At 45.0% G+C, this 162,820-nt stretch carries 175 protein-coding genes, 1 tRNA gene, 1 other RNA gene and 4 pseudogenes; 58 read left to right on the top strand and 123 right to left on the bottom strand.

The window, feature by feature from the left end:
- Positions 1 to 7 precede the first annotated feature (7 nt).
- The 8 genes from AOC20_RS06955 to egtD all read left to right on the top strand — a co-directional run bounded on the left by AOC20_RS06955 (position 8) and on the right by egtD (position 7,082).
- Complete coding sequence (locus AOC20_RS06955) at positions 8 to 358, top strand: DUF3147 family protein (protein ID WP_215359661.1); 351 nt, start codon at positions 8 to 10, stop codon at positions 356 to 358.
- Between the two features lie 129 nt (positions 359 to 487).
- Positions 488 to 1,639: an SUMF1/EgtB/PvdO family nonheme iron enzyme gene (locus AOC20_RS06960; RefSeq protein WP_215359663.1), complete on the top strand. Its 1,152-nt coding sequence runs from the start codon at positions 488 to 490 to the stop codon at positions 1,637 to 1,639.
- Between the two features lie 59 nt (positions 1,640 to 1,698).
- Positions 1,699 to 2,745, top strand: coding sequence for a selenide, water dikinase SelD (gene selD, locus AOC20_RS06965; protein WP_215359666.1), 1,047 nt, complete (start codon positions 1,699 to 1,701; stop codon positions 2,743 to 2,745).
- Between the two features lie 33 nt (positions 2,746 to 2,778).
- Positions 2,779 to 3,660: a putative selenate ABC transporter substrate-binding protein gene (locus AOC20_RS06970; RefSeq protein ID WP_215359668.1), complete on the top strand. Its 882-nt coding sequence runs from the start codon at positions 2,779 to 2,781 to the stop codon at positions 3,658 to 3,660.
- A 4-nt stretch (positions 3,661 to 3,664) separates the two neighbouring features.
- Entirely contained in the window at positions 3,665 to 4,444 is a 780-nt protein-coding gene (locus AOC20_RS06975) for a phosphonate ABC transporter ATP-binding protein (protein WP_215359669.1), read from the top strand.
- Positions 4,445 to 4,477: 33 nt separating this feature from the next.
- Complete coding sequence (locus AOC20_RS06980; RefSeq protein WP_215359671.1) at positions 4,478 to 5,305, top strand: PhnE/PtxC family ABC transporter permease; 828 nt, start codon at positions 4,478 to 4,480, stop codon at positions 5,303 to 5,305.
- Complete coding sequence (phnE, locus tag AOC20_RS06985) at positions 5,302 to 6,108, top strand: phosphonate ABC transporter, permease protein PhnE (protein ID WP_215359673.1); 807 nt, start codon at positions 5,302 to 5,304, stop codon at positions 6,106 to 6,108. The genes AOC20_RS06980 and phnE overlap by 4 nt, the downstream gene beginning before the upstream one ends.
- A 32-nt stretch (positions 6,109 to 6,140) precedes the next feature.
- Complete coding sequence (gene egtD, locus AOC20_RS06990; RefSeq protein ID WP_215359675.1) at positions 6,141 to 7,082, top strand: L-histidine N(alpha)-methyltransferase; 942 nt, start codon at positions 6,141 to 6,143, stop codon at positions 7,080 to 7,082.
- On the opposite strand, the gene senB is transcribed toward egtD, so the two are convergent.
- From senB to AOC20_RS07010, 4 genes are all read right to left on the bottom strand, one after another.
- Entirely contained in the window at positions 7,079 to 8,023 is a 945-nt protein-coding gene (senB, locus tag AOC20_RS06995) for a selenoneine biosynthesis selenosugar synthase SenB (protein ID WP_215359677.1), read from the bottom strand. The two genes, egtD and senB, sit on opposite strands and share 4 nt — an antisense overlap.
- A gap of 419 nt (positions 8,024 to 8,442) precedes the next feature.
- The gene (locus AOC20_RS07000; protein ID WP_215359680.1) at positions 8,443 to 8,775 is read right to left on the bottom strand and encodes a hypothetical protein; all 333 of its coding nucleotides are present in this window, start codon (positions 8,773 to 8,775) and stop codon (positions 8,443 to 8,445) included.
- 39 nt (positions 8,776 to 8,814) lie between these two features.
- A complete protein-coding gene (locus AOC20_RS07005) occupies positions 8,815 to 9,273 on the bottom strand; it encodes a hypothetical protein (RefSeq protein WP_215359682.1) in 459 nt (152 codons plus the stop codon).
- Between the two features lie 270 nt (positions 9,274 to 9,543).
- Positions 9,544 to 10,095 carry a peptidase gene (locus tag AOC20_RS07010; protein WP_215359684.1) on the bottom strand — a complete coding sequence of 184 codons (552 nt, stop codon included), beginning with the start codon at positions 10,093 to 10,095 and terminating at the stop codon, positions 9,544 to 9,546.
- A 176-nt stretch (positions 10,096 to 10,271) separates the two neighbouring features.
- Between AOC20_RS07010 and AOC20_RS07015 the strand changes: the two genes are divergently transcribed.
- Complete coding sequence (locus AOC20_RS07015) at positions 10,272 to 10,760, top strand: hypothetical protein (RefSeq protein ID WP_215359687.1); 489 nt, start codon at positions 10,272 to 10,274, stop codon at positions 10,758 to 10,760.
- Positions 10,761 to 10,861: 101 nt separating this feature from the next.
- On the opposite strand, the gene AOC20_RS07020 is transcribed toward AOC20_RS07015, so the two are convergent.
- The 3 genes from AOC20_RS07020 to AOC20_RS07030 all read right to left on the bottom strand — a co-directional run bounded on the left by AOC20_RS07020 (position 10,862) and on the right by AOC20_RS07030 (position 13,993).
- Positions 10,862 to 11,275, bottom strand: coding sequence for a hypothetical protein (locus tag AOC20_RS07020; RefSeq protein ID WP_215359690.1), 414 nt, complete (start codon positions 11,273 to 11,275; stop codon positions 10,862 to 10,864).
- A gap of 33 nt (positions 11,276 to 11,308) precedes the next feature.
- Entirely contained in the window at positions 11,309 to 12,316 is a 1,008-nt protein-coding gene (locus AOC20_RS07025) for an extracellular solute-binding protein (RefSeq protein ID WP_215362250.1), read from the bottom strand.
- Between the two features lie 111 nt (positions 12,317 to 12,427).
- Positions 12,428 to 13,993, bottom strand: coding sequence for an ABC transporter permease (locus AOC20_RS07030; protein WP_215359692.1), 1,566 nt, complete (start codon positions 13,991 to 13,993; stop codon positions 12,428 to 12,430).
- A 68-nt stretch (positions 13,994 to 14,061) separates the two neighbouring features.
- On the opposite strand from AOC20_RS07030, the gene AOC20_RS07035 reads away from it, so the two are divergent.
- Positions 14,062 to 15,126 (top strand): ABC transporter ATP-binding protein, encoded by a 1,065-nt coding sequence (locus AOC20_RS07035; RefSeq protein WP_215359694.1) that lies wholly within the window; start codon positions 14,062 to 14,064, stop codon positions 15,124 to 15,126.
- A 23-nt stretch (positions 15,127 to 15,149) separates the two neighbouring features.
- On the opposite strand, the gene AOC20_RS07040 is transcribed toward AOC20_RS07035, so the two are convergent.
- From AOC20_RS07040 to AOC20_RS07050, 3 genes are read right to left on the bottom strand one after another with little or no spacing between them, the layout of a single operon-like run.
- Positions 15,150 to 15,542, bottom strand: a complete 393-nt coding sequence (locus AOC20_RS07040) for a VOC family protein (RefSeq protein WP_215359696.1) — start codon at positions 15,540 to 15,542, stop codon at positions 15,150 to 15,152.
- Positions 15,543 to 15,564: 22 nt separating this feature from the next.
- The gene (locus AOC20_RS07045) at positions 15,565 to 16,500 is read right to left on the bottom strand and encodes a hydroxymethylglutaryl-CoA lyase (protein ID WP_215359698.1); all 936 of its coding nucleotides are present in this window, start codon (positions 16,498 to 16,500) and stop codon (positions 15,565 to 15,567) included.
- A 37-nt stretch (positions 16,501 to 16,537) separates the two neighbouring features.
- A complete protein-coding gene (locus AOC20_RS07050; RefSeq protein ID WP_215359700.1) occupies positions 16,538 to 17,731 on the bottom strand; it encodes a CaiB/BaiF CoA transferase family protein in 1,194 nt (397 codons plus the stop codon).
- 223 nt (positions 17,732 to 17,954) lie between these two features.
- On the opposite strand from AOC20_RS07050, the gene AOC20_RS07055 reads away from it, so the two are divergent.
- Together AOC20_RS07055 and AOC20_RS07060 are read left to right on the top strand one after the other, a co-directional pair.
- On the top strand, positions 17,955 to 18,191 hold the full coding sequence (locus AOC20_RS07055) for a hypothetical protein (protein WP_215359703.1): 237 nt from the start codon (positions 17,955 to 17,957) through the stop codon (positions 18,189 to 18,191).
- Positions 18,192 to 18,269: 78 nt separating this feature from the next.
- Positions 18,270 to 18,695: a universal stress protein gene (locus AOC20_RS07060; protein WP_215359705.1), complete on the top strand. Its 426-nt coding sequence runs from the start codon at positions 18,270 to 18,272 to the stop codon at positions 18,693 to 18,695.
- 99 nt (positions 18,696 to 18,794) lie between these two features.
- Here AOC20_RS07060 and AOC20_RS07065 read toward each other — a convergent pair whose 3' ends face one another.
- From AOC20_RS07065 to AOC20_RS09740, 7 genes and pseudogenes are all read right to left on the bottom strand, one after another.
- On the bottom strand, positions 18,795 to 19,118 hold the full coding sequence (locus AOC20_RS07065) for a P-II family nitrogen regulator (RefSeq protein ID WP_215359707.1): 324 nt from the start codon (positions 19,116 to 19,118) through the stop codon (positions 18,795 to 18,797).
- Positions 19,115 to 22,210, bottom strand: a complete 3,096-nt coding sequence (locus AOC20_RS07070) for an efflux RND transporter permease subunit (protein WP_215359709.1) — start codon at positions 22,208 to 22,210, stop codon at positions 19,115 to 19,117. Before AOC20_RS07070 ends, AOC20_RS07065 begins: the two co-directional genes overlap by 4 nt.
- A gap of 3 nt (positions 22,211 to 22,213) precedes the next feature.
- Positions 22,214 to 23,560 carry an efflux RND transporter periplasmic adaptor subunit gene (locus AOC20_RS07075; protein WP_215359711.1) on the bottom strand — a complete coding sequence of 449 codons (1,347 nt, stop codon included), beginning with the start codon at positions 23,558 to 23,560 and terminating at the stop codon, positions 22,214 to 22,216.
- Positions 23,557 to 24,822 (bottom strand): TolC family protein, encoded by a 1,266-nt coding sequence (locus AOC20_RS07080; RefSeq protein ID WP_215359713.1) that lies wholly within the window; start codon positions 24,820 to 24,822, stop codon positions 23,557 to 23,559. The genes AOC20_RS07075 and AOC20_RS07080 overlap by 4 nt, the downstream gene beginning before the upstream one ends.
- 296 nt (positions 24,823 to 25,118) lie before the next feature.
- Complete coding sequence (locus tag AOC20_RS07085; protein ID WP_215359716.1) at positions 25,119 to 25,454, bottom strand: hypothetical protein; 336 nt, start codon at positions 25,452 to 25,454, stop codon at positions 25,119 to 25,121.
- A gap of 162 nt (positions 25,455 to 25,616) precedes the next feature.
- A complete protein-coding gene (locus AOC20_RS09735; RefSeq protein WP_285896911.1) occupies positions 25,617 to 26,126 on the bottom strand; it encodes a universal stress protein in 510 nt (169 codons plus the stop codon).
- A 96-nt stretch (positions 26,127 to 26,222) separates the two neighbouring features.
- Positions 26,223 to 26,885 (bottom strand): annotated as a pseudogene (locus tag AOC20_RS09740) (TerC family protein); the annotation flags it as partial.
- Between the two features lie 137 nt (positions 26,886 to 27,022).
- Between AOC20_RS09740 and AOC20_RS07095 the strand changes: the two are divergent.
- Positions 27,023 to 27,901, top strand: coding sequence for a LysR family transcriptional regulator (locus AOC20_RS07095; protein WP_215359720.1), 879 nt, complete (start codon positions 27,023 to 27,025; stop codon positions 27,899 to 27,901).
- Between the two features lie 37 nt (positions 27,902 to 27,938).
- Here AOC20_RS07095 and AOC20_RS07100 read toward each other — a convergent pair whose 3' ends face one another.
- Genes AOC20_RS07100 through AOC20_RS07115 form a run of 4 tightly spaced genes read right to left on the bottom strand, consistent with a single transcriptional unit; the run spans position 27,939 to position 30,553 of the window.
- Complete coding sequence (locus AOC20_RS07100; protein ID WP_349814555.1) at positions 27,939 to 28,574, bottom strand: glutathione S-transferase; 636 nt, start codon at positions 28,572 to 28,574, stop codon at positions 27,939 to 27,941.
- A gap of 7 nt (positions 28,575 to 28,581) precedes the next feature.
- The gene (locus AOC20_RS07105) at positions 28,582 to 28,740 is read right to left on the bottom strand and encodes a DUF2256 domain-containing protein (protein ID WP_349814556.1); all 159 of its coding nucleotides are present in this window, start codon (positions 28,738 to 28,740) and stop codon (positions 28,582 to 28,584) included.
- Complete coding sequence (locus AOC20_RS07110; RefSeq protein WP_215359722.1) at positions 28,740 to 30,287, bottom strand: cryptochrome/photolyase family protein; 1,548 nt, start codon at positions 30,285 to 30,287, stop codon at positions 28,740 to 28,742. Before AOC20_RS07110 ends, AOC20_RS07105 begins: the two co-directional genes overlap by 1 nt.
- Positions 30,284 to 30,553, bottom strand: coding sequence for a TIGR03643 family protein (locus AOC20_RS07115; RefSeq protein ID WP_215359724.1), 270 nt, complete (start codon positions 30,551 to 30,553; stop codon positions 30,284 to 30,286). Before AOC20_RS07115 ends, AOC20_RS07110 begins: the two co-directional genes overlap by 4 nt.
- A gap of 76 nt (positions 30,554 to 30,629) precedes the next feature.
- Between AOC20_RS07115 and AOC20_RS07120 the strand changes: the two genes are divergently transcribed.
- Positions 30,630 to 30,971, top strand: coding sequence for an HNH endonuclease (locus tag AOC20_RS07120; protein WP_215359726.1), 342 nt, complete (start codon positions 30,630 to 30,632; stop codon positions 30,969 to 30,971).
- A gap of 413 nt (positions 30,972 to 31,384) precedes the next feature.
- On the opposite strand, the gene AOC20_RS07125 is transcribed toward AOC20_RS07120, so the two are convergent.
- The 3 genes from AOC20_RS07125 to AOC20_RS07135 all read right to left on the bottom strand — a co-directional run bounded on the left by AOC20_RS07125 (position 31,385) and on the right by AOC20_RS07135 (position 33,304).
- On the bottom strand, positions 31,385 to 31,762 hold the full coding sequence (locus tag AOC20_RS07125) for a hypothetical protein (protein ID WP_215359728.1): 378 nt from the start codon (positions 31,760 to 31,762) through the stop codon (positions 31,385 to 31,387).
- Positions 31,762 to 31,989, bottom strand: coding sequence for a hypothetical protein (locus tag AOC20_RS07130; protein ID WP_215359730.1), 228 nt, complete (start codon positions 31,987 to 31,989; stop codon positions 31,762 to 31,764). Before AOC20_RS07130 ends, AOC20_RS07125 begins: the two co-directional genes overlap by 1 nt.
- A gap of 85 nt (positions 31,990 to 32,074) precedes the next feature.
- The gene (locus AOC20_RS07135; RefSeq protein WP_215359733.1) at positions 32,075 to 33,304 is read right to left on the bottom strand and encodes a dicarboxylate/amino acid:cation symporter; all 1,230 of its coding nucleotides are present in this window, start codon (positions 33,302 to 33,304) and stop codon (positions 32,075 to 32,077) included.
- A gap of 130 nt (positions 33,305 to 33,434) precedes the next feature.
- Between AOC20_RS07135 and AOC20_RS07140 the strand changes: the two genes are divergently transcribed.
- The gene (locus tag AOC20_RS07140; RefSeq protein ID WP_215359735.1) at positions 33,435 to 34,100 is read left to right on the top strand and encodes an alpha/beta hydrolase; all 666 of its coding nucleotides are present in this window, start codon (positions 33,435 to 33,437) and stop codon (positions 34,098 to 34,100) included.
- A gap of 213 nt (positions 34,101 to 34,313) precedes the next feature.
- Here AOC20_RS07140 and AOC20_RS07145 read toward each other — a convergent pair whose 3' ends face one another.
- Together AOC20_RS07145 and pmbA are read right to left on the bottom strand one after the other, a co-directional pair.
- Complete coding sequence (locus AOC20_RS07145) at positions 34,314 to 35,396, bottom strand: TRAP transporter substrate-binding protein (RefSeq protein ID WP_215359737.1); 1,083 nt, start codon at positions 35,394 to 35,396, stop codon at positions 34,314 to 34,316.
- Between the two features lie 68 nt (positions 35,397 to 35,464).
- Positions 35,465 to 36,811: a metalloprotease PmbA gene (gene pmbA, locus AOC20_RS07150; protein WP_215359739.1), complete on the bottom strand. Its 1,347-nt coding sequence runs from the start codon at positions 36,809 to 36,811 to the stop codon at positions 35,465 to 35,467.
- A gap of 26 nt (positions 36,812 to 36,837) precedes the next feature.
- On the opposite strand from pmbA, the gene mog reads away from it, so the two are divergent.
- Entirely contained in the window at positions 36,838 to 37,464 is a 627-nt protein-coding gene (mog, locus tag AOC20_RS07155) for a molybdopterin adenylyltransferase (protein WP_215359741.1), read from the top strand.
- A 70-nt stretch (positions 37,465 to 37,534) separates the two neighbouring features.
- On the opposite strand, the gene orn is transcribed toward mog, so the two are convergent.
- Complete coding sequence (gene orn, locus AOC20_RS07160) at positions 37,535 to 38,131, bottom strand: oligoribonuclease (protein WP_215359744.1); 597 nt, start codon at positions 38,129 to 38,131, stop codon at positions 37,535 to 37,537.
- Between the two features lie 15 nt (positions 38,132 to 38,146).
- On the opposite strand from orn, the gene AOC20_RS07165 reads away from it, so the two are divergent.
- On the top strand, positions 38,147 to 39,400 hold the full coding sequence (locus tag AOC20_RS07165) for a M48 family metallopeptidase (RefSeq protein WP_215359746.1): 1,254 nt from the start codon (positions 38,147 to 38,149) through the stop codon (positions 39,398 to 39,400).
- Between the two features lie 2 nt (positions 39,401 to 39,402).
- A complete protein-coding gene (gene rsgA / locus AOC20_RS07170) occupies positions 39,403 to 40,416 on the top strand; it encodes a ribosome small subunit-dependent GTPase A (RefSeq protein WP_215362256.1) in 1,014 nt (337 codons plus the stop codon).
- Here rsgA and AOC20_RS07175 read toward each other — a convergent pair.
- From AOC20_RS07175 to rpsP, 6 genes are all read right to left on the bottom strand, one after another.
- Entirely contained in the window at positions 40,361 to 41,320 is a 960-nt protein-coding gene (locus AOC20_RS07175; RefSeq protein ID WP_215359748.1) for a CobD/CbiB family protein, read from the bottom strand. The genes rsgA and AOC20_RS07175 overlap by 56 nt on opposite strands.
- Positions 41,317 to 42,054, bottom strand: a complete 738-nt coding sequence (locus tag AOC20_RS07180) for a CoA pyrophosphatase (RefSeq protein WP_215359750.1) — start codon at positions 42,052 to 42,054, stop codon at positions 41,317 to 41,319. The genes AOC20_RS07175 and AOC20_RS07180 overlap by 4 nt, the downstream gene beginning before the upstream one ends.
- A 62-nt stretch (positions 42,055 to 42,116) precedes the next feature.
- Positions 42,117 to 42,512: a 50S ribosomal protein L19 gene (rplS, locus tag AOC20_RS07185; RefSeq protein WP_215359752.1), complete on the bottom strand. Its 396-nt coding sequence runs from the start codon at positions 42,510 to 42,512 to the stop codon at positions 42,117 to 42,119.
- A 135-nt stretch (positions 42,513 to 42,647) separates the two neighbouring features.
- Complete coding sequence (gene trmD / locus AOC20_RS07190; RefSeq protein ID WP_215359754.1) at positions 42,648 to 43,394, bottom strand: tRNA (guanosine(37)-N1)-methyltransferase TrmD; 747 nt, start codon at positions 43,392 to 43,394, stop codon at positions 42,648 to 42,650.
- Between the two features lie 41 nt (positions 43,395 to 43,435).
- Positions 43,436 to 44,002 (bottom strand): ribosome maturation factor RimM, encoded by a 567-nt coding sequence (gene rimM, locus AOC20_RS07195; protein ID WP_215359756.1) that lies wholly within the window; start codon positions 44,000 to 44,002, stop codon positions 43,436 to 43,438.
- A 92-nt stretch (positions 44,003 to 44,094) separates the two neighbouring features.
- On the bottom strand, positions 44,095 to 44,340 hold the full coding sequence (gene rpsP, locus AOC20_RS07200; RefSeq protein WP_011902362.1) for a 30S ribosomal protein S16: 246 nt from the start codon (positions 44,338 to 44,340) through the stop codon (positions 44,095 to 44,097).
- A 224-nt stretch (positions 44,341 to 44,564) separates the two neighbouring features.
- Here rpsP and AOC20_RS07205 point away from each other — a divergent pair, with 224 nt between their 5' ends.
- A complete protein-coding gene (locus AOC20_RS07205) occupies positions 44,565 to 45,095 on the top strand; it encodes an META domain-containing protein (protein WP_251373074.1) in 531 nt (176 codons plus the stop codon).
- 3 nt (positions 45,096 to 45,098) lie between these two features.
- Complete coding sequence (locus tag AOC20_RS07210; RefSeq protein ID WP_215359758.1) at positions 45,099 to 45,545, top strand: hypothetical protein; 447 nt, start codon at positions 45,099 to 45,101, stop codon at positions 45,543 to 45,545.
- A 69-nt stretch (positions 45,546 to 45,614) separates the two neighbouring features.
- On the opposite strand, the gene AOC20_RS07215 is transcribed toward AOC20_RS07210, so the two are convergent.
- The 5 genes from AOC20_RS07215 to AOC20_RS07235 are packed head-to-tail and all read right to left on the bottom strand — an operon-like array spanning position 45,615 to position 51,812.
- Positions 45,615 to 47,402, bottom strand: coding sequence for an acyl-CoA dehydrogenase (locus tag AOC20_RS07215; protein WP_215359760.1), 1,788 nt, complete (start codon positions 47,400 to 47,402; stop codon positions 45,615 to 45,617).
- 53 nt (positions 47,403 to 47,455) lie between these two features.
- Positions 47,456 to 48,391 (bottom strand): electron transfer flavoprotein subunit alpha/FixB family protein, encoded by a 936-nt coding sequence (locus AOC20_RS07220; protein WP_215359762.1) that lies wholly within the window; start codon positions 48,389 to 48,391, stop codon positions 47,456 to 47,458.
- Positions 48,392 to 49,141, bottom strand: a complete 750-nt coding sequence (locus AOC20_RS07225; protein ID WP_215359764.1) for an electron transfer flavoprotein subunit beta/FixA family protein — start codon at positions 49,139 to 49,141, stop codon at positions 48,392 to 48,394.
- A gap of 55 nt (positions 49,142 to 49,196) precedes the next feature.
- On the bottom strand, positions 49,197 to 50,849 hold the full coding sequence (locus AOC20_RS07230; protein WP_215359766.1) for an acyl-CoA synthetase: 1,653 nt from the start codon (positions 50,847 to 50,849) through the stop codon (positions 49,197 to 49,199).
- Positions 50,850 to 50,891: 42 nt separating this feature from the next.
- Positions 50,892 to 51,812, bottom strand: coding sequence for a histone deacetylase family protein (locus AOC20_RS07235; protein ID WP_215359768.1), 921 nt, complete (start codon positions 51,810 to 51,812; stop codon positions 50,892 to 50,894).
- 83 nt (positions 51,813 to 51,895) lie between these two features.
- Here AOC20_RS07235 and AOC20_RS07240 point away from each other — a divergent pair, with 83 nt between their 5' ends.
- Positions 51,896 to 53,149 (top strand): lytic murein transglycosylase, encoded by a 1,254-nt coding sequence (locus AOC20_RS07240; RefSeq protein WP_215359770.1) that lies wholly within the window; start codon positions 51,896 to 51,898, stop codon positions 53,147 to 53,149.
- Here AOC20_RS07240 and cysM read toward each other — a convergent pair.
- The 15 genes and pseudogenes from cysM to gyrA all read right to left on the bottom strand — a co-directional run bounded on the left by cysM (position 53,146) and on the right by gyrA (position 70,460).
- Positions 53,146 to 54,057, bottom strand: coding sequence for a cysteine synthase CysM (gene cysM, locus AOC20_RS07245; protein WP_215359772.1), 912 nt, complete (start codon positions 54,055 to 54,057; stop codon positions 53,146 to 53,148). The two genes, AOC20_RS07240 and cysM, sit on opposite strands and share 4 nt — an antisense overlap.
- Positions 54,058 to 54,098: 41 nt before the next feature.
- Entirely contained in the window at positions 54,099 to 54,527 is a 429-nt protein-coding gene (locus AOC20_RS07250; RefSeq protein ID WP_215359774.1) for a helix-hairpin-helix domain-containing protein, read from the bottom strand.
- Positions 54,528 to 54,615: 88 nt separating this feature from the next.
- A complete protein-coding gene (gene rfaD / locus AOC20_RS07255) occupies positions 54,616 to 55,635 on the bottom strand; it encodes an ADP-glyceromanno-heptose 6-epimerase (RefSeq protein ID WP_215359776.1) in 1,020 nt (339 codons plus the stop codon).
- Positions 55,632 to 56,561, bottom strand: a complete 930-nt coding sequence (gene rfaE1 / locus AOC20_RS07260; RefSeq protein ID WP_215359778.1) for a D-glycero-beta-D-manno-heptose-7-phosphate kinase — start codon at positions 56,559 to 56,561, stop codon at positions 55,632 to 55,634. Before rfaE1 ends, rfaD begins: the two co-directional genes overlap by 4 nt.
- Before the next feature lie 41 nt (positions 56,562 to 56,602).
- Positions 56,603 to 57,967 carry a UDP-glucose dehydrogenase family protein gene (locus AOC20_RS07265; RefSeq protein ID WP_215359780.1) on the bottom strand — a complete coding sequence of 455 codons (1,365 nt, stop codon included), beginning with the start codon at positions 57,965 to 57,967 and terminating at the stop codon, positions 56,603 to 56,605.
- Positions 57,968 to 58,037: 70 nt separating this feature from the next.
- Positions 58,038 to 59,249 carry a lipopolysaccharide assembly protein LapB gene (gene lapB, locus AOC20_RS07270; protein ID WP_215359782.1) on the bottom strand — a complete coding sequence of 404 codons (1,212 nt, stop codon included), beginning with the start codon at positions 59,247 to 59,249 and terminating at the stop codon, positions 58,038 to 58,040.
- A gap of 66 nt (positions 59,250 to 59,315) precedes the next feature.
- Positions 59,316 to 59,654: pseudogene (locus tag AOC20_RS07275) on the bottom strand (integration host factor subunit beta); the annotation flags it as partial.
- A 52-nt stretch (positions 59,655 to 59,706) separates the two neighbouring features.
- A complete protein-coding gene (rpsA, locus tag AOC20_RS07280; RefSeq protein ID WP_068324328.1) occupies positions 59,707 to 61,380 on the bottom strand; it encodes a 30S ribosomal protein S1 in 1,674 nt (557 codons plus the stop codon).
- A gap of 123 nt (positions 61,381 to 61,503) precedes the next feature.
- The gene (gene cmk / locus AOC20_RS07285) at positions 61,504 to 62,166 is read right to left on the bottom strand and encodes a (d)CMP kinase (protein WP_215359784.1); all 663 of its coding nucleotides are present in this window, start codon (positions 62,164 to 62,166) and stop codon (positions 61,504 to 61,506) included.
- 4 nt (positions 62,167 to 62,170) lie between these two features.
- A complete protein-coding gene (gene aroA / locus AOC20_RS07290; protein WP_215362260.1) occupies positions 62,171 to 63,490 on the bottom strand; it encodes a 3-phosphoshikimate 1-carboxyvinyltransferase in 1,320 nt (439 codons plus the stop codon).
- Between the two features lie 8 nt (positions 63,491 to 63,498).
- The gene (locus AOC20_RS07295) at positions 63,499 to 64,380 is read right to left on the bottom strand and encodes a prephenate dehydrogenase (protein ID WP_215359786.1); all 882 of its coding nucleotides are present in this window, start codon (positions 64,378 to 64,380) and stop codon (positions 63,499 to 63,501) included.
- The gene (gene hisC / locus AOC20_RS07300; protein ID WP_215359788.1) at positions 64,380 to 65,498 is read right to left on the bottom strand and encodes a histidinol-phosphate transaminase; all 1,119 of its coding nucleotides are present in this window, start codon (positions 65,496 to 65,498) and stop codon (positions 64,380 to 64,382) included. Before hisC ends, AOC20_RS07295 begins: the two co-directional genes overlap by 1 nt.
- A gap of 43 nt (positions 65,499 to 65,541) precedes the next feature.
- A complete protein-coding gene (pheA, locus tag AOC20_RS07305; RefSeq protein WP_215359790.1) occupies positions 65,542 to 66,621 on the bottom strand; it encodes a prephenate dehydratase in 1,080 nt (359 codons plus the stop codon).
- Complete coding sequence (gene serC, locus AOC20_RS07310) at positions 66,621 to 67,718, bottom strand: 3-phosphoserine/phosphohydroxythreonine transaminase (RefSeq protein ID WP_215359792.1); 1,098 nt, start codon at positions 67,716 to 67,718, stop codon at positions 66,621 to 66,623. Before serC ends, pheA begins: the two co-directional genes overlap by 1 nt.
- 27 nt (positions 67,719 to 67,745) lie before the next feature.
- Positions 67,746 to 70,460, bottom strand: a complete 2,715-nt coding sequence (gyrA, locus tag AOC20_RS07315) for a DNA gyrase subunit A (RefSeq protein ID WP_215359795.1) — start codon at positions 70,458 to 70,460, stop codon at positions 67,746 to 67,748.
- 159 nt (positions 70,461 to 70,619) lie between these two features.
- Here gyrA and ompA point away from each other — a divergent pair, with 159 nt between their 5' ends.
- The 4 genes from ompA to ssrA all read left to right on the top strand — a co-directional run bounded on the left by ompA (position 70,620) and on the right by ssrA (position 73,086).
- Entirely contained in the window at positions 70,620 to 71,189 is a 570-nt protein-coding gene (gene ompA, locus AOC20_RS07320) for an outer membrane protein OmpA (protein ID WP_215359797.1), read from the top strand.
- A 95-nt stretch (positions 71,190 to 71,284) separates the two neighbouring features.
- Complete coding sequence (ubiG, locus tag AOC20_RS07325; RefSeq protein ID WP_215359799.1) at positions 71,285 to 71,974, top strand: bifunctional 2-polyprenyl-6-hydroxyphenol methylase/3-demethylubiquinol 3-O-methyltransferase UbiG; 690 nt, start codon at positions 71,285 to 71,287, stop codon at positions 71,972 to 71,974.
- A 7-nt stretch (positions 71,975 to 71,981) separates the two neighbouring features.
- Positions 71,982 to 72,662, top strand: a complete 681-nt coding sequence (locus tag AOC20_RS07330; protein ID WP_215359801.1) for an HAD family hydrolase — start codon at positions 71,982 to 71,984, stop codon at positions 72,660 to 72,662.
- Positions 72,663 to 72,727: 65 nt separating this feature from the next.
- Positions 72,728 to 73,086: a transfer-messenger RNA gene (ssrA, locus tag AOC20_RS07335) on the top strand.
- A 66-nt stretch (positions 73,087 to 73,152) separates the two neighbouring features.
- Here the strand turns inward: ssrA and AOC20_RS07340 are convergent.
- From AOC20_RS07340 to AOC20_RS07360, 5 genes are read right to left on the bottom strand one after another with little or no spacing between them, the layout of a single operon-like run.
- Complete coding sequence (locus AOC20_RS07340) at positions 73,153 to 75,015, bottom strand: O-linked N-acetylglucosamine transferase, SPINDLY family protein (RefSeq protein WP_215359803.1); 1,863 nt, start codon at positions 75,013 to 75,015, stop codon at positions 73,153 to 73,155.
- Positions 75,016 to 75,052: 37 nt separating this feature from the next.
- Positions 75,053 to 76,228 (bottom strand): methyltransferase, encoded by a 1,176-nt coding sequence (locus AOC20_RS07345; protein WP_215359805.1) that lies wholly within the window; start codon positions 76,226 to 76,228, stop codon positions 75,053 to 75,055.
- Positions 76,229 to 77,083: a pirin family protein gene (locus AOC20_RS07350; protein WP_215359807.1), complete on the bottom strand. Its 855-nt coding sequence runs from the start codon at positions 77,081 to 77,083 to the stop codon at positions 76,229 to 76,231.
- Between the two features lie 17 nt (positions 77,084 to 77,100).
- Complete coding sequence (locus tag AOC20_RS07355) at positions 77,101 to 77,652, bottom strand: carboxymuconolactone decarboxylase family protein (RefSeq protein ID WP_215359809.1); 552 nt, start codon at positions 77,650 to 77,652, stop codon at positions 77,101 to 77,103.
- Positions 77,653 to 77,670: 18 nt separating this feature from the next.
- Positions 77,671 to 78,684: a Bug family tripartite tricarboxylate transporter substrate binding protein gene (locus tag AOC20_RS07360; RefSeq protein WP_215359811.1), complete on the bottom strand. Its 1,014-nt coding sequence runs from the start codon at positions 78,682 to 78,684 to the stop codon at positions 77,671 to 77,673.
- Between the two features lie 88 nt (positions 78,685 to 78,772).
- Here AOC20_RS07360 and AOC20_RS07365 point away from each other — a divergent pair, with 88 nt between their 5' ends.
- Genes AOC20_RS07365 through AOC20_RS07385 form a run of 5 tightly spaced genes read left to right on the top strand, consistent with a single transcriptional unit; the run spans position 78,773 to position 82,639 of the window.
- Positions 78,773 to 79,555: a sulfurtransferase gene (locus AOC20_RS07365; protein ID WP_215359813.1), complete on the top strand. Its 783-nt coding sequence runs from the start codon at positions 78,773 to 78,775 to the stop codon at positions 79,553 to 79,555.
- Positions 79,556 to 79,578: 23 nt separating this feature from the next.
- On the top strand, positions 79,579 to 80,556 hold the full coding sequence (locus AOC20_RS07370; protein WP_215359815.1) for a D-2-hydroxyacid dehydrogenase family protein: 978 nt from the start codon (positions 79,579 to 79,581) through the stop codon (positions 80,554 to 80,556).
- Positions 80,557 to 80,578: 22 nt separating this feature from the next.
- Positions 80,579 to 81,121, top strand: coding sequence for a chromate transporter (locus tag AOC20_RS07375; RefSeq protein ID WP_215359817.1), 543 nt, complete (start codon positions 80,579 to 80,581; stop codon positions 81,119 to 81,121).
- On the top strand, positions 81,118 to 81,642 hold the full coding sequence (locus AOC20_RS07380; protein WP_251373076.1) for a chromate transporter: 525 nt from the start codon (positions 81,118 to 81,120) through the stop codon (positions 81,640 to 81,642). Before AOC20_RS07375 ends, AOC20_RS07380 begins: the two co-directional genes overlap by 4 nt.
- A gap of 19 nt (positions 81,643 to 81,661) precedes the next feature.
- Positions 81,662 to 82,639, top strand: a complete 978-nt coding sequence (locus AOC20_RS07385) for a Bug family tripartite tricarboxylate transporter substrate binding protein (RefSeq protein WP_215359821.1) — start codon at positions 81,662 to 81,664, stop codon at positions 82,637 to 82,639.
- 44 nt (positions 82,640 to 82,683) lie between these two features.
- Here the strand turns inward: AOC20_RS07385 and crcB are convergent, their stop codons facing one another.
- Genes crcB through AOC20_RS07405 form a run of 4 tightly spaced genes read right to left on the bottom strand, consistent with a single transcriptional unit; the run spans position 82,684 to position 84,210 of the window.
- The gene (crcB, locus tag AOC20_RS07390; RefSeq protein WP_215359823.1) at positions 82,684 to 83,061 is read right to left on the bottom strand and encodes a fluoride efflux transporter CrcB; all 378 of its coding nucleotides are present in this window, start codon (positions 83,059 to 83,061) and stop codon (positions 82,684 to 82,686) included.
- A gap of 10 nt (positions 83,062 to 83,071) precedes the next feature.
- Entirely contained in the window at positions 83,072 to 83,851 is a 780-nt protein-coding gene (ygiD, locus tag AOC20_RS07395) for a 4,5-DOPA-extradiol-dioxygenase (RefSeq protein WP_215359825.1), read from the bottom strand.
- A gap of 9 nt (positions 83,852 to 83,860) precedes the next feature.
- On the bottom strand, positions 83,861 to 83,998 hold the full coding sequence (locus AOC20_RS07400; protein ID WP_172793433.1) for a hypothetical protein: 138 nt from the start codon (positions 83,996 to 83,998) through the stop codon (positions 83,861 to 83,863).
- Between the two features lie 44 nt (positions 83,999 to 84,042).
- Positions 84,043 to 84,210, bottom strand: a complete 168-nt coding sequence (locus AOC20_RS07405) for a hypothetical protein (RefSeq protein WP_215359827.1) — start codon at positions 84,208 to 84,210, stop codon at positions 84,043 to 84,045.
- Between the two features lie 28 nt (positions 84,211 to 84,238).
- Between AOC20_RS07405 and AOC20_RS07410 the strand changes: the two genes are divergently transcribed.
- Positions 84,239 to 84,904, top strand: coding sequence for a site-2 protease family protein (locus AOC20_RS07410; RefSeq protein WP_215359829.1), 666 nt, complete (start codon positions 84,239 to 84,241; stop codon positions 84,902 to 84,904).
- 65 nt (positions 84,905 to 84,969) lie between these two features.
- Positions 84,970 to 85,422, top strand: a complete 453-nt coding sequence (locus AOC20_RS07415; protein WP_215359831.1) for a c-type cytochrome — start codon at positions 84,970 to 84,972, stop codon at positions 85,420 to 85,422.
- A gap of 27 nt (positions 85,423 to 85,449) precedes the next feature.
- Here AOC20_RS07415 and AOC20_RS07420 read toward each other — a convergent pair whose 3' ends face one another.
- Positions 85,450 to 86,130, bottom strand: coding sequence for a cytochrome b/b6 domain-containing protein (locus AOC20_RS07420; protein ID WP_215359833.1), 681 nt, complete (start codon positions 86,128 to 86,130; stop codon positions 85,450 to 85,452).
- A gap of 44 nt (positions 86,131 to 86,174) precedes the next feature.
- Here AOC20_RS07420 and AOC20_RS07425 point away from each other — a divergent pair, with 44 nt between their 5' ends.
- A complete protein-coding gene (locus AOC20_RS07425; RefSeq protein ID WP_215359835.1) occupies positions 86,175 to 87,380 on the top strand; it encodes an MFS transporter in 1,206 nt (401 codons plus the stop codon).
- A gap of 33 nt (positions 87,381 to 87,413) precedes the next feature.
- Here AOC20_RS07425 and AOC20_RS07430 read toward each other — a convergent pair whose 3' ends face one another.
- The gene (locus tag AOC20_RS07430; RefSeq protein WP_215359837.1) at positions 87,414 to 88,355 is read right to left on the bottom strand and encodes a 3-hydroxyacyl-CoA dehydrogenase family protein; all 942 of its coding nucleotides are present in this window, start codon (positions 88,353 to 88,355) and stop codon (positions 87,414 to 87,416) included.
- Between the two features lie 85 nt (positions 88,356 to 88,440).
- On the opposite strand from AOC20_RS07430, the gene AOC20_RS07435 reads away from it, so the two are divergent.
- The 4 genes and pseudogenes from AOC20_RS07435 to AOC20_RS07450 form a co-directional block, all read left to right on the top strand.
- Positions 88,441 to 89,370, top strand: coding sequence for a 2-hydroxyacid dehydrogenase (locus tag AOC20_RS07435; protein ID WP_215359839.1), 930 nt, complete (start codon positions 88,441 to 88,443; stop codon positions 89,368 to 89,370).
- Positions 89,371 to 89,385: 15 nt separating this feature from the next.
- On the top strand, positions 89,386 to 90,312 hold the full coding sequence (locus AOC20_RS07440) for a dihydrodipicolinate synthase family protein (protein WP_215359841.1): 927 nt from the start codon (positions 89,386 to 89,388) through the stop codon (positions 90,310 to 90,312).
- Positions 90,313 to 90,347: 35 nt separating this feature from the next.
- Positions 90,348 to 91,298 carry a TAXI family TRAP transporter solute-binding subunit gene (locus AOC20_RS07445; protein ID WP_215359843.1) on the top strand — a complete coding sequence of 317 codons (951 nt, stop codon included), beginning with the start codon at positions 90,348 to 90,350 and terminating at the stop codon, positions 91,296 to 91,298.
- Between the two features lie 210 nt (positions 91,299 to 91,508).
- Positions 91,509 to 93,305 (top strand): annotated as a pseudogene (locus AOC20_RS07450) (TRAP transporter permease); the annotation flags it as partial.
- A gap of 204 nt (positions 93,306 to 93,509) precedes the next feature.
- On the opposite strand, the gene AOC20_RS07455 reads toward AOC20_RS07450, so the two are convergent.
- Positions 93,510 to 94,643, bottom strand: coding sequence for a mandelate racemase/muconate lactonizing enzyme family protein (locus tag AOC20_RS07455; protein WP_215359847.1), 1,134 nt, complete (start codon positions 94,641 to 94,643; stop codon positions 93,510 to 93,512).
- 115 nt (positions 94,644 to 94,758) lie between these two features.
- On the opposite strand from AOC20_RS07455, the gene AOC20_RS07460 reads away from it, so the two are divergent.
- Both AOC20_RS07460 and AOC20_RS07465 read left to right on the top strand, forming a co-directional pair.
- The gene (locus tag AOC20_RS07460; RefSeq protein WP_215359849.1) at positions 94,759 to 95,679 is read left to right on the top strand and encodes a 3-hydroxyacyl-CoA dehydrogenase NAD-binding domain-containing protein; all 921 of its coding nucleotides are present in this window, start codon (positions 94,759 to 94,761) and stop codon (positions 95,677 to 95,679) included.
- Between the two features lie 71 nt (positions 95,680 to 95,750).
- Positions 95,751 to 97,199: a M23 family metallopeptidase gene (locus tag AOC20_RS07465; protein WP_251373078.1), complete on the top strand. Its 1,449-nt coding sequence runs from the start codon at positions 95,751 to 95,753 to the stop codon at positions 97,197 to 97,199.
- A gap of 70 nt (positions 97,200 to 97,269) precedes the next feature.
- Here AOC20_RS07465 and AOC20_RS07470 read toward each other — a convergent pair whose 3' ends face one another.
- The gene (locus AOC20_RS07470; protein ID WP_215359852.1) at positions 97,270 to 97,710 is read right to left on the bottom strand and encodes a universal stress protein; all 441 of its coding nucleotides are present in this window, start codon (positions 97,708 to 97,710) and stop codon (positions 97,270 to 97,272) included.
- 85 nt (positions 97,711 to 97,795) lie between these two features.
- Here AOC20_RS07470 and AOC20_RS07475 point away from each other — a divergent pair, with 85 nt between their 5' ends.
- Together AOC20_RS07475 and AOC20_RS07480 are read left to right on the top strand one after the other, a co-directional pair.
- Complete coding sequence (locus AOC20_RS07475; protein ID WP_215359855.1) at positions 97,796 to 98,197, top strand: DUF2177 family protein; 402 nt, start codon at positions 97,796 to 97,798, stop codon at positions 98,195 to 98,197.
- A gap of 35 nt (positions 98,198 to 98,232) precedes the next feature.
- Positions 98,233 to 99,858: a SulP family inorganic anion transporter gene (locus AOC20_RS07480; RefSeq protein WP_215359857.1), complete on the top strand. Its 1,626-nt coding sequence runs from the start codon at positions 98,233 to 98,235 to the stop codon at positions 99,856 to 99,858.
- Here AOC20_RS07480 and AOC20_RS07485 read toward each other — a convergent pair.
- Entirely contained in the window at positions 99,855 to 100,574 is a 720-nt protein-coding gene (locus AOC20_RS07485; RefSeq protein WP_215359859.1) for a sulfite exporter TauE/SafE family protein, read from the bottom strand. The two genes, AOC20_RS07480 and AOC20_RS07485, sit on opposite strands and share 4 nt — an antisense overlap.
- Positions 100,575 to 100,650: 76 nt before the next feature.
- Between AOC20_RS07485 and fnr the strand changes: the two genes are divergently transcribed.
- Positions 100,651 to 101,421 carry a fumarate/nitrate reduction transcriptional regulator Fnr gene (fnr, locus tag AOC20_RS07490; RefSeq protein WP_215359862.1) on the top strand — a complete coding sequence of 257 codons (771 nt, stop codon included), beginning with the start codon at positions 100,651 to 100,653 and terminating at the stop codon, positions 101,419 to 101,421.
- Here the strand turns inward: fnr and AOC20_RS07495 are convergent.
- From AOC20_RS07495 to AOC20_RS07540, 10 genes are all read right to left on the bottom strand, one after another.
- Positions 101,418 to 101,678 carry a hypothetical protein gene (locus AOC20_RS07495; protein ID WP_215359864.1) on the bottom strand — a complete coding sequence of 87 codons (261 nt, stop codon included), beginning with the start codon at positions 101,676 to 101,678 and terminating at the stop codon, positions 101,418 to 101,420. The two genes, fnr and AOC20_RS07495, sit on opposite strands and share 4 nt — an antisense overlap.
- Positions 101,675 to 101,881, bottom strand: coding sequence for a FixH family protein (locus AOC20_RS07500; protein WP_215359866.1), 207 nt, complete (start codon positions 101,879 to 101,881; stop codon positions 101,675 to 101,677). Before AOC20_RS07500 ends, AOC20_RS07495 begins: the two co-directional genes overlap by 4 nt.
- Positions 101,882 to 101,906: 25 nt before the next feature.
- Positions 101,907 to 103,364 (bottom strand): cytochrome c oxidase accessory protein CcoG, encoded by a 1,458-nt coding sequence (gene ccoG / locus AOC20_RS07505; RefSeq protein WP_215359868.1) that lies wholly within the window; start codon positions 103,362 to 103,364, stop codon positions 101,907 to 101,909.
- Positions 103,365 to 103,376: 12 nt separating this feature from the next.
- Positions 103,377 to 104,303, bottom strand: coding sequence for a cytochrome-c oxidase, cbb3-type subunit III (gene ccoP, locus AOC20_RS07510; RefSeq protein WP_215359871.1), 927 nt, complete (start codon positions 104,301 to 104,303; stop codon positions 103,377 to 103,379).
- Positions 104,300 to 104,467, bottom strand: a complete 168-nt coding sequence (locus AOC20_RS07515; protein WP_215359874.1) for a cbb3-type cytochrome oxidase subunit 3 — start codon at positions 104,465 to 104,467, stop codon at positions 104,300 to 104,302. Before AOC20_RS07515 ends, ccoP begins: the two co-directional genes overlap by 4 nt.
- A 34-nt stretch (positions 104,468 to 104,501) precedes the next feature.
- Positions 104,502 to 105,152: a cytochrome-c oxidase, cbb3-type subunit II gene (gene ccoO, locus AOC20_RS07520; protein ID WP_215359876.1), complete on the bottom strand. Its 651-nt coding sequence runs from the start codon at positions 105,150 to 105,152 to the stop codon at positions 104,502 to 104,504.
- Between the two features lie 12 nt (positions 105,153 to 105,164).
- Positions 105,165 to 106,604 carry a cytochrome-c oxidase, cbb3-type subunit I gene (ccoN, locus tag AOC20_RS07525; protein WP_215359878.1) on the bottom strand — a complete coding sequence of 480 codons (1,440 nt, stop codon included), beginning with the start codon at positions 106,602 to 106,604 and terminating at the stop codon, positions 105,165 to 105,167.
- Positions 106,605 to 106,766: 162 nt separating this feature from the next.
- A complete protein-coding gene (gene ccoS, locus AOC20_RS07530; RefSeq protein WP_215359880.1) occupies positions 106,767 to 106,946 on the bottom strand; it encodes a cbb3-type cytochrome oxidase assembly protein CcoS in 180 nt (59 codons plus the stop codon).
- A 9-nt stretch (positions 106,947 to 106,955) separates the two neighbouring features.
- Positions 106,956 to 109,382 (bottom strand): heavy metal translocating P-type ATPase, encoded by a 2,427-nt coding sequence (locus AOC20_RS07535; RefSeq protein WP_215359882.1) that lies wholly within the window; start codon positions 109,380 to 109,382, stop codon positions 106,956 to 106,958.
- A gap of 6 nt (positions 109,383 to 109,388) precedes the next feature.
- On the bottom strand, positions 109,389 to 110,630 hold the full coding sequence (locus tag AOC20_RS07540; protein WP_215359885.1) for an MFS transporter: 1,242 nt from the start codon (positions 110,628 to 110,630) through the stop codon (positions 109,389 to 109,391).
- Between the two features lie 85 nt (positions 110,631 to 110,715).
- On the opposite strand from AOC20_RS07540, the gene AOC20_RS07545 reads away from it, so the two are divergent.
- Positions 110,716 to 111,699: a Bug family tripartite tricarboxylate transporter substrate binding protein gene (locus AOC20_RS07545; protein WP_215359887.1), complete on the top strand. Its 984-nt coding sequence runs from the start codon at positions 110,716 to 110,718 to the stop codon at positions 111,697 to 111,699.
- Between the two features lie 11 nt (positions 111,700 to 111,710).
- Here AOC20_RS07545 and AOC20_RS07550 read toward each other — a convergent pair whose 3' ends face one another.
- A complete protein-coding gene (locus tag AOC20_RS07550; protein WP_215359889.1) occupies positions 111,711 to 112,466 on the bottom strand; it encodes a 2OG-Fe dioxygenase family protein in 756 nt (251 codons plus the stop codon).
- Between the two features lie 37 nt (positions 112,467 to 112,503).
- Complete coding sequence (locus tag AOC20_RS07555) at positions 112,504 to 113,805, bottom strand: TAXI family TRAP transporter solute-binding subunit (protein WP_215359891.1); 1,302 nt, start codon at positions 113,803 to 113,805, stop codon at positions 112,504 to 112,506.
- Between the two features lie 114 nt (positions 113,806 to 113,919).
- Between AOC20_RS07555 and AOC20_RS07560 the strand changes: the two genes are divergently transcribed.
- The gene (locus AOC20_RS07560) at positions 113,920 to 114,681 is read left to right on the top strand and encodes an SDR family oxidoreductase (protein WP_215359893.1); all 762 of its coding nucleotides are present in this window, start codon (positions 113,920 to 113,922) and stop codon (positions 114,679 to 114,681) included.
- Between the two features lie 2 nt (positions 114,682 to 114,683).
- Here the strand turns inward: AOC20_RS07560 and ccmI are convergent, their stop codons facing one another.
- The 18 genes from ccmI to AOC20_RS07650 form a co-directional block, all read right to left on the bottom strand.
- Positions 114,684 to 115,901: a c-type cytochrome biogenesis protein CcmI gene (gene ccmI, locus AOC20_RS07565; RefSeq protein ID WP_215359895.1), complete on the bottom strand. Its 1,218-nt coding sequence runs from the start codon at positions 115,899 to 115,901 to the stop codon at positions 114,684 to 114,686.
- On the bottom strand, positions 115,898 to 116,368 hold the full coding sequence (locus tag AOC20_RS07570) for a cytochrome c-type biogenesis protein (RefSeq protein ID WP_215359897.1): 471 nt from the start codon (positions 116,366 to 116,368) through the stop codon (positions 115,898 to 115,900). The genes ccmI and AOC20_RS07570 overlap by 4 nt, the downstream gene beginning before the upstream one ends.
- Entirely contained in the window at positions 116,365 to 116,895 is a 531-nt protein-coding gene (locus tag AOC20_RS07575) for a DsbE family thiol:disulfide interchange protein (RefSeq protein ID WP_215359898.1), read from the bottom strand. The genes AOC20_RS07570 and AOC20_RS07575 overlap by 4 nt, the downstream gene beginning before the upstream one ends.
- A complete protein-coding gene (locus AOC20_RS07580; protein ID WP_215359900.1) occupies positions 116,892 to 118,811 on the bottom strand; it encodes a heme lyase CcmF/NrfE family subunit in 1,920 nt (639 codons plus the stop codon). The genes AOC20_RS07575 and AOC20_RS07580 overlap by 4 nt, the downstream gene beginning before the upstream one ends.
- A complete protein-coding gene (ccmE, locus tag AOC20_RS07585; RefSeq protein WP_215359902.1) occupies positions 118,808 to 119,242 on the bottom strand; it encodes a cytochrome c maturation protein CcmE in 435 nt (144 codons plus the stop codon). Before ccmE ends, AOC20_RS07580 begins: the two co-directional genes overlap by 4 nt.
- Positions 119,239 to 119,427, bottom strand: a complete 189-nt coding sequence (gene ccmD, locus AOC20_RS07590; protein WP_215359904.1) for a heme exporter protein CcmD — start codon at positions 119,425 to 119,427, stop codon at positions 119,239 to 119,241. Before ccmD ends, ccmE begins: the two co-directional genes overlap by 4 nt.
- Complete coding sequence (gene ccmC / locus AOC20_RS07595; RefSeq protein ID WP_215359906.1) at positions 119,427 to 120,197, bottom strand: heme ABC transporter permease CcmC; 771 nt, start codon at positions 120,195 to 120,197, stop codon at positions 119,427 to 119,429. The genes ccmD and ccmC overlap by 1 nt, the downstream gene beginning before the upstream one ends.
- Positions 120,194 to 120,859, bottom strand: a complete 666-nt coding sequence (gene ccmB, locus AOC20_RS07600; RefSeq protein WP_215359908.1) for a heme exporter protein CcmB — start codon at positions 120,857 to 120,859, stop codon at positions 120,194 to 120,196. The genes ccmC and ccmB overlap by 4 nt, the downstream gene beginning before the upstream one ends.
- Positions 120,856 to 121,503 carry a cytochrome c biogenesis heme-transporting ATPase CcmA gene (gene ccmA / locus AOC20_RS07605; RefSeq protein ID WP_215359910.1) on the bottom strand — a complete coding sequence of 216 codons (648 nt, stop codon included), beginning with the start codon at positions 121,501 to 121,503 and terminating at the stop codon, positions 120,856 to 120,858. Before ccmA ends, ccmB begins: the two co-directional genes overlap by 4 nt.
- 190 nt (positions 121,504 to 121,693) lie before the next feature.
- Entirely contained in the window at positions 121,694 to 122,245 is a 552-nt protein-coding gene (locus AOC20_RS07610) for a flavodoxin family protein (protein WP_215359913.1), read from the bottom strand.
- 26 nt (positions 122,246 to 122,271) lie between these two features.
- Positions 122,272 to 123,015 (bottom strand): transporter substrate-binding domain-containing protein, encoded by a 744-nt coding sequence (locus tag AOC20_RS07615; RefSeq protein ID WP_215359915.1) that lies wholly within the window; start codon positions 123,013 to 123,015, stop codon positions 122,272 to 122,274.
- An 86-nt stretch (positions 123,016 to 123,101) separates the two neighbouring features.
- Positions 123,102 to 123,512, bottom strand: coding sequence for a carboxypeptidase-like regulatory domain-containing protein (locus tag AOC20_RS07620; protein WP_215359917.1), 411 nt, complete (start codon positions 123,510 to 123,512; stop codon positions 123,102 to 123,104).
- Between the two features lie 77 nt (positions 123,513 to 123,589).
- Positions 123,590 to 124,570, bottom strand: coding sequence for a quinone oxidoreductase family protein (locus AOC20_RS07625; RefSeq protein WP_215359919.1), 981 nt, complete (start codon positions 124,568 to 124,570; stop codon positions 123,590 to 123,592).
- Positions 124,571 to 124,598: 28 nt separating this feature from the next.
- Positions 124,599 to 125,045, bottom strand: coding sequence for a DUF2452 domain-containing protein (locus tag AOC20_RS07630; protein ID WP_215359921.1), 447 nt, complete (start codon positions 125,043 to 125,045; stop codon positions 124,599 to 124,601).
- Between the two features lie 40 nt (positions 125,046 to 125,085).
- The gene (locus tag AOC20_RS07635; protein WP_215359923.1) at positions 125,086 to 125,619 is read right to left on the bottom strand and encodes a superoxide dismutase family protein; all 534 of its coding nucleotides are present in this window, start codon (positions 125,617 to 125,619) and stop codon (positions 125,086 to 125,088) included.
- Positions 125,620 to 125,689: 70 nt separating this feature from the next.
- Complete coding sequence (locus tag AOC20_RS07640; RefSeq protein ID WP_215359925.1) at positions 125,690 to 126,235, bottom strand: DUF3833 domain-containing protein; 546 nt, start codon at positions 126,233 to 126,235, stop codon at positions 125,690 to 125,692.
- Positions 126,236 to 126,238: 3 nt separating this feature from the next.
- A complete protein-coding gene (locus tag AOC20_RS07645; RefSeq protein ID WP_215359927.1) occupies positions 126,239 to 126,787 on the bottom strand; it encodes a chalcone isomerase family protein in 549 nt (182 codons plus the stop codon).
- The gene (locus tag AOC20_RS07650) at positions 126,784 to 127,182 is read right to left on the bottom strand and encodes a thiol-disulfide oxidoreductase DCC family protein (RefSeq protein ID WP_215359929.1); all 399 of its coding nucleotides are present in this window, start codon (positions 127,180 to 127,182) and stop codon (positions 126,784 to 126,786) included. The genes AOC20_RS07645 and AOC20_RS07650 overlap by 4 nt, the downstream gene beginning before the upstream one ends.
- A 60-nt stretch (positions 127,183 to 127,242) precedes the next feature.
- On the opposite strand from AOC20_RS07650, the gene AOC20_RS07655 reads away from it, so the two are divergent.
- Together AOC20_RS07655 and AOC20_RS07660 are read left to right on the top strand one after the other, a co-directional pair.
- Positions 127,243 to 127,617 carry a DUF2237 family protein gene (locus AOC20_RS07655; RefSeq protein ID WP_215359931.1) on the top strand — a complete coding sequence of 125 codons (375 nt, stop codon included), beginning with the start codon at positions 127,243 to 127,245 and terminating at the stop codon, positions 127,615 to 127,617.
- Between the two features lie 7 nt (positions 127,618 to 127,624).
- Positions 127,625 to 128,524: a histone deacetylase family protein gene (locus AOC20_RS07660; protein ID WP_215359933.1), complete on the top strand. Its 900-nt coding sequence runs from the start codon at positions 127,625 to 127,627 to the stop codon at positions 128,522 to 128,524.
- A 13-nt stretch (positions 128,525 to 128,537) separates the two neighbouring features.
- Here the strand turns inward: AOC20_RS07660 and AOC20_RS07665 are convergent, their stop codons facing one another.
- The 9 genes from AOC20_RS07665 to AOC20_RS07705 form a co-directional block, all read right to left on the bottom strand.
- Positions 128,538 to 129,089 carry a phasin family protein gene (locus tag AOC20_RS07665; RefSeq protein WP_215359935.1) on the bottom strand — a complete coding sequence of 184 codons (552 nt, stop codon included), beginning with the start codon at positions 129,087 to 129,089 and terminating at the stop codon, positions 128,538 to 128,540.
- A gap of 90 nt (positions 129,090 to 129,179) precedes the next feature.
- Complete coding sequence (locus AOC20_RS07670; protein WP_215359937.1) at positions 129,180 to 129,818, bottom strand: lipid-binding SYLF domain-containing protein; 639 nt, start codon at positions 129,816 to 129,818, stop codon at positions 129,180 to 129,182.
- 374 nt (positions 129,819 to 130,192) lie between these two features.
- Positions 130,193 to 131,986 carry an amidohydrolase gene (locus tag AOC20_RS07675; protein WP_215359939.1) on the bottom strand — a complete coding sequence of 598 codons (1,794 nt, stop codon included), beginning with the start codon at positions 131,984 to 131,986 and terminating at the stop codon, positions 130,193 to 130,195.
- A gap of 135 nt (positions 131,987 to 132,121) precedes the next feature.
- Entirely contained in the window at positions 132,122 to 133,828 is a 1,707-nt protein-coding gene (locus AOC20_RS07680; protein ID WP_215359950.1) for an amidohydrolase, read from the bottom strand.
- Positions 133,829 to 133,852: 24 nt separating this feature from the next.
- Positions 133,853 to 134,731 carry a hypothetical protein gene (locus AOC20_RS07685; protein WP_215359952.1) on the bottom strand — a complete coding sequence of 293 codons (879 nt, stop codon included), beginning with the start codon at positions 134,729 to 134,731 and terminating at the stop codon, positions 133,853 to 133,855.
- A gap of 16 nt (positions 134,732 to 134,747) precedes the next feature.
- Positions 134,748 to 135,566: a hypothetical protein gene (locus tag AOC20_RS07690; protein WP_215359954.1), complete on the bottom strand. Its 819-nt coding sequence runs from the start codon at positions 135,564 to 135,566 to the stop codon at positions 134,748 to 134,750.
- Between the two features lie 99 nt (positions 135,567 to 135,665).
- On the bottom strand, positions 135,666 to 136,469 hold the full coding sequence (locus tag AOC20_RS07695) for a hypothetical protein (RefSeq protein WP_251373079.1): 804 nt from the start codon (positions 136,467 to 136,469) through the stop codon (positions 135,666 to 135,668).
- A gap of 58 nt (positions 136,470 to 136,527) precedes the next feature.
- Positions 136,528 to 136,923, bottom strand: a complete 396-nt coding sequence (locus AOC20_RS07700) for a COG4315 family predicted lipoprotein (RefSeq protein ID WP_215359956.1) — start codon at positions 136,921 to 136,923, stop codon at positions 136,528 to 136,530.
- A gap of 26 nt (positions 136,924 to 136,949) precedes the next feature.
- The gene (locus AOC20_RS07705) at positions 136,950 to 137,489 is read right to left on the bottom strand and encodes an OmpA/MotB family protein (protein WP_285896896.1); all 540 of its coding nucleotides are present in this window, start codon (positions 137,487 to 137,489) and stop codon (positions 136,950 to 136,952) included.
- A 288-nt stretch (positions 137,490 to 137,777) separates the two neighbouring features.
- Between AOC20_RS07705 and ahpC the strand changes: the two genes are divergently transcribed.
- Together ahpC and ahpF are read left to right on the top strand one after the other, a co-directional pair.
- A complete protein-coding gene (gene ahpC, locus AOC20_RS07710; protein WP_215359960.1) occupies positions 137,778 to 138,341 on the top strand; it encodes an alkyl hydroperoxide reductase subunit C in 564 nt (187 codons plus the stop codon).
- A gap of 99 nt (positions 138,342 to 138,440) precedes the next feature.
- Positions 138,441 to 140,018: an alkyl hydroperoxide reductase subunit F gene (gene ahpF / locus AOC20_RS07715; RefSeq protein WP_215359962.1), complete on the top strand. Its 1,578-nt coding sequence runs from the start codon at positions 138,441 to 138,443 to the stop codon at positions 140,016 to 140,018.
- A gap of 70 nt (positions 140,019 to 140,088) precedes the next feature.
- Here ahpF and AOC20_RS07720 read toward each other — a convergent pair whose 3' ends face one another.
- On the bottom strand, positions 140,089 to 140,445 hold the full coding sequence (locus tag AOC20_RS07720) for a DUF1622 domain-containing protein (RefSeq protein WP_215359964.1): 357 nt from the start codon (positions 140,443 to 140,445) through the stop codon (positions 140,089 to 140,091).
- A gap of 120 nt (positions 140,446 to 140,565) precedes the next feature.
- On the opposite strand from AOC20_RS07720, the gene AOC20_RS07725 reads away from it, so the two are divergent.
- Entirely contained in the window at positions 140,566 to 141,201 is a 636-nt protein-coding gene (locus tag AOC20_RS07725; RefSeq protein WP_215359966.1) for an NAD(P)H-dependent oxidoreductase, read from the top strand.
- A 70-nt stretch (positions 141,202 to 141,271) separates the two neighbouring features.
- On the opposite strand, the gene AOC20_RS07730 is transcribed toward AOC20_RS07725, so the two are convergent.
- The 7 genes and pseudogenes from AOC20_RS07730 to AOC20_RS07755 form a co-directional block, all read right to left on the bottom strand.
- Positions 141,272 to 141,847: a phasin family protein gene (locus AOC20_RS07730; protein WP_215359968.1), complete on the bottom strand. Its 576-nt coding sequence runs from the start codon at positions 141,845 to 141,847 to the stop codon at positions 141,272 to 141,274.
- A 312-nt stretch (positions 141,848 to 142,159) separates the two neighbouring features.
- Positions 142,160 to 143,269 (bottom strand): linear amide C-N hydrolase, encoded by a 1,110-nt coding sequence (locus AOC20_RS07735; RefSeq protein WP_215359970.1) that lies wholly within the window; start codon positions 143,267 to 143,269, stop codon positions 142,160 to 142,162.
- 72 nt (positions 143,270 to 143,341) lie between these two features.
- The gene (locus AOC20_RS07740) at positions 143,342 to 145,558 is read right to left on the bottom strand and encodes an OsmC domain/YcaO domain-containing protein (protein WP_215359972.1); all 2,217 of its coding nucleotides are present in this window, start codon (positions 145,556 to 145,558) and stop codon (positions 143,342 to 143,344) included.
- A gap of 79 nt (positions 145,559 to 145,637) precedes the next feature.
- A pseudogene (locus AOC20_RS09745) lies at positions 145,638 to 146,402 on the bottom strand (DASH family cryptochrome); the annotation flags it as partial.
- An 18-nt stretch (positions 146,403 to 146,420) separates the two neighbouring features.
- Positions 146,421 to 146,891 carry a deoxyribodipyrimidine photo-lyase gene (locus AOC20_RS09750; RefSeq protein WP_251373080.1) on the bottom strand — a complete coding sequence of 157 codons (471 nt, stop codon included), beginning with the start codon at positions 146,889 to 146,891 and terminating at the stop codon, positions 146,421 to 146,423.
- Positions 146,888 to 148,291, bottom strand: a complete 1,404-nt coding sequence (locus AOC20_RS07750; protein WP_215359974.1) for an exonuclease domain-containing protein — start codon at positions 148,289 to 148,291, stop codon at positions 146,888 to 146,890. The genes AOC20_RS09750 and AOC20_RS07750 overlap by 4 nt, the downstream gene beginning before the upstream one ends.
- A 20-nt stretch (positions 148,292 to 148,311) precedes the next feature.
- On the bottom strand, positions 148,312 to 148,899 hold the full coding sequence (locus AOC20_RS07755; RefSeq protein ID WP_215359976.1) for an RrF2 family transcriptional regulator: 588 nt from the start codon (positions 148,897 to 148,899) through the stop codon (positions 148,312 to 148,314).
- 87 nt (positions 148,900 to 148,986) lie between these two features.
- Here AOC20_RS07755 and AOC20_RS07760 point away from each other — a divergent pair, with 87 nt between their 5' ends.
- A complete protein-coding gene (locus tag AOC20_RS07760) occupies positions 148,987 to 149,502 on the top strand; it encodes a hypothetical protein (RefSeq protein ID WP_215359978.1) in 516 nt (171 codons plus the stop codon).
- Here the strand turns inward: AOC20_RS07760 and AOC20_RS07765 are convergent.
- Positions 149,470 to 149,898, bottom strand: coding sequence for a DUF2244 domain-containing protein (locus tag AOC20_RS07765; protein WP_215359980.1), 429 nt, complete (start codon positions 149,896 to 149,898; stop codon positions 149,470 to 149,472). The two genes, AOC20_RS07760 and AOC20_RS07765, sit on opposite strands and share 33 nt — an antisense overlap.
- Before the next feature lie 17 nt (positions 149,899 to 149,915).
- Positions 149,916 to 150,065 carry a hypothetical protein gene (locus tag AOC20_RS07770; RefSeq protein ID WP_215359982.1) on the bottom strand — a complete coding sequence of 50 codons (150 nt, stop codon included), beginning with the start codon at positions 150,063 to 150,065 and terminating at the stop codon, positions 149,916 to 149,918.
- A 133-nt stretch (positions 150,066 to 150,198) separates the two neighbouring features.
- On the opposite strand from AOC20_RS07770, the gene AOC20_RS07775 reads away from it, so the two are divergent.
- The 4 genes from AOC20_RS07775 to AOC20_RS07790 are packed head-to-tail and all read left to right on the top strand — an operon-like array spanning position 150,199 to position 152,426.
- Complete coding sequence (locus tag AOC20_RS07775; RefSeq protein ID WP_215359984.1) at positions 150,199 to 150,837, top strand: LON peptidase substrate-binding domain-containing protein; 639 nt, start codon at positions 150,199 to 150,201, stop codon at positions 150,835 to 150,837.
- Positions 150,838 to 150,840: 3 nt separating this feature from the next.
- The gene (locus AOC20_RS07780) at positions 150,841 to 151,701 is read left to right on the top strand and encodes an oxygenase MpaB family protein (RefSeq protein WP_215359986.1); all 861 of its coding nucleotides are present in this window, start codon (positions 150,841 to 150,843) and stop codon (positions 151,699 to 151,701) included.
- Between the two features lie 18 nt (positions 151,702 to 151,719).
- Positions 151,720 to 152,097 (top strand): DUF4149 domain-containing protein, encoded by a 378-nt coding sequence (locus AOC20_RS07785; RefSeq protein ID WP_215359988.1) that lies wholly within the window; start codon positions 151,720 to 151,722, stop codon positions 152,095 to 152,097.
- Complete coding sequence (locus AOC20_RS07790; RefSeq protein WP_215359991.1) at positions 152,094 to 152,426, top strand: hypothetical protein; 333 nt, start codon at positions 152,094 to 152,096, stop codon at positions 152,424 to 152,426. The genes AOC20_RS07785 and AOC20_RS07790 overlap by 4 nt, the downstream gene beginning before the upstream one ends.
- Here the strand turns inward: AOC20_RS07790 and AOC20_RS07795 are convergent.
- The gene (locus tag AOC20_RS07795; RefSeq protein ID WP_215359993.1) at positions 152,410 to 152,589 is read right to left on the bottom strand and encodes a hypothetical protein; all 180 of its coding nucleotides are present in this window, start codon (positions 152,587 to 152,589) and stop codon (positions 152,410 to 152,412) included. The two genes, AOC20_RS07790 and AOC20_RS07795, sit on opposite strands and share 17 nt — an antisense overlap.
- 80 nt (positions 152,590 to 152,669) lie before the next feature.
- Between AOC20_RS07795 and AOC20_RS07800 the strand changes: the two genes are divergently transcribed.
- From AOC20_RS07800 to AOC20_RS07810, 3 genes are read left to right on the top strand one after another with little or no spacing between them, the layout of a single operon-like run.
- A complete protein-coding gene (locus AOC20_RS07800) occupies positions 152,670 to 153,299 on the top strand; it encodes an alpha-ketoglutarate-dependent dioxygenase AlkB family protein (RefSeq protein ID WP_215359996.1) in 630 nt (209 codons plus the stop codon).
- On the top strand, positions 153,292 to 154,293 hold the full coding sequence (locus AOC20_RS07805; RefSeq protein WP_215359998.1) for an NAD(P)/FAD-dependent oxidoreductase: 1,002 nt from the start codon (positions 153,292 to 153,294) through the stop codon (positions 154,291 to 154,293). The genes AOC20_RS07800 and AOC20_RS07805 overlap by 8 nt, the downstream gene beginning before the upstream one ends.
- Positions 154,294 to 154,312: 19 nt before the next feature.
- Positions 154,313 to 154,699 (top strand): dihydroneopterin aldolase, encoded by a 387-nt coding sequence (locus AOC20_RS07810; protein WP_215360000.1) that lies wholly within the window; start codon positions 154,313 to 154,315, stop codon positions 154,697 to 154,699.
- 34 nt (positions 154,700 to 154,733) lie between these two features.
- Here AOC20_RS07810 and AOC20_RS07815 read toward each other — a convergent pair whose 3' ends face one another.
- Entirely contained in the window at positions 154,734 to 155,414 is a 681-nt protein-coding gene (locus AOC20_RS07815; protein WP_215362266.1) for a cupin domain-containing protein, read from the bottom strand.
- A gap of 149 nt (positions 155,415 to 155,563) precedes the next feature.
- Here AOC20_RS07815 and AOC20_RS07820 point away from each other — a divergent pair, with 149 nt between their 5' ends.
- A complete protein-coding gene (locus tag AOC20_RS07820) occupies positions 155,564 to 156,259 on the top strand; it encodes an SDR family oxidoreductase (protein ID WP_215360002.1) in 696 nt (231 codons plus the stop codon).
- Positions 156,260 to 156,378: 119 nt separating this feature from the next.
- On the opposite strand, the gene AOC20_RS07825 is transcribed toward AOC20_RS07820, so the two are convergent.
- The 5 genes from AOC20_RS07825 to rpoD all read right to left on the bottom strand — a co-directional run.
- Positions 156,379 to 157,395, bottom strand: coding sequence for a cytochrome d ubiquinol oxidase subunit II (locus AOC20_RS07825; RefSeq protein WP_215360004.1), 1,017 nt, complete (start codon positions 157,393 to 157,395; stop codon positions 156,379 to 156,381).
- A 3-nt stretch (positions 157,396 to 157,398) separates the two neighbouring features.
- Positions 157,399 to 158,787: a cytochrome ubiquinol oxidase subunit I gene (locus tag AOC20_RS07830; protein ID WP_215360006.1), complete on the bottom strand. Its 1,389-nt coding sequence runs from the start codon at positions 158,785 to 158,787 to the stop codon at positions 157,399 to 157,401.
- 155 nt (positions 158,788 to 158,942) lie between these two features.
- Positions 158,943 to 160,319, bottom strand: a complete 1,377-nt coding sequence (locus AOC20_RS07835) for a DUF2252 domain-containing protein (RefSeq protein WP_215360008.1) — start codon at positions 160,317 to 160,319, stop codon at positions 158,943 to 158,945.
- Positions 160,320 to 160,384: 65 nt separating this feature from the next.
- Positions 160,385 to 160,461: transfer RNA gene (locus AOC20_RS07840), tRNA-Ile, on the bottom strand.
- Between the two features lie 12 nt (positions 160,462 to 160,473).
- The coding region (gene rpoD, locus AOC20_RS07845) for an RNA polymerase sigma factor RpoD (protein WP_433915453.1) at positions 160,474 to 162,820 on the bottom strand (2,347 nt) is incomplete at its 5' end.

Genomic DNA, 162,820 nt, shown 5'->3' on the forward strand with positions numbered 1-162,820 from the left:
GGCTGAGATGACTTGGATCATTACAAAATATCTATTAACAGCCGGAATGGTTGTATTCATCTCTGAAGTGGCCAAGAGAAGCGATAGGTTAGGCGGCTTTATAGCGGCTTTGCCCTTAATGACGCTTTTAACACTCGTATGGCTGTACGTAGAAAATCAGCCCGAAGAAAAAATTGCTAATCACGCTTATTACACCTTCTGGTATGTGATTCCGACATTACCTATGTTTCTATTGTTTCCATACCTGCTTCCAAGACTAGGCTTCTGGCTAACGATGGGGGCAAGTGTTATGGCTACAGTAATCTGCTTTAGCTTGTTTACTGTGCTGATGAAGAGCTTTGGAATTAATTTGGTCTAAATAAAAACCATCTGAATGGGGTTTTGGTGATTCTTGAAGTCTATAGGCGAATAGAAGCCCCCACAAAAGGATTCTTATTTCTCGGCCCCCTATTTCCAATTAAAAACTAAAGATTGCGTAAAATAATTTATGCCTAATTCTTCGGCCAACGATTACCTACTTTATTTTCCTTATCCAACAGCGTCAACGTTGTCGGAGTGGCTAGAAGAAAGTAATGGCATTACACGCCATATTCTCGAGAATATGCCAGCGGCAGATCATGTAGTTCCCCAGCTCAATATTTTGAACCCTCCCCTTTGGGAATTTGGTCACTTAACTTGGTTTCATGAATTCTGGATTCATCGTGATGGCCAAGTAGACCGAGCCTCATACCTGAAGGATGCTGATTACTTATTTAATTCTTCAGAGATTGCGCATCAAGATCGCTGGACAACTCCAATGCCATCACTCGAAAGTCTTCTGGAGTACAACCACAACATTATTAGCAGCACCCAAGAATTGCTGTGTAAACCAATTGACAATAAAACCGCCTACTTTGTTCAACTAGCGATCTTGCATCAGGATATGCACAATGAAGCATTTGCTTATATGTGGCAAACCATGGGACGCTCCAAGCCCTTCGAAGCATTCTCCAAGTCAAGCAAGCCTCTAGCCAATGCGCAGACCTGGATCCATTTTCCAGAATCTTCAGTTGAAGCTGGCTCTCAACAGGGCTCTGGATTTATTTTTGATAATGAAAAATGGCTGCACTCCATTCATCTTCCCGCCTTTGATATTTCGAGCAGGCCAGTTATCAATGGCGACTACCTAGAATTTATAGAGTCGCCAGCGAACAAATCTGGCATCAAAACTGTTGCGCCACCATCTCACTGGAAAAAGGATGGGGATATTTGGCTTGAGCGTTTCTTTAATGAATGGCTTCCTTTAAACCCTGCATCAACATTACGCCACGTTAGCTACCTCGATGCCTTACGCTTTTGTGAACATCATCAAGTACGCTTACCCAACGAACATGAGCTCAGCCAGTTAATGAGACAACCAGGAATAGCTTGGCACGCCTCAAACCTATGGGAGTGGACTAGCAGTACATTTGCTCCCTTCCCTGGATTTAGCACTGATCCCTATGTCGACTATTCACAACCCTGGTTTGATGGCACCTATCAAGTCCTAAAAGGGGGTAGCCCATTTACACCTGATCGCCTTAAGAGAATAGGGTTTCGTAACTTTTATCAAGGCCACAGAAGCGATCATTTTTGCGGCTTTCGCACGTGTTTACTCTAAATTGGGTAAGCTCATGATCTTATGTCGATTTTCAACTTTAAATAGATTATTCACTTCTTATGACTACACCTTATAACGGCCGCCTCACCTCTTTATCACATGGCGGAGGATGTGGCTGTAAGATTGCGCCCGGCGTCTTAAGCGACATTCTAAAAACTTCGCCGATGCGCAATATACCCGCCGCCCTTTTAGCAGGTTCTGATAACAACGAAGATGCTGCTGTATATCAGATTAATGAAAATCAGGCGATTGTTGCTACCACTGATTTTTTTATGCCAATTGTGGATGATCCGTTTGAGTTTGGACGCATCGCTGCAACAAATGCGATCTCTGACATTTATGCAATGGGCGCACAACCCCTTTTTGCACTCGCGCTACTCGGTATGCCAATTCAAGTTTTACCATTAGAAGTAATACAGCAAGTCACTGCTGGCGGCGAATCGGTCTGTAATGATGCTGGCATCATGATTGCTGGTGGTCACTCCATTGATACAGTAGAACCTATTTACGGATTGGTAGCGATCGGCATAGTCGATCCAAAAAATCTGAAACGCAATAATGGCGCTCGTGCTGGAGACAGTATTATTTTAAGTAAACCATTAGGTGTGGGCATACTATCAGCAGCCCTGAAAAAAGAAGTTCTCTCAGAGGCTGGCTACAAGCAGATGATCGCTCTGACTACCAAGTTAAACAAGCCCGGTGTTGCGCTCTCTCGACTCGAGGGTGTGCACGCGCTCACGGATGTTACTGGCTTTGGTTTGGCTGGACACCTTTTGGAGATGGCCAGGGGCTCTCACTTGCAGGCTCAGTTAAATTGGAATGCTATTCCAGTAGTGCAAGAAGCTATTGAACACGTCAAAGCAGACATCTTTACAGGCGCATCCACACGGAATTGGGCGGGTTACAGCAATGAAGTTGAGCTAGCAAGCCCCCTTGGGCTGTGGCAACAAAATGTATTAACCGATCCACAAACCAGCGGTGGTTTATTAATTGCTTGCGCGCCAGAACAAGAGGCCGAAGTCCTATCTATCCTAAATGCCGATGGATTTACAAGTGCCAGTAAGATAGGTCACTTTGCTACGGGTTCCGGCCTGACTGTTGCTTAATTATTCTTTTAATCCTAACCAAAAGATCATTCCATGAAATTCCTACAAATTACTCTTCTCAAAAAATTCTCTGCACTATTGCTAGCATTTGGTTTTGCTTGCAGCATCAGCACTGGAGTCTTAGCCCAGGATGTCTTGCGTATCTCAGCTATTCCTGATGAGTCGCCTACAGAGCTACAGCGCAAATTTAAACCGCTTGGCGACTACCTCTCCAAAGAAACTGGCATGAAAGTGGAATTCACCCCGGTGACTGACTATGCTGCAGTTGTAGAGGCTTTAGCAACCAAGAAGATTGATATGGCTTGGCTAGGTGGGTTTACTTATGTGCAGACCAAAATTAGAACAAATGGCACAGCTATTCCGATTATTCAGCGTGTTGAAGATGAAAAATTTACGAGCGTCTTTATCGTGCCTGCTGATAGCACATTAAAAACGCTAGGCGAATTAAAAGGTAAAACGATGGCCTTTGGTTCCCCCTCTTCCACTTCGGGTCACTTAATGCCACGTTATTTTTTAATGCAAGCCGGCATTAACCCAGATAAAGACTTTAAGAACATCGCCTTTTCAGGAGCGCATGATGCAACAGTAGCCTTTGTAGCTAGCGGCAAAGCTGATGTTGGAGCACTTAACGCCTCGGTATGGACAAAATTGAACGAGGCTAAAAATCCGAATGCACTCAAATCAAAAGTACTCTCTACAACGCCCCCTTATTTTGATTACAACTGGACGGTACGGGGAGATTTAGATCCAGCTTTAGTAAAGAAGATTACTGATGCTTTCTTAAAGCTCGATGCAAGCAATCCTAACTACAAAGAATTGATGGATCTTCAACGTGCAAGCAAATATGTAACAACCAAATCATCGAATTACGACGATATTGAAAAAGCTGCTCGCTCAGCTGGATTAATTAAGTAGTCTCGTGGGATTTTCCTTACAACAACTGAGCTTTAAGCACAGCAATGGCACACCCGCACTAAGCCAAGTATCTTTAGCAGCTAGTGCCGGTGAGTGCATTGCCATTATTGGACCTTCTGGCTCAGGTAAGACAACGCTTTTGAACATCCTCGCTACTGCTTTAAAGCCAACTCATGGAAGCACTGAAATACTGGGAGCCAATCCCTGGAGTCTATCGAAATCATCCCTCAGAAAATTACGGTCAACCATTGGTTTAGTCCATCAAGCACCACCGATTCCTTTGAGACAACGCGTCATCACTGCCATTCTTGCAGGTCGGCTCGGGCAATGGCCTCTATGGAAATCAATTTTGTCATTAATTTATCCGGTGGATATTATTGGTCCGCAGTCCTGTCTTGAGCGCTTAGATCTCACTGATAAGCTATTTGATCGGTGCGATTGTCTATCGGGCGGCCAACTACAACGTGTCGGCGTTGCCAGAGTGATGTATCAAGAGCCGCAACTGATTCTTGCTGACGAGCCAGTATCTGCAATGGATCCTGTACTGTCTGATCTCACTATTAGCGTCTTGATTGCCGAGACCAAGAAACGAAATGCCACCTTAGTCTCAAGCCTTCATGCAGTAGATATTGCCCTGCGCTGGTTTCCACGCATTATTGGAATTCGAGATGGTCAAGTCATGTTTGACTTACCCTCCAGTGAAGTTGGCGAGGCCATATTGAAAGAACTCTATGCATCAGAACTCGGCGGTCTCCCGATGCAAACCAACCATCCTATGCTCTAACGGCATCTAGGCGCACTCCTTTTTCAATTCGCAATGCTGCTAAAAAGCACTCCTAGAGACCCTGCAACACCCTATCGTTTTTTTGGACTGGTAGTTGCTATTTGTATTCTATGGCCCATGTTACAACTGGCTCAGTTTGAGCCCATGCTCTTGATTGATCCTAACAACACTAAAGTCATGGGTGACTTTTTAGAGCAATTTTTTCCACCCAATATTCAGCCAGATTTTTTATCGCTTGTTCTAAAAGCTACTGTTGAAACTTTAGCCATGGCGACTGCAGGAATAGCCTTAGCAATGATCATTGCCATTCCACTTGGCTTAATCATTTCTTATAACTTATCAATTTCAAGAATTGGCCCAAGTTCTGATCATCAGCTTGCTCAATTTGTAAGATTTCTTGCGCGTACTTTGATGTTAGTGCTACGAGGCATTCCAGAAATTGTATGGGCGCTTTTGCTAGTCAGAGTATTTGGCCTGGGTCCTATTGCGGGTGTTTTGGCTATTGCTATCACCTATGGCGGCATGTTGGCAAAGGTCTACTCTGAAATTCTAGAATCTGGCAACACCCTGCCCGCTAGAGCACTCATTCTTACTGGAAGCGGACGCATAGCCTCATTTCTATATGGTCTACTACCAAGCTCAGCCCAAGAGCTTGCCTCTTACACCGTCTATCGCTGGGAGTGCGCTGTTAGGGCCTCTGTAGTCATGGGATTTGTAGGCGCGGGTGGACTGGGTCAACTCATGGATCAATCTATGAAAATGCTCAATGGTGGAGAAGTTTCTACTATCTTGATTGTTTTCTTGGGTTTGGTATTACTGGCTGACTATATTAGCTTGGTAATCAGAAAGCAGTTAGCATGAGCAGGCCTATTAGCATTCAACCAGCTCGTCAATTTTGCTTGAAGTGTCTTCTCATGCTGTTGATTATTTTTGGCGTAACCATTAGCAGCTTTATTTATCTATCGCTAAATCCAGCCGATCTATTTACCTTCCAGGCCATGAAAAATATGGCGGAGTTTATTGGACGATTTTTCCCACCAGATCTCAGCGTTGATTTTTTAGAAAAAATTTGGCAAGGCATTCTCCAAACACTGGCTATCTCGGCTTTAGCAACACTCATCGCTGCGGCACTCAGCATTCTGATTTCACTTCCTGTATCAGGCAGATTTGGGGCTATCGCTAAATGGCTATCGCGCTTCTTCTGTAACTTCCTAAGATCTGTGCCAGAGCTCGTTTGGGCAGCATTAATGGTTCTCGCTGTTGGCTTAGGACCGTTTGCAGGAACCTTAGCCTTAACACTTCACACCACAGGCGTTTTAGGAAGATTATTTGGAGAAACTTTAGAAAACAATCCAATAGCCGCGAGCAATGCATTGGTTCTGGGTGGCTCCGGAAGAATCGCCTCCTTTTTATATGGCACCTTGCCTGGCATTGCACCCCAACTACTCTCATATAGCCTTTATCGCTGGGAAATGAATATTCGCATGGCAACTATTTTGGGGTTTGTAGGCGCTGGTGGCCTTGGACAGATGTTGTATTACGAACTCTCACTCCTTAGAGAGGCACAAGCATCCACCGTGATTATTGCTATGCTGTTATTGGTAATACTAGTAGATCTCATCAGCACCAAACTTCGCCGTATTCAGATGCACAATTTAGGCTAGATATCCTGATCCTCTTATAGACCATCGCCCTCATGAAACAGAAATTAACTCAAGAATTACTGCTTAGCCTTACTGCCGATACACCATCGATATCGCCAAAGTTTTTCTATGATGAGATAGGCTCACATCTATTTGAAGTGATTACGCTCCTGGACGAATACTATCCAACTCGTACTGAAAAGTGGATTATGGATAACTATCAAAGCGAGATTGCTAATGCAGTAGGTTCTTGCGATGCCCTCCTTGATCTTGGGGCGGGTAATTGCATAAAGGCTAGCCAGCTTTTTAATAGCATTAAACCCAAGCAATACCATGCATTAGATATTTCAAAAGAGTTTTTAGAGACGGCTGTCGCTGATTTACGAAAGCAGTTTCCACAGATCAGCATGTCTGCCCATGCAGTTGATTTGAGCCAAACATTCACATTTCCTACTTTGCAAAACTTAAGGAAAATATTTTTCTTTCCGGGATCTTCAATTGGCAACTACGACCCCGACAAAGCAGATGCATTTTTTAGTAATCTAGCTATTCAGTGCAATGATGATGGTGGATTACTGATTGGCGTTGATTTAGTCAAGGATGTTCAGACTCTAAATTGCGCCTACAACGATGCTTTGGGCGTTACAGCTGCATTTAATCTGAATGCCCTACTGAACATAAACAAGTTGATTGGTAGTAACTTTAATCCGGTGAACTGGGAGCATTACGCTTTTTTCAACACATCCCTGTCTCGTATTGAAATGCATCTGCGAGCCCGCGATGATGTGAAAGTGACTATTCCGGAGTTGGGCTCAAAAGATCATGTTCTTACATTTAAAGCAGGTGATTTAATTCATACTGAAAATAGCTACAAATATACTCAAGATGATTTTGTAGAAAAACTCCGTTCCGCTGGATTTGAGAATATCCACTCTTGGACTGATCCTCAAAATCACTTCCTAGTCTGCTTCGTAAATGCAAGAAAGATTTCTTAAAACTGCCTGCTCATTAGCTTATTCAGTAATTTTTGAATTGATTCTTGCTCTTGCTGTGGGCTAATGAGATGCTTGCGAGCCTCGATACACTTTTTCAGTGCAGAGTAAAAATGTGCATCCGTTTCTGCTTGATGTATCAGAGTTGCAAGTGCAGCTTCATCGGCAACTGGGTAATAACCAGGGTAGTCGTCTCCAAGCAAACCTCGGTTACCCGCTATATCCGATGCAATGATCGGAACACCTAACGCTATCGCCTCAGAGACAACATGTGCCCCACCCTCCATGCGACTAGAAATCACCATTAAGCGACTTTCAGAAAGAATCCTCATGGCTTCCTCATGGCTTAACTCGCCCATCCATCGATAGCGATCAAGTTTGTTGCTGTAGTCCTTAGCTGCACGCTCCATTTCAGGATTCATAGCCTTACCCATATGCAAGACATGCGCTTGAGAATCAGCAGGCATAAGAAATTGGCTACGGGCAATACAGAACGGATCTTTCTCCTCCCTCAGATGACCAATTACCGCCACCTGAAAACCTGACCCCGTATTTTGACTATGAGCGCCCACCTCTACCGATTGAAAAATGACTTCAGCCTTATGTCGCAAGTTGGGCGGAATAGAACCCAAGGCAGTTGATTGTAAAACTACCAAGGCATCTGCTAAATTCATTGATTGCAGTACTTCATCATGGATAGCCATATCTCGATATAGATCGGTGCCCGTCAAAACAAGTGCAACCGGCCTATCGGGATATTGCCTCTTAAATTGCAAAATAGATTGGTAACTACGGTAGGCATGCAGTGTAATGAGCAAACCAGCATCTCCGCCGGACCATGATTCAGTTACCCTAGAAACGTAACCCAGATCCCGTAAAAATACCTGCCAGCGCATAGCCGTCATACGGTTGCCATGCAGACTACCAGGCGGTGCTGGTGTCACGATTTCAATAATAGGTTTGATAGGGAGCCTTACAGTAATTCTCCCAATATTAAACAAAATTGATACTTTTTTCCTGCTGCTCAATTAAACACTCCCATCAATTGATGGCTATCAATGCAAAAAGTATTTAGGATTGAGCTTTGGATCACAAGTAAGATGAAAAACGTCATGGGCTACACCTATGCAAGATACGGCTAAGGCCATATAACTTCAGGTACAGAATCAAGCTTTAGGCAAATATGCAATCACTCAGTCAATTTTTGATCCTATAGGCCATTGATTTGTATAGGATTTTAGGGCTGATACTTCTTTGAATCCGTTAGTCGCGAGTTCAAAAACGAAGTTTCGACGCAGTCAATCTCGCCCGACCTACCAATAATACAAAAGCCACCCTAGGGTGGCTTTATCTTTTAGCAAAATTATTGCGCCCTTCTGCCTCCAGGCCTATATCGATCCATCACCTGATCGAGACTACCATTAGTGATACTGGGATTTGCTTTTTGTAGACAGCTTAATAAAACAGCCTTGTTAGCATGTTTTTGATTTCCCTCTGGCATAGCTCCACGAGGCGCTGGATTGACATTGCTAAAGCAAATTCTGAATTGTTCCGGCGTTATACCAAGATCTTTACTAATTGCATTTACCGGTCTGTTTGGATCATCTCGCAAGACACCTGTCGCAGTGAGCGGGGGCTGAGAAAAGGCGTAGCCTGAAGTAATGTTAGCCGCCAGAAAAAACCAGAATGCTTTCATTTCTAACTTATTTCTTTGGCGGCAATAGAGGCTTTGGAATTATTTGCGTGTCACTTCATGACAATCTGCAACTGGTCCAGCATCTTTGTTCTTGGGAGCAGTGGTAGTTGTAGCAAAACAAACAGCAAGTTGATTAGGATTGAGTACTTTAAAACTATAAGTACCGTCTTGATCTGCCATAGCACCACTCACCATGTCAGCGCTTATAGAGCCCACGATGGGTACTGTATGACTGGCAATAGTAAAGGTGCCTGAAAATGCACGATTCTTTTGTTGGTCAAACTTATAAGTCACTACCGACTTTAAGAATCGAATTTCTCCAGCCTTACCATTTGGATAGTGAGTGCCCGCACCAATAACAGCATCATTGGTTTCCCCTACCCAAGTACCAACTAAATTAGGCACTTGTTGAGCCCAACTTGGCTGACAGATCAGTAATGTGCCAACAATAAGTGGGGATGCAAATAATTTAGTCACAGTAGAAAAGCTAGCTTTCATGGGGCACCTTTATGTAAATTTTGAGCTCTTTGGGAACTAATGCCCAAAGTATGGAATCGATAATATCAAGCCTAAGAAGATTTGCAATCTTTCGATCGTAGGATTGAGTTTTGAGCCAATTTCGACCCAAAACTGCTAATTACAAGCCCAAATAATAAACCCCCTCTCTGGACTCTCGGGGGTAACTTAAACCATATGTTGGTCTGGCAAAGATTGCTTTACCAAAACGCTCCTCGGGTAGCCTTTTCTTTTAGCTCTCTATCGGAATCATTATGGTGCAACCCATTGCTTCTTGAGCACCCTTCTCACGATTGGATCAAATGTAGATAGAGGCTCATTTTTGTAATTAGGGTCAAAAGAAATTTCATCGTACTTGGCGCAAAACTCTACTGTTTGCTCATAGGCTGGATCAGATTTGTATTGATCACGTGCATTAGGATCCAAACCGAGCTTATTGCCATAAAAATAGGTCTGAAATAAGCCATGCTGAACAAGCATCCAATAGTTATTTCTAGAAATGAAGGGGTGCAGGATTGATGCGATAACTTCACCGTGGTTGAAGGGGGCTAAGGGTTCGGCAATATCGTGGAACAAAGCAACCACAACATACTCATCGTCACGATTATCACGTAACGCTCTTGTGGCTGTTTGGAGGCAGTGATCCTTACGCGTGATGTTATAGGCAGTATCTTTAGCCAGATCTTCTAAGAGACTAAATAATTTATCAGGAAGATTGGCTAAGGTTTTTTCATGAACCTCTTTCATGACATCAAAGTCCGCTACAGTTCCTTGGTCCATTCTTGTAAAGTGCATTTTGTCCATGAGGGGCCTTCCAAGCAAAAGAATTGATTGTAAGCAATATATCTAAATTTAATCCTCTTGAGGAAAATTTGATATTTAAACCTCTAAGCCCATTAGCTATCAATAAGCCATCTTCGAGTGAACCATTCTTTTGGCCCAGGATCACCGTATTCAGAGAGGCAAAATTAGGTTAATGTATGCCTGAGATTAAATACTTCGCTTGGGTAAAAGTGTCCTATAAAAAATTACTATGCATTAGCTTCTTCATGTTCATTGCTGGATGCCAAAATGCGCCGGTAATCGTTCCGCCAATAAAGAATCCCGGTGGAGACGTAAGCCTCATTTTTAGTCGAGAAAATAAAGTTCTAGCTGGCCGAGAAAATGCAAGAGTTTATGTGGATGATATTGAGGTGTGCACCATTCCCAATGGGGATAGTTGCCAGATTAATATCTCATCAGGCACGCATGCTCTCAAAGTAGATAATCCTTGGTCTTATTCATTTGGGATGTTTCTGAAGAGTTACGCATTTTCAAGCGGCAAAACCTATCGATTTATGATCGTACCGAACAGTACAGACATACTTCTCAACATCGCCGACACCGGAAATCTTATCTATTACGAAGCCAATAGGACCGCCGCAACCAGCGACAATGGCGACTTCACAATGAGGCTTTCTGGAGAATAAAAAATAGGTGGTCAGCAATTTTTGCCTGATCCACCAAAATTCTTAAGAGCTTGAAGAGGAAAATGCTTTCGAGACTTTTTCTTTTAAAGCCTTGCTATTAACTACTCACAAAGCCCTGTTAACAGTTGACTCCCTGAAAAGAAACCAAAGGGCTTCATTTTTCCATTTGCAAATTCATCAATGCTTAAGTAATCCACAAAAGCACCGTTTTTGCTTGCAGCCTTCTGTACCCAAATCACTTTATAGGCATTTTTCTCGCTTCCCAGTGCAGCAACCTTAGGGTTTCTTAAGCTATCCATGATGTCGCCTATCACTTCACCAGTCTTCTTGACCACAGTAAATTTCTGCCCAATCCTGGAGCTCTCCTTGATTAAATCTAGAGTTCCATCTGCCTTAACATAAGAATCGCTCACAACCTCACACACGTAAGCATTGGGAGCTGCATAGGCCTGCAAGGAAGTAAGCGCTGCAAACACAGCAAGCAGCATGAATGAGAAGAAATTTGTAGCGCGCATAAGACCTCTTTTTACTCTATTTTATCCAAGAACTTATTTATACCCAGCACGATCTAACAACCTTTGGGCTGCAACTTGATTTTTACCAATCGCTGCGACAGATATATTCTCCGCTTTGAATGGTCCTAATAACTTTAGTCCTTCATTATTAATCTTGACGGACTTGACTACCGGCCACTCATTATTACCGTCGGCAAAATATTCTTGGGCAGAGTCACTCGCCAGGTATTCTAAAAACTGGACGGCCGCCTGGGGATGGGGTGCATTTTTAGCAACACCGCCACCAGCGATATTGATATGGGTACCAGTGGTTTTTTGATTAGGCCAGACAAAACCGATCTTAGATACCAGTTCTTGATCCTCTGGTTTGGTTGACCTTAGCAGCCTTACTAAGTAGTAGGAATTTGTCAGAGCTACGCCGCACTCACCAGAAGCTACCGCCTTGATTTGATCCGTATCGCCACCTCTTGGTGGTCTAGCCATATTGGCTACCATTCCTTTAGCCCATGCTTCTGTGGCAGTCTCACCACGTCGCTCAATCATGGCGCCAATTAATGACAGCATGTAAGGATGTGCGCCAGAGCGCGTACATACCTTACCTTTATTCATCGGCTCAGCCAACTTCTCATAGGTATCTACATCTTGAGGACTTACCTTGGCTTTGTTATAAACCACGAGGCGCGCTCTCGTTGAAAAGCCAAACCAAGTAGAACCCTCTGCTTCAGGCTTAGAGCGTAAGTTAGCCGGAATACGACTCTCTAAATATTTTGATTGGATAGGTTTAAAAAAGCCATCAATCTGAGCGCGCCATAATCTTGCAGCATCGACCATCAAGATGACATCAGCCGAACTATTGGCGCCCTCGCTTTTGATTCTTTCTGCCAAAGCATTGTCATCCGCTTCAATGCGATTAATTTTGATGCCAGTCTTTTTAGTGAAGTCACTATAGAGCGCCTCATCGGTTTGGTAATGACGGGCAGAATATAAATTTAATTCTTTATCGCCTGTTTGGGCTTGAACTGATCCCATGCAGCAAAACATTGCCAGCAGAAAAGGGATGCCGAGTTTTGTGAAGCATTGTTGCTGAGTCATAGTGCATAAATGATTAAAAGAGAGATATCTCAATTTATCATAAATGCGAATGATTATCAATTAAGATTTTGCAATCACCCTGGAGAGCAGTAGAACAGGGATAAGCCCTGCTAAAACAATGGTTAAGGAAGGTAATGCTAGCTCTGCTAAGCGCTCATCGGCAGCCAATTGGTAGGTCGCAACCGCCAAGGTATCAAAATTAAATGGGCGTAACAGCAGTGTTGCTGGCAACTCTTTCATCACATCTACAAAGACAAATAGACCGGCTGTCATGAGGCTGCGCTTTAGCAGGGGGATGTGCACCCTCCTCAGAATCTGCGGCTTGGATAAACCTAGTAAAGCGGCTGAACCGTCCATGGATGGCGTAATTCTGGAAAGGCCTGCCTCAACACTTTGTAAGCTGGAAGATAAAAATCGGACTAAATAGGCATATACCAAGACTAGCAAGCTCGCTGACATCCACCAAGCTAGCTGAAAAATCTCCAAGAACGACAAAATACCGATTGCCAATACAGCTCCCGGTAATGCATAGCCAAAACTGAGTAAGCGGTTAACCCAATGGAGTTTTGAATGCACTCGCACTGAATAGGCAAAAAAGATTGCCAGCGCCACAGAGATAACAGCAGTAATGAAAGATACTGACAATGAATTGGTTAGCCAACCAAAATAACGAATATCTACATTCAGTCCCTGCTGATATAAAAGCTGCAAGAGCGCAAAGGCTGGTAGTAAGAAGCCACACAGCAAGGTGCCCCCGCAAAATATAAACGCAAGAGAGGCTTTCTTTCCAGATAAGCGTTTTGTAACAGACTTCGCTTGAGAGGATGAAGCGTAGCGTAATTTTGAACGGCTACTTTGCTCTATAAAAAAGATGAGCAAAATGAAACTCAGCAAGCCCAAAGCCAATTGGACTGCGGCCAAGCGATCGCCAAAAGAAAGCCAGGCCTTGAAAATTCCAGTAGCAAACGTTTGGACACCAAAGTAAGAAACTGCACCGAAATCTGCCAAGACTTCCATCAATGCTAATGCCATACCCGCAAAGATAGCTGGTCTTGCCATGGGGAGCACGAGGTTAATAAAACCTTGCCATGGGCTATAGCCAAGTGTTTCAGAAACTTCAATCAGACGTCGACTACGCTCTATAAATGCAGTGCGCGTAATGAGGTACACATAAGGAAATAAACAAAAAGAGAAAGACCAAATTGCTCCAGCCATTGATCTCGGGTCAGGGAAAAACCATAAAGTATCAACACCAAGTAATGTGCGTATTACTGTTTGTATAGGGCCGGAGAATTGGAGGAGATCTACAAAAAGATAGGCCATGACATAAGTTGGTACAGCCAGCGGCAGAATTAAAGCCCACTCAAAGATCTTTTTTCCAGGAAAGTCATAACTTGCAATGATCCAGGCATTACCCACTCCCAGAATAAATACCCCTACCCCGACACCAAAGATTAAGACCAAAGTGGAGGCAATGTATCCGCCTAGAACATAGTTCCATAAATGACTCAGCGTACTTGTAGCCAATACATCGACACCTACCCCCGCCGGGAAAAGGAATGGCGCAACCAAGCCGAATAGCGGCAAAAATAGAAACACGGCAAGGGGTACCACAATAGGTTTCATGAATTCGACAATCCGTTTAGACTCTAGCTATGCATTAAACCATTAGCACTGATGAGAAAATTATAGTAATGAAATCCACGCACGCACTTTTATCCATACAAGGACTTGAAATCGACTATCCCAGCCGGGATGGCAACAAGAGTGTGATCGCCGTCAAAAACCTGAATCTTGATCTCATGCCTGGTGAGATAGGTTGCCTGCTCGGATCCTCCGGCTGTGGAAAGTCCACTGTTCTGAGGGCGATTTGTGGTTTTGAACCCCCCAAATCTGGTGAAATCTTCTTACGTAACACGCTAGTCAGCTCGCCATCGATCCTTCTACCACCAGGCCAAAGACGAATTGGCATGGTCTTTCAGGACTTTGCCCTCTTTCCTCACCTTAACGTATTAGAAAACGTCAGCTTTGGATTGCAGCATCTCCCAACCCAGCAAAGAGCTATTGTTGCAATGGATTGGCTCAAGAGAGTTTCTCTCTCAGATAAAGCGAACGCCTATCCCCATGAACTCAGCGGCGGCCAACAGCAGCGCGTGGCGCTTGCCAGGGCAATGGCACCGGAACCCGATTTAATTCTGCTCGATGAACCATTCTCCAGCTTGGATGTGGAATTACGTGAGCGACTTGCTGGTGAAATGCGAGACATTCTCAAGATAAATAACATTACTGCCCTACTAGTTACTCACGATCAGATTGAAGCATTTGCCATTGCTGACAAAGTGGGTGTCATGGCTGAAGGCAAGGTACTTCAATGGGATGAACCCTACGAGCTTTATCACCAGCCAGCCTCCCGCTATGTTGCGGACTTTATTGGTCGCGGCGTTTTTGTCAAAGGTCTAGTCCTGCCCGGAAATATGGTCAAGATTGAAATCGGTGAACTTCCCTTAGATCAAGGGCACCATGTGACTATTGGCCAAGAAATCGATGTGCTAATAAGAGCGGATGATATTCAGCATGATGACAATAGTCCTATGCAAGCAGAAGTAGTTCGCAAAACATTTAGGGGTGCAGATTTTTTATATTCTCTAAAACTACAATCTGGTGTAGAAGTATTAGCTCTTGTACCGAGCCATCACAACCATGCGGTAGGTGAAAAAATTGGCATCACCCTCGCCTTAGATCACGTGGTGACTTTTTAAAGTACCCGCTCTAGCAGTAACACCTAAATAAATACTGATATTTCAATCAGGTTTTGGTCCGGATCCCGGACATAGACAGAATGAATCTTTTGGGTGGCGCCTGTGCGGATAACAGGACCTTCAATAATTGGCCAATTCTCTGATTTCAGCTTTTCAATAACTTGCTCTAGTGGGCGATCTGCAATAAAACACAGGTCAAGTGCCCCAGGCGTCGGAATGTCAGCCTTAGGCTCAAACTCTTTGCCCTTGATGTGTAAATTTATTTTTTGATTGCCAAACTTAAATGCTTTGCGCTCTACTGGTGGCGTGCCTCCAATAAAAGATTCCAGCCTCATTCCCATTACGCGGGTATAAAAATCAACGCACTCTACTTCCTTGGCAGTGGTAAGTACCAAATGATCTAAATGGTCGATCATGCTGATCTCCTTCTATTAAAAATTATTGAGCGCGGCGTAACTCATCAACATAGTTAGGCTCAGGATGAAGCGTACAGGTGCTACCAGCCTTAGCAACTTGCCCTGGAACCTCATGTCCAACTATCTTTGGCAACTCCCTGGCAAGTGCAATTAACTTCGAAATGTTCATGCCAGTGTCATAACCCATTGCATCGAGCATATGAATCGCATCTTCACTTGAAACATTTCCGCTGGCACCTGGTGCATATGGGCAGCCACCTAATCCACCCAAGGAGCCATCAAAGCGCACAATGCCAGATTGCACGGCAGCCAAGATATTGGCCAGACCCATTCCTCTGGTGTTATGGAAGTGCAATGTTAGTTGCAGGTTAGGAAATTGCTTTTGAAATGCATCGCACATCTTCTTTACTTGATCTGGGTTAGCCATACCCGTGGTATCGCAAATGGTTACACCTCGCACCCCAAGGTCTGCAAAGCGCTGCACAAATCTCTCCACCACTGCCTGGGGAACATCTCCTTCCATAGGGCAGCCAAAGCTAGTAGATAGCGAAACATTGATCGGCGTTCTGCCATCAACATAGCGAATGACTTCTGCTAATCCGGAAAAACTCTTTTCTCGCCCCATTCTCAGATTGGCCAAATTATGAGTTTCTGAAGTGGACATCACCAAATTAAATTCATCAGCCCTAGACTCAAAAGCACGCTCTGCACCACGCAAATTCGGAACTAGTACTGTGTACTCAACTCCCGGCACTCGACGAATTCTCCCCATGACCTCCTCAGCATCTCGCAGCATCGGAATAGCCTTAGGGGAAGTAAATGAAGTCACTTCAATTTTGGCAAAACCACAGTCGCTGAGTTCATCAATCAATCTCACCTTATCGTCCGTAGGAATAAAGTTCGGCTCGATCTGAAAACCATCTCTGGTGACAACATCGTTGAAATAAATTCTGGTCATAGTCTGCTCTTTATTGATCTTCTGTCTAGATTTTGTATCATTTTTTAAATGCAATGCCGCGCTCTTTTAAGGAGGTGATTTGAGATGCATTTAAGCCAATGCTCTTTAAGATCTCATCGGTATTCTCACCAATATCAGGGGCTAGGGTCTTAATAGAACCTGGTGTGCGCGATAGTTTTGGAATGACTCCCGGCACCTCCAGCTGACTACCATCATGCATCTGAATCGTTTGAATATTCTCTCGGGCTTTGTAATGTGGATCGCATGCAATATCAGCAACGGTATAAATTCGGCCGGCTGGAACAGCAACAGAATCTAGTGCCTCTAAAGCCTTATCCGTGCTCACTGTTTTAGCCCATTCACCAATCGCTTGATCAAGCTCGACCACCCGCTTCACTCGACCATCGTTATTCTCTAACTTTGGATCACTCCCCAGATCATCACGACCAATCACTGTCATCAGGCGCTTAAAAATACTATCGCCATTACCGGCTACCAGCACGTAGCCACCATCGGCACACTGATAGGCATTGGTTGGGGCAATGCCAGGTAATGCACTGCCAGCAGCTTGACGCACTTCACCAAAAGCGCTGTATTCAGGAAGTAAACTTTCCATACAGTTAAATACTGCTTCATATAGTGCGATATCAATAATCTGCCCTTTACCGCTGTGATGTCGCTCTTGCAGTGCGAGCAAAATGCCAATCACACCATGTAAAGAGGCTAAGGTGTCGCCAATACTAATGCCCACACGCACTGGCACTCTGCCTGGCTCAGCGGTCAGATGACGTAAGCCGCCCATCGCCTCAGCAACCACACCAAAACCAGGCTTATCTTTGTATGGGCCAGTCTGACCGTAACCACTAATGCGAAGAACAATTAATTTTGGATTGAGTTCTAATAACTTTTCCGGATCAAGACCCCAACCCTCCAATGTGCCAGGGCGAAAGTTTTCAATCAGAACATCCGCTTCTTGAATTAATGTTCTGACAATCTCTTGCGCCTCTGATTGCCTTAAATCCAAAGAGAGTGATTTTTTATTCCGTGACTGCACCTGCCACCAAATAGATGTGCCATCTTTTAGTAGTCGCCACTTACGTAATGCATCACCTACTTTCGGTGGCTCAATCTTAATAACTTCAGCACCAAAGTCGGCCAATGTTTTGGCGGCAAATGGTCCGGCAATGAGTTGCCCCATTTCCACAACCTTCAACTCTGCTAACGGTTCCATGACATCCCCTGGAATATGTCTTTATACGAAATTACCCTTCTTCACGAGGGTTATTAATGATTATATTAAGCATTCACAGGGTAGTTAATAGTAAATATCCATAAACTACCACTCATGGCAATGAATTCATTCTTAATCCGCCCATATTGAGTAAGAATTCAGACTATATTACTCAAGCACTCATTTAAATGACGTAGATTTGAAATAAGCATAGTATGAATGTATGACTATCCTTCTTCTATTACTTTCTCCAGCATTATTTGGACTATTTTGGATCATTCGATTTCAGATATGTAGCGCACGTCGCAGACGTCTAATAGAAACCTATGGAATTGACTCAAAGAAATTACGGAAGATGAGCTGTAAAGAGGTTGGCAAACTCAGGAAGAGCATTCAAGAGATGCAAGACAAGGATGATGCCTATGGTCTTGAATCTGTTATCAGACCATATAGACCATAAAACAATGATTGTTCACTTGCTATATTTGTCTTAAACTCAAAATATGCAGTACTAAATAAAGAAAGGGTAAAAAAACCAATGAAAATACTACTACCTATAGATGGCTCAAAATCCTCACTGAATGCCGTCAAGTATGCTGTAAAGCTGGCTAAGAATTCTCGTAGCCCTGCTAATGTCACTTTGGTCAGCGTCCATGATGACATCGGCCTAAGCCATGTAAAGCAATTTGTATCTAAAAGCGTAGTTGATGACTACTTGCGTGAAATCAGCGAAAAAGAATTAAAACCAGCTCAGAAGGTATTGGATGCCGCTGGGGTTAAACACAATATGGCCATTAGACGCGGTCATATCTCCGAAGAGATTATTGCCCTAGCCAATAAAGACAAAGTTGACATGATTGTGATGGGCGCTAAAGGACGCAGTGGTTTGCTGGATGTCTTGATGGGCTCAGTAGCGCAACGTGTTTCGAGTTCAGCTAAACAACCTGTTTTATTAGTGAAATAGTTCCGGACATTTTTTCAGGGTTTCAGAAGTATTTTTGAGTTGGTCACCAGTGGTGACCAACTCAACTGATCAGCTCAAGGCTGTCTTACATTTTGCCAACTAAGCAGATGTCTTAGCAATAAAGAATGCTCTTGGCACTTCGGTGCACCAAACCACACCATCACCCACTTGGCCCGTCTGGCAGACCGTCACAATTTTATCCATGAGTACCTCAGCAACCTCATCGTTGCAAACGATCTCCACTCTTACCTTAGCTGAATAATCGGTTAGCTCATCTTTAATATTGGCTTTGCTCGTTTTAGCAGGCGCACTACAACCCTCAACTTTAGCAACCGTCATCCCCGGAAAACCAGGAGTCTCCATGAGAGCCGTTCTGAGAGCGGGTAATTTATTGGGGCGAATAACCGCCTTCACTTCCATCATGCTTCCACCTCTTTCTCTTCAAACCATCTATACAGGACGGGTAGTACCAATAATGTCAGGGCTGTTGAGGTGATTAAACCAGCAATCACCACAGCCGCAAGGGGACGAGTTACTTCTGAGCCAGGCCCACCCGAGAACAACATTGGCACGAGCGCCAGCATCGCTACCGAAGCAGTCATCATCACCGGTCTAAATCGATGATTACACCCGTGCAATAGCGCATCCTCCATGCTGTAGCCATCCTCGCGCAACTGCTTAATAAAGGAAATCAACACAACTCCATTGAGCACTGCAATACCCCACAGATTAATAAATCCGACAGCTGCTGGCACTGAAAGATATTCACCTGAAATGAATAAGCCAAATACGCCACCTATGGATGCAAACGGCAATACAAGAATAATTAAACCCGCGAGCCTGACAGACTTGAACAGCATAAACAGCAAAAAGAAGATAGCTAGGATCGTGAGCGGAATAATGATCATCAGACGCGCCATCGCTCTTTGCATATTTTCAAACTGACCACCCCACTGCAATGTATAGCCCTGGGGTAATTCGACATTCTTAGCAATCAACTCTTGGGCTTCTTGTACAAAACCACCCAAGTCACGTCCTTCCACGTTGACACCTACGACTAAACGTCGTCTACCAGACTCACGAGAGATTTGAGCAGGACCCTCAACCAAGGTGATTTCTGCTAAATCTCGCATCAGCACTTGAGCACCTTCTGGTGAATGCAAAATGATGTTCTCGATTGCATCAATATTATTTCGGTATGGGCCTGGATAACGCAAGACTAGTGGGAAACGACGCTCCCCTTCATAAATAGTACTTGCTTGCTTGCCACCAATGGCCGTTTCAATAACCTCATTGACATCAGAAACATTAATGCCGTAACGAGCAATAGCATCACGGTTAATTTTGATGTTGAGATAGTTTTGGCCGGAAGCTTGTTCAATACGTAAGTCATTGCTCCCCTTCATCTTGGTCAGAATCTGTCCGATTTGCGAGCCTAGCTTTTGTAAAACCGCTAAATCTTCACCAAAAATTTTGACAGCTACTTGTGATCGCACACCAGAGACCATCTCATCGACCCTAGCTGCAATCGGTTGAGAAATAGCCAATTCAATACCAGGTAAGGTTTTGAGCTTTTCACGAATTTGTTGGGCGATCTCTTCCTGACTTAATTTGCGTTCGCTTTGAGGCTTCAGGGTCACGATCGGATCGGACTCATTCGGTTGACCAGGATCTGCGGGCGATTCACCTTTACCCAAACGAGATACCGCCATCTCCACGCCCGGAATAGTCATGATGCGTTTGATCGCCTCAAACTCCAACTTAATGGACTCATCCAATGAAATATTGGGTGCGCGCACAATCACTGGAGTAATAGAACCTTCTTGCATCACCGGAATAAATGCCTTACCTAACAACACAAATCCAACTAAGCTAATTCCCAAGGCAATCAAGGAGCGCTTCACGACCAACTTCGGATTTGCCAAACTCCAATGCAACCAACGCTCGTAGGGAGCACGCATTTTCTTGACAATCTTCGTATCGTCCTCGCCACCACCCTTCAGGATGTATGAACATAGAACAGGTGATAAGGTAAAAGACAAGATCAGGGAAATAGTTAAAGCAATGGCAATCGTAATAGCCATTGGAGCAAACATCTTGCCTTCCATTCCCTCTAGCGAGAGGAGTGGCATAAACACCAAAATGATGATGCCCACACCAAAGAGTACTGGTGTACCCACTTCAGATGCTGCTTCTAAGATGATCCTATTTTTAGATTCGCCTGACTTGAGGCGCTCACCCAATTTGGCAAACGTGTTCTCCACTACCACCACGGAGCCGTCAACCATAATGCCAATTGCAATCGCAAGACCGCCTAATGACATGAGATTCGCTGAAATGCCATAGCGATTCATGACTAAGAAGGTAAGTAGTGGCGTTAGTAACAAGGTAGCCACCACAATCAGAGAGGAGCGCACGTCACCCAAGAAAAGGAATAGCAAAATAATGACGAGAATGACGCCTTCAATCAGCACCTTGGCCACGTTAAACATGGCAGCATTGACCAAATCAGTGCGGTCATAAAAAGGCACAATCTGCAAACCATCTGGCAGTAACTTGCCTTCATTAATTTCTTCAACCTTGAGCTTGATGCGGTTGACCACATCACGCGCATTACCGCCACGAATCATCTGAATAATGCCGGCAACACTTTCGGTATAGCCATTCTTAATGGCTGCGCCCTGTCGAATTTCACTACCAATAGTGACCTCAGCAACGTTTTTGACATAGATTGGCGTTCCCTTCACTTCCTTGAGAATGATCTTGCCAATATCTTCCGGTTTAGTAATTAAACCTAGACCACGAATTAAATAGCGCTCTGCATAACTCGGTAATTGACCACCTCCAGAATTAGCATTGTTTCTAGCTAAAGCTTGATAGACTTCATGCAAACTAATTTGGTAATGACGTAAGCGCTCTGGATTTACCAATACTTGATACTCTCTTGCGTATCCGCCTTGCGTATTAATCTCAGCAACCCCAGGGATAGAGCGCAACATCGGCCGCACGATCCAGTCTTGAACAGCACGGCGATCCGAGAGATCATCTACAGAAAGCTCACGATGACGATCTGAAGGATGATCTAAGGTGTACTGATAAACCTCACCCAAGCCTGTAGACGGAGGGGCTAAAACAGGAGTAATGCCGACCGGCATTTTTGAGGCAACTTCAATCAGTCGCTCAGTGACCAATTGACGCGCAAAGTAAATATCGGTCTTTTCAGTAAACACCAAGGTAATTACAGAGATGCCGTTACGATTTAAAGAACGCATCTCAGTGAGACCAGGCAAGCCGGTCATTCCCAATTCAATTGGGATGGTGACAAATCGCTCTACTTCTTCTGGAGATTTACCGGGTGCCTCTGCGGCGATCTGTACCTGTACGTTGGTTACGTCTGGAAAAGCATCCACAGATAATCGCTTAGTTGCCAATAATCCAGCAACGAGCAGTACGATGGCAATAATGACCACCAATAGGCGTTGCTGTAGAGATAGGCGAACGATTCTTTCAATCATGCGTTATCCACCACTCAATTGACGTTTACGTTCAGTGTTTAGATGATATGCACCTTCAGTAGCAATTTCTTGACCTTCTTTTAAGCCGGAGATCACTGGACGGAAGCCTTTGCCCTCAGGGCCTAGTTTGACGGGCACCATACGATAAGTATCGTCATCCAATCTCACGAAGACGTGATCATGATTATCTTCTCGTACGATGGCACCCAAAGGCACTACCAATCTATCGACTGGCTGACTCTCAATAAGCATAGTTGCCAACATGCCAGGCTTAATCTGACCTTCTTTATTGGCAAGCTCCATGCGCACAACAACCGTACGCGTTTGTGGATTGACAATGGAATCCACATGAGCGACTACGCCATCAATCTCTTGATTACGTAGGGCTGGAATAATCAAAGATGCCTTTTGACCCTTATGAATCAAATAAGAATTACTCTCTGGAACTTCAGAAATCGCCCATAAAGTGCTCAGGTCTGCCACTGTAAACAACGCATCCGCAGGCTGAACAACCTGGCCTTTATTAATCTTGCGCTCTACGATTTCACCAGGAATTGTTGCAACAACATTGTTGATAGATTCAATCACGCCCGTTTTAGCTAATTTATCAATGCTGACCTGATCCATCCCCTGTACTCTGAGTTGATCATTTGCAGCACGGAACTCTGCTTTTGCGCTACTCGCCTCAGCCTCGCGCCGCTGTAATTCTGCCAAGGCAATCACATCTTCCTTGTATAAAATTTTGGCTCGATTGGCTGCTTGATCCGCAAGCTGGCTCGCGCTCTTGGCTTTTAAATAAGCTAACTGTGATTGAGTTAATTCAGTAGAGGTAATTTTGGCTAAAACATCACCCTGCTTGACCATCTGACCAGGCACAGCCAAGATTTCAGAAACACGCCCCGTGACGTTTGCACCAATCCGAGATAAGTTGAGCTCATTAAAATCAATTCGACCTGAAGCACGCAGCTCTTCTACGAATGGTGAAGTCTGAGCCTTACCATCAGCGATCATTTTGTGTAAATCTTCATTCACCACGACGACGTTGGGATCTTGTACAGACTTAATAGCCGGACTTCTATCGAAGACGTTGAAGTAATTCAAAATAATGATGAATGCGCAAAACCAAGGTAGATAAAAAATCCCTTTTTTAAACCATGGCGGTGTTTTGTCATAGCGACCACTGACTGCAGGAACATGCTCTGCGATCCATTGATGCGCTTGAGCGTATAACTGGTTTTGGGTTTGGATGACCTGTCCAACCAATTCTTTCTTGTGGAATTTAATCTTTCGAACCAAAAAGGTTTTCCAGACCTTTACCTTTTTCAGTAATGTCGCTAATTCTGGGTTCATTGCATTCCACTTTCTATCTTCGCCAGCCATTCAGGGCTCGCTCTCAATCTCTGAATCTCGGTCACTACAGAAGCTAAATCAAAACGGGCTTTAATTAAATCGTTTCTAGCGGCACGAAAAGTTCTTTGTGCATCTAAGTACTCGAGCATGCCGCGCTCACCATAACGATAAGAAACCTCAGCTATCCGTTGAGCGCTAGCAGCCAATTGCACTACCTCTTGGCTCAGTACCTTTACTTGATAGCTGGTCATTTGATATAACTTATAAGCAGTTTCCATTTGCTGATCCAAGGTTTGACTTTGAGCATTCAATTGATTTTTAGCCTTTGAGGCATTTGCTTCAGCCTCAGCCACTTGCCCACCCCTGAAATCCCAAATGGGAATACTGACCTGCAAGCCGTAGAGGCGATCAGTGAAGTTAGGGTCGTTATATTGAGATGCTTTAAAGGCTAGACGAGGTAAGCGAGAGTTTTTCTCAAAACTCAATTTAGATTCGGTAGCCTCTACTTCCGCCTTCGCCTTCTGCATTTCAGGACTTTGAGACTGCACCTCATTTAACAAAACAGTTAATGAAGGCAAGACCTCAGTCTTGGGCTGCTCAACAACGACGATGAAGTCTGCAGGCAATTGATGGCCCACTGCTTGACGTAGTTGACTGCGCGCTTGCTCTACACGCAACTTACTAGACTCCGCTGCAATTTGTGCATTGAGGAATTCAGTTTGAACTCGGATGAGTTCGAAGCGCGCCGTTTCACCAACATCGTAACGAATTTGCATACGATCACGAATCTGTTTAGTTAGACTCATATCCTCTTCTGCTGCCTTTTGCTCTGCTTCACGACGCATCAATTCATAAAAGCGTTGCTGTACCCTGGAAATCGTTTCCACTTCAAATGCAATTCGGGTTGCCTCGGCAGCGCGTAAATTGGCCTCAGCAGCATTGACTCTAGGGAAGCGGGTGTAAGGCATATCCAATGGTTGCGTCACAGACCAGGATGAAACATTGCCAACGGTTAATGGTCCAGTCACAGATCGCTGTTGACCAGTACTCACCTCAAATTCTGGGTTTGGAATTGCCCTGGCGCTTGATAGCTGCCCTTTAATTACTTTTGACTGATCTCTTGCAGCAAGGACCTGCGGGCTAGACTCCAAAGAGATGGAGATTAAGTCATTAATTGTGAATGACTTTTTAGTCTGTGCACTAGCGTTTGCCACCACGAAGGTGCCAACAAAAACAAAAGCTAGTAAACGGTACAGCCTCATACGCCCAACTTGTGAAGTATCTAAACGTGAATTATCCAGCCAGCTTAATAGAGGGGCAAAAAACCGTCCCCATTTTGGGGCATAGGGTCGTAAAAACATGCTAGAACCGCGAATTTTGATGAAGAGAGTCAATATTTAGCCATTTATTCAATAGTAAATGGTCTTGCCTTAAAAAATTACCCACATACCGGACCAGGTGGCCGTAATGACGATATATGAGACCCATTGCTGGGCAGGCTACTCCCCGTTTATTCATTCAATTAGATCACAGTTAAATTGAAACGCTGGTTTCTAGGCTAAACATGCACTTGCCGAGATAAGCGGCCATATTTTTGTGCTTTATGAAAAGCCTTTTGCATGTGTTTGTAAGCTTTTTTCAAACCCATCTCCAAAGCAGTCCGTCGATCTCTTGCAGTAAAGCTCACCTCAATCTGGCGGTTATCAAAGGTTTGCAACTCAATGCTGCAATGGTGGTTACAGCCAGTCTTTACCTGAGTTACCAAGGAATACCTCACTTTGATTTTTCGCACTAACCAAAATAATCTTTTAAGTGAAAACTTCACGCGATTCTCTGTAAATGTTTTGAACTCTGTCTCAATTGGCTCTTTAGCTTCTAAAACGACATCCATCATTCATCTCCTTTGATAAACACTACATGCGTAATATAGAGAAATATTCATTCTGAATAAAGCAGACATAAATTGATATAAATTCTGTTATTTACTGAGTATTAGAGTAAAAAATGCCCTCCAAAGGAGGGCAAAAGAGAACAGCAGGATTTACAACACTTAAATCTAGTCAATAACAGCTGCCATTAGGGCAGTCGCCGCGCTGGCGCCAACCGCAGGGATACCCCAACGTTCTAAGGTAGACAAAGACTTGCCAGTAATCACCTCAACCGGAATATCGCTGATTTCAAGCAATTTAGCGGTAGTGGAGTTCTCAAATAAGCGGCTCAAGGTATTTTTCTTTGCCGTACCAATCACAATACGACTGCAATCCAAACGCTGAGCTTCGTCACGCAATGCTTCGCCTTTGTCGCCAGTTGCATAGGAGAAAGAGAAGTTCACGCCCGCTTTTTCAAGAAAATCTGTAGCAGACTGGGCTGCCATCTTTGCACGCTCTTCTTGCCACTCAGCAATTGTTTTCTTATTTAAAAATTTACGGATATGGGTATGAAGCGTCGGCTGCACATTACAAATATGAAAGTGCGCCTCAGGATCTCCGCCATAAGCATTGACCGCATGTTTAAGCGCCATCATTGAATTGCTGGACTCATCTACTGGAACAAGAATCTTATTCATTACACTACCTCCTAGGATTTGTGACTGCTCGTCAGGCAGCGTTTGAGATACAACGGGTTCCACTTCAGCTGGCGCAATGATTTCTTCAAGAGCTAGCTTGCTTCTAATAAAGCCGCCAAACAAAACACCTAATATGACAACTGCTTGTACTGCATAGTCAAAAACAGGGTTCTGAAATACCTGCAACTCGCGAACAAAAGGCTCTGAGATCATCATCTTGGCAGCCGTCCATGCCAGTACGCCAGCACCTAAATAGGTGATCGACGGATAACGCTCAACCAGCTTCAGAATCTGGGTTGAACCCCAAATTACCACTGGAATACTGATCAGCAGACCCAGCACTACAAGAAGATAACTACCATGGGATGCACCAGCTACCGCCAATACATTATCTAAACCCATTACTGCATCAGCGATCACAATAGTTTTCATTGCACCCCAAAAACTAGTGGACGCATGATCCTTGCCATCCTCTCCTTCGTTAGCCGGATTAAGTAACTTGTAGGCGATCCACACTAAAAGCAGGCCACCAACCAACATCAAGCCTGGAATATTCAGTAGATACACCACTACAAGCGTCATTGCACTTCTCACCGCAATCGCACCTACTGCACCCCAGACAATTGCTTTCTTCTGAAGATGGGCGGGCAGATTTTTTGCTGCCATCGCAATCACAATAGCGTTATCTCCGGCCAAAACCAGATCAATTACTATGATTGCTAGTAGCGCGGAAAAAAACTCAGGGCTAAATAGTTCCAATTGAATCACCTCCTTTTTATAAAAACATTGAAGAAAAAGTGCATGAATTCCATGACTTTCCATGGGGCTAATTTAGAAGTATTTGTGTTTAGCTAAAAGCAGAGATATATTGATAATAATTTCGTAAAAAACTGAATATGACCAATTCCTATAACTATCGCCACCTTTACTATTTCTGGGTTGTAGCCAAAGAGGGCAGCATGTCTAAAGCAGCGGAGAGGCTAGATATGGCCATCCAAACAATTAGCGCCCAAGTACATGAACTGGAAAAATCGCTTGGATATCTGTTGTTCAAGCCCGCGGGTCGGGGAATCACCCTCACAGAATCTGGGTTTGTGGCCTTAGAAATCGCTGATCAAATCTTTTCCATTGGTGAAAAACTACCGGAGGCGATAAGAGATGCCGCCAAATCCCCAAAAATAAAAATATCTGTTGGAGTTTCTGATGGTTTACCAAAATTTGTGACCAGGCAATTAATGGAGCCCGTTCTAAAAAATAAGAATGTACAGCTGATAGCACATGAAGGAGAGTTTGAAGATTTATTGGCAGACCTTGCCCTGCATCGCCTGGATATTGTTTTAGCTGACCGGCCTGCTCCTAACAATAAAAATCTGAATGTTTATAGCCAAGAGCTCACTAAAACTGAAATTGCTTGGTACATGCCTAAGCAACTCATCAAGAAAAGTAAAGACAAATTTCCTGATTGCCTCAACGATCTTCCAATGCTGCTGCCTACACCACACTCCACCGTGCGATCATTAATTGACCAGTGGTTAAGTAAAAATGGCATCACCCCGAATATTGTGGGCGAGTTTGAAGACAGCGCCTTAATGAAGACCTTTGCAGCCAGCGGACTTGGTATCTTTCCAGCAGGAAAACTAATCGAAAAGGACTTAAAGGATATCTATGGAAGTGAGTTACTAGGTATCTGTGACAACATATACGAGTACTTCTATGCCATTCGTTCAGAAAAGAAAATTCAGCACCCTCTAATACAAGCCATCATCGATCAATAAGTTAAGTGGTCGATTTAATAAAGACTAAGAAGATTTATTAATCAACCCAACTTGAGTATTTATGCATCACTGAGTTAAATAACTCAGACTCCAAATGTTTAATCAGCCACTTTTTGGTAGCAGGTATAGGTAGTTGCTCAAATCGCCTTGGATCAACCATCGAGAACTGTCGAATGAATGGAAAGATAGCCACGTCTATCCAAGTCATGCTGCTTCCGAGCAAATATGGATGTGCTTGCAGTGATTTTTCCATCGGCAACAGCATCAACTCCAATGCATCCTGTAGAACCGCTTCTTGATTTAACTCAGGAAATCGATTGGGATATTTGTATTGGTCCAATAAAGTCTTGAATGGGCCATCGTTTTTCTCAATCCAAACTTGGGCGATGGCATCATCCACCTCTCCCCAGTCATCTAGATCAGACCTCTTGATTGCCCAGTGCATGATGTCAATACTTTGATCCAAGACTAAGTCACCCACACAGAGGACGGGGACAGTTCCCTTGGGGGATGCCTGCAACATGGATTGAGGCTTATTGCGCAACTCAATCTCACGGTGCTCAAGCTCAATACCGGCATATTTCAAAGCCATACGAGCCCTCATAGCATAGGGGCATCTACGATAAGAATACAAAATCACTGACGATGGACTTATAGACTCTGAATGCATCATCTCAATACTATGGGAGCTTTTTCTTCCGGCAGGCATCTGAACAGTATTTAATGGATTCCCAGTTCTTTTCCCAGGATTTTCTCCAAGTCATCTCTTTTTTGCAAACAACACAAATCTTGCTTGGTAAAAAACTTTTATTGCCCTTAAATGATGTTTTCATTTTCATCAGAGATCATCAAGTTGACTCAGTATCTTTTTTGAGTGAAGCGTAATTGCTTTTTGGTCTTCGTCACTGATTCTTTTGAGGTTTGCAGTCATTAATCTAGTTCTTGGACTAGCTTCAAATTGCTCTCGATGCTTGATCAAGAAATTCCAGTACAAGGTAGTCACGGGACAAGCCTCTTCGCCATAACGAACCTCAGGCTTATATTTGCAGGAGCCGCAATAATTACTCATTCGCTTGATGTAGGCGCCACTGGCTATATAAGGCTTACTCGTAAACCTGCCACCATTTGCGAATAAAGCCATACCTGCAGTGTTTGGTAGCTCAACCCATTCGATAGCGTCTACATAAACCGCCAAATACCAAGCGCAGACCTCTTGTGGCAATATTTCTGCTAGAAGTGCAAAGTTACCGGTAACCATTAAGCGCTGGATATGATGAGCATAGCCGTATTCCAGCGTTTGGCCAACGGCGTCTTTCATACATGCCATCTGCGTCTTTCCAGTCCAATACCATTTCGGTAAAGCATTCTGGTGCTGATAAAAATTGTCCTGCGCCATCTGTGGCATATCAAGGTAATACATCCCCCGCACAAACTCACGCCAGCCTAATATCTGCCGGATGAATCCCTCGATAGTCGAAATATCTAAAGCATACTTTTTCCAGGCGATCAAAACTGCATCTATCACCTCACGAGGATTCAGTAACTTTAAGTTAAGAGCAGAAGACAAAATAGAATGCCAGCCGAATGGAGTATCTGTCCACATAGCATCTTGATATACACCAAAGTTTCTCAAACGATATTCAACAAAATATTCGAGCGCTTGCACTGCTTGCTCTCTAGTGACTGGCCAATTAAATGACTCTAATGACCCAGGGTGATCTGGGTAAGTCTTCGTCACAAACGCTAACACCTCTTGGGTTATGGAATCCACTTCAAAGGCAGCTGGGGCATCAATAATGCCAGGACCCTTTTTGGGATAAGGCTTGCGATTATCTTGATCAAAATTCCACTGACCACCCTCGGGATTGCCTTCGGAATCCAATAAAATATTGTGCTTCTTGCGCATCAAGCGGTAAAAATACTCCAATCGGAGCTCTTTCTTATTAGCAGCCCACTCCATAAATTCTTGGCGCGAGCAAAAGAAGTGATCGTCCTCACGCATCTCCAGTTGAATATTGAGGTCTTTTGCTAAAGCTGCAATGTCCTGCTTTAAACGCCACTCACCTGGCTCAACACAAACTAGGGTCTTTACTTTTGTCTGCAGAATCCGCTCTTTGAGAGCCTCAACGATCGACAGCGGAGAGCTAGTGATATAGGTGAGCGGATAGCCTAGTTTTTCTATTGCATTGGCAAAGTGACGCATTGCACTCAGAAATAAAGCAATCTTGGCCTTATGAGTCCAAACATACTGCGCCTCGTTGGCTGACTCAACCATGATGATTTCATCTGATTGAGGATCAAAGTCTCGTAAGGCGCTGCTTTGTAAATCGAGCTGATCGCCAAGAATCAGAACTAAACGTTTAGGATGTCCCGCTGGATGCTTCATTTGTTTTTATATTGCGTTGGGCAATAAGCACGGGTCACTTCTTCACTGCGCAAGGCCGAATGTTTAGTCGCTCTTCCGGCAACCCTTTTACGCCAGAGTTCAAAGGAGCTGCGCTTGAGCTCTCTACGCATAATAGCAATCACCTGAGGCTCACCAAGGCCGAAGCTTTTCTCAATGGCATCAAAGGGTGTGCGATCTTCCCAGGCCATCTCAATGAGACGTGACAACTCTGGTTCGGCGAGGGTTTTAGGATTCTGTTTTGGCACCCTGCAAGTTTAAGACTTATTCAATAAACTGGTTTGAGCCCGCTACATTGACCGACTACATACCTAAACGCACCTCATGATTGGAAAAATTCGCCAAAAACTGATTGTTTTGAATCAATCATTCTCGAGACAAGCTACGGAAATCATTTGCCCAATTTGCGATCGGGCCATTCCGGACTCGCAGAAAGATGCCCACCACCTTATACCCAAATCCAAAGGTGGAAAAACTACTGAGTATCTTCACCGCATTTGCCACAAGCAAATTCATGCTCTTTTTACTGAAACTGAATTAGCGCAGCAATACCATCATGCCCAGATCCTCAGAGAGCATCCAGAGATGATGAAATTTATCCAGTGGATTAAGAGTAAGCCCAACGCTTTTTATGAAAAAACACGGAAAAGTGCCCGACTAAAGTAACTGAATTATTCAAATCCCTGCACCCTTTAAGTGCAAATTCTGCTTCCTGATTTCAATGGGGTATGTAATTCCCGCTGTGTTCATGAGCAGCAAAGGGTTTCCGATGCAAACACCCAAATGGTGCAAATTATTTGGATTTTGTGCAAAACGAAATATCGTTCTAATTATTAAAACTTAAGATGTGTCATGCGCATCAAAATCACAAAGAGCCTGGTATTGCCAGCCCAAATACTCGAGACAGAATGTATTCCTGGGGCACTTTTTCCCGAAGGGGATTATCTGGCTAACCTCACTCCCGACGGAAAAATTGAGGTGATTAACACAAAGAGGATAAAAGCCCTATTCTCATTTTCTCAATTTAGAGAAAAAGTATCGCTAGGGGAATTTGTAGTTACGGAGGCTTAGTCCAAATTTTAGTGGGCTAAATCTAGACTCACTACTACGGCTGCCAATGCTGCAACAGATTCGAATGCTTTTGAATTCGCTCCATTGGTATCAACATCTTCCCAGTTAAATTCAAGAGAAAAGTGGGCAGACTCCACTATTAACTCGTAACTCGTTAAGACTTTATTGCCCTGACCGCTCAAAGACTCTTCACTGACGGGCACTCTTAAAGACTCAATGGCAGCAATCAAAGCACCTACCTCGTTCCCCGTTAGATCTCGTGTACGCAGAACATCATCTGTACGTTTGATGGAAATCTTGGATGCCTCATCGATCGTCACCTCATATTGATTGAGACCGAGATCTTCCCAAACGGTTAATTCCAGTGCAATAGGGTACGTTTTCATTAATCTACCTCGTCAACATGAAGTTCATCAAAATGTGTCTGATGAGGCCTGAGCTTTGCTTCCATTTGCGTCCATTTACTTTGATGGATTCGGTAATCGCAATGTTCAGCGTGATTCTCGAGCAACCCAAAAATGATTGTGGTCGGAATTTTGCAATGAAGGCAGCGGTAAGCATGCTGGTGCTCTTCAATTTTCTCTTGGGGATAGTCGATATAAAACGGCTTCATTACGCCCCTCCCTAACTAGATCAATTCAATGAAACGATCTTACACCTGAGTTCGATGGAAATGGGATTCATTTAAGGGCATTTACCTAGCTGTCTAATTCGCCTTCCCATTTAGAGATCACGGCGGTTGCTAAACCATTACCCAATACATTGGTTGCTGAGCGTGCCATATCCAAGAAATGATCCACCCCAAGAATTAATAAAACCCCCGCCTCCGGGAGATTAAATTGCGATAAGGTTGCAGCAATCACCACTAATGAGGCACGCGGCACTCCAGCTATCCCTTTGGAGGTAATCATGAGCACCAACAACATTAAGAGCTGCTGACTCAACTCCATTTCAATGCCATATACCTGCGCAATAAAGATGGCGGCAAATGTGCAATACATCATCGAGCCATCTAAATTAAATGAGTACCCCACAGGCAAAACAAAAGAAGCAATTTTGTTTTTACAACCAAAGCGTTCAACTCTCTCTAAAGTCATTGGATAAGCCGCTTCAGAACTTGCGGTTGTAAAAGCAAGTAAGGCTGGTTCACGCAACATCTTGACTAAAGTCCAAGTACGATTTTTCAGCACTAAAGAACTAATCAGAATAATGACTATCCATAAGGTGAAAATTGCAGCATAAAAACTCAGCATGAATTTTCCATAGGTCATCAATATACTGACGCCATTCTCAGCAATAACGGAGGACACCGCGGCAAATACTGCTACAGGGGCTAGCTTCATCACTGCTGTTGTAATCTTCAGCATGATGTGTGAAAGCATATCTAAATTGCGAATGAACTCATCCGCCCGCGCGCCCATACCTGCCGCGCCAACGCCGAAGAAAACAGCAAACACTACGATTTGTAAGATTTCATTTTTAGCCATCGCATCAAAGATGCTTACTGGAAAAATGTGTCTGACAAACTCTGGAAGATTCAAGCTAGCCTTACTAAGGCCAGTGCTTGCCTCAATTGCAGGCAAGGTTAATTCCACACCAATACCCGGCTTCAGAATATTGACCATCACCAAGCCGAGCAGCAAAGAGACAAGTGACATGGAGATAAACCAGGCAAAGGTTTTTAAGCCAACTCGACCGATAGTTGAAGCATCTCCCATTTTGGCTATACCCACAACTAAGGTGGCAAATACCAAGGGGGCAATGATCATTTTGATCAATCGCAAAAACACATCTGTCAGGATGGAGATGTACAGCACGTACTGGTCAGGAAAAGGCGTTCCTGCGCCATAGAGATTCACAAGATAACCAACCAGCACGCCCAAGACCATCGCCCCCAAAATAAAGTTAGTTAGCTTTGTAGAGTTCATTGATGGCCTATAGAAATGGGGTTTATTTGAGGATTCTAACCACCTTTAGACCCGTTCAGACTTCAAACCACTATTAGGGAGCATGGATGAGTCGATAATGCTGGAATGACATCCTATAGAGAGAATAAATATGCTCCCTTGTATTGAACTAGAAACCACCCCAAACCCAAGCGCGGCCGTTATTTGGTTGCATGGCCTTGGCGCTGATGGAAATGACTTTGTGCCGATTGTCCCCGAACTAAAGCTGAGTGGGTGCCCCGGCATTCGTTTTGTATTTCCGAGTGCCCCGAGCATGCCTGTGACCGTCAATGGTGGGTATGTGATGCCAGCCTGGTATGACATCATCGGCAGAGATCTCATGAATCAAGAAGATGCAGCTGGTATTCAGAAATCAGCAGCGGCAATCATGGAGCTAATTGAAAAAGAAGCAAGTCGCGGTATTGCCTACAACAAGATTGTCTTAGCAGGCTTTTCACAAGGCTGCGCAATGGCTCTGCATATCGGCCTCCGTTTTCCACATAAGCTTGCTGGGATCATTGCGCTATCGGGCTACTTACCACTGGCATTAACCACCAATATCGAAAAGCACTCAGCCAATACTCATACGCCTATCTTTATGGCGCACGGCACCTATGATCCGGTAGTGATGCTTGATCGCGCTCAAGCATCACATGCCCTATTAGAAAAAATGGGCTATCAAGTAGATTGGAATGAATACCCTATGGAGCACTCTGTCAATCATGAAGAGCTCATGGATATATCGCGCTTCTTGCAAGAAGTATTAGGGGCTAAATAAGACCATCTGTAATTAATTTGATACTGGCTATCAGCAAATCCAAATAGGCATAAGGACCCAACTTTTCAAAATTGATGAATGTAAAAAAGATTCCTAATGTCGAGGTGTAGACCATCGGCAAGAGTTTCTCCCTCAACATATATACCGTCAAACGTAGGCTCATCAAAAAATAATAGGGCTCACTAGGAGCCCTATTATTACGATGCCACACTATCACAACTTTTTATTAAAGCTGTACTGTGCAAATGCTTGTTCAGCGACGTTAAACCACTGCGCTTCCATATTTCGGAATGCGCGATAGTCATCAAAAATCTTTTTAAACTGTGCATTTTTTGCAGATTCTTCCGCATACGTTTCTTGACTGGCTTTAAAGCAAGCATCCAACACCGAGGCATTGAACTTACGTAGGACCGCGCCATTCTGCAGTAAGCGCTGTAATGCGGGTGGATTGAGTGCGTCGTACTTCGCGCACATATCCACATGCGCCTCATAGCAGGCCGCCTCCCAAGCCGCCTGGTAAGCAGGCGGCAAAGCATCCCACTGCTTCTTATTAACTAAGAAAGAGAGTCCGGCAGCACCCTCCCAAAAAGCAGGATAGTAGTAATTTTTTGCTACCTTAGCTAAGCCTAATTTCTCATCATCATATGGTCCAACAAATTCAGCGGCATCAATGGTGCCTTTTTCTAATGCAGAATAAATCTCACCCGCAGGAAGTTGCTGTGGGACAACACCAAGCTTAGCAAGTACTTGCCCAGCAAAACCAGCAATGCGGAATTTCAACCCCTTAAGATCTTCTGGAGATTTAATTTCCTTACGAAACCAGCCACCCATTTGTGTGCCAGTCTGGCCGCCCATAAAATTAACAATGTTGTAGCTGGCATAGAGTTCACGCATCAACTTCATCCCGTTACCATGCAACATCCATGCTGCCTGTTGACGAGCAGTCATACCAAATGGTGCGGCAGTATCAAAAATGAATGCGCTGTTTTTACCTAGATAGTAGTAACTCGCAGTGTGTCCGCACTCCACCGTACCGTTCTGCACCGCATCCAAAACCTGAAGCGCTGGAACCACCTCACCTGCCGCAAATACCTTGACATTAAATTTACCGTCTGTGGCCTTGCGTAAGGCACTAGCAAAAATTTCTGGTGTGCCAAATAAGGTGTCTAAGGATTTTGGGAAACTCGATACCAAGCGCCAGTTTAGAGTTGGGAGACTTTGTGCAATTGACGGAGCAGCCAAAGCTGCAGCGCCAGCACCAATAGTGGCTTTCTTTAAAAATGAACGTCTTTGCATTACCGTCACTCCCTTTAAAAAATTAAGTCTGTTTTTTACCTCTGTTTTTGCTTCTGTTTTTTCTGTTTTTATTTTCCACCAACTGTCATAGAGCCCAGCAAAATGGATCCCGTTTCTTTGGTGCCACGGATTAGGGTATCGCTACCTATCAACTGAATATCCATCAACATATCGCGCAAGTTACCGGCAATCGTTACTTCTTCAACGGGATATTGAATTTCACCATTCTCAACCCAGTAACCAAATGCACCGCGTGAATAATCGCCGGTTACGTAATTGACGCCCTGGCCCATTAATTCCGTTACTAACAAGCCAGTACCCATCTCTTTCAATAAAGCAGGTAAACCACCTTTTGGCGTTTTCTTGCTTTTGAGCGTAAGGTGATGAGAGCCGCCAGCATTGCCGGTAGTTTTCATTCCTAACTTGCGTGCGGAATAGGTGGATAAGAAATAACCTTCTAGGATGCCTTTATCCACCACTGTTCTTGCAGAAGTTTTAACACCTTCTTCATCAAATGGAGCACTACCAGTCATTGATTTTAAGTGTGGGTCTTCAAACAAGCTAATGTGTTTTGGTAATACCTGTTTACCTAAGCTATCTAGAAGAAAGCTGGAGCGACGATATAAAGCACCGCCGGATACTGCTTGTACTAAGCCACCCAATAAACCCGCAGCCAAGGGCGCTTCAAAGATCACTGGGCAACGCCGAGTCGTCAACGATCTTGCCTTGAGACGTGACAGGGCTCGCTGCGCTGCATACACTCCAATTGCAGCGGGATCAGCCAACTCTTCAGGAATCCGCGAGCTGGAATACCAATCATCGCGCTGCATATGCGCCTTCTTGCCACCTGAGCTTGCAATCGGTGCGCACGAAATATAGTGACGAGAAAATGGGTAGCCGCCCATAAACCCATGAGATGTTCCCATCATGAAATGCGCATGATGGGCTGATACTGATGCACCATCACTATTTTGTATTTGCTTACTCACTGCAAAAGCTGCACCCTCGGAAACGCGGGCAATTTCTACAGCACGTGCAGCATCCAGATTCCACGGATGAAACAAATCTAGGTCAAGGGGATTTTTTTCTAGGAGCTCACGTTCAGCAGGACCCGCGCATAAATCTTCTGCGGTATGTTGCGCAATGTGATAAGCCGCATCTACCGTTGCCTTCAAAGACTCTTTAGAAAAATCACTCGTACTGGCATTGCCGCGATGGTGCCCTAAAAACACAGTCACACCCACTTGCTTGTCTAAGCTTTGCTCGATCGTCTCGACTTCACCTTTGCGAACTGTGACGGACAAACCTTGCCCCTCGGAAATCTCCGCTATTGCATCTGAGGCTCCTCTCCTTTTGGCCTCTTTGAGCATGAAATCGATGATTTCTTGAAACTGGTTAGATGTGTATGTAAACATGCCCTAATAATAGCTAGAATAGAAACATGAAGCATACCGAAGCCCTAAAGCGAAATAGCCCAAATGAGGTCAAAATTGGCCTCATTTCCATCTCCGATCGCGCCAGTAAAGGTGTTTACCAGGATGAAGGCATTCCAGCCTTACAAACCTGGCTTACGAGAGCCATTAGCAATCCCTGTGTTTTCCATGAGCGTCTGATTGCCGATGAATCCGAAGTCATTACTGAGACCATCGTAGAGCTCGTAGATGAACTAGGATGCGACCTGGTCCTCACCACGGGCGGCACAGGACCCTCTAGACGAGACGTCACCCCTGAGGCAACACTTGATGCCGGAACCCGTGAAATGCCCGGTTTTGGCGAGCAGATGCGTCAAATTAGCCTCAACTTTGTACCCACTGCAATTTTGTCCCGACAAACTGCCGTACTCAGGGAGATCGATAGCCATGCTGCCTTAGTGATCAACTTACCCGGACAACCGAAGGCGATTGCGGAAACGCTGGAAGGTCTTAAAGATGAAAATGGCAAATCTATGGTTCCCGGAATTTTTGCTGCAGTACCTTACTGTATTGACCTGATTGGCGGCCCGTACATAGAAACCGACGAAGCGGTGATTAAGGTCTTTCGACCAAAGAGTGCTATTAAGAAATCCTGAGATCCACTGACTTGAACTAAAAAGGTCCGCACTGCGGACCTTTTCTTTTCTTGTGATGACTGTTTGGCCACTACTGAGGAAGCGGCACAATAAATTTCTCACGGTAATACTTTAACTCTTCAATGGATTCTTCAATGTCAGCCAAGGCCGTATGAGCTTGATTCTTAGTGAAGCCTTTCACCAACTCAGGATGCCAGCGCTTACACAGCTCTTTTAATGTAGATACATCAATATTTCGATAATGAAAGTACGCCTCTAACTTTGGCATGTACTTTGCCATGAAGCGTCGGTCTTGACCAATCGTATTGCCACACATTGGCGCAATACCCGCCTTAATATATTTTTTCAAAAAGGCAATACATTCTGCTTCAACAGTAGCCTCATCCACAGTGGATGCCTTTACTTTATCAATCAAACCAGAGCGGCCATGAGTTCCCTTATTCCAGGCATCCATCGCGTCCAAAACTGCATCTTCTTGATGCACTACCCAAACCGGTGCTGTAGCGATGGTATTAAGGTGAGCGTCGGTCACAATAATGGCAATTTCCAGAATCCGCTCGGTTTCTGGGTTTAAACCCGACATTTCCATATCCACCCAAATGAGGTGTTCATTGGCTGGCGCCATCTTGCTTACTGGGGTTGCTGTAATGTTAGTTTGCTCGCTCATATCTATAATGATCTCATGACATTCACAATTATTTTCCTAATCGCCTTTATCGCTAGTTTTGGCTTACGCCACTGGCTGTCCCAACGTCAAATTCGCTATGTAGCGGCTCATCGAGATACCGTCCCTGCAGATTTCGCTGAAAAAGTGACTTTAGCCGAACATCAAAAAGCGGCTGACTACACCATCGCTAAATTACGCCTAGGTATTTTAGAGAATGGGGTCAGCGCCATTATTTTAATTGGCTTTACCTTGCTGGGTGGATTGCAGATTTTGAACATGGCACTCCTCCAACTGTTGGGTATAGGCATTGCTCAGCAAATGGCCTTGCTCATTTCGATTGTGCTTATTTCCGGAGTACTGGATATTCCTTTCTCTTGGTACAAGCAGTTTCATCTTGAAGAGCGCTTTGGCTTTAATCGTATGGGAAAGAAACTATTTTTCTCCGATATGTTCAAAGGAATATCTGTAGGCGGTGCTATTGGTGTACCGCTCCTCTGGGTGATTTTGACCTTAATGGCTAAAGCGGGAGATTTCTGGTGGTTATGGGCATGGGCAGTATTAACTGTCTTTAGTTTGCTGATGCAGTGGATATTCCCTACATTTATCGCGCCCCTCTTTAATAAGTTTCAAGCCCTGGAAGATGGTCCTTTAAAAACTCAGATTGAAGCACTACTTGCACGCTGTGATTTTGCAAGCCAGGGTTTGTTTGTTATGGATGGCAGCAAACGCAGCGCACATGGCAATGCCTTTTTTGCTGGCATGGGCAAAGCAAAGCGCATTGTATTTTTTGACACCTTGATTGAGAAACTTAATCCCGGCGAAGTAGAGGCTGTATTGGCACATGAGCTTGGTCATTACAAATGCAACCATATCCGCAAGCGTTTGCTGGTTTCGTTTGCTTTGAGCTTTGGGATGTTTGCTCTTTTAGGCTGGGTCAGCACTCAGGTCTGGTTCTACACTGACCTAGGTGTGATGCCTAACCTCAACGGCTATAACGGTGGCTTGGCTTTAGCACTCTTCATGCTGGTATCACCGGTCTTTAGCTTTTTCTTCACACCACTCTCTAGTTTGGCATCTCGTAAACATGAGTATGAAGCCGATGGCTTTGCTGCTCAAAAGTCCTCTGCAAAAGATTTGATTACCGCGCTAGTGAAGTTATATCAAGATAATGCATCGACACTAACACCTGATCCGATCTATACCGCTTTTTATAGCTCACATCCCCCTGCTCCTTTACGCATTGCCAACCTACAACGGTTTAGCTCTTAATGATGGAACGGTTTCATGCGCTACTCATTGCCTCCTATGGAAGGCACTATTTAGCGCAACGTTTGCTTGCTGATGCCAGTGGGCAAGAGTCACCTGATGGCCCACTCATTCAGGTGAGCACTCCAGCTAAGCAACATATCGGTGCTGTAGGCGATCGCATGCTATTGGAGATGACCTCAGCTGATCAAGCGCGAATCATCCAAATTGAGCCTCGAGAAAATCTGCTCTATCGCTCAGATGCATTCAAGAGCAAGTTAATAGCATCAAATGTTGATCAGATCTTAGTGGTGCTCGCAACACAACCAGCTTTCTCACCGGACCTTTTAGGCAGAGCGGTCGTAGCAGCTGAAGCAAATCAAATCGGCCTACATATTTTGCTCAACAAGTGCGACCTCAAAGATAACTTAGAGCAGGCTCGAAAAATCATTGCGCCCTACGCACGCATGGGCTATCCCGTGAGTGAAGTATCTGCCAAATTTGATCCAAGCTCGATTGATGCATTGCGAACAGCTCTGCAGGGTAAAGTCTCTGTTTTTGTAGGTCAGTCAGGCATGGGCAAGTCTAGCCTTTTAAATGCCTGGATACCAAATGCTGCTGCACTCACCCAAGAATATTCAGTTCGTCTCGATACTGGCAAGCACACTACCACTGCCTGTCGTTACTTTGAATTACCGGAAGCCTGGGGTAGAGACGAAACAGGTAAGCTTGGCGCCCTCATTGATTCACCGGGCTTCCAAGAATTTGGTTTGGCGCACATGTCTGTGAGTGAATTACAGCATGCCTTTAGAGAATTCAAAGATCTTTTAGGGAAATGTCGCTTTCATAATTGCGCACATTTATCTGAGCCTGATTGCGCAGTGCGAGAAGCGGTAGATAGAAACGAAATAGCGCCAGAAAGACTGGCGCTATTTAGACAGCTGCACTCGGATTCAAAAACAGCCGATGTTCAAATTCAAGGAATTAGCCAAGCCAAAGAGCGATGGTCAGCATTAGCAACAAAGCCATCCAAGCGATAACTAAGCGCCAGACTAAGCCCACTGCAGAGCGCATCGTACGCTCAGTAGGCTCAAGACCTACCTCATAAACTACTGGTTCACCTGCTTCAGCCATGCGCAATGCTTCATCACTATCAGGCTCGCTCATTGGCTCGCCCAAGCGAACACCCAATGCGCCACTACCTGCCGCCAAAATCACTGCAGACAAAGAGTCTGACCATTTTTGCGTAAGGTAACGCCAGCCGTACACAGCGCCTTCAAAATTACCAACAATGGCAAAGCCCATGGCAGTAATACGTGCAGGAACCCAATCCAAAACATAGAAGAAATGACGAGCAGCCTCACTTAAATTGAAGTCGCCACGCTCAGACCAACGTTGAGATGCAATATCAGCCAAGCGATATAACACGACACCCGCAGGGCCCATTGGCATCATGAACCAGAACAATACTCCAAAGACATGGTGATGTGAACCAATGATGGCGCGCTCTAGTGCCAGGGAAATCACTTCTGTCTCAGTCAGATTAGAAACATCAAACTCTGGACCGTACCACTCACCTAAGGCTGCACGAGCAGCAGGTAGATCATGCGCTTCAATTGCTTCGTGAACAGCAGTAAAAGAATGGCTGAACTGACGAAAGCCAAAGAACAAATAAGCAATAACGATGTTCCAAATGAAACCTAAGATTGGGTAAGTCACCATACAAGTGACATACACAATGAACACTAAAAAGGTTGGTAGCACGAAAGCTACTAAGCATGCCATACGAGCGCCTACCGGACTTGCACCTTCCTCTGTCTTGCCACCGAACTCAGCGGCAATCCAATCTAACCAGCGAGCACATATGCGCGCAATCCAATGGCTTGAAGTTACCGGACGATATTGCTCGGCAATGAGGGCGAAGAGAATAGAAAAGAAAGTCATACTTTTAATAGATGATAAAGGTTACGTAACATTCCCGCAGTAGCACCCCAAATAAAGCGGTTCTCATAAGGTATGGAATAAAAACGACGTCCACCCTGCTCACTTTGCCACACTCTAACTTGATGATTAGCAGGATCTAGCAAAAAACTCAGGGGCACTTCAAATACATCTGCTACCTCAAACGCATCTAAGACATATTCTGCCTGAGCTTGTACCAATCCTACTACTGGAGTCACGCTATAGCCAGAAACAGTTAAATATTGGGGTAAGTGGCCAATAATCTCGACTCGACCAGACTCAAGACCAATTTCCTCTTTGCTCTCACGCAAAGCGGTGTCAACGGGACTTTGATCCTCGGTATCCATGCGACCACCCGGAAAGCTAATCTGTCCCGCATGATCATGCAAATGATTTGTTCTTTGCGTGAGCAAAACTGACAAACCATCCTCTTTTAGGATTAGCGGAATAAGCACTGCTGCTTTAGTCACCTTTCCAGCAGCCTGTCGCTTTGCAATTATGTCTGACGCAATCACATGACGATTTTCATCGGTGATTTCTGGCTGCCATGGTGGAGGTGACTGAAAACGTGCCCGTAACCCTGATGGCAAGAGCAACTCTGATGCCACCTTCTTCTCATGAGAACGGACCTCATGAATTGGTACAGCCTGTGCATCAAATCCTGGGGGCGCTGCAACATTCATCGCATAGTCTGCCGGATTTGGTGTCTTGGTCATGTTGATATTCTAAGGCAACAAAAAAGGCGACCGAGGCCGCCTTTTTGATATCGAGCCGATATTTATTCTGCGGCTGGAGCTGCCACTGCTGCCTTACGCGCAGGAAGCTTCTCTTTAATACGTGCAGACTTACCTGAACGATCGCGCAAGTAGTACAACTTCGCACGACGTACATCACCGCGACGCTTCACTTCAATGCTAGCGATCAATGGTGAGTAAGTTTGGAATGTACGCTCTACACCTTCGCCAGAAGAAATCTTACGAACGATAAAGCTGGAATTGAGTCCGCGATTACGCTTTGCAATCACAACACCTTCAAACGCCTGTGTACGCTTACGCGCACCTTCAACAACGTTTACGCCAACAACAACTGTGTCGCCAGGAGCAAAGCTCGGCAAAACCTTGTTAGCACTTAAGCGAGCAATTTCTTCTTGCTCAATTTTTTCAATTAAATTCATTTTTAATCCTTAAACATCATATTAGCGTTTAATCCCGAGATATAAATCAACGGACCTAATAGAGGATGCAGTTAAAACAATTTCACTAAACCAAAAACTAAACACCCAATCACTACTGCACCCTACTAAAAGTATTTACAGCGAGCGAAGAAATTGTTCATCTTCTCGGGTTAGCAACCCTTTGGTTCTGGCCGATTCAATTAAGTCCGGCCTTAACCTGAACGTCAGCTCTAAAGACTTCTGCCGACGCCAATCCGCTATTTTAGCGTGATGTCCGCCTAAAAGCACGTCTGGAACAGATAAATTTTCATATATTTCAGGGCGGGTGTAGTGTGGATAGTCCAAAAGACCATTCATAAAGCTATCCTGAGTGGCAGATTCGCCATCCCCGAGCGCCCCTGGAATGAGCCTAATCACCGCATCCATCATTGCCATAGCGGGAATTTCACCCCCAGAAAGCACAAAATCACCGATAGAAAGCTGTAAATCGACGTTTCGGTCGACAAAACGCTGATCTACCGCCTCATACCGACCGCAAATAAAGCTTAAATTACCGTAATTGAGGATATCTGTCGCTATCTTCTGAGAAAAGCGCTCACCCTGGGGGGCTAATAAACAAATCGGACCACTTTTGATGCCTGCCGCCTGATGGGATGCCCTAATTCCGGCAACCGTATCTTCTAGGGGTTTAGCCATCATGACCATACCAGGACCGCCGCCATAAGCGCGATCATCTACCGTTTTGCGAGAATCCAAGCAAAAATCCCGAGGGTTCCAAAGGTGGACACTGGCGAGTGATTGTTCGCATGCGCGACCTGTAATGCCCCACTGCGTTAATGCAGAGAACATTTCTGGGAACAGTGTCACAACATCAAAGCGCATATCAGTAATTAATCTTGGAATTTATCTTTGCGTGCTTGCTCTTATTGCCAGTCAGACTGCCAATCAAGCGTAATCGTTTTATTTGGTAAATCGACGTTTTGTACGACTTCTTTTACAAACGGCACTAAGTATTTGATTGCTTTTGTTGCGACATCACCGATGGAGATAACACCATGGGCACCATTCTCGTTAACATCAATGACCTCACCAAGTGCATCACCTTGCAAATTAATTGCACTGCATCCAATGAGATCTACCCAGTAATAGGAATCACTTTCCACTTTTGGAAAAGCATCACGCGCCACTAAGATGCGAGAACCTTTTAATGCCAAAGCTTGATCACGATCCGTCACACCTTCTAATGCCATCACCACATTACCGCTGTGCATCTTGGCGCTTTTGACTTTGTATTGTGTCAGTGAGGCTTGTTCTGCAGACGCAGCAACGCCAGCATCCCTGCGAGGAATGAGAGATAACCAAACGGATTTAGAAGAGAGTAGTGCAACAGGCTCTGATGAGTGAGGCCTAACCTTCACTTGGCCCTGCAAACCTTGCGCCTCAGAAATAGCGCCAAGCTCAATCAAACTATTTAGGGAGGGTGTACTCATTTGTAAGACACCTTATTTTCCCAAAATAGAACTACTAAAAATTCTGTCACTAAAAGCCTCATCAGATCGATGAAGCTTTTAGCAATTGAATATTAAACAGCTGGATTGTTTTTGATCAAACGCACTACTGTTGGGGAGATTTGCGCACCAACACCAGTCCAGTAAGTCAAACGATCTTGAGCAATACGCATTGCTTGCTCAGTAGCGGCTGCCTGTGGATTGAAATAACCAATACGCTCGATAAAGTTCGAGTCACGACGGTTGCGCTTATCAGTAGCAACGATGCTGTAAAAAGGGCGCTTCTTAGAACCGCCGCGTGCCAGTCGAATGACGACCATACTTATTCCTTAAAATCTAAAATGAAAACAGGTTGATTACAACCCAATGAAATTTCTACTAAAAATCTTGGGCTCCAGATCACCGAACAAAGATACGGTGAAGCGGAAAACCTCATATTCTAGACGAAAACCCCTACTTCTTCCACCTATTTAAGCAGCTAAGACAGTAGAATAGAGCACGCACTTTAATAATAATTACTTTAAAAACAATAACTTAGATAAATATGCCCTTTAAATCAAGCCTTTCCGGCCTCATCAGAAAGCATTTAAATACGCTTTTTCTGATGCTTTCTTGCCTAGGTCTTGCGCTTTTAAATGGATGTGCAAATGTCATTCCTCCTTGTGGAGCCAAAATTAGCCCCCCAAGCAGTGAACTCAAAAATACCAAATGGGAGCTCACCCGCTGGAACTTGCCCCCCAATAGCAATGGAGAAGTCCGTGCTCGTCAAATTCCCCAAGGCGATGCTAGCAACCCCATTCAAATCATTTTTGATGCCAACGGGCAGCGTCTTAGCGGCTCGACAGGATGTAATCGCTTTACCGCAACGCTTGATGAAGATGCCCGTGGTTTCTCCCTCAAACAAATTGCTAGCACCAAGATGGCTTGTAGCCCGCAGCGCATGGAATTAGAAAGTGATTTCCTTTACCAATTAAACGACTATCGCAGCATTGTCCGTAATGGCGATCAATTACTGATGATCGGTACAGATCGTGAAGTCTTAAGCTTTACCCAAAAACCTATTGCTAATAAATAAGCTATGAAAAAATCTAAATTTCTATTTTGCGCACTTGGACTCATCCTCCCCGGCAGCGGTCTCAACTGTTTTTATCTGCAAGGACTTAAATCTTTTTGGGCATGGGTTCAGTTGTTTGCCCTTATAGGCGGGGTAGCAGGTTGGGTCATACTCAAAGGCGCCCACTTTCATTCTGCGCCAGGATGGGTGCTCGTTACATTTGGATTTATCGCTATCGAAGCAAGCTGGTTAACCACAATTGCTTTCGGCCTGCGTCTTGATGAAAAATGGGATGCGCAATTTAACCCCGGCATTGAAGAACATCGTCGCAGCCGCTCTGGCTGGCCAGTGGTACTGACAGTAATTTTTTCTCTCGTCTTGGGTGCCGGAGTGATGATGACTTTTTTAGCAATCTCATTTGAGCAATTCTTTATCTCGCAGATTCATGAAGCAAAAAAGCTATCCCAATAATTGCGGATAGCTTTGCATTTGCAAGAGCCGCTCTTCGGAGCGGTTTTTTATTTTCTTGAATAAAACTCTTTAGAACTGCTCGACCTCTAAAGCATTTGTGGAGTGGCCGCTTTCGACAATCGACGTTGCCAAGGCCTGCACTTGAGGCATGAGGTTTTCTGCAAAGAAGCGTGCTGTAGCAATCTTAGCGTCATAGAATTTTGGATCACCGTCACGCAAACGCTCTGCAGCTAAAAGTGCTCTAGCCATTTGCCAACCACCTAATACTAAGCCAGATAAACGCAAGTAGGCGAAGCTACCTGCATAAACAGCCTTGATGTCTGTCTTCGCATTTGCCACGATGTAAGCAACAGCTTGTTCAAATGCAACCCGCGCCAAAGTCAGCTGCTTAAGCACTGCCTGAGCATCGGCACTGCCGCTTGCAGCCAAATCTTTTTCAGTAGCGGCAATTCTTTGTGAGAGCTCTTTTGCAATCGCTCCACCATCACGTACTGTTTTTCTACCAATCAGATCGTTTGCCTGAATTGCCGTAGTGCCCTCGTAAATCGTCAAGATGCGCGCATCACGGTAATGCTGTGCCGCGCCAGTCTCTTCGATAAAGCCCATGCCGCCATGCACTTGAACGCCCAAGCTGGCTACTTCAATCGACATTTCTGTGGAGAAGCCTTTGACGATAGGGACTAAAAATTCATAAATAGCTTGATTAGCTTTGCGAACGACCTCATCAGGCGCAGCATGCTGCGCATCATATGCAGACGCTGCATAGTAAGCCAACGCACGTGATGCCTCTGTGTAGGCGCGCATCGTCATGAGCATGCGCTTCACATCAGGCTGATGAATAATCGCCACCGGACCAGGAGACCCAGCTAAGTCGCGGCTCTGAACACGATCTTTGGCGTACTGAACAGCTTTTTGATATGCGCGCTCTGCTACCGCAATACCTTGCATACCGACTGCAAAGCGAGCAGCGTTCATCATCACAAACATATATTCAAGACCGCGATTCTCTTCGCCCACCAGATAACCGACCGCTCCACCATGATCGCCAAATTGCAAAACCGCAGTTGGGCTCGCCTTAATTCCGAGTTTATGTTCAATCGAAACACAGTGAACATCATTACGCTCACCTAATGAACCATCTTGGTTCACCAAAAATTTAGGTACTACAAATAATGAAATGCCCTTCACACCCTCTGGCGCATCCGGTGTTCTTGCTAACACTAAATGGATAATATTCTTAGCCATGTCGTGCTCACCATAGGTGATATAAATCTTAGTGCCGAAAATTTTGTAAGTTCCATCACCCTCTGGCACGGCACGTGAACGAACCATCGATAAGTCTGAACCAGCTTGCGGCTCAGTCAAGCACATCGAGCCAGTCCACTCACCTGAAATCATCTGCGGGACAAAACGCTCTTGAAGCTCTGGATCTGCAGCAGTGAGGAGTGCCTCGATTGCACCGTCAGTCAACATGGGACATAAAGCAAATGACAGGCTAGCTGAGTGCACCATCTCAAAGCAAGCAGTCGCAATCAGCTTTGGCAAACCTTGCCCACCAAATTCTGCAGGATGTACAACGCCCTGCCAACCCGCTGCTCCAAATTGCTCAAACGCTTCTTTAAAGCCTGGAGTCGTGGTGACTATTCCGTCTTTTAGGGAACTGGGCTTCTGATCGCCAGTCCAATTGAGCGGTGCAACCACATCTTGGTTAAATTTTGCTGACTCTTCCAAAATGGCAGGAGCCAAATCAACATCAGCACCGGCATCCGCATAAGAAGGATAGGAAACAACCTCCGATAGTCCAGCGAGCTCATTCATGACAAACAGCATATCTTTCACTGGGGCTACGTATGGCATTACAACTCCTATTTATTCAGCTTAACTACTCAGTCAGTTACTCAGTCAGTCAACTAACCAAGTGCTTTTGTTAACTCCGGTACAGCAGTATTCAGATCGGCAACCAACCCATAATCAGCAACGCCAAAAATCGGCGCTTCTGGATCTTTATTAATCGCAACGATGACCTTGGAATCTTTCATACCAGCCAAGTGCTGAATAGCGCCTGAGATACCAACCGCAATATACAGTTGTGGGGCGACAATTTTGCCAGTCTGACCAACTTGATAATCGTTTGGTACATAGCCAGCATCCACTGCTGCACGTGATGCCCCTAAAGCAGCACCCAATTTATCGGCCAATGGCGCGATGAGCTCTTGATACTTTTCACCAGAGCCTAAACCACGACCACCAGAAACAATAATCTTGGCAGCAGTCAGTTCTGGACGATCTGACTTGGTTAACTCGCGACCAACAAAAGAGGATTGAGCTTTGCTGTCAGCGACTGCCGCTTTCTCAATAGCAGCAGAACCACCGGAAGCCGCTACTGGATCAAAGCCTGTCGTGCGCACAGTAATTACTTTTATAGGATCAGTGCTTTGCACTGTTGCAATTGCATTACCTGCATAAATTGGACGCTCAAACGTATCAGCACTCAGGACTTTAGTGATATCGGATAACTGAGCAACATCGAGTTTGGCAGCAACGCGTGGGAGCACATTTTTACCGTTAGCGGTAGCAGGTGCAAGGATATGGCTGTAGCCATTAGCGATCGATAAAATTTGGGCAGCCAAGGGCTCGGCCAATTGATCCGCCAAAGCAGGTGCATCAATTTGAATAACCTTGCGCACACCAGCAATTTGCGCAGCAGCTGATGCGGCAGCATCAGCGCTGCTACCAGCAACCAAAATATCTACCTCAGGGGAGCACTGCAAAGCAGCTGCTACAGCATTGAGTGTTGTCGCTTTTAAAGATTGATTGTCGTGTTCAGCAATAACAAGAGCAGCCATTTAGATCACCTTCGCTTCATTTTTGAGTTTTTCTACAAGGGCTGCTACATCAGCAACCATCACGCCCGCAGAGCGCTTAGGCGGCTCTTCAACTTTGAGAGTTTTGAGACGTGGGGCAATATCGACACCCAATTCTCCTGGCTTGACGATATCAATCGTTTTCTTCTTGGCCTTCATGATGTTGGGCAAAGTCACATAGCGTGGCTCATTCAAACGCAAGTCAGTAGTAATCACCGCTGGCAAAGATAGTGCAATCGTTTCTAGACCGCCATCCACCTCGCGAGTAACAGTAGCTTTGCCATCTGCTACTACAACTTTAGATGCAAAGGTAGCTTGCGGAATATCTAAAAGACTTGCCAACATTTGGCCTGTTTGATTGCTATCGTCATCAATTGCTTGCTTACCGAGAATGATGATTTGTGCTTGCTCTTTATCAGAAATGGCTTTCAGAATCTTTGCAACCGCCAAAGGTTGTAAGTCTGCATCAGTTTCCACCAAGATTGCACGGTCAGCACCAATAGCCAAAGCAGTACGCAGCGTTTCTTGGCACTGGGTCGCACCTGCAGTTACTACCACTACTTCAGTAGCTACGCCCGCTTCTTTAAGGCGCACCGCCTCTTCTACTGCAATTTCATCAAAGGGGTTCATGCTCATTTTGACGTTAGCCAAATCAACGCCCGAGTTATCTGATTTCACCCGAATTTTGACGTTGTAATCAACAACGCGCTTTACAGCTACTAAGATTTTCATTTGGAATTCTCAATAATGGTTAACGATCTATTTTATCCGCCCTAAGGGATTAGCCTTAGACATCAATAGCAGCAGCCGATCCAGCCTGCTTGCGCAACTCAAACTTCTGAATCTTGCCCGTCGAGGTCTTGGGTAGCTCGCAGAACACAATCGCCCTGGGAACCTTAAATCCAGCTAAATGTTGCTTACAGTGGGCAATAATTTCTTCGGCCGTAACCTTTGAGCCTGGCTTAATTTCTAGGAATGCGCAGGGTGTTTCGCCCCACTTAGGATCAGGTTTAGCAACAACCGCAGCAGCATTGATTGCCGGGTGGCGGTACAGCACATCCTCCACTTCTACAGAGGAGATGTTTTCTCCTCCAGAAATAATAATGTCCTTACTGCGATCCTTCATCTTCACATAACCATCCGGGTTCATCACAGCCAAGTCCCCTGAATGGAACCAACCACCCTCAAATGCCTCTTGAGTCGCTTGTTCGTTCTTCAGATATCCCTTCATGGCGATATTGCCCTTGAACATAATTTCGCCCATAGTTTCTCCATCAGCCGGAACAGGCTGCATGGTTTCTGGGTCAAGAACAGCAATCGCTTGTTGCATGTGATAGCGCACACCTTGACGCGCATTTAAACGCGCACGCTCGCCAATATCTAAATCATCCCACTCGTCCTGCTTGACACATACAGCTGCTGGACCATACACCTCAGTCAGCCCGTATACATGGGTTAGGTCAAAGCCTAACTTTTCCATGCCCTCAATAATGGATGCGGGTGGTGCAGCGCCAGCAATCAAGCCTTTGACGCCGGTTGGAACACCCGCCTTCAACTCATCAGGCGCATTGACCAATAAGTTATGCACGATAGGCGCCGCACAATAGTGAGTTACACCATGCTCCTTAATAGCGGCAAAAATATGTTGTGCATCAACACGACGCAAGCACACATTCACTCCAGCACGAGCAGCGATCGTCCATGGGAAGCACCAGCCATTGCAATGGAACATGGGGAGCGTCCACAAATACACAGGGTGCTTATTAATATCCCAATCCAGCACATTCGATACGGCATTGATTGCAGCACCACGGTGGTGATACACCACGCCTTTAGGATTGCCGGTAGTGCCAGAGGTGTAGTTCAAGCAAATCGCTTGCCACTCATCCGCTGGCACTTGCCATGCAAAATGAGGATCACCTTCAGAAAGGAGTTGCTCGTAAGTGAGTTTGCCCAACTTTTCACCGGGCACGTCAAACTCGTTTTCTTCCACATCGATTACTAAGAGATCGCGGCCTGAATCTTTCTTAGCGATCTCAAGAGCTTTTTTCATGACTAGCGAAAACTCAGGATCAACAATGACTACTTTAGCTTCACCATGATTGAGCATGAAAGCAATTGACTCTGCGTCCAAGCGGGTATTAAGGGCGTTTAAGACTGCCCCTGCCATCGGAATGCCAAAGTGCGCCTCTACCATAGGAGGAGTATTTGGCAGCATCACTGCCACTGTATCTCCCAAGCCAATACCGTGCTTTTGCAATGCACTCGCTAGGCGTCGGCAACGCTCATACGTTTGACTCCAAGTCTGGCGCAACTTTCCATGGATGATGGCAGTCTTGTTGGGATAAATTTCTGCTGAGCGCTCTAAAAATAATAGCGGGGTAATGGGGGTGTAATTGGCTGGATTACGATCCAAGCCTTGCTCATAAATATTGACCATCTTCAGCTTTCGATTTCGATTTACTAAACTACATTTACCGCATTAAATATCTGCTAGCGCCTTGACATGAGCCACAACACTTCGACCCAATGCCGAGAGGTTATAGCCACCTTCCAAGCAACTGACTATTCGACCCTGTGCGTATTCATTTGCAATCTCTTTGAGGCGCTTCGTAATCCAAGCATAGTCATCCTCTACCAGACCCATCTGACCCAAATCATCCTCTCGATGGGCATCAAAGCCAGCTGAAATGATAATGAGTTCAGGTTCAAAATTACGCAAGGCAGGCAGCCACCTTTCTTCAACGATCGAGCGCACTACGTCACCACGCGTGGCCGCAGGTAAAGGTACATTTACCATATTGCTAGCATGATCCAAGCCGCTGTAAGGGTAAAAAGGATGTTGGAAGAAGCTACACATCAACACATTAGGATCGTTGAAAAAAGCAGCCTCCGTTCCATTGCCGTGATGCACATCAAAGTCAATGATGGCGACGCGTTCAATGCCATACGTTTCCATGGCATATCGCGCGGCAATTGCTACGTTGTCAAACAAACAAAATCCCATAGAGCGCGTTGGCTCAGCATGATGTCCTGGCGGCCTTACTGCGCAAAAAACATTCTCAACCTCACCCTTCATCACAGCATCGACGCCAGCAATCGCTGCGCCTGCAGCTCTGAGTGCAACTCTGTAGGTATGAGGGTTCATGATAGTGTCGCCATCGAGCATGAAATACCCACTCTCAGGAGCGCGATCCCGCACAAAAGAAACGTGATCTGGACTATGCACCAACTCCAACTGATCCTCAGTTGCCAATGGCGCATCCAAATGGTGTAATAAGCGATCCACTCCGCTACGGATCAATTGATCGTTAATCGCCTGAATTCGTTCTGGACACTCTGGGTGATGGCTTCCCATCTCATGTTTCAGAAAGTCTGGATGAGTTATGTATCCTGTTGTCATTACTCAAAATCCTTAATAGCCAATTTTTAATTTTTATAATCTAATAAAACGTGATCTACCTTCGAAAATCCAATACAGCCGGCATGAACTTTCGCATCTCCTTCTTACTTTTTGCTCTTGCGCTGGCAGGGTGCTCCAGCACTCCAACGCAACCCACACAATCGCAACAACCCATCGTAAACCAGACTGATGATGCAGTCACTGAGGCGCGCTTTAGCCAAAATCTCAGCGAACTACTAGGGCAAGTATCCCAAACTCAAGAAATCCCGCTCCCAGCCCTAGAAATGGGCTTTTTAGATGCTAAAACGGTTCCCTCCATTCGGAAATTGGTATTACCCCCATCGGGCACATTTAAGAAAAATTGGCTAGCCTACCGCAAACGCTTTATTGAACCCATTCGCCTGAAGGCCGGCAAGACTTTTTGGGAGCAAAACCAGGCGTTTTTAACCCAAACTGAACAAGACTATGGGGTGCCTGCAGAAATTATTGTGGCCATTATTGGCATCGAAACCATCTATGGTCGCCAAACCGGCAATTTCCGAGTAAAGGATGTGTTGTCGACCCTTGCCTTTAGTTATCCCGACACCCCTAATAAGCCAGCTAGAGAGCAGCTTTTTAAGGATCAACTTAAAGAATTGATTCTGATGTGCTGGACTGAGGCAGGCGGCAGACTGCCCTCCAAAAATACCAGCCAAGGCGTCAATAGTGGGCGCTTTAGCTCCTGCCTCAATCAGAACAGTTCATATGCAGGCGCTATCGGCCTTCCACAATTTATGCCCAGCAGTATTCGCAACTTTGCAGTGGATGGTGATGGCGATGGACAGATTGATCTCAAACGAAGCCCCAAAGATGCTATTGCTAGCGTTGCAAACTTCATGAAGAAACATGGCTGGCAAACAGGTATGCCGATTTCTTTCCCAGTTCAAGCTAGCACCATCTCAGAAGTCAAAGCATTGGCAGATGGTGAACCACAACTTAAATACACAGTTCAAGAGCTCATTGAAAAAGGCATTCTCACTAAACAACAGGGTGATCTGCAAAGCGGTGGTGTAGAGCCACAAAGCAAAGCATTCATCGTAGATTTGCCTTACCCAGATAAAGATGGCTCCGACCAAGTGCAATATTTTGTTGGCTTAAATAACTTTCTGACGATTGTTCAATACAACCGCAGTTACTTCTACGCTCAAAGTGTTGCAGAGTTTGCGGAGGCTTTGGGATATAAAAACCAAAGTGCAGTACCCGTAGAAAGTACACCAAAAAGCAGTGAGAGTAAAAGCGCTACTGAAAAATCAAAGCCCAAGAAAACTAGTGCAAAGAAAAAAGTAAAATCCTCTTAAGCGGGGAATACGCCAGTAGATAAGTAACGATCGCCACGGTCACACACAATAAACACGATTGTGGCGTTTTCAACTTGACGGGCAATCCGCAGTGCCACTACTAAAGCACCTCCAGCAGAAATGCCGCAGAAAATACCCTCTTCCACCGCTAAGCGACGAGCCATCTCTTCCGCGTCAGCCTGCGATACATACTCAATGAAATCCACCCTATCACCCTGATAAATCTTGGGTAGGTATTCAGGCGCCCACTTGCGGATACCCGGTATCTGTGAGCCCTCTTCCGGTTGCGCCCCAATAATCTGAATTGCAGGATTCTTGGACTTCAAATAGGTTGAGACTCCGGTAATTGTTCCGGTAGTTCCCATCGCCGACACAAAATGGGTAACCTGACCATCGGTATCACGCCAGATCTCGGGACCGGTTGTTTCTATATGCGCCCTAGGATTATCAGGATTAGCGAATTGATCTAATAATCTACCGCGACCTTCTCTTTGAAGTTGTAGCGCGTAATCCCTGGCAAATTCCATGCCACCAGAAGCTGCAGTCAAAATAAGTTCAGCGCCATAGGCCGCCATACTTTGACGACGTTCAATGCTTTGATTCTCTGGCATTACTAAAATCATTTTGTAGCCCAGCATTGCCGCAGTCATTGCCAATGCAATCCCTGTGTTACCGCTAGTTGCCTCAATGAGAGTGTCGCCAGGTTTAATTTCACCGCGCTCTTGTGCGCGCGAGATCATCGACAGCGCAGGTCGGTCCTTTACCGACCCGGCTGGATTATTTCCTTCTAACTTACCCAAGATCACATTATTGCGATTGTCATTCTCCAGACCAGGAATACGTTGTAAACGCACTAAAGGCGTATTGCCTACAGTCTGGGAAATAGTCAGGTAAGAAGGTTTGCTCATAAAGCCATTTTAGCCATAAGCAAGCCTACACACGAAAGGGTTTAATTTCTGCGACTTGCTCCCGTACGCTCCTGCTGATTGCGAGGGCTAGCTTGATTACGAGCATTACGTCTGCTAGAAGCGCTACCCTCCTTTTTTGTGCGGCCGTTCGGCTCCCGAAAAGAACTGGGGGACTCAATGGTTAAGCCGTTATCCACCATTTTTTCTACGGATTTCATGCCGATACCACGTACCCGCTTTTGCAGATCATTAGCATCTTGAAAGTGTCCGCCATCCAACCGTTCTGCAATGATGGTTTTTGCCTTAGCTGGACCAATCCCTTTAATGCTCTCTAATTCGGTTTGGGTAGCAGTATTGACGTTGATGGGCGAAGCATATATCACGCCAGCACTCGAAACGAGTACGGTGAATGCTAGGGCTGCCGCTCTAAGTAAACTTGGAAATTTTTCAAAATTAAAATATTGAGTCATCTTCTCTCCTGTAATAAATAAAAAATCCGCGGACACAAAGTGTGCGTGGATCATTTACAACGAAGAGAGTTTAGTTTGGTTGACTAGCCTACAAGGGGTTAGCTAAAAATCCAGAATTGACTTCCAGCCACTCGATATACCTTCCTACACCCTGCTCAACAGTGAGGAAGGGCTCCGTATAGCCGGCAGCTCTGAGCTTAGTGAGATCAGCCTGCGTAAAGCACTGATATTTGCCTTTAAGAGCATCTGGAAAAGGAATGTACTCAATTGCTTTTTCTTTAACCAATTCTTGTAAGGACGCTGGCGCTGCTTTATCGAGCTTACGCATTGCGTTTGCTACTGCATGCGCAACATCGTTGAACGGCTGAGCACGACCACTGCCTAAATTAAAGATGCCACTGATTTCTGGATGATCTAAAAAGAATAGATTTACTTTGACTACGTCTTCCACTGAAACGAAGTCACGGCTTTGCTCGCCAGCGCCATAACCACCATACTCGCCAAATAGCTTTACATGTCCATTGGCTTTGTATTGATGGTATTGATGAAAAGCTACCGATGCCATGCGACCCTTATGGGACTCACGAGGACCGTAAACATTGAAGTAGCGGAAACCAACTACCTGGGCTGTATTGGCTTTTTCAGCAAAGCGCTTGCGCATTACCTGATCAAATAAGAACTTAGAGTAACCGTAAATATTAAGAGGCTTCTCATGCTCACGGCTTTCAACAAACACATCAGATCCACCATAAGTTGCAGCCGAAGAAGCATATAGCAACTGTACTTTTTGCTCAGTGCAGATATCAAGCAAATCCATGGTGTAGCGATAGTTATTCGCCATCATGAAAATACCATCAGTTTCCATCGTATCGGAGCAAGCGCCTTCATGGAAAACCGCTTTCACCTTACCAAATCGTCCACTTCTGAATGCCTCTAGAAATTCATCTTTGTCTAGATAGTCAATGATGTCTAAATCAGCGAGGTTGCGATACTTGTCAGCAGGACGCAAGTCATCTACTGCAATAATATTTTTTTCGCCACGTGCATTGAGCGCCTGAACAATATTGGCACCAATAAAACCAGCTGCGCCGGTTACGATAATAGTCACTGTAATTCCTCTGAAGTAACGGTTGCAGTTCCCAGCTTACCAACTACGATGCTACCAGCACGGTTCGCAAGCGCCATCGCCTTTTCCAATGGCCATTTAGCCGCCAGTGCTACAGCCAGGGTTGCAATCACCGTATCGCCAGCCCCAGAAACATCGAATACTTCACGCGCCTGCGCCTTCACATGACTTACGCCCGATTCGGTATATAGGCTCATCCCATCCTCAGAACGAGTTAAGAGGAGCGCCTGGAGATCAAGAGATTTTCTGAGTGCTTGCGCTTTATTCGTTAAATCTTCTTCGCTTGTCCACTTACCAACCACCTGACGTAGCTCACTACGATTTGGGGTTAAGACGGTGGCGCCGCGATACTTTTCATAATCTTCACCCTTAGGGTCAACCAAGATCATTTTATTTTGTGCTCTAGCTTGCTCAATCATATGGGCAACTTGACCTAATGCACCCTTACCGTAATCAGACAGAATCAACACATCCGCATCGCCAACCAACTTTTCAAAACGCTCTAATTTATGAGCAAGTGCTTTTGCACTTGGGGTTTCTTCAAAATCTAAACGAATCAGCTGCTGTTGACGAGCAATCACGCGCAACTTCACAATCGTTGGTACATCAGCATCGATTTCCAATTGACTATCAACACCACCCGCTTTTAACAATTCAACCACTCGTTTACCAGGCTCATCATTACCAACAATGCCCAAAATAGTTGCTTTGGCATCCAGTGCAGCCACGTTACGCGCTACGTTAGCGGCGCCACCAAGTCGTTCATCAATCTTTCCGACCTGCACAACCGGTACGGGCGCTTCTGGAGAAATGCGATTAGTATCGCCAAACCAATAACGATCCAGCATGACATCGCCCACCACTAATAGGCGGGCTTTAGAAAACTGTTCTCGGTTAGCTTTTTCCATTTGGCAACTCTTTTATTATCTGTATTTTTACTACATGCGACTTAATTATGTCGCCCAATACCATGGTACTCAATGCCTAATTCTTGCATAGACGCTGGCTCGTAAAGGTTGCGACCGTCAAAAATAATGGCACGCTTGAGTTTTTGCATCAGCAAATCGAAGTCAGGGGTATGAAAAACCTTCCACTCCGTCACAATCACCAAGGCATCGGCGTCATCTAATGCAGACATCGGGTCAGCGGTCATCGATACTTGCTTGAGACCTTCTGGGTTGCCCTCAAAGTCTAGGTCTAGGCAATGTTTCGCCTCTGGCATAGCTACTGGATCATAGGCCACAATCGTTGCGCCACGCTTGACTAGCTCCTGAATAATTACACGGCTTGGCGCTTCACGCATATCGTCAGTATTCGGTTTAAAGGCAAGACCCCACAAGGCAAACTTCATACCCTTCAGATCGGCACCGAAACGCTTTTCGATCTTGTTCACCAAAGTGTATTTCTGCAACTCATTCACTGCTTCGACGGCATCGAGGATCTTTAAATCCCTACCATGCTCTTTAGCAGTTTTTGACAAGGCAGAAACATCCTTAGGAAAGCATGAGCCCCCATACCCGGTGCCCGGATATAAAAATCCAAAACCAATGCGGGAGTCTGAACCAATTCCTTGGCGAACATGCTCGATGTCAGCGCCTACTAAGTCCGCTAAGTTAGCTAACTCATTCATAAAGGAAATGCGAGTTGCCAACATTGCATTAGCTGCGTATTTAGTCAGCTCAGCACTTTTGACATCCATGTAGTAAGTACGCTCATGGTTGCGATTAAATGGAGCATAAAGTTTGCGCATCTGTTCTTTAGCGCGCAGCCCTGCTGGTGAGCTTTCAGTGCCAATCACAATTCGGTCTGGACGCATGAAGTCCTCTACCGCAGCCCCCTCTTTAAGAAACTCCGGATTGGAGACTACAGAGCATAGTTCTGGTGAGAGGCTACGCTTTTCTAATTCTTCAGTAATGGCTGCCTGCACCTTATCGGCTGTACCTACAGGCACAGTGGATTTATCAACGATGACTTTAGGGGTAGTCATATGACGACCAATATTGCGCGCTGCTGCGACTACGTATTGCAAATCAGCTGAGCCATCTTCATCGGGAGGAGTGCCTACAGCGATGAACTGGATATCACCATGGGCTACAGAGGCAGCAATATCGGTGGAGAACTGCAATCTGCCAGCCGTGCGATTGCGCTCAATCATTTCTTTAAGACCAGGCTCGTAAATCGGCACGCCGCCAGAATTCAGAATCTCTATCTTCTTAGGATCAACGTCTACGCAAAAGACGTTATTACCCTGTTCAGCCAGGCATGCGCCCGTAACTAAACCTACGTAACCGCTACCGATGATGGTGACTTTCAAATCAGCTCCAAAAATTTTATAGTGACGTACAACATTACAACCTTAATTCATGACTATTTAATTAAACTACTTACATCGAAGGACCGGAAGGGGCACTGCCCTCACTGCGCCTTGGTGAATAAGCTTCCCAATGATTACAGCCGGGGCACTGCCAATAAAATCTTCGCGCCCTAAAACCGCAGTTGCCACAGGTGTAGCGCGCCAAGCTGTTAGTACGCTGGCGTAAGAGGTTCAATATAGACTGAAGCTCCAAGAGTCTCTCTGGGTTGGCGCTGCCCTCTTCTAATGCAAGGCGAGTTTCAGCCAATTTCGATAATGCAATTAATGTTGGTGAGTGCTGCATCACGTCGGATAACATGGCATTAGCTGCCTGAGGCCCACGAATCTTCATGAGATGCTTATGCACAATATCCAGCAATTCACCTGTGGCCTGAGTCTTTAGCAACTCATAAAGGAGATCCAATCCCTCATTCTCTTTGCCGATAGCTGCATGCGCAAGCATCCAACGATCTGCGAGTAAATGCATATAGGCAGGATGAGAGCTAGCAATCAAGCTCCAAGCCTCAATTGCTTGAGTGGGTCTATCCATTGCTACCAAATAATCACCCTGCAAAATCAGTGCGCGAGCATGGTTGGGTACAGCCTGTAGTGCGCGCTGTATTGATTGCTCTGCTTCAATCAAGTCTTTGCGGCGCAAGGCCTCTTGACCCAGCTCACAATGAAATTGTGCGATTTCAGTATGGTGTGATTTTCCCTGGAGACCTTCCAGCTCACTTGCAGCAATGATGGCTTTTTTCCAATCATGCTCAATTTGGTACATCTCCAGCAAACTCTCTTTCGCTGGTTCAGCATACTTTCCATTACCGACGCGGTTCAATGAAGCCTCTGCCCGATCGAGTAAACCAGCGCGCAAGAAGTCGCGCCCCAACTCATAGGCAGCATGATCACGGTCACGCGGCTTTAAATCATCACGATTCGCTAAATGCTGATGCACTCGAATAGCACGCTCAGTCTCGCCACGACGACGGAATAAATTGCCTAATGAAAAATGAAGTTCAACAGTCTCTGGGTCTAACTGTGCAATTTTGACTAAAGTTTCAATCGCTTGATCTGGTTGCTCATTCAGTAAAAGGCTTAAACCTTTAAATGTTGAACGCTGCTGACGCATGCGCTCACGCTCATCCATGCGATTCTCAAGACGTAAGTCCCAGCGTGCTGCTAGCCAACCAATGCCAAACATGACTGGTAGTAGCAATAACCAAGCGGTAGCTATCTGAATCATGCTGTGCAGAAATTAAATAAAAAAATGGCCCGAATGGACCACTGAGGTTGAGCCTGAATCTTAGGCACCAGAACCCTCTTTGGGGCCCGCCTGCTTCAACGGCTTGTAATCTACTCGCTCGCGCAACTCTTTGCCAGGCTTGAAGTGTGGAACGCGTTTTTCTGGAATCAACACTTTCTCACCAGACTTTGGATTACGTCCAGTGCGCGCAGGACGATGATGAAGCACAAAGCTCCCTACGCCGCGCAACTCGATACGCTTGCCCTCAGCCAAAGCATGAGTCATTGTGTCCAGCAATGTTTTTACCGCCAACTCCACATCCCTAGGCAAAAGCTGCGGAAATTGTTCCGCGAGGCTCTCCACTAGTTCGGAGCGGGTAATAGCTTGTTGCTCTTGATCCGTCATGATCTATCAATAAAAAATCGCCGCTCTCCTCATGGAAAGCGGCGATATTGATTTAGCCTTGATTGTCCAATTTTGCTTTTAACAAAGCACCCAAATTGGTTGTGCCAGACTGCGCATCACCTTGGAGCTTGCTCATTGCATCTTGTTGATCAGAGCTGTCTTTTGCTTTAATTGAAAGATTGATAACGCGTGACTTACGATCAATATTAATGATCATTGCAGTTACGCTGTCGCCCTCTTTCAATACATTGCGTGCATCTTCAACGCGATCTGTTGAGATCTCAGAAGCACGTAAGTAAGCTTCAACTTCATCAGCCAAGTGAATAGTTGCACCCTTGGCATCAACCGCTTTCACAGTACCAGTAACAAGGCTACCCTTGTCGCTGACAGATGTGTAGTTGTTGAATGGGTCGCCAGACAATTGCTTGATACCAAGAGAGATACGCTCTTTCTCAACATCAATTGCCAATACAGTGGCTTCAACTTCATCACCTTTTTTGTATTTCTTAACAGCTTCTTCGCCTGGCTCATTCCATGAGAGGTCTGAGAGGTGAACTAAACCGTCGATACCGCCAGGCAAGCCAATGAACACGCCAAAGTCAGTAATAGACTTGATTGCGCCAGTGAGCTTATCGCCTTTTTGCTGTGCACGTGAGAACTCTTCCCATGGATTTGCTTTGCACTGCTTGATGCCTAAGCTAATACGACGCTTGTCTTCATCAATGTCCAGAACCATGACTTCAACTTCGGTTCCTAATGCTGTAGCTTTACTTGGAGCAACGTTCTTGTTAGTCCAGTCCATTTCAGAAACGTGTACTAAACCTTCGATGCCGGATTCGATTTCCACGAATGCGCCGTAGTCAGTCAGGTTAGTTACTTTGCCGAATAAACGGGTATTCGGTGGGTAACGACGAGCGATACCAACCCAAGGATCATCACCTAATTGCTTCACGCCGAGTGAAACACGGTTCTTCTCTTGATCGAACTTCAAAATCTTTGCGGTTACTTCTTGACCAACAGTCAACATCTCGCTTGGGTGACGCACACGACGCCATGCCAAGTCAGTGATGTGCAAGAGGCCATCGATACCACCGAGGTCAACGAACGCGCCGTAATCAGTGATGTTCTTAACGAGGCCAGTAACTACTGCGCCTTCTTTAAGGTTAGACATCAACTTAGCACGCTCTTCACCTTGGCTAGCTTCAACAACAGCACGGCGTGACAACACTACGTTGTTACGCTTACGGTCGAGCTTGATAACCTTGAACTCCATCGTCTTACCTTCGTAAGGGCTGGTGTCTTTGATTGGGCGAGTATCAACGAGTGATCCAGGCAAGAATGCGCGGATACCGTTAACCATGACAGTCAAGCCGCCTTTAACCTTACCAGTAACAGTACCGGTAACGATTTCAGCTTGCTCGAGAGCTTTTTCCAAATTCATCCATGAGGCCAAGCGCTTAGCTTTGTCACGGGAAAGGATTGTGTCGCCATAGCCGTTCTCAAGAGCGTCAATAGCAACAGAAACGAAATCGCCAGGAGCTACTTCAATCTCGCCAGCGTCGTTATGGAATTCTTCAACAGGAATAAACGCTTCAGACTTTAAGCCAGCGTTAACAACGACGAAGTTATGGTCGATGCGAAGAACTTCAGCCGAAATAACTTGGCCGGTCTTCATATTCGATCGGGTTAATGATTCTTCAAATAATTCTGCAAATGATTCAGACATGTGTATTCACTTTGTGCCGCCAGAAGGCCTGACGGGTTAGGTTAAAAAAGCCTTTAAGAAACACGCTAATGAAATGATCGCGTTGTGGAGTTTCTCAAGACGCCAAAACTACTTCTTACAAAACTAGGCGATTGCAGATTGATACCAATCCAAAACCGTCTTAACTGCTTGATCTATCGATAAATCTGATGTTTCAAGCACTTTTGCACCATCTGCAACTAACAAGGGTGCGGCACCTCGACTACTGTCTCTGGCATCGCGCTCCTGCAAATCTTGCAGTAAGTCGGAAAGTTTAGCAGAAATTCCCTTAGCTATCAATTGCTTATAGCGACGCTCAGCTCTGGCAGCGGCAGTGGCAGTCAGAAAAACCTTCAGAACTGCGTCTGGGAATATCACGCTGGCCATATCCCTGCCATCGGCCACCAGGCCCGGAGATTGGCGAAAACTGCGCTGCAGACCCACTAAAGCAGCCCTTACCTCTGGATGAACCGCTATAGCCGATGCCCGTAAACCGATGTTTTCAACCCGAATGGCGTCAGTTATATCCTCGCCATTCAGGAAAATTTGACCATTTTTGAATGAAATCAATAACTTAGGAACTAATAGACCTAATTCCGGACCATTTTTGACATCTATTCCCTGTTGTTCACTGGCCAAGGCCACCAAACGATAAAGGGCGCCGCTGTCCAAATAATGAAAGCCTAACTTTTCTGCCACCAAAGAAGCAACCGTTCCCTTGCCTGAGGCGGTAGGACCATCAATAGCGATGACCGGGAATGCGCTCATGAAATTAATTCACGACCTTCGCAAATTCAGCGAAGTAAGTTGGGAATGTTTTCGCTACACAATTCGGATCATTAATCTTTAGCGAATTTGGCCCAAAGGCAGCGAGAGAAAAGCACATTGCCATACGATGGTCATCGTAAGTATCAATGCCTTCACATGGCGATTTCCAATCAGATTGTGATGCTGGGGCCTGCACAACAATGTAATCAGCCCCCTCTTCAACAATGGCGCCAACTTTTTTCAACTCTTTTGCCATTGCGGCAATGCGATCGGTTTCTTTAACGCGCCAGCTCGCAATATTATTTAAGCGAGTTGGGCCTTCAGCAAATAAAGCAGCGACTGCCAGTGTCATTGCTGCATCTGGAATTTCGGTGCAATCAATCGTGATGCCATTCAGTTTGCCGTTTGCATTTTTGACGCCAGCAACTTCTATCCAATCTTCACCAGCACTAATGTTTGCGCCCATTAAAGCGAGTGCATCAGCAAATGCCACATCGCCCTGAATGCTGTCTTTACCAACACCCAGAACACGCACAGGACCGCCGCTAATGGCGCCCAAGGCTAAGAAGTAAGAAGCAGATGAAGCATCACCCTCTACAGATAACTGCCCAGGGCTCCTATAAACAGCGTCAGATGTCTTTGCGGGAATGATGAATAATTGTTTATCAGGGCAAGCAACGTTCACACCAAAGCGCGCCATCAACTTTAGGGTGATATCGATATACGGACGAGAAATCAATTCGCCGATGACTTCAATACAAACTGGATCTTTAGCAACTAGAGGTAAGGCCATGAGTAATGCTGTCAAGAACTGACTCGATACATCGCCGCGGACCTTAACAACATCTTTAATTTGAATATCTGCTGCCAATATTTTGATTGGAGGGTAGCCCTCTTGCAATTCATATTCAATCTTGGCACCCACTTGACGTAGACCATCAACCAAATCTCGAATAGGCCTCTCATGCATACGTGCTACACCAGACAATCGATAGTTACCACCTTGCATTGCTAAGGCAGCAGTAAGTGGACGAATCGCAGTGCCCGCATTACCCATGAAGAGGTCTACTTCACGCACAGGAAATTGACCCTTACATCCTTCAACAACACATACATTGTTTGCTTGATCGGTCACCGCAAGGCCTAACTGACGCAAAGCTTCACGCATTACCTGAGTGTCATCAGCATCTAGCAAGTTTGTGAGCGTGGTTGTACCAGTTGATAAAGCAGCCAATAGCAACGCACGATTCGAAATACTCTTAGATCCCGGTAACACAATCGAGCCTTGCGCCCGCTTAAAAGGTCCAATAGTGATATCTGGCAAACCACTCATTAAAGTACGTCCAAATCTTGACGCGCTTTGCTCGCCTTATTAAATAATTTTTCTAAACCAGAGCCATCGTTTTCGGCAACGAGTTTACGCATGTGATTCACGATGAGTAAATACTGATCCAGCTCTTTTAAAATTGCAGTCCGATTACCTAGACAAATATCACGCCACATCTCAGGACTCGAGGCAGCAATGCGGGTGAAATCCTTAAAACCAGCACCCACATGGCTTAATTTTTGATCAGCGTCTTCAGAGTTCACTACGCTGGCCATCAATGCATAAGACAGAAGATGAGGGAGGTGTGAAACCGCTGCGTAAATAGCATCGTGCTGAACAACACCAATCTTCTTCACCTCAGAGCCAACCGACTCCCAAAAACCTGTGATCAAAGCAATATCTTCGGGTGAGTTCTCTTGCAATGGGCAAATAATAGTTTGCTTACCTTGAAATAAATCAGCCTTAGCAGCACTTGCTCCATGCTGTGCTCCTCCAGCAATCGGATGAGCAGGTACAAACTGACAAGCCTTCTTGCCCAATACTTCTTTGGCAGCCAAAATCACATCACCTTTAGTGCTACCAGCATCAGTAATCATGGTGCGAGGCTCAAGATGTGGCTCAATCACTTCAAACGCAGCACGCATTTGTGCCACTGGCACACAAAGCACAATCACATCAGACTGCTTTGCGGCTTCAACTAAATCTACTACCCCATCAATCGCACCCATCTTTTGCGCTTGATCTAAATTTTCCTTGCTGCGACCGACACCCAGCACTTTAGTAACCACGCCTGCTTTTTTGAGCGCCAAGCCTAAAGATGCGCCAATCAAACCAACCCCAACGATGGTGACAGTGCCGTGATTACTTGCTGGATTAATAACTGTCATTAGGAAAGTATTTCTTTTAAAGCTGCAATGAAAGCTGCATTTTCTTCCGGCAAGCCAATAGAGATGCGCAGCCACTGCGGTAAGCCATAGTTACCAACTGGACGAACAATAATGCCGCGCTTGAGTAACTCTAAGTTGATACGCGCACCTGCCTGGTCATCTTCACCTACTTTAACTAAGACAAAGTTACCTGCTGATGGCAGATACCGCAAACCCAATTCATCAAAAGTTTTGGTGAGCTGAGCATAACCAGCACGATTCAACTCAAAGCCTTGCTGTAAGAATGCGGTATCTTGAAAAGCTGCAATCGCTGCAGCCTGTGCCAAGCTATTGACGTTAAATGGCTGACGAATGCGATTTAATAGATCGGTTAAATGTGGCTGAGCAACACCGTAACCAATGCGCAAGCCTGCTAAACCATATGCTTTTGAGAAGCTACGGGACAAAATCATATTTGGGAAACGCTTTACCCAGGCAATCGCATCGTAGCGTTGCTCAGGCGTCAGGTATTCGTTATAGGCCTCATCAAGTACCACCACCACATTGGATGGAACCGCCACCAAGAAATCCTCGATCTCTTTAGCGGTCAAATAACTGCCAGTTGGATTATTCGGATTGGCCACAAATACCAACTTGGCTTTATCCCCGGAAGCTTTAATAGCCGCGAGCATGGCCGGTAAATCATGGCCATAAATATCCGTAGCATTAACTTCAACTGCTTTAGCACCAACGGCTTGTGTAGCTAGTGGATATACGGCAAATGCATGTTTGGAAAAGATCACTTCATCGCCAGCTTGTGCTACAGCACGCGCAGCCAATTCCAAAATATCGTTACTGCCATTACCCAAGGTAATCCAATCGGTTGGTACACCAAGGCGTGCGGCAAGTACATTCTTCAACTCAAAGCCATTGGAATCAGGGTAGCGACCTAAATCACTCGCTGCTTTGAGCATGGCATCTTGTGCAGACTTAGGCATACCTAATGGATTTTCATTGGAGGCCAATTTGACGATCTTGCTCTCATCCAAACCATACTCACGAGCAACTTCGCTAATGGGACGCCCGCCAACATAAGGGGCAATCGCATGAATATGTTTTAGACCAATCTTGGAAGTCATTCTGATTTCTATTTACTAAAGTATTTTGATGTTTTTAACCAGCTCAGGCAGAGTGAGGATAAGAACCTAGGTTCTTGTAGAAAGCAGCTACGCCTTTCAGCTCCTCAAGCGCATTTAATACTTTGGCATCATCAGCATGACCAGCAATATCAATATAGAAGTGATACTCCCAAGTGCCTTTGCGCGCAGGCCGAGATTCAAAGCGATTCATGGATACGCCATGCTTTGCCAAAGGCGCTAACAAGCGGTGCACTGCACCCGGCTGGTTATCTACTGAGAGCACTAAAGAGGTTTGATCCTTGCCAGTTGGTTGGCAGACATAGTTACCTACAACAACAAAACGAGTGCGGTTTTGTGGATCATCCTGAATCTGCGCAGCTACTGCTTGCAAGCCGTAAGCTTCTTGCGCAGGATCACCGGCGATTGCAGCCAAAGTAGAATCACTAGCCGCCATACGAGCTGCTTCTGCATTACTGCTAACTGCCTGGCGCTTGAGTTGTGGAGCATGCACACTTAACCATTGTTGACACTGGGCCAAGGCTTGAGCATGAGCGCAAACCGTGGTTACGCCATCTAGATTGCCGCTCTTTGTTAATAAGTGATGACGAATTGGCAACACTACTTCACCGCTAATACGCATAGAAGAATCGAGCAATAAATCTAATGTGCGTGAAATCGCGCCTTCGCTGGAGTTCTCTACCGGCACAACTCCAAACTGTGCAGCACCCTTCTCCACAGCTTTAAATACCTCGTCCAAACTGGCGCAAGGCAGACCAGCAATTGAGTGACCGAAATAGGTTTGCGCAGCTTGCTCAGAAAACGTTCCAACTGGACCAAGGTAAGCAATTGTTTGACGAGCTTCTAATGCTCTGCATGCAGACATCACTTCGCGCCAAATAGCAGCGATGCCATCTGGAAATAAAGGGCCTTTGTTAATCTCTTGTAAACGAGCAACTACTTGGCGCTCACGCTCGGGACGGAACACAGGTGAAGCAAAGCCACCTTTAACATGTCCCACTTCTTGCGCAGCTTTTGCGCGCTGGGTGAGTAAATCCAAAATCTGCGCATCCAATGCGTCAATCTTTTCCCGCAAGGGAGCTAAGCGCTGTTCTTCAGTACTCATTAAGCCCGCCTTTCAAAGTCTTGCATAAATTCAACTAAGGCTTTAACACCTTCAATCGGCATTGCGTTATAGATGCTGGCACGCATACCGCCTGCAGCCTTATGGCCACGCAATGCCACTAAGCCAGCAGCATTCGATTGCGCTAAAAACTCTGCATTCAGGTTCTCATCTTTTAAGAAAAAAGTCACGTTCATACGTGAACGATATTCTTTAGTGACGCGATTTTCATACAAGCTACTTTGATCTAAAAAGCTATAGAGCAGATCGGCTTTTTCTTGATTGCGCTTCTCAATCGCTTTAACGCCACCCTGCTTGAGCAACCACTTGAAGCCAAGGCCAGCCATATAGATCGAAAAAGTTGGTGGCGTATTAATCATGGATTGGGTATTCGCCTGCACTGACCAATCCCAAATAGTTGGAGTAATGCTCATGCTATGGCCAATCAAATCCTTGCGAACAATCACAATCGTCACGCCAGATGGGCCAATATTTTTTTGTGCCCCACCAAACCAAACAGCGCACTGATTGACATCCATTTCTTTAGAAAGAATGTTGCTGGAGATATCTGCGACTAAGGGGATATTGCCAACATCTGGCACACCTGGGAACTCAACACCGCCAATAGTCTCATTCGCACAGTAATGCACGTAGGCAGCATCACTTGATAAATTCCAAGTTGATCTAGCCGGTATGGTGTTGAATTTTTCTGCAGCAGATGAGGCAGTTAAATTTGCTGAGCCGTATTTCTGCGCTTCTTTAAATGACTTTTCTGACCAAACACCGGTGACTATGAAATCAGCCTTAGGGCCATTCTTAGCCAAAGGCATCAGATTCATTGGGATTGCTGCGTTTTGACCAAGACCGCCACCTTGCAGTAGCAAGATCTCGTAGCTGTCCGGAATGTTCATCAAAGTACGAAGGTCTTGAATAACCTCTTCGTACACTTCCATAAACTCTTTACTGCGGTGACTAATCTCCATCACGCTGGTACCGAGTCCGCGCCAATTGAGCATTTCATCGGCAGCCTGCTTCAACACCTCTTCAGGCAAAGTAGCAGGCCCCGCAGCGAAATTAAAAATGCGGCGGTCAAAAGTCATGATGTTTGTTAGTTGTGTGGTGACGCTTTAAGCGTCACCTGCCGTATCAGAATTAGAATCCGTTGCTGGATCAGCAGACACATCACCTTCTTCTACATCATCAACATCACTTTCATCATCAGAATCGCTCTCGGCAATACGCTGTAAACCAGACAAGCGGGTGCCTTCATCAACGTTGATCAAAGTAACACCTTGAGTAGCGCGACCCATTTCACGAATTTCAGAAACACGTGTACGCACCAAAATACCGCCAGTAGTAATCAACATAATCTGATCTTCTGGCGATACCAAGGCAGCAGCAACAACCTTGCCATTACGCTCAGTTGTCTGAATAGCAATCATGCCCTTGGTGCCACGGCCATGACGAGTGTATTCAGCAATTGGAGTACGTTTTCCGTAACCATTTTCTGTTGCAGTTAATACGCTACTTGGAATAGCGATGCCGTTGGCATCGACTACAGCCGCCTCAGCGCCCTCTGCAGCTTCGGCGGGAGCAACCAACATAGCGATCACCTGATGACCTTCGCCTAGGTTCATACCACGTACACCACGTGCGGTACGACCCATTGGACGAACATCGTTCTCATCAAAGCGTACTGCTTTACCTGCATCCGAGAACAACATCACATCATGCTGACCATCGGTTATCGCTGCACCTACCAAGAAGTCGTTCTCATTCAAGTCGACCGCAATAATTCCGGCCTTACGTGGATTAGAGAAGTCAGATAAACGTGTCTTCTTGACGGTACCCAAGCTGGTAGCCATAAAGACGTAATGATCATCTTGATAGCCCTTGATCGGGAGAATTACCGTAATCTTTTCGCCTTCGATCAACGGGAACATATTCACAATAGGCTTGCCGCGTGAAGTACGACTTCCTTGCGGAACTTCCCAAACTTTGAGCCAGTACATACGGCCGCGATCGGAGAAGCACAAAATAATGTCATGCGTATTGGCAACGAAGAGTGTATCAATCCAATCTTCATTCTTAGTAGCTGCAGCTTGCTTGCCGCGTCCACCACGTTTTTGCGCACGATATTCACTCAGCGGCTGACTCTTCATGTAACCAGTATTCGAGAGTGTCACCACCATATCTTGCGGTGTAATCAAATCTTCTGTGAAGAGCTCGGTTGCATTCATTTCAATAAATGAACGTCGTCCTGAATCGCCGCCGGCAATACCAAATTCAGATTGCACTTCTTTCAACTCAGTTTCGATTACTTGAGTCACGCGCTCTGGCTTCGCTAACAAATCAAGTAAGTCAGAAATCTCGGACATCACTTCTTTGTACTCATTAACGATCTTGTCTTGCTCAAGGCCAGTCAAGCGTTGTAAACGCATCTGCAAAATTTCTTGCGCTTGACTATCAGAGAGGCGATACAAGCCAGTAGTTTGCATACCGTACTCAGGCAACAATCCCTCTGGGCGATAAGCGTTACGGCCGCCTGGCGTATCGGTCTCAGCACGCGCCAACATCTCACGCACCATTGAGGAATCCCAAGCTTTACCCATCAACTCCTGCTTAGCAATCACTGGGTTAGCAGCAGCTTTAATAATCGCAATAAACTCATCGATGTTTGCTAATGCAACAGCTAAACCTTCTAAGACGTGACCACGATCGCGTGCTTTACGCAATTCAAAAATCGTACGACGTGTAACTACTTCGCGACGATGCTGCAAGAAGTACTCAAGCATTTGCTTCAAGTTCAACAAACGTGGTTGGTTATCAACCAAGGCCACCATGTTCATACCGAAGTTATCTTGTAACTGTGTGCTCTTATACAAATTGTTGAGAACCACTTCAGGCACTTCACCGCGTTTGAGTTCAATCACAACACGCATACCGGATTTATCTGATTCATCACGCAAATCAGAAATACCTTCAACTTTTTTCTCATTCACCAACTCAGCAATGCGCTCGAGCAAGTTCTTTTTGTTTACTTGGTATGGCAGCTCGTCAACGATGATGGCTTGACGTGCGCCCTTATCCAAATCTTCAAAGTGAGTTTTGGCACGCATCACTACACGGCCACGACCAGTGCGATAGCCCTCACGAACGCCTTGAACGCCGTAAATAATGCCGGCGGTCGGGAAATCGGGTGCTGGAATGATCTCAATGAGCTCATCAATCGTGCATTCTGGGTTGTGAAGCACGTGCAAACAGGCTGTAACCACCTCATCGAGGTTGTGGGGAGGGATATTGGTCGCCATACCCACAGCAATGCCAGAACTGCCATTTATCAGCAAATTAGGCACTTTGGCAGGCAGAATCAGGGGTTCCTTCTCGCTACCGTCGTAATTTGGCCCGAAATCGACCGTTTCCTTGTCCAAATCAGCCAAAAGCTCATGGGCGATCTTACGAAGGCGGATCTCGGTATACCGCATTGCAGCAGCGTTATCACCGTCTACGGAGCCAAAGTTACCCTGCCCGTCAACCAGCATATAGCGCAGAGAGAAATCCTGGGCCATTCGAACGATCGTGTCATACACCGCAGAATCACCGTGCGGATGGTATTTACCGATTACATCGCCAACTATACGGGCAGATTTTTTGTAAGCTCGGTTCCAATCGTTGTTTAATTCATACATAGCGAATAAGACCCGGCGGTGAACCGGTTTGAGGCCGTCACGCACGTCTGGCAGGGCTCTGCCGACGATGACGCTCATTGCGTAGTCCAAATAGGACCGCCGCATTTCGTCTTCGAGGGATATTGGTAGTGTTTCTTTAGCGGCTTGTTCCATCTAGAAATAATATCATTTTGATGACAGGTAGGCCCTATGCTAAGATTCTGTCAGTTTGTACGAAATTGAGATGTGTCGCTTTGCAGTTTTTGCATCAAGGTAGGGCGAATTACATTTAAGTTTGACTTTAATTAAAAAAGAGATTTTTGAGGACTAAAAATGAACAAAACCCTAAAAGTGTTGCTGGCTTCTGTTATCACTGTTTCTGCTTCTGCAGCAATTGCTTCTGATAACTGGGAAAACAGCTCTGGCTTGAATTGGAAAAACGGCGATGGCACATTGTGCTGGCGCGATAACAACTGGACACCTGCTACTGCAGCTAAAGGTTGTGACGGTGCTTTAGCTCCTAAACCAGCTGCTGCTGGCGTTAGCCAAAGCAAAATCACTTTGCAAGCTGACACACTTTATGACTTCAACAAGTCTGACTTGAAGCCAGAAGGTAAAGCTACTTTGGACAAGATCGCTAAAGATTTGAGCAAGATCAAGTTAGAAGTAATCATCGCTGTTGGTAACACTGATAGCGTTGGTACAGATGCATACAACATGGCCCTCGGTCAGCGTCGTGCGCAATCCGTTAAGACTTACCTCGTAAGCAAAGGTGTTGACGGTAGCCGTATCTACACAGAATCTAAAGGCAAGAGCAATCCAGTTGCATCAAACGCAACTGCTGAAGGCCGCGCTAAGAACCGCCGTACTGACATCGAAGTTGTTGGTACAGCAGCTAAGTAATTCACTTTACTTGTAAAAAAGCCCGCTTCTAGCGGGCTTTTTTATTTCCGCTATATTCATAACTTCTTCAATCGCCTTACGATTAGCCAATCCATATGAACGTCGACCAGTCCGAAATCGCCAAATTTAGCGCCCTAGCCCATCGCTGGTGGGACCCCAATAGCGAATTCAAGCCTTTGCATGCCATCAATCCTTTGCGCCTCGACTGGATCAAATCCTTTGTCAATTTAGAGGGTAAGAAAGTGGTTGATATTGGTTGCGGTGGCGGCATCCTAGCGGAATCCATTTCTCAATCAGGCGCAGATACTACTGGCATTGATTTATCAGAAAAAGCACTCAAAGTTGCTGAATTGCATGCCCTGGAAGTGGGCGCTAACCTTACTTATCGCTCTATCTCAGCAGAAGCGCTAGCGGATGAGCAACCCGAACAATATGACGTAGTGACTTGCATGGAGATGTTGGAGCACGTGCCTGACCCTGCATCTGTAGTTCGCGCCTGTGCCAAACTTTGTAAACCAGGCGGCACTTTATTTTTTAGCACCCTGAATCGCAATCCCAAGTCCTACTTATTTGCCATTATTGGCGCTGAATACATCCTCAAATTACTCCCCAAGGGTACTCACGAATATGCTAAATTCATTAAGCCCTCTGAATTAGTAGCATTTACTCGCCATGCAGGCTTAGAGATGCTCGGGGTGAAGGGTATGAGCTACAACCCAATTACCCAGGTATATAGCCTAGGTGAAGATGTGAGCGTCAATTACATGATTGCCGTTCGAAAGTAATTGATCAGTGAACAATCTTTCCAGTCCTTACGCAGGCATCTTTTTTGATTTAGATGGCACATTAGCTGACACCGCCCCTGATTTAGTCGCTGCCACCAATAAATTACTGATTGCACGCAATTTGGCGCCCAAGCCTTATGAGTTTCTGCGCCCCTTTGCATCCGCTGGTGCGCGCGGATTACTTGAAGGCGCCTTTGGCATCGCTCCCGATCATGAAGATTTCGTTGTATTACGTGATGAATTTTTCAGTAATTACGAAAATGCCTTGCTCGTAGACAGTAAATTATTTGATGGGATTGCTCATTTGCTCGATCAAATGGATAAAGCCAAACTCCCTTGGGGCATCATCACCAACAAAAGCGAACGCTTTACCAACCCATTAACTGACCTGATGGGCTTACGTCAGCGTGCCGCTTCGACCGTCTCCGGCGACACCACCCCATACTCTAAGCCACATCCAGAGCCGATTCTGCACGCAGCCAGGTCAACTAATATTGACCCCACAAAGTCAATCTATGTTGGAGATGACATTAGAGACGTTCTCGCGGGGAAAGCTGCAGGCATGAAGACCGTGGCAGCAGCATATGGCTATTGCGGCTGTAAAGAGCCTCCTGAGGCCTGGGGTGCCGATTACATCATCAATCACCCAGCCGAATTACTGCAAATCATCTTCCCCAATAGGGAATAAAACAAAAGATATTCAGCAATTTAAGGTGAGCAGCCTTAAAATAGGGTTTCCTATGCATGAACTCCGGGGTCGACATGGTTTCGACGTGGATTACAAAGCATCAAGGGCATACCGAGGACCCGTTATCTCGTAAATCAATGGGAATGTAATAACTGCAAACGACGAACGTTTCGCACTAGCCGCTTAATTGCGGTTGCCCCTGAACTGATTCTCTCTTGGGTCAGCTAGCGAAAGCTAGATCAGGGTCATATACAAGAGATAAGATCATTTCATGTCACGGGGAATGATTCGAAAACTTAGTGAATCGTCAGCAAGGAACGTGTCAGTCCGTGCCTAACTGATTAAATCAAACGATATGACTAAGTATGTAGAACTTGTTGTAGAGGATTTGCGGACGCGGGTTCGATTCCCGCCGACTCCACCAATAAAAGCCAACATTAAGAGGCTGCACTAAAACCCTTCTTTCAAATGAACGAAGGGTTTTGTGTTTCTAAGGGCCGGCAATATGTTCGGGGGGTAAATTAGCCTCATGACGCTCATACATTTTTTTGTAGAGTGCTTCTAAATTTTTAGTAAACAGTGGTGTATCAAATAAAGGCTTAACCAATCGATTCTCGGCTAGTCGCGCCTTAATTGCTTGTAGAGCAGATTTGTCATGAGCCAATTCAATTGCACGTTGCTCGTACTCTTCAGGCGTTTGGACAATCAACTCCTGCATTTCCAATGCATTCAGAAGGCTTGCTGCAACCCTACCTGGAAAAGTTTTGCCTGGAAGAGTCAATACCGGCACGCCAGCCCATAACGCATCACTTGCGGTAGTGTGCGCATTGTAAGGAAGCGTATCCAAAAACAGATCTGCCATTTTTTGACGAGCCAAATGCTCTGGAAGGGGCAGTCTTTTTGCAAAAATAATGCGGTCTGAAGAAATACCTCTTTTAAGAGCCTCGGCCTTGAGATTTTTTTCAGCAACTTCATTATCTTGGATTAACCACAAAACACTTCCCTCTACTGCCTTCAAAATACGCATCCAACAATCAAAAGTTTCAGGCGTGATCTTGTAGTTATTGTTAAAGCAACAATAAACGAAGCCTATTTCCGGCAAACCCAGTTCTGCGCGAGAATTTTGTTTATCAGAAATAATCCGCTTTGAATCATTGGCCTGATAACTATTGGGCATGTACGCAATTTTTTCCACGTAATGTACGCGACTATCAGGTGGAATCACTACAGAATCCGCTATCAAATAATCCATATATTCTGCACCCAGGGTTCCTGGGAATCCCAAATAATTAACCTGAATAGGCGCTGGATGCGAAGCAAAGATGTTTTGACGCCCTTCTCCAAAATAGCCATTTAAATTAACCAAAATATCGATATTCAAATCTTGAATTAATTGAACAACTTCGGAATCTGTCTTTTGGCTAATATCGATCATTTCTGTAAAAGCATTTTTCATCCGCGGCCTCAGAATGCCGCCATCATCCCAGCCATTATCTAAAGCATAAATTTCAAAGTGCTCAGGATCATGGCACTCATACACACCGGTCATCAGTACGGATGTCGCCTGATCTCTAAATTCACCACATAAGTAGGCAATACGAATTTTTTCATTCTTTGGTTTCAGCACAGACTCTGTAGTTGATCTTTCTGTTGCAGGAAAACGATGCTTAGCAAATATCTTGGCCGTCTCTAAAAGATCCTGTTCTGATGTAGAAATTCCCTGGTACCCAAAAGGCTCCGCAGCTAACTGATGGGCACGTAGGTCCTGCTGAACCTTTAAATAGATGCCCTCCAAATCAGCCCAATCACAAATGAGCATTTTGTAGTGCAAGATAATGCCAAGTAAAAAGGGTTCGGTAGGCCGTAATTGGTAGGCAGTGATGTAAGCATGCAAAGCTTCTTCATAGCGCTTTAGTTCACCAAATATTTTTCCCTTGTTGAACCACCCCTCAGTCATATTGGGCTGCAAGGTCACTGCTTTTTCGTAGCAATCCAAAGCTTCTTCACGCTTACGAAGATTGTCTAAACTTCTACCGTAGTTAACCCAAGCCTCAGGATTTTGAGGGTCCAAATCAATTGCTCTACGGTGATATTTCAGAGCTTCAGCATCTCGTTGCAGCGCGGATAAAGCTTTTGCGGCGTTAAAAAGAAGCGCCGGATCATCAGGAGTAACCAGCAGTGCCCGCTCAAAAAACATCAAAGCATCAATTGGTCGATTTTGCATTCCACAAACAACACCCATTAAATGTAGGGCATCGGGATTATCTGGGTTAGCAATAGATACTTCCTTGAGTAAAAATTCAGCCTCAAGAAGTTGATTATTTTGAAGAGCCTCAAAGACTTTTTGGAACATACCAAGACTATAAATTGATCAGCGTTAAATTTTAAAGCTAAGTTTGAGAACTCAGGCGCCATAGAGAGGTGACTTCCTGTGATCGGGCTGCATACAATGCATCCGTTTTATCAAATGCTTTTTGATGTGTAGGTTTAGTATCAATGCGTGTTATCACCTTCAGGCCAGCTTGCTCAATCCAATGGAGAAGCCCCTCTCTTGTTCTTAGACCCAAGTGTTCTGCCAAGTCAGAAAGAATGAGCCAACCTTCACCACCTGGAAGCAGATGATCGTTCAATTCACCCAAGAAACCCCTCAACATCTGGCTCTCTGGGTCATATACCGCATGTTCTAGAGAAGAGCTTGGTCTTGCGGGCAGCCATGGTGGGTTACAAACAATCAGCGCAGCTTTACCTGAAGGGAAAAGATTAGTTTTATGAACTTCAATCTGATCTCCAAGGCTCAATGAATTGACATTATCTCGAGCGCAATCAATAGCTCGATCACTCAGATCAGTCGCAATAATCCTCTGTATATCGCGCAGAGCCAAAACAACCGCCAAAACTCCAGTCCCCGTACCAATATCAAAGGCTGTAGAGTTTTGTTTTATTGCTGCCGGTAGCGGTGCTTTTAGGATCAGATTAATATATTCACTGCGCACTGGAGAGAAAACGCCATAGTGTGGATGTATTCGAACTTCTTCATCATCTCTAGTAAGAACTTGTACACCCGTCTTGCGCCACTCATGGGCGCTGATCACACCCAACAACTCTCGTAGTGAAATCACATAAGAGTCTTTTTGTGGGCCATAAGCTTCCAAGCAGGCTTGGGATACATCCGGAGCGCGTCTTAAGGGGATGGTATGGTCTGCATTTACCTCCACCAATATCATCCCTAGAATGCGGGCCCGCTGTGATTGAGCAAGGCGGTGAAGATTAAATGCATCTAGGGGACTTTTGGTTTTATCTTTTGCAACCCTATCGGCTCGAGCAGATTTCTTGGAGGGCTTATCTACCCTACGCACTAAGGCCTGCAAAAGTTGTCGCGCATTCTGAAAGTCGCCCTTGTAAAGCATCGCCGTACCTTCACAAGCCAAACGATAAGCAATGTCAGCAGTGAGAGTGTCATCTGCAATCTGAATTCTTTTATGTGGCGCAATGCCATTTTCAGAATGCCAATTTACAGAGCGATCTTGTCCGCCCTCTATCCATTGAAGCGTTGTCAGTTGGCTCACCTAGGCAATCACCAACCGATTATTTTGATAATCATCAATAGCCTGTTCAATTTCAGCGCGGGTATTCATTACAAAGGGGCCATATTGAACAATCGGCTCATGAAGCGGCAACGCTGCCAACACAATAAAGTGTGCGCCAGCAGATCCTGACTTAGTTTTTAAGCGGTCGCCATCACCGAGAACAACAGCCGCCTGCCTTGGTATCTCGCGCATAGGGCCGCCCACCTCAAGATCACCTTCGTAAACATAAAGAAAGGCATTTAGTTCCTTAGGAATACGATGCTCAAATTCCGCATTAGGCGGCAAATGCACATCTAAAAATAAAGGTGTGGTGCTAATACCCTGAATCGGTCCTTGAACCTCTTTTTCACCTTGCTGGTATGAACCAGCAATAACCTTCACTGAGCCATTATTTTCTAATTGAACTGTCGGAATATCCTCAACTTGGATATCTTTATAACCAGCCGCTTTCATCTTTTCTTTGGCAGGCAAGTTAATCCATAGTTGAAAACCGCGCATGGCGCCACTTTCCTGCTGGGGCATCTCAGAGTGAATAATGCCGCGCCCCGCAGTCATCCACTGCACACCACCTGTCTTGAGATGCCCTTGATTACCCAAATGGTCCTCATGCAGCATATGTCCTTCAAGCATATAGGTCACCGTCTCAAAACCCCGATGGGGATGAGCTGGAAAGCCCGCTACATAGTCATTCGGATCATTCGAAGAAAATTCATCGAGCATTAAAAAAGGATCTAGCCTCACTTGATTCTGACCACCAAGACTACGACGCAATTTCACACCCGCACCATCAGAAGTGGCAATACCAGGAATGATGGTTTGGATATTGCGGATCATGGTCAATGCAAAGTCTTTTAGGCTGGGGGATGGTCTTCAGGATTCACGTCGAGCGCAATCAAGAAACGTGAGACCATGTTGTAAGCAGCAATTACAGTTACCAACTCAACTGTGTCGGTACTGCCCAACTCTTTTTGCAAGCGCTTCATCAACTCAGGATCTACTTTGATATTACGAGTCATCTGAAAAGTAAGTTCAGCAGCATCGTTTTCCACTGGAGAGTAAAGATCTCTTGGGAAATTTGATTGCCCGATAAGACGCAATCCTTGTACCTGTTCTTCGGTGCCGCCCGCTTTCTTAAACGGGGGTGCATGGTGGAAAAATTCATACTCAGCACCATTCAAAACAGCAACTCCACACATGGCCAACTCACGCAGCTTAGGGTTCAAGGAGAGATTATTGCGAATCTCGCCAATGAAATGATTCCAACCCTCAGCTATAGGAACACTATGCAAGAGCATGCGGTCCAAATTAATAAACTGGCCGCCACGCCTCTTGCGAATAGCATCCACTAGCTCTGCTGGTTCAGCCAAATCCATTGGCTGATATGGAATTAAACGTTCTGACATAAGTATCGATTACGCCCTTTACTGAGGAGTTTCTTTAATGTTGTTTTCAATAACGAACTTGCCCCAGATACCGATCTGTTTGCCAATAAACTCTTGCGCCGCTTCAGGGGTACCACCAACAATTTGAATACCTTGCGCTTTAAACTTTTCAGCTACTGCAGGGGATTTCAAAGCTTTGTTCAAAGCCTTATTCATTGCATCCACTACCGCCGGCGATGTTTTACCAGGAGCCAATACTGCCCACCATGCTGGAGCGCTAAAGCCTGGGAAGCCGCTTTCAGAGATGGTTGGAACATTAGGCAAGGATGGTGAACGCTTGGCAGTCGTGATAACTAGCGGAATAACGCCACCACTATCCACATGCGGTTTGACCAAGAACTCAGAACCTACTGCTAGTTCAACCTGGCCGCCCAATGCATCCTGCATCAAAGGGCCGCCGCCACGATACGGGATGTGGTTCCAATCAAAGCCAGCTTGTTTTGCAAGGCGCGCCATTGCTAAGTGACCCAGACTACCAACTCCAATAGAGCCGTAGCTAAATTGCTTACCTGTTTTGGAAAGATCAACCAACTGCTTAAAGCTGGTAATGCCCGATTTTTTACTAGCAACCAATACCATTGGTGATGTTCCAATGAGTACTACTGGAGCAATGTCCTTAATAGTGTCATAGGGAAGCTTATCTTTAAGACTTGGATTAACACCGTGGGTATCAAATACCACCGCAAAGGTATATCCATCTGGATCAGCGCGTGTCATGGCTGAAGTACCAATCACACCAGAGGCGCCGCCGATGTTCTCCACAATCACGTTTTGCTTCAACTCTGACTGCAAGGCAGGGGCAAGCACGCGAGCAACCTGATCCACCGAACCGCCTGGCGGAAATACCGCAATTAAACGAATCGGCTTTTGTGTAGGCCATGTGCCAACGCCCGCATTTTGAGCCAATGCCAAGCTACTTGCTCCCAAAGCCATCAAACCGGCTAATAGGCTGTTTTTTAAGGTTCTTTTGACCATTTTTGCTAAATCCTGCATGGATTTGTCTCCTATAGATAAGAACTGAAGATTAACACTCCCTAGGCCTATTTGCTCGATAATGCTGTTGTAGCCCAGTGAGAGAAAAATGAAGTCGATTCTAAATATTGCCGCCTATTTATTTGTAAGCCTGGATGGCTTGCCAGAGCTGCGCGCCAAAATGCTTGATGAATGCAATGCCCGCCAACTGAAGGGCACCATCTTATTGACGGGCGAAGGCATCAATATGTTTCTTGCTGGCAAAACAAATGAGCTACGCGGATTTCTAGACTGGCTCCGGACCGATCCTCGCTTCACCCCTCTTCAAGCAAAAGAAAGTTGGTCTGAGGAACAGCCTTTCAAAAAAATGCTGATTAAGCTGAAGAATGAAATCATCCGCATGAATCACCCAGCGATTCGTCCAGAAGAAGGTCGAGCTAATTTCATCAGTCCTAAAAAATTACAGGAGTGGTTAGACCGTGGCACCGATGATTTAGGTCGCCCTGTAGTGATGGTAGATACGCGCAATGCCTTTGAAGTTGACTATGGCACCTTTGAAAATGCTTTGCATTTCAATATTGAAAAGTTTACTGAGTTTCCTGCTGCGATTTCTGCGCACAAAGAAGAGTTGACTGACAAAACACTCGTAAGCTTTTGTACTGGCGGCATTCGTTGCGAGAAATCTGGTCTTTACATGCGGGAGATTGGTATGCAACATAGCTACCAATTAGAGGGCGGCATTTTGAAATATTTTGAAGAGGTTGGCTCTGCTCATTACCAAGGCAGCTGCTTTGTTTTTGATGAACGTGAAGCGTTAGAGCCTAATCTTGATTCCATTCCTGTAGATCAGTCCATTCGGAAAAAACTTCGAATGAATTCCCCCGAAAATTAATTCATCTTACTTACCTTAAATTTATGACTTCTTTACCCAATATCGTTGTTCTTGGAGACTACGAACGCGCCCTCCGCCGCTTCTCTAACTGGGATAAGCTTGACCAGCAAGCAAAGCTCACCATTCATCATGAGCCCTTACGAGACGAGGCTTTGTACGAAGCCGTAAAAGATGCTGATGCAATTGCCATCGTGAGGGATCGCTCTCCTTTTAACGAGGCGATGATTGCACGCTTACCAAAACTCAAGTTCCTCATGTTTACTGGTGAGCGTAACGGCACTCTTGAGGCATCAGCCTTAGTTTCCAGAAATATCCCAATGGCCTGCACGCCTGGCGGCCCCTCCAAAGAAACTACTGCAGAGTTAACCTGGGCTTTAATACTGGGGGCCTCCAAACGCCTAATTGAAGAAAATAAACTCATTGCCTCTGGTGGCTGGCGTGATGCAATGTCGGTACTTCCCATGCTCTCTGGCGAACGTTTGGGCATCATGGGGCTAGGCGCGATTGGTAGTCGAGTAGCTCGTGTTGGCGCTGCCTTTGGCATGGAAGTTGTGGCGTGGAGTCCTCGCATGACTCCAGAACGCGCTGCAGCCGAGAATGCTAAAGCAGTCAGTCTCGACGAGCTCCTAAAAACCTCCAAAGTTGTATCAATGCACTTAGTTGCAGGCCCTGGTACAAAAGGCTTAATTAGTGCAGATCAGCTAGCGCTCATGCGCCCTGATGCCATTCTAGTAAACACCTCACGTTCCGCACTGATCAATATGTCAGACCTACAAAAGGCGTTGGCGGCAGGTAGACCTGGTCAAGCTGCAGTAGATGTTTTTGACGTAGAACCACTTCCAGAAAAAGATGTGCTTCGTAACACCACTAATCTGTTAGTGACGCCACATCTTGGATTCATTGCTGAACCCATCTTTGCCACTTTCTCAAAAGGCATTACCGAAACATTGGAAGCTTGGCTAGAAAATAAGCCTGTGCCACATCCTTTTAAACCGCAATAACACTTTTACTGAATAAGCCACCATGCCGCCTAAGACGCTGACCCCAAAACAATTATTCATTGGGTTCAGCAAAATAGGAATGTCCGGATTTGGTGGAGTACTCCCTTGGGCGCGTCGCACGATTGTTGAGCAAGAGAAATGGTTAAGCCCCGAGGAATTTAGTGCCATGCTAGGTATCTGCCAGATTGTTCCAGGTCCCAACATCATGAACCTTGGAGTATGTGTCGGCAGTCGCTTTGCAGGCGTACCAGGAGCTTTTGCAGCCGTGCTTGGATTGCTGCTGGGCCCTGTAACCATCGTCATCCTATTAGGGGTACTCTACGAGCATTACAGCTATATGCCGATTGTTCAAGGCTTACTCAGAGGCATCTCTGCAGTAGGGGTTGGACTAATAGCGAGTACTGGTTTCAAAATGCTGCGTACTGAGCTTAATTACCCCCCTATGCTTTCAGTTGTATTCCTCACAATATTGGCAGCAACGTATTTTCATTTGGGCTTAGGTTGGGTTGTCTTGCTTTCATCACCTCTTGCCCTTTTCCTTGCATGGAAGAAGGTGGGGAAATGATATCTACCCTCATCAGTCTGTTTCTTAAACTCTCTGCTTTTTCCCTGGTTGCTTTTGGAGGAATTAATGCACTCCTCCCTACGCTTTACGATCTTTCTGTTAATCAAGAGCATTGGATAAATAGTCAAACCTTTGCAGATTATTTCGCAATTGCGCAAGCCGCACCTGGTCCAAACCTCATGACTGTTACGTTGATTGGCTGGAATGTTGGCGGTATCATCGGCGCAGTCATTGCGACCCTCGCTATTGCATGGCCTTCCTCTATCATGATTTATTTCTTGCAACGCTCTATTTTGGGTATGCGAGATATTCAAAAACAAAAAATGATTCAAGCTGCAGCTAGCGCTCTAGCGGTTGGTTTGGTTTTATCGGCAGCATGGGGAATCGCAATTCAGATCAACACTAGCACCGCCGCGTACTTATTAGGTTTTGGCACAATAGCCATTACTTTATTCACCCGTTGGCATCCGCTTTACCTTATTGCAATCGGTGGCGCATTAGGTATCCTAGGATTTATTTAAATTGCTTTACGGGAAAAATATGCGATTCATTCAATATTCTTCTGCTTGCTTAATAGGTCTACTGACGTTTATGTCTTCAGGCGCTTTTTCACAAAGCAATTACCCAAATAAACCGATTAATTTAATCGTGCCCTATGGAGCCGGTGGGAGTGCAGATTCTAGGAGTCGTCAACTCGCTCAAAAGATGAGTGTTAGTCTGAAACAGCCCATTGTGATTGATAACAAGCCAGGGGCTGGCGGAAATATTGGCACCGAATTTATTGCGCGGGCAGTACCTGATGGTTACACCATTGGCATGGGAAACTTTGCCCCAATGGCAGTCAATAAAACGCTGTTTGGTAACTTGCGTTATGACCCTGAGGTAGATTTAACGCCCATCATCTTGATCGAGAAGGGTCCTTTAGTTTTGGTGGTCAACCCAAACTCTCCATATAAAACTGTTCAGGATATTGTTGCGGCTGCAAAAGCGAAACCTGATGTTCTGACGTTTTCTTCTGGTGGTATTGGAGGCAGTCATCAACTGTCCGCAGAACTCTTTGAATTAAATGCGGGCATTCAAATGATTCATGTACCCTACAAAAGTGGGTCAGCTGCTTTAACCGATCTCATGGCAGGTAATGTTGACCTCATGTTTGACCAAATGTATTCAGCTGTACCTGGTATTAAGGCTGACAAGATTCGTCCACTTGCAATTACTAGCAAAAAACGCTCCCCCCTCTTACCTAATGTGCCAAGCTTTGCAGAGCTAGGTTATCCAAAAGTGGAGGTTCTCAATTGGCAAGGCTTTATCGCACCTAAGGGTACGCCGAAGGCCATCATTGATAAATTAAATGCTGCCGCAAATGAGGCACTCAAAGATCCTCAACTACGAGAGATTATGCTTTCGCAGGGTAATGAAATCGGTGGGGGCAGTCCTGCTGAATTCGCTGCACTCATCAAATCGGAGAGTGCTAAATGGAGTGCTGTTGTTAAATCAGCCAATATCAAACCAGAATAAAAAGTAGCTACAGAATGTCATAAGGGGCTTACGAGCCTCTTATTTTATTTGAGCGCTTGGTAAGTCAGAATACCTAAGAAGGTCAATACGAGTGAGCCTACTAGATTGAGCAGGGCTGTACCCAAAGCCCAGGTAAATTCCCCACGCTGCATAAAGCCAACCACCTCAGCCGAAAAGCTTGAAAATGTAGTTAGACCTCCCAGAAAGCCAGTAACCACTAAAAGCTTCCACTCGGGAGAAAGATCTGGATTGTTGCCAAAGAACGCAACTGCAATGCCAACCAAATAACCACCAACCATATTGGATATAAAAGTCCCTAAGGGCAGTGAAGAGACAAACCCCACAGTTAGGAAATTAAAACCCGCTCTTAGCAAAGCGCCGAAACCTGCGCCAACAAAGATTGTGAAGATAGGTAGCCACATAATCTGCTCTTTATTGAATTGAAAAACCCAGCATACTAATTGAACTCATCTCGATTCCATCGGTATAGATCTTTGCTTGCTCACCCTCTTGCTGCAAAGCTAAGGTGTATAAGGCTGGCCAATAATGCTCTGCTGTTGGAATAGAGAGATGCGCTGCATCACCATAGCGCTCCCAATCAATCAAAACATCATGATGATTGGCGCGCATCTCTGAGACGAAAAAATCATTGAACTTGCTTGCCCAAGGATAGGGTTCTGCGCCCTCCTGCCAATGAATCATTCGTAAGTTATGCACCACGTTACCGCTCGACAGAATCAAGATATTTTCATCGCGCAGTGGGCTAAGCTGCTTTGCTAACTCATAGTGCTCTCGCGCTGACATAGAGCCGTCTAGACTTAATTGGACCACTGGCACATCTGCATCTGGGTACATGTATTTGAGAACCGACCATGCGCCATGATCAATACCCCATTCATTTTCTTCGAGCACCACAGGAACTTTTAATAACTCTTGCACACGATCTGCCAAGGCAGGGCTGCCAGGTGCCGGATACTGAATCTCAAAAAGTGCTTGGGGGAATCCGCCAAAGTCGTGAATGGTATTTGGTTTAGCCATCGCAGTAACCCAAGTTCCACGAGTTACCCAATGGGCTGAGATAACTAATATAGCGTCAGGGCGCTTTAATGTTTTTCCAAGAGCCGACCATGCTGCTGTGTAGCGGTTGGGCTCAATGGCATACATCGGACTGCCATGGCCAGCAAATATTGCAGGTTGGCGATGGCTAGTCATTAATGCTGATTAACCGAATACGTAACCTGTATGAGCTGCAACCAATGCAAACAAAATAGCCAAGCTAGTAGCCGCTGCCAACATCACGATCAATGTAATGATCTTTTTGTTAACTTCTTCTTTAGATTCGTTATGCCATTCGTTCATGCTAAATCCTCTGTAAACACATTAATGAATAGGGTAATTATCCACTATCGACCGCGCCCGGCCTTGCGCATCATCCCTTTTCCCCCGCCAAAGCCGGCCTGAGGCCTTCCTGCTGGGCCAGAGGGCCCTTTGGGGACAGGTGGACGCGCTGGTGGCTTAGCTGCAACCGCTTTTACTGGGGTTTTTGGATCGGGTTTCTTTTCGTCAGTCACTTTGAGCTCCTATGGATATCATATTGCCATGATTACTGACTATTCTATCCAAGCTGTCGCCATTAATGCGATTCCCTTGATTTTTGCCATCACTATCCATGAAGCAGCCCATGGCTATGCTGCCCGTAAATTCGGTGATAACACGGCTTATATGCTGGGTAGAGTCAGCCTGAACCCCGCCAAACATATAGATCCTGTTGGCACCATTCTGATTCCACTGGTTTTACTGCTGACTGGATCCCCCTTCTTAGTGGGTTATGCCAAGCCCGTACCCGTTAATTTTGGGCGCCTCAGAAATCCAAGAATTGACTCCATTTGGGTTGCCTTAGCAGGACCAGGATCTAATTTCATCCAGGCCCTCATTTGGCTCATTCTTTTAATCGCCTTGGTGGGATTTGGAGTCAATGAGAAATTTCTAATTTCGATGTCCCAAGCCGGCATCACCTGGAACCTAGGCTTATTGGTATTTAATCTCTTCCCACTCCCCCCTCTAGATGGCGGACGTATTCTTTCTAGCCTACTGCCTGCTCGTCAATCCATTGCACTTGGGCGACTCGAGCCCTGGGGATTCTTCATCGTACTGGGTCTAGTTTTTACAGGAATTATTGGTAGCCTCTGGATGACGCCCCTGATGAGCTTCTTTGAATGGCTCATCCTCTTGCTGACCAGCCCTCTAAGAATGATTTTTAGTTAGACAAGAAAAAGCGTTCTGGGATATTCTGATCCCAAGCAAGTCCCATTGACTAAAGGAGAGTATTCATGAAACTAGAGAAAATTGTATTAGCAACTACCGCAACGGTTTTAGCAATTGGAGCTGGTGTAGCGTTTGCTCAATTTCAAAAACCAGAAGATGCGATTAAATATCGTCAAAGCGCATTCACAGTGATGGCAAATTCTTTTGGAAAAATTGGTGCTGTTGTCAAAGGTGAGGCGCCCTATAACAAAGATGAGGTTGCCAAGAATGCAGCCATTGTTGCGATGATGTCTACTTTGCCATGGCAAGCATTTGGCCCAGGTACTGAAGGCGGAAAAGCGCAAGCAGCTATATGGTCCGATAGCGCTAAGTTCAAAGCCGCTTCTGAAAAAATGCAGTTAGCCGTTATCGACCTGAACAAGGCCGCTCAGTCTGGTGACCTAGAAAGCATTAAGAAATCATTTGGTGCAGCAGGAGCAACTTGCAAAGGCTGCCATGATGATTTCAAGAAGAAATAAGTAATTATTTCTTCTTGTGCTTGATGTCTACTGGGTAATAAAGTAACCCACTACCACTGCAATAACGCTCAAAAGAAGTAGAGCTAAACCTCGTTGTAAGCCTCCATCCTTGGAGGCGCGGCCCAAGTCAGCAGGTGAATATTTTGCCTCTTCGCTTGGGTCAATTTCTTTGTCCCCGTTAATCATTGGTTTGATGAGATCTTCTCCTTTAAATTTTCTGTAATAAATAATAGCAGCGATGTGAATGGTGATCAGACTATAAATAACAAACTGGTTCGCCTCATGAATCTGAGACAGAAGTGAGACTGCTGTACTTGAAACATATTTAGCTAAAGGGCCCTGAAAAGCAATTTCATCATCTACAAATAAGCCTGTTGTTACTTGCACACTTAAGGCAAAGAGTAATGCAAATACCGATAATGCGCCTAGCGGATTGTGTCCCAGAACATGCAGCGATTTTCCACTCAAATAATTCAGTAGTGCTTTAGGGGTTGGCAAAAAGGATAAGAAACGAGCGTGAGTTGAGCCAACGAAGCCCCAAATAATTCTGAAGATCAATAAAGTCAAAATGCTGTACCCAAAATAGGCATGCCATTGAATCGCATTACCACCTAGATTGACGCTAATGAAACTACCAACAATACAGAGCACTAATAACCAATGAAATAAACGAATTGGTAAGTCCCAGACGCGGATGATTTTCTTCATACCTTAAGGATAAAGCAGCTTCTCCCTTAAAATATGAAGAATTCATGAATCCCGGCAAAGCCTTTAGAACTCTGTTGCTATACCGTATTGGTGCAACACTTAGCTATCAAATTACGATGGTAGCGGTAGGCTGGCATCTTTACGAAATCACCAATAGCGTGGTTTCTCTTGGCTTAATAGGTCTAGCAGAGCTCGTACCCTACTTTGCACTGGCACTTTATTCTGGACATGCGGTTGATCACTACTCCCGTAAATGGATTGCCGCGATTGCCTGCATTATTCATATTGCAGTAGGCCTATTTTTGACAGCCATCGCGCTTGGCTTACTGTCACCTCCAGTACCACTCATTTATACCGCCGTGGCATTTATAGGCGTTGGTCGCGCTTTATTGAGACCCTCTTATCAAGCGTTATTTGGACAGATCATTCCTCGAGATCAACTGCCACGCTACACGGCCTACGCATCTTCCGCATTTCAGATTTGCGTGGTGGCAGGGCCTGGCCTAGGCGGACTCATGATTGGCTTTGCCGGTCTTGAGTGGACATACCTGCTTGCTGCCTTTTGCGGAGTAATCGGTCTTTATGGAATTACCTTCATTAATGCTGTGCAAGAAAAATCAAGCGGTCTATCCGGCCACTTTCTAAAGAGTTTTTTAGAGGGATTTCATTACGTCAGAAAGCATGAGCTTATCTTAAGCATTATGGCGCTCGACATGTTTGCAGTCCTTTTTGGTGGAGCAGTCTCCATCCTTCCGGCCTTCGTTAAAGAAGTGCTCGATGCAGGCCCAGAAACCTTAGGAATTTTGCGTGCTGCGCCTGCAGCTGGAGCAGTAATCACAGGCATTTACTTAGCAAGACGACCTATTCTGACCGACTCCGGAAAACATCTTCTTATCTCAGTTGCGGGTTTTGGTGCGGCAATTATTGCCTTTGGCATCTCGAGCAATCTATGGGTCTGTGCACTCTTCTTATTTATCTCCGGATGTTTTGACTCTGTATCAGTAGTCATTCGAGGCAGCATCATGCAACTCACAACTCCAGATCACATGCGCGGCAGAATTAGCGCTATTAACGGCATCTTCATTGGCTCATCCAATGAATTAGGCGCCCTTGAGTCTGGCATTGCTGCCAGCATGATGGGCTTAGTGCCCTCTATCGTATTTGGTGGTGTTGCAACGATAGCAATCGTCCTCATTACCTATCGCCTTGCACCACACCTCGGCAAATTGCACCTGAAAGATATTTCGTAGACGAATTACTTCATCACCTGCCCACCTAACTCATTATTGAATTTCAGGCAGATCTTTTTGAATAATCTTTAAACCTGCGTGTAATGCTTCTTGATAGCGCTCACGTTCAGTCTTAATAGTCTCAGCAGTCCACGTGTAAAAACCTTCACCAGTTTTCATGCCAAACTTGCCACTCGCAATACGATCACTTAAACACTTCGCAATCGTTGGCGAATTATTTAGGGTAGGGTAAATAGTTGCACCTCCAGCGCCATGGACCTCAAGGCCGGCGTGGTCCCTTTGCATGGCTGGTCCTGCTGCGATATAACGAAAGCCAAAACCGAAACGAACGGCTTTATCAATATCCTCGGGCGTGCAGATACCCTCATCCACCATGGCAAAGGCTTCCCGCGATAAAGCATGTTGCAAACGATTGGCCAAAAATCCTGGCAGATCTTTTTTCACAGTCACTGGCACCATGCCACATGCAGTCATTAAACGCGACAGACTTTCACCAACCATGGGTGAAGTCTTTGCACCATAAACCACCTCTACACAAGGCACTAAATGGGCGGGCATAAAAAAATGTAGGCCAATCATACGAGCAGCCGTTTTTAAACCATCTGCAATCTGGCTAATTGGAAAACTCGTGCTATTGCTCGCCAACACTGCTTCTGGCTTTGCATACTTCTCTAACTTGGCAAATAACTCACGCTTTATATCTAAACGCTCTGGTACACATTCAATCACCAGGTCAATGTCAGACCAATCTACTTCTTCGAGCGTTCCTGCAACTGAAAGTAAGTGGACCCGATGTTCATACCCGAGCTCAGTCATGGTATTTGCAAAGTAATCGGGTAAGAGGGCCCTTCGTTCAGTGGTTGGCTCAACTACCTGAACAGCGCAGCCACCGCGGGCACAAACCGCTGCGACGTCAGCACCCATAGTGCCGCCGCCGACTATCACCACCTTGGTTTCAGCGGGGGTAAATAACATGAATACTCTCCTAAATGGGGGCGGACTTTTTTTGAAAAATCCTCATACAATGGGCTCATTATTTCAATAAAAAAGTTAGTGAGACATGATCCCCGTCAATTCGGTGCTACTGGTCGGCCATTTCCCTGAAATTATGCAGGCTGAGGTAGATCGGCGCTTAACCCCGATTCATCATCCCGACCCACAAGCGCCTGCTCCTGCTGGCAACTTTCAAGCCATCTTGATTCGCTCTAATACCAAACTCCCTGAAGCGCTGGTGAAGCAGATCCCAAGTATTCGTATGGTTGCCACTTGTGGCGTAGGGTATGACAACCTCCCCTTGGCTTATTTACAGGAAAGAGGGATTAAAGCCAGTAATACACCTGGAGTTTTAAATGATGCCGTTTGTGAGCTTGCCATAGGTATGATGCTGGCCTTGCTGCGCCGCATCCCAGAGGCTCAGGAATACGTCAAAAGCACCGCTTGGTCCAAGGCACCTTTTAGAGTAACCACCACTTTGGCTGGTAAGAAGGTAGGGATAGTGGGAATGGGCCGCATTGGGCAGGACCTTGCTAAGCGATTAGAGCCTTTTAAGGTTGAGATTGCATATTCAGGTCCCAATAAAAAATCATTGCCCTACGATTACTATCAAAATGTTCATGATTTAGCGAAGACTTGCGACATCTTATTTTTAGCTTGTCCAGCTACACCGGACACTGACAAGATGATTACCGCCGAGGTTCTTGAAGCTTTGGGGCCTGCGGGCTACTTGATTAATATTGCACGCGGCAGCGTTGTAGATGAGGATGCTCTTTTAGATGCACTGCAACATAAAAAGATTGCTGGTGCCGCTCTGGATGTATATGAAAACGAACCCAATCCAAACGCTGCTTTTTTAAACCTTGATAATGTATTGTTAACACCACATATTGGCAGCGCTACCTCGGAAACACGGATAGCCATGACCAACTTAGCTGTAGATAATTTAGAAGCCTTCTTTAAGCAACAAACACTTCCTTCGGAAGTAAATAACTAAAAAAATGGAGCCAGTATGACGATTTCCCTGCACCCTTCCACCTTACCTGCGGTGCTATCCCCTGTACTCACACCATTCAAGGCGGACGGAAGCCCGGATGCTCCTAAACTATTAAAGCAGTGTCAATGGCTAGAAGCGAATAGTGTTGGACAAGCAATTTTTGGCACGAATTCAGAAGCTAACTCCATGTCTGCCCCCCAAAAGATGGGCACATTAACTGCATTGATTGAAGGCGGTTTAAATCCTCAGCACCTCATGCCTGGAACTGGCGCTTCGTCCATTGATGCCACCGTGAATATGACCCGTCACGCAGTAAATCATCAGTGCGCTGGCGTTTTGATGTTGCCGCCCTTCTATTACAAAGATGTTACTGATGATGGTTTGTTTGCTTATTTTTCTGAAGTGATTCAAAAAGTAGGTAGTGCCGCATTGCAGATTTATATCTACAATATTCCACCAGTTACCAAGATTAACTTAAGCCTCTCTTTGTTAGAGCGCTTAGCAAAAGAATATCCGAAGACCGTTGTGGGCATGAAAGACAGTTCTGGAGACTGGGCCTACACCGAATCAGTCATTAAATTATTAGCGCCTTCAGGCTTCCGCGTTTATGCCGGTAGTGAAGTATTCCTCATGCGTGCCTTGCGCGCTGGAGGCGTTGGCTGTATCTCAGCTACTGCTAACGTGAATCCTAAAGCGATTGCCGATTTAGCAGCTCACTGGAGAGAGTCCAATGCAGATGAGCGTCAGGCAAGTCTCGATCAAGTGCGCGGTGTATTTGCGAAATACCAAATGATTGCCGGAATGAAAACTGCGGTAGCGCACTTCAGCAAAGATCCTGAGTGGCTTAGAGTACGTCCACCACTCATGCAATTAACCGCTGAGCAACAAGCTCAACTGCTTAAAGAGTTGCAACAAATTAATTTCAGCATGGCAGGTCTGTAATTCAACAACAAAACATAAATCAATAGGAGACATTCATGAAGCTATTCAAAATGATTGCTTTATCACTGAGCGTTTTTTGTGCGAGTGTTAGCGCACAAAATATTTCAATTGCAACAGGTGGTACTGGCGGTGTGTACTACCCAATGGGCGGTGGTCTTGCCTCTGTTCTATCCAGTAAAGTTCCCGGTATGTCCGCTACAGCCGAAGTAACCGGCGGCTCAGTAGACAATTTGAAGTTGATCGGTACAGGCAAACCATATGTTGGTTTTTCCATGGCTGATGCTGCCAAGGACGCCACATCAGGTGCAGACAAATTCAAAGACAAGCCTATTGATGTCCGTACATTACTTATCCTCTACCCTAACTTAATGCACGTTGCTACCGTTGAGTCCACCGGCGTTAAGACGATGAGCGATCTCAAAGGTAAGCGTGTAAGCACTGGTTCTCCAGGTAGCGCAACGGAAGTGATGGCATTTCGTCTTCTTGAAGCAGCAGGTCTAGATCCTAATAAGGATATCAAGCGTGAGCGTTTAAGCGTTGCTGAATCCGTTAATGCTGTAAAAGACCGTAAGATTGATGCGTTCTTCTGGGTCGGCGGCTTACCAACTGCCGCTGTAACTGATTTAGCAAACAGTCCTGGCATGAGGATTGTCATGGTTGATACCTCAGCTGAAGTTCCAGCCATGAATAAAAAGTATGGCAATTTGTATTTCCCATCCATTATCACTAAACAAACTTACAGTGGTATGACTAAAGACAACAATGTTGCTGCTGTAGCAAACTTGTTGGTTGTAAATGCCTCCATGTCTGATGACGAAGCATACAAAATTGTTAAGGCAGTATTTGACAACCAACTCGAATTGGTTCGTTCACATGCCGAATACAGAAATGTGAAGTTAGATGCTCAAAAAGCAAATGCGACACCAGTTCCTTACCACCCTGGAGCCTTGAAGTACTTCAAGGAAAAAGGTATCAAAGTAAACTAAGCTAGTTCACGTATACAGGGGTGAGTTAATCTCACCCCTTTTGCATTAAAGTAGTACATAAATATAAAAAATATAGGTTGAGACATGAATCAAAACGTTATCGATAACGAAACCCAAGAAAAACTAGACGCCTTTATCAAACAGGAGGAAGGCGACTCTAATGATTACAAGGGTCTACTGGCTAAATTCATTACCCTAGTTGCAGTGGGCATGTCTTTATTTCATCTTTATGCCGCTTACTCTATTGTCCCAACTCAACAGCTCCGCGTTATTCACGTTGCGCTCGTGCTGTTCCTAGTTTTCTTGAGTTTCCCGATAGCTGCTCGTTTTAAAAATCGCCTCATGATTTGGGATGTACTTTTTGCCTTAGGATCTGTAGCCATCGCTTATTACATTTTAGGTGGCGGTGATGATTTCATGGACAGAAATACCGCGCCCAACTCTACCGATGTCATTATTGGTATTGGCCTAATTCTGCTGATTCTTGAAAGCGTGAGAAGAACTAACGGCATGGTTTTGGTAACAGTGACTGTCTTGTTTTTGCTCTATGCTTTATTTGGCAACTATTTACCAGCACCTTGGACCCATAAGGGTTACGGTCTCGATCGTTTAGTGGGTTATATGTATATGACCCTAGAAGGCATTTACGGTACTGCCGTTGATGTCTCTGCAACCCTGATTATTCTGTTCACCATTTTTGGCGCCTTCTTACAATTTACTGGCGCAGGTAAATTTTTTATCGACTTCTCATTTGCTGCCATGGGCGGCAAATCCTCTGGCGTTGGTAGAACCATTGTGATGTCCTCATTTCTCTTAGGTGGGCCATCTGGTTCAGGTGTTGCCACTACCGTTACTGTTGGTTCGGTCGCAGCCCCTATGCTGGATAAAGTAGGCTACGAAAAAAATGCGGCTGGGGGTCTTTTGGCTGCAGGGGGTTTGGGCGCCATTATTTCACCTCCGGTACTAGGTGCTGCAGCATTCTTGATTGCTGACTTCCTCAAGATTTCCTATTTAGATGTGTTGCTGATGGCAACCATCCCAACGATTCTTTTCTATCTAGGCTTATTTGTTATGGTAGAAATCGATGTGCGTAAATATGGCATGAAGAGCATTCAGTTCTCATCAGCTGAAACAGCATGGCAACTGACTAAAAAATATTGGTTCCACTTCTTCTCACTCATCTCGATTGTGGTGTTCATGCTCATGGGCTTCTCTCCCGTGATGTCGGTCTTTTGGGCAACCGTAGTTTCTGCTCTATCGAGCATGTTGCGCGAAGATACCGCCATCATTCCTTGGGCATGGTTCAAAGGCAAAGAGCCGATGATTAAAGGCCTCTACAACTCCAATTTGACCAAGGCGCTTGCCTCTGGTTCTACCGGTGTTTTAGCGATTGCTGCAACCTGTGCTGGTGCTGGCCTAATTGTAGGTACGGTTACCCTGACAGGTCTCGGTCTTAAATTTAGCTCGATCGTGATTCAGTATGCAGGGGGCTCACTATTACTAACCACAATCTTTACTGCCTTGGTGGTTTGGGTGGTTGGTTTAGCTGTTCCAGTGACTGCTTCTTACATTATTTGTGCGGTGATTGCGGCACCAGCTTTAATTAATCTAGGTGTACCTGCATTTGCTGCACATATGTTTATCTTCTATTACGCAGTGCTTTCAGAGGTATCGCCACCAACAGCACTCTCGCCATTTGCGGCTGCCGCGATTTGTAAAGGCAACCCCTATAAAACGACTTTGCAAACGTGGAAGTATGTCGCCCCTGCTATTCTGGTTCCATTCATGTTTGTTCTTGATAAGTCCGGCGTGAGTTTGTTGTTGATGGGATCGACTACCGCATTGGAGCAAGCAGACTGGATGCAAATTGCCTGGGTATCGTTTACTGCGGTCGTTGGTATCATCTGCTTAGCAGGTGGTCTGCAAGGCTGGTTCATTGAGAAAACCAAAATCTTTGAACGCATCATCATGGTGGTTTCAGGCGTTGCGCTTGCATACCCATCTACAGAGGCAGACTTGATTGGCTTTATTGGTTTTGGTCTCGTACTGGTAACGCAAACCGTTACCCACTTCAAGCTCAACCCTCGATCTTCTTAAGGGTTAATTGAATTGATTTACTGTTAGATTCAAAGTGAAGTCATAGAAACAATAAGGCCCGCAGATGCGGGCCTTATTGTTTATAAACACTTCGAGCTCAGAATTCAGAAGCTTTTAGGTAATCTTGCTCCATGCGGCTTTGCCCGCATACTTCTTTACAGCAGTTTCATCAAACTCAAATCCTAAGCCAGGGGTTTTATGCAAAATCAAGTCCCCATTTTTGAAGGTCAGTTGCTTATTGATCAACCTGCGGAAATTGAGCACTTGATCGTCCAAGAAAAATTCAACAAAGCGTGCATTCGGCGTAGCGGCTACTAGTGGTGCATGCAAGTCATGCATCCAGTGTGGGCAAACTATTACCCCTTTTAAATCCGCATATGCAGAAATTCTTCTCCATTCGGTAATACCGCCGCAAACTGCAGCATCCGATTGCAAAATAGCAGCGCCGCCAGCATCAATTAATTCTCTAAAGCGCCAGCGCCCTGCCTCCATTTCACCAGTGGCAACATTAATCTTAGTCTGACGTGCTAACGCAGCGTGTAAATCAATCGCATCAGGCGAGAATGGCTCTTCGATCCAATAAGGGTTGTAAGCCTCAAAGCGGCGTACATATTCCAAAGCTGTTGGCAAATCACGCCAAGCATTATTAGCATCCAGAGTCAGCAATACATCATCACCTACCGCTTTGCGAGCTGCTTTTACGCGTGCCTCTTCTTCAGATGGAGATAGACGCCCTACCTTCATCTTCACGGCCTTAAAGCCCTGCTTTACGTAAGACTCCATTTCCTGACCAAGCTTGGCAGGAGTTTTGCCATCCAAGTAATATCCACCGCTGGCATAGGCTGGCACGCGGTCGTCAACGACGGCGCCCAAATATTGATGTAAAGGTAGACCAACTGAGCGAGCATTTAAATCCCATAAAGCGGTATCCAAAATGGAGATGCCGCGCATCACTGCGCCTGCACGACCTTGGAGAATGGATTCGTTATACATCTCCATCCAAAGACCTTCGCTACGGTGACTATTTTGACCAATTAATTTTGGCGCCAATAATTGCTCTACAGCGATCTTGGCGATGTCGCCACCGGCACTGCCAACGTAACAAAAGCCAATGCCTTCATTTCCGTCCTTGCCGCGCACCTTAACGAGACAGTAGTGACGCTCAGAAACAGTACGCGTAGAAAATGAGGTGACCTTATCTAAAGGCACTGCCACTGAGGCAACTTGGATGGACTCGATAATCGGCATCTAAACTCCTTAATCAAAAAATGATTGTAGCGAGAATTTAATTTACCAGCAGAGGCGTGAATAAGGAATAATCAATTCATTCCATTACGAATGTGTAGCTTAGACAGGTCAAAAAATGAGTAAAGTTATTGTCATCGGAACAGGCACCATGGGGGTTGGGATAGCCGCTGGATTTTTAGCTAGTGGCGCCGATATCGTCATCCTAGGGCGCGCTGCTGAAAAAGCATTAGCCTGCCTCGACTCCATTCAATCATGCGCGCAGTCAATCAACCCAGATTGGTCTAATAAAAATCCCAAACTAGTGAGTGGAAGTATTGATGAGTGGCAAGATTGGGATGAGGTGGATTTAGTCATTGAAACCATCTCAGAGCGCCTTGAACTGAAGCAAGAGATCTTTACTGCGCTGGATAAACGCATTCCCCCTCATATCCTCATAGGCAGTAATAGCTCTGGTTTTCCAATTAGCGATATTGCTAAAGGCCTATCTACGGCACATCGCATGTTTAATACGCACTACTTCATGCCTGCACATATCGTACCCTTGGTAGAAATTGTTGCAGGGAAACAATCTGATCTTGCTTTAGCAGAAAAACTCTGTGAGTTCTATCGCGTGCATGGCAAGAAACCCGTTCTTGTTAAAAAAGATATTCCTGGGTTTTTGGCAAACCGTATTCAGCATGCATTGATGCGTGAAGCGCTTTCGCTGGTTGAAGAAGGGATTGCTACGCCTGATGATATTGATACTGCAGTGCGTTATAGCTTTGGCTTTCGTTATGCGGCTGTTGGACCGATGACTCAAAAAGAAATCTCCGGATGGGAAGGAATGACCTTAGCAGCAGAGTTGATTTACCCATCCCTATCTAATATCACTGCACCCCCAAGTTGCGTGACCAATTTAGTTAAAAGTGGCAAAACTGGCATTGCTAAAGGCGCGGGATTTAGGGAGTGGTCTACCGATGAGGCGGCGATTGTGAAGCAAAACTACGAGAAGAGGCTGAAGGCAGCTTTTGAGGTGCTTCAAATTGCCCCAGACTAAAACTGAATTTAATTTGCTGCAGCACAACATATTTATTCGGGTTCGCCCTCACATTATTAGATAATTGAGGTGTGAATAAAAAAGCTTCTCTTGGCTCCCTGCTCGTCAGGGGGATAATCCTTTTTTCTGGCTGCGCCCTTCTTAGCTCATCGCTGGGCTTGGCTCATGCAGCTCAAGCTCAAAGCGCTAACCAAACTCGCCAGAAAGTAGTTGTTCAACCCTCTAAGCAAGTTGGTTTAAAAGATAAATCGGCTGGTGCTGGTCAAAAAATCAGTAGCATGAGCTTGAACCCCTCTCTGTTCCAGCGTAAAGCTCCGGATGAGCTCATGCTCGATAGCAATGCAAACCTGGATTATCGAGTGTCTCAAGGCTGTTTGAGACGGAGCTTCAACGAAGATAACCTCCCTGCTAGCATTGGGATAGATAACCGTCAGTTCAGCGAATTCTTCAAAAATCAAACTAAGACATTTTTTGATCGCATGCGTGGCGACTGTATTCCCTATGCAGTTGCTTTTGGCAGTCGTAATCGCTTCGATTCATTAAGCATTATGAATGGCCCCATCCAAGACAGCAAAACAGAGGTGTGGACATTTACACCTTCAGCTGTTGGTGGATTTTTAATTCAGCAAGATTATCTTAAGGACGAGTCCAAACGTTTAACAGAGGTTCGCATTCCCCTAAGAGATGTCTTATACGACCCGCGAAAAGTAAACGATCAATTGCCAGTAGAGTTAGTCTGGGAATTAAATTCTCTCATCAAGCAAATTTATCCAGAGGAAAATAATTCTCTCGAAAATACCAATAGCGTGGTTCGCATGATTGTAGATTTTGGCGATCGAGAAAAATGGGCGCAAATTTGGGCGGTAGAAATTATTGATCCAACCAGCAATGAGGTGTATGCCAATGCATTTTGGATGGATCGCAATGATATCCCGGGGGGCTTTTTTACAGGCTCAGGAGAATCTCTCGAACGCTCTTTTTGGACCAACCCACTCAGCTATCGGCGCATCTCTCGGGGTGTAGGCATGGTAAGAGCATCCTCTGGCAAGCGTAGCAAGACTCCCGCCCCTGCAACTAAAGCTGCCACCCCAACACCCGCGCCCGCAAGCAAGCAGCGTTATCGCGCTCATATGGGTATTGATTACTCTGCACCAACTGGTACACCAGTCTTTAGTGTTGCCAATGGCAGAGTGGCACATATAGGTTACAGCGGTGCATTCGGAAACTTAATTATCTTGGAGCATCCAGGTAATTACCACACCTACTATGCGCACCTGAGTAACTACAATGTAGAGCTTGAACTTGGTAATGAAGTACGGCGTGGTTTAGAAATTGGCTACGTAGGATCTACTGGTAGATCAACTGGACCACATCTTCATTTTGAATTAAGAAAAAATGGCATCTATGTTGATCCTTATGGCTCAAAAACCCAACTGGATTTATGGTCTATGCGTGATGACGAAAGCGGACAACTGACGAGAGAGATACTCTTACTTGGTAGTCCGATTAAAAATAACTAAGCGATTAATTTAAATTTCACCGCAATAAAAAAGGGTCCACTTGGACCCTTTTTGTTTGGTGGCGAATAAATTAACCTAAAACCAACACCGGTAGCTTTGAGTGGACGATCACTTCATGTGTCTCGCTACCCAACAAGATACCTTTAATACCTGTTCGCTTATGCGATGCCATCACAATTACATCTGCTTTTGCTTTGGTAGCGCCAGCTAGGATTCCTTCGGATAAATTGCTATTCGAAATATGAAGACTTTTCACCTTAATACCAGTACCAAGTGCGGTGACAGCTTTTTTAAATACATCCATTGCATAAGCCTCGCAAACCTTCGCATGCTCTTTTTGTGTGATGCCATAGCCCATTGTGCTGTCTGAATAAACCATTGGAGGCAGTGGATCAGAAACATACACCAGTGTCACTGCAGCACCATCAGCCTTGGCGAGTGCAGCCACTTTCTTCAAGGATTTTTTACTGATGTCAGAACCGTCTACCGGTACCAATAAATGTTTAAACATGTTGACCCCCTTAAATTGAACTACTAACCTTCTCTTTCCATCATAATGCTTATTATTAGCTTATAAAACAATAAAGGTGACTTAATTGCTCAAGAATTTAGCTATCTATCTCTCATTTTTATTTGCTCTCATCGCAATTGATTTGGTATGGCTCTTAGGTGTCGCAAAAAATCTTTACCGCAACGAGATGGGCGATTTGATGGCCAGCGAACCAAAACTACTGGCTGGGCTCGCGTTTTACCTCCTGTATGCGCTGGGTGTCTGCATTTTTGTAATTGTTCCAGCGCTATCAAAACAATCATGGCTATATGCACTGCAATATGGAGCCTTATTTGGGTTCTTTTGCTATATGACTTATGACCTCACGAATTTGGCAGTAGTTAGAAACTTTCCAACACAATTAGCATTCATTGATATTGCATGGGGTAGCTTTGTGACAGCCTTATGCGCGAGTTTTGCCTACTGGGTTGGCAGCCGCATCTCATAAGTTAATATTTCTTAAATTATTAAGACATAAATTCAATGTTTTTCCGCCCCCAACTGCTAGACTCATTTGCCAGCTATAACCGCACCCTTTTCACAAAGGATGTCTTGGCTGGAATAACAGTGGGAGTAGTTGCGCTTCCCTTAGCTATGGCTTTTGCAATCGCCAGCGGACTAAAGCCTGAAGCCGGCATCTTCACTGCCATTATTGCTGGCGGCCTAATTTCTTTGCTCGGTGGTAGCCGCGTTCAAATTGGCGGACCAGCTGGGGCTTTTATTGTGATTGTCTACGGCATTGTGGAGCGCTACGGCGTTCCAAATTTATTGTTAGCAACTGCTATGTCGGGAGTATTTTTAATTCTGATGGGAGTTTTTCGCCTGGGCACACTGGTACGCTTCATCCCAATCGCTGTCATTATTGGCTTTACTAATGGCATTGCCTTTCTGATTGCCCTATCTCAAATCAAAGATTTCTTTGGTCTTCAGATTGAGAAGATGCCGGCTCAATTTTTTCAACAAGTTCATACACTTTACTTAGCAGCCGACACTTTTAATCCAACGGCGCTTGGATTGGCTTGTGGCAGTCTTGCTTTATTAATTTTCTGGAAGTTATTTCAGAATCGCCTAGGCTGGCTATCACACCTACCTGGCACAGTAGTGGCCATGGTAGTGGCGACAATCATTACGAGCGTTCTCAACTTACCAGTAGACACCATTGGCAGTCGCTTTGGTGGCATCCCATCCGGACTCCCCTCTTTTGAATGGATACATGTGAGCTGGGATAGCGCGCAATATATGGTTGTACCCGCATTAACGCTGGCATTATTGGGCGCAATTGAATCTTTGCTCTGCGCACGGATTGCCGATGGCTTAATACATGATCGTCATGAATCCAATCAGGAGCTTATGGCACAAGGTATTGCTAACTTTACTATTCCATTTTTTGGTGGCATGCCTGCGACTGGTACGATTGCCCGCACAGTCACCAATGTAGAAAGTGGTGGCTCTACCCCCATCGCTGGACTTGTACATGCAGCTACTTTGCTTATCATCGTATTATTTGCAGCGCCACTTGCCAAAAATATTCCCCTTGCTAGTCTTGCTGCAATCTTGATGTATGTTGCATGGAACATGGGGGAGTGGAAAAAGTTTATTAATCTCAAGCAATTCCGCCTACCTTATCGCATCACTATCCTAAGCGTCTTTATTCTCACCGTTGTTTTAGATCTCACTATTGCCGTACAAGTAGGCTTGTTACTAGCATTTATTACTTTCATCTACCGTATTTCTAGCTTGTCTCGTTGTGAGCTCGCGCTAGCAAGTGACTTCCCAGGCTTAAGCAATCAACAGGGTCGTATTGACGCCTACCGTATTCATGGCGCCATCTTTTTTGGAGCGGTCAAGCTGCTAGAAAAGATCGAGGTGAACCTACCCTCACAAACCCTATTGCTTGATTTAAAGAATGTGATTTATGTAGATACTTCAGGCATGGATACGATCATGGAACTTGTACACTTATGCAAGATTCGCAATATTCGATTAATCATCTGTGGCTTAGCGCATCAACCCCTGGAAATGGCAGAGCGCAGTGACTTTATTTCATCGCTACCGCAAGACTCCCTCTACCCAGACCTCACCTCCGGAATAGAAGCTGCGACTGCTTAAGAAATACAGAAGCCGCCTTTTAATAAGGCTTCAGGCAAAACCCAGGCGCGATAGAGCCCAAAGCCACCAGCAATCAATAGTAATGAAGCAGCAAAATATCTCACCCAACGATATTGTCCAAACTGGGTGAGTGCTGCAGAAAATTTTGAGATCAGTAATAAGTTGGGCAGTGTTCCCAAACCAAATGCCAACATTAGCGCTGCTCCGGTAAGAACATCGCCCGACAAAAATGCTAGTGGAAGTACGCTGTAAACCAATCCGCAAGGGACCAAGCCCCAGAGCATGCCACTAAACCAACGTGAAGGGCCACTAGCCATACGGCCCAAGTACTTAGCCCAGTAGGCCGCAATTTTGGCACTCAGCCATCTGCCACCGAGGAGTCCTTCTGATTTACCAACCCTAAACAAGCGAACACCCATCAGGATTAGGATTAGAGAAGTTAGAGCAAATAAGGGTCGCTGGATAGGAACTAAGTTTTGCTGCCAAACCACTACCCCAATAGACGCTGCGAGGGCGCCCAGCACAACATAAGTTGTAATACGACCTAAATGCATGATTAGTTGCAGATAAAAGAGCTCTGATTTAGCCCGTAAAGGGGCCTCCAGAGCGACTGGTCGCTCAATAGCTGCAGCTATCCCGCCACACATCAATGCGCAGTGCCAACCACTGACAAGGGCGCCCAGGAAGACTGCTAAAAGAAGGCTTGAAGTTAGCATCCGCTACCGAAACAAAGTATAAAAAACATGATTCATCACCCATATAGAATAAACTGTCTGCATAATTAGTACTAATATGAATTACAAACCTACCGATACCCCAACCAGCAAATGCTCCGTATGTGTGCTGGGTCAGTTTTGTCTTCCGGTTGGACTAAGTAGCAGTGAAGTGACAAAAGTTGATTCCTTAGTTAAAGAACGAGTACACCTACAAAAAGGGGAGAACCTCTATCGTCATGGAGATCCACTCAGTTCCGTTTACAGTGTTCGCTTTGGGACCCTCAAAACAGAATTTAGCCTCCAAGATGGTCGTCAACAAGTCATCGGCTTTCACCTTCCCGGTGAAATCTTGGGTCTCGATGGTATCGGCGAAGGTCATTATCAATCTGATGCAATTGCACTGGAAGAGAGTGAAGTGTGCATTATTCGTTACGATGCCTTTGAAGATTTAGCTCGTCAAATTCCGGTCTTGCAAAATCAGTTTCATAAAATCATGAGTCGTGAATTGACTCAAGACCAGCGTCACCTACTTTCCCTCGGCACAATGCGCGCCGAAGAAAGATTGGCTGCATTTTTATTAAGTCTCTCTCAACGCCTTGCTGCTCGTGGCTATCTCAATAATGAATTTGATTTACGGATGAGCCGCAATGATATTGGTAGCTATCTAGGTATTCAGATTGAAACGGTAAGTCGTATGCTTTCAAGATTTGCAGAATCAGGTCTCATTCAAATCAAACAGCGCCATATCAAGCTCATCGATATGAATGGCTTATACGAACTAGCGGGCATTCCCAATCCTGATCGACAAGGCTGTGCAAGCCCTGAAATTCCGATCAAGCAAGCCTAAATCAGACCGCGATCCACTTCTTTGCTATCTGGTGACTCAATACCAGGCAAGATATAGGCAGTAAGCGCACTAGAGGCAGCGCAAAAAGTCCAAATTGCAAAGAATCCAATGGTATAGATGCCCTCATCAGAGATTTCCGGATGATAACCAAAGAATAAAAGATCTTGCGGATGAATGATGGTAAACAACAAGCCTTCTGCCATGCCAGCCACTAAAAATGAAGGCCACAAAATCCAGATCAGCAAGCGGTACTTCATTTTTGTACCTGCGTTTCTTTGATCTGCTGCTCCACCTTTAAACCACGCTTCACTACACCATCTCTCAAAGGTTTATCTGCTTGATAATTGATCGCCAAATAAATGGTGATAATGCAACCAATCATGGCAACTGCAGGTCCACTGATTAATAACCATGGCCATAATTGCTTGAACCAAGGTTTAGTAATTTGCTGTTCTGTCATATGCATTCTCTCCATTGCTCCCCGCTTAACGGGGAATAATAAAAGTCGATTTTTCATCGCGAGTCCTGGTAATCATCTCATTTCCAGAAATTTCTTGGGCAATCACATCGAAATGGATTGGGTAATTACCCGGCTGATTCACTCCGCTTTGAGTGCTGACCTTAATTGGCATTAATAAATTACTGGCTGGCGCCACCTCAATTTCGGTGATGACCTGACCTTGAGAGTTCAGAATCTTTAGGCCATCCAAACCGAGAGCCTTCACCTGTACATTCATATTATTTTCGGAGGCATTCATAATCTGAATGCGATAAATGTTCTCAATACGAACGCCCTCAACCTCACGAGCTAAGGCGCCGCGATCACGCATCACATCCACTCTCAACGGATTACGGGTTGCTAGAGACACCAAGAATGCGGCTGTAAGAACGGTAATGAAAGCTGTATAGATCAAGACACGTGGACGTAAGATATGGCGAATGGCACTTTGGTTCGATTCGCGATCCTCAATAGCACGCTCTGTTGTGTAGCGAATTAAGCCTTTTGGATAATCCACTTTTTCCATTACTTGATCACAGGCATCAATGCAGGCACCACAACCAATACACATATATTGCAAGCCATCACGAATATCAATACCCGTTGGGCAGACCTGAACACAGATGCTGCAGTCAACGCAGTCACCTAAACCTAGAGACTCATGATCAGCAGATTTACTGCGGCTACCTCTAGGCTCACCACGTACTTTGTCATAGGTCACTAAAAAGGTATCTTTATCTACCATCACACTTTGGAAACGTGCGTATGGGCACATATATTTACATACTTGCTCGCGCATAAAGCCTGCATTACCCCAAGTAGCAAAGGCATAAAAACATAACCAGAAAGTCTGCCAAGGACCTAAAGACAAATGAATTAATGCAGAGCCTAAGGTGGTAATCGGCGTGAAATAACCAATAAAGGTAAAGCCGGTCCAAAACGCGATCAACAACCAAAGGAAATGCTTGGTAATCTTAAGGCGCCACTTTCTAAAGCCCCAGGGCCACTCCTCGCCATCTAAACGAATCCGCGCAAAGCGATCTCCCTCTACTTTGCGCTCGATCCACATAAAGATCTCGGTATAAACAGTTTGAGGACAGGCATATCCACAAAATAGTCGACCAGCAATTGCAGTGAAGAGAAAGAGAGCTAAAGCCGAAAGAATCAATAGGAGTGTGAGATAGATCACATCCTGCGGCCAGAGCACTACACCAAAGATATAAAACTTACGTTGAATTAAATCAAACAGAACAGCCTGACGACCGTTCCAGCTAACCCATGGCAAACCATAAAACAGCAGCTGGGTTGCAAAAACCAGAATTAAGCGCCAACGAGCAAATAAACCTGTTACAGAACGCGGATAAATCTTTCGCCGGACCTCGTAAAGAGATTCCTCAATAACATCTATCGGAATAGGTTTTCCACCCGGCGGAAGAGTTGCCACTAAATACTTTTCTTACTTTGTCGCTGCTGGTTGTTTATTGTTTGACAAACCCCAAACATATGCAGTCAGTAAATGAATTTTCTCGGGGCTCAATACTTTGTCTTGAGAAGGCATCATCGCCATACGGCCCTTAGTCAAAGTCTCAATAATGGTTGCCTCTGAACCACCATATAACCACACTTTGTCAGTTAAGTTCGGAGCGCCTATAGCGATATTCCCTTTACCGTCAGCACCATGGCAAGCTACGCAGTTTGCTTTAAAAACCTCTGCTCCGCGAGCAGATTTTTGTTCGTCATTTGGTAAGCCAGATAGACTACGAACATAGTTGGCAACATCAATAATTTGCTTACTATCTAACTGCGGAAATGGAGGCATCACACCTGCACGGCCATTGATAAGAGTTGTCTTAATATTCTCTGGTGAACCACCATAGAGCCAATCGCCATCAGTCAAATTCGGAAAGCCTTTTGCTCCACCAGCATCAGAGCCATGGCATTGAGCACATGAGTTCAAGAATAGACGTTGACCCATTTCGCGCGCTTTTGGATCAGCAGCAACTTGCTCAATATCCATAGTCACGTATTTAGCATAAACAGGTTTTAACTCTTCGTTGGCAGTTGTCATTGATTTCATGAGCGAACCATCCGTGCTGTAACCCAATACACCAGGGAAAGAGCCAAGGCCAGGGAATAAAACTAAATACACAAATCCAAATATGCAAGAGAGCAAGAACATCCAAGCCCACCAGCGTGGGAGAGGATTATTCAATTCACGTAAGTCGCCATCCCAAACATGTCCAGTATCAGCTACAGCGCCATCGGCCGTATGAATCACCTTCGCTTTACGCTGCGAGGCCAATAGCCATATACACCAAACAATACCCACCAATGAAACTAGGGCGATGTAGCTACTCCAACCGCTGCTAAAAAAGTCACTCATGATTTGTCCTTACTAAATTCATCCGGAAGATCAAATGGAAGCTCGGCAGATTCTTCATTTGCCTTTTTTCTACCAGGTGACCACGCCCACCAAACAATCCCAACAAAGAAGAGGAGTCCTATGACTGTTGAGAAAGCAGAGAGATAAGGTGTGATCTTTTCCATTTGACTTATATCTTTCTAATTAAAATTCTTGCTTTTATTTGGCAACCACTTCATCAACTATGATGTAGCGACGGTTAACACCCAAACCTTGCAAGTACGCAATCAAGGCATCTTCCTCGGTTTTACCCTCCAGCTCATTAGGAGCATTGGCAATCATTTCCTCTGTATAAGGAACTCCCAAGCGAGTCATCGCAATCATGTGTGATTGAATTGTGGAAGCATCTGCAGCATTTTTTTGCAACCAAGGATATCCAGGCATATTTGACTCCGGAACCACATCGCGTGGATTACGTAAGTGAATGCGATGCCAATCATCTGAGTAACGGGCGCCAACACGAGCTAAGTCTGGGCCAGTACGCTTACTACCCCATAAGAATGGACGATCAAAGACAGATTCACCAGCTAAAGAGTAAGGGCCGTAACGCTCAACTTCAGAACGCAAAGTACGAATCTGCTGTGAATGACAACCTACGCAACCTTCGCGCTGATAGATATCACGTCCTGCCAAGCGTAAAGCTGTGTATGGTTCTACACCAGGACTTGGCTCAGTTGTAGTGTGCTGGAAAAAGAGCGGCACGATTTGAACTAAGCCTGCAATCGATACCACAATGATCGTGGCAATAATTAACCAGCCAACGTTTTTCTCAAGCGTTCCGTGGGAAAAGAATTTATTTTCGCTAGACATTTTCTTCTCCTTTTAGTGTTCAGCAACGGCCGTTGGAATAGGCGCATTTACAAAAGTTTTACCTTGCACAGTTTTGAAGACGTTGAACGCCATCAAGAACATACCGCTGAGGTAGCACAAGCCGCCCAACAATCGAATCATGTAGAAAGGATAGGTTGCCTTAACGGACTCAACGAAGCTATATGTCAATGTTCCGTCTGGCTCAAATGCTCTCCACATCAAACCTTGCATTACGCCTGCAATCCACATAGCGGCAATGTACAAAACAACACCAATAGTAGCGATCCAGAAATGCAACTCGATCCACTTGGTGCTATACATCTCTTTTTGACCAACTAAACGTGGAATCAAGTAGTAGAGAGAGCCAATCGTAATCATGGCAACCCAACCCAAAGCGCCGGAGTGAACGTGACCAATAGTCCAGTCTGTGTAATGAGACAAACTATTCACAGTCTTAATCGACATCATGGAACCTTCAAAGGTAGACATGCCGTAGAAGGACAATGCCACTACCAAGAATTTCAAGATTGGGTCACGGCGTAATTTGTACCATGCACCAGACAGAGTCATGATGCCGTTAATCATGCCACCCCAAGATGGCGCCAACAAGATCAAAGAGAATACTGTTCCGAGAGACTGGGTCCAGTCAGGCAAAGAGGTATGTTGCAAATGGTGAGGACCAGCCCACATATAGGTAAAGTTCAAAGCCCAAAAGTGGACAATGGACAAGCGATAGGAATAAATTGGACGCTCAGCTTGCTTTGGAATGAAGTAGTACATCATTCCCAAGAAGCTCGTAGTTAAGAAGAAGCCTACAGCGTTATGGCCATACCACCACTGCACCATCGCATCTTGTACACCAGCATATGCTGAATATGACTTCCAGAATGTTGCTGGCATTTCCAAATTATTGAAAATATGCAGAATGGCAATCGTCAGAATGTAAGCACCGAAGAACCAATTAGAGACATAAATATGTTTTGTCTTGCGCTTCATGATGGTGCCAAAGAAAACCACTGCATAAGCCACCCAAACCACAGTGATCAACAAGTCGATTGGCCACTCTAATTCTGCATACTCTTTAGAGGTTGAGATGCCCAAAGGCAAAGTCACAGCCGCCAAAACAATTACTGCCTGCCAGCCCCAAAAGGTAAATGCCGCTAGCTTGTCACAAAATAAGCGTGCCTGACTTGTGCGCTGCACAATGTAGTAGGACGTTGCAAACAACGCGGAACCACCGAACGCAAAAATCACCGCATTGGTATGCAATGGGCGTAGACGACCATAGCTCAACCAAGGAATATTAAAAGTGATTTCAGGCCAGATCAACTGGGCTGCGAGAATGACCCCCACGAGCATGCCAACAATTCCCCAAAGCACAGTAACGATGGCAAATTGACTGACAACCTTGTAATTGAAGGTATCTTGATTACTCCCCACGGTAAGTCCCATGGTTTCTCCTTTTTTGTGACCAAACAACGACATAATCCAAATAGACTGGATTAATTATCAAAGTAAGGCTTTAAAGGGAATTTGATCTATATCAAAAAGGGTGGGGCTAATTCAGGCTAGGCCCAAGATAATGGCTATTTCTTGGACTATTTACGTATATAGCTATTTTTGAGAGTGCTTACTAACTTCTTTTGACTCTGGAGCGTCATCATCCATCAAAATAGCGTGACCAGGTCCATCCAAATCGTCGAATTGCCCACTTTTAATGGACCAACGCAAAATCCAGACTAAGAGACCAACTAAAGCCAAGGATAAGGGGATGAGTAGAAATAGACTTTCCATCTCTATAGTCTAAGCTTTTCGTAAACGCCAAGCATTTAATGTCACCGCAAGCGAGGAAAGCGACATACCAATTCCGGCAACCCATGGATTTACTAAACCCATCATTGCGGCAGGAATAGCCAATAAGTTATATATCAAAGCCCACCATAAATTTTGTTTAATGATGCTTTGAGTTTTATCGGCAAGCAATAAAGTTTTTGCGAGAGGTTCAAGTGAGATTGCAGTCAAAATTGCATCAGCTCCCGCCGCCGCCAAAGGTGCACCCGCACCAACTGCGATAGAAATGTCAGCGCGAGCAAGCAAGGGAGCATCGTTCACACCATCACCAATTGCCCAGACAAAACGATTCTCTTTTTGCAGACGCTCAATGTAATCATATTTATCTTCAGGCGTGCATCCGCCTTGATAATGTTCAATTCCGACATGCTTGGCCCACCATGCAACTGTAGCTCGGTCATCTCCTGAAACTAAATGGATGGCAATATTTCTAGACTTCACTACATTTAAAAACTCTTTAAGACCTGGTCTCGGAGTATCTAAGAAAACAAAGCTAGCTATCAATCCTTGTGAATCAGCTAAATGCACTTGCCCATATTGCCCTAACTGAGCGCTCTGCTCTACGCCCAGCCACAAAGCACTTCCCAGGCGAAAGGTACCCGAACTTAAACCTCTACCCTGAAGATTAATGACCGACTCACTTAATACGGGAAGAGAGAGATTGTCATTTTCGGCTGCACGGATCAAAGAAAGTGCCAATGGATGTCTTTGCCCTGCTTCAAGAGCCGCAGCTAAAGCCAATGCATCTTCACGACGATAGCCATCACGTAAGTTGATGATCTCTTGCAACTCTGGCTGGCCCATTGTGAGTGTCCCAGTTTTATCCAGCACTAAGTCAGTCGCCTTCACTAAGCCTTCCATGACGTGACCACGAACAATAAGTAATCCTAATTTAGTAACAGCGCCTTGAGCTGCAGCCATAGCAGTCGGCACAGCCAGTGATAATGCACAAGGACAACTAGCAACGAGAACCGAAACTAAAACATTCCATGCGCGACTGGGATCAAAATAAAACCATATGGCTGAGGAGGCGAATGCGGCCAACAATAAGAAGGCTACAAAATACGCCGTCCACTTCTCAGCAAGACCAACCATTACCGGCTTAGCAAGTAACGCTTGATCTAATAAGGAAGCGATACCAGCAATGCGCGTTGACTGACCTACCGCTTCAATTTTCATAAAAAGAGGGTTCAGAATATTATGGGTACCCGCGTACAAACGGTCGCCGATTTTTTTCTCTACAGGTTTAGATTCGCCAGTCAGCAACGATTCATCTAAAGCACTGGCATTCTCAATCAAGATGCCGTCAGCAGGTACCACCTCACCAGGAGAAACACGGAGCACCTCACCAGGATTGCAATTAATAACTGGGACAAGCTCAATATCTTGTGAAGCTGGGTAATTGACAGCGCGCTCACAAGTTGCGGGTAATTGCTTTGCTAATGCCTCTGCTCCACCCTGAGCATCTTGCCGCGCCAGTAACTCCACATATCTCGCAGCTAAGATAAAAGCAACAAACATCGTAATGGAATCAAAATAGCCATGACCCGCGCCAGTGACTAAATTGATGGTGCCTGCGGTAAATGCCAAAGCAAGAGCCAAAGCGATCGGCACATCCATACCCAACATATGCGTTTGCCTAAATGACTGTACGCTGCGCCATGCTGCCTGGAATATAGGGCCAGCCGAATACACCATCACCGGGACAGTTAAAGCCCAGCTACTCCAACCCAATAGAACTTCAAACTCCGGGGTAATATCAGCACCAACATAGGTAGGCCACGCATACATCATGACCTGCATCATGCCCAACATCGCCACACCGAGACGAAGCAGCAAACCACGCCTTTCTTTTTTTGCTCGATCTAAGGATTGAGAGGGCTCAAATGGCCAAGCCTCATATCCAATACGCTCAATCTCAAAAAGTAATCTGGCCAGGCTTGTTTTATCCGGTGAAAAACGCACTATCACTTTTTGCGTAACGTAGTTGATTTGCACATCTTGCACGCCTGCGTTACGACGCAAATGCTGCTCACATAACCAAACACAAGCTGCACAACGAATTTTTTCTAAGCGTAGTGTTGTCTCAAGATCGCCAAGGTCACCACAAGAGCGAGTAAAGCGTCCTCGCAATGAAGGATCGTCATAAGGCTTAAGTTTATCTGGTATCTCATTGCTGGCTAGATAGGCTGCTGGCTTATCGCCTGACTGTGATCGCCTGGCATAAAAAACTTCTAGGCCTTCACCATGAATAGTTTGCGCAATTGCCATGCATCCCGGACAACAAAATGCCTGCGTCTGGCCGCCTAATTCTGCCTCGATTAATTCACCCGGAAGAATTTGGCTTGAGCAGTGATAGCAAACCAAAGAATTTCTCATATTCGTCTAATTACTCATGCTGGCTTTATTGCCCCAGCCGTTACGCCGCTCATAGATCACAAATAAAACCCCCCAGATCACCACAGCAACATAGGCCCATACCCAAGCCGCTTGTGAAGTACGAGATCCTGAGATATCTAAGACAAATCCGAAAATAGCGGGGCCTAATAAGCCACCACCAAATCCCATCAAAGAATGCAGCCCCATCGCAGCACCCTTGATATTTTCCTGAGCACTAATCACCAAACCCGCTGTGAGTGTTGAGGAATCTGCCATGATGAAAATGGCATGGCCGATAGCCAGTGCCACAATCAACCACCATGATTGGCCCGTTGAGCAAGCAAACGCAATCCCCAATACAGCGCTCGTCAGCATCACAATGCAGACCCACTTTTGACGTCCTACCCGCAATGCAATCTCATTACCTAATATAGATGCAGGCACCCCAAAGAAATTAATGACCCCAGCTAAAGTGGTCGCCGCTAGAAAAAAACTCTCACCAGAAGCAACTGCACAAAAAGCAAAGAAAGCCACAATCCAACTTCTAGAAGCAAAGAGCTCTAAGGTGTGTGCTGTATAGCCAAAAATAAATCCTGCAGCATTTTTATCCTGCAAGACTAATTTCCATTTATCCACTGGAAAAATATCATGCAGACGAATATGGATAGGCCCCTTCCACTTGTCATGCTGTAATGCCGGAATAAATAATAAGACAATCAAAAATGCAACAAATGGGCCCAAGGCAATGAGTCCAAAAACATAATGCCAACCTAATGCACTCAAAATCCAGCCTGAGCATAAGTAAGAGAACCCAGTTCCAATACCAAAGAAGGCCGTATAAAAAGCAATGTGTCTTGTCAATTCACCAGCCTGAATACGATCAGACAAAATTTTGAGGCCCGGCATATAAGTACCAGCAAGACCAGCGCCATTTAAGGCCATAAAAAATAGTGCGGTCCAAAAGTTATAAGCCAATGTGCCCATACCCAAAAGACCGAAAGTCGCCACTAGCCCACCCACTAGATAGACCTTGCGAGCATCAACACGATCCGTTAAAGCGGTAGCCAATGGAACAGCCAGCATATAACCAAAGAAAAATGCACTGGCGATTAAACCTGATTGCAGATTACTGAGATGCCACTCTTCTTGCAAGGTGGTTAACACGACGGCATAGCAAGCAAAGCCTAATAGAGCACAAGTTTGTGCCATGAGCATGAGAGGGGTATAACCAGCTGAACGAAAGCGCATAAATAGTCAGTAGAAACGTGAACTCATTCTACTCGCCCGGAAGGCAATAGACCCGCTACACTATGAAAAACTAGATGGGGACAATATGAAAAGTAAATCCTTGAGAGCGCTGACATTGCAGATCGGCTTTAGCCTCCTATTGGGCTGCACAAGCACTTTGGCATTGGCTGATAACTACCCCTCCAAACCCATTAAGGCAATTGTTCCTTTTGCCCCGGGCAGTACAACCGATCAAATTGGACGTGCTTTTGCAGCCAAAATGTCTGAGACTTTAGGGCAACCCATAGTGATTGAAAATCGCCCCGGAGCAAATGGCCTCATTGGCGCAGATTTTGTTGCCAAAGCACCTGCCGATGGTTACACGATCTTAATTGGTACTAACAGCACCAATGCTGCTCTGAAAAGTTTAGTTAAAAACTTACCCTATAACCAAGATACCGCCTTTACTCCAATTGGCTATTTTGGATCAGCTCCATTAATTATCGCCATTAATAATGATGTACCTGCAAAGTCACTCAATGGATTTGTTTCTCTAGCTAAAGCCAGTCCAGGAAAAATGACTTTTGCATATGCAAGTACATCACAACGTGTCTCTTCAGAAATGCTTGCGAGCTTTGCAGATATCAAAATGACTGGGGTGTCATATAAGAGCGGCCCCAATGCAATGACAGATTTAATTGGTGGTCAAATCAATATGTTTACATCTGACTTTGGAGTTTCCTTGCCTCAGGTGCAGGCAGGAAAAATCCGCGGTCTTGCTGTTACCTCTCTTAAACGCTCTCCTGCCATTCCTGAACTACCCACTGTAAATGAGGCGCTAGGGATTAAAGGTTATGAATTAATTGCATTCTTTGCGGCCTTTGGCCCTGCCGGTATGCCAAAAGAGGCTGTGAGCAAGCTCAATAAGGCAATTAACGATGCAGCCAAATCTAAAGATTTGCTTGAACGCTTTTCTGCCATGGGATTTGAAACTCAACCCGGCACCCCTGAGGCACTCAGTCAAAAAATTAAACTAGAAACTGCAAAGTGGGCAAAAGCAATTAAAGATGCCGGTATGGAGCCAGAGTAAATTAAATCAACTTATTGCTGACTTCGATTGGGCGAGTCCTGAAAGCCATTAGAACGGTAAGTGAGAACCAAGGTATCTCGATAGCCGTAATTTGCTAAGGGCTGAATTGGTGTGGATTCATGAATCATCCGTTGATCATTCATCAACAATACAGACCAAGGCTCTGTCAGCGTAAAGCGTAAACCTGCAGAACCAGAGGCATCAAATATCCTGGTCTCGCCGCCCTTAATGCCCGAACGACCTAACAAGAAGACTGCCACAAAGTCGACGCCATCGCGATGAGCACCTTCAGGGGTTGGTCGCCCAATGCCATCCGTGGTGTCAATTCGAAATTGATGCGCTTCAACAAACCAAGTATTCACCGGTTTGAGGCTATTTAATATATTGGCAAGCCCAAGCAATACTGATTGCCAAGCGGGATTGCCCAACAAATCCCCTTGAATAGGCTCAAACCAGCGTTCGATACCGCCATGTAGTGCGTTGTAATCAAGTGACTGCCAATGCGCACGATGAGGAACTAAAGCGAGATCATCCCCTTTAATCTGATAGCTGGAATGACGGCGAAAGCGGTAACGCCCCCCATCCTTTAGATAAGGATCGCGTGGCAAATCTTCCCAAAACTGCGTGAGGCTTTGAAGCTGAGAGAGCTGTACATGACTAAATTGGGCAACTGTCTCGGCAGATATCACAGCAAAGCCGTCATTACGCAAAGCCTCGTTAATCTGCTTCAGAGGAGTTAGCGGGGGCGCAAGACTTGTAATTGTCATCAGTCTATTTTAGGTCAACTAGCAAACATACGTTCACTCAATGAACCAAGCTCAAGCGGACGCGCACATCACCCACATGCCCCTTAAGGTCATATAACTCTTTGGCATCCAACATAGACACTTTGATGTTACCCACCCGCCTTTCAATATCCGCAAGGTCTTTAAAGTTCTTTTCTTTTAAAGCTGGATTTTGAGAATTTCTCTCGATCACCTTAAGCTCTTCATACACTTGAGCTAATTTCAAGCGCAATAAGAAATTCTTGGTAGATGGAATGTAAGTAAATAGTGGAATCAGAATCACTAGCAATGGAATAACAATCTTGACAAAACGCCCCGCCCAAACTGCAGTCCAGAATGGTAAATGACGATGCAAAAATGAAGGGCCATCTTTTAGGTAAATCTCAGCGTCCACATCCAATGGGAAATCTAAGCCTGCAGCGGAAGGAAACTCACCAACTTTTTGCAAGCGTGAATAGGATTTCAGAATGTCGTAAGAGGCCCCAAGCATCAGCGAAATCAAGGCTGGGCTAACGTTTTCATGGGTAACCAAAGTAGCTGTAGCTGCCATTACCTGAATATCTTGTCGAGGTTGATCATGTTGAATACTCAACAATCCTCTGGGTACAGTGACCTTGGAAAGATAAGTGAGATTACGAGTGTATGCATCCGCCTGATCAAAGTTCATCAGACGAATCCCGGGAATTGAGTAAAACTTACTCAGAATTGGAGCTTCCGCTGCAGCCACAATAAATACTGCATCCAGCTCGCCACTATTTAACTTAGCGATGGCTTCATCAGGCTTCAATTTTTCTGTACTGATTTCTTTATCAGTTATACCGCTAGTCTTCAATAGATTCTGGACAAGTACTAAGGTACCGCTTCCTTCGTTACCAATGGATACGCGCTTACCTTTTAATTGGCTCAATATCTTGAGTTGACCGCCATCATTTTTAAAGGCGCCTTCACGATACCAAACCCAGATGGGCTCATAGAACATTCCTGCGATCGATACCAAATTCGGATATTCGCTCACATTAGCCACCCCACCCTGCACCATCGCAAAATCGACTCCAGATTTTGGATCTTTGAGGAGAGTCAAGTTATCCAGGGTTCCGCCTGTAGAACGCACTTTGAGATCCACACCATCTTTAGACAACTCCGCCTTTAAACGTTCCCCAAACTGGTAATAAAGACCAGTAGGAAAACCTGTGGCCATTTCTATCGACTTTGGTGGCGGTGGGACCAAGACCCAAAGCACGCCAAAAAGGACGATTAATATCATGAGGAAGCTACCCGCTAAAGCTAGAGGGTTATAAATTTGTCTTTTAATTAAATTCATTTAAATCTCTTTTGTTTTTTGCATTATGCCCCGAGCATGGCGTTTGGAAAAGGTTTCGAAACGGGTCAAATAATTCACGATAAGATGATGCTTTTAGAAGCTCCATAGGCCATTATGAATTCAACAAAAACCAAGGTTGCCCTAGTTACTGGTGCAGGAACTGGCATCGGTAAAGCAGCCGCCAAAGCCCTTCTTCAAGGCGGCTATCAGGTGGTTCTCACGGGGCGCAACCTAGGCAAACTAGAAAAAGCCATTTCTGACATTGGCGGCAACCAAAACAACTGTTTGGCCGTTTCTTGCGATGTGGGAAACCCAGATGAGGTCAAGAAACTATTCGCAGCACTTAAGGATCAATTTGGCCGCATTGACGTGCTCTTTAATAATGCCGGTATGGGTGCGCCCGCCATCCCCATGGAAGACTTAAGCTACGAACAGTGGATGAATGTGGTGAATGCCAATCTCTGTGGCGCCTTCTTATGCTCACAAGAGGCGATCCGAATGATGAAGGCGCAATCCCCACAGGGCGGCAGAATTATCAATAATGGCTCGATCTCAGCGCATGCACCGCGCCCAATGTCAGCACCCTATACGACCACGAAACATGCTATTAGTGGTCTCACCAAAACTATTGCTTTAGACGGACGCCCATTCAATATTGCTTGCGGTCAAATCGATATCGGTAACGCAGCTACTGAGATGACTGAACCTATGGCTGCCGGAATTATGCAAGCCGATCAATCTATTAAGGTAGAGCCACGCATGGACGTTGATCATGTTGGTGAAGCGGTATTACACATGGCACAACTTCCACTAGAGAGCAATATTCTCTCGATGACCATTATGGCAACCAATATGCCATTTGTTGGCAGGGGCTAAGCCTACTGACGAACTTGGTCTACCAGGAGTCGAACGTCTTTAGTGCCAACCTTAATGGTTTGTACAGCAGAGATTAAATCCCCAGCCTCTTGCTTAGCCATACCAGTCTTAGAAATACGCACTTCAACACTCGCTTCAGCTAATTGCGAGAGGGGTGCTGCGGGATTCATTGCTAAGGCATCGTTCAAAGTAAAGCTCATTGGGAAATCGATTGCGGGCGCCTTTAAGACAGCTACTGGCATACGTTCCCCAGGCTTACGAGCAATTACCATCACGATATCACCAGGTTTAATTTTGGACTTGAGCTGAGCGGACAATTCAACCTTGCCGCTGATCTCCTTACCGGAAGAGGCGGCAGGAGTTGGGGTAGATGCTGGAGCGGGAGAAGCTAAACCACCTTTAGAGCGCGCCTCAGCAATTGATCCCTGAATAGCACGAGCCTCATCAGTGTCCGCTGGTATTAGTTTTGCCAGCTTCTCCCAACTTTGTACTGCTGCCTTATAGTTGTTAGCGTTATAAGACGCTGTCCCAGAAAGCCAAAGCGCCATCAAGTTATCAGGATCCAGTTTTAAGGCTTGATTAATTAATTGCAGAGGCTTACCAGCAAAACTACCATTGGCATTAGTAGCCAAGACATCTGCATAGTCTGCTAATAATTGTGGGTCAGAATCAATGAAGTTACCAGCGCGCGCATATGCTTTTGCTGCATCCTCATTGCGACCTAAAATTCGATAGGAGCGCGCCAACATGGCCCAGCCTTTTAGGTTGCTAGGGTCTTTTTCCATTTTGATGGCAAACTCTGCCACCATTTTTTCAACACCCTCTTGAGTGACTGGCCTCTCAGAGTTTGTTTGAGTTATGCGCACTACATCTCCCAATGAGAAATAGAGCCCCGACGAAAGCACAATAATAAAAATGCAAATTCCTATAGCTGTTTTTTTCGTAGAACCCGCTACCTCAAGATCGTCTTCTACGATCGTGTCTTGAAAAAGACGTTGACGCATTTCTGCATGAGAAATCTCGTAGTCTGCAGCTGTAATGACTCCCGTAGCATGTTCAGCCTCCAATTTATCCAATTCTTCTCGATAAATAGCAGCATTCATTTGACGACGCGATGTTGCCTTAGTTTTCGACGGGAAAATATAAGGGCGCAGAAGTAATACCAAGACCAACGCTAGGAGTAAAAAAGCGGGGATTAAAAAACTGGTCACTGAATTCATCCCTCTTTCTTATCGCCTGCTTTTAGCAAAGCATCAATCTTCTGATTATCCGCATCGGTCAAGATCACATTGGGAACACTGCTATTGCGACGTCGCAAATAAGTTAACAGCGCTGCAATACCGATCAACAAGATAACAAATGGTCCAATCCAAAGCAGCCATGTTATTGGCTTCACAGGTGGGCGATACAACACAAAATCGCCATAACGTTCAACCATAAAGTTACGAATTTGATCATCGCTTTTACCCTCTTTAATGAGAGTCCGAATTTCACGACGCAAATCGTTTGCTAAATCAGAGCGTGATCCAGCTAAAGATTCATTCTGACATACCAAGCAGCGCATTTCTTCCGAGATACTGATCAGACGTTGCTCTGTTACCGGGTCATCTGCCAGTGGAGCTGCCTCATTGGCAATAGCGCCACCAAGACTGAATATGCAAATAATGACTAAAAAAATCTGCTTCATGATTTCTTCAGCTCACTTAGTACGGGATAAATTTTTTGATTCAGTAAATCCATTGTCAGCGGGCCGATATGCTTAAAGCGAATCACGCCAGCCTTATCAATGATGTAGGTCTCAGGAACGCCATACACTCCATAATCAATTCCAACACGACCATTGGCATCAAAGGCGGAAAGTACATAGGGATTACCTTGTTTAGATAACATTGCCAAAGCATCTTCACGCTTGTCTTTGTAATCCAAACCAATCACAGGTGCAATTTGAGATTTGGCAAGCTCAACCAGGACAGGGTGTTCCTCGCGGCATGCGACGCACCATGATGCCCAAACATTGAGAACCCATACCTGCCCCTTCATACTTGCCGGTGAAAACGTTTTACCGGCATCGGCTAGTTGAGGGATCTCAAAAACTGGCGCAGCTTTATTAATCAATGGCGAGGGCACTTCATGGGGATCACGATTTAAACCAATTGCTAAGAAGACCACTAGGCCAATAAACAATATGAGCGGAATTAATAATTTTGTCTTCATGACAACTTGCTCTTTAACTTCATCCGATAACGCTTATCTGATATTGCCAACACTCCGCCTAAGGCCATTAACAAACAGCCGCCCCAAATCCAGTCCACAAAAGGCTTGTAGTAAACACGTACAGCCCAGGATTGGTCTCCAAGTTCTTCGCCCAAAGAGACGTAAATATCGCGAGTAAGTCCAGCATCAATGGCCGCCTCAGTCATCGGCATGGTCGATGAAAAATAACTTCTTTTCTCTGGATAGAGAGTAGTTTCTTCGTTGCCATTCTTAGATAACAAGAATGTGCCGCGCATCGCCTGATAATTGGGGCCACGAGCAGCATTTACACCCTGCAATTGAATCTGGTATCCGCCAACGCTAACGGTGTCACCTGCTGCCATACGTACATCTTTTTCTTCTTGGTAAGCACCCACCATCGTGACGCCGATCACAAATACCGCAATACCCAAATGTGCAAGTTGCATTCCAATGAAAGAACGCGTTGGCTTTCCTGCTTTAGCTTGGCGTACGATTTGCATACAACCAGAAGCGATTACCCAAAATGCCAGCATGAAACCCATGCCCGCCAACCAAGTAAATTGACCCATGATCAACGGAATAGTGATGCCTGCAATCAAAGCAACCAGTCCAGCAAGCCACAAACGCTTGATGATCGTGATTAAGTTGCTGTGTTTCCAGCTCGTCCATGGACCAATTCCCATCAGCACCAACAAAGGAACCATGATGGGAACAAACACACTATTAAAGTAAGGGGGGCCTACCGAAATCTTGCCTAGATGCAAAGCATCAATCAGCAAAGGATATAAAGTTCCCAGCAAAACAGATCCGGCAGAGACAACTAAAAAGACATTACCAAGCAAGATAAATGTTTCACGAGAGGTAAGGCTAAATTTACCGCCCATCGAACTCTTAGGCGCACGCCATGCGTACAGTAATAAGGAAGAGCCCACCACTAGAGACAAGAAGATCAAAATAAAAATACCGCGTCGTGGATCAGTCGCAAATGCATGGACTGAAGTTAACACTCCAGAGCGAACCAGAAATGTTCCCAACAAAGATAAGGAGAACGCAGTGATCGCCAACAGCACAGTCCAGCTCTTAAAGCCACCACGCTTTTCAGTCACCGCTAAAGAATGCAATAAGGCAGTGCCTACGAGCCAAGGAATAAACGAGGCATTCTCAACAGGATCCCAGAACCACCAACCACCCCAACCCAATTCGTAATAAGCCCACCATGAACCAAGTGCAATACCAAGTGTGAGGAAAACCCAAGCGGCAGTTGTCCATGGACGTGACCAGCGCGCCCATGCGGCATCCAACCTACCGGATAATAAAGAAGCTATTGCAAAGGCAAATGCTACTGAGAAACCAACATATCCCATGTACAACATTGGCGGATGAAATACCAAGCCAGGATCTTGCAGCAGGGGATTTAAAGAACGGCCATCTTGCGCAGCAGGTAATAATCGCTCAAATGGATTTGAAGTTGTTAAAACAAACAATAGCAAGCCGCTGGTCACTAAACCCAGCACGCCAATCACGCGTGCCACCATAAAGTCGTCTAAAGCTTTAGAAAGCTGGGCAACCAAAATCGTCCAGGTCGCTAGTAAGAAGACCCACAAGAGCAGCGATCCCTCATGGCCGCCCCAGACTGCACCTAATCGGTAAATCACTGGCATTTGTGAATTTGAGTGCTCGGCAACATAAAGCACAGAAAAATCATTAGCATAAAAACTCCATGCCAATGTAACGAAAGCAATCGCCAGTAACAAGAAAACAGTTTGTGCAGCAGGTCTAGCTAATACCAACCAGTCACGGCGACCAAATTGAGCACCCAGCAAGGGTAGAACCCCTTGAATAATGGCAATGCAAAGCGCCAGAACTAATGCGTAATGCCCAAACTCCGGAATCATTTATTACTTCCATTTTTTTGAGCTTGATCTAAGGCGTGCTTGGCTTCAGGAGGCATGTAGTTTTCATCGTGCTTAGCCAAGACTTCGCTCGCAATGAATTCACCATTCGCATTCATGCGGCCCTGAATAACTGCGCCCTTACCTTCTTTAAACAAATCCGGAAGAATGCCGGTATACGCAACCGGAATATCTTTAGCTAGATCGGTGATCACAAAATGCACCGTTAAACCATCGCGCTTTAAGGAGCCATCTTTAACCATACCGCCAATACGAAAGGCTTGACCCTGTGGAGCTTTACCAGCAGCCACTTCACTTGGAGTGACATACAAAGCAATATTGCTATTGAGCGCATTCAAAATTAAGAGCGCAGCTACACCGATAGCGATGAGGGCTCCAACAATGATTAATGCGCGTTTATGTCTAGGCTTCACTTACTAATCTCTTTATCAAACTGCTCTGCTAATTGCTCTTGCTTTAACCTGCGCACGATTGCTCTAAAACGAGCTCGTACCATAAGGGGCTCTAATATCAACACCAGCGCAGAAATACCAAAACTACTCCACACATATAGTGCATAGCCGCCCATGGCAAAAAACTCGGAAGGGCTATTCCACATCAGCTTTTCACCTCATTTAATTGTCTCACCCAATCAGCATGAGCCTCACGCTCCAAAATGATTGCCCTTACTCGCATTAAGGTGACCGCAATGGAATACATCCAGAGACATAAGGCCATTAATAGCATTCCCCAGAGCATGGTCTGAGCCATTGCCGGGGCCTTAGTCAATGAAACGGAAGCGCCTTGATGCAAGGTATTCCACCATTTCACCGAGAAATAAATAATAGGCACGTTTACGACACCCACCAAAGCCAAAATGGCGCTGGCCTTATCAGCCCGGCGAGGATCATCAATCGACGCCCTCAAAGCAATAAATCCCAAATAGAGAAATAAGAGAATCAACTCTGAGGTTAAGCGGGCATCCCAGACCCACCAAGCGCCCCACATTGGCTTACCCCAAAATGCTCCAGTCCATAGCGACAAAAATGCCATCCAGGCACCTATTGGGGCAAGTGCTTGCGCCATCATGGCAGATAAGCGCGTATTAAAAACCAATCCTAGTCCCGCCCATCCAGCCATGACTAAATAGATAAACATCGACATCCAGGAAGCGGGTACATGGACAAAAATGATGCGGTAGCCCTGCCCTTGCACGGCGTCTACCGGCGCCACAAAAAAGCTAACCCATAAACCAGCAGCGCCAAACAAAAAAGTGAGCGCCCAAAAGAATGGGATGAGCTTGCCTGCCACCGGATAAAAGGTGCTGGGGCTGGATAACTTAAACCAGTTAACCAAGCGGTGATTAGAAAAATTATTTACTTGACTCATTCAATCGCAATCTTTACAGCTGCACTACTAACCCAAGGGACAAATGCTAAAGCCAAAATCAATAATGCGCCTAATAATGAAAAATGGCCGGAAGCATCTAAACCCACACTATTTGCATAAACAGCGCCGGCACCAAAAATGAGTACCGGGATATATAAAGGCAGGATCAATAGACTTAATAGCACGCTGCCTCCCCTGACCCCTAGTGTCAATGCGGCACCAATTGAGCCCAGTAAGGATAGCACTGGCGTACCCAATAAGAGGGTACCCATCAGCACATATAAAGAGCTAGCATCCAGATCAAATTGAATCCCAATAATAGGAGCTAATACTACGAGTGGTAAACCACACACAATCCAGTGAGCAACAATTTTTCCAACCACTAACAGCACCATAGGCTGTGGCGATAAAGCAAGCTGCTCTAGTGAACCATCTTGGTAGTCTGCAGCAAACATACGATGTAAACCTAGTAAGGTAGATAGTAGGGCTGCAACCCAAAGAACGCCTGGAGCAATTTTTCTGAGCAACGCTGGGTCTGCACCAATACCCAACGGGAACAAACTAGTGACTACAACAAAAAAGAAAAGAGCTGTCAGCACTTCACTTTTACGACGCATCACTAACAGTAAGTCGCGGTGAATAATGGCTAGCAAGGCATTCATAGATCGAGTACCTTTACATGCGGCAGACTCACCTCTTGATGACTGGTTAATACCACCAGTCCACCTTGCTCAAGATGCTCCGCAATAAGACCTTGCAAGGCTTGTACCGCATGGGTATCCAAGGCATTGAATGGCTCATCTAAGATCCACAGCTTTGCTTGGCGTGTCAGCATGCGAGCCATCAAGACACGGCGCTTCTGCCCTGCAGATAAACAATTGACAGTTAAGTGCTCGCGCCCACGTAATCCAAAACGCCAGAGAGCAGCCAAGGCTTTATCATCCGGCAAATGAATATCATCTAAGGCTGCATAGAGTTGTAAATTTTCTAGGGCCGTTAAATCTTCTTTTAAAGCATCACGATGCCCCAGAAATAAAAGCTCACGATGATAGGCCGAAGGACCTTTAGCGATTGACTGTGAGCCCCACAAGATCTCGCCAGCCTCTGCTTTAGACAAACCTGTTAGAAGCCTTAACAAACTCGTTTTCCCAACGCCGTTCTCACCGCGCACATGCAAACACTCTCCGGCTGAGACTACTAAGTGAAGATCTTGAAACAACTGTCTTTCGCCTCGCACGCAACTAAGCGCTCGAGCTTCAAGCTTCAAAAAGGGCTTGCTGGTGGAGGAGGAGATGTCGACTGTCATAAGGGCTTATGGCTTGAATCAAACCACCCCAGGCATTGTCCAAGAGCCTAAAGGGGCTGTCAAACCAGTAAGGGGGGATTTAAGGGAATAATCCCTTTCAATTCAATTACTTATGAAATTATAAACCCAGTCAGCCCAGAAAGAAAAAACCACCCGCAGGTGGTTTTCGCTGTTAAATCAGTTACTTAGCCTACTTAAGGCGCTGCGTAATGTCAGCAATGCGCAGTCCATAGAGTCGTGCGGTCTCTAGGTCGCCTGGATTTACCTCATCGGCACTCGCATCCGAAGGAGTTTGCATCATCGCTCCGGCTGACGAACCAACGTAGTTAATATCATCGCGCTTAGCTGCTTTTGAGTTTGACGGCATTAAGCCAGTGCCAACCCATAAACCAGAATGCTGCATGGCTAAAGTAAAGAAATAATGCAGCGTGGAATGCTTGTCACCATTCATAGTTGCTGAGTTAGTGAAGCCGCCAAAAACTTTATCTTTCCATTGCTGAGAGAACCACTGCTTTGAAGTAGCATCAGCAAACTTTTTAAATTGCCAACTCACTGTACCCATATAAGTTGGCGAACCAAAAACAATCGCATCTGCCGCGTTCAGTGTTTCCCATTGCGCATCAGTGATATTACCCTCCGCGTCAATTGCTACTAATGTGGCGTTAGCACCCTTTGCAACTGCCTCCGCTTGTTTCACTGTATGGCCATAACCACTATGAAAGACCACCACAATTTTTGTCATATTTTTCTCCTTTAAAGATTGAGTTTCTATACTGCCGAATAAATAGGGGCGGCAGATAAACCTTGTACTTCGTACTGCCGAATTAAATTGGCTACTAAACCGCTGCGAATGAAATCCTCTACACAAGCACTGAGAAATTCTACTGCTTCAAAATTGGATTTTTTAGTAGCAATTGCTTGCTGAATACCAGTAAATTGACCATCTAATATTCGTAAACCTGGGACTTTTTGAGCAAAAGCGACCAAACCAGTCTTCAGACCAGCCAATGCTTCTAGATGATCGCTCATAAACAGCTCATTACTTGCTTGCAAGCCAGGAGCATGCGCCAAAGTGGCATGCTTTAAATTGCGCTGCAACCAAAGATCATATGCACTTTTATGAAAGGATGCGATACGAACTCCGGGCTGATCTACTTGAGAAATTTCCCAAATAGATGAGCCTTCGGGAACGAGATAGGTAGCCTCCAACTCTACATAGGCAGGTGTAAAGGTGACTTTCTCAGCACGCGCAGGATCAGAGCCCACCAATACAATGCCGCATCTGCCACTAGCCGCAGCATCTACAACCTCTTCTTGCGTTTCATAACCCTTTAAGTCCAAGGACACGTCTAAACGCTTTGCGATTTCACGACAAATATCAGGCGCTATACCAGTAGGCTCGCCGGCTGAATTCCGCCCTGTAACCAATAAAAAATTACCCAGATATACGGCAGCAGAAAGAACTCCGTGAGGGGCAAGTTGCTCCCTTACTACAGATGAAATCGAACTCAAGCGAATCCTTAGGGTGAAATAACCTAATAACTATAGAACAAATTCAATATTTATTCTGATGACGCAATACGTCATTTAGTAGTGCACTATTTCCAGAACAGTGAGATTTTTTGCGGTGCATCAGCCTTAATAGAAAGCGCCTTTTTTTGAGTAACCCCCTGATAAGTAGCGTCAATTACATAGTCACCGGGCACAAGATTGATCAGCATATATGGGCCATCTGCTAGTGCTTCAAAAATCACCTCTTTTTTTGCATTGGTCACTTTAATGCTCGCACCTGAAATCCAAATGCCTCTGCCATTTTCAATTTGAGACATCTCCAGCAATAGAGGCCATTGCTTCGCCTCGGCAAGAATTGCAACAGTCTCGCTTTCGCCAATACCACCAGTAATATAAGAAACCCCTTGCGAATAATTCGTATCTGGAATTTGCGCTAAAGCAAAAGAGCCTATGAGTAATAGCTGGGTTGAAATAATAATTTTGAAAAGTGTTTTCATTCTTTCATATTACGTCTCATTGACTAATAAAAAAAGCCCCGTTGATACGGGGCTTATGTACGCTAGAACATTTAAGCTTAAGGCGTCATCACAATCGCGCCTGAAACTTTGCGCCCTTCAGCTGCACGATGCGCATCTGCAGCCTGCTCTAATGAATACTTGGCACCAATTTGCACTTTAACTTGTCCTTGAGCAATCGCATCAAATACTGCTTTGGCGTTTTCTTTTAATAAAGCTGCGGTAGCGTTATGTGGAAATACAGAAGGCCTTGTTAAAAATAGACAACCCTTCTTATTTAGAATTTCTGGCTGAATCTCGGGAGCAGGACCTGAAGCGGCACCGAACAAAGCAACCGTCCCAAAAGGTGCGGCACAATCCAATGAGCCTAAGAAAGTAGTTTTAGCAACGGAGTCATAAACTACATTAGCCTTTTTGCCGCCAGTTGCTTTAATGACTTCTTCAACCCAGTTGGGCTGAGAGTAATCAACCACTGCATCGCAACCCGCCTCTTTGGCCGCAGCAAACTTTGCTGGAGAGCCAACAGTACCAACAACCAATGCGCCTAAGGCTTTTGCCCAGCCCGCGAGAATTTGACCCACACCGCCAGCAGCTGCGTGCACTAAAACCACATCACCTGCTTTAACTTTATAAGTCTTCTGCACTAAATATTGCGCAGTCATCGCTTTAAAGAACACTGCAGCAGCTACTTCATCGGAAATATTATCTGGCAACAAAACCAACTTGTCAGCTGCAACATTGCGAGCACTTGCATACGCGCCAATGCCAGCATTCATATAAACAACACGATCGCCCACTTTGAAATCAGCGACACCTTCTCCAACTGCCTCAACAACGCCAGCGGCCTCATGGCCCAATCCAGTAGGCATCTCAAGGGGGTAAACACCAGAGCGCTGATACACATCAATGAAGTTAAATCCAATCGCAGTTTGACGAATCTGGACCTCTCCTTTTGCGGGAGGAGGTAATTCTTTATCGATTACCTTGATTACGTCTGCGCTACCTAGCTCAGTAAGACTAACCACTCGTGCTTTTGTCACATGTCACCTATATTGTTTTTATAAAAACTCATATTACAGTAAGGGCATCCGAAGATTCCTCTTCAATCACCGCCCAAGTACTATCACCCAACTTCTTTACCGCCATTGAATATGTCCAGCCGTCTGGAATACCGCAACTCCAGCCACTTGGACCATTCTGTATAAGTACGTTGACACTATTTCTGGTGTCGTAATACAGGTGGTAAATTTTTCCATGGATGGGATTAAAGCTAAATTTAGCGCTATGCACCATCTCCGTGGCATCCAGCCTTGCTTGCAATGCCTTAGCCTGCTTCATTAAGACTTCGGCCTGCTCCATGATGCGGTCGTACTCAAGCTTGGCATTCTGCCGGGCTACATTAACAGCCTTGTCTTTTTCTTCTGTGACCTTAATAGGCGCAAATACTGGGGCACCCACTTCCATTGGATATTCAATCCCTGCGTGACGCGCTGGATCGGTATCTTCGATTCTCATGAAATGCCCTGTATCTCTTAATGTATTTAAATAAAAGTGCTTACTTAATTAAACCGCAAGCAATGCGTGGACCAGAATTTCCGGCGGGTTGAGATTTGTAGTCATCCGGATCGCGATGCACCACAACCGATCGACCAACAATTCCGGTTGGACCTGTATTAACTGCAAATCCATGCAACTTGGCGCTATAAGTAGCATTACCATTTGCATCCGATTTAATGTTTGGCATATCTCCCGCATGATTCATACCGCTGTTTGGCATGCCATGCGCTTTTGTATCGGGATTAAAGTGACCGCCTGCGCTAGTGGCATCGGGCGCTGAGCAATCACCTTTTTCATGCACATGAAAGCCTTGTTCGGCATTTGGCTTCAACCCAGAAAACTTACCACTGACAAGAACATCACTGCCCTGCCAAACGAAGGTGACTTCACCTTTAGCTTGAGATCCTGAACGAGAATCTAAACTTGCACTAGCTTTTTGGCCCGTTCCTTGCTCCATCGATTGGCAGGCCACTAAGGACAAAATTCCTACGGTAGATAAGGCAATCGAAGCTTGCTTTAATTTCAGATTCATCTGGATCTCCCTGGTTAAGACACTCAATGGCGCCCTTCAAGAAAGTGTGACACAAAACCAGGGCTTTTGCTTAGCGCTTGTAGAAGCTCAAGGTGACCTCACCTAGCTCTATGCCAAACTTGCTCATCTTGGCCTTATTGAGCATTACTTTGGGGGTCACTAGGTACATCCAATCATTAAATTGAACGTTATAGATAGTGCCATCAACTGGCAAAGCAAGGGTATAAGTCCAATTCAGGGCATTTCCCGCTAAGAGGCCCTGGGCATCTCCCACCACATCATCTGCTCTACCAATGAAGTTACCTGGCGACTGCTCAGTTAAGGTCCAGATGCGTTTTTGCTTTGTACCATCAGAGTACTCAAAGCTTTCATCTAATGTGCCTACTTTTTTTCCCTCAATTACGGTCCAATTGGCCTTGATCAAAACAGTAAAGCGCTTTTTAACTTCGCCACTACGATCTGTAAAGATGCCATAGGCATCAATCGTTCCAGAGAAGTATTCACTTAAATCCAAGGTTGGCTTCTCAGTAGCATATTGAGAAACCTGGGGTGATGAACAAGAAGCCAATAGTAAGCTACAAAATAAGATGCAGATAAGACGGGCAAGGGATTTCATGGATTAACAAGCCTCATTAAAAAGTGGTGGTGGACAAGTTTGTCCGAGCAACTCTGCTCTTAGCTTTGGGGCACTTGTTTTGGGATCAAGCCAAATGCCAAAAAATGCTTTTGGAAACTCAGTCCCCGGAATTTGAGCAATCTGCTTGCCATCGTAATAGAAGGTAGTTCCTTGCTTTGGGGTGTAGATGGCGGTCAAAGTTTGTCCAGATTCCACATTAGGCAAAAAAGATGTTAACTCCTTTCCCCAAAGTGCTGCCTGGGAATCAGAGATACCAATACGCTTCATCTCTTCAACACTACGATTGGCAATAGAGCTGCCTGAGAAGGACTTTTGATAACGCAAATCTAATGCAAACTCCGGGGCAGAGAGTGAGCCCACTCGATAAAACGAGGCATCATAAATGTGTAAGCCCCACCAAGTAAGACGACCGCTACCCTGCAGTTTTGCAGCACTTAAATGCGGGGGCAATACCAGTGGGTCACGCGCAAAACTCATTGGCATGAATGCGCTTAACAATGCGGCTAATAGCAAGAATCGAATGATCTTCATGGTGATTTTGATTTCACTAATCGCAATGCAGTTGGACCTAAAAGGCTAGATATAGCATGTCTATTTTTAGCGAAGAAGAGGTAGCCGAGTTTCAAAAATGGCTGCAGGGACTTTCTGGAAAAAAACCAAGCTAAGCGAGGCAAGTTAGCACGGCGATACGCCTCCGGAAACACTGCAACGCCCTGAATCAATTTACCGCTAGCAAACTGACCATACATCGCTGCCAATGCAGCTTCACAGGAGATCCCAAGCGTTTGTGAGTCAAACTGTTCAGAGTTGATATCGACAAAATCCAAAAGATTGGCTTGATTTCGTCCTGATAAAAACAGAATTTCCGCCTGGCATAAAGGGCAAGCGCCATCATAAAACAGGGTAAATTTTTCTAACTGGGTCATTGTTCAGCAAGTTTACGGCTAATTCAATAAACTGGCTGACACATCAACTTTAAGGCTGTTATGCAAAAAGAAATTGCGCTAAATGTATTTGGAGAGCCGCTGATACCCTGCTCTTTTGATCCCCTAACAGGTTTTTTTAGAGATGGTTGCTGCAAAACCAATGAAGAAGATGTGGGTAGCCACTTGGTCTGCGCCATTGTGACCAATGCGTTTTTGCAATTTAGCCTAGAAAAAGGCAATGACTTAATTACCCCAAGACCGGAGTATCAATTTCCAGGTTTGGTTACGGGTGACCAATGGTGTCTATGCATCAATCGCTGGGTAGAAGCCTTGAATGCCAATTGCGCTCCATTCATTAAACTCGAAAGTACGCACATCAAAGCACTAGAGACAGTTCCTTTAAATATTCTGAAGGAATATGCGCGAGAGGCATAAGAGCAGAGTGAAAGCTTTTTATACAGACCATTTCGTATTACCCCTGCCAGCTGGCCATCGCTTCCCAATGGAGAAGTATTCTCGCTTACGGGATTTAGTTAGCAGTTTGTCCGAGATTGAGCTCGTAGAGGCGCCGCCTGCTACTGATACTCAAATTCTTTATGCCCATGATCCAAGCTATCTTATTAAAGTCATTGAAGGCAATTTATCCGCTCAGGAGCAAAGAGAAATCGGCTTTCCCTGGAGTGAAAAAATGGTGGAGCGCTCGCGTCGCTCAGCCGGCGCTACAGTAGCGGGAGCCAAAACTGCATTACAGGAAGGTATTGCTGCTAATCTTGCCGGCGGAACACATCATGCATATCGTGATGCTGGGAGTGGATTTTGTGTGTTCAATGATTCTGCGATCGCAGCGCGCACTCTCCAAAAAGAGATTAATCCCTCACTCAAAATTGCCATAATTGATTTAGATGTTCATCAAGGTAATGGCACAGCATCGATTCTGCAAAACGATGATTCTATTTTTACCCTTTCAATGCATGGAGAAAATAACTTTCCATTTAAGAAAGAAGAGAGCGATCTTGATTTAGGTTTAGCAGACGGCTGCAACGATGAAACCTACTTACACTCCTTGGGTGAATGTCTTGATCAACTGGATGCACGATTCAAGGCAGACTGCCTCATCTTCTTAGCGGGTGCCGACCCTCATGAGGGCGATAGGCTAGGCAGATTGCAACTGAGTACAGAAGGAATGCGCTTAAGGGATGAGGCGGTATTTCAGTACGCGCTAGATCGTCAGATCCCCATTGCCTTTTCAATGGCGGGCGGCTATGGCAAAGAAATTGAATCTACTGTGGACATTCACTTTCAGACCATTAAAACCGCCCTACAATTTCAGAAGCAGTACTAATACTCAATAATCTTTAGCTCTTCTTTTTTGCAGTGCCTTTTGGATTAGCAAGATTACTAACATTCTCTACGCTCTTCTCAAAATTAGTGAAAGAGTCAGCCATGGTGGCGCGAATCAACTCAAAATTTTGCAAAGCATTATTGAATGAAGTTTTAAATACAGAAACATAGGCTTCGCTACCAGCTGGCGCATTATCCGTTGCTTCATTCACGAAATGGATTAAATCCGCTTTTGATTGCTGAATCATGGTTTCGGCAATATCAGCTAATTCCTCATTACCGCTTTTCAAAACCTGAAGTAATTGATTGTGATATTGAGAGATCTCTTTGGCAGCATCTTGCAACACCTCTGCATGCACATACTCAAATGCTGAGCGAGGATCTTGGGTTTTCATCAACTCTGATACCCGCTTCTGCATCATGGCAGCCAATTCTTGAGTAGCTTGCTGATTAATTTGAGCGATTGCCTGAGCACTTTCAATTGCCACACGCCCAGCAGCCTTAGTCGCATCAACAGCGCTTTGCTGTCCGGGCATCGCATTCATATCAAATGGTTTCTTACTCATATCAGCCTTTCAGATTGGTGGGGATATTCACCAATCTACTCTCGTTCAGGCTGGTTTCTATAGAGAAATACCAGTAGAAGCGGTCTTGCTTTACTTCTTTTTTGGAAGACTATTCAAGGTGGCAGCATTATTAAGCTGCTGATCTACTAAATAGAGCGTACCGCCATAATTGGCCTGCAAATCATAACCAGAGAGCCCCACTGTATAGAAGGTTATTTCAGGATTAAACGAACGGATCGTACCGCCTGATCCGGCAGAAAAATTCGCATCTACATCCAGACCACCACGCTGACCATCAATTGTTGCTAATAAAAACTGATCAATTGCGGTAGGCGTCTTAAAGATCGCAACCTGATATTGATCTTGATATCCCGCTCCTAGACCCTCACCTGTTTTAAGTGCTTGCATAAAAATAGGTTCTTGACGTCGCTTGTCAAATAAAACACCTTCACCACGAGCTACAACCAGTAGAACAATATTGACGTTAGTAGTGGTGAAAACTGCATAGCCAGCTGCCTGATCAATCTCTTTCTGCACTGCTGGCTTTTGCTTGATCAAGGTATCAAGCCCAATCTTTGACATTTTTAAAGTAGCTTCACGCTTTTGAATAATTTCTGCAGATGTAAGCGGTTTGCCGTCTTGACCAGTGGACTGGCAGCCCAAAAGTAATAATGCTGATGCCAATACTGCAGCAAGGTTTTTTGAAAAAGAGTTAACAGATTTAGTCATGATTTCATTTATTGATTAGGCTATAAGCTATACATTGATTACATGTGGGACTGATAATTTATTCAATTCCACTATGTCTGCCTCTGCGGGTTTAGTGAAGAAATAAGACAGAATACAGGCAGCCAAAATAATGAGCATCCCAATTACCAAACCCCAACTTCTCTTATCAGACTTCAAGCTTTAATCCTTAATTTTATTCGTATAGCAGATATTGTCCGCTAGGACTTATTTCTCAATAAGCTCTGGCCAGGAGAATGTGATCTATTTTAAGCGCCTATTGAGGTCGCACCCTTTATCTCTCAAAAATTACCCGGCATTAAAAAGCCAACCCGAGAGTTGGCTTTTTAGTACAGCCCAGCTCTGAAATTAAGGCATCACTTCGAAGATCTAGGCTTCTTGGTCTCGGATACTGGAATGACCTTGCCGCCCAATACCGTCGCATAAACGCCCACATCCTTGATCTTCATTGCGGGAACTGTTTGAGGGTCAGCGTCTAAGACTGCAAAGTCTGCAAACTTACCTGCCTCAATACTTCCAACCTTGTCCTCAACACCTAGCGTGTAGGCAGCATTGATCGTAATCATCTTCATGGCATCTGCAGCAGTGACTGCCTCAGCAGGAGCCCATACTTTGCCATCGTTATAGACATCCCTGCGCGTAACCACTGTCCATGCTTCCTTTAGCGGCACAGGGGCTGATACAGGAGCATCTGAATGGATGGAGGTAACAATGCCATTTCGTACTAAAGTACCAAGACGCGTCGCATAAGAGGCGCGATCAACACCTAATGCAGGGTATTCCAATTTAGCGCGCTCAGAAATATAAGAAATATTAGCGCTCACTACTGCACCTAAGGCTTTAATCTTCATCACCATAGCAGTCGATGCAATACCAAAGTGATTAATCGTGTAACGATGGTCAAAACGGGGTTTTGCATCGAGCATCAGCTGCAGTGCATTAATAGAATGTAAATTTCCAACGTCGCCATTACTATGAATGTGAATGTGATATCCAGCATCCCACCATGGCCTCATGGCGCCAGCAAACTCTTGTGCTGATTTGTAGTTGGTGGAGCCCACACTACCATCTGTATAGCCCGGATTCTCCATGCGCATAGTCTCCGGCAAATACCCGCCGTCACTATAAAACTTTACCCCCTGAAATATCAGTCGATCATTATCTTGCTGCTTTAGGGCTTGAGCTTCTGCAATTGCTTTATCGCCATACTTCTGGATAAAGGGATCTGCGTACACCACTGGAACAATGCGCAAAGCGCCGGCAGCTGATTGGCTAAAGTCTTTGGCAATTTTCAGTTCCGTATCAATATTCAGTGTTCCAAACGCTAAATCACCTGAGGTAGTAATACCACCCTGCTGCATGAGATCGCTCATATACAGATAATCAGTGGGAATTTCATTGGGCTTCAAAACATCCTTACCAGCAATACTAAGAATGTAAGAGATGGCAGGTATTTCTAAAAACTGTCCATTAAGCTGACCATCTTTATCAAGTCCAACGCCTTTGACACTCTTCACTTTCTCTGGAGTTAGGCCATATGATTTGATAAAGGCGCTATTTACATACATATCATGACCAGAGATATCCCAAACAATAATGGGCCTGGTGCTAGAGGCTTGGTCCAACAGCTGGCGATCAGGTAGCTTACCCATTGCCACGACGTCATAACCCCACGCCAACAAAGTCTCATTAGGATTTTTAATGTTGTCAGAATATTTCTTCAGCTGATTGATAGCAGCCTGCAAATTTGGAACGCCCGGAAATGGTGCCCCCCAAGGATTTGGCATCGGGGATGGAGTTAACAAGGGCTTGTTAAATAAAATTCCAGCAAGTAGTGGATGGGCATGAGGCTCAATAAAGCCTGGGTAAACTACTTTGTTAGCAAAGTCTCTATTAATTTGCGTTGGGTACTTATCTGTCCAAGGCTTCATATCCTCTAAAGAGCCAACAGACAAAATACGACCATCTGCAACAGCCACAGCAGTGGCATTCGGAATCGCTGGGTCCATAGTGACAATTTTCTTGGCCACAAAAACCGTGATGTTGGAGACTTTAGGGGTTGATGGAGGATCGATCAACTGCACTGCACTGGCCAAACTCGAGCAGAGTCCAATGATGCTAATAGAAATGATTTTAAGTTTGAGTTTCATGAATATTCCAGAGATCAGTCAATTTCAATATGATACTAAATAAGATAACTGCAACATATTAGTGTTTGTCACGCCCTAATAAGTAAAACACCCGCCGAAGCGGGTGCGTAGAGCCTGATAAAAATCGTCAAGAAACTAGTTTAGGTTAACTGGCTTACCGTCAATCCAAGTCCCTTTAACTTTGATGTTACGAATATCGGCAGGGGGTGTTTGACGTGGGTTCTTCTCCAGAATCACCAAGTCAGCCTGCTTACCAACCTCAAGACTGCCCACAATATTGTCAGCAAAGACTTGGTAAGCTGCATCAATCGTTACCGCGCGAATGGCATCATCAACTGAAACGGCTTGATCCGGTCCCAATGCCTTCTGTGGCGGCAACTGCCATAAACGCGTTACCTCTTCGCTAATATAGTTTAAAGGACCAACTGGTGAAACTGGCGTATCGCTATGCAAGGTAAATTTACCACCAGCGCGCTTGAAGTCTCCTGCCGGGTCAATACGCTTAGCGCGCTCTGCCCCAATGATGTGATTATTAAATGCTGCACCCCAGTAGTCAACGTGACCAATTGTAAAACTTGGAACGACGCCCAACTTAACCGCTTTTTTCACTTGAGATTCATTGTTCACTGTGAAATGCTCAATGCGTAAACGACGATCTTGCGGCTTTGTATTATTAGCCAATAGTTTTGAGTAGGTGGCTAAGGTTTGATCAATTGCTTTATCGCCATTGGCGTGAGTAGAAATCTGCCAGCCTTGATCAAAAAACGCTTTTGCTGAAGCATAAATATCTGCATCTTTGAAATCAAGCTCGCCACTCCATTTTGAATTCTCAGGATATGAATACGGCTTATTTAAGGCAGCTGTGAGGCCCTGGGTAGAGCCATCAGAGATATATTTAATACCAATAAAGCGTAATTGGTCATCCCCCTCGTTTGGCTTAATTGAAGTTTTCCCTGTGGGAATAGATTCGCTAAACAAATATCCACGAATACGAATAGGCGATGCATTCTTTGCAAAAATGCCTTTGTATATAGCAACCTCTTTATCAACACCAAAGTTACCACCAACACTCATTTCGGATGCAGTAGTTACACCTGTAGAAGCAATCTTCTTCATAGTGCCCTGAATAGCGCCCAATAATTGAGCCTCTGTTGGAGCAGGCATTTTTGCCATGAATGCCAAATAGGAAGGTGGCTCAATCAATTTACCAGTGAGATTCCCCTTTGCATCTTTAACGTAAACACCACCACCAGGGGGATTAGGTGATTTATTTGTAACGCCAGCAAGCTCTAAAGCCTTGTGATTGACATAACCAATGTGACCAGATTGATTCACAATGAAAACTGGCACATCTTTAGAAACTTTATCCAAATCGTCAGCAGTAAGCTCGGCCATAAAAGGCGTAGTGCGAGATGGATCAACACCAAAACCGAAAAGCCAACCACCAGCTGGGACATCCTTAAGAGCTGCCTTCATCTTTTGAATTAAGGTTTCCTTAGTGTCATAAGGCAAAGTAAAGTTGCTGAGATTCAAACCCAAACCCTCAAATACCGAGGTCACAATAATATGCACGTGTGGCTCAACAAAGCCTGGCATCAAAGTTTGACCCTTCAGATCAATTACCTTAGTGGTACCGGCCTGCCATTCTTTAATAACCGCGTCTTTAGTTCCTACTGCCACGATCTTGCCATTCTGAACTGCAAGTGCCTGCACTTCTTCATTCTTAGCATTAACAGTAACAATGGGGCCGCCATAAAAAATGGTGTCGGCGTTGCCTTTAGCAAAGACAACGGCACAATGTGCCATCAATAAAACTGAAAGCAGCTTTGACATTGATTTCATATTTTTCCTTGTAGTATTTGGTGATTACTTCAAAATAACCAGCGTTGCAGTTGCGCGAGCGCCCCAACCAGACGGGCCTCCTGGAGTATTGCTTACGTAATAGATTGGACCCGCACCAAAAGAAAACGGTATACCGTCAATCACCATTAACTTGGAAACTCCTGCATACAGTGGATTGGTGGTGCGACGCGAATCATAGTTATATTGCGCCTCCATATTGGCGGTATAAGTCCAAGCCGTTTTTGTTGTGTAAGCAAGGAATGGCTGGCCATACAAATTGTTTTGTGTCCCAAAAGCAGGGTTGCCGCCTACGTTCCAAGATTGGTAACCCAACAAACCATACGTCCATGGGCCATCACGATTCAGAACCACAGCAGTTACGCCGGCACCAGTTTGCTGTGAACCAAACTTGCCGCTATTACCTGAAGGTGATTGCGCATAAGGACCAATACCCCAAATCCAAGAGGAATTGGTATTAGGTGCATAGAATGACTCAAGTGTCACACTCGCGATGCCGTAACCCGAAAATGAACGGCCTGGGGCATATTCAACACTGGTTTCTCTTACGCCAGCCACAATCGGACGCACAATAAAAACATCGCCGCCACCTAAATTAAATGGGGCTACCGGTTGGAACAAGAGTGTTTGTTCAGAGCCGCCTTGATTGAGACCAACACCACGGCTGAACTCATATTGCAATGGCACAGAAATCATATTAGCAATTGGATTAGCTAACTTCTTAGCAATATCTACACTATCTACCGCCGGCTTAGGAGCTGCCAATGCCCCCGATTTTTCAGCAGCAACAGTTCCAGTGCGTGCGGCTGCCTCTTGGGCTAGAAGCGAAGATGAAAAAGTAGCAGTAATTACCAATGCAGCCGTTGATTGAAGAATGAATTTCATAAAAGTAACTTAAGAATTAGAAGTGAAAAGTTGCTGATAATTGCGGACCCTGAAAGGTCGTCTTTTGTAATAGGCCGGCACCATTAGTCTTTGAGGAGTCCATATCATAGTAAAGGCCTCGATAAACCAAGGAGACATCAACCCACTTCTCAATCGTCTTGCCTATGCCCGCCATTGCCTGCCACGTAACATTAGTTGTACCACCGCCACTACCGATATCTCCATAAAAAGGTACATACCAAGTAGATCCAGCAATGCGATAGCGCCCTTTGAAACCAACAATAGGATCAACAGTACTCACGGTCTTAGAGTCACTCAATGAATAATTCGTACCATCAAGAGCAAGATTCAATGTAGCTGTCACGCTAATCCAGCGAACGCCCAGCAAACCGTCCACAGTAGTGTCTTGATTATTTAGCAAGTTATAAGTAGCTGCACCAGTCAAAATGGTTTGCTGAATGGTAGGCTTCATTGCCACTCTAAAGTTATAACCTGGGGCTGGAGTGACTGGGACGGTGCTAGTTTTTTGTAAGGTGGCGCTTACCACATCGGCCATCATTCCCCACTTACCGTAACGAGCCTCTCCAGCAATCATGCCACCCGACTTAAGATTGCTGATCAGCTCGCTCATACTTACGTCTGCGGTATTGAGGTATTGACCTTTGTAATTAAGTGTTGAGCTAATGGTAGGCAGCCAAACATAAGGTGTTACATCCACAGTCCATTCATTGGAGATCTTGGGAATTGGAGAAAGCTGCTCTTGAGCATGAGCAATGCTCACAGATGTTAGGAGTGCAAATACTGCCGTAAATACTAAGAAGATTTTCTTATTCATATAGAGGTTCTATTGGATATAGGGTAGGTAATGGGAAAATTGGCGCTAAATTTGAGAGCTATTGTAGCCTTTAGGGCACGCAACGGCGGGTTTTTAATGCTAAAAGTTGTATGAGATCTTGGCATAAGTCGACCAATCATATTGCTGATAGGTTTGCACCACTTGCTTACTGCCCCCCACTGCAAATACCCAGTTTTTATCCAGTCGATGGGTGACCATCGCATCAATCGGCACAAACCACCCACCTCCGGCAGAGTTGTAGACCATTCCGTTTTCATCCCAGAAGCGGAGCATGGTGTTTGGCGACAGCTGCAAACCTAGAGTGGGAAATATTTGCAGGTTTCTGACTAGCGCTGGCTGAGTGGGGTTAGCACTGAGACTATTATTTTTAGTGTCAAAGCCATACATATAGCGCAGCAAGGGCGAAAAATCAGTCACATGGAGCAGACTGTCTACCTCGGGCATAAAAGACCAACCTAGCTGAGGCCCAACTGCCCACTGTCCGTTATTGCCAAACGGAAACACAACGCGACCGCCAACTAGAGCTCCGAGGGGTTTCAGAAAATTGAGGTCCTGACCCCATACCGTCACCATGGTATTGCCGGCACTGTACTGACCTGAATTATTGGCAGACGAAATAGAGTTGTAATTCGATGCGTAAGAACTATCGAGACGTATACGTCCGCGCCAATTGCCAGCCTCTAGAGGGTTGTAATACCGGAGCTTAAGAATATTTTGATAATTATCATTACCATCATAATTATGGTAACCCCAAAATTCCAGCACCTTACTGTTAGTTAATCGCTGAGAATCATTGTCAAATTTTGAGATGGGGACTAATAAGCCTTCAGCATAGCTAGCTGAAACAAAAAGGCTAATAAGAAGCGATAAAAATATTTTCATGAAAGACAATGCCACCCTGAGGTGGCATTTGTTACATTGAGCTAATGAAAACTGTAGATTATGGCGTTACAACATGCCACACGTTGTTCACATTATCGCCAGTCTTATCGCCAGGATTTTTATCCTTGACGAAGAAATACAGCGGCTTACCTTTGTATGTCAACTGCTTTTGGCCGTTGGCACGAGTGATAGAAGAAAAATTGCCTGAAAGCATGATGCCAGGCTCTACATACACTGGAGGCCAGTTATCAGCACAAGTAGAGATGCACTCTGATTTACCTGAGCCAGTCTGATCCTTATCAAAGGTGTAAACCGTTTTGCCATAGCTGCTGGTCAAAATTCCGTTTGTCACTTTTACAAAATCCGCAGAAGAGGTTTTGATATCAGGCGTACTGCAAGCAGCCAAAGACATTGCAACGATTGCCGCTGCGCAAAGTTTTACTAAATGTTTCATTCTTAATTCCTCTATTTGGCTATCAATTAATTACCTGGTCCAACCAAGGTAACTTCAATACGACGATTCTGTGCACGTCCCTCTGGGGTTGCATTAGAGGCAACTGGATTGGATTCACCCATGCCTTGCGCAGAAATTAAACCCTGACTCACACCCTTGCGAATGAGGTAGTCAACTACGTTGTCAGCACGCTTAGACGACAAATCCAAATTCGTTGCAATTCCTTGATTACGTAAGTCAGCACCAATCGATACATTATCTGTGTAGCCACGTACTACCACTTTAGTATTTTTGAAACCAGACAATGTTGGCGCCATTTTTGCTAAAACTTGCTCAGCTTTAGCATTTAAACGATAACCACCCTCTGGGAACAAAATTTTGTCGCGAATCGTAATGCGTAATTCACCCTGTAATTGGCGAATTTCTACTTCATCACCTTGGTAAGCTTGTTGAAGCTGGCTATAAGCCTGATCCAATTGGTTGTATTTGTTTTGACTTACGCAAGCACTTAAAAGGGCAAGTGCTGCAATAGATAAGGCGATAAATCCTTGTTTTGCAAAACTCATGTTATTTCTCCACATTATTCAAAAAAATAGCCCTTTTGGGCAATACCAAGACTATAGCTTAAGCAAATACCCAAACCTTTCAAAATCCTACAAAAAACATTAAAAATTCTCAAAAGAAGCTCACTTCAGGCTATTAAGGCATGTTTCAGGTCCATAGCCCTTAGTTATCTAAATATTCGATTATAAATATCAAATTAATTCATTAGACAAATAAAGAACTGAGGTTCAAAATTCATGCAGTTGCATTAGTAACCAATGAAATTGATTAACCAACACTAGGAGCACAGTATGTCCATTATTAACACTGCAGTTCAACCTTTTAAAACCGAAGCTTTCCACAATGGCAAGTTCGTAACCATTACTGACGAAACCCTCAAGGGCCATTGGTCAGTTCTCATTTTCATGCCAGCAGCATTTACATTTAACTGCCCAACAGAAATTGAAGACGCAGCTGATAACTATGCTGAATTTCAAAAGATGGGTGCTGAGGTTTATATCGTAACAACTGATACTCATTTCTCACACAAAGTTTGGCACGAAACTTCTCCTGCTGTTGGTAAAGCAAAGTTCCCACTCGTTGGCGACCCAACACACACTTTGACAAATGCATTTGGTGTTCATATTCCTGAAGCAGGTTTGGCATTGCGTGGCACATTCGTCATCAACCCAGAAGGCATTATCAAAACAGCAGAGATTCATTCAAATGAAATCGCTCGTGATATTTCTGAGACTTTGCGTAAGTTGAAGGCTGCTCAGTACACAGCCGCTCACCCAGGCGAAGTTTGCCCAGCTAAGTGGAAAGAAGGCGCAGCAACATTGACTCCATCTTTGGATCTCGTAGGCAAGATCTAAGCTGTTGCTCTAATCCATAGACTCTCTTCGGAGAGTCTATTGGAGAGGACAAGCTCCTGCCCAATAGACTCACCTAAAAAAATACCTAAGGAAATCATCATGCTCGATACCAATATCAAATCCCAATTAAAGGTTTATTTTGAAAAGATCGTTAGCCCTATCGTTTTAGTTGCTAGCGTAGATGGAGGAGACAGCTCCAAGCAAATGCTCGAGCTCTTAAATGAAGTAGCAGAACAATCCGATAAGATCACCGTCAAAACAGATGGCACGGCTGAACACATCCCTAGCTTTACTGTTAGCAAGCAAGATCAGGCTGCACGCATCACCTTCGCTGGCCTACCCATGGGTCATGAGATGACCTCTTTCATCTTGGCTATTTTGCAAGCTAGTGGTTATCCAGCCAAAGTAGAGCAAGAGGTGATCGAGCGCATTATTAAATTGGATAGCAAGCTCAGCTTCCAGACATTTATTTCCTTGTCTTGCCATAACTGCCCTGATGTTGTGCAAGCACTCAATCTCATGGCAGCCCTCAATCCAAACGTAACCCATGAAATGGTTGATGGTGCGCTGTATCAAAGCTTAGTGGATCAACATCAAATCATGGCTGTACCAACCGTCATTTTGAATGGCGAGGTATTTGGTCAAGGACGCATGACTGTAGAGGAAATAGTCGCCAAGCTTGATACTGCAAGTCCTAAAGAAGAAGCTGCAAAACTCTCTGCTAAAGACCCATATGATGTTTTAGTCATTGGTGGCGGACCTGCCGGTGCGGCTGCGGCAATTTATGCCGCTCGCAAAGGTATTCGCACTGGTATCGTGGCCGAACGCTTTGGTGGTCAAGTCATGGACACTATGGGCATTGAAAACTTTATCTCTGTTAAAGAAACTGAAGGGCCTAAGTTAGTTCAAGCACTTGAGCAGCATGTAAAAAGTTATGAAGTCGACATCATGAACTTACAGCGCGCTAGTGCATTACGCAAAACAGATCATGGTATTGCAGTGGAATTGGTGAATGGCGCAGTTCTCACCAGCAAATCTGTCATTGTGAGTACTGGCGCCCGCTGGAGAGAGATGAATGTTCCTGGCGAACAAGAATATCGCGGCAAAGGTGTTGCCTATTGCCCTCACTGCGATGGCCCGCTCTTTAAAGGCAAGCGTGTTGCCGTCATTGGTGGCGGTAATTCTGGTGTTGAAGCTGCAATTGATTTAGCGGGTATCGTTAGTCACGTCACCCTAATTGAATTTGACAGTAAATTACGTGCTGACGCGGTCTTGCAAAGAAAGATGGCTAGCATGCCCAATGTCACCGTGATTATGAGCGCGCTCACTAAAGAAGTATTAGGTGAAGGCGGCAAAGTAAATGGCTTACGTTATCAAGACCGCGTGAACAATACTGAGCATACGATTGAACTTGAAGGTATCTTTGTGCAAATTGGTTTATTGCCAAATACTGACTGGCTCAAGGGCACCATTGACTTATCCAAGCACGGTGAAGTGATTGTCGATGCTAAAGGCGAAACTTCATTGCCTGGTGTATTTGCAGCCGGTGATTGCACAACGATTCCGTATAAGCAAATCATCATCGCAATGGGTGAAGGCGCAAAGGCCTCACTTGGAGCATTTGACTACCTCATCCGCTCTTCAGTTGCTGAACCACAGGAGGCAGTTGCTGCATAAACAACTACTACGCATGAAAACTAAAGGGAGCCCAAAGCTCCCTTTTTTATTTGCCAGTAATATCAGGCGGCTAATCAGATTGACCGGGCCTAGGTGCTTGCCATGGCCAACGACCATCGATCTCTAGAGTTAATGACCAACTGAGGAAGCAACGAATCAATACGATAGCTCCCAATACCGCCACACTAGTCATTGTTGGACTGATTGCTACAGTACGGATCACATCGCCAGCAACTAAAACTTCTAGACCCAATATGAGGGATCGCACTATCTGAATGCGAAAAGTTTTATAAGCAATATCTATAGTCTGAGTAATTAAGCCCTTGGCAAAACAGAAAAGGCCCCATAAAACGCCTAGCGATACAACCGCAACCCCAAGAGCATCCATCACATCACTGACGGCTCGAATAATTTCAATTTGATTCATGTTGAAGTCTTTTTATTTTGAATTGCTCCATATTAACCCGTTTAAGAACGCTTAGCCCTAGGTACCGATATAAATTACACTGTCTGATCTATTTGCTTTATTAAATCCCTGGAAATCAGAATGAGCTTAATTGAAAAACTCCAGTGGCGCTACGCTACTAAAAAGATGGACCCAACAAAATCTGTGCCTCTTGAAAAAGTAGAGAAAATCCTGGAAGCCATTCGCTTAACTGCTAGCTCCAGTGGTTTGCAGCCATATGAAATTCTAGTGATCACCAATAAAGTCATTCGTGAAAAAATTAAAGCGATCGCCTGGAATCAAACGCAAATTGTTGACTCGTCTTATTTACTCGTGTTTGCTGCGTGGGACACCTATACAGCAGATCGAATTAATCAAGCATTTGATATGACTGAAACGATTCGCAACTTCAAAAGTGAAGCTGGTGATATCTATCGTCAAAAGCTGCTAAGCACCTACCCTACACAAGATCTTGAAACCAATTACAACCATGCTGCTAAGCAAGCTTACATTGGCCTGGGGACCGCACTTATTGCTGCAGCATATGAGCAAGTAGATTGCACGCCAATGGAGGGTTTTGATCCCATTGTTCTAGATGAAATCCTCAATCTCAAGGCAAAAGGTTTGCGTAGTGTTGTCATGCTACCTCTGGGCTACAGAAATGCAGATCAGGACTGGTTGTTGGGTCTCAAGAAAGTGAGAAAACCTAAGGAAAGTTTTATTACTTGGATAGAGTAAGAAATTTGGCCATCTTGTATGCAAAAAGCCACCCGAGGGTGGCTTTTTAACAGTAAAACGAACTAGCTAATTAAACAGCAGCTTTACGGCTTTTAGCAGCTGGCTTAGCAACAGCGTATTGACCTTGAATGTTTGCTAAAGCAGCATCAACACTCTTCTCAAAGTTAGCAAATGCATCAGTTGCAGTTGCACGAACTTGGTCGAACTGTTGGAGTGATGTTTCAAATGCAGTTTTAAATGCAGAAACATAAGCCTCAGAACCAGCAGGAGCTGTCTTAGTAGCTTCTTTAACAAAGTTAACCAAATCAGCACGTGCATCATCAATAGAAGCGTCAACTATTTGAGCAACTTCTTTGTTACCGTTACGAACTACTTGGTTTACTTTAGCTTGGTAAGCAGCAGCGTACTTAGCAGCTTCTTGAGCAGCTTCAGGCTGAGCTAACTTAGCCAATTGTTGTGGGTCCTTGATGGCCAACAATTGTGTGCTTGTATCTTGAGCAGCAACTAAAGCATCTTTAGCAGCAGCTTGGTTGATTTCAGCTAATTCTTGAGCGCTTTCAACAGCAACTTGTGCCAAATGTTTAGCGTTTTCGATAGCTTTAGCTTGTGCAGCAGCAAATTGGTCGTTTAATTGTGTTTGAAACATGATTTATCCTTAATTAGTTAAATAGGTTTTTTATTGCGATGCACCATTTTAAAATCCCTATTTCCCAAAAGCAAGATATTTTTGTTGCAAAGCAACATATATTTACAAAACCCCTGTTTAAAGCCTTAAAATGGGGTTTTTAGTGTGCATTACCCTCTAGTTTTATAGGCATGTTTCATTGGGACACATGCGTAAAAAGGCAATCTTTATCGCTTTGAGCGACCCCTGGTAATCCATATTGATCCCATCAAAATCAAAAAAAAACCCGCCGAAGCGGGTTTTTTGGTTACTGATCAGCCTATCTTCAGTAAATTAATTTACTGGTACAACAATTTTAGGTTTGTCCAATTTTGTGTACTTAATGTCTTTAGCATTGACATCCATCTTTTTGAGATCGAAGCTATAAACGTTAGTGTTCTCGTACATCTTCACGCTGTAAGTCATCTCTTTGTTATTGGCCACAACGCTCCACTCGGTTGTCTCATATCCACCTGCACCGCCACCATAAGGATTGCTTGCAGGCAATGTTACTGAACCAGGGGGAATATCGAAACTCCCGAGAATATGCCATGCTGCTGAGGCTGCCTGAGCAGTTGTAAAGTTGGTAGGCACTGAGCTTGAGAGAAATACAGCACGAATAAAGCGGCTTGGACTCAAGTAATCCCCTGGGAGACCATGCAATCCATTGCCTGAACTAGGTGCCGCAAATGTAGCGCCATTAATAACTACTGGTGGCTTCTCCACTTTAGAGAGATTGGAATAATTTCCAATGTTATTTAAATGATCCTGAAATGGAGGATCATTCGTCAACACAGTCACTGGGTTATCGGTAATCGTTAATTGACCCTTCATGTACTCAACCACAATACTTTTTCCATTGGCATCATGGAATGTGTAGTGAACTGGCGGGGTGCGATTACCATATACGGGCAACTTAGCGCCATTGACTTTAATCTTCTGCAGTCCAGCTTTGATTTCATCAACAGTTGCAAAGTTTGTCAAAACATAAGTTAGCACCTGGACTGAATTAATACTCTCACTGGAGTTCGCCGCAGTAACAGCCTGATAGGAGGCGCTATTTGGGAAGTTCAGCAATCCCCCAATCAAGCCTTTTTCATTCATACCATCAACATACTCTGCTAGGCCCAATGCATTCATACCAGCAACTGCATATTTAGTGTTCCAGTTTAGGCCTGACCCATACTTACCGTCTACCCCAATCCCTTTGAGGGCATAGCCTCTAGGAATCGTAGTCAGCTGTGAAGCCAGCGGCATACCAAATTCCATGGTCCGTCCATAGGCGTAACCACCATCGTTACCTTTTAACAAGAAACTCGTGCAAGCGTTACCTGCTATTGGGGCAAAAGCCAAAGTAGCCGACACAGAAGCAGCCACTATCTTTTTAATTATTTTTTGCTTCACAATTATCTCCTTAAGAAATAGATCAATTTGGTATCAAAATCTAATGGCAGTATACCTATTGGAAGTTTCGCTTTACGCTGATTTTAGAGCGTCCATATTAGCGGCGGCGGCACGCGCCTGATGTAATTTTCGGTAACTATCGAGTAAACGATGGTGCCTATCTAGGCCCTCTAGCTCCATAGTTGTAGGCGTTAATCCATAAAAGCGCACGCTTCCATCAATTGATCCCAGCACAGCTTCCATGCGGGCATCACCAAACATCCGGCGGAAGTTGACTTCATAGTCACTCATCTCTAAATCTTCATCCAGATGCACTTCAAGAGCTGCGCTTAAAGCCTGATAAAAGAGTTTTCGCTCGACTGTATTGTCGTTGTACTGCAGAAAGGCGCCTACCAATTCATTTGCCTCATCAAATTGCTTTAACGCAAGATGAATCAAGAGCTTAAGCTCTAGTACAGTCAGTTGACCCCAAACAGTATTCTCATCAAATTCAATTCCGATCAGTGTAGCGATATCACCATACTCATCGAGTTCATTATTTTCCAAGCGATCTAGGAGCGCAGTTAAGCCAGCGTTATCTAGATTTGTTAAATTGAGAATATCTTTGCGGAATAGCAGTGCCTTGTTCGTGTTATCCCATACCAAGTCTTCCACTGGATACACTTCAGAATAGCCTGGCACCAAGATGCGGCACGATATCGCTCCAAGTTGATCATATACAGCGACATAAACTTCTTTACCAATATCTTTCAGAATGCCAAACAAGGTGTTGGCCTCCTGGGCATTAGAGTCTTCACCCTTACCTGAAAAATCCCATTCAACAAATTCGTAGTCAGACTTTGCGCTAAAGAAGCGCCACGATACGATGCCGCTAGAATCAATAAAGTGTTCAACAAAGTTATTAGGTTCTGTTACTGCTTCGCTGGAAAAAGTTGGCGGGGGTAAATCATTCAAGCCTTCTAAGCTGCGGCCTTGCAGTAACTCAGTCAAGCTTCGCTCAAGCGCCACTTCAAGACTTGGATGCGCTCCAAAAGAGGCGAATACCCCTCCAGTCCTGGGATTCATCAAAGTTACACACATAACTGGATAAATACCGCCTAGCGAAGCGTCTTTAACTAATACCGGAAAGCCCTGCTCTTCCAAACTCTGAATACCTGCCAAGATGCCCGGATATTTTGCAAGAACGTCATACGGTACATCCGGTAAGGCAATCTCACCTTCCAGAATTTCACGCTTGACTGCCCTCTCAAAAATTTCAGACAAGCATTGCACCTGGGCTTCTGCCAAGGTATTACCAGCACTCATGCCATTGCTGACAAACAAGTTTTCAATCAAGTTGGTGGGGAAATAAATTTCTGCGCCATCGGACTGGCGTACATAAGGCAATGAACAAATCCCACGCTCTGCATTTCCTGAGTTTGTGTCAACAAGATGGGAAGCGCGTAACTCATCTACTGGGTTATAAATTGCTAGGCAGTAATCATCCAGAATCTCTGTTGGTAAGGCGTCTTTTTTACCGGGTTTAAACCAACGCTCATTTGGGTAATGCACAAAATCTGCATTAGCAATGTCTTCTCCCCAATAGGCGCCTGCGTAAAAATGATTATTACTTAGTCGCTCGATGTATTCGCCCAAAGCAGAAGCCAAAGCACTTTCTTTAGTTGAGCCCTTACCATTGGTAAAACACATGGGCGAGTGAGCATCCCGAATATGTAAGGACCAGACATTCGGAATGAGGTTGCGCCACGAAGCGATTTCGATCTTGATGCCTAGGTTTGCGAGTAATCCAGACATATTGGCAATCGTTTGCTCTAAGGGCAGATCTTTTCCAGGAATATAAGTATTAGTACCTTCCCCAGACTTCAGAGTCAACAGGCTCTGCGCATCTGCGTCTAGGTTTGCCACTTCCTCGATAACGAAATCTGGACCTTCCTGTACAACTTTCTTGACGGTACAACGCTCGATTGAACGCAAGATGCCCTGTCGATCGGTTGCCGAAATATCTGCCGGCAATTCAACTTGGATCTTAAATATTTGCTTATAACGATTCTCCGGATCAACGATATTGTTTTGGGAGAGGCGAATATTTTCTGTCGATATATTGCGAGTTTCGCAGTACAGCTTAACAAAATAAGCTGCGCATAAAGCAGATGAAGCTAAGAAATAATCAAATGGACCAGGAGCCGAACCATCACCCTTGTAACGAATGGGTTGATCAGCAATTACTGTGAAGTCATCAAACTTCGCTTCAAGGCGAAGCTTATCGAGAAAGTTGACCTTAATTTCCATGGAGATTATTCCAAAACAGTGTAAAAAATGATATGAACACCATTATCCATCGCAATGGATATCTAAGGACTTTGCAGCCCTACACCAGCCACATCTGACGATAGATGCCTTCGGGGTCATGGTCTTGGGTTTGTTTAACCACATTAAAAGGCCTGCCGCCTCTAGGATCCGTTCCTTTGCCAGCGATATAGAGCCAGTTACCCTGATTGCTATAAACATCATAGTCAATCAGTTGAGATTCAAACCATGCGGCGCCCGCTTGCCAATCGCCCCTCATATCGTAGATCCAATAACTTGCGACAATCTGACGCATGCGATTAGATAGATATCCAGTCTTTTGTAATTCACGCATACCAGCATCAATGAGTGATTCTCCGGTATTGCCCGATGACCATCGTTTGAATGATTCACTATTAAACGGATTACCCGGCTTCTGACTTAAACCTTTGGAGTGGTAGAGTCTTTTTCCGTATTTAAAATGTAGAAAGCGGAAATAATCTCGCCAAAGTAATTCAAACCAAAGCCAATAAGTGCCATCATTTGCACCATACTGAAACTCATATGCAGATAACTGCTTTGCAATCGACCTGGCTGAGCAGCAACCAGAGGCTAACCAAGGAGAAAACTTACTTGAATAGTCCAGGCCGATGAGTTGATTGCGGGTTTGCTTATAAGTATCGGGAAGGCGTCGCTCAAAATATTGCTGAATATGATTACGTGCACTGAGCTCTCCGCCTTGGAATTGGCTGCCATTAAATTCGATATTCCCAGTGACTAATTCATTTAAAGCTATATTGATTGACGGTAATGGAGGAATATTTTTAGGCGCATCTAAAGGGGGAGCAAATCTTAGCTTCTGCTTCTAAACTTGCTGACGAAATTGCGTAAATATATCTGGCACCTCTTGCAAAGGAAATGGCAGAGCCTGGGGATCCAACATACTGGATTGCCATTCAGTAAATATCTCAAACCCGGAATCTTTTAATACAGAAACTTGTGCCAACTCTTCCGGCGCCTCAATCTGCTCGCAATAAATTAGGTTAGCATGAGACTGCGCCCTAATTTTTTCAAATACATCCAATACATTACCAGACAACTCAAATAAGTTTGATCCAAATGACCTGAGTTGATTTCTTAAGTCATGCAATGACTCTTCTAAAAATACTTTGCGATGTTTGCCAACTCTTGGGAAACCCCAGGCCGTTTCTTCCTCAATACTGGGTGAATGGATATAAACAGGCAGAAGATAATCTACTTCTTTGCAGGCTCTAAGAAACGCTGGGTTATCACTTAAACGCAAATCGTTTCTAAACCAGTAGATTGCTATCCTCACTTATTGCAACCTATCGGAATGACTTGATTCTGATAAGCCCCTGACAAGGCCTTTTTAACAATCTTATAAATATCGAGATCAAACTCTGCCTCTCCTGACTGGGTTAATTCTTCAAGCTCATCTTGATTAATGGCGGTTCCTAGATAACACCATTTATCAATCACAATCATTTCGCCACCTTCTTTAATGGCAATGGCTCCAGAGTATGGCCAGACCTTTATCTTGAAGAGCTCCATCGCTGTTTTTAACTGAAGGTTATGTAACTCAATAGATGTAAGGTTAACGCAAGCCCCACCACATTGTTTGACTTGATAACCAAAGCAAGACTTGCCTTCAATTCTTTTTTCAAGACCAAGCAATGCTTCACATAAATGGTATTTTTTTGCTATTGCCTTTAAATATGAATGTGCTTCTCGCTTGCTATAAAAGAGTCCGTATAAATTCTCTTGTAAGCCAGGGGCTAAATGATGGTGGGTCACCAAGGAAGGTGTCAGCACACCAAATGCATCCAATTCCAAACTCCAGGCACACAGATCCTTAGATCTGCGCAGCTTGATATTCATTGAAGGCATACGCTCTTTAATTAATCTCGACTCGAGAATTAAGGCGCCTAACTCCCCACTTGTCTCAATCCAATCAATATCGCGAACCTGTAAAGACAGCTTCATCTCTTTACGTTGCGTTAAAGCTCCCTGAAAGTGCCCCATCACCCTGCTGCGCAAGGCAATGCTTTTACCGATATAAAGGGGCACCTTATTATCCCCATAGAAGATATAGCAGCCAGGACCATCTGGTATCGAGTCGATTAATCCCTGATCTATGTTTGGAGGTAGGCTCGCATTACCAATCAGTTGGTTGATCACTTCATGCAATTTTGCTTGACCAAACTTGGACTCGCACACACGCCAAAATTGCAGCAACAAATCAGCATCGCCTAAGGCGCGATGTCTAGCGCTTACTGTTAGCCCATGAGCGCCAATAATGGTGTCAAGGTTGTGGCGCGGCTGATCTGGAAAAAGCAGTCTCGAAAGCTTGACGGTACACAATACTTTTGGCTTGAAATCAATCCCCACCCGCTTAAAAGAGGCTTTGATGAAGCCATAGTCAAAGCGAGCGTTATGGGCAACAAATATTTTTCCCTCTAGCTCTTTTTTTAATTTCTGGGCTAGCTCAGCAAAGCAAGGCTGATCGGCAACCATGGCAGGAGAGATGCCAGTGAGTCTTTGAATATTTTGCGGGATAAAGGTTTGTGGATTAATTAAACTTTCCCAGACCTGAATCTCTCCATTAGATAGGGTTTTGATTCCAATCTCTGTAATACGATCACGGTCAAAATGAGACCCCGTTGTTTCAATATCAACAAATGCTAAATCTGGAAGCGGGCATTCCTCGCTAGACACACTAAAAATCTTTAATGGCTTTAATTAGAAGAAGGGCTTCTGTTGAGGTAGTCGGCAAAACTAAAAATTGAGTTTGGCCCACGCGGACTCTCTTCAACCTTTTTGAATGATGACTTCAGAACTCTTTGTGCCTCCCCTTTTTTCTTGCTTTCCTGTCGATCATTTTTTAGGGATTCAGCTGGAAAATATGGCTTGCGCTCAGGAGCGGTTTGAGCCTCGCTAAATCTTGGAATGTAATCTTTAATCGCAGAAGCTAAGGTAACGTTAGAGATACAGCTCATCATATAAGCCTCAAGTGACTGATACAGCTCTTTCGCTATGTCTGATACTTCCACTTTTCTCTTTTTAATCTTGTTCATCGCCAGAACAATATCCTTGATCGTGATAATTCGAGGATCCATGGATAGCTGATAGCCACCTGAGCGTCCTTTTACTGCAATCACCAGCCCTGATTCTCTCAGAGGGCGCAACAACAACTCGATTCGGCTGACAGATAAATGCTGCCTTTTTGCGATTTCCGGAGCGGGGACTAACCTCCCGTCGATAGAGTGGCTAGCAATATCCACTAGGGTATTTAGTGCAACTTTGACGGCTTTGGTAACTTCCATGATTTTTGACAGAAAAGTGAGATTAAGGCTAGTATGAAACGAATTCCCACATTGTGCTGCAGGGCATTAATTAACCCTATCTAATTCATGGTTGAAGTAGTCAGAACCCCACATGTATTTGCTTTTAAGCTACTGAGATTTTTAGCCTACATTCTGGCTGGTGGAGTAGCCGCTCAAGCGATTGGGTGTTTATCAGCTTATGTATCCATGACTGATTCTCAGGCCGCAGGTATGGTAGCGAACATTGTCGTTCAGCATCTGGCCTATTATTTTCTAGGTTGTGCATTTGTCATTCTCAGTCTTGCAAACATACTGATTAAAAGAGGAATCTTCCCTCTAAAGACTATCCGTCTGCCTGCCCTTATTTTTATGCTGGCAATTGCCCTTGCGAGCTTTCTGTTCATTCCTAGAATGGACTATCTACGAGAAACCGCACTTTTGGACGGCATGCCTGTCATGCTCTCGCCATTTGCCAACTACTTCCAGATCCTAAACGTATTGGTGACGATATTGCTGTTCATTCAGATGATTACTAGTGCTTTGATGGCATGGCGTCTAACTGCTGATAAGTTAGCCCAAGTGCAGACGAACAGCGGCAATTAATGGTATCTGCTGCTCTAGTCGCAGGAACTGGCCGAGCTCTACCCTAAGATTGGATTGGCTGATGTAAAACACTTTTGCGCCCTCAATGGGCGGCTCTATTTTGGCCCACTGAGAATTAAACTCATAGACACTCTCTTTATAGCCAATAAATTTTTTGATAATCAGGCGTTTACCATCAATTTCAATTGTTTCGCAATCTAGCGCATGTCTGCAGTAAATTAAAAACCCCAAAGTTACTGCGCACAGCTCGATAGCTGTAAAAATAGGGATGACCCACACCCCAGCCAAAAAGAAACCTGCTGCAACTATTAGCGACAGGCACACCAGCACAATGTAGAACTGTAAGAGCTGCTTAGGTGTCAACGCGCAATTTCTGCGCATTTGCCAACGTTTCATATGAAGCTATAGAGAAATTAATTATTTTTACTGCGCTCTTGAGACTTGGCTATCTGATCAGCACTTCTTTGCTGAAAATCAACCATCGTATGGTAGCCCATTTGATAGCAAGGGCAATGCTTCCCCAGAATCCAGCGAGCGAGTTTGATGCGTAGTTTTTGGACCATATTGATCTCCTAGTGGTGAACCTCGAATGTAATCGGAAATGACATTTATTGCAGGGTCTGTAGCAAAAAAGGAGGGTTAATAAACCAAAACTGGGCGTCAGCAAAAATCACTCAAATCCATTACATTGAATAAATGACTAATTCCAGCCCTTCTCCTAAAAAAATTCCCCTATTTCCTCTAGGTACCGTACTGTTTCCGGACGGTGTGATTGCCCTGAAGATCTTTGAGGCGCGCTACCTCGACATGATCAAGAAATGTTTGCGTGAAAAAACCGAATTTGGGGTGATTAGCATCATGAAAGATCAAGGGGATGAAGATTCGACCCCTATATTTTCCCAAATCGGTACCTTAGCTCAAATTGAGGATTTTGATCCTGTGCAGCCCGCTTTGTACATGACAAAGTCCTTTGGTACACAGCGCTTTAGACTGTTGAATAGCAGTCAAAATGTAAACGGGCTTTGGATCGGCGAAGTTGAGCTTTTAGATAATGACCCCGTCACACCGATTGCTAACGAGCATCAAGGGGTCGCGAAATTATTAAATGAAATTATTTCAGTGATTCAAAGTGAAGATCTCTTGGGTGATGCGCCCTTTAAGAAACCATTCAGAGTAGATGACTGTGGCTGGGTTTCCAATCGCTTGGCAGAGCTCCTGCCAATCTCTTTGGCCCAGAAGAACCATTTGTTAGCGCAAACGAATCCTAGAATCCGATTGGATCTGATCACAGAAATTATTGAAGATGATGATTTAAGAAATCTCATGATGCACTAAGTCATGATTGACGAGCTCATTCGTAAAAGCATTAGAGAAATGGTGGGGGGCGGTGGTCCGCCAGTCGCTTTTTTGACACCCAAAGGCGATCGGGGTTTATTTGGGCCCGAATCTATTGCCTGGAAAGTACATGCAGACTTTATTTCTATGATGATCGGTGGCATTAGCTCGCTGATTCTGCAGGCTCTACATCCTCAAGCGCTAGCAGGCGTCTGGGACCATTCTAGTTTTAGAGCAGACCTCAAGGGTAGGTTAGGCAGAACCGCTTTCTTCATTGCAGCAACTACCTACGGCTCAACTGAGATGGCCAATACAGTCATTGAGAAAGTTAACCAGATTCACACTAAGATCAGTGGCATTGATGAGTTTGGAAAGCCTTACTCAGCTACAGATCCTCACTTGCTAACGTGGGTTCATCTCACAGAAACCTATAGCTTTATGCAAGCTTTCGAAGACTACCGCAAAGAAAAACTTAGTCCAGCAGATAAAGATCAATACTTTAGTGAAATGAAAACGCTTGGAGAAAGAATGGGTGCACACCCTTTATCAAATACTTACTTAGGAACTGATAGCGCCATTAAAGGCTACATCCCAGAACTGCATTTTGGAGAGCGTGCAAAAAGTATCGTAGATCTTTTGGAGCATTTTCCTAGCAAGATCGCTGCAAAGCCTTTTATCAAACTCATTACTCGCGCAGGATTTCTCAATCTTCCGGATTGGGCCTACCCGCTGATTAACAGACCCACTCCAAGCTTACTGGAACGTCTAGCGGTAAAAAAGAGTATTGATTTCATTGCAATTCCTGTTCGCGAGGCTCTTAAGGATGGGGTGGCCGCCCACTCTCTTCGTAGAGTTTACGGATAATTTTTTTAGAAAGACATCATGATCACTAGTTATCTACTCTCAGGCATGGTTGGCATCATGCTGTTTTTTACCGTGGTGGTTGCGCCGACTGTTTTTAAGGTGCTCCCAGTCGAATGGTCGAGCAAATATGTTCGTAACTTTTTTCCCAAGTACTACGCATGCTTAGGCTTAATTACAACAGTCTGTATTTTTACGGCGCCTGATGGAACGAGCAAGGTCTTACTTGCTATTTGCACACTCCTCTTTGCCTTTACCCTCTCCTATCTCACAGGAAAAATAAATGAAGCAAAAGATCAAGGACAGAATCGACGTTTTCATCTATTGCATGGAGCAAGCGTCGTCATCAACTTGTTTCAACTAATTACCTTCATCTATCTTTTAGTCAAACTATCATGAATATACAAAATATAGCTGCTCTCGGGCTACTCACACTAGCGTTCACTGGATTTGCTGGCGCTCAGCCTAAGCAAGATAAACAAATGAGTCCAAATTACGTAGAAAGCTGTACTGAACAACAAATACAGATGCATCAGAAGGTTAAAGACATCTCAGCCGATCAATTTAGATCATTTTGCGAATGCACTTCTAAACAGCTGATCAACAACTTGAGTGCTGCTCAATTAAATGAGTTAAATAAAAGTAGTAAAAAACCTGCTTGGTTTAAGTCCGCAGAAGATGTGGCAACTAAAAGCTGCCTGCAGAGCATGCCTAAGACTCAGGTTTAGACTTGTCTGGATCTGACTCGTTAGGGCTCTTGAGCTTGCTTGGTATATTGAGGATAGGAGCAGACATTTTTTCACCATCCCAAACCTGTCCACACCAACATTCGCCTGCATCATTAATGATGCAAACTCCGGAGCCGCAGCAACGTTTATCTGGTGCTTTCATAAACCCATCTTCTCAAGAAATTGAAATTAAGACTATTCTAGGGTTTTTATCGCTACAGCGCTTGAACCCGAATTCTGTAAATGATGCAAAGCCAATTATTTGAACCCAACCTTAGCGCCAGTACTCAGAATCTACTGCCAAAGGATGGATGCGCTCACTACCTTCCAGAGATCTATTCTGAGTCCAGATCGGCTCAATTAATCAGTCAGCTACAGACATCCCTGCATTGGGAGTCAGATCAACTCATCATGTTTGGGAAATTAGTAACCATGCGTCGTAAGGTCGCTTGGGTTGGAGATCCAAGCTGTTCCTATACGTATTCTGGGGTTAAGAAGAGCCCTCAAGCTTGGACTCCCGAACTACTGTTGATCAAATCTCAACTAGAAGAAATTTCAAAATCAAAATTTAATTCCTGCCTACTTAATCTCTACCATGACGGTAATGATGGCATGGGGTGGCATAGTGACGATGAAATAGAGCTTGACCCAAATGCTCCAATTGCCTCATTGAGTCTAGGTGCACCACGTAAGTTTGCCTTGCGTCATAAAAAAGATAAGGAAACCGTTTCTCTCTTTTTAGAAAATGGCAGCGTCTTCATTATGTATGCGCCCACTCAAGAATACTGGCAACATGCATTGCTCAAAACAAAAACTGTTTCTGAAGTGCGTATTAACCTGACATTTAGAAAAATTAACCTGCGTGATGAATAAACCCAAACCAAAATTAAGTGTTGCCATCATTGGCGCAGGTATAGCAGGTCTCAGCTGCGCGACTAGATTACAAGCTTTAGGGCTTCAGGTTCAAATTTATGAGAAGAGTCGTGGACCTAGCGGCCGGATGAGCACCCGTAATGGCGAAGGATGGTCAGCAGATCATGGGGCTCAATATTTCACAGCAAGAGACCCACTCTTTATTGAAGAACTCAATACCTGGATTGCAGCAGGGGTAGCAGCTGTATGGCATCCCCGCTTATCCGTATATGAAGCAAGTCAATGGCGCGAGAGCACATCCAATGAAAGTCGTTTTGTCGGGGTGCCTGCCATGAACTCACCAGGCAAATTTTTAGCAAAGAACTTATCGATTGAGTTTAATCAGACCATCAACCAGATTTTCAGGAAAGATGAAAAATGGTTTCTACAGAGTCTTGAGAATGGCGCCATCACTCAATCATTCGACTATTTAGTGCTAGCCCTTCCAGCACCACAAGCAACGGTACTTGCCTCTTCAATCGATCACTCTATTACAGAACTCTGCTCGAGCGTGAATATGCAAGGTTGCTGGACGGTGATGGCGCGTTTTGCAAAAGGCGTAAATATGTCTTTTGATGCCGCCTTTATTAATAATGAAACTATTAGCTGGATGGCTAGAAATCAATCTAAACCCGGACGTACAGGTCAAGAATCCTGGACAATTCATGCAAATCCCCAATGGAGTCAGCAATGGATCGAGTTAGATAAAGAAGGTGCTAGCGCGCAAATCATAAAGTGCGCTGAAAAGCTGGGTCTGAATTGCCAGAATGCTGAAGTCTCTATTCATCGCTGGCGTTATGCCAGTGGAGCAATCAATCTAGAGGCTGGCTCTATATTGAATGAGGCAAGCAAGCTTGGTTTGTGTGGCGATTGGCTCAATGGCGGCAGAGTCGAAGGGGCCTGGCTAAGTGGCTACCAGCTAGCAACTGCAATCAATGCATCACAAAATTTCTGAATCAATAAAGGCTCATTCTATGTCGTGTAAAGCATCCATCGAACTTAAAGATCTCCAGCTTCTTACCCAAGTTGGGACTTACAAAGCTGGCGATATTATTCCGGATAGTCACATACTGGATCTCACGCTTTGGATTGACTCAAGCTTGGTATTGATTGCTGAAGACAGTATGAGCCATGTCTTTGATTACGATCCTCTTGTTGCAGAAATTACTAGATTGGCTGCTGATGGTCATTATGAGACCCAAGAAAGACTGATGAGTAGGATTGTTGAAGCCTGCGCTAAATATCCTCAAATTCAAGAGCTAGAAATCGGCCTCCGAAAATCGCCCGTACATAATGACTCCGGCTCACTGGGTGTTAGATTGTGCATTGACCGGATGACGCTATCAAAATTGAGAGGCTAATTTAAGCCCAAGCCTCAGTAAATATATATGAGCCCTAGTAACTGGCTCGTTGATTACTGACTTCATCAAGTAAATGCCCAGTCTTCACAAAAATTGTGCAGCCCTCTTTACTGAATGGCTGGTGCAAGCTCATATGCGGACTTCTAATCCATGATCCTGCTGGATAACGTCCATGCTCATCTTCAAAGACACCATCCACTACAAAGATTTCTTCGCCACCATAATGCTTATGGGGATTGAAATATGTTTGCGGAGCCCAACGAACCAATGTCGATCCACTACCCTGCTGCATTAACGGCATTACATTGAGGCCCGGAACCATGCCTTGATACCAAGAGGCAGTATTGGTATCGATCACCTCTCGCGCCACTTGATCGTGACCTAGATGACGCAACTTTACAAAAAGCGTACAGCCAGATTTACTAAATGGTGCATGGGAGGATCCTGGGGGATTCATGATGTACGTTCCGGCTGAATAATCCCCGGTCTCGTCACTAAATACGCCATCTAACACGAATATCTCCTCACCAAATTCATGGGTGTGAGCTTGAAATTGAGATCCCGGTTGATAGCGGACAATTGAGGTTGCCTTTGCCACCTCATCACCTATGCGATCAAGCATGCGTCTTTCAATTCCAGGCTCAGGACTAGAAATCCACGGTAAATCATGGTGATTTAGAACGACCCGTTGACTGTAATCAGCATTAATGTTCATTTTTTGCAATTCAGATTTCAAAAGTATCCCTAAGCATAGCAAGCAAATAGAATCAATGCTAAACAGCCCTATTGGCCACGCACATTCTTACGTGATCTGAGCTAAAGTTCCAGATAGATCAATTTTTCTTAATATTTTTAAAGGGCTTCATGAGCTTACTTCCAAAACCATTTAGCGCGCTAGTCATTGGCTCATCAGGGACCATAGGATCTCACTTCGTACAGCTACTTGAAAATAATCCATCATGCTCACGAGTTATTGGTATTCACCGAAATTCAGATCATGCCATTGACTACCGCCGCCCCGAGACAATCGCAGCTTCAGCCAATAGTCTTACAGAGCTAGGTCCATTTCAACTGATTATCAATACGGTTGGAGTGCTCCACTCAGAGCAATGGATGCCAGAAAAGAAATTGGATGATTTAAATCCAAGCCAACTAGCAGAAATGTTCAACACAAATACCATTGGCCCTGCTTTAACGATCAGATACTTTTCAAAACTCTTAGATCCAAAGCATGGAGTCATGGCAACGCTATCAGCTAAGGTTGGAAGCATTGAAGATAATCGCCTTGGTGGCTGGTATAGCTATAGAGCCTCAAAGGCCGCCCTGAATATGGTCATCAAAACAGCTTCTATTGAATTTGCCAGAACTAAACCCAATATTGCTCTCATTGCACTTCATCCTGGTACTGTGAATTCTGGTTTGTCACAACCTTTTCGTGGTCAACAAATCGGTAGGGACCCCCTAGAGGCAGTCAACGATATGTTTCACGTCCTAGAAAATGTCAACAAAGAAGATTCAGGAAGTTTTCTGACATACGCAGGCGAAAAGCTGCCTTGGTAAATCACTACTCAATAAAAAATTCCCATTATTTCTGATAGGCCTACTAGGACTTGAGCCTAAAACACAAGGCTTATGTTGGAAGCCCCATGATAGAGATTCCCATTCCTGATGCTAGTAGGTTAATAATAAGTAAGCGCGCTAGCTTTACCCTTAAATATCCGATACGAAAAAAGGGTATACCCAAGAATCGCGGGAAGCACAACAATTGCACCCCAAAAAATGACCCAGAGTGATTCAGTAGCAGCAGCAGCTTGCCATAATGTCATTTTTCCAATGATCACATACGGAAAAATACTGTAAGCAATCCCAAAGAATGCCAGCCAAAAAATGGCGACGACACTCGCAAAAGGCAACCACTCACTCTTGCTCGAGCCCTTTTCTATTGCACAAATAAAATGATGAGCAAGTAAAAATAATATCGCTGTCGCGATTGGCACAGGAGAGAGCCAAAAAATTTGCGGCCATGAAAACCACTTGAGCATAATTTCTGGACTGAAATATGGCGTAGCCATAGAAACCAGAGCGATACCCAGGGCTGTTAGCCATAAACTGGTCTTAGCCCAGCGAAATGATTGCTGCTGAAGATGCCCCTCTGTTTTTAAGATCAACCAAGTAGACCCAAGAAGAACATAGCCTGCCGGTAAACATATCCCAACCAGTAAGGAAAATATCCATCCCAGAATTCCCGAATCAAAGCCTACGATCAGGCGGCCGATCATGATGCCCTGAGAAATCGAAGCAATCAAACTACCGATATAAAACAATAAGTTCCATAGTGGCTTTTGCTCAACGTTGACCTTGACCCTAAAATCAAACGACACTCCTCGCAAAATTAGCCCCATTAACATTGCAGCCACAGGCAAGTAGAGCTCAGTCAGTATTACCCCATGAGCCAATGGAAACGCTACTAGCAATAAGCCAACGCCTAAAACAATCCAGGTTTCGTTGGCGTCCCAAAAAGGACCGATCGAAGCAATCATCATATCTTTATCTTGATCTGATGCTCGATTGAGTAGCATGCCAATTCCTAAGTCATAGCCATCCAATACCACGTAAGACAGCATGGCAATACCCATAGCTACAAAGAAAAATAGCGGAAGCCAGACTGATGCTTGGGTGTAATCAATTGAGGTCATGACTTAAGTCCTAAAAGGGCTCAACGAGCTCTCAGATGCTTTCTTAATTTGAGCATTAGGATTCTCCTTGTCATCAGCCTGACGTGCCAAATAGAAAACCACCCAAATGTAAGCGCACAACAATCCTACATAAAGAGTTAAATAAGCAAAAAGAGTGGAAAAGACCATGCTAGTTGGTAAGGTTGTTGCCGCTTGAGCAGTAGTTAAGACGCCAGTAACCAAATAGGGTTGACGCCCAATTTCAGTTACATACCAACCAGCTAGGACAGCAACCCAACCAGAGAAGGTCATCAACACCAAGCCTTTTGCCATCAGCCTTGGTAGTGTCCGATTTTGACGTAACTGCCAACGTCCTACCCATGAGAATAGAAGCATTAGGATGCCAACTCCAACCATCACTCGAAATGCAAAAAATACAGGGGCAACGGGAGGAATCTTATCGCCAAATTCGTTCAAGCCCTTCACTGCACCATCCCAACTATGCGTTAAGTACAGTGATGCAAGCTTAGGAATACTGATCTCATAATCATTAGAGCGCGTTTGTTGATTGGGTATTGCAAAGATTACTGCTGGTACCCCAGTACCACCCTCCCAAATCCCCTCCATGGCAGCTAACTTTGCAGGTTGATGTTGGAGTGTATTGATACCGTGTTGATCTCCGAGGAAGATTTGAATAGGTATTAACACCATTGCAACAGTAAGAGCCAGTTTCATTACCAGCAAGTTGGCATGTGAGCGGCTATTACGAAGATAGCGGTATGCGGAAATACCTGCAATGAAAAATGCTACTGTCAGAAAAGAAGCTAGCAGCATGTGGCCAAGACGATAAGGCATTGAAGGGTTAAAGATGATCGCCAACCAATCAACGGCGTGCGCCCTTCCATCAATCATCGTGAATCCCTGCGGGGTTTGCATCCATGAATTTAAGACAATGATCCAAAAAGCTGAAAGGCTGGTACCAAATGCTACTAGAAAGGTGGCTAATGTATGGACTCGCTGCGAAACACGTTTTGCACCAAAAAGCATGATGCCTAAGAAAGTTGCCTCAAGAAAGAATGCCGTTAAGACTTCATAGGCCAATAGTGGGCCGGCAATATTTCCAACCGTCTCCATATACCCTGGCCAGTTTGTTCCAAACTGAAAACTCATCGTAATGCCACTCACGACACCCAAGGCAAAAGTCAGAGCAAAGATCTTGACCCAAAACTGATATGCTTCTTGCCAGTAAGCCAATCCAGTTCGGTTATGTTGAATCTTGAAATAAAAGAGAAACCAGCCCAATGCAATGGATATGGTTGGGAAAAGGATGTGGAAGGAAATATTCGCACCAAATTGAATGCGGCTATAAAGCAACGAATCAAGCACGGTAACCCCTAATTGAAGTGATGCCATTATTGTGTCACTAAATGAACTATTCCAATGAATAGCAGTCTCTACGCAAAAGATTGCCCTTCAATGTGGTTGAGAAAGAAAAACGACTTAGGGATTACTCTCTAAGTCGTTGTTTTCATTGAAGGGTCCGCCAGGACCTTAAGTAGGACTAAGGATCATAAGCTTGATTCATCAATAGCCTTGATTACTCCTTTTCTGACAGCATCCAGCAATTTTTCATAGTCCTTTTTATTTTGCTTGGCATATTCCATTGCAAATCGACTGACAGCCTCATCGAATACATCTGATTTTCCAAGATATCCTGAAATCATTGCTGCATCACCAGATTTGGCATGAGATCTCGCCAAAGCTAACCCACAATATTGAGCATAACGCTTAAGTCTTAAGGGGGTTACCTCATCAAATGAAAATGAAACTTTCATATCCCTTAATTGACGCACATAAAAGTCTCTACCCTCAGGACCCCTCGCCCAACCCAAAAATATATCGGAAGAGGATTGGGTAAGGCGCTGTCCTACTACCACCCTTTGACCATGATTTATGTATTGACTTTTGCCGGCATAGGGCTCAAGTACAGATGCGCGAGCCTCTTTTGCCTGCAGGAGAAGCGGATGCCCATCAGGTGTCATAAACAAAGCAACAAAGCAGCGTGTGCCAACACTTCCGATGCCGACTACTTTTACGACAAGATCCTCTAAATGATAGTGATCTAGTAAGCACTTGCGATCATCTGGCAAGGACTCTCGATAGACTTTAAGAGCTTGCATTGCATGTGCCTCAAAGTTACTCCTATCCTGGTGGAAAATTAAAGGCGGTTCATCAATTAATCTTTTTCTTCCATCTACTTCAGTAGTGATTTTAGGAAATAAATATTCAGCCACCCTACTCTCGGCTCGCTTAATCAGCTCCTCACGATAAAGCTTGGCTTTCTTATCAGGCGCATTCTTGGCAAATTTAGCTAGATCTAACTGCTCATACCAAAGATTTAATGGGCTCATCTTCGAAAACATTCGAAGATTTTCTCGATACGATTGAACACATAATTTAGCTACTTCTTGAGCTAACTTGTTATCAAGCCCTTTATCCCGTGCTGCCACCACAAAACTGGTAGCCAAACGCTTCACATCCCATTCCCAAGGAGCAGGCAAAGTTTCATCAAAATCATTGATATCAAAAACAAGTTTTCGTTCTGGAGTAGCAAAAGCTCCAAAATTAAGTAAATGACAATCTCCGCATGCCTCAACATAGATTCCGCTATTAGGCGTCCTAGATAGATCATCTGCCATTAAGGCAGCAGATCCCCTAAGAAACGTAAAGGGGCTAACCAACATCCGCCCATAACGAATCGGAATCAGTTCCGCAAGTCGATCTTCATTGGATTTTTCCAAAACCGTATTGGAGTTAAAGCCTTTGGGGCGAGGCTTAATAATTCCATGCGATTCCAGTGGATGGGCTTTACGCAATCCCTTGCCAATAGCAATACTCGCCGCTCGACTCAATAAAGTATCTTTAGGTTGATTAAATTTATTCATTATTTGATTTTGACACTGAAATAAAAAAACGACTTAGGAATTTCTTCCTAAGTCGCTGATATTACTGGTGGGCCCACCAGGACTTGAACCTGGGACCAAAGGATTATGAGTCCTCTGCTCTAACCAACTGAGCTATGGGCCCGTTAGTCTTGGATCAATCTTCCTCGAGGAAGGTCTTGAGTTTGTCGCTACGGCTTGGATGACGCATCTTGCGCAGAGCCTTAGCTTCGATCTGACGAATACGCTCACGTGTAACGTCAAACTGCTTGCCAACCTCTTCGAGAGTGTGGTCAGTGCTCATCTCCACACCAAAGCGCATACGCAATACTTTTGCTTCACGTGGTGTCAATGAATCCAGAACATCTTTCACTACATCACGCATCGAGTCATGCAAGGCAGCTTCTGCTGGAGCCAAAGTATTTCCATCTTCAATGAAGTCACCCAAATGAGAATCTTCGTCATCACCAATTGGTGTCTCCATGGAGATAGGCTCTTTAGCAATCTTCATGATCTTACGAATCTTATCTTCAGGAATCTCCATCTTCAGTGCCAAGGTTGCAGCATCTGGCTCATGACCCGTTTCTTGCAAGATCTGACGGCTGATACGGTTCATCTTGTTGATTGTCTCAATCATGTGCACAGGAATACGGATCGTACGTGCTTGGTCAGCAATAGAGCGAGTAATCGCCTGACGAATCCACCAGGTTGCATAGGTAGAGAACTTATAGCCACGACGGTATTCAAACTTATCTACCGCCTTCATCAAACCGATATTGCCTTCTTGAATTAAGTCCAAGAACTGCAAACCACGGTTGGTGTATTTCTTAGCAATGGAGATTACCAAACGTAAGTTGGCTACAGTCATCTCACGTTTTGCTTCACGAGCGCGCTTCTCACCCGCAATCATTTGCTTGTTCACTTCTTTCAACTCAGGCAAAGGAATCACGACATTCTTCTGAATATCGATCAACTTCTGCTGAAGCTCTTGAATAGCCGGAACATTACGTTGCAAGAGTGCGCTGTATGGTTTGTTCTCTTTGAGTAACTTGTCGGTCCAAGTTAAATTCATGGACATCTTAGGGAAGTCTTTTAATACTTCACCACGATTAACGCCCACTTTATCTACCAATAAGCTAACGATGCCACGCTCGAGCTTCCATACTTGATCTACTTGTGAGCGCATGGTGTCGCATAACTTCTCAACACTCTTAGCCGTCAAACGGAAGCCAAGCAATTCAGCACGAATCGCATCTTGTGCTTTCACATAGGCTGGGCAGTTATAACCTTCTTTATCAAACGCGCGACGCATTTTGTCAGCTTGTGTGCGAACGATTGCAAACTTCTCTAAAGAGATCTGCTTCAATTCTTCTAGTTGCTTAGCATTCGCTGTTGCTGCGCCACCGCCGCCACCGCCGCCTTCATCCTCTTCACCGCCTTCTTCGCCCTCTTCAGCATCTGGGTCGATTTCTGGCTCTTCAGGTCCAAGCTTAATATCTTCTGCGTTTGGATCAACTAAGCCGTCAACGAACTGGTCAATCTCCATCTCGCCAGTAGTAATCTTGTCAACGTTGCTCAGAATCTCGGCAATCGTCACAGGGCAAGCAGCCAAAGCCATCACCATGTCTTTGAGACCAGCTTCAATCTTCTTTGCAATGACGATCTCGCCTTCGCGCGTCAACAAATCTACTGTACCCATCTCACGCATATACATACGTACTGGATCAGTAGTGCGTCCGAATTCTGAATCAACAGTAGATAAAGCCGCTTCCGCCTCTTCTTCCGCTTCTTCTTCAGAAGCTGCAGCAGCTGTATTGTCCGAAAGGATCAGTGTTTCTGCATCAGGAGCTTGTTCGTAAACAGTAATACCAATATCGTTCAGCAGGCTGATCAAAGTCTCTAATGCATCCGCATCAGACAACTCATCAGACATCACATCGTTCATTTCGCCATGGGTTAAGTAACCCTTGGACATACCCATCTTGATCAATGTCTTCAAGCGAGCACGACGTAATTCTTGTTGCTCTTCGCTACCCAACTGTTGTGCTGCAAATTCTTTTAAGAGCGCTTTCTCTTTAGCTTTACGCTCACGCGCTTTTTGGCGATCCGTTAATACTGGCTCTGCATTCTCTGCAGGGGCATCCGCCTTAGCTTTACGGCCACGCTTCTTCTCTTCCTCAACTACTGGAACTTCGATCTCAGCAACAACGGCCTTTTTACCTTTGGTTTCTTTTACTTCTTTAGCTGGCGCCACTTTTGCAGCAGGCGCAGCTTTTGCTTTTTTGACTGGCTCTACCTTAACTTCCGCTTTGGTAGTTTTTGTAGGAGTTTTAGCAACTGGCTTAGCTGGTACTTTGACGGTTGGCTTTGCAGCAGCTTTCACCGGTTTTGCTGGCGCTTTTGCAGGTGCCTTTGCTACTGGCTTTGCTGCAGCTTTTACTGGTTTAGCTGGCGCTTTTGCTTTAGCTACTGGCTTTGCTGGCGCTTTTGCAGGTGCCTTTGCT

Origin of the sequence: Polynucleobacter ibericus (assembly GCF_018687955.1) — a bacterium.
Taxonomy (GTDB): Bacteria; Pseudomonadota; Gammaproteobacteria; order Burkholderiales; family Burkholderiaceae; genus Polynucleobacter; species Polynucleobacter ibericus.

What these genes read in the sequence shown, in the direction of transcription:
- AOC20_RS06955 (WP_215359661.1), top strand. Translation starts at nt 8, where the DNA reads ATGACTTGGATCATTACAAAATATCTATTAACAGCCGGAATGGTTGTA.
- AOC20_RS06960 (WP_215359663.1), top strand. Translation starts at nt 488, where the DNA reads ATGCCTAATTCTTCGGCCAACGATTACCTACTTTATTTTCCTTATCCA.
- selD (WP_215359666.1), top strand. Translation starts at nt 1,699, where the DNA reads ATGACTACACCTTATAACGGCCGCCTCACCTCTTTATCACATGGCGGA.
- AOC20_RS06970 (WP_215359668.1), top strand. Translation starts at nt 2,779, where the DNA reads ATGAAATTCCTACAAATTACTCTTCTCAAAAAATTCTCTGCACTATTG.
- AOC20_RS06980 (WP_215359671.1), top strand. Translation starts at nt 4,478, where the DNA reads ATGCTGCTAAAAAGCACTCCTAGAGACCCTGCAACACCCTATCGTTTT.
- phnE (WP_215359673.1), top strand. Translation starts at nt 5,302, where the DNA reads ATGAGCAGGCCTATTAGCATTCAACCAGCTCGTCAATTTTGCTTGAAG.
- egtD (WP_215359675.1), top strand. Translation starts at nt 6,141, where the DNA reads ATGAAACAGAAATTAACTCAAGAATTACTGCTTAGCCTTACTGCCGAT.
- AOC20_RS07000 (WP_215359680.1), bottom strand. Translation starts at nt 8,775, where the DNA reads ATGAAAGCATTCTGGTTTTTTCTGGCGGCTAACATTACTTCAGGCTAC.
- AOC20_RS07005 (WP_215359682.1), bottom strand. Translation starts at nt 9,273, where the DNA reads ATGAAAGCTAGCTTTTCTACTGTGACTAAATTATTTGCATCCCCACTT.
- AOC20_RS07010 (WP_215359684.1), bottom strand. Translation starts at nt 10,095, where the DNA reads ATGGACAAAATGCACTTTACAAGAATGGACCAAGGAACTGTAGCGGAC.
- AOC20_RS07015 (WP_215359687.1), top strand. Translation starts at nt 10,272, where the DNA reads ATGCCTGAGATTAAATACTTCGCTTGGGTAAAAGTGTCCTATAAAAAA.
- AOC20_RS07020 (WP_215359690.1), bottom strand. Translation starts at nt 11,275, where the DNA reads ATGCGCGCTACAAATTTCTTCTCATTCATGCTGCTTGCTGTGTTTGCA.
- AOC20_RS07025 (WP_215362250.1), bottom strand. Translation starts at nt 12,316, where the DNA reads ATGTTTTGCTGCATGGGATCAGTTCAAGCCCAAACAGGCGATAAAGAA.
- AOC20_RS07030 (WP_215359692.1), bottom strand. Translation starts at nt 13,993, where the DNA reads ATGAAACCTATTGTGGTACCCCTTGCCGTGTTTCTATTTTTGCCGCTA.
- AOC20_RS07035 (WP_215359694.1), top strand. Translation starts at nt 14,062, where the DNA reads ATGAAATCCACGCACGCACTTTTATCCATACAAGGACTTGAAATCGAC.
- AOC20_RS07040 (WP_215359696.1), bottom strand. Translation starts at nt 15,542, where the DNA reads ATGATCGACCATTTAGATCATTTGGTACTTACCACTGCCAAGGAAGTA.
- AOC20_RS07045 (WP_215359698.1), bottom strand. Translation starts at nt 16,500, where the DNA reads ATGACCAGAATTTATTTCAACGATGTTGTCACCAGAGATGGTTTTCAG.
- AOC20_RS07050 (WP_215359700.1), bottom strand. Translation starts at nt 17,731, where the DNA reads ATGGAACCGTTAGCAGAGTTGAAGGTTGTGGAAATGGGGCAACTCATT.
- AOC20_RS07055 (WP_215359703.1), top strand. Translation starts at nt 17,955, where the DNA reads ATGACTATCCTTCTTCTATTACTTTCTCCAGCATTATTTGGACTATTT.
- AOC20_RS07060 (WP_215359705.1), top strand. Translation starts at nt 18,270, where the DNA reads ATGAAAATACTACTACCTATAGATGGCTCAAAATCCTCACTGAATGCC.
- AOC20_RS07065 (WP_215359707.1), bottom strand. Translation starts at nt 19,118, where the DNA reads ATGATGGAAGTGAAGGCGGTTATTCGCCCCAATAAATTACCCGCTCTC.
- AOC20_RS07070 (WP_215359709.1), bottom strand. Translation starts at nt 22,210, where the DNA reads ATGATTGAAAGAATCGTTCGCCTATCTCTACAGCAACGCCTATTGGTG.
- AOC20_RS07075 (WP_215359711.1), bottom strand. Translation starts at nt 23,560, where the DNA reads ATGAACCCAGAATTAGCGACATTACTGAAAAAGGTAAAGGTCTGGAAA.
- AOC20_RS07080 (WP_215359713.1), bottom strand. Translation starts at nt 24,822, where the DNA reads ATGAGGCTGTACCGTTTACTAGCTTTTGTTTTTGTTGGCACCTTCGTG.
- AOC20_RS07085 (WP_215359716.1), bottom strand. Translation starts at nt 25,454, where the DNA reads ATGATGGATGTCGTTTTAGAAGCTAAAGAGCCAATTGAGACAGAGTTC.
- AOC20_RS09735 (WP_285896911.1), bottom strand. Translation starts at nt 26,126, where the DNA reads ATGAATAAGATTCTTGTTCCAGTAGATGAGTCCAGCAATTCAATGATG.
- AOC20_RS07095 (WP_215359720.1), top strand. Translation starts at nt 27,023, where the DNA reads ATGACCAATTCCTATAACTATCGCCACCTTTACTATTTCTGGGTTGTA.
- AOC20_RS07100 (WP_349814555.1), bottom strand. Translation starts at nt 28,574, where the DNA reads ATGATGCATTCAGAGTCTATAAGTCCATCGTCAGTGATTTTGTATTCT.
- AOC20_RS07105 (WP_349814556.1), bottom strand. Translation starts at nt 28,740, where the DNA reads ATGAAAATGAAAACATCATTTAAGGGCAATAAAAGTTTTTTACCAAGC.
- AOC20_RS07110 (WP_215359722.1), bottom strand. Translation starts at nt 30,287, where the DNA reads ATGAAGCATCCAGCGGGACATCCTAAACGTTTAGTTCTGATTCTTGGC.
- AOC20_RS07120 (WP_215359726.1), top strand. Translation starts at nt 30,630, where the DNA reads ATGATTGGAAAAATTCGCCAAAAACTGATTGTTTTGAATCAATCATTC.
- AOC20_RS07125 (WP_215359728.1), bottom strand. Translation starts at nt 31,762, where the DNA reads ATGAAAACGTACCCTATTGCACTGGAATTAACCGTTTGGGAAGATCTC.
- AOC20_RS07130 (WP_215359730.1), bottom strand. Translation starts at nt 31,989, where the DNA reads ATGAAGCCGTTTTATATCGACTATCCCCAAGAGAAAATTGAAGAGCAC.
- AOC20_RS07135 (WP_215359733.1), bottom strand. Translation starts at nt 33,304, where the DNA reads ATGAACTCTACAAAGCTAACTAACTTTATTTTGGGGGCGATGGTCTTG.
- AOC20_RS07140 (WP_215359735.1), top strand. Translation starts at nt 33,435, where the DNA reads ATGCTCCCTTGTATTGAACTAGAAACCACCCCAAACCCAAGCGCGGCC.
- AOC20_RS07145 (WP_215359737.1), bottom strand. Translation starts at nt 35,396, where the DNA reads ATGCAAAGACGTTCATTTTTAAAGAAAGCCACTATTGGTGCTGGCGCT.
- pmbA (WP_215359739.1), bottom strand. Translation starts at nt 36,811, where the DNA reads ATGTTTACATACACATCTAACCAGTTTCAAGAAATCATCGATTTCATG.
- mog (WP_215359741.1), top strand. Translation starts at nt 36,838, where the DNA reads ATGAAGCATACCGAAGCCCTAAAGCGAAATAGCCCAAATGAGGTCAAA.
- orn (WP_215359744.1), bottom strand. Translation starts at nt 38,131, where the DNA reads ATGAGCGAGCAAACTAACATTACAGCAACCCCAGTAAGCAAGATGGCG.
- AOC20_RS07165 (WP_215359746.1), top strand. Translation starts at nt 38,147, where the DNA reads ATGACATTCACAATTATTTTCCTAATCGCCTTTATCGCTAGTTTTGGC.
- rsgA (WP_215362256.1), top strand. Translation starts at nt 39,403, where the DNA reads ATGGAACGGTTTCATGCGCTACTCATTGCCTCCTATGGAAGGCACTAT.
- AOC20_RS07175 (WP_215359748.1), bottom strand. Translation starts at nt 41,320, where the DNA reads ATGACTTTCTTTTCTATTCTCTTCGCCCTCATTGCCGAGCAATATCGT.
- AOC20_RS07180 (WP_215359750.1), bottom strand. Translation starts at nt 42,054, where the DNA reads ATGACCAAGACACCAAATCCGGCAGACTATGCGATGAATGTTGCAGCG.
- rplS (WP_215359752.1), bottom strand. Translation starts at nt 42,512, where the DNA reads ATGAATTTAATTGAAAAAATTGAGCAAGAAGAAATTGCTCGCTTAAGT.
- trmD (WP_215359754.1), bottom strand. Translation starts at nt 43,394, where the DNA reads ATGCGCTTTGATGTTGTGACACTGTTCCCAGAAATGTTCTCTGCATTA.
- rimM (WP_215359756.1), bottom strand. Translation starts at nt 44,002, where the DNA reads ATGAGTACACCCTCCCTAAATAGTTTGATTGAGCTTGGCGCTATTTCT.
- rpsP (WP_011902362.1), bottom strand. Translation starts at nt 44,340, where the DNA reads ATGGTCGTCATTCGACTGGCACGCGGCGGTTCTAAGAAGCGCCCTTTT.
- AOC20_RS07205 (WP_251373074.1), top strand. Translation starts at nt 44,565, where the DNA reads ATGCCCTTTAAATCAAGCCTTTCCGGCCTCATCAGAAAGCATTTAAAT.
- AOC20_RS07210 (WP_215359758.1), top strand. Translation starts at nt 45,099, where the DNA reads ATGAAAAAATCTAAATTTCTATTTTGCGCACTTGGACTCATCCTCCCC.
- AOC20_RS07215 (WP_215359760.1), bottom strand. Translation starts at nt 47,402, where the DNA reads ATGCCATACGTAGCCCCAGTGAAAGATATGCTGTTTGTCATGAATGAG.
- AOC20_RS07220 (WP_215359762.1), bottom strand. Translation starts at nt 48,391, where the DNA reads ATGGCTGCTCTTGTTATTGCTGAACACGACAATCAATCTTTAAAAGCG.
- AOC20_RS07225 (WP_215359764.1), bottom strand. Translation starts at nt 49,141, where the DNA reads ATGAAAATCTTAGTAGCTGTAAAGCGCGTTGTTGATTACAACGTCAAA.
- AOC20_RS07230 (WP_215359766.1), bottom strand. Translation starts at nt 50,849, where the DNA reads ATGGTCAATATTTATGAGCAAGGCTTGGATCGTAATCCAGCCAATTAC.
- AOC20_RS07235 (WP_215359768.1), bottom strand. Translation starts at nt 51,812, where the DNA reads ATGACAACAGGATACATAACTCATCCAGACTTTCTGAAACATGAGATG.
- AOC20_RS07240 (WP_215359770.1), top strand. Translation starts at nt 51,896, where the DNA reads ATGAACTTTCGCATCTCCTTCTTACTTTTTGCTCTTGCGCTGGCAGGG.
- cysM (WP_215359772.1), bottom strand. Translation starts at nt 54,057, where the DNA reads ATGAGCAAACCTTCTTACCTGACTATTTCCCAGACTGTAGGCAATACG.
- AOC20_RS07250 (WP_215359774.1), bottom strand. Translation starts at nt 54,527, where the DNA reads ATGACTCAATATTTTAATTTTGAAAAATTTCCAAGTTTACTTAGAGCG.
- rfaE1 (WP_215359778.1), bottom strand. Translation starts at nt 56,561, where the DNA reads ATGGAAAAAGCTAACCGAGAACAGTTTTCTAAAGCCCGCCTATTAGTG.
- lapB (WP_215359782.1), bottom strand. Translation starts at nt 59,249, where the DNA reads ATGATTCAGATAGCTACCGCTTGGTTATTGCTACTACCAGTCATGTTT.
- rpsA (WP_068324328.1), bottom strand. Translation starts at nt 61,380, where the DNA reads ATGTCTGAATCATTTGCAGAATTATTTGAAGAATCATTAACCCGATCG.
- cmk (WP_215359784.1), bottom strand. Translation starts at nt 62,166, where the DNA reads ATGAGCGCATTCCCGGTCATCGCTATTGATGGTCCTACCGCCTCAGGC.
- AOC20_RS07295 (WP_215359786.1), bottom strand. Translation starts at nt 64,380, where the DNA reads ATGACAGTTATTAATCCAGCAAGTAATCACGGCACTGTCACCATCGTT.
- hisC (WP_215359788.1), bottom strand. Translation starts at nt 65,498, where the DNA reads ATGACTTCCAAGATTGGTCTAAAACATATTCATGCGATTGCCCCTTAT.
- pheA (WP_215359790.1), bottom strand. Translation starts at nt 66,621, where the DNA reads ATGAGTACTGAAGAACAGCGCTTAGCTCCCTTGCGGGAAAAGATTGAC.
- serC (WP_215359792.1), bottom strand. Translation starts at nt 67,718, where the DNA reads ATGACTTTTGACCGCCGCATTTTTAATTTCGCTGCGGGGCCTGCTACT.
- gyrA (WP_215359795.1), bottom strand. Translation starts at nt 70,460, where the DNA reads ATGGAACAAGCCGCTAAAGAAACACTACCAATATCCCTCGAAGACGAA.
- ompA (WP_215359797.1), top strand. Translation starts at nt 70,620, where the DNA reads ATGAACAAAACCCTAAAAGTGTTGCTGGCTTCTGTTATCACTGTTTCT.
- ubiG (WP_215359799.1), top strand. Translation starts at nt 71,285, where the DNA reads ATGAACGTCGACCAGTCCGAAATCGCCAAATTTAGCGCCCTAGCCCAT.
- AOC20_RS07340 (WP_215359803.1), bottom strand. Translation starts at nt 75,015, where the DNA reads ATGTTCCAAAAAGTCTTTGAGGCTCTTCAAAATAATCAACTTCTTGAG.
- AOC20_RS07350 (WP_215359807.1), bottom strand. Translation starts at nt 77,083, where the DNA reads ATGATCCGCAATATCCAAACCATCATTCCTGGTATTGCCACTTCTGAT.
- AOC20_RS07355 (WP_215359809.1), bottom strand. Translation starts at nt 77,652, where the DNA reads ATGTCAGAACGTTTAATTCCATATCAGCCAATGGATTTGGCTGAACCA.
- AOC20_RS07360 (WP_215359811.1), bottom strand. Translation starts at nt 78,684, where the DNA reads ATGCAGGATTTAGCAAAAATGGTCAAAAGAACCTTAAAAAACAGCCTA.
- AOC20_RS07365 (WP_215359813.1), top strand. Translation starts at nt 78,773, where the DNA reads ATGAAGTCGATTCTAAATATTGCCGCCTATTTATTTGTAAGCCTGGAT.
- AOC20_RS07370 (WP_215359815.1), top strand. Translation starts at nt 79,579, where the DNA reads ATGACTTCTTTACCCAATATCGTTGTTCTTGGAGACTACGAACGCGCC.
- AOC20_RS07375 (WP_215359817.1), top strand. Translation starts at nt 80,579, where the DNA reads ATGCCGCCTAAGACGCTGACCCCAAAACAATTATTCATTGGGTTCAGC.
- AOC20_RS07380 (WP_251373076.1), top strand. Translation starts at nt 81,118, where the DNA reads ATGATATCTACCCTCATCAGTCTGTTTCTTAAACTCTCTGCTTTTTCC.
- AOC20_RS07385 (WP_215359821.1), top strand. Translation starts at nt 81,662, where the DNA reads ATGCGATTCATTCAATATTCTTCTGCTTGCTTAATAGGTCTACTGACG.
- crcB (WP_215359823.1), bottom strand. Translation starts at nt 83,061, where the DNA reads ATGTGGCTACCTATCTTCACAATCTTTGTTGGCGCAGGTTTCGGCGCT.
- ygiD (WP_215359825.1), bottom strand. Translation starts at nt 83,851, where the DNA reads ATGACTAGCCATCGCCAACCTGCAATATTTGCTGGCCATGGCAGTCCG.
- AOC20_RS07400 (WP_172793433.1), bottom strand. Translation starts at nt 83,998, where the DNA reads ATGAACGAATGGCATAACGAATCTAAAGAAGAAGTTAACAAAAAGATC.
- AOC20_RS07410 (WP_215359829.1), top strand. Translation starts at nt 84,239, where the DNA reads ATGATTACTGACTATTCTATCCAAGCTGTCGCCATTAATGCGATTCCC.
- AOC20_RS07415 (WP_215359831.1), top strand. Translation starts at nt 84,970, where the DNA reads ATGAAACTAGAGAAAATTGTATTAGCAACTACCGCAACGGTTTTAGCA.
- AOC20_RS07420 (WP_215359833.1), bottom strand. Translation starts at nt 86,130, where the DNA reads ATGAAGAAAATCATCCGCGTCTGGGACTTACCAATTCGTTTATTTCAT.
- AOC20_RS07425 (WP_215359835.1), top strand. Translation starts at nt 86,175, where the DNA reads ATGAATCCCGGCAAAGCCTTTAGAACTCTGTTGCTATACCGTATTGGT.
- AOC20_RS07430 (WP_215359837.1), bottom strand. Translation starts at nt 88,355, where the DNA reads ATGTTATTTACCCCCGCTGAAACCAAGGTGGTGATAGTCGGCGGCGGC.
- AOC20_RS07435 (WP_215359839.1), top strand. Translation starts at nt 88,441, where the DNA reads ATGATCCCCGTCAATTCGGTGCTACTGGTCGGCCATTTCCCTGAAATT.
- AOC20_RS07440 (WP_215359841.1), top strand. Translation starts at nt 89,386, where the DNA reads ATGACGATTTCCCTGCACCCTTCCACCTTACCTGCGGTGCTATCCCCT.
- AOC20_RS07445 (WP_215359843.1), top strand. Translation starts at nt 90,348, where the DNA reads ATGAAGCTATTCAAAATGATTGCTTTATCACTGAGCGTTTTTTGTGCG.
- AOC20_RS07455 (WP_215359847.1), bottom strand. Translation starts at nt 94,643, where the DNA reads ATGCCGATTATCGAGTCCATCCAAGTTGCCTCAGTGGCAGTGCCTTTA.
- AOC20_RS07460 (WP_215359849.1), top strand. Translation starts at nt 94,759, where the DNA reads ATGAGTAAAGTTATTGTCATCGGAACAGGCACCATGGGGGTTGGGATA.
- AOC20_RS07470 (WP_215359852.1), bottom strand. Translation starts at nt 97,710, where the DNA reads ATGTTTAAACATTTATTGGTACCGGTAGACGGTTCTGACATCAGTAAA.
- AOC20_RS07480 (WP_215359857.1), top strand. Translation starts at nt 98,233, where the DNA reads ATGTTTTTCCGCCCCCAACTGCTAGACTCATTTGCCAGCTATAACCGC.
- AOC20_RS07485 (WP_215359859.1), bottom strand. Translation starts at nt 100,574, where the DNA reads ATGCTAACTTCAAGCCTTCTTTTAGCAGTCTTCCTGGGCGCCCTTGTC.
- fnr (WP_215359862.1), top strand. Translation starts at nt 100,651, where the DNA reads ATGAATTACAAACCTACCGATACCCCAACCAGCAAATGCTCCGTATGT.
- AOC20_RS07495 (WP_215359864.1), bottom strand. Translation starts at nt 101,678, where the DNA reads ATGAAGTACCGCTTGCTGATCTGGATTTTGTGGCCTTCATTTTTAGTG.
- AOC20_RS07500 (WP_215359866.1), bottom strand. Translation starts at nt 101,881, where the DNA reads ATGACAGAACAGCAAATTACTAAACCTTGGTTCAAGCAATTATGGCCA.
- ccoP (WP_215359871.1), bottom strand. Translation starts at nt 104,303, where the DNA reads ATGAGTGACTTTTTTAGCAGCGGTTGGAGTAGCTACATCGCCCTAGTT.
- AOC20_RS07515 (WP_215359874.1), bottom strand. Translation starts at nt 104,467, where the DNA reads ATGGAAAAGATCACACCTTATCTCTCTGCTTTCTCAACAGTCATAGGA.
- ccoO (WP_215359876.1), bottom strand. Translation starts at nt 105,152, where the DNA reads ATGTCTAGCGAAAATAAATTCTTTTCCCACGGAACGCTTGAGAAAAAC.
- ccoN (WP_215359878.1), bottom strand. Translation starts at nt 106,604, where the DNA reads ATGGGACTTACCGTGGGGAGTAATCAAGATACCTTCAATTACAAGGTT.
- ccoS (WP_215359880.1), bottom strand. Translation starts at nt 106,946, where the DNA reads ATGGAAAGTCTATTTCTACTCATCCCCTTATCCTTGGCTTTAGTTGGT.
- AOC20_RS07535 (WP_215359882.1), bottom strand. Translation starts at nt 109,382, where the DNA reads ATGAGAAATTCTTTGGTTTGCTATCACTGCTCAAGCCAAATTCTTCCG.
- AOC20_RS07540 (WP_215359885.1), bottom strand. Translation starts at nt 110,630, where the DNA reads ATGCGCTTTCGTTCAGCTGGTTATACCCCTCTCATGCTCATGGCACAA.
- AOC20_RS07545 (WP_215359887.1), top strand. Translation starts at nt 110,716, where the DNA reads ATGAAAAGTAAATCCTTGAGAGCGCTGACATTGCAGATCGGCTTTAGC.
- AOC20_RS07550 (WP_215359889.1), bottom strand. Translation starts at nt 112,466, where the DNA reads ATGACAATTACAAGTCTTGCGCCCCCGCTAACTCCTCTGAAGCAGATT.
- AOC20_RS07555 (WP_215359891.1), bottom strand. Translation starts at nt 113,805, where the DNA reads ATGAATTTAATTAAAAGACAAATTTATAACCCTCTAGCTTTAGCGGGT.
- AOC20_RS07560 (WP_215359893.1), top strand. Translation starts at nt 113,920, where the DNA reads ATGAATTCAACAAAAACCAAGGTTGCCCTAGTTACTGGTGCAGGAACT.
- ccmI (WP_215359895.1), bottom strand. Translation starts at nt 115,901, where the DNA reads ATGAATTCAGTGACCAGTTTTTTAATCCCCGCTTTTTTACTCCTAGCG.
- AOC20_RS07570 (WP_215359897.1), bottom strand. Translation starts at nt 116,368, where the DNA reads ATGAAGCAGATTTTTTTAGTCATTATTTGCATATTCAGTCTTGGTGGC.
- AOC20_RS07575 (WP_215359898.1), bottom strand. Translation starts at nt 116,895, where the DNA reads ATGAAGACAAAATTATTAATTCCGCTCATATTGTTTATTGGCCTAGTG.
- AOC20_RS07580 (WP_215359900.1), bottom strand. Translation starts at nt 118,811, where the DNA reads ATGATTCCGGAGTTTGGGCATTACGCATTAGTTCTGGCGCTTTGCATT.
- ccmD (WP_215359904.1), bottom strand. Translation starts at nt 119,427, where the DNA reads ATGTGGAATAGCCCTTCCGAGTTTTTTGCCATGGGCGGCTATGCACTA.
- ccmC (WP_215359906.1), bottom strand. Translation starts at nt 120,197, where the DNA reads ATGAGTCAAGTAAATAATTTTTCTAATCACCGCTTGGTTAACTGGTTT.
- ccmB (WP_215359908.1), bottom strand. Translation starts at nt 120,859, where the DNA reads ATGAATGCCTTGCTAGCCATTATTCACCGCGACTTACTGTTAGTGATG.
- ccmA (WP_215359910.1), bottom strand. Translation starts at nt 121,503, where the DNA reads ATGACAGTCGACATCTCCTCCTCCACCAGCAAGCCCTTTTTGAAGCTT.
- AOC20_RS07610 (WP_215359913.1), bottom strand. Translation starts at nt 122,245, where the DNA reads ATGACAAAAATTGTGGTGGTCTTTCATAGTGGTTATGGCCATACAGTG.
- AOC20_RS07620 (WP_215359917.1), bottom strand. Translation starts at nt 123,512, where the DNA reads ATGAAAACACTTTTCAAAATTATTATTTCAACCCAGCTATTACTCATA.
- AOC20_RS07630 (WP_215359921.1), bottom strand. Translation starts at nt 125,045, where the DNA reads ATGAGAATCGAAGATACCGATCCAGCGCGTCACGCAGGGATTGAATAT.
- AOC20_RS07635 (WP_215359923.1), bottom strand. Translation starts at nt 125,619, where the DNA reads ATGAATCTGAAATTAAAGCAAGCTTCGATTGCCTTATCTACCGTAGGA.
- AOC20_RS07640 (WP_215359925.1), bottom strand. Translation starts at nt 126,235, where the DNA reads ATGAAATCCCTTGCCCGTCTTATCTGCATCTTATTTTGTAGCTTACTA.
- AOC20_RS07645 (WP_215359927.1), bottom strand. Translation starts at nt 126,787, where the DNA reads ATGAAGATCATTCGATTCTTGCTATTAGCCGCATTGTTAAGCGCATTC.
- AOC20_RS07650 (WP_215359929.1), bottom strand. Translation starts at nt 127,182, where the DNA reads ATGACCCAGTTAGAAAAATTTACCCTGTTTTATGATGGCGCTTGCCCT.
- AOC20_RS07655 (WP_215359931.1), top strand. Translation starts at nt 127,243, where the DNA reads ATGCAAAAAGAAATTGCGCTAAATGTATTTGGAGAGCCGCTGATACCC.
- AOC20_RS07665 (WP_215359935.1), bottom strand. Translation starts at nt 129,089, where the DNA reads ATGAGTAAGAAACCATTTGATATGAATGCGATGCCCGGACAGCAAAGC.
- AOC20_RS07670 (WP_215359937.1), bottom strand. Translation starts at nt 129,818, where the DNA reads ATGACTAAATCTGTTAACTCTTTTTCAAAAAACCTTGCTGCAGTATTG.
- AOC20_RS07675 (WP_215359939.1), bottom strand. Translation starts at nt 131,986, where the DNA reads ATGAAACTCAAACTTAAAATCATTTCTATTAGCATCATTGGACTCTGC.
- AOC20_RS07680 (WP_215359950.1), bottom strand. Translation starts at nt 133,828, where the DNA reads ATGAAATCAATGTCAAAGCTGCTTTCAGTTTTATTGATGGCACATTGT.
- AOC20_RS07685 (WP_215359952.1), bottom strand. Translation starts at nt 134,731, where the DNA reads ATGAAATTCATTCTTCAATCAACGGCTGCATTGGTAATTACTGCTACT.
- AOC20_RS07690 (WP_215359954.1), bottom strand. Translation starts at nt 135,566, where the DNA reads ATGAATAAGAAAATCTTCTTAGTATTTACGGCAGTATTTGCACTCCTA.
- AOC20_RS07695 (WP_251373079.1), bottom strand. Translation starts at nt 136,469, where the DNA reads ATGAAAATATTTTTATCGCTTCTTATTAGCCTTTTTGTTTCAGCTAGC.
- AOC20_RS07700 (WP_215359956.1), bottom strand. Translation starts at nt 136,923, where the DNA reads ATGAAACATTTAGTAAAACTTTGCGCAGCGGCAATCGTTGCAATGTCT.
- AOC20_RS07705 (WP_285896896.1), bottom strand. Translation starts at nt 137,489, where the DNA reads ATGAGTTTTGCAAAACAAGGATTTATCGCCTTATCTATTGCAGCACTT.
- ahpC (WP_215359960.1), top strand. Translation starts at nt 137,778, where the DNA reads ATGTCCATTATTAACACTGCAGTTCAACCTTTTAAAACCGAAGCTTTC.
- ahpF (WP_215359962.1), top strand. Translation starts at nt 138,441, where the DNA reads ATGCTCGATACCAATATCAAATCCCAATTAAAGGTTTATTTTGAAAAG.
- AOC20_RS07720 (WP_215359964.1), bottom strand. Translation starts at nt 140,445, where the DNA reads ATGAATCAAATTGAAATTATTCGAGCCGTCAGTGATGTGATGGATGCT.
- AOC20_RS07725 (WP_215359966.1), top strand. Translation starts at nt 140,566, where the DNA reads ATGAGCTTAATTGAAAAACTCCAGTGGCGCTACGCTACTAAAAAGATG.
- AOC20_RS07730 (WP_215359968.1), bottom strand. Translation starts at nt 141,847, where the DNA reads ATGTTTCAAACACAATTAAACGACCAATTTGCTGCTGCACAAGCTAAA.
- AOC20_RS07740 (WP_215359972.1), bottom strand. Translation starts at nt 145,558, where the DNA reads ATGGAAATTAAGGTCAACTTTCTCGATAAGCTTCGCCTTGAAGCGAAG.
- AOC20_RS07755 (WP_215359976.1), bottom strand. Translation starts at nt 148,899, where the DNA reads ATGGAAGTTACCAAAGCCGTCAAAGTTGCACTAAATACCCTAGTGGAT.
- AOC20_RS07760 (WP_215359978.1), top strand. Translation starts at nt 148,987, where the DNA reads ATGGTTGAAGTAGTCAGAACCCCACATGTATTTGCTTTTAAGCTACTG.
- AOC20_RS07765 (WP_215359980.1), bottom strand. Translation starts at nt 149,898, where the DNA reads ATGAAACGTTGGCAAATGCGCAGAAATTGCGCGTTGACACCTAAGCAG.
- AOC20_RS07770 (WP_215359982.1), bottom strand. Translation starts at nt 150,065, where the DNA reads ATGGTCCAAAAACTACGCATCAAACTCGCTCGCTGGATTCTGGGGAAG.
- AOC20_RS07775 (WP_215359984.1), top strand. Translation starts at nt 150,199, where the DNA reads ATGACTAATTCCAGCCCTTCTCCTAAAAAAATTCCCCTATTTCCTCTA.
- AOC20_RS07780 (WP_215359986.1), top strand. Translation starts at nt 150,841, where the DNA reads ATGATTGACGAGCTCATTCGTAAAAGCATTAGAGAAATGGTGGGGGGC.
- AOC20_RS07785 (WP_215359988.1), top strand. Translation starts at nt 151,720, where the DNA reads ATGATCACTAGTTATCTACTCTCAGGCATGGTTGGCATCATGCTGTTT.
- AOC20_RS07790 (WP_215359991.1), top strand. Translation starts at nt 152,094, where the DNA reads ATGAATATACAAAATATAGCTGCTCTCGGGCTACTCACACTAGCGTTC.
- AOC20_RS07795 (WP_215359993.1), bottom strand. Translation starts at nt 152,589, where the DNA reads ATGAAAGCACCAGATAAACGTTGCTGCGGCTCCGGAGTTTGCATCATT.
- AOC20_RS07800 (WP_215359996.1), top strand. Translation starts at nt 152,670, where the DNA reads ATGATGCAAAGCCAATTATTTGAACCCAACCTTAGCGCCAGTACTCAG.
- AOC20_RS07805 (WP_215359998.1), top strand. Translation starts at nt 153,292, where the DNA reads ATGAATAAACCCAAACCAAAATTAAGTGTTGCCATCATTGGCGCAGGT.
- AOC20_RS07810 (WP_215360000.1), top strand. Translation starts at nt 154,313, where the DNA reads ATGTCGTGTAAAGCATCCATCGAACTTAAAGATCTCCAGCTTCTTACC.
- AOC20_RS07815 (WP_215362266.1), bottom strand. Translation starts at nt 155,414, where the DNA reads ATGAACATTAATGCTGATTACAGTCAACGGGTCGTTCTAAATCACCAT.
- AOC20_RS07820 (WP_215360002.1), top strand. Translation starts at nt 155,564, where the DNA reads ATGAGCTTACTTCCAAAACCATTTAGCGCGCTAGTCATTGGCTCATCA.
- AOC20_RS07825 (WP_215360004.1), bottom strand. Translation starts at nt 157,395, where the DNA reads ATGACCTCAATTGATTACACCCAAGCATCAGTCTGGCTTCCGCTATTT.
- AOC20_RS07830 (WP_215360006.1), bottom strand. Translation starts at nt 158,787, where the DNA reads ATGGCATCACTTCAATTAGGGGTTACCGTGCTTGATTCGTTGCTTTAT.
- AOC20_RS07835 (WP_215360008.1), bottom strand. Translation starts at nt 160,319, where the DNA reads ATGAATAAATTTAATCAACCTAAAGATACTTTATTGAGTCGAGCGGCG.